At 32.1% G+C, this 221,662-nt stretch carries 180 protein-coding genes and 3 tRNA genes; 96 read left to right on the plus strand and 87 right to left on the minus strand.

From position 1 onward, the window contains the following. On the plus strand, nt 1-1,024 hold a 1,024-nt coding region (locus F6464_RS10910; protein WP_151107847.1), incomplete at its 5' end, for an OmpA family protein. Nucleotides 1,025-1,107: 83 nt separating this feature from the next. Here F6464_RS10910 and F6464_RS10915 read toward each other — a convergent pair. Further along, a complete protein-coding gene (locus F6464_RS10915; protein WP_151107848.1) occupies nt 1,108-2,388 on the minus strand; it encodes an O-antigen translocase in 1,281 nt (426 codons plus the stop codon). 203 nt (nt 2,389-2,591) lie between these two features. Here F6464_RS10915 and F6464_RS10920 point away from each other — a divergent pair, with 203 nt between their 5' ends. The 7 genes from F6464_RS10920 to F6464_RS10950 all read left to right on the plus strand — a co-directional run bounded on the left by F6464_RS10920 (nt 2,592) and on the right by F6464_RS10950 (nt 11,495). Next, nucleotides 2,592-4,400 (plus strand): T9SS type B sorting domain-containing protein, encoded by a 1,809-nt coding sequence (locus F6464_RS10920; protein WP_151107849.1) that lies wholly within the window; start codon nt 2,592-2,594, stop codon nt 4,398-4,400. An 88-nt stretch (nt 4,401-4,488) separates the two neighbouring features. Next, a complete protein-coding gene (locus F6464_RS10925; protein WP_151107850.1) occupies nt 4,489-5,277 on the plus strand; it encodes a TrmH family RNA methyltransferase in 789 nt (262 codons plus the stop codon). A 71-nt stretch (nt 5,278-5,348) separates the two neighbouring features. Continuing rightward, complete coding sequence (locus F6464_RS10930; RefSeq protein WP_151107851.1) at nt 5,349-7,568, plus strand: RelA/SpoT family protein; 2,220 nt, start codon at nt 5,349-5,351, stop codon at nt 7,566-7,568. A 54-nt stretch (nt 7,569-7,622) separates the two neighbouring features. Beyond that, nucleotides 7,623-8,075, plus strand: a complete 453-nt coding sequence (locus F6464_RS10935) for a Fur family transcriptional regulator (RefSeq protein WP_151107852.1) — start codon at nt 7,623-7,625, stop codon at nt 8,073-8,075. A 127-nt stretch (nt 8,076-8,202) separates the two neighbouring features. Continuing rightward, nucleotides 8,203-9,474, plus strand: coding sequence for an adenylosuccinate synthase (locus F6464_RS10940; protein ID WP_151107853.1), 1,272 nt, complete (start codon nt 8,203-8,205; stop codon nt 9,472-9,474). A 48-nt stretch (nt 9,475-9,522) separates the two neighbouring features. Continuing rightward, complete coding sequence (gene nhaA / locus F6464_RS10945) at nt 9,523-10,656, plus strand: Na+/H+ antiporter NhaA (RefSeq protein ID WP_151107854.1); 1,134 nt, start codon at nt 9,523-9,525, stop codon at nt 10,654-10,656. 452 nt (nt 10,657-11,108) lie between these two features. Next, nucleotides 11,109-11,495 (plus strand): HU family DNA-binding protein, encoded by a 387-nt coding sequence (locus tag F6464_RS10950; protein ID WP_191963371.1) that lies wholly within the window; start codon nt 11,109-11,111, stop codon nt 11,493-11,495. Between the two features lie 243 nt (nt 11,496-11,738). On the opposite strand, the gene F6464_RS10955 is transcribed toward F6464_RS10950, so the two are convergent. Then, nucleotides 11,739-18,182: a YDG domain-containing protein gene (locus tag F6464_RS10955; RefSeq protein WP_151107856.1), complete on the minus strand. Its 6,444-nt coding sequence runs from the start codon at nt 18,180-18,182 to the stop codon at nt 11,739-11,741. A 467-nt stretch (nt 18,183-18,649) separates the two neighbouring features. On the opposite strand from F6464_RS10955, the gene F6464_RS10960 reads away from it, so the two are divergent. Next, nucleotides 18,650-21,859, plus strand: a complete 3,210-nt coding sequence (locus tag F6464_RS10960) for an immunoglobulin domain-containing protein (RefSeq protein WP_151107857.1) — start codon at nt 18,650-18,652, stop codon at nt 21,857-21,859. Between the two features lie 314 nt (nt 21,860-22,173). On the opposite strand, the gene F6464_RS10965 is transcribed toward F6464_RS10960, so the two are convergent. After that, nucleotides 22,174-29,697, minus strand: coding sequence for a T9SS type A sorting domain-containing protein (locus F6464_RS10965; protein ID WP_151107858.1), 7,524 nt, complete (start codon nt 29,695-29,697; stop codon nt 22,174-22,176). Nucleotides 29,698-30,302: 605 nt separating this feature from the next. On the opposite strand from F6464_RS10965, the gene F6464_RS10970 reads away from it, so the two are divergent. From F6464_RS10970 to F6464_RS10985, 4 genes are all read left to right on the plus strand, one after another. Continuing rightward, nucleotides 30,303-31,514 (plus strand): hypothetical protein, encoded by a 1,212-nt coding sequence (locus F6464_RS10970; protein WP_151107859.1) that lies wholly within the window; start codon nt 30,303-30,305, stop codon nt 31,512-31,514. Further along, a complete protein-coding gene (locus F6464_RS10975) occupies nt 31,511-32,242 on the plus strand; it encodes an SdiA-regulated domain-containing protein (protein ID WP_151107860.1) in 732 nt (243 codons plus the stop codon). Before F6464_RS10970 ends, F6464_RS10975 begins: the two co-directional genes overlap by 4 nt. Before the next feature lies 1 nt (nt 32,243). Beyond that, a complete protein-coding gene (locus F6464_RS10980; protein ID WP_191963372.1) occupies nt 32,244-33,419 on the plus strand; it encodes a porin in 1,176 nt (391 codons plus the stop codon). A 176-nt stretch (nt 33,420-33,595) separates the two neighbouring features. Beyond that, nucleotides 33,596-34,045: a hypothetical protein gene (locus F6464_RS10985; RefSeq protein ID WP_151107862.1), complete on the plus strand. Its 450-nt coding sequence runs from the start codon at nt 33,596-33,598 to the stop codon at nt 34,043-34,045. A 345-nt stretch (nt 34,046-34,390) separates the two neighbouring features. On the opposite strand, the gene typA is transcribed toward F6464_RS10985, so the two are convergent. Continuing rightward, a complete protein-coding gene (typA, locus tag F6464_RS10990) occupies nt 34,391-36,187 on the minus strand; it encodes a translational GTPase TypA (protein WP_151107863.1) in 1,797 nt (598 codons plus the stop codon). Nucleotides 36,188-36,352: 165 nt separating this feature from the next. Here typA and F6464_RS10995 point away from each other — a divergent pair, with 165 nt between their 5' ends. Continuing rightward, nucleotides 36,353-38,065 (plus strand): PAS domain-containing sensor histidine kinase, encoded by a 1,713-nt coding sequence (locus F6464_RS10995; protein ID WP_151107864.1) that lies wholly within the window; start codon nt 36,353-36,355, stop codon nt 38,063-38,065. A gap of 7 nt (nt 38,066-38,072) precedes the next feature. Then, nucleotides 38,073-38,378, plus strand: a complete 306-nt coding sequence (locus F6464_RS11000; RefSeq protein WP_225318071.1) for a response regulator — start codon at nt 38,073-38,075, stop codon at nt 38,376-38,378. A gap of 159 nt (nt 38,379-38,537) precedes the next feature. Here F6464_RS11000 and F6464_RS11005 read toward each other — a convergent pair whose 3' ends face one another. Further along, on the minus strand, nt 38,538-39,578 hold the full coding sequence (locus F6464_RS11005; RefSeq protein ID WP_151107865.1) for a PLP-dependent cysteine synthase family protein: 1,041 nt from the start codon (nt 39,576-39,578) through the stop codon (nt 38,538-38,540). Between the two features lie 76 nt (nt 39,579-39,654). Next, nucleotides 39,655-41,718, minus strand: a complete 2,064-nt coding sequence (locus F6464_RS11010) for a S9 family peptidase (protein ID WP_151107866.1) — start codon at nt 41,716-41,718, stop codon at nt 39,655-39,657. A 141-nt stretch (nt 41,719-41,859) separates the two neighbouring features. Between F6464_RS11010 and F6464_RS11015 the strand changes: the two genes are divergently transcribed. Then, nucleotides 41,860-42,180, plus strand: a complete 321-nt coding sequence (locus F6464_RS11015) for a YbaB/EbfC family nucleoid-associated protein (RefSeq protein ID WP_151107867.1) — start codon at nt 41,860-41,862, stop codon at nt 42,178-42,180. 41 nt (nt 42,181-42,221) lie between these two features. Here the strand turns inward: F6464_RS11015 and F6464_RS11020 are convergent, their stop codons facing one another. Continuing rightward, the gene (locus F6464_RS11020) at nt 42,222-43,250 is read right to left on the minus strand and encodes a threonine aldolase family protein (RefSeq protein ID WP_151107868.1); all 1,029 of its coding nucleotides are present in this window, start codon (nt 43,248-43,250) and stop codon (nt 42,222-42,224) included. Between the two features lie 47 nt (nt 43,251-43,297). Here F6464_RS11020 and prfB point away from each other — a divergent pair. Then, nucleotides 43,298-44,396, plus strand: a protein-coding gene (gene prfB, locus F6464_RS11025; protein WP_151107869.1) for a peptide chain release factor 2 whose coding sequence is annotated in 2 segments (ribosomal slippage) — nt 43,298-43,360 and nt 43,362-44,396 — 1,098 coding nt in all. Because the reading frame shifts where the segments join, the coding sequence is not laid out codon by codon here. 87 nt (nt 44,397-44,483) lie between these two features. Here the strand turns inward: prfB and F6464_RS11030 are convergent. Then, nucleotides 44,484-44,570, minus strand: a tRNA-Ser gene (locus F6464_RS11030). Nucleotides 44,571-44,835: 265 nt separating this feature from the next. Between F6464_RS11030 and F6464_RS11035 the strand changes: the two genes are divergently transcribed. Both F6464_RS11035 and F6464_RS11040 read left to right on the plus strand, forming a co-directional pair. After that, entirely contained in the window at nt 44,836-46,017 is a 1,182-nt protein-coding gene (locus tag F6464_RS11035) for an acetyl-CoA C-acyltransferase (protein ID WP_151107870.1), read from the plus strand. 86 nt (nt 46,018-46,103) lie between these two features. Further along, nucleotides 46,104-46,865, plus strand: coding sequence for a C40 family peptidase (locus tag F6464_RS11040; protein WP_151107871.1), 762 nt, complete (start codon nt 46,104-46,106; stop codon nt 46,863-46,865). A 2-nt stretch (nt 46,866-46,867) separates the two neighbouring features. On the opposite strand, the gene F6464_RS11045 is transcribed toward F6464_RS11040, so the two are convergent. The 10 genes from F6464_RS11045 to F6464_RS11090 all read right to left on the minus strand — a co-directional run bounded on the left by F6464_RS11045 (nt 46,868) and on the right by F6464_RS11090 (nt 56,178). Beyond that, complete coding sequence (locus F6464_RS11045) at nt 46,868-48,037, minus strand: proline dehydrogenase family protein (protein WP_151107872.1); 1,170 nt, start codon at nt 48,035-48,037, stop codon at nt 46,868-46,870. Between the two features lie 97 nt (nt 48,038-48,134). Next, nucleotides 48,135-49,562, minus strand: coding sequence for an SDR family oxidoreductase (locus F6464_RS11050; protein ID WP_151107873.1), 1,428 nt, complete (start codon nt 49,560-49,562; stop codon nt 48,135-48,137). Nucleotides 49,563-49,575: 13 nt separating this feature from the next. Beyond that, the gene (locus F6464_RS11055; RefSeq protein ID WP_151107874.1) at nt 49,576-50,868 is read right to left on the minus strand and encodes a DASH family cryptochrome; all 1,293 of its coding nucleotides are present in this window, start codon (nt 50,866-50,868) and stop codon (nt 49,576-49,578) included. Then, nucleotides 50,868-52,403 (minus strand): cryptochrome/photolyase family protein, encoded by a 1,536-nt coding sequence (locus tag F6464_RS11060; protein WP_151107875.1) that lies wholly within the window; start codon nt 52,401-52,403, stop codon nt 50,868-50,870. Before F6464_RS11060 ends, F6464_RS11055 begins: the two co-directional genes overlap by 1 nt. A 1-nt stretch (nt 52,404) precedes the next feature. Next, nucleotides 52,405-52,542: a DUF2256 domain-containing protein gene (locus tag F6464_RS11065; RefSeq protein WP_151107876.1), complete on the minus strand. Its 138-nt coding sequence runs from the start codon at nt 52,540-52,542 to the stop codon at nt 52,405-52,407. Beyond that, nucleotides 52,529-53,263, minus strand: a complete 735-nt coding sequence (locus tag F6464_RS11070; RefSeq protein ID WP_151107877.1) for a YqjF family protein — start codon at nt 53,261-53,263, stop codon at nt 52,529-52,531. Before F6464_RS11070 ends, F6464_RS11065 begins: the two co-directional genes overlap by 14 nt. Before the next feature lies 1 nt (nt 53,264). Beyond that, entirely contained in the window at nt 53,265-54,758 is a 1,494-nt protein-coding gene (locus F6464_RS11075; protein ID WP_151107878.1) for a cryptochrome/deoxyribodipyrimidine photo-lyase family protein, read from the minus strand. Between the two features lies 1 nt (nt 54,759). Continuing rightward, entirely contained in the window at nt 54,760-55,398 is a 639-nt protein-coding gene (locus F6464_RS11080) for a flavin reductase family protein (RefSeq protein ID WP_151107879.1), read from the minus strand. A gap of 33 nt (nt 55,399-55,431) precedes the next feature. Further along, complete coding sequence (locus F6464_RS11085) at nt 55,432-55,833, minus strand: DUF2452 domain-containing protein (RefSeq protein WP_151107880.1); 402 nt, start codon at nt 55,831-55,833, stop codon at nt 55,432-55,434. A 54-nt stretch (nt 55,834-55,887) separates the two neighbouring features. Beyond that, complete coding sequence (locus F6464_RS11090) at nt 55,888-56,178, minus strand: TIGR03643 family protein (protein ID WP_151107881.1); 291 nt, start codon at nt 56,176-56,178, stop codon at nt 55,888-55,890. Between the two features lie 131 nt (nt 56,179-56,309). On the opposite strand from F6464_RS11090, the gene aroB reads away from it, so the two are divergent. The 4 genes from aroB to F6464_RS11110 all read left to right on the plus strand — a co-directional run bounded on the left by aroB (nt 56,310) and on the right by F6464_RS11110 (nt 60,568). Further along, entirely contained in the window at nt 56,310-57,377 is a 1,068-nt protein-coding gene (gene aroB / locus F6464_RS11095; protein WP_151107882.1) for a 3-dehydroquinate synthase, read from the plus strand. Between the two features lie 291 nt (nt 57,378-57,668). Further along, the gene (locus F6464_RS11100) at nt 57,669-59,069 is read left to right on the plus strand and encodes a type III PLP-dependent enzyme domain-containing protein (protein ID WP_151107883.1); all 1,401 of its coding nucleotides are present in this window, start codon (nt 57,669-57,671) and stop codon (nt 59,067-59,069) included. 101 nt (nt 59,070-59,170) lie between these two features. Then, nucleotides 59,171-60,142, plus strand: a complete 972-nt coding sequence (locus tag F6464_RS11105) for a deoxyhypusine synthase family protein (protein WP_151107884.1) — start codon at nt 59,171-59,173, stop codon at nt 60,140-60,142. Between the two features lie 3 nt (nt 60,143-60,145). Next, entirely contained in the window at nt 60,146-60,568 is a 423-nt protein-coding gene (locus F6464_RS11110) for a DNA primase (protein WP_151107885.1), read from the plus strand. 229 nt (nt 60,569-60,797) lie between these two features. Here F6464_RS11110 and F6464_RS11115 read toward each other — a convergent pair whose 3' ends face one another. Beyond that, nucleotides 60,798-62,333, minus strand: coding sequence for a T9SS type A sorting domain-containing protein (locus F6464_RS11115; protein WP_151107886.1), 1,536 nt, complete (start codon nt 62,331-62,333; stop codon nt 60,798-60,800). A gap of 407 nt (nt 62,334-62,740) precedes the next feature. Between F6464_RS11115 and F6464_RS11120 the strand changes: the two genes are divergently transcribed. After that, nucleotides 62,741-64,117, plus strand: a complete 1,377-nt coding sequence (locus tag F6464_RS11120; protein ID WP_151107887.1) for an OmpA family protein — start codon at nt 62,741-62,743, stop codon at nt 64,115-64,117. A 112-nt stretch (nt 64,118-64,229) separates the two neighbouring features. Here F6464_RS11120 and F6464_RS11125 read toward each other — a convergent pair whose 3' ends face one another. Together F6464_RS11125 and F6464_RS11130 are read right to left on the minus strand one after the other, a co-directional pair. Then, nucleotides 64,230-65,141 (minus strand): bifunctional metallophosphatase/5'-nucleotidase, encoded by a 912-nt coding sequence (locus F6464_RS11125; protein ID WP_151107888.1) that lies wholly within the window; start codon nt 65,139-65,141, stop codon nt 64,230-64,232. Between the two features lie 36 nt (nt 65,142-65,177). After that, nucleotides 65,178-65,954 carry a 5'-nucleotidase C-terminal domain-containing protein gene (locus F6464_RS11130; protein WP_151107889.1) on the minus strand — a complete coding sequence of 259 codons (777 nt, stop codon included), beginning with the start codon at nt 65,952-65,954 and terminating at the stop codon, nt 65,178-65,180. A 48-nt stretch (nt 65,955-66,002) separates the two neighbouring features. Between F6464_RS11130 and F6464_RS11135 the strand changes: the two genes are divergently transcribed. After that, entirely contained in the window at nt 66,003-66,521 is a 519-nt protein-coding gene (locus F6464_RS11135) for a DUF6913 domain-containing protein (protein WP_151107890.1), read from the plus strand. A 1-nt stretch (nt 66,522) separates the two neighbouring features. Beyond that, the gene (dapA, locus tag F6464_RS11140) at nt 66,523-67,407 is read left to right on the plus strand and encodes a 4-hydroxy-tetrahydrodipicolinate synthase (RefSeq protein ID WP_151107891.1); all 885 of its coding nucleotides are present in this window, start codon (nt 66,523-66,525) and stop codon (nt 67,405-67,407) included. Nucleotides 67,408-67,488: 81 nt separating this feature from the next. Here the strand turns inward: dapA and F6464_RS11145 are convergent, their stop codons facing one another. Further along, a complete protein-coding gene (locus F6464_RS11145) occupies nt 67,489-68,823 on the minus strand; it encodes an aminotransferase class III-fold pyridoxal phosphate-dependent enzyme (RefSeq protein ID WP_151107892.1) in 1,335 nt (444 codons plus the stop codon). A 353-nt stretch (nt 68,824-69,176) separates the two neighbouring features. Beyond that, nucleotides 69,177-70,634: a CoA-acylating methylmalonate-semialdehyde dehydrogenase gene (locus tag F6464_RS11150; protein WP_151107893.1), complete on the minus strand. Its 1,458-nt coding sequence runs from the start codon at nt 70,632-70,634 to the stop codon at nt 69,177-69,179. A 210-nt stretch (nt 70,635-70,844) separates the two neighbouring features. On the opposite strand from F6464_RS11150, the gene F6464_RS11155 reads away from it, so the two are divergent. Then, nucleotides 70,845-71,330: an Lrp/AsnC family transcriptional regulator gene (locus F6464_RS11155; protein WP_151107894.1), complete on the plus strand. Its 486-nt coding sequence runs from the start codon at nt 70,845-70,847 to the stop codon at nt 71,328-71,330. Nucleotides 71,331-71,378: 48 nt separating this feature from the next. Next, a complete protein-coding gene (locus tag F6464_RS11160; protein WP_151107895.1) occupies nt 71,379-72,272 on the plus strand; it encodes a hypothetical protein in 894 nt (297 codons plus the stop codon). A gap of 75 nt (nt 72,273-72,347) precedes the next feature. On the opposite strand, the gene F6464_RS11165 is transcribed toward F6464_RS11160, so the two are convergent. Together F6464_RS11165 and F6464_RS11170 are read right to left on the minus strand one after the other, a co-directional pair. Then, nucleotides 72,348-72,827, minus strand: a complete 480-nt coding sequence (locus F6464_RS11165; RefSeq protein ID WP_151107896.1) for a hypothetical protein — start codon at nt 72,825-72,827, stop codon at nt 72,348-72,350. A 43-nt stretch (nt 72,828-72,870) separates the two neighbouring features. Beyond that, the gene (locus F6464_RS11170; RefSeq protein WP_151107897.1) at nt 72,871-73,170 is read right to left on the minus strand and encodes a hypothetical protein; all 300 of its coding nucleotides are present in this window, start codon (nt 73,168-73,170) and stop codon (nt 72,871-72,873) included. Between the two features lie 331 nt (nt 73,171-73,501). On the opposite strand from F6464_RS11170, the gene F6464_RS11175 reads away from it, so the two are divergent. Further along, nucleotides 73,502-74,542 (plus strand): outer membrane beta-barrel protein, encoded by a 1,041-nt coding sequence (locus F6464_RS11175; protein WP_151107898.1) that lies wholly within the window; start codon nt 73,502-73,504, stop codon nt 74,540-74,542. Nucleotides 74,543-74,619: 77 nt separating this feature from the next. Here F6464_RS11175 and F6464_RS11180 read toward each other — a convergent pair whose 3' ends face one another. The 4 genes from F6464_RS11180 to F6464_RS11195 form a co-directional block, all read right to left on the minus strand. Continuing rightward, complete coding sequence (locus F6464_RS11180) at nt 74,620-75,078, minus strand: hypothetical protein (RefSeq protein WP_191963375.1); 459 nt, start codon at nt 75,076-75,078, stop codon at nt 74,620-74,622. Between the two features lie 38 nt (nt 75,079-75,116). After that, nucleotides 75,117-76,418 (minus strand): 30S ribosomal protein S12 methylthiotransferase RimO, encoded by a 1,302-nt coding sequence (gene rimO, locus F6464_RS11185; protein ID WP_151107899.1) that lies wholly within the window; start codon nt 76,416-76,418, stop codon nt 75,117-75,119. Nucleotides 76,419-76,597: 179 nt separating this feature from the next. Next, complete coding sequence (locus F6464_RS11190; protein WP_151107900.1) at nt 76,598-78,124, minus strand: OmpP1/FadL family transporter; 1,527 nt, start codon at nt 78,122-78,124, stop codon at nt 76,598-76,600. 74 nt (nt 78,125-78,198) lie between these two features. Continuing rightward, nucleotides 78,199-79,233: a hypothetical protein gene (locus F6464_RS11195; RefSeq protein ID WP_151107902.1), complete on the minus strand. Its 1,035-nt coding sequence runs from the start codon at nt 79,231-79,233 to the stop codon at nt 78,199-78,201. Nucleotides 79,234-79,332: 99 nt separating this feature from the next. Between F6464_RS11195 and proS the strand changes: the two genes are divergently transcribed. The 3 genes from proS to rpsT all read left to right on the plus strand — a co-directional run bounded on the left by proS (nt 79,333) and on the right by rpsT (nt 81,352). After that, nucleotides 79,333-80,811, plus strand: a complete 1,479-nt coding sequence (proS, locus tag F6464_RS11200) for a proline--tRNA ligase (protein WP_151107903.1) — start codon at nt 79,333-79,335, stop codon at nt 80,809-80,811. A 79-nt stretch (nt 80,812-80,890) separates the two neighbouring features. Further along, nucleotides 80,891-80,962 (plus strand) — tRNA-Glu (locus F6464_RS11205). A gap of 138 nt (nt 80,963-81,100) precedes the next feature. Next, a complete protein-coding gene (gene rpsT / locus F6464_RS11210) occupies nt 81,101-81,352 on the plus strand; it encodes a 30S ribosomal protein S20 (protein ID WP_151107904.1) in 252 nt (83 codons plus the stop codon). A gap of 597 nt (nt 81,353-81,949) precedes the next feature. Here the strand turns inward: rpsT and F6464_RS11215 are convergent. The 6 genes from F6464_RS11215 to F6464_RS11240 form a co-directional block, all read right to left on the minus strand. Next, on the minus strand, nt 81,950-84,025 hold the full coding sequence (locus F6464_RS11215; RefSeq protein WP_225318073.1) for an ATP-binding protein: 2,076 nt from the start codon (nt 84,023-84,025) through the stop codon (nt 81,950-81,952). A gap of 106 nt (nt 84,026-84,131) precedes the next feature. Continuing rightward, nucleotides 84,132-86,201 carry an ATP-binding protein gene (locus F6464_RS11220; protein WP_191963376.1) on the minus strand — a complete coding sequence of 690 codons (2,070 nt, stop codon included), beginning with the start codon at nt 86,199-86,201 and terminating at the stop codon, nt 84,132-84,134. Between the two features lie 144 nt (nt 86,202-86,345). Beyond that, on the minus strand, nt 86,346-88,547 hold the full coding sequence (locus tag F6464_RS11225; RefSeq protein WP_151107909.1) for a B12-binding domain-containing radical SAM protein: 2,202 nt from the start codon (nt 88,545-88,547) through the stop codon (nt 86,346-86,348). 100 nt (nt 88,548-88,647) lie between these two features. Then, a complete protein-coding gene (locus F6464_RS11230) occupies nt 88,648-90,189 on the minus strand; it encodes an acyl-CoA carboxylase subunit beta (protein WP_151107910.1) in 1,542 nt (513 codons plus the stop codon). A gap of 4 nt (nt 90,190-90,193) precedes the next feature. Beyond that, entirely contained in the window at nt 90,194-91,636 is a 1,443-nt protein-coding gene (locus tag F6464_RS11235) for an acetyl-CoA carboxylase biotin carboxylase subunit (protein ID WP_151107912.1), read from the minus strand. Between the two features lies 1 nt (nt 91,637). Then, complete coding sequence (locus F6464_RS11240; RefSeq protein WP_151107913.1) at nt 91,638-92,123, minus strand: acetyl-CoA carboxylase biotin carboxyl carrier protein subunit; 486 nt, start codon at nt 92,121-92,123, stop codon at nt 91,638-91,640. A gap of 134 nt (nt 92,124-92,257) precedes the next feature. Between F6464_RS11240 and bshC the strand changes: the two genes are divergently transcribed. The 3 genes from bshC (at nt 92,258) to F6464_RS11255 (ending at nt 96,048) form a co-directional block, all read left to right on the plus strand. Next, complete coding sequence (gene bshC, locus F6464_RS11245) at nt 92,258-93,847, plus strand: bacillithiol biosynthesis cysteine-adding enzyme BshC (RefSeq protein WP_151107915.1); 1,590 nt, start codon at nt 92,258-92,260, stop codon at nt 93,845-93,847. A gap of 152 nt (nt 93,848-93,999) precedes the next feature. Next, the gene (locus tag F6464_RS11250) at nt 94,000-95,247 is read left to right on the plus strand and encodes a T9SS type A sorting domain-containing protein (protein ID WP_151107917.1); all 1,248 of its coding nucleotides are present in this window, start codon (nt 94,000-94,002) and stop codon (nt 95,245-95,247) included. Between the two features lie 381 nt (nt 95,248-95,628). Beyond that, nucleotides 95,629-96,048, plus strand: a complete 420-nt coding sequence (locus F6464_RS11255; RefSeq protein WP_151107919.1) for a nucleoside-diphosphate kinase — start codon at nt 95,629-95,631, stop codon at nt 96,046-96,048. A gap of 160 nt (nt 96,049-96,208) precedes the next feature. Here F6464_RS11255 and F6464_RS11260 read toward each other — a convergent pair whose 3' ends face one another. The 14 genes from F6464_RS11260 to F6464_RS11325 form a co-directional block, all read right to left on the minus strand. After that, nucleotides 96,209-96,505, minus strand: a complete 297-nt coding sequence (locus tag F6464_RS11260; protein ID WP_151107921.1) for a DUF721 domain-containing protein — start codon at nt 96,503-96,505, stop codon at nt 96,209-96,211. Then, complete coding sequence (locus tag F6464_RS11265; protein ID WP_151107922.1) at nt 96,486-96,929, minus strand: hypothetical protein; 444 nt, start codon at nt 96,927-96,929, stop codon at nt 96,486-96,488. Before F6464_RS11265 ends, F6464_RS11260 begins: the two co-directional genes overlap by 20 nt. 148 nt (nt 96,930-97,077) lie before the next feature. After that, nucleotides 97,078-98,058: a signal recognition particle-docking protein FtsY gene (gene ftsY / locus F6464_RS11270; protein ID WP_151107923.1), complete on the minus strand. Its 981-nt coding sequence runs from the start codon at nt 98,056-98,058 to the stop codon at nt 97,078-97,080. 299 nt (nt 98,059-98,357) lie between these two features. Then, nucleotides 98,358-98,510, minus strand: coding sequence for a DUF4295 domain-containing protein (locus F6464_RS11275; protein ID WP_151107925.1), 153 nt, complete (start codon nt 98,508-98,510; stop codon nt 98,358-98,360). A 75-nt stretch (nt 98,511-98,585) separates the two neighbouring features. Further along, on the minus strand, nt 98,586-98,768 hold the full coding sequence (gene rpmG, locus F6464_RS11280; RefSeq protein ID WP_007805817.1) for a 50S ribosomal protein L33: 183 nt from the start codon (nt 98,766-98,768) through the stop codon (nt 98,586-98,588). A gap of 27 nt (nt 98,769-98,795) precedes the next feature. Beyond that, on the minus strand, nt 98,796-99,032 hold the full coding sequence (rpmB, locus tag F6464_RS11285; RefSeq protein ID WP_151107927.1) for a 50S ribosomal protein L28: 237 nt from the start codon (nt 99,030-99,032) through the stop codon (nt 98,796-98,798). A 72-nt stretch (nt 99,033-99,104) separates the two neighbouring features. Then, on the minus strand, nt 99,105-100,358 hold the full coding sequence (locus tag F6464_RS11290) for a CinA family nicotinamide mononucleotide deamidase-related protein (protein WP_151107929.1): 1,254 nt from the start codon (nt 100,356-100,358) through the stop codon (nt 99,105-99,107). Nucleotides 100,359-100,497: 139 nt separating this feature from the next. Beyond that, nucleotides 100,498-100,842, minus strand: coding sequence for an Hpt domain-containing protein (locus F6464_RS11295; RefSeq protein WP_151107930.1), 345 nt, complete (start codon nt 100,840-100,842; stop codon nt 100,498-100,500). Beyond that, the gene (locus tag F6464_RS11300) at nt 100,842-101,453 is read right to left on the minus strand and encodes a fumarylacetoacetate hydrolase family protein (protein ID WP_151107931.1); all 612 of its coding nucleotides are present in this window, start codon (nt 101,451-101,453) and stop codon (nt 100,842-100,844) included. The genes F6464_RS11295 and F6464_RS11300 overlap by 1 nt, the downstream gene beginning before the upstream one ends. A gap of 82 nt (nt 101,454-101,535) precedes the next feature. Then, entirely contained in the window at nt 101,536-102,306 is a 771-nt protein-coding gene (locus tag F6464_RS11305) for a 3'-5' exonuclease (RefSeq protein WP_151107933.1), read from the minus strand. Nucleotides 102,307-102,436: 130 nt separating this feature from the next. Continuing rightward, complete coding sequence (locus tag F6464_RS11310; RefSeq protein WP_151107934.1) at nt 102,437-103,843, minus strand: dihydrolipoamide acetyltransferase family protein; 1,407 nt, start codon at nt 103,841-103,843, stop codon at nt 102,437-102,439. Nucleotides 103,844-103,920: 77 nt separating this feature from the next. Continuing rightward, on the minus strand, nt 103,921-105,084 hold the full coding sequence (locus F6464_RS11315; RefSeq protein ID WP_151107936.1) for a glycosyltransferase family 2 protein: 1,164 nt from the start codon (nt 105,082-105,084) through the stop codon (nt 103,921-103,923). A gap of 10 nt (nt 105,085-105,094) precedes the next feature. Beyond that, nucleotides 105,095-105,400 carry a hypothetical protein gene (locus tag F6464_RS11320; RefSeq protein ID WP_151107938.1) on the minus strand — a complete coding sequence of 102 codons (306 nt, stop codon included), beginning with the start codon at nt 105,398-105,400 and terminating at the stop codon, nt 105,095-105,097. A 1-nt stretch (nt 105,401) separates the two neighbouring features. Further along, entirely contained in the window at nt 105,402-105,620 is a 219-nt protein-coding gene (locus F6464_RS11325; RefSeq protein WP_151107940.1) for a hypothetical protein, read from the minus strand. A 110-nt stretch (nt 105,621-105,730) separates the two neighbouring features. Between F6464_RS11325 and F6464_RS11330 the strand changes: the two genes are divergently transcribed. Continuing rightward, the gene (locus F6464_RS11330) at nt 105,731-107,593 is read left to right on the plus strand and encodes an ABC-F family ATP-binding cassette domain-containing protein (RefSeq protein WP_151107941.1); all 1,863 of its coding nucleotides are present in this window, start codon (nt 105,731-105,733) and stop codon (nt 107,591-107,593) included. 76 nt (nt 107,594-107,669) lie between these two features. Here F6464_RS11330 and F6464_RS11335 read toward each other — a convergent pair whose 3' ends face one another. Beyond that, entirely contained in the window at nt 107,670-108,434 is a 765-nt protein-coding gene (locus F6464_RS11335; RefSeq protein WP_151107943.1) for a hypothetical protein, read from the minus strand. A 403-nt stretch (nt 108,435-108,837) separates the two neighbouring features. Then, entirely contained in the window at nt 108,838-110,385 is a 1,548-nt protein-coding gene (locus F6464_RS11340; RefSeq protein WP_151107945.1) for an SDR family NAD(P)-dependent oxidoreductase, read from the minus strand. Between the two features lie 93 nt (nt 110,386-110,478). On the opposite strand from F6464_RS11340, the gene F6464_RS11345 reads away from it, so the two are divergent. Then, nucleotides 110,479-111,258 carry an O-methyltransferase gene (locus tag F6464_RS11345; protein WP_151107947.1) on the plus strand — a complete coding sequence of 260 codons (780 nt, stop codon included), beginning with the start codon at nt 110,479-110,481 and terminating at the stop codon, nt 111,256-111,258. Nucleotides 111,259-111,260: 2 nt separating this feature from the next. On the opposite strand, the gene F6464_RS11350 is transcribed toward F6464_RS11345, so the two are convergent. Continuing rightward, the gene (locus tag F6464_RS11350) at nt 111,261-112,376 is read right to left on the minus strand and encodes a T9SS type A sorting domain-containing protein (RefSeq protein ID WP_151107948.1); all 1,116 of its coding nucleotides are present in this window, start codon (nt 112,374-112,376) and stop codon (nt 111,261-111,263) included. A 221-nt stretch (nt 112,377-112,597) separates the two neighbouring features. On the opposite strand from F6464_RS11350, the gene F6464_RS11355 reads away from it, so the two are divergent. The 5 genes from F6464_RS11355 to F6464_RS11375 all read left to right on the plus strand — a co-directional run bounded on the left by F6464_RS11355 (nt 112,598) and on the right by F6464_RS11375 (nt 118,400). Further along, nucleotides 112,598-113,284 carry an ABC transporter ATP-binding protein gene (locus tag F6464_RS11355; RefSeq protein WP_151107949.1) on the plus strand — a complete coding sequence of 229 codons (687 nt, stop codon included), beginning with the start codon at nt 112,598-112,600 and terminating at the stop codon, nt 113,282-113,284. A 64-nt stretch (nt 113,285-113,348) separates the two neighbouring features. Then, the gene (locus tag F6464_RS11360) at nt 113,349-113,918 is read left to right on the plus strand and encodes a cob(I)yrinic acid a,c-diamide adenosyltransferase (RefSeq protein ID WP_151107950.1); all 570 of its coding nucleotides are present in this window, start codon (nt 113,349-113,351) and stop codon (nt 113,916-113,918) included. 155 nt (nt 113,919-114,073) lie between these two features. After that, nucleotides 114,074-114,295 (plus strand): DUF2795 domain-containing protein, encoded by a 222-nt coding sequence (locus F6464_RS11365; RefSeq protein ID WP_007138072.1) that lies wholly within the window; start codon nt 114,074-114,076, stop codon nt 114,293-114,295. A 90-nt stretch (nt 114,296-114,385) separates the two neighbouring features. Continuing rightward, the gene (gene secA / locus F6464_RS11370; protein WP_151107952.1) at nt 114,386-117,739 is read left to right on the plus strand and encodes a preprotein translocase subunit SecA; all 3,354 of its coding nucleotides are present in this window, start codon (nt 114,386-114,388) and stop codon (nt 117,737-117,739) included. Nucleotides 117,740-117,818: 79 nt separating this feature from the next. Further along, complete coding sequence (locus tag F6464_RS11375; protein WP_151107954.1) at nt 117,819-118,400, plus strand: hypothetical protein; 582 nt, start codon at nt 117,819-117,821, stop codon at nt 118,398-118,400. A gap of 265 nt (nt 118,401-118,665) precedes the next feature. Here F6464_RS11375 and F6464_RS11385 read toward each other — a convergent pair whose 3' ends face one another. Together F6464_RS11385 and F6464_RS11390 are read right to left on the minus strand one after the other, a co-directional pair. Then, nucleotides 118,666-120,072 carry an FAD-binding oxidoreductase gene (locus F6464_RS11385; protein ID WP_191963377.1) on the minus strand — a complete coding sequence of 469 codons (1,407 nt, stop codon included), beginning with the start codon at nt 120,070-120,072 and terminating at the stop codon, nt 118,666-118,668. A gap of 63 nt (nt 120,073-120,135) precedes the next feature. Then, on the minus strand, nt 120,136-121,047 hold the full coding sequence (locus F6464_RS11390; protein WP_151107955.1) for an AEC family transporter: 912 nt from the start codon (nt 121,045-121,047) through the stop codon (nt 120,136-120,138). 129 nt (nt 121,048-121,176) lie between these two features. Here F6464_RS11390 and meaB point away from each other — a divergent pair, with 129 nt between their 5' ends. Further along, a complete protein-coding gene (meaB, locus tag F6464_RS11395) occupies nt 121,177-122,265 on the plus strand; it encodes a methylmalonyl Co-A mutase-associated GTPase MeaB (protein ID WP_151107957.1) in 1,089 nt (362 codons plus the stop codon). 1 nt (nt 122,266) lies between these two features. Here the strand turns inward: meaB and F6464_RS11400 are convergent, their stop codons facing one another. The 3 genes from F6464_RS11400 to F6464_RS11410 all read right to left on the minus strand — a co-directional run bounded on the left by F6464_RS11400 (nt 122,267) and on the right by F6464_RS11410 (nt 124,935). Beyond that, nucleotides 122,267-122,494, minus strand: a complete 228-nt coding sequence (locus F6464_RS11400) for a hypothetical protein (protein ID WP_151107959.1) — start codon at nt 122,492-122,494, stop codon at nt 122,267-122,269. A 91-nt stretch (nt 122,495-122,585) separates the two neighbouring features. Beyond that, the gene (locus F6464_RS11405; RefSeq protein WP_151107961.1) at nt 122,586-123,494 is read right to left on the minus strand and encodes a prohibitin family protein; all 909 of its coding nucleotides are present in this window, start codon (nt 123,492-123,494) and stop codon (nt 122,586-122,588) included. 58 nt (nt 123,495-123,552) lie between these two features. Then, complete coding sequence (locus F6464_RS11410; protein ID WP_151107963.1) at nt 123,553-124,935, minus strand: MATE family efflux transporter; 1,383 nt, start codon at nt 124,933-124,935, stop codon at nt 123,553-123,555. Between the two features lie 309 nt (nt 124,936-125,244). Here F6464_RS11410 and F6464_RS11415 point away from each other — a divergent pair, with 309 nt between their 5' ends. Continuing rightward, entirely contained in the window at nt 125,245-125,784 is a 540-nt protein-coding gene (locus tag F6464_RS11415) for a hypothetical protein (protein WP_151107965.1), read from the plus strand. A 49-nt stretch (nt 125,785-125,833) separates the two neighbouring features. Here F6464_RS11415 and F6464_RS11420 read toward each other — a convergent pair whose 3' ends face one another. After that, the gene (locus tag F6464_RS11420) at nt 125,834-126,712 is read right to left on the minus strand and encodes a PPK2 family polyphosphate kinase (protein WP_151107967.1); all 879 of its coding nucleotides are present in this window, start codon (nt 126,710-126,712) and stop codon (nt 125,834-125,836) included. A gap of 169 nt (nt 126,713-126,881) precedes the next feature. Here F6464_RS11420 and F6464_RS11425 point away from each other — a divergent pair, with 169 nt between their 5' ends. Continuing rightward, a complete protein-coding gene (locus tag F6464_RS11425; protein WP_151107969.1) occupies nt 126,882-127,721 on the plus strand; it encodes a DUF6929 family protein in 840 nt (279 codons plus the stop codon). Nucleotides 127,722-127,748: 27 nt separating this feature from the next. On the opposite strand, the gene F6464_RS11430 is transcribed toward F6464_RS11425, so the two are convergent. From F6464_RS11430 to F6464_RS11480, 11 genes are all read right to left on the minus strand, one after another. Next, nucleotides 127,749-129,383, minus strand: coding sequence for an ABC-F family ATP-binding cassette domain-containing protein (locus tag F6464_RS11430; RefSeq protein WP_151107970.1), 1,635 nt, complete (start codon nt 129,381-129,383; stop codon nt 127,749-127,751). Nucleotides 129,384-129,447: 64 nt separating this feature from the next. After that, the gene (locus tag F6464_RS11435; RefSeq protein ID WP_151107971.1) at nt 129,448-130,251 is read right to left on the minus strand and encodes a Cof-type HAD-IIB family hydrolase; all 804 of its coding nucleotides are present in this window, start codon (nt 130,249-130,251) and stop codon (nt 129,448-129,450) included. A gap of 30 nt (nt 130,252-130,281) precedes the next feature. Beyond that, a complete protein-coding gene (locus F6464_RS11440; protein ID WP_151107973.1) occupies nt 130,282-130,497 on the minus strand; it encodes a putative signal transducing protein in 216 nt (71 codons plus the stop codon). 18 nt (nt 130,498-130,515) lie between these two features. Beyond that, nucleotides 130,516-131,154, minus strand: coding sequence for a DEAD/DEAH box helicase (locus tag F6464_RS11445; protein WP_151107974.1), 639 nt, complete (start codon nt 131,152-131,154; stop codon nt 130,516-130,518). Nucleotides 131,155-131,377: 223 nt separating this feature from the next. After that, nucleotides 131,378-132,541, minus strand: a complete 1,164-nt coding sequence (locus tag F6464_RS11450; RefSeq protein ID WP_151107975.1) for a sigma-54-dependent transcriptional regulator — start codon at nt 132,539-132,541, stop codon at nt 131,378-131,380. A gap of 78 nt (nt 132,542-132,619) precedes the next feature. Further along, nucleotides 132,620-133,927, minus strand: coding sequence for an ABC transporter permease (locus F6464_RS11455; protein WP_151107976.1), 1,308 nt, complete (start codon nt 133,925-133,927; stop codon nt 132,620-132,622). Nucleotides 133,928-134,014: 87 nt separating this feature from the next. Further along, nucleotides 134,015-134,935: an ABC transporter ATP-binding protein gene (locus F6464_RS11460; protein ID WP_151107978.1), complete on the minus strand. Its 921-nt coding sequence runs from the start codon at nt 134,933-134,935 to the stop codon at nt 134,015-134,017. A gap of 225 nt (nt 134,936-135,160) precedes the next feature. Continuing rightward, nucleotides 135,161-136,273, minus strand: coding sequence for a molecular chaperone DnaJ (gene dnaJ, locus F6464_RS11465; protein WP_151107979.1), 1,113 nt, complete (start codon nt 136,271-136,273; stop codon nt 135,161-135,163). A 50-nt stretch (nt 136,274-136,323) separates the two neighbouring features. Continuing rightward, nucleotides 136,324-136,902 (minus strand): nucleotide exchange factor GrpE, encoded by a 579-nt coding sequence (locus tag F6464_RS11470; RefSeq protein ID WP_151107981.1) that lies wholly within the window; start codon nt 136,900-136,902, stop codon nt 136,324-136,326. 302 nt (nt 136,903-137,204) lie between these two features. Then, the gene (locus F6464_RS11475; RefSeq protein ID WP_151107982.1) at nt 137,205-138,110 is read right to left on the minus strand and encodes a TIGR01777 family oxidoreductase; all 906 of its coding nucleotides are present in this window, start codon (nt 138,108-138,110) and stop codon (nt 137,205-137,207) included. Between the two features lie 85 nt (nt 138,111-138,195). After that, complete coding sequence (locus F6464_RS11480) at nt 138,196-138,648, minus strand: DUF4442 domain-containing protein (protein ID WP_151107984.1); 453 nt, start codon at nt 138,646-138,648, stop codon at nt 138,196-138,198. Nucleotides 138,649-138,879: 231 nt separating this feature from the next. Here F6464_RS11480 and F6464_RS11485 point away from each other — a divergent pair, with 231 nt between their 5' ends. From F6464_RS11485 to F6464_RS11510, 6 genes are all read left to right on the plus strand, one after another. After that, nucleotides 138,880-139,335, plus strand: a complete 456-nt coding sequence (locus F6464_RS11485; RefSeq protein WP_151107985.1) for a DUF4870 domain-containing protein — start codon at nt 138,880-138,882, stop codon at nt 139,333-139,335. Between the two features lie 117 nt (nt 139,336-139,452). Then, nucleotides 139,453-140,229 carry a GIN domain-containing protein gene (locus F6464_RS11490; protein WP_151107987.1) on the plus strand — a complete coding sequence of 259 codons (777 nt, stop codon included), beginning with the start codon at nt 139,453-139,455 and terminating at the stop codon, nt 140,227-140,229. A 59-nt stretch (nt 140,230-140,288) separates the two neighbouring features. Continuing rightward, nucleotides 140,289-140,618 (plus strand): PadR family transcriptional regulator, encoded by a 330-nt coding sequence (locus F6464_RS11495; RefSeq protein WP_151107989.1) that lies wholly within the window; start codon nt 140,289-140,291, stop codon nt 140,616-140,618. Between the two features lie 5 nt (nt 140,619-140,623). Next, complete coding sequence (locus tag F6464_RS11500; protein ID WP_151107990.1) at nt 140,624-142,354, plus strand: PspC domain-containing protein; 1,731 nt, start codon at nt 140,624-140,626, stop codon at nt 142,352-142,354. A 2-nt stretch (nt 142,355-142,356) separates the two neighbouring features. Next, on the plus strand, nt 142,357-143,097 hold the full coding sequence (locus tag F6464_RS11505; RefSeq protein WP_151107991.1) for a head GIN domain-containing protein: 741 nt from the start codon (nt 142,357-142,359) through the stop codon (nt 143,095-143,097). Between the two features lie 74 nt (nt 143,098-143,171). Continuing rightward, nucleotides 143,172-144,011, plus strand: a complete 840-nt coding sequence (locus F6464_RS11510; RefSeq protein WP_151107993.1) for a GIN domain-containing protein — start codon at nt 143,172-143,174, stop codon at nt 144,009-144,011. A gap of 75 nt (nt 144,012-144,086) precedes the next feature. Here the strand turns inward: F6464_RS11510 and trxB are convergent, their stop codons facing one another. Beyond that, nucleotides 144,087-145,031: a thioredoxin-disulfide reductase gene (gene trxB / locus F6464_RS11515; RefSeq protein ID WP_151107995.1), complete on the minus strand. Its 945-nt coding sequence runs from the start codon at nt 145,029-145,031 to the stop codon at nt 144,087-144,089. Nucleotides 145,032-145,189: 158 nt separating this feature from the next. On the opposite strand from trxB, the gene F6464_RS11520 reads away from it, so the two are divergent. The 6 genes from F6464_RS11520 (at nt 145,190) to F6464_RS11545 (ending at nt 150,769) form a co-directional block, all read left to right on the plus strand. After that, nucleotides 145,190-145,264, plus strand: a tRNA-Pro gene (locus tag F6464_RS11520). 123 nt (nt 145,265-145,387) lie between these two features. Beyond that, nucleotides 145,388-145,996, plus strand: coding sequence for a uridine kinase (udk, locus tag F6464_RS11525; RefSeq protein WP_151107996.1), 609 nt, complete (start codon nt 145,388-145,390; stop codon nt 145,994-145,996). A 33-nt stretch (nt 145,997-146,029) separates the two neighbouring features. Further along, nucleotides 146,030-146,362, plus strand: a complete 333-nt coding sequence (locus F6464_RS11530; RefSeq protein WP_151107998.1) for an FtsB family cell division protein — start codon at nt 146,030-146,032, stop codon at nt 146,360-146,362. 51 nt (nt 146,363-146,413) lie between these two features. Then, the gene (locus F6464_RS11535; protein ID WP_151108000.1) at nt 146,414-147,778 is read left to right on the plus strand and encodes a methylmalonyl-CoA mutase subunit beta; all 1,365 of its coding nucleotides are present in this window, start codon (nt 146,414-146,416) and stop codon (nt 147,776-147,778) included. Nucleotides 147,779-147,786: 8 nt separating this feature from the next. Beyond that, entirely contained in the window at nt 147,787-149,916 is a 2,130-nt protein-coding gene (gene scpA, locus F6464_RS11540; protein ID WP_151108001.1) for a methylmalonyl-CoA mutase, read from the plus strand. 175 nt (nt 149,917-150,091) lie between these two features. Next, a complete protein-coding gene (locus F6464_RS11545) occupies nt 150,092-150,769 on the plus strand; it encodes a hypothetical protein (RefSeq protein WP_151108003.1) in 678 nt (225 codons plus the stop codon). Between the two features lie 5 nt (nt 150,770-150,774). Here the strand turns inward: F6464_RS11545 and F6464_RS11550 are convergent, their stop codons facing one another. After that, nucleotides 150,775-152,739 (minus strand): T9SS type A sorting domain-containing protein, encoded by a 1,965-nt coding sequence (locus F6464_RS11550; protein WP_151108005.1) that lies wholly within the window; start codon nt 152,737-152,739, stop codon nt 150,775-150,777. Nucleotides 152,740-153,240: 501 nt separating this feature from the next. Here F6464_RS11550 and F6464_RS11555 point away from each other — a divergent pair. The 10 genes from F6464_RS11555 to F6464_RS11600 all read left to right on the plus strand — a co-directional run bounded on the left by F6464_RS11555 (nt 153,241) and on the right by F6464_RS11600 (nt 163,756). After that, complete coding sequence (locus tag F6464_RS11555; RefSeq protein ID WP_151108006.1) at nt 153,241-154,368, plus strand: methionine aminotransferase; 1,128 nt, start codon at nt 153,241-153,243, stop codon at nt 154,366-154,368. A gap of 266 nt (nt 154,369-154,634) precedes the next feature. Then, a complete protein-coding gene (locus tag F6464_RS11560) occupies nt 154,635-157,013 on the plus strand; it encodes a PAS domain S-box protein (RefSeq protein ID WP_151108007.1) in 2,379 nt (792 codons plus the stop codon). Beyond that, on the plus strand, nt 157,010-157,420 hold the full coding sequence (locus F6464_RS11565; protein WP_151108008.1) for a response regulator: 411 nt from the start codon (nt 157,010-157,012) through the stop codon (nt 157,418-157,420). The genes F6464_RS11560 and F6464_RS11565 overlap by 4 nt, the downstream gene beginning before the upstream one ends. Nucleotides 157,421-157,570: 150 nt before the next feature. Further along, nucleotides 157,571-158,449 (plus strand): SDR family oxidoreductase, encoded by an 879-nt coding sequence (locus F6464_RS11570; RefSeq protein ID WP_191963378.1) that lies wholly within the window; start codon nt 157,571-157,573, stop codon nt 158,447-158,449. A 100-nt stretch (nt 158,450-158,549) separates the two neighbouring features. Next, nucleotides 158,550-159,314 (plus strand): ParA family protein, encoded by a 765-nt coding sequence (locus F6464_RS11575; protein ID WP_151108010.1) that lies wholly within the window; start codon nt 158,550-158,552, stop codon nt 159,312-159,314. Nucleotides 159,315-159,322: 8 nt separating this feature from the next. Next, nucleotides 159,323-160,222 (plus strand): ParB/RepB/Spo0J family partition protein, encoded by a 900-nt coding sequence (locus F6464_RS11580; protein WP_151108011.1) that lies wholly within the window; start codon nt 159,323-159,325, stop codon nt 160,220-160,222. Then, a complete protein-coding gene (locus F6464_RS11585) occupies nt 160,222-160,782 on the plus strand; it encodes a DUF5683 domain-containing protein (protein ID WP_225318074.1) in 561 nt (186 codons plus the stop codon). The genes F6464_RS11580 and F6464_RS11585 overlap by 1 nt, the downstream gene beginning before the upstream one ends. Then, entirely contained in the window at nt 160,779-161,483 is a 705-nt protein-coding gene (dapB, locus tag F6464_RS11590; protein ID WP_151108013.1) for a 4-hydroxy-tetrahydrodipicolinate reductase, read from the plus strand. Before F6464_RS11585 ends, dapB begins: the two co-directional genes overlap by 4 nt. A 74-nt stretch (nt 161,484-161,557) precedes the next feature. After that, nucleotides 161,558-163,099 carry a signal peptidase I gene (gene lepB, locus F6464_RS11595; RefSeq protein ID WP_151108014.1) on the plus strand — a complete coding sequence of 514 codons (1,542 nt, stop codon included), beginning with the start codon at nt 161,558-161,560 and terminating at the stop codon, nt 163,097-163,099. A 45-nt stretch (nt 163,100-163,144) separates the two neighbouring features. Then, nucleotides 163,145-163,756 carry a WbqC family protein gene (locus F6464_RS11600; RefSeq protein ID WP_151108016.1) on the plus strand — a complete coding sequence of 204 codons (612 nt, stop codon included), beginning with the start codon at nt 163,145-163,147 and terminating at the stop codon, nt 163,754-163,756. A gap of 2 nt (nt 163,757-163,758) precedes the next feature. On the opposite strand, the gene F6464_RS11605 is transcribed toward F6464_RS11600, so the two are convergent. The 6 genes from F6464_RS11605 to F6464_RS11630 form a co-directional block, all read right to left on the minus strand. Then, nucleotides 163,759-164,805 carry an endonuclease/exonuclease/phosphatase family protein gene (locus tag F6464_RS11605; RefSeq protein WP_151108018.1) on the minus strand — a complete coding sequence of 349 codons (1,047 nt, stop codon included), beginning with the start codon at nt 164,803-164,805 and terminating at the stop codon, nt 163,759-163,761. Between the two features lie 76 nt (nt 164,806-164,881). Beyond that, a complete protein-coding gene (locus F6464_RS11610) occupies nt 164,882-165,751 on the minus strand; it encodes a rhomboid family intramembrane serine protease (protein ID WP_151108019.1) in 870 nt (289 codons plus the stop codon). An 18-nt stretch (nt 165,752-165,769) separates the two neighbouring features. Beyond that, on the minus strand, nt 165,770-166,519 hold the full coding sequence (locus F6464_RS11615) for a rhomboid family intramembrane serine protease (RefSeq protein ID WP_151108020.1): 750 nt from the start codon (nt 166,517-166,519) through the stop codon (nt 165,770-165,772). Continuing rightward, nucleotides 166,516-168,375 (minus strand): DNA mismatch repair endonuclease MutL, encoded by a 1,860-nt coding sequence (gene mutL, locus F6464_RS11620; protein WP_151108022.1) that lies wholly within the window; start codon nt 168,373-168,375, stop codon nt 166,516-166,518. Before mutL ends, F6464_RS11615 begins: the two co-directional genes overlap by 4 nt. 160 nt (nt 168,376-168,535) lie before the next feature. Further along, on the minus strand, nt 168,536-169,108 hold the full coding sequence (ribH, locus tag F6464_RS11625; protein WP_151108023.1) for a 6,7-dimethyl-8-ribityllumazine synthase: 573 nt from the start codon (nt 169,106-169,108) through the stop codon (nt 168,536-168,538). A 95-nt stretch (nt 169,109-169,203) separates the two neighbouring features. After that, nucleotides 169,204-169,986 (minus strand): tetratricopeptide repeat protein, encoded by a 783-nt coding sequence (locus tag F6464_RS11630; protein ID WP_151108024.1) that lies wholly within the window; start codon nt 169,984-169,986, stop codon nt 169,204-169,206. A 143-nt stretch (nt 169,987-170,129) separates the two neighbouring features. Between F6464_RS11630 and recF the strand changes: the two genes are divergently transcribed. The 12 genes from recF (at nt 170,130) to F6464_RS11690 (ending at nt 184,108) form a co-directional block, all read left to right on the plus strand. Then, nucleotides 170,130-171,209, plus strand: a complete 1,080-nt coding sequence (gene recF / locus F6464_RS11635) for a DNA replication/repair protein RecF (RefSeq protein WP_151108025.1) — start codon at nt 170,130-170,132, stop codon at nt 171,207-171,209. 43 nt (nt 171,210-171,252) lie between these two features. Continuing rightward, a complete protein-coding gene (locus tag F6464_RS11640) occupies nt 171,253-171,951 on the plus strand; it encodes a thioredoxin domain-containing protein (RefSeq protein WP_151108027.1) in 699 nt (232 codons plus the stop codon). 7 nt (nt 171,952-171,958) lie between these two features. Further along, nucleotides 171,959-172,630, plus strand: coding sequence for a DUF2461 domain-containing protein (locus tag F6464_RS11645; RefSeq protein ID WP_151108028.1), 672 nt, complete (start codon nt 171,959-171,961; stop codon nt 172,628-172,630). A 15-nt stretch (nt 172,631-172,645) separates the two neighbouring features. Further along, on the plus strand, nt 172,646-173,710 hold the full coding sequence (locus F6464_RS11650) for a glycosyltransferase family 4 protein (RefSeq protein ID WP_151108030.1): 1,065 nt from the start codon (nt 172,646-172,648) through the stop codon (nt 173,708-173,710). Between the two features lie 5 nt (nt 173,711-173,715). Next, nucleotides 173,716-175,587, plus strand: a complete 1,872-nt coding sequence (asnB, locus tag F6464_RS11655; protein WP_151108032.1) for an asparagine synthase (glutamine-hydrolyzing) — start codon at nt 173,716-173,718, stop codon at nt 175,585-175,587. Nucleotides 175,588-175,638: 51 nt separating this feature from the next. Then, the gene (gene murB, locus F6464_RS11660; protein ID WP_151108033.1) at nt 175,639-176,652 is read left to right on the plus strand and encodes a UDP-N-acetylmuramate dehydrogenase; all 1,014 of its coding nucleotides are present in this window, start codon (nt 175,639-175,641) and stop codon (nt 176,650-176,652) included. 96 nt (nt 176,653-176,748) lie between these two features. Continuing rightward, entirely contained in the window at nt 176,749-177,855 is a 1,107-nt protein-coding gene (locus F6464_RS11665) for a glycosyltransferase (protein WP_151108035.1), read from the plus strand. Continuing rightward, nucleotides 177,846-178,397, plus strand: coding sequence for an RNA polymerase sigma factor (locus F6464_RS11670; protein WP_151108036.1), 552 nt, complete (start codon nt 177,846-177,848; stop codon nt 178,395-178,397). The genes F6464_RS11665 and F6464_RS11670 overlap by 10 nt, the downstream gene beginning before the upstream one ends. Nucleotides 178,398-178,498: 101 nt before the next feature. Beyond that, complete coding sequence (locus tag F6464_RS11675; RefSeq protein WP_151108086.1) at nt 178,499-179,743, plus strand: MFS transporter; 1,245 nt, start codon at nt 178,499-178,501, stop codon at nt 179,741-179,743. 267 nt (nt 179,744-180,010) lie between these two features. After that, on the plus strand, nt 180,011-180,880 hold the full coding sequence (gene lipA / locus F6464_RS11680) for a lipoyl synthase (RefSeq protein WP_151108038.1): 870 nt from the start codon (nt 180,011-180,013) through the stop codon (nt 180,878-180,880). Between the two features lie 6 nt (nt 180,881-180,886). After that, nucleotides 180,887-181,885 (plus strand): type I glyceraldehyde-3-phosphate dehydrogenase, encoded by a 999-nt coding sequence (gap, locus tag F6464_RS11685; protein WP_151108040.1) that lies wholly within the window; start codon nt 180,887-180,889, stop codon nt 181,883-181,885. Nucleotides 181,886-181,927: 42 nt separating this feature from the next. Continuing rightward, nucleotides 181,928-184,108, plus strand: a complete 2,181-nt coding sequence (locus F6464_RS11690) for a tetratricopeptide repeat-containing hybrid sensor histidine kinase/response regulator (RefSeq protein ID WP_151108042.1) — start codon at nt 181,928-181,930, stop codon at nt 184,106-184,108. 4 nt (nt 184,109-184,112) lie between these two features. On the opposite strand, the gene F6464_RS11695 is transcribed toward F6464_RS11690, so the two are convergent. The 3 genes from F6464_RS11695 to lpxK all read right to left on the minus strand — a co-directional run bounded on the left by F6464_RS11695 (nt 184,113) and on the right by lpxK (nt 187,482). Then, a complete protein-coding gene (locus F6464_RS11695) occupies nt 184,113-184,925 on the minus strand; it encodes a purine-nucleoside phosphorylase (protein ID WP_151108043.1) in 813 nt (270 codons plus the stop codon). Between the two features lie 247 nt (nt 184,926-185,172). Further along, nucleotides 185,173-186,234, minus strand: coding sequence for a hypothetical protein (locus F6464_RS11700; protein ID WP_151108045.1), 1,062 nt, complete (start codon nt 186,232-186,234; stop codon nt 185,173-185,175). Between the two features lie 237 nt (nt 186,235-186,471). Beyond that, on the minus strand, nt 186,472-187,482 hold the full coding sequence (gene lpxK / locus F6464_RS11705; protein ID WP_151108047.1) for a tetraacyldisaccharide 4'-kinase: 1,011 nt from the start codon (nt 187,480-187,482) through the stop codon (nt 186,472-186,474). A gap of 75 nt (nt 187,483-187,557) precedes the next feature. Here lpxK and F6464_RS11710 point away from each other — a divergent pair, with 75 nt between their 5' ends. The 5 genes from F6464_RS11710 to rluF all read left to right on the plus strand — a co-directional run bounded on the left by F6464_RS11710 (nt 187,558) and on the right by rluF (nt 191,906). Beyond that, nucleotides 187,558-188,130 carry a hypothetical protein gene (locus tag F6464_RS11710; protein ID WP_151108048.1) on the plus strand — a complete coding sequence of 191 codons (573 nt, stop codon included), beginning with the start codon at nt 187,558-187,560 and terminating at the stop codon, nt 188,128-188,130. Between the two features lie 15 nt (nt 188,131-188,145). Then, nucleotides 188,146-189,240 (plus strand): Nif3-like dinuclear metal center hexameric protein, encoded by a 1,095-nt coding sequence (locus F6464_RS11715; RefSeq protein ID WP_151108088.1) that lies wholly within the window; start codon nt 188,146-188,148, stop codon nt 189,238-189,240. 5 nt (nt 189,241-189,245) lie between these two features. Continuing rightward, nucleotides 189,246-190,025 (plus strand): zinc ribbon domain-containing protein, encoded by a 780-nt coding sequence (locus tag F6464_RS11720; protein ID WP_151108049.1) that lies wholly within the window; start codon nt 189,246-189,248, stop codon nt 190,023-190,025. Nucleotides 190,026-190,058: 33 nt separating this feature from the next. Continuing rightward, complete coding sequence (locus tag F6464_RS11725) at nt 190,059-190,904, plus strand: alpha/beta hydrolase (protein ID WP_151108051.1); 846 nt, start codon at nt 190,059-190,061, stop codon at nt 190,902-190,904. 189 nt (nt 190,905-191,093) lie between these two features. Then, nucleotides 191,094-191,906 (plus strand): 23S rRNA pseudouridine(2604) synthase RluF, encoded by an 813-nt coding sequence (rluF, locus tag F6464_RS11730; protein ID WP_151108052.1) that lies wholly within the window; start codon nt 191,094-191,096, stop codon nt 191,904-191,906. An 81-nt stretch (nt 191,907-191,987) separates the two neighbouring features. Here the strand turns inward: rluF and F6464_RS11735 are convergent, their stop codons facing one another. Together F6464_RS11735 and ffh are read right to left on the minus strand one after the other, a co-directional pair. Then, complete coding sequence (locus F6464_RS11735) at nt 191,988-192,872, minus strand: bifunctional 5,10-methylenetetrahydrofolate dehydrogenase/5,10-methenyltetrahydrofolate cyclohydrolase (RefSeq protein WP_151108054.1); 885 nt, start codon at nt 192,870-192,872, stop codon at nt 191,988-191,990. Nucleotides 192,873-192,919: 47 nt separating this feature from the next. After that, nucleotides 192,920-194,269, minus strand: a complete 1,350-nt coding sequence (gene ffh, locus F6464_RS11740) for a signal recognition particle protein (RefSeq protein WP_151108056.1) — start codon at nt 194,267-194,269, stop codon at nt 192,920-192,922. A gap of 337 nt (nt 194,270-194,606) precedes the next feature. On the opposite strand from ffh, the gene F6464_RS11745 reads away from it, so the two are divergent. Genes F6464_RS11745 through F6464_RS11770 form a run of 6 tightly spaced genes read left to right on the plus strand, consistent with a single transcriptional unit; the run spans nt 194,607 to nt 198,111 of the window. Continuing rightward, nucleotides 194,607-195,128 carry an ankyrin repeat domain-containing protein gene (locus F6464_RS11745; RefSeq protein WP_151108057.1) on the plus strand — a complete coding sequence of 174 codons (522 nt, stop codon included), beginning with the start codon at nt 194,607-194,609 and terminating at the stop codon, nt 195,126-195,128. A 24-nt stretch (nt 195,129-195,152) separates the two neighbouring features. Then, nucleotides 195,153-195,932 carry a T9SS type A sorting domain-containing protein gene (locus tag F6464_RS11750; RefSeq protein WP_151108059.1) on the plus strand — a complete coding sequence of 260 codons (780 nt, stop codon included), beginning with the start codon at nt 195,153-195,155 and terminating at the stop codon, nt 195,930-195,932. Continuing rightward, the gene (locus tag F6464_RS11755) at nt 195,933-196,316 is read left to right on the plus strand and encodes an OB-fold protein (protein ID WP_151108060.1); all 384 of its coding nucleotides are present in this window, start codon (nt 195,933-195,935) and stop codon (nt 196,314-196,316) included. 14 nt (nt 196,317-196,330) lie between these two features. Then, a complete protein-coding gene (locus F6464_RS11760; protein WP_151108062.1) occupies nt 196,331-197,203 on the plus strand; it encodes a DUF5777 family beta-barrel protein in 873 nt (290 codons plus the stop codon). Between the two features lie 9 nt (nt 197,204-197,212). Further along, nucleotides 197,213-197,551 carry a hypothetical protein gene (locus tag F6464_RS11765; RefSeq protein ID WP_151108064.1) on the plus strand — a complete coding sequence of 113 codons (339 nt, stop codon included), beginning with the start codon at nt 197,213-197,215 and terminating at the stop codon, nt 197,549-197,551. 14 nt (nt 197,552-197,565) lie between these two features. Then, complete coding sequence (locus F6464_RS11770) at nt 197,566-198,111, plus strand: YceI family protein (RefSeq protein WP_151108065.1); 546 nt, start codon at nt 197,566-197,568, stop codon at nt 198,109-198,111. 60 nt (nt 198,112-198,171) lie between these two features. Here the strand turns inward: F6464_RS11770 and F6464_RS11775 are convergent, their stop codons facing one another. Then, the gene (locus F6464_RS11775; RefSeq protein ID WP_151108067.1) at nt 198,172-199,194 is read right to left on the minus strand and encodes a hypothetical protein; all 1,023 of its coding nucleotides are present in this window, start codon (nt 199,192-199,194) and stop codon (nt 198,172-198,174) included. Nucleotides 199,195-199,296: 102 nt separating this feature from the next. Here F6464_RS11775 and F6464_RS11780 point away from each other — a divergent pair, with 102 nt between their 5' ends. Genes F6464_RS11780 through F6464_RS11790 form a run of 3 tightly spaced genes read left to right on the plus strand, consistent with a single transcriptional unit; the run spans nt 199,297 to nt 203,292 of the window. Further along, nucleotides 199,297-199,818, plus strand: a complete 522-nt coding sequence (locus tag F6464_RS11780; protein ID WP_151108069.1) for an RNA polymerase sigma factor — start codon at nt 199,297-199,299, stop codon at nt 199,816-199,818. 42 nt (nt 199,819-199,860) lie between these two features. Beyond that, on the plus strand, nt 199,861-200,754 hold the full coding sequence (locus F6464_RS11785) for a FecR family protein (protein ID WP_151108071.1): 894 nt from the start codon (nt 199,861-199,863) through the stop codon (nt 200,752-200,754). A 51-nt stretch (nt 200,755-200,805) separates the two neighbouring features. Further along, on the plus strand, nt 200,806-203,292 hold the full coding sequence (locus tag F6464_RS11790) for a TonB-dependent receptor plug domain-containing protein (protein WP_225318075.1): 2,487 nt from the start codon (nt 200,806-200,808) through the stop codon (nt 203,290-203,292). Between the two features lie 2 nt (nt 203,293-203,294). On the opposite strand, the gene argS is transcribed toward F6464_RS11790, so the two are convergent. Next, complete coding sequence (argS, locus tag F6464_RS11795; RefSeq protein ID WP_151108074.1) at nt 203,295-205,073, minus strand: arginine--tRNA ligase; 1,779 nt, start codon at nt 205,071-205,073, stop codon at nt 203,295-203,297. 296 nt (nt 205,074-205,369) lie between these two features. Here argS and F6464_RS11800 point away from each other — a divergent pair, with 296 nt between their 5' ends. Both F6464_RS11800 and F6464_RS11805 read left to right on the plus strand, forming a co-directional pair. Beyond that, nucleotides 205,370-209,965, plus strand: coding sequence for a T9SS type B sorting domain-containing protein (locus F6464_RS11800; protein WP_151108075.1), 4,596 nt, complete (start codon nt 205,370-205,372; stop codon nt 209,963-209,965). A 386-nt stretch (nt 209,966-210,351) separates the two neighbouring features. Further along, nucleotides 210,352-214,965 carry a T9SS type B sorting domain-containing protein gene (locus F6464_RS11805; protein ID WP_151108077.1) on the plus strand — a complete coding sequence of 1,538 codons (4,614 nt, stop codon included), beginning with the start codon at nt 210,352-210,354 and terminating at the stop codon, nt 214,963-214,965. A gap of 85 nt (nt 214,966-215,050) precedes the next feature. Here the strand turns inward: F6464_RS11805 and F6464_RS11810 are convergent, their stop codons facing one another. From F6464_RS11810 to F6464_RS11820, 3 genes are all read right to left on the minus strand, one after another. Further along, a complete protein-coding gene (locus tag F6464_RS11810; RefSeq protein WP_151108090.1) occupies nt 215,051-216,061 on the minus strand; it encodes a 3-oxoacyl-ACP synthase III family protein in 1,011 nt (336 codons plus the stop codon). A gap of 103 nt (nt 216,062-216,164) precedes the next feature. Further along, nucleotides 216,165-217,454, minus strand: a complete 1,290-nt coding sequence (locus F6464_RS11815) for a YCF48-related protein (RefSeq protein WP_151108079.1) — start codon at nt 217,452-217,454, stop codon at nt 216,165-216,167. Nucleotides 217,455-217,537: 83 nt separating this feature from the next. Further along, nucleotides 217,538-218,473 (minus strand): ABC transporter ATP-binding protein, encoded by a 936-nt coding sequence (locus F6464_RS11820; RefSeq protein ID WP_151108080.1) that lies wholly within the window; start codon nt 218,471-218,473, stop codon nt 217,538-217,540. Nucleotides 218,474-219,035: 562 nt separating this feature from the next. On the opposite strand from F6464_RS11820, the gene F6464_RS11825 reads away from it, so the two are divergent. Then, a partial coding sequence (locus F6464_RS11825) for a T9SS type B sorting domain-containing protein (RefSeq protein ID WP_191963379.1) occupies nt 219,036-221,662 on the plus strand: 2,627 nt, incomplete at its 3' end.

The raw sequence follows: 221,662 nt of genomic DNA on the forward strand, positions 1-221,662 counted from the left end.
CTATGGTCAATCTGATATTTGGAAAGTTGCAATAAATGAAGACGGAAGTTTTGGTACTCCTGAAAATTTAGGAGTAACTATTAATACTGAGGGAAAAGAATCATTTCCTATAATCACAAATGAAAATGAATTGTATTTTGCCACTGATGGTCATCCTGGTCTTGGAGGATTAGATATTTTTATGTCTAGAATGAACGCCGATGGCTCTTTTAAAGCACCTATTAACATTGGTGCGCCAGCAAACTCTCCGCAAGATGATTTTGCCTATTTAATTGATACTAAAACCAGAAAAGGATTTTTAACTTCTAACAGAGATGGTGGTAAAGGATATGATGATATTTACAAATTCTTAGAAACTAGAAAGTTGGTTTGCGAGCAAGTATTGTCGGGGATAGTCACTGATTTAGAAACGGGTGAAATTCTTGCTAATACTAAAGTTACTTTATTTGATGATAAATTCAATACCATTAAAGAAGTGTTTTCTGATGATAAAGGGTTTTACACTTTTGAAGTGGAATGTGGCAAATCGTACTACATTAGAGCCGAAAAAGAGTTGTATGAAACTAAAGAACTAAAAGTTACTATTCCCACTTCAAACGGAAAAACAGACTTCCCTATTCAGTTAGAGAAAAAAGTAAAACCTGTTACTGTGGGTGATGATTTAGCAAAAGCTTTTGGTATTAAGATTATCTACTTTGATTTAGACAAATGGAATATTAGACCGGATGCTGCCCTTGAATTAGAGAAAATATTAGATGTAATGAAACAATATCCTACTATGAAAATCGATGTGCGTTCGCATACTGATAGCCGTCAAACGCATAAATACAATGAGAAATTATCTGATAGAAGAGCTAAATCTACAATGGCTTGGTTGGTTACTAACGGAGTTGATGCTAGTCGTCTAATCGGAAAAGGATATGGTGAAACTCTATTAGTGAACAAATGTGCCGATGGCGTGAAGTGCTCGGAAGAGGAACATCAAGCTAACAGAAGAAGTGAATTCATTATTACTGAATTGTAAAATTTAAATAAATTAGTAAAAAAGCATCCTATCTTGGGATGCTTTTTTGTTATAAACTTAGATACAATCAAAACTGTTAAAAATCAAAACAAAGTCTTTCTAAAATATAAAACTAAAACGGACAAATAAATAGAATAGGTAATTGCATGAGCCATAACTACTCCCTCTATTTGATAGACTCCAATTAAATAATTACTTGTAAAAAACATCACAGACAATGAAATTGACTCCGCTATGATAAAAGCTACAGTTAGTTTTTTTGCAAAAAACTGATAGCCTAATATAAGTGAGGCCCCCTTTAATGTGTCCCCTAAGAGTTGCCAAAAAAACAAAGTGGTTACAGGCAGAAATGCATGTGTAAAAAGCAATTTTACGATAAAGAATCTCAATAAATAGATGAATAGTAATCCAAAAGTAAAAATGGGCAAAATGGTTTTATAATAACTCCAAAATATATTTTTTGTAGCTTTTTTTGTTTCAGCGAAAGCCAATCGAGGAAAAAAATAAAGCGTAAGAATTGATGAGATAAACATAAGATAATAACTTGAAATCCTGTTCATAGCTTCCCAATAACCAGCTGATTCTATTCCTAATTTTTCAATAATTGAATGGCGAATGGATAGAAAAACTAAGGGACCTATAACCGATGACACGAGTGCCATTAATGAATAGGATGATAAGTTTTTCAATATCTGAAAATCGAATAGTCGAAAGGAAACAGTACTTATAAAATTCAAATCTTTATTAATGAAATAAAAAGCAACAAAAAACAATAATGCTGGAGGAATAATTATAGCAAGTAATGCTCCAAAGGTTTTATAGTGCCAAACCACAATTACTGAAAAAACTAATCCAATTGTGTTTCCAATAATATTGCTAAAAATAACATTCCTGAATTTTCCCAATCCATTTAGTATTGCTAGTAATAAAATCGTTACAATGTACCAAGGTAAAGTTAAAGCAAGAATTGAAAAAATACTAGAATATTCAAATTCACCTCCAAAAACGATATTATTCCAATACATTGAAAAAGCTGCTAAAACCAAACTCAAAACCAATGAAACCGTTAGTAAACTTAAAAAGACTGTTGAAATAACTTTCTTAAGCTCTACCTCATTGTCTTTATTATTCACTATGTACTTTACAATTCCGTTCTGAAATCCTAGAGTTGCAATACTTTCTGTAGAAGTCATAAAATTTCTTAAATTCCCTGCTAAAGCCATACCGCTAGGCCCAATAAAAATTGCAATTACTTTAGAGGAAATTAGTCCAATTGCTATTTTTAATAAAATACCTATACTATTTAAAGAAGTAACTTTAAATAAAGGAGTTCTTGAAAAGGTTTTGATAAATGTTACTTTCATAGTAATTATTTGTTCCTAATTTTCTGCTCTTTTTTGAGTTTATTATTACGCGAAATCATTCTCTTTCAAAATGCGCTTTATAATATTAAATATAAGTGTCGAAATTTAGTTCATTATTTAGTAATTCTTTAAATTTTGTTCTTCTATTATTTAGAATAGTATAAACTTAATTTGTATTTTTAGGCTACTAATAACTTGTTTTCGTGAAATTAAAACAAAATACCTTTCTCTTTATACTAATTAGTTTTATTTCTTATCCTTTTTACGGACAAGATATATCATTATTTAAACAATACAACGGAAGATATGACTTTGTTTTTATTGGAAACACTTTAAATACCATTGAAAATAATAATATTGATGGCCTACCAAGTCCGCCCTGCACTATTCTTACAAATTCTTCATCACTATTAAATCTAAATCAGGACAATAGTATAGAAAACGCCTATTTGTATTGGGCGGGTTCAGGAACTGGCGATTTTGAGGTTAAATTAAACAATCAAACCATTTCGGCTATTCGTACTTTCAGTAATGAAAATTCGAGAGGCTTTCCGTTTTTTAGCGCTTTCGCAGATGTAACTTCACTAATTCAATCTACGGGAAACGGAATTTATAATTTTTCGGATCTAGATTTAACAGCTATTATTGCAGATTATTGTCCATTTGGAGGCAATTTTGCCGGATGGGCAATAGTCATTATTTATAAAAACAAAGATCTTCCACTAAATCAACTCACCGTTTATGATGGTTTACAATCCGTTCCAAATGAAATTAACATTACACTAAACAGTTTAAATGTAATTGACAATAATGATGCTAAAATAGGATTTGTGGCTTGGGAAGGAGATAAAAACATTGCTAATAACGAATCCTTACTTATTAATGAAAATTTAATTGACAATCCGCCGCTCAATCCTGGCAACAATGCATTTAATGGAACCAATAGCTTTTTAGGAACCAGTGATTTGTACAACATGGATCTTGATGTTTACAGCATACAAAACAATATTAAGATAGGAGATACCAATGCTTCTATACGATTGACTTCAGATCAGGATTTTGTAATGATAAATGCAATAGTCACAAAACTAAACAGTCAATTGCCAGATGCAACAATTAGTTTCAATAAGATTAATAAAGCCTGTAATTCTAAAAAAATAGTGGTCGATTACACGGTATTCAACTCCAACAGTACCAATCCCCTTCCTGCAGAAACTCCAATTGCAATATATGCAAACGGAATACTGATACAACAAACTAAAACGAAAACAACTCTCCCTATTGACGGAAGCGAAACCGCTACAATCACAATCAATATTCCTGAAAATATACCTAACAATTTTGAACTAAAATTTATTGTAGATGACGACGGAACAGGACAAGGAAGAGTAAATGAGATAAACGAAACAAACAACACTTTTTCTGAAGCTGTTACTTTGTTAGTTTCGGATATTTTAGGAACTTTAGATGCTCTAATTTCTTGCAATTTAGGATTAGGAAAAGCTGTTTTTAATTTTTCAAAATATGAAGAATCAATAAAAGTAAATCCCTCAGACGTAGTCCAGTTTTATGAATCAACTACCGATTTAGAGAATGAAACCAATACGATTTCGGGAATTTCAAATTACAGTACTGCGAGTACTCCTAAAACTATTTTTGTTAAAGTTGATAACGGAACATGCTTTAGCACTACTTCATTTTCACTGACTTCAAGAAATTGTCCTCCAACAGTTTATAACTTTGTTTCTGCAAATAATGATACTAAAAACGACACTTTTTTTATTGACGGATTGCGAAATATTTTCCTGAATTTTAAACTATCAATATACAATCGTTGGGGAACTTTAGTTTGGAATGGTAACAATAATACTCCCGATTGGGACGGATACGCAAATCAAGGCTTTTTAATTAATTCTTCACAAATTGCCACAGGAACTTATTATTATGTTCTAGAACTAAATGACCCTGACTATTCAAAACCGCTCGTAGGATATCTCTTTTTAACCAGATAATGTTTAAAGGTTAAGTTTAAATAAATAATTTAGCATTGGTTTACAAAACCTTTGTAACTTTGAACTTTAGTTATTTTGCTACTCAAAAATGAAACAAATCTCTTCCGTACAAAATCCATTTATAAAATCACTGGTCTTATTGCAAGAAAAAGCCAAAGCAAGAAAACAAACTGAAACATTTTTAATCGAAGGACAACGCGAAATTACATTAGCTATTAAAGGAGGATATACAATTGAAACTATTCTATTTCTGCCCGAATTAATTTCTGAATCCCAAATTATCAAATTAACGAACAACGAAATTGAGTTAATAGAAATCTCAAAAGAAGTCTATCAAAAATTGGCTTACCGAGATACTACCGAAGGTATTTTAGCAATTGCAAAAACAAAATCGTTGCAATTATCCGATTTAAAATTATCTGAAAACCCACTAATTCTAATTGCAGAAGCACCTGAAAAACCTGGAAATATTGGCGCTTTACTTCGCACTGCCGATGCAGCCCATCTTGATGCTGTGATTATTGCCAACCCAAAAAGTGATTTATACAATCCCAATATAGTTCGCTCTAGCGTTGGGTGTTTATTTACCAATCAAATTGCAACAGGAACAACTTCTGAAATCATTGCTTTTCTAAAAGAACGAAAAATTAATATTTACTGCGCTACCTTACAAAATTCGACTTCCTATCATACTCAGGATTATACAACTCCCACAGCATTGGTCGTGGGAACAGAAGCAACTGGATTAACAGAAGAATGGCGAGATGAAGCTACTCAAAACATTATTATTCCGATGCAAGGTGAAATAGATAGCATGAATGTTTCAGTAGCAGCAGCTATATTAATTTTTGAAGCCAAAAGGCAAAGAGGCTTTTAGAATACTATTAAAAACTTATAGTTGCATATCTCAAATCTTATTTCTATTTTTAAAAATTAGAACAGTTCATTATGCTTGATATTGATATAGAAAAAGAAAACAAAGCAATTGCTAAAGAATACAAAGAATTACTTCGTATCAGTTATCAAACTTTAACTCCTGAAGATAAGAAACTCATTCGAAAAGCATTCGACGTAGCTGTTGATGCGCATCAAGATCAACGCCGCAAATCTGGTGAAGCCTATATCTTCCACCCTATTGCTGTAGCAAAAATTGTAGCATCCGAAATTGGTTTAGGAGCCACATCTATTGCAGCTGCTTTACTACATGATGTTGTAGAAGATACTCCTATTACTATTCATGACATTGAAAAACTATTTAATCCTAAAGTTGCCCAACTTGTAGAAGGATTAACAAAAATATCAATGGTTCAAAAGGATTTGAATGCTTCAGTACAGGCAGAGAACTTCCGAAAAATGATTCTAACCCTAAACGATGATGTACGTGTAATTCTTATCAAATTGGCCGACCGCTTGCACAATATGCAAACCATGGACTCCATGCAAGAAGACAAACAAACAAAAATCGCATCTGAAACCTTGTATATTTATGCGCCATTAGCACACCGATTGGGTTTATACAATATCAAAACAAAATTAGAAGATTTAGGATTAAAGTATACTGAACCCAAAGTCTATAATGATATTGTGAGTAAAATAAAAGAAACTAAAGAAGAACAAGACGAATATATTAAGACCATTTCTGAAGTACTTAAAAAATCGCTCGATGAAGAAAAAATAGATTACATCATAAAAGGTCGCCCAAAATCCATCTACTCTATACGGAGAAAAATGTTGGCTCAAAACGTAAGCTTTGATGAAGTCTATGATAAATTTGCTTTGCGTATTGTTTACAAGTCAAATGCTCATGAAGAAAAATTTCTTGCCTGGAAAATTTATTCCATAGTAACCGATCATTACAGACCCAGCCCAAGCCGATTGCGCGATTGGATTTCTTCGCCAAAATCTACTGGGTATGAAGCACTACACATTACCGTAATGGGACCTAAAGGAAGATGGGTCGAAATACAAGTAAGAAGCGAGCGAATGGATGAGATTGCAGAAAAAGGCTATGCAGCACATTACAAATATAAAAACGGAGCAACTGAAGAAAGTGGTTTAGATATTTGGCTTAATTTATTAAAAGAAGCATTAGAAAATTCTGAAACCAATGCAGTAGATTTTGTAGAAGATTTTAAAATGAATCTTTACTCCAAAGAAATCTTTGTGTTTACACCAAAAGGTGAAATCAAATCCTTACCTAAAGGAGCAACCTCACTCGATTTTGCATTTAGCATTCACTCTGAAATTGGAATTCGTACCAGAGGAACGCGAGTAAACGGAAAATTAGTTCCTTTAAACACAGAACTCAAAAGTGGCGACCAAATAGAAGTAATAACTTCTCAAAATCAGAAACCGACAAGTCATTGGCTAGATTATGTAACAACTACAAGGGCCAAAAATAAAATTAGAAACGTTCTTAACGAGGATACTAAAAAAATTGCCGAAGAAGGAAAAGAATTATTAACTAGAAAATTAAGACACCTAAAAGTTACCGTTAGCGAACAAGTAATTAATGAACTTGTAAACTTTTTTAACCTAAAAACGAGTTTAGATTTATTTTATCGAGTTGGAATTGGATCTATCGAGAATCAACAGCTAAAAGATTATGCTTCGCAAAAAAGCAACACCTTGATGAACTTCTTTAAAAATAAAATCAAGCGAACTCCTACCACTGCCGATAAAGACATTCACAAACAATTATTAAGTAAAAATTATGACTTGCTCGTTTTTGGTGTAGACCAAGACAAATTAGATTATAAACTGTCTTCCTGCTGTAATCCAATTCCTGGCGATGAAGTTTTTGGATTTGTAACTATTAATGAAGGTATAAAAGTGCATAAAAAAGATTGTCCAAATGCTATAAGTATGCAATCTAATTATGCATATCGAGTCATTTCTGCAAAATGGATAGACTCCACCCAACAAGAATTTAAAGCCATTTTAAATATTACAGGAATGGACACTATAGGCTTAACAAACAAATTGACAAAAGTAATTTCCAACAATATGAATGTAAATATTCAAAGTATCTCATTAAGTGGAGAGGCTGGCCTTTTTAAAGGAAAAGTTGCGGTAATTGTTCAAAACAATACTATTTTGAATAAGATGATTGATAACATTAAGAAAATTGATGGTGTAGATAAAGTAACCCGAGTGTACAAAAATTAAACGTTTCTGACTTTAAAGGTTTAATCTTTTAAAATAAAAATTTATCTTTGCAACATGACACTACTATCTGTTGATAACAGCAAAAACCAAGAAATTGTAAAAAATGTTTTTACACTGTATCTTGAAAATAAAGGACACCGAAAAACTCCTGAACGTTACGCTATTCTTCAAGAAATTTACGATAATGAAGAACACTTTGATATAGAAAATCTTTATATCAAAATGAAAAATAAAAACTATAGGGTCAGTAGAGCAACACTATACAATACAATTGAGTTGTTATTAGATTGCGCTCTAGTCAGAAAACACCAATTTGGGCAAAATCAAGCTCATTACGAAAAGTCCTATTTCGATAAGCAACACGACCACATTATCATGACGGATACTGGAGAAGTTATCGAGTTTTGTGACCCAAGAATACAAATGATTAAAAAAACAATCGAAGAAATTTTTGATATCGAAATTCACAATCATTCCCTCTACTTTTATGGAAATAAGAAAGTTTAATTTGCTGTTTTTTTTCGTACATACGATTAATCAAACAACCAACTTAACAAATAACCAATTTAACAACTAACTACACCTGAGGCGCAACCGAACTTATGGAGCGCAGCGGAATAAAACAACACACAGAATGACCGTAGATTTATTACTAGGATTGCAATGGGGAGACGAAGGCAAAGGAAAAATTGTTGACGTTTTAACCTCAAAATATGATATTATTGCTCGTTTTCAAGGAGGCCCAAATGCAGGACACACACTAGAATTTGACGGAATTAAACACGTATTAAGAACCATTCCCTCTGGAATCTTTCACCAAAATTCAATTAATATTATCGGAAACGGAGTAGTAATTGACCCTGTCGTTTTTAAAGGAGAAATTGATGGTCTAGCCAAATTCAATTTAGATATTAAAAACAAATTAATAGTATCAAGAAAAGCACATTTAATCTTACCTACCCATCGTTTATTAGATGCAGCTTCTGAAATCGCTAAAGGAAAAGCCAAAATTGGTTCTACTCTTAAAGGAATTGGTCCCACCTATATGGATAAAACGGGTAGAAACGGTTTGCGTGTTGGCGATATTGAATTGGAAGATTTTGCAGCACGTTATAGAGCTCTTGCCGATAAACACGAAGCGATGATTGCTTTTTACAATGTAGAAATTCAATATAATTTAATAGAATTAGAAAAAGAATTTTTTGAAGCTATTGAAGACTTAAAAAAGTTGACTTTTATAGACAGCGAAGAGTATTTAGCGCAAGCACAAAAATCAGGAAAGTCTATTTTGTGCGAAGGCGCTCAAGGCTCTTTACTAGATGTCGATTTTGGAACCTATCCTTTTGTAACTTCATCAAACACAACCGCTGCTGGTGCTTGTACTGGTTTAGGAATTGCACCAAACAAAATTAAAGAAGTGTACGGAATTTTTAAAGCCTATACTACTCGAGTAGGAAGCGGCCCATTTCCTACTGAAGATTTTGAAGATGCTGGCGATACTATGGCAAGCGTTGGTAACGAATTCGGTTCGGTTACAGGTAGAAAAAGAAGGTGTGGATGGCTTGATTTAGTAGCATTAAAATATGCCGTACAAATAAATGGTGTAACCCAATTAATGATGATGAAAGGGGATGTTTTGTCAGGATTTGAAACCTTAAAAATATGTACTGAATACAATTACAAAGGTGAAATTATCTCCCATTTGCCTTACAATATAGAACCTGAAAATGTTACACCAATTTATAAAGAATTCAAAGGATGGAAAGCCGATTTAACTGGTATGACAACTTTTGATGAGTTACCTATTGAATTGAAACAATACATCGAATATATCGAAGCCACAGTTGAAGTTCCAATAAAAATAGTTTCTGTGGGTCCAGATAGAAAGCAAACTATAACCAAATAAATAGAGAACGCTTTGAGAAATCAGAGCTTTTTTTTTAACCACAATTAAATGAAAAATACTAAACTATTTAGTAAGTTTTTTGACAGCGAAAAAGCAGGTGGAATTCTTTTAGTATTTGTTACAATCATTTCAATAGTACTAGCCAATTCCGTTTGGCAAAAGGAATATATCGAATTTTGGCATCAACCAGCGGGCTCCCATAGTATTGTAGATTGGATTAATGATGGGTTAATGGCAGTCTTTTTTTTACTCATTGGATTAGAATTAGAACGTGAAATATATATAGGTGAACTTTCGAAAATAAAAAATGCCGCTTTGCCAGCAATAGCGGCATTTGGCGGCATGATAATTCCCGCAGGAATTTATATGTTATTTAATTTTGGTACGGCAACTCAGTCGGGTTCAGGAATTCCAATGGCAACCGATATTGCTTTTGCCATTGGAATTTTATCTCTTTTAGGAAATCGTGTTCCCACTTCGTTAAAGATATTCTTGACCGCTTTAGCTGTAATAGATGATTTGGGAGCTATTTTCGTTATTGCTATTTTTTATACTAAAACCATAGCATTTACTAATTTAGGGATTGCCTTAGGGATTTGGATTCTTTTGCTAATTTTTAACCGAATAAAAGTCCGCAACCTAATTCCCTATTTAATTGGTGGAATAGTAATGTGGTATTTTATGCTAAACTCAGGAATACATGCCACTATTACTGGAGTTCTTGTGGCTTTTGCAATTCCTTTTGGAGATGGGTCAAAAAAATCGACCTCCTATCTTTTACAAGATTTTCTGCATATTCCTGTTGCCTTTTTCATTTTGCCATTATTTGCATTGGCTAACACTTGTATTCCGATAGCAACAAACTGGCAAAACGGGATAAGCCACGCAAATAGTTTAGGTATCATAACTGGATTAGTTTTAGGTAAGCCTTTAGGAATATGGCTTTTCTCCTTTATTGGTGTAGGTTTAGGACTTTGTACTTTACCTAATGATTTAAAATGGAAGAATATTATTGGTGCTGGATTTTTAGGCGGAATTGGCTTTACAATGTCTATTTTTATAACGCTATTAGCTTTTGACACTAGTGAAGTAATCAATAATTCTAAAATTGCCATTTTAATAGCTTCACTAGTTGCCGGAATTATCGGATTTGTGATATTGAAGTTAAGTTTGAAAAAATAATTTTCCAAAATTATAGTTTGTAGTGTTTTAAATAAATCTTTATTGAGTTTAATTTGTTAGTTGCAATGCCTTAGATTATAATTTTTAGACACATAAGTGATTTGCGATAGAAAATCTAGTATCCCCACTTTGGCTAATAGGATGATAGAAATTGGAATAAAAACTAATTTCACTAAATGGGATTTCAATGAATAGAATAGTACATTATACACAATCGTTGTATACTTCAGACGATGTATAACCAAAAAACCTAGTGCTGAAAGTATCAATTCGTTCCTACAAAATTTACATACAATCCGTATGAGACATCAAGATGACCGCGGTCAATTAGATTAATGACCGCGGTCAATTGTTAGTTTCACCGCGGTCAAATGAACCTATTACTAAGATAAAGTGGTATCTTTGTCCCGATGTTTATTTTCACTTACTGTGTCAACTTAAATTTTTATACTATGTCAATTCCTTTTATCGCTGTTGGTAAAACCAACCCAACTGATTCTCAGGCTTCAATGCTCTACTATCCTCGAGCAACCCAATCGGGCGAAATAGATTTGGATGCACTAGCCGAGCAAGTTTCCTTAAACTGTACCGCAACACCCGCTGATTGTTATGCAGTTATTATAAGCTTAGTTCATGTTGTTTCTAATGCTTTAAAAGACGGAAATATTGTGCGTCTTGGCGCAATGGGATCGTTTCAGGTAAGTGTCAAAGGAACGGCAAGCAGCAGTCCCGAAGCTGTAAATCAGAACAACATAAAAAGTGCTTCTATTATTTTTAGACCTGGAGTCAAATTTAAAAAGATGTTGGGCGAACTGGTATTTTATAAGAAAAAAGTTTAATACAATTTAACTTTCTATTTTATTACAATTAATACATCTGCATCATTTCGACTCATTCCTATTTTTAGCTATTGCATCGATAAACCTTTGTTAAGGATTACTACATATAACTTTGTTTGTTCGTCTCTAAATGGTATAGAACCATAACAGTTAATTGGTGCATAAGGTAGTAACTACAACATCCTGTAAAGCAAAAAACCGCCCCAATAACTGGGACGGTTTCTTTTATAAAGACTTTAAATCTTATCTTTTAACCATTCGTATCGATTTAACTTTATCCCCTTGTGATACAACAACATTGTATACCCCTGATGGATAATTGCGTCCTATCTCTCTCGTACTCAATTCTGAGACGGTCGCTTGTTTAGCTTCCAACTGTCGTCCTATCATATCGTACACTTTCATTTCTACAAGAGCGTCGCTTGAACTCACGATGTCTAAACTAAAGTGCGAGGCAAAAGGATTCGGAAATGCTTTTACGTTAAAAATGCTCTCAACCGAATTGGTATTCATTCTTGCAGTAGGTGTTGTAATCGTACAAACATCTCCTCCATAAGCTTCTTGCCACAATCCATTGTATTTAACAGCTACATCTACTAAATAAACCGTACTCGCTGCGTAGCCCCCTGATAATTCTGCAGCGGTTAACGCTGACATGTTTCCTGAAGTTTTCTCTACTACTCTACTGCTTAATGGATTGGATTGTAAGCGTACTCTAAAACGATATCCTTCGGCTAAGAAAACCGTTGATGCATAAAGTGTACTCGTTAAATTCGTTACTGTTTTATTACACTGACTGGTTACTAATTTAGAGAACGGTAGACTTGGTGTTCTCACGATACAACCTGCTCCCCAAGTGGTAAGTGGTGTTACCCCTCCTACTCCTGTAAAACATTGCACTTCTATGAAATAATCGGTGTCGTATACTGCTCCTCCTACTAATCCGGTTAGGATATTAAATCCGTTTGTGGTTGATGATACTATTGGTCGTGTACCATTTGCATCAGTAACTCTAAACTCATAACGGGTAGCGGTTGACACTGGACTTGCTTGCACTACTGTACTTAGTTGTGGCAATATTTTACCACACTGCGTTGGTCTAACGGTAGTAGTTAAAGCTGGTGTTGGTGGTGCAAGCGGTGCTTTTACAATACACGCACCACCATAAGGATACTCCGCAGCACCAATAAATGGTTTTACGCGTATGCTATACTCTTTTCCATAAGCCAATCCGCCGTTGCCTAAAACGGTTGTTGGATTGAAATAGTAGTTTGGCCAAGTATATACGGTTACTGTATTAGGTGCAGTAGTTAAGGTAATCTCGAAACGATATTGTGTCGCTCCAGGAACTGGGCTTGCTTGTATAACGGTATCTATTGTTGGAACAAATTGACCACATTGTGTTGGTCTAATTTGGGTACAGATACCAGTAGTTACAGTTGCTGTTCCTGGAGTACTAGCATTAGAACAACCCGAAACGAGATCTCTTACACTTATTAAAATATAATTTATTGATCCTATTGCTGTAGTTGGAGCTACTATAAAGGTAGTAGCACTACCAGCTACAGAAGTTATCGTTGTTGGTGTGCCACCTGCTCCTACTTTATACGTAAACTCATATTGTAGTGTACCACCCAATCCTGTGGTTCCTGAACCGTTTGCCCCAGTAAAGGTAACGACTGGCGAAGTACCAAGACATGTATTTACTGTACCTGATATAGTAGCTGTTGGCGATTGATTTACAGTTAATGTACCATCAATATAAGTAATAGTATAGTTACTAGCCCCTGGTGTTGCTAGACTAGGTCGTAAAGGATAAGAACCTGATATAGAACCATCACCTCCTATTACGGATACTGTTACTGATAGGATGTCACCAGCTACATTATAGTCCTTAGTAAAATCTACATTCAAATTACCTAGACTGCTAAAAGCACCTCCAGCACATTTAGTTTGGCTAGTTGCGGTAATAGTAACTGCTCTTTTTGTAATGTTTGCGCTAGTCGTCGTTGGGTTAATACTATAATTGGCTGCATTGGCTCCACTAATACTTAGACCACTAATGGTTACCACTTTACCATTACCAAAATCTTTAGTATCAAAAGTACCCGTTGCAATTGTCGTATTTAAAGTTACTGTTTCAAGAGCTAGTACCCCACTTAGTGTAGCACCAGCTGCGTTTATCACCGCATCTGTATTGCCATCATATGCTTTATTGTCTGCAGTAATACCCGTTACATCTAATCCTATTGGAGTAATGTCTTTTTTCTCTGTAAATATTGGCTGAGTCAAAATGTAGTTACCAGATTCACTCCCTGTAAGTACAGTGGTAGAGGTAATCGTCCAGTTTCCTACAGTAGCACTAGCATAATATCCTGATGGTGTAAAAGATACTTTAGCAGTATCTGATGGAAATTCACCTTGCAATTCAGTTGCTGGTACTATCGATACAATAGCTGTGTTGGTTTTATCATACACTTTATCTGCTGTAGCAAGATTGATGATCGTTACTTCTTTTTGAGTAATACTTGCATTAGGAACAGTAGGCTGAATTATAGAATAATTCAACGCATCATCTCCTGCAAGACGACAAACTGAAGTTACAACTAGATTTATACCAACATTTTTTGAAGGAAACGTTCCTTCTTGAATTAACAATACATCATCAGCACCTAATATCCCTACTAAACTACCGCCACTTATTGTTGCAGCTGTAGTAGTGTCATATTCTTTATTAGAAGATGTAGCACCAGTAATGGTTAAATCAAATTTATTGATTGTAAAAGGAATAGCTCCTGAATTTGCTGTAAAATAATTCACATCTGCGGCTACAGTTGCTGTAACTGTATAATCTCCAGCTTTTTTAGGTTTTATACTTGAAGCATCATAAATTGTCCCATTAACCCCTTCATAGCTATAAGTTACCGTAGGTGTTGGTGTAAGAGTACTAATAGAATCTGGACCCTGAACAAAAGTGTTATAGGTATAAGGTGTACCATTAATAACGGTAACTACTGGAGTAATTCTCTCATATCCTATAGCAAATTCACCAAAACTAGTAAGACCTGTTGCTTCTGTACTAGCCGCTGTTTTGGTACCAACTGTTGGATAAGACCAAGAAGGATTATTATATTTTCCAACAATAAAATTATTAGAGTCGGTAGCAGGATAATTAATAATATCGGAAGTTAAATAATTAAAAGTAGCATTATAAGAAGAATAAACTACTCCACTACCTGATAAAGTATAATAACGATTTACAATTTTTGTAGTATTTAACGCTGAACTACTATTTTGAGGGTGAAGACCCGCAGTTTGTGAAACACTAGCTGTCAAATCTCCTGCTGATGTAACACTAGCAAAATTTAAATTTATAGGTCTGTAATTTGTGGCATCTCCAATTTCGTAAGTTATAGCAGACGTTGAAGTAGCTATGTATTTTTGAAAATTACCAATCACCCATCCAGTACCGCCTCCAATAACATTACCTAAAGCAGCAAGTATCAGTTTTTGAGATCCAGTTTCTATTTTTCCTGAAACAAAATTTAAAGTCCCATTAATAATTATGTCTCTAGCTGGAAGTATAACATTTTCAAAATTATTAATAGTAAGATTATTTATGGATGCAATTTCAGTTAAAAAAGAAGCTCCCATTTTTGAAGAACTGTTTTCGAATCTTGTGAAATTATAATTAATACCCGACCCAAAAATACGAGTCCCAGTTAGTCTAATATTACCTGTAGTTCCATCATTAGCAATTCCATTTTTGCTTGAAATAACCAAAGTACAGCCACTTGAAGCATTAAAATTTCCCGTTCCTCTAATACTCGTTGCATTTCCATTAAATCCAAAAGAAATTTGCCCAATACTTGAAACTACTAAAGAGCCAGGAGAATTAATTATCTTATTAACAGAAAGATTAACCCCTGAAGAATTTGTTATTGTAACAATTCCCGTAACAGGTTCTGGTAAAGACGCTGTTGTTTGAGGTATTGTTCCATTGTAATAATAATTTGCTGCAGCATCAAATGTTTTTGAAGTTGTTGTAATTCCTGTAGCTATTGAAATATTGTCTCCTAATTTTAAGGTAGCCCCTGAAGATAATAAAAAGGTTCCAGTTCCTGAAATAATTTTACCTGATAAATCTATCGTTCCATTGACAGTACATATTTTACCAGAATTAATGACAAAATTATTCGATAAAGAAACCTCATGATTCACTAAAATGGTTATAGTATTATTGTTAGTTGGAGCCTGCGTGGCAGAAATCCATGCGGTTCCATCATAATAGTCCCAAGTAGAGAAATCAGAAAAAACACCATTAGCTTTAGATCTAAAATCAGCTAATGATTGGTCTATTTTAGTAGTTAAATTAATAACGTTAGAATTTACAGAAGTTGAATTTGTAGAATTTGCTCTAACTGAATAATAATATATAGAATTACTATTTAAACCAGTAACGAGTTGAGGAGAACTATTTACATTAGCAGCATTATAACCCGTTGCAAAATTTATTTTATCTCCAGAGATTATTACATTATCAATACGATTGATACCACCTGAAGTAAAAGCATTTCCATCAACTCCAGTCGCAGAATTTGGGAGCCAGCGTAAATAGACAGAAGATTGGTTATCGCAAAATGAAGGTAAAACTAAATTTGTTAAAACTCCAGTGGTATAATTATTGGCTACAGTAATTATTCCACTGGGAACATCTACATAGGTACCATCCAAACCAATCTTATATTGAATTTTAAAGTCACGCGGTCCAGAGGAAGTTGAATTTTGTGCTGATGAAACTTTAATTACATTATATCCTCTTGTATTGAATTGTATCTCCCAATATTTACCCCCCGAAGTAGTCCAGGTTGATCCACTAGCGGCTTGTGTAGAAACTCCAGTGGCATTACTAATTGATCCGCTACTCAAAGATATAGTGTTTGTTGTATTATTTGTGGAAGTAATATCAGCAGTTAAAATTGTTCCTGATGACGGAAATGTCCAGCCAACAATATTTTCAGTAATACCGCCAATTGTATATACATCTAATAAATAATTACTAGCTCCAACTACTGAACTAAAATTCGCGTTAAATTCTGAAGATTTTATAATTGTAGCAGCTGTTGCTACTGGAGTACTAATTGCCGAAGTCGTAAAATTCAACTCATTACCATAAACAACCGTACTTCCGTTTGCATCTGTTATTTTAGATCTGAAATAATAGGTAGTGTTTGGTAAAAGTCCTGAAAGATTAGCTCCAGAATTAAATGGAGAAGTACTACCTATAGCAGCCAGCGAAGTTGCAGAACCACCAGTAAAACTAGCAGTACTATATTCAAAGCCGTTAACAGTAATTGCTCCTGAACATCCTCCAGGTATGTAGATACCATTAAGTGTGGCAGATGTAGAGGTAATAGTATCTGCTGCAACAGTTGCCGTAGTAGCAATAGTATTTATTCCTACACCAGCCACAGCAAGATTTACTGTTGGAGCCAAACCACCACTTATAGGAATAGTAGTCGAATAGGATTGTACAGCAGTAGGGGTGAATCTAACTTGAATTGGAGAAAAGGAACTCAAAGAACCTGAAACTGGAGTTAAAACGATACTAGTTGTGAAAGTTGAGCTACCATTTAAAGCATAAGTATACCCAGATACTGCACCTATTGTTACATTTGAAGTTAAATTTGTCCCTGATAAAGTAAAAGTTTTAGTGGTAGAAGTATTGATACATTGATTTGCAAAATTCCCCCCTGATAAAGCACCTACAGTTAAGGTATTTACTACTACACTAAAGTTATCGTAATAAAACGAATTTGAAGTAGAGCCATTATTTGATGCATCATGGTTTGCATAGAAACCAAAGTGTGTCAACGTGGATGAACTTGATGTGTAGTTAGAATCTGAACCTGTCCCAGAAGAAGTTGTTAATGTAGAAAAATCAGGGTTTATTGTTGTTGTATCATCCCTTACTAATAATTGCCAATTATTAGTAGAAAGACTAGGATTATATATTACTTTAACACTTGCCCAACTTGTTAACGTTGATAAGTTACTAGACGATGCAATAACGACTTGCGTACCTTGTAATCCTCCAGTATAACTAATTAATTTTATTGTATTAGTTGACCCAGTGCCTCTAGTTTCTATAACGGCATAACCATTACCTGCATTTTGTAAAGTTGAACTAGTTGAAGCTAATACAACTGCAGAACCCCAACTCGAAGATGCATTTTGAAAACCATTCAATGATAAAGCTGTTGCTCTATTAGTTCTCATGTTAAATGTCCAAATTACATTTCCTGGGTTTTGGTCTAATATTTTATCAAATGGCGCTGAATATGAATTTAGAGAACCTGTTATATAGGTTTGACCAAAAGTTTGAGCGACTGGGGTAGAATTACTATTTGCAGATAGAATTTGTAAAGCATAGTCTGAACCTGAAGTTAGATTTGTTCGAGAAGTTATAGTATTAGCCATAGCAGAACCAGTCGAAGTAGTTACGGTTGTATAAGTAATACTAGGCGAACCACCAGAAGTTATGGGTATTACTAGACTACCTCTGTCAAAATTATCACTAAAGACGGTTGTTTGTGACCATATCGTATTAGAAAGTAATACCATAAAACAAAAGCTAAATAATAGTTTTGCTAAAAAGTTGATACTAGGTATTGTTGTTTTTTTCATTTTTTATTAAAATTAGAGTTCTAACCTTTTAATATTCAAGCTAAAACATCCATAAACAGGGCAATATTAAATTATTAAGTTTGTAAGTTAAAATTTTATCGTTGTTCTACTTAGTTTATCGATAAAACATATCTTTTTCGACTTTAAATTGAATTTTTTAATCGACTAGAAATGACATTACCTGCGTTTTAACTAGTAAAGACAATCATTTAATCATTTCCATTAATATACAATTTTTCTTATAATTTTTTTATATTATTGTATTTTGACGATTATATTTGACTTTAATAGATTATAATTATTATTTTCGAATTTCAATTTTGAACCTTTATTATTATAAAAAAGTACCAATTATTAAATAAATAAAATGAATTATATAAAATCTTTCTAAAAATCTTAACCTACTACCTTTATGTACTATTTATCCCAAATAGATAGTCTTCACCCATAATCTAAAAATTATACCTATGGAAAAATTACAACTTTCTTACATTCGACTATTATTCTTTTTTATGTTGTGTATAAACAGCGCTAAAGCCACAAACTATTATATCGATTCTGTTAACGGTTTAGATACTAATAATGGAACATCAATTTTAACTCCTTGGAAAAATATTTCCAAAATAAATGCATTGACCATCACACCTGGCTCAATTGTATCTTTAAAATGTGGTAGTATTTGGAACGGACAACAATTAAAATTTCTTGGTTCAGGAACAGCAACTGCTCCAATAATTGTAGATCAATACAGTACAGGGGCAAAACCAATTATTAATGGCGATGGATTAGCTACAACTGATCAAGGGGTAGTTTATTTATACAATCAGGATTATATAGAAATCAATAACCTAGAGATTACAAATTATCCTAGTTCATCTTCCATTACAAATCCAGATAGTATCTTTTTTGTTGGATTGTATGCAACAACTGGAACAAATCTGAATCCATTAGGGGCAGACAGACGTGGAGTTATGGTTGCCTTAAAAGATAAAGGGGTATCCAATCATATCTATTTAAAAAATTTAAATGTTCATCATGTTAAAGGGCAATTAGGAAATGGAAATACCGCTGTCAACGGTGCTATTCCTAAAAGAACTGGAGGAATCTATTTTGCAGTTTTGAATGAAAGTGCAACAAGCAACTCAAGATTTAATGATGTATTAATTGATGGATGTAATGTCAACTATTGTGAAAATATAGGAATTGCCTTTGATAATGAAGACAATGTATACTATCCAGGTGCTGATGAATATAATACTTGGTATGCCAGAAGATACTCAAACATTAAAGTAAGTAATAACATTATTCATCACATTGGTAAGAATGCCATGATAATAAGATGTACTGATGAAACTGGGTTGATCGAGAGAAATGTTTGTTATGAAACAGCCTTAGGAACAACTGGAAATACTATTTTTTCCGCTAGAGCAAAAGGTACGGTTTTTCAATACAATGAAGGATATTTTAATAGGGCTACCACTCAAACAGTAGATCCAGGAACTATTGATGGTAGTTTATATGATCCTGATTATGGTAGCGTTGGAATTATTTTTCAATACAGTTATAGCCATGATAATTCAGAAGGATTGTATTGGGGTTGTAATACTAGGGGATCAGCTAATAATACAACAGGAATTCCTGACCCTGAAGATGTAGGTTGTACTTTACGATACAACATTAGCCAAAACGACATGGGTGATCTTATCTTCTTCAATTATCCTTCAGCGGGTAATGAGATTTATAATAATGTATTTTATCTTAAATCAGGAATGAAGGCAAGTATTATTCATGAAAGCAGTAGTAAAAATCATACGTACAATTTTTATAATAATATTATTTATAACTTGAGTTCTAGTACAGGGTATAATTTCGGTTCCGGAACAGGTATTCAGACTAGAACAATTGAAAATAATCTATTTTATGGTAATCATCCTTCAACAGAGCCAGCAGATATAAATAAGTTAATATCAGATCCAAAGTTTATTGCCCCTGGCATGGGAGGTATTGGATTAAATACTCTTGACGGATATAAATTATTATCCGATTCACCAGCTAAATCAAATGGAAAAATAGCTCCTAACACTATTAAGTTTGACTTTTTTAATAATGTAATTAATACCTCAAAACCATTAAATAGAGGTGTTTTTGAAGGGATTAATGCTACTGCTGCTCCAATTGTAAGCAATCAAATTTTTTGTGGCACACTTATACCAACTGTTGGAAATTTAGTAGCTATAGGTACAGCTATTCAATGGTATGCAGATGCTACCGGAGGAATGGTATTGGCATCGTCGACAGTATTGTCAACAAAAACGTATTATGCTACCCAAACCGTTAACGGAATAGAAAGTGAGAGAATTGCATCTATTGTTACGGTAAATTCAACTTCAGTTCCTACCGCAAGTGCACAGGTATTTAACTCCTCTTCGAATCCTTTGGTAGCTGATTTAGTAGCAACAGGGATAGCATTGAAATGGTATTCAATAACAATTGGTGATAGCGCATTAGCCTCGACTACTGCTTTAACTTCAGGAACGTATTATGTATCGCAAACATTAAATGCTTGTGAAAGTTCTAAAGTATCCGTACAAGTAACAGTGAACACACTTTCTACTCCTTTACCAGTTGCAAATGCTCAAACCTTTTGCAATGCAGCGACAGTTGCAAATTTAGTTGCTACAGGAACAGCCATTCAATGGTATGCTGATGCAATTGGTGGAACGGCATTGATAGCAACTACGGCATTGTCAACTAAAACATATTATGCGACTCAAACAGTAAATGGCATCGAGAGTGAGAGACTACCTCTTTTGGTTACTATTAACCAGCCTATAGCAGGATTCATATCGGCATCCTCTTCATTAGTTTGCTCAGGAACTGGATTGAACTTAACATTGAATAATTTTAATGGAACAATTTCATGGCAGAAATCGACTAATTGGACTGCTGCAACACCAACATGGAGTACAATAACGGGCCAAATTTCAAAGACTTTATCAACTGGAAGTTTAACTTCATCCACTGCTTTTAGAACAATTCTTTCTATAGGTACATGCAATTCAGTTTCCTCTAATTATATTGTGAATGTAAGTAAAGCAGCTAAAGTTACTTCTATTTCAGGTGGCAACTCATCTTCTACAGCAGCTTGTATTGGAACTAAAGTGACTCTTAAATTAGCATCAGGTTATGTTGGAACCATACAATGGATGTCAGCAACATCTTCTAAAGGAACTTATACGGCGATAGCTGGAGCAAATTCAAGTACCTATGATTATTATCCACAAACAACAGCTACCATGTATTTTAAAGTGAGAATGACAAGTACGCCATGTTCAGCAACTGCTACATCATCATCCGGAATTGCTGTGTTTGCAAAAAATTGTCAATCAGTAGCACGATTAAAAAGGGAGTCAGTTGAACTTGTTGAACAATCCTTTAGTGTATTAACTTTTCCAAATCCTTTTAGTTCAACATTCAAATTAAAACTAACAACCTCAAGTGCTGAACCGGTATTAATAAAAACGTATGATATGATTGGAAAACTAATAGAAGTTTTAAAAGTGAATTCTTCGGATGTAGAATATCAAGAACTTGGTTACAATTATTCTTATGGGGTTTTCAATATAGTAATAAGTCAAGGTAAAAATATGAAATCGATTAGAGTTATAAAAAAATAAAAAATCCTAACTGCAATAAGAAAAACGTCTTCATAATTAGGACGTTTTTTTTATTAAATACCTCGGGTTATAGCCCACAAGGATTAACAAAGTTATATACAAATTCCACACAAGTAAGTTAACGAACAGACGAAGTACCTACACAAACAAAAAATCTGTACGGGACCAAGGGACGAACTGAGAAGCAAATCTCACGCAAAAAAAAATCGAAGCTGCCCTTCGAGGAATTAAACTTAATGAGATTAAATTTCATATCATAACAAAAAAGCCGTCCCAATAAGTGGGACGGCTTCCTTTATTTAAAATTTTAAGTCTTATCTTTTAGTCATTCGTAATGATTTTACTTTTTGTCCTTGAGATACAATTACATTGTAAATACCTGTTGGATAATTACGTCCTATTTCTAGAACACTCAATTCAGATACGGTAGCCTTACGAACTTCAAGTTGACGTCCAATCATATCATATACTTTCATTTCTACAAGAGCGTCGCTTGAACTCTCGATGTCTAAACTAAAGTGCGAGACAAATGGATTAGGGAACGCTTTTACGTTGAATATGTTATCAACTTGAGTTACATTCATTCTTGCAATAGGCGTTGTAATCGTACAAATGTCACCACCGTATGATTCTTGCCACTGTCCACTAACAGAGTATCTAACGGCAACATCTACTAAATAGGTAGTACCAGCGACATAACCTCCCGGCAATTCCGCAGCTGTTAATACTGTCATGTTACCTGAAGTTTTTTCAACTACTCTACTGATTAATGGATTGGATTGTAATCGTACTCTAAAGCGATATCCATCGGCTAAGAAAATTGATGCAGCATTAAGTCTTGGTGTAAGACTTGTAACTGTTTTGTTACATTGCGTAGTAACTAACTTAGAAAAAGGAAGTACAGGAGTTGTTACTGTACAAGCTGCTCCCCAAGGGGTTAGTGGAATATCTTTATTTACACCAGTAAAAGTTCTCACTCTAATACTATAAGATGTACTATATTGAACTCCTCCGATTAATCCTGTCATTGGATTAAAATAATAATTTGTACTAGTAGTGAAACGTGTACCAGAACCATCGGTTACTTCAAACTCATATAGAGTAGCTGTTACAACAGGACTTGCTTCAATAAATGTATTTATAGCAGCCAGTGTTTTCCCACATTGAAAAGGTCTAACGGTTGTTGATGCTGCAGGTGTTGGTGGTGCAAGTGGTGCTTTAACAATACAGGCACTTCCATAAGAATACTCCGTTGCACCTATAAAAACCTTAACCCGAATGCTATACTCTTTACCATAAGCTAAACCTCCTCCTAAAACTGAAGTTGGATTGAAATAGTAGTTTGGCCAAGTAAATTGAATTACCGTAAATGGTGCTGTGGTCAATGTAATCTCGAAACTATATTGTGTTGCACCTGCAACTGGACTCGCTTGAATGATGGTATCTGTTATAGGAAGGTATTGCCCACACTGTGTCGGTCTAATTTGTGTACATATACCTGCGGTTACCGTTGCAGTTCCAGCTTGTGCCTGAGAACAACCCGAATTTAAATCTTTTACACTAATCAAAATATAATTAACCGCTCCCACTAAAGCAATCGGGGCAAGCACTAAAGTAGCAGTACTACTACCTGATGTAGAGGTTATGATTGCAGGCGTACCGCTTACTCCTATTTTATAAGTAAACTCATATTGTACAACTCCTGAACCATTAGCTCCTGTAAAAGTAATAGATGGAGTAGTATTTAGACATGTGGTTACTGTACCTGATATGGTAGCCGTTGGTAATGGATTAACTGTCACCACAGCTGAACCACTATTGCCAATTCCTATAAAACCTGCTGCATCAGTAACTGATACTAAAGTATATGTAGTATTACCAGTTGGAGATACAGTAATCGCCGCATCACTAACATATCCATTCACAGTAATGTTTGAAGTACCATCGTTATAGACAACTGTATACGGAGATGTTCCGCCGGTAATAGCAATACTTATATCTGCTGAAGTACCATTACATATAGCAGTAGTACCCGATAGAATAGAGGATGTTGGAATATCTTCTAAAGGAGCATCAGTGGTACTAATAACTAAAGGGGTTGTACCACTTGTAGGACTTGCAGTATTAACTGTTGATGGCCAAGCACCATTTGCATCTGTCGCAGTAAGACCAATAGCGCTTCCTGTTGTAAAGGAGTATTCTTGTATGTTTCGTACTCCAGTAGCCAATGTATTTGGAATTAAAGTTCCCCAGGCTCCAGCAACAGCATTTACACTTGATGTGTAAAAGGAAGCATAACCAGAGGAAGTACTTCCGTCACTTTCTATATACGTTCCACTTACGGGTCTTCCTGTTCCAGCTGTATTGTCATAAAGCATTACGAAGTTTTTAGGAGAGCCATAACTTGTTCCCCTTATACCAGTAGCATCTGAAGCAGTAGTTCCTAAATTAATAGCCTTAACGCCACTTGTTGTAGTAAGTCTTGTTGCTACAGTTGTACCAGTAGAACCATTATTTAACATAATTCTCATGTTAACGGTATTTCCAGCATCGAATCTAGCATTTGATGTTGGTTCCGTAATAAACCAACCCGTATACGAACCTGCAGCATCAGTTGTAAAAGTACTATAATTACCAGCAGTTGCTAATGTTGGACCACTAGATAAAGAAAAACCACCCGAATTAGCAAAAATAACGTTACCTGCACCATTAGTAGTTGCAGCATCACTATTGATTACCACTTGATTGAAATAGCGGTAGGTAGAACTTGGTAGTAAATTATATAAGGTAGCTCTATAAGCATAAGGAAGTCTAGAACTAGAACCTTGAATGTATTGTGGCAATAAAACTTCAGTAAGAGCAGGTAAAGCAACAGGTGTTGCAGTAGCATCTGTTGTCCCTACTGACCATAAAGTACCATTTCGTGTAAATATTTTGAAGAAATATTGCGTACCATTAGTTAATCCACTAACTAATTGTGGAGAAGTAGTCCCTTTATACACTACAAATCCGTTTCCTAAACCAGTACCTGAACCATAAGTAAGGCTTGCCGTATACCCACTACCATCACTAGTTGGTGAAGCTGTGTTCGCTGCTGGAGCAGCCACAATCATGATTTCATCATAACAGGTAGTTGGTAAAGTAAATGCAACACTTACTTGTTGACTAACACCTGTTGCAGTAGCGGTGAAACCCGTTACATTTACAGGAGTTACTAGAGCAATAGTTTGCGTAGCTGTTGCCGTTCCGCTTCCTGTTGGAGTTCCTAGAGCAAAGGTTAAATCAGTAGCTGCAATGGCATCCACGCTTATCGTATTTCCTGAAGTAGTAGAACAAGGTAAATCGGTAGTTAAATAAAAATAACCTGTTGTTCCTGAGGGAATAGTTTGTGTTAAACCAGTAAATGAATGTATACCTGAACCTAAAGAAGTAGTTTTACTAACTAACGTTGTAGAAGTTCCAATCGCAAATGTTGGATTTGTAGAATACCATAACTTAAAGTTGGTTACATCTGCTGGAACATAAGTACCCGTTGTAGTAAAGGATATCGCATTTAATGTAGTTGAAGTAGCACTAACAGCAACATCGGCTCTATATAGTACATTATTGGTAGTACCATCATTGATATTAGCTACAGCAATAGTAGAACTTGATACTGCAATGGTTGGTATTACTGTACCAAAAGTAACCACTCCACCTTCAGAAATACTATTAGTAGTGATAGATGCATTGCTTGCAAAAGTAAAATTAGCATTTACTAGTGCAGGAACGACGATAGTATTTCCAGTAGTAGTAGTACCAGTAAAACCAAAATCTGCCGCTATCCAGAAATAACGATCTCCAACAGCACAGGCTTGAGCCAAACTACTAAAGGTAACGGTATCTCCATTAGCAATTGTTGCAGCTGCAACAGTACTTAAAGCAGTACCTCCTGGAAAAGACGATGATGTTGATGTATACAATTTAAAATTTGCCACATTACCAGCAACAAATGTTCCTCCTATTGTAAAAGAAATAGAATTTAAAGTGGTAGCATAGGTAGAAGTATTCACTCTAAAATTAGAGATAATATTATCATTTGTATTCAGATTCTCAGTGCTTGCAGAAGTTTGAGCAATACCAGCATGGTTAAGCACTACAGAAGAACAGTTTAATCCTGCATCAGCAGTTGCAATTACAATTGCTGTACTACCTCCAGTTGGACTTACTGTATTTATAGGACCAGTAGGCCAAGAACCATCTGCATCAGTAGCAGAACAAATGACAGAACCAGTTGTAAATGAACGCGTTTCAATTCTTCTTAAACCATTTGGTAATGCATTTGGAATAACAGCACCCCAAGCACCAGCAACTCCATTTACAGCTGATGTGATAAAAGTAGCAAAATTAGCTACACTTGCATTTCCATCATCTTCTATAAAAGTGGCAGATAAGGGTCTACCTGAACCAGCAGTATTATCATACAAACAAACAAAATCTTTAGCATTAGCAGAAGAAGTTCCTCTAATAGCCGTTGCGTTTGTTCCTCCAGCCGTAGTCGACATCGTAAGAACAGTTGAAGAACTAGTTGTAGTTGCAATTCTATCTACAAAAGTACCATTGTTACCATCATTCAAACGTATTCTAAAAAATACTTGAGCACCAGCGTTAAATCTAGCATTAGTAGTGGGCTCCGTAATAAACCATCCCGTATAATTTCCTGAAGTATCTGCTATAAATGTTCCATAAGTACTTGCAGTGTTTAATGTTGGAGCACCTGTTTCTACAAAATTAGCGGACTGCGTAGCACCAGTAAAAATAATATTTCCAGCACCAGCAGTAGTAGCACTATCAGTAGAGGATATAGCTTGATTATTGTAGCGGTATGTAGCATTTGCAGTTAAACCAGAAAGGGTCACACAATAAGCACTTGGAACTCTAGCATTAGTACCACCACTATGCATATATTGTGGTATTACTACTTCAGTTAATGCAGTACTAGTATAAGCGCTAGCTGAAACTTCAGTTCCTGCTGACCAAGTAGTATTATATCTTGTAAATATTTTTATAAAATAGTTAGTTCCGTTGGTGAAACCAGTTAAGGTTTGAGGAGCCGTAGTCCCTTTATACATGACATAACCGTTTCCAAAAGCAGTACCAGAAGTATAAGCAAGACTAGGAGTGTTATACAAACTTCCATCTCCAGTTGGAGTTCCACCTGTATTCGCAATAGGTGAAGCAACGACCATAATCTCATTATAACAACCTGATGGAGCAGTCCATACGGCATTAATTTGACCTGCAGTACCATTACCAACAGAGGTGTTAGTAGCAACATTAGACGGAGTTGTTGTTGCAGCAATTATAGTTTGTGATCCACCAGCTGTAAAGCCGCTTCCTGTTGCGCTTCCTAAGGTGAAAGTAAAGTCTCCAGTTGCAGTAGCACTTACATTTATAGTGTTAGTTATAGTTGCAAAACAAGAAACATCAGCAGTAAGAAACAAATATCCTGAACCTATTGCTATAATTTGTGACAAGGATGAAAAGGTTTGCGCACCTGCTCCTAAACCTGTTGTTTTAGTACCTATTGCTGTAGCCGTTCCTGTAGAAAAGGTTGCACTAGTAGAATACCATAATTTTAAATTACTAAGGTCACTAGCACTATACGTACCAGCCGTTGTAAAAGAAGCACTGGTTAATGTAGCATTTACAGCACCTACAGTAAAGTCGGCACGATACAACACATTGTTTGTCGTATTTTGGCTGCTATTTGCGGCAGCAATAGTTCCATTTGCTAGAGCAATAGTTGGAGGTACCACTGAAATGGTTTGACTGTTACTAGCAGCAACAGGATTTGTTCCTGTTTTTGTTCCAATAGCAAAAGTGATATTTGAAAAAGCTGTTGAAGCCAAACTAATCGTATTGGTTAATGTGGCTGCTGCATCTATAGTTGCGGTAACTAAAATATAACCAGTTGTTCCTGAATAAATAGATTGAGTTAAACCACTCACACCCACAGAAGCTCCAGTACCACCCACAGAAGTTTGAGTTGCTCCCAATTGAGTCGCTCCAGTTAAGGAGTTGGAGGTGTTATACCAAAATTTGATATTGGTTAAATCAGTTGCACCATAAGTACCAGCAGTATTTACTGTTATGGCATTTAAAGTTGCTGTAGATATTGTAACAGCGCAAGCAAATCCACCAATGATATTGTCAGCCGTTCCTTGATTTACCGTTGAAGCCGCAGGATGTGCCGAGCTTATAGCCATACTAGGATTACTAGCAGGAGCAAAAGCCACCCCTTTGATAGTCGATCCAGTTGGTGCTGTATATAAAGTAGTTGGACCAGTAATTGCAATAGTTGCATTCCAAGCAGCAGTATCAACCAATTTATTTATTTTATTTGCAGACGTAGCACCTGTTCCAGTTGTCATGTAGATATCGGCACCAGAACCATTGCTTTTAGCAGTTAATCCAAAACCACCAATAGTAGTTAAGTAAGTTCCCTTTGCAGTCCAAGTTCCAGAGATTAAGGCATATTTATAGATTGTCCCTACAGTTCCACTGGAAGCTTCAAGAACATATAAGACATCATACGTGCTACCATTTGAACCTGACGAGATAAACGAAAAATCCTGCATGTTTGCAGTTCCATTTGGAAGACCAGTAAGAGCAGTGTAAGTACCACCCGTTGCAGCAGAAATTATTCCAACTGCAGGAGTAGTTGTTAAAGAAGTTAATGCATACATGACGCCACCAAAAGCCTTAACAGCTCTCATATTTCCTGTTGGGCTGGCTGCAGAGGTAGTATTTGAATAAAATCCTCCTTGATCACCAATATACCATGTAGTGTTATTTAAACTAGATGCTCCACGGACTTGATTAGTACCAGTTCCTGTATAGGTAGTTGCTCTACTAAATGCACCATCAGGAGCATAAGTAAAAACAGCTTTTGATTGAACTGTATTTATATTTACGCTAGTTATACTGCTATTAGGAGCAGCAATAGCAAGTAAAGTACCATCATCAGTATTTGCCAAATAAGCCGTTGAAGTCGCACTTCCCGAAATTCTCACAGCATTAGTACCCGTTAGCGATCCTACATTATATAGAGTAGGAGTTTGACTAGCAGTTGTAGTATTTAATTCTACAATCGTAGCAGATGAATTATTACTACTGTTACTAGTAGCAATAAGTCCTACTATATTACCCGTTGTAAACGAAGTATTAGTGGCAGGTGCAACAGTTAATGTTCCACTAGTGGTAACACTACCTGATTTTGATCCTGCGGCGAAAGTAAAAGCTGTATTTGAAATAGCAGACATTACTACTGTTTTTCCTAAAGTAGCTCCTGAAGCAACATCAGCAGTAATCCAGAAATAATGAGTTGCTACCGTTAGCGAATAAGTTAAGCTATTAAAAGTTAAAGTTTCACCAGCACCTGTAGCCGTTGGAGTTAATGTTTTTAACAGGGTTGCTGAAGCAAAATCAGTTGATGTACCTCCATATAATTTGAAATTAGAGATATCTGACGTTGTATAAGTACCAGTTGTTACATCTACAATTTGAGTTAGTGATCCAGCACTGACCGTTTGCACAATTTGAAATTGAGAGACAATCTGGGTAGTTCCCTTCGCCAAACCACCAATATTAATTTGGGCGGCCGAAGCTATTGCACTCGTTTGAGAATGCCCTACAGTTCCTAATACCAAAAAAAACATTGGTAAAAGAAAACTTCTAATTTTTTCTAAAAACAGCTTGGGGTTTTCCCTCTTACTGTTTCTTCTGCTTGCTTGACTGTTCTCCTTTGAGGAGCATGGGGTCAAACCCTTGTTTGAAGTGAGTAAATTTAATTTCATTTGTTTTAACCTTTTTAAGTTTTGAAACGCAAAAATATTTGGATTAGTAGCAGTAGTCGATAAGTAAATATTATGGAAATATTAACAAATTGTAACTATGTATTTGGTCGGTGATTGTGTGTATTTGGTCGGTAATTTCATAAGATAAAACATCTTACTATAAAATTTTGTAGGATTAATAACCAATCCGCAAAATGGTTCGTTTTATGTTTTTTGAAGGGGAGAATTCAGAAATATATAATGTCACAAAATTGAAATCACTTGAAAGAAATTAGGACTTATTGAGTTTAATGGAGAATTGATATAATTATACTCTAATTATTTTGTTTTGAAAAAAAAATCACATTTTTTTTGATAAAAAAATATTTTTTAAAAAACGCTCACAAGATTACAAATAGCTGCAAAACTCTAAATAGTTGTTTTTAATAAAGGAGGCAACAACTATATATTCTTTAAAATAATATTTTTTTATATTTTGGTTGGAAGAATTTTAATCTAATGTAAATTAAAAGTTAACAGTAATTAAAAAAATTTACAAATTGTTAATATACAACTTTCCTTTATAAAATGAAAGCATGGTTTCTTTGTAAAAAAATAAAATAGAAATGAAAATAAGAGTACTTTATTTTAGTTTTCTTTCGATGTTCTTTTTCTCTTGCACAACTGATAGAGAAATTGCAACGGAGAACATTATAATAGATCCAAACAGTCAATTAATTTATTATTGGAATTTCAATACTTTAATAGGAACAGTTGATAAAGTTGTTCCAGATTATGCTTTACCTGCATTAAATGCTAATCTAACCTATCTAGGAGATGGCACTGGCTACATGGATAGTTTTACTACTGGTTATAGTTTAAATATTCGTAATAATGAGACAGAAGTTTCTGGTTTGCGTGTACGAAATCCAAGTGATACAAGAAGTTTAGTATTAACTGTGCCTACTGCGGGCTATAAACAAATCGTTGTAGCATTTGCTACCGCTAAAACAAGTTCAGGAGCTACCACTCAAAAATATTCATATACCCTAGATGGAATAACCTATATTAATTCAGGATTAAATTTAAATACCTATAACCCAAATGTTGATCCTTTAAGTAGTTTGGTTACATTAAATTTTTCTACCATCACAGGAGTAAATGACAACCCGAATTTTAAAATAAAAATTGATTTTGAAGGGGTGAATGCATCAGGTTTAACAGGAAACAATCGCTTTGATAATATTACTTTAGAAGGTGTGCCTATCCCTCTAGTGGATACTTCGGTATACTTATTTCAGTATTGGAATTTTAATGCTTTACCATCGGGTACTTTAACTTCAATTGCTCCGGATGCTTCTCTAATAAATAGCAATTCTGCTGCTATAACCTATATAGGAGCAGGTGCTGGCTATATGGATCAATATACTCCAGGTGCTGCACTTAATGCTCAAAATGGTGATATTGATGGGTTAGGACTTCGATTAAGAAACCCGAGTGACACAAGAAATCTTTTAATTACAGCCTCAACTGTAGGATACAAAAATGTTATTGTAAAATTTGCTACGGCAAGAAGCTCTATAGCTGGAGCTTCTATTCAAAACTACTCGTACAGTATTGATGGAATTAATTTTAGTTCAGCCCTCTTACCAGTGACCACTTTTAGTCCAAACATAGATCCAGCTTATGATATCATAACCTTAGATTTCTCATCTATAATAGGAGCTAATAATAACGCTAACTTTATTGTGAAAATAAGTTTTTCTGGGTCTGAAGCATCTGGAAGTTCTGGAAACAATCGTATTGATAATGTCACCTTTCAAGGAAATAAATTATGATTTACTTTAAAAATTATTTTCTTACAGGTCTACTACTTATCTCTTTTTCGGAAGTAGCACAAAAAATTACAACTTTAAAGCCAACTCGTTTCATAAATGTTGCCATCCCTGAACCATCTGATATTTGTTACAACTCAAAAACAAATACTTTTTATATTGTAAGTGATACAGGCATTCTTTTTGAAACAGACAGCAATGCAAAAATCATTCGCAAAATAGTACAAAAAGACACTGATTTTGAGGCTGTCTATTCAGATGACAATAAGGTATATGCCGTAGACGAAACCAATCGTAATATATACATATACGATAGTACCACATTTAAAGAAGATAAGGTTATAAATCTTCCTTATAACGGAGGCAAGAATAAAGGCTATGAAGCCTTTACGTATAACACAGATAACCAAAAATTTATACTATTGACAGAGAAAGACCCAATTATTCTTTTTGAATTGGATTTAGATTTCAAAATCACCAAACAAACAATTTTGAATAGCATTGCCAAAGACATTTCCTCAGCAAAATATTATCATGATTTTCTTTGGCTTTTAAGCGATGAAAGCATGATGCTTATGAAATTAAATCCTAATACATACGAAGTAATACAAAAATGGACGCTTCCCGTAATAAATCCAGAAGGTTTTGCATTTGATTCTAATGGAAATCTCATAGTGACTTGCGATGATATGCAACGCATGTATTATTTTAACAACCCTGAAAAAAAATAAAATGAAACACTATCTACTAACTATACTTGTATTATTTTGTATAAATAGCACCTTTGCACAACTTACGTTAACAAACGGGAATCATGTTTTAGAAATATCAGGAAGTGTTTCAGGATTTTATAATTATCGTTCGCTAAAAGCAGGCGAAATAGATCATTCAAAAGACAGGTTTAAGCTTCGTGATGCTCAAATTGGTCTTGATGGTCGTGTAGGGGATGATTTTGAATATGCTTTGAAAGTCGATTTTGCCGATATAGCAGCCAATAATGTTACTAATACTATTGATCCAGAAAACCCAGGATTAATGGATGCGTCCATAACTTACAAAGGGTTAAAATTTATGGACGTTGAAATGGGATATGGAAAACTGCATTATTCAAGAGATGTAATGGTCCCTTTTGAATATTCAGCCTATTGGCAAAGTGCTGAATTAACTAGAGGTTCTATTTTTTCTACACGAGATATTGGTGTCACCTTGATGAAAAATTTTTGGAAGCAAAGAGCCAACATTTACATAAGTGCATATACAGGTCTTGGGGAACTTTCTATTGCTGGGGACAATGACCCAAGTGGCAAATTAGAATATGTTGGACGTTTTGACTTGTCCTATCCATCTCGTTACCGTTATAGAGATATTGATGACAGACATACTCCAATACCCATGTTTTCAATAGGTATAGACGGAAGATATATGAATAAAAAATTACCTTCGGGAACTTCATTTCCTACTGATGCTGCAGGGGCTTATGGACTAAAAGTGATTGATGGAAAAAGATATATTTACGGAATAGATGCGTCTTTTCAATATATGGGATGGTCTGGCCAATTTGAAATTCAACAAATACGAATGGAACCACAAAACACTGATGATCCATTATTTCAAAATTTAACTCCGCAACAAACTAAAGGTTATGTCCTAGCGGGAGGTTATATTGCACAATTAAATTATTTTATTCAAGATTGGAAAACGATACTATCTGCTCGTTATGAAGAACTAGACTTAAATGACTTAGTTTCTGGAAATTCTCAACGCTTTTCTCCAGCAATTGCCTATCAAATACATGGTTATAATGCTATGATTAAATTGCAGTATTTTAATATCATTAAAGAAGAAAGTATCGATCCTTTTAATTGGAATGAACAATTTAGGTTGGGAATGCAATTTCAGTTTAAATAAGTGTAAGTCAGATTTTTTTTAACGTTGTTTCATAAAAACTCTATAAACTTTTATAGAGTTTTTTTTATACATTTTTTTCTTCAAGCTATCAGAAAGGATTTTGTTTATTTTTTGATTTAATTCAAAAACACTTAAGATAAAAACTTAACATTGGCGAATACTTTTATATATTATATTTGTTAACTTTAAATTTACAATTACATAACATTAATATTAAAATTATGGTAAGAAGAGCCGTTATAAAACCATTGGAAAATATGGTGGATACTATTCAGGAAAACACTGAAGAAAAAATAAATGAAACCACTCAAATAGAACAAAATAATTCTATTGAGATTTCTGAACAAATTGAACCTGAAAACTCAGAAGAAATTTCCGAATTAAATGAAGAAGTCACATTGGAAAATAGTGATGATGAAATAAAACGCGTTAAAAACAAAACAAAAAAGATGAAAAAAGACGAAAAAGAAAAAGCTAAAGAGAAAAAAGAAAAAGCTAAGAAAAAAGAAAAGGCTAAAAAAGCCAAACAAAAAGCTAAGGAAAAGGAAAAAGCAAAAGCAAAGGCAAAAAAAGAAAAAGCGAAACAGAAAGCTAAAAAAGAAAAATCTAAAAAGAAGAAGAAATAGATAAAAAAAGATTATTCTGTAGCTATCCCTAAAAATTACTAGTTTTAGGTTTTTTGAAAAATATGTATTTTGAAAAAAATAATGCAACGAAATTGAAATCGCTTTGAAAAAAGTAGGAATAATAATATTTATGGGTAATCGCTATAATTATCCTATGATAAAAAAATATTTTTGAAAAAAAAAAAAAAAAAAATCACAAGTTTGTGAGCAAAAAACTATTTTTTAAAAAACGCTCACAAGATTATAAATATTCTATTTTCTACTCTCATCAACTATTTTATTTTCATAAAAAAAGCCCCTTCGTTTCCGAAGAGGCTCTCTAAACTATATATTAAAAATCAAAATTTAGATTTTAAATCGCTTTCTATCTGTTTCTGTCAAATATATTTTTCTTAAACGAATTGATTTTGGAGTAACCTCAACGTATTCATCTTTCTGAATGTATTCTAAAGCTTCTTCTAATGAGAAAATAATTGGTGGAATAATTCTTGCCTTTTCATCATTTCCAGAAGAACGAACGTTTGATTGTTTTTTCTCTTTTGTTACATTTACACACATATCATCCCCACGTGAGTTTTCTCCAATAACTTGACCTTCATAGATTTCAGTATTTGGTTCAACAAAAAACTTACCACGATCTTGCAATTTATCGATAGAATAAGGAATCGCTTTTCCTTTTTCCATAGAAATTAACGAACCTTTATTACGTCCAGAAATTTCTCCTTTGTATGGCTCATATCCTATAAAACGATGCGCCATAATGGCCTCACCAGCAGTAGCCGTTAGCAATTGATTACGCAAACCGATAATTCCACGAGATGGAATATTAAATTTCACAACCATACGTTCGCCCTTGGTTTCCATAGAAAGCATTTCGCCTTTACGTAAAGTAACAAACTCAACAGCACGGCCAGAAAGAGATTCTGGTAAATCTATAGTCAATTCTTCAATTGGCTCACATTTTTTACCGTCAATTTCTTTGATAATAACTTGTGGCTGGCCAATTTGTAACTCATACCCTTCTCTTCTCATGGTTTCTATAAGAACTGACAAGTGAAGTACTCCACGACCAAAAACCATGAACTTATCGGCAGAATCAGTTTCACCTAATTTCATCGCTAAGTTTTTCTCCAACTCTTTTGTCAAACGGTCTCTAATATGGCGAGAAGTTACAAACTTACCTTCTTTACCAAAAAATGGGGAGTCATTAATAGTAAACAACATACTCATTGTTGGTTCGTCAATGGCAATAGTTTGCAAAGCTTCTGGGTTTTCAAAATCAGCAATAGTATCTCCAATTTCAAAACCTTCAACACCTACAATAGCGCAAATATCCCCAGCAACAACTTCCTGAACTTTCTTACGACCAAGCCCTTCGAAAGTATGCAATTCTTTGATCCTTGATTTAATAATTTTACCATCTCTTTTCACTAAAGAAATAGGCTGTCCTTCTTTAAGAACACCTCTTTCTAAACGACCAATCGCAATACGACCAGTAAAAGCAGAAAAGTCTAATGATGTAATTAACATTTGAGGCGTTCCTTCTGAAACTTTAGGAGCTGGAACGTTCTCAATTACCATATCTAACAAGGCTTCGATATTGTCAGTAATGTTGTCCCAATGGTCAGACATCCAGTTATTTTTAGCCGAACCATAAACAGTAGGAAAATCCAACTGCCATTCTTCAGCACCTAATTCAAACATTAAGTCGAAAACTTTTTCATGAACTTCTTCGGGTGTACAGTTTTCTTTATCTACTTTATTAATTACTACGCACGGTTTTAAACCAAGGTCAAGTGCTTTTTGCAAAACAAAACGTGTTTGTGGCATAGGACCTTCGAAAGCATCAACTAATAGACAAACACCGTCTGCCATATTTAACACCCGCTCTACCTCTCCACCAAAATCTGCGTGACCAGGAGTGTCAATAATATTAATTTTTGTTCCTTTATATTGTACGGATACGTTTTTAGATGTAATTGTAATACCTCTTTCACGCTCTAAGTCGTTATTATCAAGGATTAGGTCACCTGTATTTTCGTTGTCACGAAACAATTGACAGTGATACATAATTTTATCAACCAAAGTGGTTTTACCGTGATCGACATGGGCAATAATTGCAATATTTCTAATAGATTCCATCTGTTATTTTTAATGGGTGCAAAGGTACACTTTATTTTGATATAATAAACTTTTGATTTTTAATAGTTACAGTATGTTAAGTTCTTATATGATTTTATCAAAATTAAATTGGATAACTTTAAGAAATACATAATAATTTTGCAATATTTTTTTTATATTTGAGTAATGAAAAACAAAGCAACTAAAACAACCTTACTATTTGTACTTTTTTCCATATCTCTTGCTTTTGTGAGTAATTTGATTTTAAATAAATTATTCTATTTTCCCTCTAATTTCTTTATTTATAGCTACTCAAAGGATTTGGGTCTCATTTTTTTGGCAGGTATTATTTTTAAATATACACTTTCTAAAAATGATGCACGTAACAGAAAAATATTTGATTCACTTCAAAAAAGTAACGACGAAATATTAAAATCGAATGAAAGATACGATATTGTAGCAAAAGCGACTAGTGATACGATATGGGATTGGAAGATTATTGAGGATGATTTTGTTTGGAATAAAGGAATACAAGGGATATTTGGTTATAAAGCTGAAGAAATAGGAAAAACTTCAAAGTGGTGGTTTGATAGAATACATCCTGAAGATAGCATTAAGATGTCTATAAAATTATATTCATTTATAGAACAAAAAACAGAGAAATGGCAGGATGAGTACCGATTTAAATGTGCTGATGGCAGCTATAAATATGTTTTCGATAGAGGATTTCTTGTAAAAGACGAAAATGGTAATGTTATTAGAATGATTGGAGCCATACAAGATGTCACAAGACAAAAAGAAGAAGAACAAAGACTTAAACTCCTAGAAACTGTTATTACTCAAACTAAAGATGCCGTAATTATAACAGAATCTGACAAATCGAATAGAGCTGTGCCAAGAATAGTTTTTGTTAACCCTGCATTTACAAAAATGACAGGCTTTCAATCCAATGAGGTTATAGGAAAAACTCCAACTATTTTTATGGGACGAAAATCTGTAGAAAATGAAATTGGCAATTTATCAAAAGCTTTAAGAGGAAAAGAAGAGTTTAAATTTGAAACTTTAAATCATAAAAAAGACGGCGAGGAATATTGGGTAAGTTTTTCTATGATTCCAATTACTAATAAAGAAGGCGAACATTCGCATTGGATTTCTATTCAAAGAGATATTACTGAGGAGAAGAAACAAGAAAAAGAAAAGGAACATCTGATTCGAGAATTAACCAGAAATAATAAAGACTTGAAGCAATTTTCTTATATTACTTCCCACAATCTGAGAGCTCCTCTTTCTAATTTAACTGGATTGTTAAACTTAATTGAAGATATTCCTATTGACAATCCCGAATTAAAAGAAATTTTAAATGGCTTTTCTAAATCGACTCATTTATTAAATGAAACTATAAACGATCTAATGAAAGTTATCATTATAAAAGATAACCCATCTATAGAAAAAGAAGAAGTATTGATTAAAGATGTTTTTGAAAATGTTTTTAACCAATTAAGTGTTTTAATAAGCTTGCATAAACCCATTTTAAAAATAGAACTCGAAAAAGTTACTATTTTAAATGTAAATAAATCGTATCTTGAAAGTATACTTTTAAATTTATTTACCAATGCCATTAAATATAGATCTCCAAAAAGAATCCTTAGAGTTTTTGTATCTTCAAAAGAAGTTGGAAACGAAATTGTCCTGATTTTTAAAGACAACGGAATTGGTATTGATTTAGAAAGAAATAGAGATAAAATTTTCGGATTGTATCAAAGATTTCATAATTATTCCGACAGTAAAGGATTAGGACTTTATTTAGTAAAATCACAAGTAGAATCGATGGGTGGAACAATAAGTATAGAGAGTGAAGTTGATAAAGGAACTACTTTTACCATAACTTTTAAAAAATAGTAAAAACATGTATGATTTGATTTTATGCGTAGACGATGACCCAATTACCTTGATGCTCTGCAAAATGGTAATTTCGAAATCTTCTTTTTCAAAAGAAATTATTACCGCTCAAAACGGGGAAGAAGCTCTGGACTATTTCGACAATTTAAAACTCAATAATCTAGGTGTAACAATAAAAGATTACCCAAAATTAGTATTCCTAGATTTGAATATGCCAATAATGGATGGTTGGGATTTCTTAGATCATTTTTCTACCGAAGAATATACTAGTTATTTTAAAGATACTAAAGTTATAGTTCTTTCTCAACTATAGACCCTGAGGACATTAATAAATCTAAAACATATCCTATGGTTATCGATTTTATTTCTAAACCAATTACAAAAGAAGTTTTAGAAAATTTAAAGGCTTTAACATAAAATAAAACCGTTTAAAAATACTTTTAAACGGCTTTTATAACTTATGTAATAAATTCTATTTTATAAATTCTATTTTTTGTGCTTCTTCAGCATTTACACTATCAAAGAATCCTTGTTCGTTCATCCAGTCGTCACTAAACACTTTACTCATATAGCGCGAGCCGTGATCTGGAAAAATGGCGATTACATTACTATTTTCATTAAATTCTTCCTCAACAGCATATTGTCTGATGGCTTGAAGTACCGCACCTGATGTGTAACCAACAAATAAACCTTCTTTTTTAACAATTTCTCTTGTAGCATGAGCACTCTCTTCGTCGGTAACTTTCATAAAATGATCAATTATGTCGAAATCAGTAGCTGTTGGAATTAAATTTTTTCCTAAACCTTCTATTCTGTAGGGATAAATTTCATCATTGTCAAATTCTTTAGTTTCGTGATACTTTTTTAAAACAGATCCAAAAGCATCAACTCCTAAAATTCTAATATTTGGATTTTTTTCTTTTAAAAATTTTGCGGTTCCTGATATAGTTCCGCCTGTTCCGCTACATGCAATAAGATGAGTAATTTTGCCATTTGTTTGTTCCCAAATTTCAGGCCCCGTAGTTTTATAATGAGCATCAATATTTAACTGATTGAAATATTGATTGATATAAACTGACCCTTTGGTTTCTTCATGCAAACGCTTTGCTACACTATAATAAGAGCGCTCATCATCTGCAGATACATGTGCTGGACAAACATAAACTTTTGCTCCTAAACTGCGCAACATGTCTATTTTATCTTTAGAAGATTTTGAACTTACAGCTAAAATGCAATTGTATCCCTTTATAATGCTTACCATAGCTAAACTAAAACCAGTATTACCAGAGGTAGTCTCTATTATTGTATCACCAGGAGAAAGAATTCCTCTTTTCTCAGCTTCTTCAATAATAAATAAAGCAATTCTATCTTTAGTTGAATGACCTGGATTAAATGCTTCTACTTTCGCATAAAAATTACCTGCTAAATTTTCGGTAACTTTATTGAGCTTAATAAGAGGTGTGTTTCCTATTAACTCCAAGACATTATTATAGGCTTTTATTTCTTCTTTCATAAAAAAATAGTTAATCAAGGTTTCCTTTTTGAATATGGCAATGACCTTAAATCCTTGCAAATCTAATAAAAAAAAATTAATTACTCTTAATTCTTTCTAAATCTATTAAAAAACTAAACTCTTTTGCTAATTCTTTTAGTGCTTCAAATCTTCCTGAAGCCCCTCCATGACCAGCATCCATGTTTGTGTCTAAAAAAAGTAAGTTATCATTTGTTTTCAACACTCTTAATTTTGCAACCCATTTTGCTGGTTCCCAATACTGTACTTGAGAATCGTGTAATCCAGTTGAGATATACATGTTTGGGTAATCTTGCGCTTTTACATTATCATAAGGAGAATAGGAACGCATATAATCGTAATATTTTTTTATGTTAGGATTACCCCATTCGTCATATTCTCCTGTAGTTAGTGGGATAGTCTCATCAAGCATCGTAGTTATTACATCTACAAAAGGAACCTGAGCTATCACTCCATTATATAATTCGGGAGCCATATTTACTACCGCACCCATTAATAGACCTCCTGCAGAACCACCCTCAGCATATAAATGTTTTTCTGAAGTATACTTTTGATTAATCACAAATTTTGAGCAGTCTATAAAATCTGTAAATGTATTTTTCTTTTTTAATAATTTTCCATCTTCATACCATTTTCTCCCTAAATCTTCTCCCCCACGAATATGAGCTATAGCAAAAATAAAACCTCTGTCTAATAGGGATAAAGTCGTTGAAGAAAAATAAGGATCCATTGAAGCTCCATAAGAACCATAGCCATAAAGTAATAGTGGATTTGTACCATCTTTTTTTATACCTTTCCTATAAACCATTGAAATTGGGATTTTAGTTCCGTCGGTTGCAGTTGCCCAAATCCGTTCTTCGGTATAATTATTTTTATCAAATTTTCCGCCAAGAACTTGTTGTTCTTTCTTGACTTCTTTGGTTTTGGTTTTCATATTAAAATCGATTACTGAGGGTGGCGTTGTCATCGATTGATATCCGTAACGCAAAACATCAGTGTCAAAATCGACATTAGTGCCTGTATAAGCAGTATAGGTTTCAATCTCGAATGGCAAATAATATTCTCCTTTCCCACTCCATGGCATAATTCTAATTTTATTTAATCCGTTACTACGTTCTGAAACAACCAAATAGTTTTTAAATATTTCAATGTCTTCAATTAAAACATCTGAACGATGCTTAATTAAATCAGTCCAATTTTCTTTAGCAGTAGCATTTTCAGGAGTTTTCATTACCTTAAAATTGGTAGCTTTATCGGCATTCGTTACAATATAAAAACTATCACCATAATGAGAAATACTATATTCTAAACCTCTTTTTCTTTTTTGAAAAACCTTGAATTTACTCTCGGGTTTATCTGCTAATATTGTTCTGTATTCTGTGGTTATTTTGCTAGAAGAACCTATTACAATGTACTTTTTAGACTTTTCTTTGGATACAGAAACATAAAAAGTATCATCTTTTTCAAAATAAACCAACTCATCTTTTGAGCTATCTATACCTAATTTATGCTTAAAAACTTTGTCTGAACGCAAGGTTTGCTCATCTTGTTTGGTATAAAAAATAGTTTTGTTATCATTTGCCCAAGTGGATTCTCCTGAAGTGTTTTCAATATTATCCGAGAGAGTTTCTCCAGTAAGCAAGTTTTTTATTCGTAATGTATAAATTCTCCTACCTACAGTATCAAGCGCAAATGTGGCAAATTGATTGTCCATGCTAATACTTAAACCACTTAATTGAAAATATTTTTTGCCTTTTGCCATTTCATTGCAATTGAACATTATTTCTTCTTTGGCGTCAAGACTTTCTTTTTTCCTAGAATAAATGGGGTAATCTTTTCCAGTTTCAAAACGAGTAATGTAGTAATATCCGTTGTATAGATAAGGAACTGATTCATCATCTTCCTTAATACGGCTTTTCATCTCTTCAAACAATTCCACTTGAAACTGCTTAGAATCAGCAGTTACAGTATTGTAATAGTCATTTTCTTTATTGAGATAATCAATAACTTCAGGGTTTTCTCTATCATTTAACCAATAATAATTATCTACTCTAACATCTCCATGTTTTTCTAACGTTCTTGGGATTATTTTTGCTAAAGGCGCTTTAATTTTATTGATCATTTTTTGTGAATTAGTATGTATTGAAGAAAAAGCAAAAATAATGCAAAGACTTGAAATTAAAATTCTATTTTTCATTAATAATTAAATTGAATATGATGCTGCAATATAGTAATTTTACAGCTCAATTTTAAAATACTAAAAATGGATTTAATGGGAATGATGGGTAAACTAAAAGAAACCCAACAAAAAATAGAAGATACAAAAAAGCGACTAGACACTGTTTTGATAGACGAGCAAAGTAATGATGGCCTCTTAAAAGTGACTGTAACTGCTAATAGAACCGTAAAATCGATAACAATTGAAGATTCTTTATTAGAGGATAAAGACCAATTAGAAGACTATTTAATTTTGGTTTTAAATAAAGCTATAGAAAAAGCATCAAATGTAAATCAGGCAGAATTAGATGCAGTTGCAAAAATGGATATGCCAATGATTCCAGGTATGGATCAATTGTTTAAGTAGTAAACGGTAACTATTCTGGTAAATTATTAGTCGCTCAAATGTTATTTAACAACAATTCTTTCAAAGGTTTCTAAAACGTAACTGTGCATTACTTCTCGATAATCTAAATGGGTTACAATTCTTAATTTTCCGTGACCCAAAGAGCTGATATGAATGTTTCGCTCTTTTAATTTTTCAATAAATACATTTTCATTTAAGCCCTCTTTTAATGAAAATATTAAAATATTCGTTTCTATAGGTTCTACTTTAGCAATCCAAGATGATTTTTCTAGAACAGCACCTAACTCTTTTGCACGTCTGTGGTCGTCTGCCAGTCTTTGTAAATTATTATCTAAAGCATAAATACCTGCTGCTGCTAGATACCCTACTTGTCGCATGCCACCACCTAACATTTTACGAATTCGCAAAGCCCGATGAATTGTTTTTGCATCAGAAAGTAAAAGAGAACCAATTGGAGCTCCCAAACCTTTTGATAAGCACACAGAAATCGTATCGAATACTTTTCCATATTCAGCAGGATTATCATGGGTTGCTACCAAAGCATTCCAAATACGAGCACCATCCAAATGAAATTTTAAATTATTAGCATCACAAACTGATTTTATACGTTTAAATTCTTCAAAATCATAACAGCCTCCACCGCCTTTCATAGCTGTGTTTTCCACAGTAACTAAACTAGTTAACGGACTGTGATAAAACTCAGGGTCATTTATGGCCTCTGCCACTTGTTTAGCAGTAATCATTCCGCGATTACCATCTAATAAACAGCAAGAAACACCACTATTAAAGGAAACTCCGCCACCTTCATAATGATAAATGTGAGCTAATTTATCAGTGATAAGTTGTTCTCCGGGTTGGGTATGTAATTTAATCGCCGTTTGATTGGCCATTGTTCCAGAAGGAAAAAACAAAGCCGCTTCCATACCAAACATTGTAGCTGCTTTAGCTTCTAATTCAATTACAGTTGGGTCTTGTTTGTATACATCGTCTCCTACTTTAGCATGAAACATGGTTCGCAACATTTCCTCTGTAGGTTTTGTAACAGTATCGCTAACTAAATTTATTTCCATATTCTAAAAACTAAATCTTATTTTTGTGCCACAAAATTACATAATTTATGACAACTACCGAACAAATAAAAGGTATTGTAGAGCGCCTTGGTGCGTTGAGGAGGTATCTTTGACGTTGATGCCAAATTAATCGAAATTACTAACGAAGAAGAAAAAACATTAGCTCCTGATTTTTGGAACAATCCAAAAGAAGCTGAAAGCTATATTAAAACCCTTCGCTCTAAGAAAAAATGGATTGAAGACTATAATAAAGCGGTCGAAATGACTGATGAATTGCAACTCGCGTTTGAGTTTTACAGAGAAGGTGAACTTACTGCAGAAGAATTAGACGAGCAATATCTTATTACAAATGCCCATATTGAAGCCATCGAATTTAAGAATATGCTTTCGGATGAGGGCGATACTTTAAGTGCTGTTTTGCAAATAACATCGGGAGCTGGCGGAACCGAAAGTTGCGATTGGGCTGAGATGCTTATGCGAATGTATATGATGTGGGGTGAAAAATACGGGTATAAAATTAAGGAGCTAAATTTTCAAAAAGGAGAGGCCGCTGGAATAAAGACCGTAACCTTAGAGTTTGAGGGCGATTATTCTTTTGGTTATTTAAAAGGCGAAAACGGCGTACATCGTTTGGTGCGTATTTCTCCTTTTGATAGCAATGCAAAACGCCATACCTCATTTGCTTCTGTTTACGTTTACCCATTAGTTGATGATAGTATTGAAATTGATATTAATCCTGCCGATATTGAAATCACGACTTCACGCTCTAGCGGTGCAGGTGGACAAAATGTAAATAAAGTAGAAACCAAAGTGCAATTGGTACATAAACCTACTGGTATTCAAATTCAATGTTCAGAAACACGTTCACAACAAGACAATAGACAACGGGCAATGCAAATGTTACGTTCACAATTGTATGAAATTGAATTAAAAAAACAGCAAGAACAACGGGCTGACATTGAAGCTGGAAAAATGAAAATTGAATGGGGCTCCCAAATAAGAAACTATGTGATGCATCCTTATAAATTGGTAAAAGATGTTCGAACAGGTTACGAATCTAGTAATGTTGAAGGCATTATGAATGGTGAAATTGATGACTTTTTGAAAGCCTATTTAATGATGATGGGGCAAAAAAGCGAAGAGTAAATTTTAAATACTATAAAGATATTATAAAAGAAAAAACCCTTTAAAAACATATGTTTAAAGGGTTTTGTTTTGAATTATAATTATTAGCGGAGAGTAAGGGATTCGAACCCTTGGTACAGTTTCCCATACGCATGTTTAGCAAACATGTCCTTTCGGCCACTCAGGCAACTCTCCAGGCTCAAAGAACGTGTCTAAATTTAAGCGGTAGCAAATGTAGCTTTCTATTCTATATTTCACAAATAAAAATACTGTTTTTTTTTACTTTAAACTAAAAGTATTAACAATCAAATCTATAGGTTTCAAAAAGTAGAATTCGCACCTCTTTTTTCAAAATAGTAATCTAAAACAAATTGAATACAAGAGTAAATTTATCAGAAATCCAACTCAGAATTACCCCAGAAATGATTAAATTCGCAACACAAACTAACATCTAAATAACATGAACAAAAAAGTGGTTATCGTTTCAGCAGTTCGAACTCCAATTGGGAGTTTTATGGGAGCATTATCTTCTATAACGGCAACTCAATTAGGAGCTGTGGCTATAAAAGGGGCTTTAGAAAAAATAAATTTAGATGCTAGTTTAGTCGACGAAGTTTTGATGGGGAATGTGGTACAGGCCGGAGTTGGTCAAGCTCCAGCTAGACAAGCCGCTTTGTTGGCAGGACTACCAAATAGTGTCATTGCAACAACTGTAAATAAAGTTTGTGCTTCAGGCATGAAAGCGGTTATGCAAGGGGCTCAGGCTATTTTGGCTGGAGATGCCGATGTTATTGTTGCTGGAGGCATGGAAAGCATGAGTCAAATTCCACATTATGTACATTTAAGAAATGGCTATAAATTTGGTCCTGCAACAATGATTGACGGATTGCAAAAAGATGGCTTAACAGATGCTTACGATAATAATGCGATGGGAGTTCATGCCGATTTGTGTGCATCAACTTATGCTATTTCTAGAGAGGCTCAAGATGATTTTGCCATTCAGTCGTATGAACGATCAGCAAAAGCTTGGGAATCAGGAAAATTCAACAACGAAATTGTACCAGTAACTATTCCTCAACGAAGAGGAGAACCAATTCTATTTTCAAAAGATGAAGAATTCACGAATGTAAAATTGGATAAAATACCTTCACTAAATCCTGTTTTTACAAAGGACGGTACCGTAACTCCAGCAAATGCTTCAACTATTAACGACGGTGCTGCAGCAGTCGTTTTAATGAGTGAAGAAAAAGCTCTCGAATTAGGAGTAAAACCTCTAGCTTATATTTTAAGCTATGCAGATGCCTCTCAAGAACCAAAATGGTTTACCACTACTCCATCTAAAGCATTGCCTAAAGCACTTAATAAAATTGGATTAAATGTCAGCGATGTTGATTTTTTCGAATTTAATGAAGCCTTTGCTGTTGTAGGAATTGCAAATGCAAAAATTCTTGGTTTAGATAATGATAAAGTCAATGTTAATGGTGGTGCCGTTTCATTGGGTCATCCCTTGGGTTGCTCCGGAGCTCGTATCCTAGTAACATTAATTAATGTTTTAGAACAAAATAATGCTAAAATTGGTGCTGCTGCAATTTGTAACGGCGGCGGCGGAGCATCTGCAATAGTTATTGAAAGAGCGATATAAATAATTATTTATTTTTAATAATTACTGATATTTAGTATCATTGTAGAATATTTTAAAATTTTCATTCTAAAATTAAAATCCAATAGATGTTTGGTATTTGTAATTTATCCATAATTCCTCTTCGGGCTGAGCCAAATGATAAAAGCGAAATTGTTTCTCAAGTTTTGTTTGGTGAGCATTTTGAAATTTTAGAAAGTACTAAACAATGGGCAAAAATTAAATTACATTTTGACGACTATTTAGGATGGATTGACATCAAACAATACCAGTCTATTTCAGAATCAAATTTCAAACAATTATCAGAGGATGCCATTATTTTAAATGCCGATTTAATTGAATACATTATTGGTACAAATAATTTTTTGATGCCAATTTCACTTGGTGCGTCATTATCCTTTTTAAATCATTCGGAAATAAATAGTTCTAATTTTAATTTTGAAGGTTTAAAAGTTAGTGGTATTAAACCAAAATCAAACCTTATTGATACTGCATATATGTATTTAAATGCTCCTTACCTTTGGGGCGGAAAAACCCCTTTTGGGATTGACTGCTCCGGATTTACCCAAATGGTTTACAAACTTAACGGTTACCATTTGTTGCGTGATGCTTCACAGCAATCAAAACAAGGAGAGGCTTTAAGTTTTATTGAAGAAAGCGAACCTGGTGATTTGGCTTTTTTTGATAATGAGGAAGGTAACATTATTCATGTTGGAATAATAATGGAAAATAATTTCATCATTCACGCCAGTGGAAAAGTTCGTATTGATCGCTTAGATCATCTCGGAATTTATAATGCCGATTCCAATAGACATACCCATAAATTAAGAGTTATAAAAAAAATTATCTGATACTATTTTATCTTTCTTCTTTTTCTTTCTGCTTTTATAAGACTTAATTCTCTGCTGGTTTGCCCTGCAACAGAAGTGTTTTCTTCGGCTCTTCGAATTAAATAAGGCATAACATCACGAACTGGTCCAAATGGAAGGTATTTAGCCACATTGTATCCGTGAGCCGCTAGATTGAAACTGATATTATCACTCATTCCGTATAATTGTCCGAACCAAATTCTTGAATCATTTTTCGCAACCCCTTTTTCATTTATAAATTCCATTAATTTATAAGAACTCGATTCGTTGTGTGTTCCTGCAAAAATGGACATACTATCTAAATGTTCTATCATGTAGCGAATGCAAGCGTCATAATTTTTATCAGTTGCTTCTTTTGAAACACAAATTGGTGAAGTGTATTTTTTTTCTTCGGCACGACTATTCTCTTTTTCCATATAAGCACCGCGAACAATTTTCATCCCAATAAAAAAGCCGTCTCGTTTGGCTCTTTCATGAATTCCTTTTAAATAATCCAACCGATCCCAACGATACATTTGTAAAGTATTAAAAACTATTGCTTTATCTTTATTGTATTTTCGCATCATTTCTTCTGCTAAATCATCTGCAGCATCTTGCATCCAGCTTTCTTCGGCATCTATTAATAAAGCCACATCTTTATCGTGAGCCGTTTTACAAATAATTTCAAAACGTTCTTTTACTTTATTCCATTCGGCAGTTTCAGTTTCAGAAAGAGGTTGCTTCTCGCCTACTTTTGTGTATAAATCCAATCTTCCCAAACCTGTTGGTTTAAAAACCGCAAAGGGAATTGCTTTACGCTCTTTAGCAAACTCAATAGTTTTTAAAGTCATTTTTAAAGTGGCATCAAACTGATCTTCTTCTTCTTTTCCTTCTACGGAATAGTCTAAAACTGAAGAAACGCCTTTAGTATACATTTTATCAACAACCGATAAGCAATCGTTCTCGTTTATACCACCACAAAAATGGTCGAAAACAGTAGCTCTAATTAAACCATCAACTGGTAGGTGTGCTTTTAATGCAAAATTAGTAACTGCGGTTCCTATCCTGACTAAAGGTTCATTGGCTATCATTTTGAAAAGAAAATAGGCTCTGTCTAGTTCGGTATCACTTTTTAAAGCAAATGCAACTTGAGTATTGTTAAAAATTTTCTCCATTTTTTATATAAAAAAACTATCTAGTTAAAGGCATCAAAAATCTTAAAAACAACTAAAATGCATTATCCGTACAAATATAATAGGAATACTATAATTTTTATTTTGATTTAGCAATTTCTTTTATCATACCGTCAAAAATGAAAAAATGAAATGGAATCATCGCATACCAATACAATCGTCCGAAAATACCCTTTGGTCTAAAGGTCGCAACTTGATGTAAAACATCATTTTTGTCAATTCTAAATTCAAGCCAAGCCTCACCAGGAACTCGCATTTCTGCAAAAAGCAACAATCTTTTATTTTCTTTATCTGCTAGTAAAACCCGCCAAAAGTCTAATGAGTCCCCATTATCTATATGCGTCGGACTCGTTCTTCCACGGCGCAATCCAACTCCACCAAAGATTTTATCTACAAAACCGCGAAGTTGCCACATCCAGTTGCCATAATACCATCCTTTTTCACCACCAATAGACCATATATTTTCTAATACTTGCTCTGAATTGATAATTTTTATTTGTTTTGTGTCTTTTAAACATCCAAAACTTGGCACTTGAATGTAATTGGATAGACTTTTTTTAAATCGGCTACTCACTAAACTATCTTTCCAACTAGAAATTACGAGATTTTGTTCAATTTTTTCAAAGGCCAATTTTATAGCATCAACGTAAGAAATAGGCTTTATTTTTAATAATTTTTGTAGTCTATTATCTTTACAAACTACTTCTACCTTCATACTGTCTACTAAATTTACAGCCAATTTATAGGAGGTAGAAGTTACAAAGTACAACCAATAAGACGATAATTTAGGGGTCATAATTGGAATTGTAAAAATAGCCAACTTGACACCACGTGTTTTCGCATACAATTGCATCATTTGCTTGTAGGTAATAATGTTAGGGCCACCAATATCAAAAGATTGATTGTAACAAGAAGCTCTGTTTAGAACCCCCATTAAATACTGAATAACATCTCTAATGGCAATAGGTTGAGTTTTAGTCAAAACCCATTTTGGTGTAATCATGACTGGAATTTTCTCGCATAAATCTCTAATGATTTCAAAAGACGAACTTCCTGAGCCTACTATAATCCCTGCTTTTAAAACAGTCAAATTAGGCTTTCCCTCAAACAATATTTTTTCTACATTATTTCTAGAAAGCATGTGCTTAGACAACTTAGGATCATTAACTATTCCGCTTAAATATATGACTTGTTTGATATTCATAAATTCTGAATAGCAATTGAAATTTTCCGCAGTCTTTGCTTCCATTGTATCAAAAGTTCCTATTGAACTCGACATTGAGTGAATCAAAAAATAAGCAATATCAATTTCCTTTGGGCAATTGTCTAGGTTAACTTCCTCTAAAAAGTCTACTTCCCAAATAGTGATTAACGAAAGTGTATGCGCGTCTAAACCCAAACGAATTTTATCTCGGACAGCACAAATCACTTCATGACCCTGCTCTAACAATTCTGGCAATAAACGTCTGCCTACATAACCGTTTGATCCTGTTAATAAAATTTTCATATTTGTATTTATACTAATTATTCAACCACAATTTTCTAAAAGACTTATCTTTATCATATAGAGTAGCTTGCTTTTCAATATTAAAATAACGATTCTCTCGAGGATCATTTCCAACACCTGCAAGATAAGCCCAATTTCCCCAATTGCTACATTCATCGTAATCGATTAATTGTTGCTCAAAATAACTGGCACCAAAGCGCCAATCTAATTTTAAATCGTTACAAAAATAACTTGCAACATTTTGTCTCCCTCGATTGCTCATAAATCCTGTTAGTTTTAACTCAATCATATTAGCATCTATAAAATCTTCGTTCGTATTTCCATCTACCCAATTTTGAATTAGTTTTTCACTAATTGCTTTTGGAATTTCTTTTTCTGAGTTAATTCCTGATGCTTGAAACATTTTAGATTGGTGTTTCTTAAACATAAACCGAAAAAAATCTCTCCATAACAATTCGAAAATCAGCCAATATGTTGACTCATTTGCGCCATAATTTGATTCATATTTCTTCAACTCATGATAAATAAATCGAGGAGAAATACAACCTAATGCCAACCATGCTGAAAACTTTGAAGAATAATCAGACCCAACCAAACCATTTCTTGTTTCTTTATAAGAAGAAATCTTTTTAGTTTGAAAGAAATAATACTTTAATCGGTTATTCGCCTCGTCTTCACCGCCTTTAAAATGCATAGCAGCTCTAGAATCGATTGCTTCAAATTTTAAATCTAAGTCATCTAATGTAGGGTAGTCAGCTTCTGGAATATCAATTGAATTTACATGTTCAGGTCGATCGAAAATGTTTCTAATTGTAGATTCTTTTTCTATTTTCTTTCTGAAATTGGTAAAAACATCGGGGATGTCTTTAATAGAAAATGGTAAGTCTTCAGCATGATATAATGTACTTGTGCTAAAGGTTTCAAACTCACATCGTAATTTAAAAAGTTCTTTCTGAACTAGTTGCTCGGTTTGTTTTTCTTCATAGGCCACCTCACGCTTGGCAAAAACTTTAAAGGCTTTGTATTGTAGAACTATTTTCGATATTTCAACCTCTGGCTTTCCTTTTAAAATGAGCAAACCAGAACCTAAACTTCGAAGATTTTTATCTAAATCTTTTAATGATTCTATTAAAAATTGTACTCTAAAACTTCCCGTTTTTTTAAAACCATAGGATGTAATTTCAAAATGTGAATCGTCAAAACAATATACTGGAATTATTTGATCACTTTGTGAAAGTGCTTTAACTAGAGTTTCATTGTCTTGTAATCGTAAATCGGTTTTAAACCAAACAATTGCAGTTTTCATTATAATTCATTTATGTTTTTTAAGTAATAATTAGCTTGCTCTATTAATTCCACTTTAGATTCAGGTTTCATTTTTCGCCATACATTATACATCATTCCGATTCTTGGATTTTTAGCTAATTTATTTTCGTTTTTATCATAAAAATTCCAATATAAACTATTAAAGGGACATGATTTATCGCCAGTTTTTAATGCTTTATTATAAAAACAAGACCCACAATAATGGCTCATTTTATCAATATAGGAAGCGGAACTTACATAGGGTTTTGTTCCAACAATTCCACCATCGGCAAACTGGCTCATTCCACGAGTATTTGTGATTTCAACCCACTCAATGGCATCAATATAAATTCCTAGATACCAAGCATCAATTTCATCTGGATGAATTCCTGCCAACAAAGCAAAATTACCAGTAATCATTAATCGTTGAATATGATGAGCATAGGCATAGTTTAACGATTGATTAATGGCATCTTTCATACAATTCATTTTGGTTTTTCCTGTCCAAAACCAATCAGGTAATTTTTCTTGATGGTTAAAAAAATTCATTGAAGCATATTCTGGCATTTTATTCCAATAAACTCCACGCATGTATTCCCGCCATCCTATTATTTGACGAACAAAACCTTCTAATTGATTGAATTCGATTTCATCAGGTCGATTTTGCCATTCCTGAATAGCACGATCAATTACCTCTTGAGGTGAAATCATTTTTACATTCATAGAAAATGAAATTCTTGAATGATACAATGACCATTCATTTGGTGCCATTGCATCTTGATAACTTCCAAATAAATGCAAACATTCAGTAACAAAAAATTCTAATAATTGCAACGATTGATTTCTATTTATTGGCCAAACAAAATTATTTACAACAATTGAACCAATTGTATTTATTGTCGTTTTTTGAATTTCATGAACAATTTTAGCAACATTATTATTAAAAACTAAGGGCGCGGTTGGCTTGTGATTTTTGGGTAGTTTTTTTCGATTATCACTATCATAATTCCATTGCCCTGTTAAAGGTTTGTCACCCTCCATTAAAACACCATGCTTTTTTCGTAGGGCGCGATAAAAGCTTTCTAACAAAAATGTTTTTTTGCCTTCAAAGAAATTCCCTAGTTCATAACGAGTAGTAAAAAAGTGCTCGGAATCGACAAGTGCAGTTGAAATTGAAATAGATTGGCAAAGGTTTTTTAAAATAACATCTAATCGATATTCATCAGGCAATTGATATTCAAAATGGGTGAAATTAAGTTTTAAAATTAAGTTTTCTATGTTTTTATCAAACGATTGTAAATTAAATTCGTCATTGATATAAATATATATAACATTATGGTTGTTAGCTTCTAATTCAGATGCAAAAGATTGCATTGCAGCGAAAAACCCAACCACTTTTTGTATGTGATGGCTTGCGTAATCAGTTTCAGTTCTAATTTCCATCAATACATAAGTAACTGAATCATCAATGGTTTTAAACCATGAATGATTGCTGTTGAGTTGATCGCCAAGTATTAATCGTAAGGTTTTGCTCATTTTATTTATTCGTTCTACATTTGTCACTGCAATATTTAACTTCCTCCCAAACTTTTTCCCATTTTTTTCTCCATGTAAACGGTTTGTTGCAAACGACACATGTTTTTGATGGCAGATTTTGTTTCTTAACTCCTTTCACTATTAAAATTTAATTTTGTTCGTTTCCAATTTACTTTAACAGATGAACCTTCTGCAATAAAAACAGCAGTAGGTTTAGTTTGATTTAAAATTGAAAATGATTCTCCATACATGGCTTCAAAATCACAATGAATTCTGTAATCATTAATTTTATGAACATTCCAACTTGGATGTTGCAATTGGTATTCTTCGGTTTTATGTTCATCAATTTTTGTATAACCATAATAATGCTCGTAGATAAATTTTTCTAAACTGTTTTTCTTCATTGCTTCTGATTGCGTATCAGATTCAACATAAATACTATTCCACTTTTTATTTACGAGCCATTGAAATTTTATTTTCTGATTCGTAGCAGTGGTTCGGATTTTGTGTTTAGTTGGAACTACAGTGTAATGCTCTTTGTATAATTTATTTGCCATCCAAGCCACCATTTTGTAAGGAATGGTTTCATTAATAAAAACAACACCACGTTTCATTTGATTTCCATCTTTTCTTAGCACATAAAACCGTAAATTAATTTCTTCAAAAGTGCCAAAAAAAGGAATTGGAACATTGAATAATCTGGTTTTTTTAAACATGAAACCCACTAAACTGATAAAGGCTTTTCCTTCATGCAAATCAAGTTCTACGCCTTTTGGCAAAAATGGCAAAAGTATGGATTTATCAATTTCGTAATTAGCCATGATAATGTGTTCCCAGTTTGCTTTTAAAAATACTGCCATTTTAAATTTTCTTTTTTGATTTTAAATTACGATTGGGATGACTCACATGTTTTTTTAAAATCCGTTTTCCTTCTACTTTCACATCGTCATTTTTTCTAAAACTCCATACTATGTCACTAGCCATTTTTCGAGTTTCATCAATATCTACAATAGGAAACGGATAATCTTTGCCTAGTTCGCAGTTATAAAATTGTTGCTCAATTGGATTTAACTTCCATGGCTCATGAATTAATTCTGTTGGAACTTCAGACAACTCAGGAATCCATTGTTTGATAAAAATTCCTTCCGAGTCGTGTTCTTCGGAATTTTTAATGGGATTGTATATTCTTATGGTATTAATTCCTGTAGTTCCTGATTGCATTTGCAACTGTGGGTAATGAATTCCGGGTTCGTAATCTAAAAACTGACGTGCTAAAAAATGGAGTTCTCGCCAATCTTGCCACAAATTGAAGGTGAAAAATGAAACGACCATAGCGCGCATTCTAAAATTTAAATATCCAGTTGCTACAACACATCGCATGCAAGCATCCACAATTGGAACACCTGTTCTTCCTTCTTGCCAAGCTTTTATATACAGTTCGTTTTTAGGTTTTAATAATGAATCGTACGCTCTATTTACATTTTCAAATTCCATGCGACATTCGTCTTCAAATTTTTGAATAAAGTGGCAATGCCAATGCAAGCGCGATACAAAATTGAGTATGGCGCGCTTATTTTTTGAATTTTCGTAAAATTGATTGGTATACTGATACACCATTCGCATGCTGATATTTCCATAGGTTAGATAAGGAGATAATCGACTGCAACCTTTTCTACTTAAACTGGGTTTGGAAATGTGTTTACTATAATTGACATGGCGTTCTTTTACAAAGCTATCTAAATAGCGCCAGGCAAGAGTTTCGCCACCTTGTTGGAAGTTTTTATTACGGGTTATGATTTCAGGAAGTAAATTTTCTCCTTTAAGTGCATCATAAAAACTTTTATTTAAAACCTCAATTTTTAAAGTTGATAAATCAATTATTTTGGGATTGTCACGCATTACCATTTCCCAACGTTTGTCCCAATCGCTTCTTGATTTTAATTTGCGGATTATGCCATGCATTTGAGATTGTTTCCAAAAAATATTCTTTTTATCAAGAAAAGATTGTATTGCACTATCTCTGTCATAAGTGATTTTATTACCAATTTCTTGATGTGAAAAAACGGTTTTAACATCAAATATTTCTAATATTTTGCCAAAAACAAGCTGTACTTCATTATGAAAAATATAAATTTGGGCATTATAACCCTTTAATTTTGAATTCATTTCTTGCAACGATTCATAAATAAATCGCCAATGTCGTACATCTGAATCATCATATTTCATTACAGAAGGTTCAAAAAAATAAACTAAAAGTGTAGGGATATTTTCTTGTTGTGCCATAAAAAGGGGTTCGTGATCTGTAAAACGCAAATCACGTTTGAACCAAACAATATTTATAGCTTTTTTATTCAATTTACTGTATTGATGTTAATTCTTTGTTGGGCTTTGCATAACTTAATCGGTCTAATTTAGATGTTTTGTGATAACTATCTAATCCGGAGCAGGTAATTGTATTAGCAAGTTCTAAATCTACAAATCCATCATTGCTCAAAGAATTTTCTGGAATATAAATTTGAATTATTTCACCTATTAATAGTATGGTATTATTAATTGCAATGTCTATCTTTTCCTTAAATGCAACACCTAACTGAATATTACTTTCGGAAACAAAAGGAGCAAAAAAATTATTTTTGAATTCTTTGTTTAAACCAGTCTCATCAAATTCAGAAATTGTGGCATCATATCTTGCTGAAGTTTGATGAGCTTGCTTATAAATAGCTTCATTAATATGATTTACGGTATAAAAACCTGTATCTAATATATTTCGTAAAGTATCACGCTCAGGTGGACTTGGTCGAAAAATCATTCCTAAAAGAGGTGGTTGAGCACCGATATGAAAAAAAGAACTAAAAATTCCTAAATTGGTATTCCCGTTTTTATCAGACGTTCCTACTAACGAAACACTTTTAAATCCTCCTAAACTGTTTATGAGATGAACACGCTCTTGTTTATCCATTGCTATTAAAGCATCTGAAGTAATATATCTTTTCATGTAATATTATCTAATTTTAGGTAAATTTTATTTTTATCGGTTTAAAATGACCCACTTTTTGTTACTATTCAATTTAAAAGTTCCAACATGTTCCTTGTTCCATTCTTGTGGAGAAATTAATGACAGAAAATATACTCCGTCGTCACCTAAATACAAATGATATGTTTCGCCAATAACAGGTTCAAAGGAAAATCTAGCACTATAAACTAATTCATTCCATTCGTATTCCTTCATTAGATCTTGGTACTGCATTTTGAGTTCGTTAAACTTATTTTCAAACTCTTTGTTTACATTTGTAATTCCTCTACTTTTCCATGAAACAACATCATCCATCTTAATTACTGGCGCACCAACACTAGTTGAATAGCTTAAGAGACTAGCATTGTACCCGTCATCATCAGAAAATACAACATTATCAGGTTTGTCTTTTTTCATTCTTTATTAAATATTATTTTATACTCTATTTTTGCATTTTGATGATTACAATAACTACCGTTTAGAAATTTTGTTATTAGAAATTGAACGTTGTAAATTACATTTAAAACGATCAATTCCCTCAACACGCTTCGCCACATGCTTAGTTTTGCAGTTTTCTACACGTTTTCGCCACAAAACATAACTCTTAAACTTTAACTCTTTTTTCATCAATACTTTTACATCAGCCTCAGCCAAACCAAACTGAATTTTAATAGCATCAAAAGGAGTTCTGTCTTCCCAAGCCATTTCAATAATTCGATCTATTTCGACGATTGTAAAATAATTAGTACTGTAAGATGTCATTTTTTTTTGTTTAATATAATTTCAGCAAAGTTAAACAAATAAAATAGTATTTAAATAAATTATCATGTGAAAATCTTGCTAAATAATTAGAAAAAATTCCCTTATTTTGCATCTCTATTCTAAATACATCTATGACATCTATTCAAGCTAACGGATATCCAATCTATTTTAATGAAAAAGGATATGAATTTTTAAATCTTCATCTTAAAGAAAATAAATATTCTAACTTATTTATTATTGTTGATAGTAGAACAAACGAGTTGTGTTTACCTCAATTTCTTGGCTATCTAGAAACAGAACTTATTATTGAAATTATCGAATTTGATGCTGGTGAAGCCAATAAAAACATAGAAACTTGTATCCAAATTTGGAAAGTATTGACTGAGCTTGGTGCAGACAGAAAAACCCTTATTATAAATCTTGGTGGTGGTGTTGTTACTGATTTGGGCGGATTTGTAGCATCGACTTTTAAACGCGGAGTAGATTTTATAAATGTTCCAACTACACTGCTAGCTATGGTAGATGCATCAGTAGGCGGAAAAAACGGTGTTGATTTAGGAAATTTAAAAAATCAAATTGGAGTGATTAATGTGCCGAAAATGGTTCTTATAGATACAAATTATTTAGAAACGTTACCTAAAAATGAAATGCGATCAGGTCTTGCAGAAATGCTCAAACATGGCTTGATTTATGATAAAAATGAATGGGAGAAGTTTCTTGATTTGAAAGGTCTAGACTTTGCAGATTTTGATGGTTTTATTTACAGATCGGTTTCCATTAAAAACGAAATTGTTATCCAAGATCCTACCGAAAAAAACATCAGAAAAGCTCTAAACTTTGGGCATACTTTAGGTCACGCTGTTGAAAGTTATTTTCTAGAACATGAAAATAAAACTACTTTATTACATGGCGAAGCAATTGCTGCAGGTATGATTCTTGAAAGTTTTATATCTAAAGGAAAAAATCTAATTACTACAGCCGAATATCTACAGATAAAAAGTACTATAAAATCAATTTTTGAAGATATTCAATTTGAAGAAAATGATTTGAAACCTATCATAGAATTACTGATTCATGATAAGAAAAATGAATACGGCTCTATACAATTTGCTTTGCTTGACGGAATTGGGAAAATTAAAATTAATCAAGAAGTTGATAATCAATTAATTGAAAAAGCCTTTGAAGATTACAAATCTTAACGTTTATTTAATACAAAGGTCACTAACAAAATATTTTATTTTTTATATTTGTGCTAATGAATAAAAATATAAACAAAAAGAAGTTTTTTTTCTTTACTAGTAATGCTGTTTCCCCAATTGTAATAAAATTGAGGAATATATTTTTGGTTAAAGGGATTTTAAATTTTGATGTTTTTCATTATTCAAACTTTCACACAGAAAAACTGCAAATTATTTATGCTAATATTAGGGTTTGAAAAGGGATTGACATAATTATTTTAATTATTTTTAATCTTAAACTTTTATACCAAAATGAATACAAGATATTTTGACCTTATCAATCAAACCTACTATTTCCCACAAGACGAATTTACGCTAAACAAAGACACCTTACAGTTTCATAATATTGATTTGATGAAATTGGTAGAACAATATGGGACTCCTTTAAAGTTTACCTATCTGCCACAAATATCTAATAATATTAATAGAGCTAAAAATTGGTTTCGTAAAGCCATGGATAGTAATAAATATGAAGGAAAGTACTATTATTGTTATTGCACCAAGAGTTCCCATTTTGAATATGTAATGAATGAAGCTTTCAAAAACAATATTCATATAGAAACCTCCTCAGCATTTGATATAAACATAGTTGAAAACCTTTTAGAAAACGGAAAAATCAACAAAAGCACCTATATAATTTGTAATGGTTTTAAAAGGGATCAGTATATCGAAAACATTGCTCGGTTGGTAAATAACGGTCATAAAAATGCCATTCCTATAATTGATAATTATGAAGAATTAGATTTACTCCAAGCTCAAATAAAAGGGAAATTTAAAATTGGAATTCGAATTGCGGCCGAGGAAGAGCCTAAGTTTGAATTTTATACCTCTCGTTTAGGAATAGGTTACAAAAATATCGTTCAGTTTTACAAAAAACAAATTCAGGAAAATAAAAAATTGGAACTTAAAATGTTGCATTTTTTTATCAATACAGGAATTAATGACAATGCCTATTATTGGAACGAATTGGTAAAATGTATTAAAGTTTACGTAGCACTAAAAAAAGAATGTCCATCGCTTGATGGATTAAATATAGGTGGAGGGTTTCCAATAAAAAACTCGTTAGCTTTTGAGTATGATTATCAATATATGATTGACGAAATCATCAATCAAATTAAAATTGCTTGTGACGAAGCCGAAGTTGATGTTCCTAATATTTTTACCGAATTTGGATCGTTTACTGTAGGAGAAAGTGGCGGAGCAATTTACCAAATCCTATATCAAAAGCAACAGAATGATAGAGAGAAATGGAATATGATTGATTCCTCATTCATAACTACTTTGCCAGACACTTGGGCCATCAACAAACGTTTTATTATGCTAGCTGTAAACCGTTGGAACGATACGTATGAGAGAGTGCTTTTAGGCGGAATGACATGTGACAGTGACGATTATTACAACTCTGAACAAAACATGAACGCTATATATTTGCCCAAATACAATAAAGAAAAACCTTTATACATAGGATTCTTTAACACTGGAGCTTATCAAGAAACTATAGGTGGTTATGGAGGATTGCATCACTGCTTAATACCAGAACCTAAACATATTTTAATAGATAGAGATAAAAACGGAATTCTCGCAACAGAAGTGTTTTCTGAACAACAAACCTCAGAACAAGTATTAAATATTTTAGGCTACAATAAAAAATAATTTACTGTTTGCTATTTCAAAAAAAAAGATTTTCTTTGATGTGTAAATAAATCGAAAAAAAAATACCTGGAATTGTTTGGGTAGATTAAAAAAAATAGAAAATGAGTAAAGGACCTATCAGTCAATTTATAGAAAAACATTATTTGCATTTCAATTCTGCTGCACTGGTAGATGCGGCTAAAGGTTATGAACAACAACTAGCTAATGGTGCTAAAATGATGGTAACACTAGCTGGAGCAATGAGTACTGCAGAAATAGGGAAAATATTTGCCGAATTTATTCGCAAAGATAAAGTTCAAATTATTTCTTGTACTGGAGCCAATCTGGAAGAAGATATCATGAATTTAGTGGCTCATTCTCATTACGAAAGAGTACCGCATTATCGTGATTTAACTCCACAAGAAGAATGGGATTTGTTAGAGAGAGGTTTGAATAGGGTTACCGATACCTGTATTCCAGAGCACGAAGCTTTTAGACGATTACAAAAACACATCTATAAAATTTGGAAAGATGCGGATGATAATGGCGAACGCTATTTTCCGCATGAATTTATGTATAAAATGTTACTCTCAGGTGTTTTAGAAGAGTATTATGAAATAGATTTAAAAGACAGCTGGATGTATGCTGCTGCTGAGAAAAACTTACCTATTATTGTTCCTGGTTGGGAAGATAGTACCATGGGGAATATTTTCGCTTCTTATGTTATAAAAGGTGACTTAAAAGCTTCTACCATGAAATCTGGAATAGAATACATGGTTTTCTTGTCAGATTGGTATCCTAAAAACAGTGCTAACGGAGTTGGTTTTTTTCAAATTGGTGGAGGAATTGCAGGAGATTTTCCAATTTGTGTTGTTCCAATGTTATACCAAGATATGGAAATGCATGACGTTCCGTTTTGGAGTTATTTCTGTCAAATTTCAGACTCAACGACTAGTTATGGCTCTTATTCTGGGGCAGTGCCAAATGAAAAAATTACTTGGGGGAAATTAGATATTAAAACCCCAAAATTTATAATCGAATCGGATGCTACAATTGTAGCTCCACTAATTTTTGCTTACCTACTAGATTTATAATTTATGAAAAGAATTATTGTTGATTATTCAAAACTTACAAACGAAATCCTGACACTTCTCGTGGAACGTTTTCCTGACGGATATGATGACTCAAATATAGTCCGATTTAGAAATGCTCAAAACGAACTTATTGAAGCAGTAGAAGTTAAAACCGATGACACCATTTACTTAGTAAAAGTAAGCACAAAACTAGCCAGTCGATTAGAAAAATTTGACGAAGATGACGATATTGATGATATTGTAGAACCAATTGATGTAATAAAAGGTATTGATTTAGATGATGACGTCTCTGATGATGATGATGAAGAAGAGAATGATTTAACAAAAGACTCAGCCGATTCGAGTACTGATGATGATGAAGAAGACGATGACGATATGGATGGACTAGAAGATATTGTTGATGAAGACGACGATGATGAAGACTAGATAATATAGAATGAAAAATTAAAAAACAGTTGTTAGAAAATTTCTAGCAACTGTTTTTTTTTATGATAATGTGGTAAAAAATGGTTGTAAGCTTAATAGACTTAAATTTTTTAACCCTGATATTATTTCTCTTTAAATTTAATTTATATCACTAAACTATTTGGGATATAAAAAAACCGCCTCAAATTTTAATATTGAGGCAGTTTAAAATCAAATAAAATATAAAAAACTATTTCTTTAATACTTTTTTAGTAGCTATTCCTTTTTCTGTGTTAATATTCATCAAATACATTCCAGATGATAATTCTGCGATATTCATTTGTATTAATGAAGATTTACCAAATGTTTTATACTTAACTATTCTTCCGTTTAAGTCTTTAATACTAATGCTATTTATTAAATCAGCTTGCGAAGAAACTGTTATAATATCATTAGTTGGATTTGGTGATACTGAAAATGTATTAGAAGTAAAATTATTTGTTGAAAGTGATGATGTAAATTCTAAAGTATCAAAAAACAAATAAGTCTGCTCTGCTCCTATTTCCGAATTATTATGGAATCCAAAGTTATAAACCCCACTTTCTATAGCTGTCCAAGTTGCAGTTTGTTCAGTAAAAGTAGTATCGTCTGTAATAACAAAGCTACTTATAACTGTTGTTTGCTCAGTATCAACAGGAGCAATACCTACGGTTAAATCAAGTGCCATAGGTGAAACAACCGCTGGTGAAGCTGAATTATCTACCCAAAGTCTCGTTTTAAATTTTATTGTAACTGTTTCTCCCGCACTCAAACTTATAGCTCTAGAAAAACCCCATATATCTGATGCAGCTGCAGTATCATTAAAAGTATATAAAGAAGTACCGTCTCCACCATCTGCATAACTAGCTGGCGTAGAAGCAGCACTAGTTGTTAAAACTGAAAAATCACCACCAAATCCATCAGTAATTTCATTCTCAAAATCAGTTGAATAAGGTAATGTTTTGGCTAAATACCCAAAATAAGGTCCTTGGAATTCACTTTGCGAGGTAGACCCACAATTAGAACGAACATAATATCTAAAGTTTGAAGAATCTGGTAAACCTGAAATAGCACCCTCAACATAGGCTAAAGTTCCTGCAGGTACAGTAACTATAGTTCCAGTCCCTGGAGATGCTGAAGTATCTGTACTCCAATCTACATCATAATTTGCTGGAGTTCCAATAGACGGATCCCAAAATAATTTTGCAGATGTAGTAGTATAACCGCCTGCACCATAGATATCTACATAACCTGGTCTAACACAAGAAACTGCTATAAACTCAAAGGTAAAATTAAATTTTTTAGGAGACCAATTATTATCCCATTGAATATAATACGTTGTTCCGGCAGCAACAGGAACTGTAATTGTAGATAAATAATTTTGTACAGCATCACTAGGATCAACATCATCTGTATAATCTATACATGTTAGTGCAGTACAAGTACCACTTAATATAGACAATCTAGTATCACCGCTATAGGTTGCGCCACCATCATTTATTGGCAAATCAGAAGAAATAGTGATCTCTCCATTTGAAACTGGTGTATACTTGTACCAAATAGATTTTAAAGCGGTCCCAGCATCATTTAAAGTGCCGCCTAGGCAAGGATTGGAATATGTGCCAGTTATTGCAGGTGCATTTATCGTACCGTTTGCAGTAATAGCTTTAGCTGCAGCACAAGACGCTTGTGCAAAAACGTTTATGCCAATAACTAGCATAATACATGAAAGTAATAGTTTTTTCATAATTATTTTTTAAGTTTTAAATTAAATATCAGGCAAATATAACTATTCTTTTAGCTTTTTAATAAAACTTGGTGTTGAAAATTTTAAACAAATGAGTTAATTAACAAACTCGGAAAAAAATTATTTGTGCTAGTAATAACGTATTATAATGATAAAATGTATTAAAAAGTACATATTAAGGAATCAATTACAAACCCTTAAAATAGTTAAAAAAACTCTTACAATGCTAAATTGATTCAAATAAGCCTCTAAAAATTAATAGATCAACTAAAAGACAACGAGATATTATTAATATGTTAATAATTATAATAATAGCTCAAAAAATTGAATTTTTAAACTAAAATGTTATATTTGCAAATTATATGTTAAATTCAAACTTTTACAAGCTTTAATATTCAAACCAAATTATGAAAAAAAGTTTACTACTATTATCTATTTCTTTATTTGCAATAACAACTACAATTGCTCAGAATAAAGTAAAAAAAGAGACTCCTAAAAAAGAGGTAAATGATGCAGCTATCAAAAGTAACACTTTCAACAGGTGGACCATTGAAGTAAGTGCTGGTAGAAGCAAAGGAATAAAACCCTACAATGTTGGTTATTTCGCAAGTGATCCTAGAACTTATTTAGGAAAACTTAGTTTCAATTCTTACAATGCAGGAGTTAGATATATGTTTAGTCCTAAATTTGGGTTGAAATTAGATTTCTCTTCAGACTTATTTGAAAATGTTAAAGGAGCAGGCAGTAAAGAATTTAAAACACAACAATACAGAGTTGGTATTCAGGGAGTTGTAAACGCATCTCGCCTTTTTGATATTGAAAAAGAATTGGGTCGATTTAATTTTCTTGTCCATGGAGGATTACAAGTAGGTCAAATTACACCTAAGTTGAAATCTTTTTCTAATTATAACAGAACAGAAGATAATGGAGGCGTGATTTTTGGTATTTCTCCAGAGTTTAGAGTTTTTAATAATTTTTCTATAATTGCTGACTACAGTATGGTTTATAATTATAGACAACATTATGCATGGGATGGTAATTATGCCCCAGAAGAAAATAATCTATACGGGCAAATGATTTCTGCAACTATTGGTTTAACTTACTCATTTGGAGAAAATAATATGCACGGAGACTGGGCAACTATTATTAGCAAAGAAATGCTAGCAGTAGAAGCACTTGACAAGAAAGTTGGTGATATTGAAAAGTTAATGGATGATAGTGATAAAGATGGTGTGCCTGATTATTTAGATGTTGAAAACAATTCTATTGCTGGAGTAGCAGTTGATACTAAAGGTAGAATGGTTGATGTTAACAAAAACGGTGTGCCTGATGAGTTAGAAAAATATTTAGCTAATAACTATTCTGATAAAACAGAAACTAACACAATTATTGAAGGTGCTAAATCTGAATCAAAATCTGAATTAATTAAAGACTTAGTGAACAAAGGATATGTTGCAGCTTATTTTGAATTTAATGCTGTAAAACCTACAAGTATGTCATCTGATGGTATAGGGTTTATATTGAATTATTTAAGAGCAAACCCAACTTCATCTGTTGATATTATTGGTTATGCTGATGAAATTGGAAATAGTGCATATAATATTAAATTAGCAAACAATAGATCTAAGGCTGTTAAAGATATATTAATCAAATCTGGCGTTAACCCTTATAGATTAAATGTCATTCCAGGAGCTGGATCTGATAGGGGAATTGATAAATCAGTTGACCCTAAATCTCCAGAAGCTAGAAGATTAGTTAGAAAAGTTGTTTTTCAAATTAAATAAGAATTAACATAATATAACAATAAAGACTTTGTAGTAACAAAGTCTTTATTTATTAAAAAAGTAATAAAACCGTTTGAAAGTATTTTTAAACGGTTTTTTTTAATAGGAAATGTTAAATAATAATTGATTTTCCTTTAGAAATTATTGAAATATCAGAATCAAAATAAAAATCAATTCTACCTAGATTAATACCATAACATCCTACTTGATTTACTAAAACATCTTTTCCATCAGCATTTTTTAAAACCGTTGGTTTTTCTAAAAAAGTGTGTGTATGACCTCCTATAATTAAATCAATGTCTTTAGTAAGACCAGCTAATTTTATATCACAAATTTTATCAGGGTCATTTTTATATTGGTATCCAATATGTGACAAACATATAACTAAATCACATTTTTTTTCATGCTTTAAGATTCGACTCATATCTTGAGCAATTTCTAATGGATTCATATAGACTGTTTCCTTATAGTTTTTTTTATCGACCAATCCAGCTAATTCTATTCCGAGACCAAAAACCCCTATTTTTATTCCGTTTTTATGAATTATTTTAAAAGGCTTTACTTTCCCATTCAAAACGGTATTTTCGAAATCATAATTAGCCGAAATAAAATCAAAATTAGCATTATGCATTTGAGAATAAAATCCGTCAATCCCATTGTCAAAATCATGATTTCCTAATGTTCCCAAGTCATATTTCATCATACTCATGAGCTTCAATTCCAATTCCCCACCATAATAATTAAAGTAAGGAGTGCCTTGAAAAATATCACCAGCATCTAGTAATAAAACATTTGGGTTTTCTTGACGAATGCTTTCAATCAATGCTGCTCTTCTTGCAACTCCACCCATATTTGGATTTTTAGGATGTGTAGCTGGAAACGGATCAATGTAACTATGTACATCATTGGTATGAAGCACCGTGAGATGTCTAGATTTTGATGTTTCAAAACTACTTAACGATAACCCTAATCCTAAAAGTGTAGAACTAGCTGCTGTTTTCTGTATAAAATCTCTTCTTTTCATATGTCATTTTGAGGCACAAAGCAATCTCTATTCTATTTATTCAACACTAATTCTTTTATCAGTAATAACTGGAATGGTATCCACTTCTTTAAAGTAATCAATTAATATATTTCTAAGCTTGTAATCAATAGTATAAGAATTGATTCCCTTTTTAAAAAAACTCATATTATCTCCACCATTTGACAAATAGTCTGATGTTACAACATAATATATTTTTTCATTATCTAAAGGTTTTCCTTTAATTAGTATTGTATTTGCAACTTTATCTTTATCAATAATAAAAGTTAATCCTGATATCGGATGCGGTTTTTTTTCTGCAATTATATAATTTACAATTTCATTAATTTGATCACTTTTTAATGCTACAATAACTGCGCTGTTTTCAAAAGGCATAATTTCATAGGCTGTTCTAGCAGTTACATTACCTTTAGAAATTATAGAACGTATTCCGCCATGATTCAGCAAACAAATATCAATATCTTTTTTTTCTCTAGAATTAAAAATCAAATTGCTTCTTTGAAGCGTAATATCGGCAAGTAAATTCCCAATTGTTGTTTGCCATTCTCCAGTTTTATCTATTGTTTGTGGGGCATAGGCTAATATTGTATTTAAATCTTTGTCTATATTCTCTCTATAGGGTTTTATGTACTCTTCAATTAATGGAATTTCTTTATTATTATCTGTAACTCCAATTTCTTTGCCATCAATTTTGGTTACAAATATTTTTTGTTGTACACAAGATATAAAAAGGAAAGTTGTTAAGAATATAACAAAATGTTGAGATAATGCGGTATAGTTTTTTAATTTTGACATCTAAAGTGTAACTTATTTAATTAATTTTGTAACCCAAGTAAAAATAGTATGTTTTTAAATCACCTAAAGAATTTTTTTACCAAAAATATAGTTAAAAATACATTGTCAAATGTAAAGAATATTTCGTCTGCTGCAACAATAAAAACTGTTGGAATTGTATTTGATGAAACCTATTTTTACGAGAAAGAAGCTTTGGTTCAGGAATTAGTTAATAATGGAATTATTGAAAGTAGTATTCAGATACTGGTTTTTAAAGATAAAATAAAAAAGAATGAAGTTTTTGATTATCCTACATTTAGTCATAAAGACTTAAGTTGGACAGCAACTTTCGAAAAATCGGAAGTAAAGGATTTTGTGGCAAAAAAGTTCGATTTGCTAATAAACTACTACGATACCGAAAAATCTGCTTTACTTTTAGTTTCCAATCAATCAAAAGCGATTTTTAAAGTAGGGTTTGCATCAATTGATAAAAAACTGAATCATTTTATGATTCATACAAATGCCGAAAACTATAAGATATTCATCGAAGAGTTATTTAAATATCTAAAAATATTAAACAAAATATAATATGCAATCATTAATAGGTACTGGAGTTGCACTAGTTACACCATTTAAAAAAGATTTTTCTGTAGATGTTGAAGCTCTAAAAAAAATCGTTCAATATCAAATAGAAAACGGAATTGATTATTTGGTAATTTTAGGAACTACTGCCGAAAATGCTACACTTGACATACAGGAAAAAGAAGTAGTTATAAAAACTATTATTGATGCTAATAATGGTAGATTGCCATTAGTACTTGGGGTTGGAGGAAATGATACTCGTCAGGTCGTTACAGAATTACAAAACAGAGATTTATCTCCATTTATAGCTATACTTTCTGTATCGCCATATTATAATAAACCTACACAAGAAGGAATTTACCAACACTTCAAAGCTATTGCCCAAGCATCATCGATTCCTATTATTATATACAATGTTCCTGGAAGAACAGCAAGTAATATATTGCCATCTACAGTGATTCGCTTAGCAAATGATTTTAAAAATATTGTTGCTATAAAAGAAGCTGCTGGTGATATACCTCAAGCCATGAAATTAATTAAATACAAACCAAAAGATTTCTTGGTTATTTCTGGTGATGATATTGCGACCTTGCCCATTATTTTTGCAGGTGGAAGTGGAGTAATATCGGTAATAGGAGAAGGCTTTCCTAAGCAAACTTCTGATATGGTGAAATTGGCATTGAATAATAAAGTTCAGGAAGCTTACCAATTACATTATTTACTAATGGATAGCATTGATATGATTTTTGAACAAGGAAATCCTGCAGGAATTAAAGAAATATTTAAATCATTAGGTTTGTCTGAAAACACAGTACGATTACCATTGGTAAATGTTGATGAAAATTTAGCCAATAGATTGCATAAAGAAGTGAAGAAAATAAATGAGATGTAGTTTTGAAGTTATTTATACAAAACAATAAACCACCCTAACGGGTGGTTTATTGTTTTGTATTTAATAAGATATTAAAAATTTCTAAATTACATATTCATCAGCAATACTTAATGCTTCAGAAATAATAGCCAATCCTTCATCAATTTGAGCTTCATTTATAATTAAAGGTGGTGCAATAAAAATATAGCCCCAACGAACAAAAGTATAGAGTCCAAGCTCTCTTAGCTTTGCTCCTACTTTATTCATCACTTCCATTTCAGTGGCATTTGCGTTAAATGGAGCCATTAGTTGATACGGTTTTTTACTTTTTACAACATCAAGACATCCTAGTAATCCTTTATTTCTAAATTCTCCAATTGAAGGATGTTTTGCTCTCATTTCATTAATTCTTTTCTCAATATATAAAGCCATTTTATTAGCGTTTGCTATTAAATTATCACTTTCATATATGTTTATAACAGCAAGTGATGCTGCTAAAGCTACTGGATGTGAGTTGTAGGTTAATCCAAGCCATAACGGAGAATCATCATACTTAGCTGCAATTTTATCAGATACCATCAAACAGCCTAGTGGTAAATATGAGGAAGTTAGTCCTTTTGCCATACATATCATATCGGGAACTATGTCACTATGTTCAAATCCAAACCATTTTCCTGTTCTACCAAAACCACTCATTACTTCGTCAGCAATAAATAGTATATCATATTTTTCGCACAACGCTTTTATGCCTTTTAAATAGCCATTAGGATAATGCAAACATCCAGAAGAACCACTTTCTCCTTCAAATATGAAAGCAGCAATTGTGTGTCCGCCTTCGTAACGAATGATTCGTTCTACTGAATCTAAACTCCATTTTAATCTAGTTTCTTCATCTTGATCACTTAAACCATAAAAATCATACGGATCATCGAGATGAAACATATTTGGTACTTGTTGCGCATCACTATATAGTTTTCTAGGATCGCCACCAGCTGTCATACTTGCATAGGAAGCGCCATGAAATCCTCGGTATCTTCCAAAAATTTTATGCTTACCAGTATATAAACGTGCTAATTTTATAGCATTATCAACAGATGTTGCTCCGCATAAAGTAAAGAAAGCTTTGTTTAAGTCACCAGGGCAAATTTCGGCTAGTTTTTTAGATAATTTTGCTCGGATTTCGGTAGTACATACTGGAGTAACATAACTCACTTTTTGCATTTGATCTACAACGGCATCAGTTACTCTTTGATCGCCATGCCCAATATTTACAGACATTAATCCGCTAGAAAAATCTATAATTTTTTTTCCTCCAACTTCATATAAATAGACACCTTCAGCTTTTTCAATAGCAATAGGGTTAATGTTTTTTTGTGCAACCCAAGTAAACAAACTGTATTGCTTACTGTCACTTATTATTTGTTCTTTACTTAACATTTTTTTATTTATAATTTTATAATTATTTTAAAACTTAGGTCTTAACCGTATGTAAACTCGTCCCTTAAAAACCCAATTTTTTGATACAAAACTTGTGTGATAAACTTGTTTGAAATAAATGAAGAAAAACTGCTGCAAATTAAAGCGAAACCTACAAATTTATTTTTATCATCTAAAGCTAAAAAATGACAGCCAGACTATTCTCTATTCTTTTTTTAAATACGATTTGTTCATTTTAAAATTAGATGAATTTCAATAAAAACAAGATGGATATCAAATAAGTTTGTTGATTAATCAAAATCTGCTAAATGACTTTTTTAATCATTCAAATATGATTTTATTTTTCAAATTTTTTAACTCATCCAATTGACCCCAGCTTCCTGATTCCATTTGGTTGTTGTTTTCTTTTCTTTGGTAAAGAAAATTATGGAGCTTTTGCCAGTAATATCGCCTGAGCCAAATCGCGATTCGTTCCATCCTCCAAAACCGAAAGGCTCTCTAGGAACTGGAACACCTATGTTTACACCACACATTCCAGCCGAAGCATTCTCAGTAACATAATTCGCTAAGCCACCACTTTGAGTAAATACCGAACAAGCATTTCCGTATGGATTTGCATTTTCAATAGCTAGAGCTTCATCAATAGTTTTTACACGAACTATAGTTAAAACTGGACCGAAAATTTCTTCTTTTGCTACACGCATGTCTGCGGTAGCGTGGTCTATTATAGTTGGGCCAACATAAAAACCATTTTCTTTTCCAGGAACTACAGTATTTCGTCCATCTAAAATAATTTTAGCACCTTGTTCTTCAGCTTCAGTAATATAATTTTCAATTCTTTCTTTTGAAGCTTTTGAAATTACAGCACCTAATGTAGTACCACACTGAATTTTAAGCGCATCTCCAACCAATTTATCTAAAATGGCATCACAATTACCAACTGCTATTAGCGTAGCAGCTGCCATACATCTTTGTCCTGCGCAACCACTCATAGAGGCAACAATATTAGACGATGCCATGTCTGGATGCGCGTCTGGCAATAAAATAATATGGTTTTTTGCACCACCCAAAGCAAGTACTTGCTTTAAATTGTTGCTAGCTCTTTGATATACTATTTTTGCTACTTTAGTCGAGCCTACAAAAGTAACCGCTTTAATATCTGGATGATCGCATATATTTTCTACCGTAGATTGAGTGCCGTTAATGATATTGAATAATCCGTCAGGTAATCCAGCCTCTTTAAGCAATTTAGCAATATATTGACTACTGATAGGAACTAATTCTGAAGGCTTTAAAATCATTGCATTTCCTAGAGCAATTGCATTTACAAGAGTCCAATGTGGCACCATACTCGGAAAATTAAATGGTGCTATCGAAGCTACTACTCCTAATGGATGCCTTGTAGAAGAACAATAGACTCCCTTACTTACTTCCATATTTTCACCATTAACGAATTGGGGTAGTGAACATGCAAATTCAGTAAGTTCTATAGCTTTATCAATTTCTGCTTTGGCTTCGCTATGAATTTTACCGTTTTCTTGGTATATAATTTCAGTAAGTTCTACACTATTTTTTTCTAATAACTGTCTGTATCTGTATAAAACTTGAACTCTTTCTTTTAAGGTTACTTTTTGCCATGCTTTTTGAGCTTTTTGAGCAGCAATTACAATTTCATTCAAGTCATCCATAGAAGATTCTTTGAAATTTGACAATTCTCCACCATCTAAAGGTGAAATAACTGAATGAGTTTTAGTTGTGCTTCCTGATTTAAAAGCTCCGTTTATAAAGTTTTGTACTTCGTTGTATTTCATGATAAATAATTTTAAAATTCAAATATACAATATATTGTAAAATAAAAGTAATATATCGATAATAATATTAAAAAAACGAATAGATTTACAAATAATATTATGTTTTTTAAATTTATTTACAAAAAACGTATTAAAAAATTTAACTCTAAAATTAAATCTTTATAAAAGTAATTGTTTTATTTCTTATTTTTATGGCAAACAACAAACAATATGAGTGTTCTTAACGATGAATTAGACTATCAAATTTTAAAATTATTACAAAAAGACGGAAGAATGTCTTTTACTGAAATTTCTAAAGAAATAAATGTTGCTGTAAGCACGATAAGGCATCGATACATTAATTTGATTGAGGATGGAACGATAAAGATTATAGGTAGAGTAGATCCAAATAAAATAGGTTTTAATGCTTATGCCAGTATTTTAATTTCGGTAAAGCCAAAAACATATATGAACACTATTTTTGAAGAACTTACAAAGTTACCTGAAATTAGTTTTCTAGCTTTAGTTTCTGGAAGCTTTGATATAGAAGCCGATGTAATGTGTCGTGATATGGAACATTTAAATGTATTGCTAGCAGATAAAATTCATGTTTTAGAAGGGGTTTTTGACACGAAAACCAACATGTACATGAAAATATACAAAGTAGCGCAACCTGATTTAGAATTGGCTAGATTGTCTAGTATGCCAAAGCAATAGCTTATAATTGTTTAAATCAAAAAGTATTATAATTTTAAGAATGTATAAATGATTAATACCATTCATCATCCCTATAGGAGTAAAGGATTTCTAACTTTATTATTAATTTTATTTTCAATAGTTGTTTTTTCACAAAATGATTTCGCATCAAATCCACCCAGCCAAAAGATTGAGACTGTTGATACAATAAAAGGCAATTGGGATATAAATGTGGATTTAGCTTCAAGATATATCTGGAGAGGCCAATCTTGGGGCGGAGATTACCCAGTTTTACAACTCTATGGCAATTATACTATTAACGACAAGTTTTCTGTTGGTTTTTGGACAACATCAAATTTTAAAAAAGAATATTATGATAAAAATGGAGCTTCAAAAGGGTATCAAGAATTAGATTTAGTTTTTAATTATTCTCCTACAGATTATTTTACAGTATCACTACAAGATTATTACTGGCCATCAACTGATAGACAAGAGGGGGTTTCAAATGAGTTTTTTAATTTTGGTAATGATGGTTCTCAATCTTTAGATCTACAGTTTTTGTTTGATTTTTCTGAAAGAAAATTACCTTTTTGGGCTACATTAAGCACCTTGATTGCGGGTAATGATTTCAGATATAAAGATGAAAATGATGAAAAGGGCAAACAAAATTTCACTACCTATATAGAATTTGGTTATACATATGAAGCACCATTAATGATTGAAGTGGCTCCGGTAATTGGTTTTGTGGTTAATAATAAAGCGAGGTATTACACCTATGCAGATTATGATAAGCCTTCATTTGTGAATTTAGGCTGTAAACTATCCAAAGATTTTAAAATAGGTAAGCACTTTATCATACCAATTTGGTTAAATTATACTTATAATGCTACTGCTAGTACAACTAATTTAGAGCCATTTGGAAAACAATTCTTGGTTGTTGGCACAACTCTAACCTATGAATAGAATTTAGGGATAACTAAAAAGCAGCCATCAATTTAGAGATAACTGCTTTTTTGGAAATAATATGTATAGATTTACTTAATACTTATAAGCAGTTGCTTTTAATTCATTTTGATTGTTTGCTTCAATAACAATAAATGGATAACCTTTAGCTGCTGCTTTTTCTTTCAATCTTTTTTCAGCTAGTTCTTTTGCTAATTGTGCAGTTTGTCCTTTTGTTAAAGCTGGAAAAAGGTTAATAATATCTGCTTTTTCGAGTCCAAAAGTTTCAGATGGTTTCAAAACAATAATTTTTTTAGAATCTGATTTTGTTGAAATCTGAATTTTTTCAGTGATAATTTGTGAGCTTTTTTTTGATTTAGAATTCAATAGCGCTACAGCGTATTTACTAATTTTTTTCTCTTCAAAGTTTCCTGGTAATGAATAGTAAATTATGCTATTTTCGGTTTTTATAAAATTTACTTCGGTTTTTTCTCCATTGTGTTTTACGATTTCATCGGTTTGACCAAAAAATGGAGCGCTTATAGATAATAGTATTAGTACTAATGTTTTTTTCATGATTTTGTATTATTTGAATAATTGAATGCTGGGTGAAATTATTTTAAGGTATTCCTATAAACAATTCTGGTGGTGGATTAGTAACTTCCAATTCAATTTCTTTAATGCTAAAAATCAAAAGTGGCATTAATATAACAAAAATAGATGATAACATGAAAAACTGAATTGATTCTTCCCAAAATAGCTCTACTGAATTTTCAGCTTCATTACCCATAAAGTTTTCAGTTAACTCATAAGGCGGATTTTCAATAATATCTTTAATAGAGGAAAACGTATCATGTATCCAAACTAAAGAAAAAATGAAAATGATTAATAAGTACAGTATTTTCAGTGCTTTTGTCATGAAGCTAAAATACTAATAAAGAACTCCTTTTGCAACTAAGTAGTGGTTAAGAATAAGTTAATTCATACTTAATAATAGTTAATTTTTTAAAATTGGAATTTGTTTCCAGTAAAAAAATTGATTTTATAGAATATTAAATCTTGATTTTTTTAATTTTTAAAACACAATACCCTATTTTTTTTAAGGTATTTTTGTTTAAAATATAAAAATAAAGTAAATATACCCTAAAAAAACATAGGGTATTGTAAAAACATTTATGTTTGCGATGTGATTGACAAATTAAATGTTGTTTTTCACAATTAAAAAAAATATAAACTAAATTAAATTAAAAATGAAAAAAGTATTACTTATTTTAGCTTTAGCGCTAACGACTAACATGACATTTGCACAGGATACGCCAACAGCAACAACATTTGCTGGTTCTGCGGATATGTATTATAAATACGATTTCTCAGATCAACAAGGAAATGGTCTAACTAGTTTTACAAATTCTCATAATTCTTATGAATTAGGAATGGCTTCTATAGAAGCAACTCATAAAATGGGAAAAGCTTCTGTTTTTGTCGATTTAGGATTTGGACAAAGAGCAGCAGAGTTTACATACAATGATGGCGCAACTTCATTTATGATTAAACAATTGACTTTTACATATGATGTTTCAAGTAGTTTTAAAATCGTTGCTGGTAGTTTTGGAACTCACATAGGATACGAATTAGTAGACGCAGTTGACAATAAAAACTACAGTATGTCATATGCATTTACAAATGGACCGTTCTTCAATACTGGTGTTAAGGCAATATATACATCAGGAAAGTTTAGCTTTATGGCGGGAGTTTCTAACCCAACAGATTTTAAAAGAGCTATAGAAGCTGAGTCTACTCAAAAAACTTTTATTGGTCAAATTGGTTATGTAGCAGATTCAGGGAGTGCTTATTTGAATGTAACCTCAGGAAGTATGAATCCAATTTCAACTACAAACGCAACTCAAATAGACGTTGTTGCATCTAAAAAGATAAATGATAAATTTAGTTTAGGTTTCAACGGAACTTATAGAATGTTAACAGATGATGTTGATAGTAAGTTAGATGCAAATTGGTATTCATTAGTTGGTTATGCTAGTTATGCTCCAAAAGCAAATCTTAGTTTAGCTTACAGATTAGAATATTTTAACCGTGACAAAGTATTGACTGAAACTCCAGACGGGATTAGTATATTAGCTAACACTTTATCATTAAATTATAAAGTAGGTAATTTAACAATTATTCCTGAGGTTAGATTAGACAGTGCTTCTGAAAATCAGTTCAAAGATAGTGATGGTCTTGATTCAAAATCAAATGCTTATATTTTATTAGGAACTACCTATTCTTTCTAATATACTATAAATAGGCTTGTAAAAAAAAGCTCCAAATCGTTATGATTTGGAGCTTTTTTTTTCTAAAATTAGTTTAATTATCGGTTCCTTTTATCAGAAAAGGCTTCAAATCTTTTTTTTCTTTCTTTTACCAATTCGCTGTATTTTTCTTTCTGGTTTTTGTACAATAAATACATTATTTTCATATCAGTAGCTTCTGCTTCAGCCTGCATCTCATTTATCTTATCTTCTTGCGGCATTTCCTTTTTTCTTAAAACATCACTTTTTTTAACGCTTTCGGTCATGATATTTGATATCGCAATTACCTGAAGTTCATCTAAAGTTAATTCTTTTTTTAGGTTCTCTATTATTTTGCTAACGGTAACTTCAACAGTAACTTCTTTTGGAGCAGATTGATTGTTTTGATTCGGCATTCCGTTATTCATTTGTCCCATTCTGTTTTGGTTGCCCCTACCATTATTGCCAAATTGTGCAGAAATAGAACTTACTGATAATACAATACAGACAAAAGTTATTATTTTTTGAATGGTTTTCATATTTAAATTTTTAAAATAATTTCACAATAGATTTATAATTAAATAGGTTCGCCATACAAATCGAACTCGGTAGCTTCGATAATTTTTATCATTACAAATTCGCCTGTTTTTACATAATGTTTCGAAGCATCAATTAAAACCTCGTTGTCAACATCTGGGCTATCAAATTCGGTACGTCCTACAAAATGTCCGCCTTCTTTTCGATCTATAATACATTTAAATGTTTTGCCCACTTTTTCCTGATTTAAATCCCATGAAATTTGCGATTGTAATTCCATAATTTCATTAGCACGAGCCTGTTTTACTTCATCAGGAACATCATCTTCTAATAAATAAGCATGCGTATTTTCCTCGTGAGAATAGGCAAAACAACCCATTCTGTCAAATTTCATTTCTTGAACAAAATCTTTTAGAATATTAAAATCTTCTTCGGTTTCTCCAGGATATCCAACTATTAAAGTGGTACGAATGGCCATTCCCGGAACAGCTTCTCTGAAATCTTTTAATAGTTTAGTAGTCTTGGCTTGCGTAGTTCCGCGACGCATCGATTTTAAAATAGAATCTGATATGTGTTGTAACGGAATATCAATATAATTACAAATTTTAGGTTCACGCTTCATGATCTCCAAGATATCCATAGGAAAACCTGTAGGGAAAGCATAGTGCAAACGAATCCATTCGATGCCTTCTACTTTTACTAACGCTTCAAGTAATTCGCCAAGATTTCTTTTTTTATAAAGATCTAAACCATAATAGGTCAAATCTTGAGCAATCAAAATCAATTCTTTTACACCGTTTTTAGCCAATCCTTCTGCTTCTTTAACGAGCTTTTCGATTGTTTGCGAGACATTTTTTCCTCGCATTAAAGGAATGGCACAAAAACTACAAGGCCTGTCGCAACCTTCAGATATTTTTAGATAAGCATAATTTTTAGGAGTAGTTGTGAGCCTTTCTCCTAACAATTCATGTTTATAATCGGCACCTAATGCTTTTAAAAGTTGAGGCAACTCGGTTGTACCAAAATACTGGTCTATATTCGGAATTTCTTTTTCTAAATCGGGTCTGTATCTTTCAGATAAACATCCAGTTACAAAAACTTTATCTACTAAACCACGTTCTTTTTTATCGGCATATTCTAAAATCATATTTACTGATTCTGCTTTTGCATTATCAATAAAACCACAGGTATTAATCACTACAATATTGCCTTCTTCTTCGTGTACAACCTCTTTTCCACTGGCACGCAATTGTCCCATCAATACTTCGCTGTCATATACATTTTTAGAACATCCTAATGTAATTACGTTGATTTTATTTTTCTTTAACGATTTGGTTCTCATAGTCTTAAAAATTGGAGTGCAAAACTACGCATTTTATCATAAGAAGCACTAGGATTTGGGAATATTTATGAAGCTATTTCAGAATCGATTTTAAAAATAAGAAGTGTGGTTTTTATTTCAAGCAAAAAAAAGACCATTACTATCTGCAATGATCTTTCTTTAGAATTTCAAAACTGTTTTTACAGTTCGAACAAAAGTGTCATAACAATGTTATTGTTTTTTGTTCTAATGTTTGCGCTATCAATAAAACCTTGTGAGAAAAATGAATTTTGAGAATTTCTATGTGCATAAGAGTACGCCAAATCGAGTTTGGTATTTCCGAAATTGTATCCTAATCCGCTAGAAAATCCAGTTAAATCTCCAATTGTTTTACCATTTTTATACGGACTATGTTCGTTACGAAACCCACCTCTTAAGCTAACTTGTTTAATTCTATATTCGGCTCCAATTCTAAGCTCTCCTGCTGTATCCAATGCATTCGCCAAAATTTGGTTTGGAGTTTGAAATTCGTTTCTGGGAGTAAAAATAGTGTTGCTGTAATCTCGACGAGTATAATCTAAACTGATTAATCCTTTTTTACCAAAAACATACGCTAAACTGCCAGTCCATTTTCCGGGAGCTCTAAGGCTATAGGGTTGGTAAACAATTATTATATTTGAATCAGGCGTTATAGAGGATAAATTTGGATTGGGCGGGTTTCCATAATTATATCCAGTAGTAGTTAACGTTTGTTGCAATTCATCAAATAAACGATACCATGTTGGAGATTGATACGTTAATCCTGCTCTAAATTCGCTAGTAATTTTTGCAATTGCGCCCAATTGAAAAGAAAATCCTGAGCCATACGTATATAAATCATTATCAAAACGGATACTTCTGACTCCTGAATTTGTACTATTAGAGTTGTTTTCATAAAAACGACTCGATTGCCTTAAATCTGTAAAATGCGAATTCAAATTCAAACCAAAATAAAATTTGTCTTTATATTGAGTGGCTATGTTAAAATTTAATTTTCCGTTGTATCCAGTAGATTCAACGTAATTTTGTTGGTTATATGTACCCGTAGGAACATTAGAATTGTAAGTATTGTTGTTTGCATTAGAAGGATTATCAGGATTTATGATGTATCCGTTATATCCTAAAAAGGCTTGCTGTTCAATATAATTTAGGTCTTCATAAAATGAATTTTCTAAAATACCAAGATTAATACCGCTTTGTCCGATACTTGAGTTAGGATTAGCATAACTTAAAAAATACTGATCTATAGAATGATTAGTATTTCTTCCTGATGAATATAAGGAATTATCAAAATTATTTACGTTTTCGTAATTAACAGAAAGAACCAATTTTTTCCAATCATTTTTTGGATTATAATCTTTAAAAACAAAAACTACTCCAGCTTGATTTAAATCGAAATTAGAATTGTTTGAACTTGTTGAAGTTCCTAAATAATCAGAATTATTTTTAATATTAAAATTACTTAAAGTAAAACTCAATTGATTGTTCGAAAACACCGCAGCTCCTGCTGGATTTACATTTATTGCAGAAAAATCTCCTCCAAGTGCTCCAAACGCCCCACTCATAGCTTGAAATCGAGCTGTTCCGTTTAAACTTTCTTTTGAATAAAGCAATGCCTCTGTTAAACCCTGAGCATGAACAACAGTATTAGAAAACACCATTATTAATATTGTAATTAATTTTTTCATAAATAATATTTTTTATGATAGTCTAACGATTGAAATGGTTGTCTCATCATTATATAACATTTTTATTTAGATTTTTATCTTCTACCACCACCACCAGATGATCTTCCTCCTCCACTACTATTTGAGCTACTGGTATTTCCAGCGCTGCTGTATCCTCCTCCGCTACTAGATCTTCCTGACGAACTTGGGCTATATGACCGAGTTGGTGTGTTGTTTTGATTACTAGGATTACTGTATGTTCTTGTAGAATTACTTTCTGTTCTAGTTGGTGTGGTATATGTATTATTTCTTTGAGGGGTAATATTGTTGTTTGGCGTATAGGTGTTGTTTCTCGTATTAGAAGTATTATTTCTTGTAGAATTTGTTTTGTTCACTCCTCTATTATTAAAATTAGGAGTAGGAGAAGACAATCTATTAATTGAACTTCTATTTACATCATTTGAATAACGATTACTTCCGCTGTTATAATTGTATGTGCCGTTTGAACTTCTATTTGTAATATCTCTTCTTCCATTAGCATGATAATAATTGTTGTGGTTCCAACTGTTTCCATACCAGTTATTTCCATACCAATTATTTCCATAATAATCGTTCCAACCCCAACCAGCGTTCCAACCAAAACCATTATTCCAACCCCAGCCCCAATTAGGACCGTACCAAGAATTCCAGCCCCATCCTAATCCCATGCCCCAATTACCTCCAAACCAAGGATCCCACCCCCAGCCCAATCCCCAATTGGAAGTGTAAATATTTATATTAGGATTACTTACATTGCTTCCCCAACCGCCATAGCTATTATTATATCCTTGATTTTCATTTTGTTGTCCGTTTGTTATGTTTGAGTTGTAATTTTCAACATCAGTAATTACCTCAGGCTCATTAGTATCATTTTGCAATGAATTAAAATAATTCTGATACTCATTATTTTGAGGGCTAGTTTGTGTTACTTGGGCAGTATTGGGTCTTGGTTTTTCGGTGTTACCATATACACCATCACTATCATAATAAGAAGAGTTTTGATACGAAACGCAAGAAAACAGAAAAATACTAAAAAATCCGAATACTAAATATATGGAAAATTTTAGGGGAGAAAAATATTTAGTTTTCATAACAATGGGTTTTTTATTGTTGGACATTACAAAATTAGTTAGTTTTGCCAAACTATTTAGTTAAAATAAGTTAAACAATATTTGTGCCAAATTATTTATATGAGCAAGAACCTTACTACACGATCAGAAGATTATTCGAAATGGTATAACGAGCTAGTTGTAAAAGCAGATCTTGCTGAAAACTCTGGCGTAAGAGGCTGTATGGTTATTAAACCCTCTGGATATGCTATATGGGAAAAAATGCAAGCCGAATTAGACCGAATGTTTAAAGAAACTGGACATAGCAATGCCTATTTCCCTCTGTTTGTTCCAAAAAGCATGTTCGAAGCCGAAGAAAAAAATGCAGAAGGTTTTGCAAAAGAATGTGCAATTGTTACCCATTATAGATTAAAAAACGATCCAGACAAACCAGGAAAACTAATGGTAGATCCAAATGCAAAATTAGAAGAAGAACTTATAGTTCGTCCCACTAGTGAAGCCATTATTTGGTCTACTTATAAGGGATGGGTCCAATCGTATAGAGATTTACCTTTGCTTATAAATCAGTGGGCAAATGTAGTGCGTTGGGAAATGAGAACTCGTTTGTTTTTGCGTACTGCCGAATTTTTATGGCAAGAAGGCCATACTGCTCATGCTACTAAAGATGAGGCAATAGAAGAGTCTGAAAAAATGATGCATGTCTATGCTGATTTTGTTGAGAATTTTATGGCAATTCCAGTGATAAAAGGGTTGAAAACGGAGACCGAGCGATTTGCAGGAGCAGAAGAAACCTATTGCATAGAAGCATTAATGCAAGATGGGAAAGCTTTGCAAGCAGGGACCTCGCATTTTTTAGGACAGAATTTTGCCAAAGCATTTGATGTAAAATTTGCCAATGCAGAAGGAAAACAAGAATATGTTTGGGGAACCTCATGGGGAGTTTCGACTCGTTTAATGGGGGCTTTGGTTATGACACATTCAGACGATAAAGGATTGGTTTTGCCTCCAAATTTGGCTCCAATTCAAGTAGTTATTGTACCCATTTTTAAAACAGATGAAGAATTAGAAATCATTTCTAAGGTTGTAAATGAATTAGTTTCTGCATTTAAAAAGATTAAAATTGCAGTAAAATTTGATAATAGAACGACTCAAAAACCAGGTTTTAAATTTGCCGAATGGGAATTGAAAGGCGTTCCAGTTCGAATTGCCGTTGGTCCTAAAGATTTAGAAAATGGAACTTTTGAAGTGGCGAGAAGAGATACACTATCTAAAGAAATAATTTCTAAAGATAGTGTTGTATCCTATATCAATGATTTATTAGATCAAATTCAGAAAGATTTGTTCGACAAAGCATTAGATTATAGGGAAAATCATATTACAGAAGTAGATTCTTTTGAAGAGTTTAAGGAAGTTTTAGAAAATAAAGGGGGGTTTGTAGCAGCGCATTGGGATGGTACTGCAGAAACTGAAGAGAAAATTAAGGAATTAACAAAGGCAACCATTAGGTGCATTCCTTTAAATAGAGTAGAAGTGTCAGGTAAATGCATGTATACAGGGGCTGAATCTACTGGTAGAGTGCTGTTTGCGAAAGCCTATTAAAAAAAAAATAAAAAAAATTACATCTACTATTGTACGATTAGAAAATAGTTGTATTTTTGCATCCGCATTAGAGAAGTATGGCCCGTTCGTCTATCGGTTAGGACGCATGGTTTTCATCCATGTAAGAGGGGTTCGATTCCCCTACGGGCTACAAAATTTCATTTTTTTTAAATGGAATAACTAGAAGAATAATGGTTCGTTCTTCTAAATTAGAATAAAAATTTTATTCTAATTTAAATGAGTTTATTCTCATCTTGGACTAAAAAAATAATTAAGAAAAAAGAATAAAATGGCAAATCATAAGTCGGCATTAAAGAGAATTAGAAGTAACGAGAAAAGAAGAGTATTGAATCGTTATCAGCATAAAACTACTCGTAATGCAATTAAAGCGCTACGATTGGCTACTGATAAATCAGATGCTTCTAGCAAATTATCGAGTGTAATTTCTATGATTGATAAATTAGCTAAGAAAAATATTATTCATGATAATAAAGCGTCTAATCTAAAATCTAAATTAACTAAGCATGTAGCTAAATTGTAAATTCTACAATTTCAACATATAAAAAAACTCTCCAAATTATATGGAGAGTTTTTTTTTACAATTAAATGTATCTTGTTTTATAATAAATTATATTCTCAATACAAACTAATAAAAGTTTTAATAGTTTGGAATTCAAAAAGAATTTCCTGAAAAAAATTAATTAACTTATTTACTAGATTTATTATTAACGAACAGTTAGTAATTTTAGAAACCAGTATTACTATTTATTATTTTGGTTTTAAAAGCAAACAACGTTTACTTATAACTTTCACACAATAAAAAATTTTGATAAAAATAATTTTATAAAACTTTCTTTAAGCCTAATGGAATAACATTATAATTATATAGGCTATTTTTCAGTATTATGCCTAAAACTAAATAAATCTACATATTAATCCTGTTCAAGCTCATCTTTTTTAAATGCATTTAGAAATATTATATTTAATCATATCCTTAATTTTTGCTTATACTAGACCAACATTGTTTTTATTTGATGGCTTTTATATAATAAAAAAGTTTGATAAAACTACTTCGTCAAACTGTCTCTAATTCCAATAAAAAAATAATACCTATTACTGTTTAGCAACTATTTTTGCATTATGATCCTTTATTTTTACCTAAAAACACCTGATCAATTATTTCAAATAATTTTTCTCTATTAATAGGTTTAGTAATATAATTATAAAAACCTGCTTTAAATATTCTCTCTTCATCATCGCTAGATGAATAAGCTGTTTGTGCAACAACAGTTAACTCTGGTCTTATTGCTTTAATTTTTTCTAAAGCTTCAAATCCATTCATAACGGGCATTTTAATATCCATTAATACCAAATCAATATTTGAATTATTGATACAAAACTCAACTGCCTCTAGTCCGTTAACTGCTCTTATTATTTTATAATTTTTGAGTTGCATTATCTTTTGAAACAATAAGAAATTTAAATTATCATCTTCTGCAATTAATATTGTTCCATCTTCTTCCCCTTTAGAAACGCCAATAGTGTTAATTGATTGTACTACTATTTTTTGAACTTTATCATATATTAAAGGAATTGAAAATGAAAATACTGATCCTTTTTCAACTTTAGATTCTAAAGTTATTGTTCCGCCCATCATGTCTACATATGCTTTTGATATTGCTAGGCCTAGACCTAAACCACCAACTTTTATAGAAACATCACTTTCTACTCTTTTAAATCGATCAAAAATATGTTTGTGATTTTCTTTGTCAATTCCAAGACCAGTGTCTTTAATTTTAAAAATAATTTTTTCGTTTTTATCATCTACAGTATAACCAAATGCAACATATCCTTCATCGGTAAATTTAATGGCATTTGTAACCAAATTAACAATGATTTGTTTTAATTTAGTTTCATCGGTAATAATATTATAAGGAACGGGTTTGAGATTATCGAGTAATTTAAATTCAATTTTTTTAGTTTTTGGAATAGTAATCTTTATTGTCTCATACAATTCGCTAATACAGGATTCTAAATTTATATTTGTATAATTTGGAGTAATTTGATTGGAATCTATCTTAGACATTTCTATAAGATCATCAATAATTGAAACCAAATTTTTGCCGCTTTTATCAATTACTTTTAAATACTCTAATTTTTCTTTTTCATTTAATTCTGTATTAATTAATAAATCAGTAAAACCATTGATTGCATTCATTGGAGTTCTAATCTCATGCGATAAATTGGCTAAAAATGATGCTTTAAGCCTATCCCCTTCTTCAGCACGTATTTTTGATTTTATTAATTCTATTTTTTGATTGCTGTTTTCTTCAAAAAGATTTCCAATATAACTAAATTCGCCAGAAGTGTTTTTTAATTCTTTTATAGCTTTTTTATTTCCAGTTTCAAGCACTCTTGTCATTAATTCTAAAGGAAAATAAAGCCATTTTCTAGTCATTATTAGATTAACAACTAAATTTATAATAAAAGCTAAAATAATAATATATAAAATGGTAATTGTGTTGTCAAAATAAACATCGAAATTTCTTATAAACATTAACTTAGTTATGTTTTTATTCTGACAATCTTTTAATTCAATATTTGCATAAATTTTATGCCCTCCTATTTCAGACTCAACTTTTTTAGAAGTAAATTCAATTTCTGAGCTTGTTAAGGTTTCTAAATCTTCAATGAAGCTATTATCTAAAAGTCTAACTACAAAAAAATACCCAGAGGGCTTTGTTTTTGTTTTCAATGGATCGTCTGAAGGATGAACTGATGCACCAATTACTTCTGCCAAACCTTCAGGGATTTTTAAATAAAACCTATTTATTCCTCCTTTATTAAGATTTTTTATAGCTTGTTTAGGGATAAAATTAGTTGATTTTATTTTAGAGGAAGAGGCATTAATAATAAATTTATTATCTACATCATAAGCTCCTAAATAATCTGCATTATATATTTCTAATTCATTACCAATAGTTTCATTATACCATACTGAATCTTTAGTTTTAAAAAAATTTACAAACTCGTCCCAGTTTGTATCATTATTTATTGCAACTCGAATTGGCTTAGAATCTAGAACAAATAATTTATCAACTTCATTTTGAAACTGATTTTTTGAGTTCGTATAAACTTGTTGTTCTACTTGAGTAGTATAATAAAAAAGAGCAGAATAAAGAAAAATAAAAAAAATACTAGACGAAAAAATCAAAAATAAAATTTTTGGATATGTTTTTTTAATGGTCATTAGCGTTTCTAAAAAATATTTTAAACGAATATAAAAAATAAAAAATAAAAATCAGTATAAATATTCAATACTACTTTTTATCCTTTCGAAATAAATCATCCAACAGTTCAAATATCTTTTCTTTATCTAAAGGTTTTGTGATATAATCTGTAAAACCAGCTTGTAGAACTCGCTCTTTATCTTCTGATGATGAATGAGCAGTTTGAGCTATAACTGGGAGATTGGGTAAAAAAACTTTAATTTTATCAAAGGCAGTGTATCCATCCATAACTGGCATTTTAATATCCATAAATACTAAATCAATAGCTGGATTTGTTGAACATATAGTTACCGCTTCCTGACCGTTTACTGCTCTTATTGTAGTATAATTCTTTAATTCAAGAATCTTTTTTAGTAGTAAGAAATTAATATTATCATCCTCGGCAATCAATATCACTATATCACTATTTGTTTCGATATCATTTACAATTTCTTCATCTGGCTTCTTTGGTAAGTTATTCTTATCATATTTTAACGGTATTGAAAATATAAAAGTTGAACCCTCCCCAACAGTCGATTCTACTTGAATTGTACCCCCCAACATTTCTACATATGCTTTACATATAGCCAATCCAAGGCCTAAACCACTCAATTCTACTGAAAAATCGTCTTCAATTCTTCTGAAACGATCGAAAATTACACTAACATTTTTCTTGTCAATCCCAATTCCAGAATCTCTTACTGTAATTTCTAAGAATTTTTCTTTTTCATGGACTACATAGCCAAAACCTACTTTTCCATTATTAGTATATTTAATGGCATTTGTAATTAAATTAGTAATGATTTGTTTTAGCTTAACTTCATCAGAGAGTATATTTTTTGTAATAGGATTAGGATTATCAATAACATAAAAATCAATGTTTTTCTCTGCTGGAATGGTCACTTTTATGGTGTCATATAAGTCATGCAAGCATTTATTTAAATCAAAACCTACTAATTTAGGTGAAATTTGGTTGGCATCAATCTTAGACATTTCAAGGAGATCTTCTATAATAGAAACCAAATTACTCCCACTATTACGAATAATTTGTAAATATTCTGATTTATCATTTTTACTTAAAGTAGAATCATTTAATAAATCACTAAAACCAATAATAGCATTCATTGGAGTTCTAATTTCGTGAGATACATTAGCTAAAAATGACGATTTAAGTTTGTCGCTTTCTTCTGCTTTTTGCTTTGCAATTAACAATTGTCTCTTCTGATTGCTATTTTCCTCAAAGAGATTTCCTATATAACCAAACTCACCAGGTGATTTCTTTAAAACTTTTATTGCTTCCTCATTTCCTGTTTCTAAAATATTTGTAATCGTTTTTAGAGGTTCGTACATCCACTTTCTTGAATAATACAGATATATTATAATGTTTAAAATAAACGCAAGTATAATAATAGATAGTATTTTTTTTGTACTTCTAAAATCTAAATTAAATGGTCTTTTAAAAACTATTTCAGAAACTACTTTATTGCCCCAATCTTTTAGTACTAAAACTTTAGTTACGTTATCCTTATCAGTAATAGTGTCTGTATCATTGTAAACTAAACTTGCTTGAGAACTACTAATTTTTTGAAGATTATTAAAATAGTTTTTATCTAAAAGTCTAGCCATAATAAAATAGCCCGAAGGTTTGTGCTTATTCTTTTTAGGATCATCAGATGGATGTATTGTTGCTCCAAAAACCTCAATGATTCCTTCAGGAATTCTCATGTAAAACTGTGAAACTTTTTTAGAATATAAATCAGTTAAGACTTGTTTTGGAATAAAATTTTCTGTTTTAATTTTTGAAGTCGATGTCTTGACAATAAACTCATTAGATAAATTATAAACTCCTACATAATCAATTTCGTACGATTTAAATTCTTCAACAACGAATTGATTATACCAACTAATATCTTTTATTTTTGCAAAATCATACAAACCATCCCAAAACGTTACATCGTTTAGGGTTGCCAAATGAGTTTTAGAATTCAATTGAGATAAAGTGACTACTTCAGTACTAAATTGAGTGTTTGTAGTCTTATAAACCTCTTTTTCTTGTTGAATTGTATAAACGTAAAGAAAAATATAAAGTAGAAAAAAGAGACAACTTGTGGTTATAATCAAAAATAATAATTTTGAATATATTTTGAGGTTAAAACGTTTATTCATAGAATTTTGGGTAGAATTCACAATAAAATACGCTATAAATATAAATATTTTTCAATGAATTAAGATTTTATTTGTAAAATATATTTTTTATTATTTGTTTTATAAAATTAAAAGTCCAAAATTTCTTAAAGAGTTAATTGGTTTAGATTGCCAAAACAATTCAAAATCTTCTAAACTAGTTTCGAAATCTAATTTTAATTCATTAAAAGAATAAACTTTAGAATTTTTAACTGCAATTTTTTGTAGCATATCAACTAGCCATTCGCCTTCTAATTTATTTACTTGGATAGTGAAACTTTCTTTTTTGTCATGAAAAGTCAACTTCAACATTTCCCAAGAGCTTCCCTTTTTAGATTTAGTAAATTGGTCAACACTTGGCTCACCTCCTAGCCAAACTATTTTAGCATTTGGTTTGTCATTTCGAGAAACAAAGCTATCTAACTCATCTTGTAAAGCAGTTAAAATAAAGTCTTCTGGAATTTTCGTTTTTGGAATCTTAAACTCAAACCAATCTTGCAACGGATAATCAAAACAAATACCGTGCATAAAGTTGAACAATGATTTCTTTAATCCAAAACTAAATTGATCGTGATCTATTCCTGTCTTATCACTATAATTGATATCGTTATTAGCAAAGGTTCCTATGCTTTCTGTCACTTTTACAACACCAAATTGTTCTGGATACATACCAACAGGACTATGCGCTGTCATCGCAAATTGATGCCAAAATCCCGATTGTAAAACTCCAACTTCAAACAATTGACGCACCATTTCTAAGCTATCAACAGTTTCCTGGATGGTTTGTGTGGGATATCCATACATCAAATATGCATGAACCATAATTCCAGCTTCAGTGAAATTTCGAGTTACTTTTGCTACTTGTTCAACGGTTACGCCCTTATCAATTAGTTTCAATAATCTATCTGAAGCCACTTCCAATCCTCCAGAAACAGCAATGCAACCCGAAGCTTTTAATAACAAACATAAATCTTGGGTAAAACTCTTCTCAAATCGAATGTTGGTCCACCAAGTAACCGAAATTTTTCGGCGTAAAATTTCTAAAGCAACTTCTCGCATTAGGGCTGGCGGGGCTGCTTCATCTACAAAATGAAAACCGTTTTGACCCGTTTTCTCGGATAGCTCTTGAATTCGGTCTACAATTATTTTAGCAGCAACAGGCTCATATATTTTGATGTAATCTAAAGAAATATCACAAAACGTACATTTACCCCAATAGCAACCATGAGCCATAGTGAGTTTATTCCAACGTCCATCGCTCCACATGCGGTGCATTGGATTTACAATTTCAATTACTGAAATGTATTTATCCAGAAATAAATCCGAATAATCAGGAGTACCGACTTGAGATTGTTTGTAATCCTTTTTTAATGAATTATTTTTATAAACTACTTCTCCGTTTTCCAAAAGAAAAGTCCGTTTATATTCCTTATCAATTATTCCTTTTTCATTGTCAATTAGCAATTGAATTGGCAATTCTCCGTCATCTAAAGTGATAAAATCGAAAAACTCAAATACTCGTTTATCTGAAAGCGAACGTAATTCCGTATTTGGAAAACCACCACCCATAGCAATTTTGATATTTGGATAATGCTTCTTTACCCATTGCGCGCATCGAAAAGTAGCATATAGATTTCCAGGAAAGGGTACCGAAATCAAGAATAAAGTAGGCTGAATGATTTCCATTTTTGGTGCCAAAATCGAAATCAGAATTTCATCAATATAGGTTAGTTCTTTTTGTAAAGCTTCGTATAATTCATCAAACGAATTGGCACTTCTTCCCAATCGTTCGGCATATCGGCTAAAACTAAAGTTTTCATCGACACATTCTACAATAAAATCGGAGATATCTTCGAGATATAACGTGGCTAAATGTTTGGCTTTATCTTGGGTTCCCATTGTTCCGAAAGCCCAGTCTAATTCTTCTAATTGCGAGAAGCGAGAGGCCTCGGGCAAATAATCATCTTGACAAATTTGTAGCGCTAAGGTTGGATTTTTTCCTTGCAAAAATGCAATTACAGAATCAATAGTTTTTATGTATTCGTGTTGTAATGCTAATATTCTTTGGGTATTGGGCGTTAGGTTTGAGATGCTGGGCCTTAATTGAAATAAATTTTCTAATCCTTGTTTCGAAAATAACTCTAAAATTACTTCAATACCCAAATCGGCTTGAACCGAGTCAATATTTTTAGTATTCAGAAATCCTTTGATATAAGCCGTCGCTGGATATGGCGTATTCAGCTGGGTAAATGGTGGCGTTATTAGGAAGAGTTTTGTGGTCAATGAAAATCTATTTTAGGCAAAAGTAAGATTACTAATTGATTTTATACTATAAAAAAACCATCTGAATTCAGATGGTTTTATATTTAATGTGAATTTCGTTTTACAAAGGAATATTACCGTGCTTGCGATTAGGCATTGCCACCACTTTATTCTCTAACATACTGAAAGCTTTTATCAATTTTTTACGAGTATCATTAGGTAAAATAACTTCATCTATAAATCCACGTTGAGCAGCAGTATAAGGATTAGCAAATAGATCAGCATACTCTGCTTCTTTTTCTAACAGTTTGGCTTCATGATCTTCGGCTTCGCTAATTTCTTTTTTAAAGATAATTTCAGATGCTCCTTTGGCTCCCATAACTGCAATTTCAGCTGTTGGCCAAGCAAAATTCATGTCGGCACCAATGTGTTTGGAGTTCATTACATCATAAGCTCCACCATAGGCTTTACGGGTAATTACGGTAACTCTTGGCACAGTGGCTTCACTTAAAGCGTATAATAATTTTGCTCCATGAACAATGATTCCATTCCATTCTTGATCGGTTCCGGGTAAAAATCCAGGAACATCAACCAATACTAATAACGGAATATTAAAACAATCGCAAAAACGAGTAAATCGAGCCGCCTTAATAGAACTTTTTACATCCAAACATCCTGCTAGGAACATCGGATTATTAGCAATAATCCCAATACTTCTCCCAGCTATTCGTGCAAAACCAACAATGATATTTTCAGCAAAGTCTTTATGAATTTCAAAAAAAGATTCTTCATCAATAATTCCTCGAATTACTTCGTGCATATCATAAGGTTTATTCGCATTTTCAGGAACAATATTCGACAATTGGTCTCTAATCTCGTCTCCTAATTTGTATGGTAACTTTGGGGTAACTTCTTTATTATTTTGAGGAATATAACTCAACAATCGTTTTATATCTTCTAAACATGAAACTCCATTTGGAGAAGTAGTATGTGCTACTCCTGATTTTGTAGAATGAGTTATTGCACCACCCAAAGCTTCTGAAGTCACTTCTTCATTGGTCACTGTTTTTACCACATTTGGCCCTGTAACAAACATATAGCTGTTGTTTTCAACCATCATGGTAAAGTCCGTCATTGCAGGAGAATATACTGCACCCCCAGCACAAGGCCCCATGATAGCAGATATTTGCGGAATTACGCCACTTGCTTGAACATTTCTAAAAAAAATATCAGCATAGCCTCCTAAAGAACGAACGCCTTCTTGAATACGAGCACCGCCAGAATCATTTAATCCAATCATTGGGGCGCCAACTTTAAGAGCCATATCCATTACTTTACAAATTTTTTCGGCATGGGTTTCTGATAAAGCACCACCAAAAACGGTAAAGTCTTGAGCAAAAACATAAACAAACCTTCCATTAATAGTACCGTAACCTGTAATTACTCCGTCACCATAATAAATTTCTTTTTCCATGCCAAAATCGGTGGTACGGTGCGTGACCAACATTCCAATTTCTTCAAAAGAACCTTCATCCATCAAATATTCAACCCGTTCTCTGGCTGTTAATTTTTTCTTTTCGTGCTGCTTTTCAATACGTTTTTGTCCACCACCCAAATGAGCAAGAGCAATTTTATCGTTTAATACTTTTATTTTAGATTCCATAAATTTATTGAATTGGTATCCGTACTATTTTTTGATCTTCAAAATATTGTTTCAAAGCTACTAAGGCGGCAATTTCCGCTTCTTTAGCCATTTGGGTTTTTAGTATTTCTGCAGAATAATATTTTTTCACGAAATTGGTGTCAAATTTTCCTGACCTAAAGGCCTCATGCTCAAAAACAAATTTCCCGAAAGGCAAAGTGGTTTGTACTCCTTCAACCTTATAATCATCTATAGCTTTAAGCATAACTTGAATAGACTCTTCACGTGTTTTTCCGTAAGTTATTAATTTAGCTAACATTGGGTCGTAATAAATAGGAATATCCATACCTTCTTCAAAGCCATTATCTACTCTAATCCATTCTCCATAAGGTATTTGATATACATTTAAATGACCAACGCTTGGTAAAAAGTCATTCATAGAATCTTCGGCATACACTCGCAATTCCATGGCATGACCCTTAATATGTAAGTCTTCCTGTTTAAACGGCAATGCTTCGCCTCTAGCAACTCTAATTTGAAGTTCGACTAAATCTACTCCTGTAATCCATTCTGTAACAGGATGTTCTACTTGCAGACGCGTATTCATTTCAAGAAAATAAAAATTATCATTTTCGTCATACAAAAATTCAACCGTTCCGGCTCCTAAATAATCGCAAGATTTAGCTACCATCACGGCGGCTTCACCCATTTTTTTACGAATTTCGGGAGTCAATACTGAAGAAGGAGCTTCTTCAACTACTTTTTGATGACGACGCTGAATACTACATTCTCTCTCAAATAAATACAGAACATTTCCATGACTATCGGCAATAATCTGAATCTCGATATGCCTAGAAGAAGCCACATATTTTTCTATAAAAACCGAACCGTCACCAAAAGCGGCAACAGCTTCGCTAATTGCTCTGTTCATTTGAGAAACAAAATCCTGTTCCTTCTCAACAACTCGCATTCCTTTTCCTCCACCTCCTGCAGAAGCTTTTATCAAAATGGGAAAACCAATAGCTGTTGCAGTTCTTTTAGCTTCTTCAATATCTTTGATAGCATGGTCTACTCCAGGAACCATAGGAATATTGTAATGACTTACCGCTTCCTTAGCTGCAAGTTTGCTACCCATGATTTCTATGGCTTTTGATTTTGGCCCAATAAAAATAATATTATTTCTTTCAGCTTCTTCTGCAAATTCGGAGTTTTCGCTTAAAAATCCATAACCTGGGTGTATTGCATCTACGTTTAAGGCTTTAGCAACTTCGATAATTTTGCTTCCTAATAAATAAGATTCACTCGAAGGTGACTCTCCTATCCATACAGCTTCATCAGCAAACTTTACGTGAGGTGCATTTCTGTCAGCAGTAGAATACACTGCAACTGTTTTTATGCCCATTTTCTGGGCGGTTTTCATTACTCGAATTGCAATTTCGCCTCTATTGGCAACTAATATCTTCTTCATATTATTCAAATTCAATTAATAATTGCCCTTTTATAACTGCATCACTAGTTTGCACTGCAATAGATTTTATTATACCGTCACGTGGAGACAGAAAACTGTTTTCCATTTTCATAGCACCTAAAATTAATAGGCTATCGTTTTCTTTTACAGCTTGACCAATAATTACAAATATTTCTAATATTAATCCTGGCATTGGTGCTTTAATAGCGTTTACCTTTTTTGTGGCACCAACATCAAAACCCATAACAGAAATAAGTTGATCTAATTGGTTAGAAATTACAACTGAATAGCTATTATTGTTCACTTTTACCGTATAGCACTTGTGATTGAAATCAGCAAGGACAATTTCAGCCTTGTATGATTTATTTTGATTTAAAATGTGGAATTTATTTTCTTCTACAGATACCGCATCTAATTGAGATATACTTTCTTTATCAAAATCGAATTGAAATGTTTGATTAACACTTACTTTAAAGTTTTCACTCATAGGTTTTACTTTTGATTGGTATCAAATTTATCTAAAAAAAAATTAAATCGAATACTTTATTACCTATTTGTTAACCAAAAAATCATAAATTTACTTTTTGTTACTTTTACAAAAAAATAAAGCACATTATAAACATGCCTAACGACTGTATTACGTATCAAAATTCTGGATATTTTTCGGATTTAATTATTGATTATTTAAATCAAAAGCCAAGTTTGCAGTCTTTATATAATCGTTTTCCAACTCTTGAGAATTTTGAAGAGCAAATAGAAGAAAAACAAAATCAGTATAATGACTCGAATAGAACAATTTTGGTTGCTGTTTTAAAACAACAATACCAGAATGTAGTACCTTCTGAATTGTCAAAAAAAAATATAGAACTCCTATTAAATTCGAATACTTTTACGGTTACTACAGGACATCAATTGAATTTATTTACTGGTCCATTATATTTTTTGTATAAAATTATTTCTACCATAAATTTAACAAAAAAGCTCAAAGCAACGTATCCGAATTCTAATTTTGTGCCTGTTTATTGGATGGCTACTGAGGATCACGATTTTGAAGAAATTAATTATTTTACCTTTAAAGGAAAAAAATTCAGATGGAATAAAGAAAGTACTGGACCTGTTGGGCGGTTATCGACTAAAGGATTAGAAGAAGTTTTTGAAATTTTCGCTAAAGAAATTGGAAACAGTAATAACGCCAATAGCATAAAAAAATTATTTCAAGAATCGTATCTGAAACACCATACATTAGCTGACGCAACCCGCTTTTTAGCCAATGCTCTTTTTGGAGAATCTGGCTTGGTTATTATTGACGGCGACCATCATGATTTAAAAAAACTATTTATTCCTTATGTAAAAAAGGAATTACTAAATCAAAATTCAAGTACATTAGTTAGCGAAACTATTACAAAATTAAAAGACTACACGATTCAAGTAAATCCAAGACCCATTAATTTGTTTTACATTAAAGAAAATTTTCGGGAACGAATCCTACTTGAAGATGATATTTTTAAAGTCAATAATACTAAAATTCAATTTTCTGAAACCGAAATTTTATATGAATTAGAAAAGTATCCTGAAAATTTTAGTCCAAATGTAATTCTGCGTCCTTTATATCAAGAAGTGATTTTACCTAATTTATGTTATATTGGCGGAGGTGGAGAAATTGCCTATTGGCTGGAATTAAAATCGTTATTTGACACTTCAAAAATTACTTTTCCGATACTGTTGTTACGGAATTCTGCGTTATTAGTAACCGAAAAACAAGAAAAAAAAGCAGACAAACTATCCTTATCTTGGAAAGATCTATTTTCGAAACAAAGTGATTTAGTAAACGAAAAAACAAAACAAATTTCAGCATTCCCTATTGATTTTACAATTCAAAAGGAACAGTTAAAAAATCAATTTTCATATCTTCAAGCCATAGCCAGGCAGACAGACCAATCGTTTATTGGCGCAGTAAAAGCGCAAAAAGCCAAACAAATTAAAGGGTTAGAAAATCTTGAAAAGCGTTTATTGAAAGCCCAAAAACGAAAACATGCCGAAGCACTAGGACGTATTACAGATTTGCAAAACGAATTATTTCCTAATCAAAGTTTACAAGAAAGAACAGTTAATTTTTCAGAATTTTATTTGGAGAATGGAGAAAATTTAATGAATAACCTTTTTTCAGAATTGAAACCTTTAGACAAAGCGTTTAATATAATTATTTTATGATTTACTAAAGTTACTAGTAAATATTAAATAAACTCAAAAAATAATCTTATCAACACGCAAACGTTTTCGTTTCTTTTTTTACACATCCAATAAACTATTTATACTATAATTTTGATTACTTTTATGGAATATTAATTTAAACACAAAATATTATGAAAAAAAGAGTACTTTATTTAATTATGTGCGTTTTTGCATTTACTGCTGCTAGCGCTCAAATCGAAACCATGGCTATTGTTGGTGATGGTGTAGGCGGATGGCCTGGAAATGGTGATAGTCCAGATCCAAATAATGATACCCATCAAATGACAAAAGTTGATGCTGACAATTGGATTATTATCGATTTAGTTGTTAAAGGAAATGGAATAAAATTTAGAGCTAATAATACTTGGGATGCTGCAAACAAGTTTATTGTAGGAGCACCTACTAAACCAGCAATTCAATTTCCATCAGCAATTGGTGTTTCTCCCGGAGATAATATTGAGGGTGTTGTGCCAGGAACATATACTGTAAAATTAAATACTGCAACTTTAGCTTATTCTTTTGAAAGTGGAGTAGTAATTCCAGTAGTTAAATTGGTAGGAACTGCTGTTGATGGAGGCTCTGTTAATATTCCTGCTACAAGCGCAACTACCTTTGAAGCTAAACTGAACCTTCTTGCTGGCGATGCACAGTTTGATGTTGATGGTGTTTTATTGTCTGATAGTGTTTTCCCAGGATTCCCATTACCAGGTAATGCTTTTGAAGGTGGTCCAGCTATACCAGTTACTGCAGGAAAATGGATTGTAAAATTAAATGTTGAAACAGGAGATTATAGTTTTGAAGTAGCACCTAATGAAGCATGGGCAATAACTGGAAGTGCACTTAAAACTTTTGGTTATGATTGGGGTACTGATTTATTGTTAGATACTACCGATGGTGTAACGTATACTTCTTCTGCACCAATTTCTATGGAAGCTGGTGGTTTCAAATTCCGTGTTGCTGGAGATTGGGGTACTGCAAAAGGATGTGATGCACCAGACGATAATTCTTTTGGTTTTTTTCCTACGGGTTTACCAGGCGGTAAAAACATAAATGTATCTGCAGAACAAGCAGGTAGTTATAGCGTAACATTTAACGCAAATACAGGTGAATATTCATTTACTAGTTTATCTACAAAAGGTTTTAGTACTGCAAACTTCAAAGTATCTCCTAACCCAACCACTAACAACTGGAACTTTACTACAGTAAATGACAGCATAGAGTCTATTCAGATTTTAGATGTTTTAGGTAAAAACGTAATGACAGTTTCTCCTAGAAGCAATACAGCAAATGTTGATGCTTCTTCTTTAACAAGAGGAATCTATTTTGCTAAAGTGGCTACAGCTAAAGCGACTCAAACCTTAAAATTGATGAAAAACTAAAAACTAGTTTTTTCTTAACTTATAAATCCCTTACTGGAAACAGTAGGGGATTTTTTTATGGAAAATTTGGTACATGAAGTTCATAGATTTGGTTTTGAATACAGAACTTTGCTAAGTTGAAAATAAAAAATTAACCGCAGATTCGCAGATTTAACTACGGCATCGCAATCAAAAATCTGAGTCAGTTCGACTATTTTATTAAAAATGCGATAGCTTTTTTAATAAAATGTATCGATAACCCTAGTGTTCAATACTTCTCAATACATTTTCGAATAGTAAAGTTGTCGCATTACTATTCGAAAAATACTCAAAGAGACAGAATATTTTTTATTAATCAATGAATAAACACTACTTTTGCACCCAAATTAAAAAAACATACAAATGGCTACAAATAGAACATTTACAATGATTAAACCTGATGCGGTCGAAAACGGACACATCGGAGGAATATTAAATATGATTACAGAAGCTGGTTTTAAAATCATTGCTTTAAAACTAACACAACTTACTGTGGCTGATGCAAAGGCTTTTTATGAAGTGCATGCTGCTAGACCTTTTTATGGAGAATTAGTAGAATTTATGTCAAGAGGCCCAATTGTTGCAGCAATCTTAGAAAAAGAAAACGCTATTGCTGATTTCAGAACCTTAATTGGTGCTACCAATCCTGCTGATGCAGCCGAAGGAACTATCCGTAAAAAATATGCCACTTCTATGGGAGAAAATGCTGTTCACGGATCGGATAGCGATGAAAATGCAGGTATAGAAAGTGCTTTTCATTTTGCTGGGAGAGAGCAGTTTTAAGTTTAGACTTTTCTTAGACGCATTAGACTTATTAGATTTTTAGACTTTGTTGGTTAATAAAATGTAACAATCCCATTTCATAAATTTGAAGTGGGATTTTTTTTATCATCTAAAAGTCTAATTTATCTAAAAATCTGAAAATTCTAAGAAGTCTCAATTGCTATCTCAAAACAACCGCAGTAATAATATCGCGTCGCAACTCATCATTTATCATTTTAATGATTTTGTCTTTTCCGTAACTTAATTCTTCTCGCAAAACTGCAGAGGTTAATTCTACATAAAGTGTGCTCCCTTTTAGGACTACGTTTTTAGTATAGCTATTGACTCCGTTACCCATTAGAGCAACCCAAGCTTCTTTTACTGAAATTTGATCGATCCCAGGTTGCAATTTATTAACTTGAATAATCTCCTTCAAGACGTCTCCAATAGAACTTTCGTTATTTAGTCGTTTTGCCATCTTGCGTTGTTAAATTTATTGAAGTCGCTTTTTTATAATGGTATTCGTTTTTAGCGTCGTTAATCAAAACCAATTTTTCGTCGGAAATGGAATGTATTTCTTCTTTCCATTTTGAATAAAAAGTAGTGTAATTAATGATGTACTTTTCATTTTCTTGTTTAATTGTTATTTTTTCGACATCATCATTTACCAAAAAAGATCCGTCTAGTTGTGGAGTTACTTTTTTACGAAAACCTTTATTGTGTTGTACTGAAAAATAATCAAACATTTGGTTTATAGCATATTCCTTTTCTGTTCCGTCAGGAAAAACTACTTTTTCAATTTCCCAATAGCCATTAATTTTTGAAATGTTTTCGGTAGTAACTTTTTTATTACATGAAGTAAAAAGTGTTGAAACTAATACAATAAAGACAATTTTTTTCATTTTTAAGTTTTATAAAATATCAATTTGAATAGTTTTAAAATATAAGATGCCTAAATTTTACTCCAGAAAAAATAAGTTCCTTTAAAAACTAAAAGCGCTGAGAGCATTTTATTATCCTTCCACTTAATTCCGTTCTCATTTGAGAATACTATTTAAAAAAAGAATCAACAAATTCATATTTGTTAAAAACTTGTAAATCATCAAGCCCTTCTCCTACTCCGATATATTTTACTGGAATTTGAAATTGGTCCGAAATTCCTATTACAACTCCGCCTTTTGCAGTCCCATCTAATTTTGTTACAGCAAGTGATGTTACCTCTGTTGCTGCTGTAAACTGTTTGGCTTGCTCAAAAGCATTTTGTCCAGTTGACCCGTCTAATACCAATAGCACATCATGTGGAGCATCTGTGACCACTTTTTGCATTACTCGTTTTACTTTGGTCAATTCATTCATTAAATTGAGTTTGTTGTGTAAACGTCCCGCAGTATCAATAATCACAATATCAGCATTTTGCGCTACGGCAGATTGTAATGTATCAAAAGCAACAGAAGCTGGATCGCTTCCCATTTGTTGTTTTACCAGTGGAACGCCAACTCTATCTGCCCAAACTTGAAGCTGATCGATAGCGGCAGCTCGAAACGTATCAGCAGCACCTAAAACGACTGAATAGCCTTGCTTTTTAAATTGATGCGCTAACTTACCAATAGTGGTTGTTTTTCCTACTCCATTTACACCAACAAACATAAGAACATAGGGTTTTACGTTTATTGGAATTACGAATTCAGTAGCTTCGCCAAGATTGGTTTCTGATAATAATCCTGATATTTCTTCTCTTAGTATTTGATTGAGCTCGTCTGTTCCTAAATATTTATCCTCGGAAACGCGTTTCTCAATTCGAGTGATAATTTTAAGCGTAGTATTTACACCAACATCTGATGAAACAAGAATTTCCTCTAAATTATCTAAGACATCATCATCGACTTTCGATTTTCCGGCGATTGCCTTAGTAAGTTTAGAGAAAAATGAAACTTTTGATTTTTCTAGGCCTTTGTCTAAGGTTTGCTTATCCTGTTCATTAAGAACGGGTTCTTTTTTTTCTGATCCAAATATTTTTTTAAAAAAGCTCATTTTAAGTTAGAGGTTAGAGGTTAGAAGGTAGAGGTGTATACTACTAACTTCTTGAATCATGTTAAACTCATTTATAAAAAGTAAAAACAATGGTCTACTAGCCCTGATGGAAGAGAAAATCCTTCATTATTTAGGATTGCAAAGCAAAATCCTAAATAATGAAGATTGTAACGTACAGCAGGAATTGCATGAGTAAATAAAGCCCAAACCTGTTGCTTCTACTTTTTAAAGTGGTAAAGATAAAAAATAAAAAAGCTACTTCCGAATGAAAGTAGCTTTTCTATAAATTGTATTATGAATTATTTCTTTTTCAAGAATTCATCTACAGCTTCAGGAGTCATAATTGATTCTACGAATGTATATGCACCAGTTTTAGGAGATTTCACCATTTTGATAGCTTTTGATAATCTCTTTGAAGCGGTTTGTAACGATGCTACGGTTTTCTTTGCCATGATTCAAATGTTTTATTTGTATTTTAATAAAATCTCGAAATGTGAGCATTTGAGAATTTATAAAATCTCTAATTATTATTTAATTTCTTTGTGAACAGTTACACGTTTCAAAATTGGATTAAATTTTTTAATCTCTAATCTATCTGGAGTATTTTTTTTGTTCTTTGTTGTAATGTATCTTGAAGTACCAGCAACACCAGTTGTTTTGTGCTCTGTACATTCTAAAATTACTTGTATTCTATTACCTTTCTTTGCCATCTTGCTATATATTTATTTAGGAATAGATTATTTGATAAATCCTTGAGACTGTGCTTTTTTCAAAACTGCAGCGATTCCATTTTTATTGATTGTTTTTATTGTAGATGCAGCTACTCTTAGAGTAATCCATCTGTCTTCTTCAGGAAGGTAAAAACGCTTTTTTAGTAAGTTTACAGAAAACTTTCTTTTGGTTTTATTCATGGCGTGAGAAACATTATTTCCCACCATCGCTCTTTTACCTGTAAGGTCACAAACTCTTGACATTGTACTTATCTTTTATCGTTATTCAAAATCAGGGTGCAAAGAAACAAAAAATAAACCTATAATACAAAATAATTAAAGTAGATTTTTTAAAATTTCTTTTTGTAGTATTTCAAGGCATTTATTTACAGCTCTATCAATCACTTTATCACGTGGTTGACCAAAATTAAACTCATGAACTATGACTTCATTTGGTGTTGCTAATGCAATAAAAACAGTGCCAATCTCGGCTTTTGAATCCCCTTTAGTTGGCCCTGCGTTACCAGTTGTTGCAATTGCGTAATCCGTTTTCATTATTTTTTGAATATTGACCGCCATTTCTTTTGCCACTTCGGCACTTACTACTGAATAGGTATTTACTGTAGCTTCATCGATGCCTAAAACCTTTATTTTTACTTCGGTAGCATAGGAAACTATGCTGCCTTTAAAATATTTAGAAGCTCCAGAAACTGAAGTTAGAACTTTAGCAATTTGTCCTCCAGTACAACTCTCGGCGGTTGAGATTGTCTTGTTTTGTTTTGAAAGTAATCGTCCTATGATGACTTCTATGGTTTCTCCGTCGTCAAAACCAACAATAATATCACCAATTATTTTTGTTAATGAAGTTACATTATCTTCGATAGCTTTTTCTAAAATTACCTTATCCTTTCCACGTGCAGAAAGACGCAAACGTACTTTTCCTGGACTTGGCAAATAGGCTAATTTGATAAATGAAGGCAAATTGTTTTCCCAGTCTTCTATACGTTCGGCTACTTTGCTTTCGCCTTCTCCGTAGGTAAGAATGGTTTTATGAATGATATACGGGCGTTCATATTCATGAACTACCTTAGGAATCACTTCATTTTCGATTAAATATTTCATTTCATATGGAACACCGGGAAGGGAAATAAAAACAGTGTTTTCTTTCTTCATCCACATGCCTGGAGCGGTTCCCATTTGATTGTGCAAAATGATACATTTAGAAGGAACTAATGCCTGATCTTTATTGAGTTGCGTTATGGGACGTTTGTAAAAACCTTCTATCATTTGAGTTACGTGAGCAAGAACAGACTCATTGACAACCAAGGTATCATCGAAGTATTCACAAAAAGTATGCTTGGTAATATCGTCTTTTGTTGGTCCTAAACCACCAGTAATAATGACTAAATCGACATTGTTTTGAAGCGTTGCAAAGGTATTTAAAATGTGTTGTTTGTTATCTGAAATAGAAATCATTTCCTTGATTTCGACACCAATTCTATCTAATGACTTGGCTATAAAACCTGAATTAGTATCAATAATTTGACCTATAAGAATTTCGTCGCCAATGGTAACTATGGTTGCTTTCATTTTGGATTTATAATTTGAGATTTAGGAATTACTGTACAAAAATTAAAGTAACTATTTTTGAAATACCTAAAAAAAAATAAAATCCAAACTCTTTAAATTCACTATTTGTGAAAGTAAAAAATCTGGATTTTTGATACTATTACAAACTGAAATCTTTCGAAATCTCTTTTACTGCTTTTTCAATTTGAGATTCAACACTATCAAAAGTGTCTTTTATTTCTTTGCGTTTTCCCTCAGCTCTAGTCCAAGCTTCAATTTGAAGAATTTCTTCAAAGGCTACATTCATGCCTAATAAATCTAGCGATGGCTTTATTTTGTGTGCATAGCTGTATGCTAATTTATGATCTTTAGTCTTAATCCCTAACTTAATTTGGATAAGATCTAACGGAACCTCAGTCACAAAAAGTGTGAGGATTTGATTTACAAATTCAGAATCGTTGTCTGAAAGTGCATATACTTTTGCTAGGTTGTAGTTTAATGCCATTATTTTACTTGTATTCTAAATAGTTTGTTATTTTCTAAAAACCCTTCTAAAACGTCATTTGGTTTTACTGCTGCAACTCCGTCTGGCGTTCCTGTAAAAATAATGTCTCCAATTTTAAGTGTGAAAAATTGAGAAACATGTGCAATTATTTCGTCTATTTTAAACAACATTAGACTAGAATTCCCTCTTTGAACAGTTTTTCCGTTATTTGTTAGTTCAAAATTAATACTTTCTAGCGAACTAAAAATTTTTTTCGATATAAAGTCGCCTATTACCGCTGAACCGTCAAAAGCCTTGGATTTTTCCCATGGCAAACCTTCATTTTTAAGTTTTTCTTGCAAATCTCGAGCGGTAAAATCTAATCCAACACTTATCTCATCATAATACTTGTGTGCAAACTTTGATTCGATATATTTACCTACTTTATTAATACGGACAATGAGTTCAATTTCATGATGAATGTCGTTTGAAAATTCAGGAATTACAAAAGGATGTTGTTTTAACAGAACAGCTGAATCTGGTTTCAGAAAAACAATTGGTTCTTCTGGACGATCGTTTTGTAACTCTTCAATATGTTTGGTATAATTTCTACCAATGCAGATGATTTTCATGATTAGTTTTGGAGTTTATGTTTTGTGGTTTGTGATATGTGGTCAAGAAACGAACCAAGACCTTAGAACTAAAACCCAATACCTATTTCGTGTTCATCTTTCTTAATTTAATAGCCGTTAAAACTTTCTTGGTATATAAGGGGAAATCGGCATTCTGAATCCAGCCGAAATAACCTGGTTCGTCTTCTAATACTTTATCTACTTTTGCACCTTTATGTTTTCCGAAAGAAAAAACCTCATCTCCATCTTTATCATATCCTATAAAACCAGCAAAATCAGCTGATCGTTTACGAGTAGTAAATTCCGATAAGGATTTCATATCATTTTCTAATTCAGGATAACGTTCCAATTGCGCTTTCAGAATTTCGTAAGTTGCCATTGTATCGGCCTCGGCAGAATGAGCATTGTCAAGGCTTTTTCCACAATAAAATTTCAATGCAGCACTTAAAGTACGCTCTTCCATTTTATGAAAAACAGTTTGCACATCAACTGAAACACGGCTTTTCATATCAAAATCGACTCCCGCACGAAGCAATTCTTCGGCTAATAACGGAATATCAAATCGATCGGAATTAAATCCAGCCAAATCACTATCCTTTATCATATTGTAGACTTGCGAAGCCAATTCCTTAAACGTGGGTTCATTAGCTACTCTTTCATTAGTAATACCATGAACCGCTATCACTACCGGAGGAATAACCATTTCTGGATTGACTAGCCATGTCTTGCTTTCTTTGTTTCCGTTTGGAAATACTTTGAATATTGAGATTTCTACAATTCGATCTTTTGCTACTTCAATTCCAGTAGTTTCTAGGTCAAAAAAGCAGATGGGTTTCTTTAATTTGAGTTCCATTATAAATTTTTAGGATTACAAATATAAAGTTTTGAAGCTACCGTTTATCGAATTTATAAAGTTTTTCTTAAAATTAAAAACCCGACAAATTTTAAAAATTTGTCGGGTTTAATAATGAGATAATTACAGTTTATATTGTTCTATTTTCATCAAAAGCTTCCATATATTCTGCTATACGCTTAATGAAACTTCCACCCAGAGAACCGTCTACCACCCTATGATCGTAACTGTGAGAAAGGAACATTTTTTTACGAATTCCAATAAAATCACCTTCGGGAGTTTCGATAACTGATGGCACTTTTCTAATCGCACCTAAAGCTAAAATTCCTACTTGGGGTTGATTGATAATTGGGGTTCCAAATACACTGCCGAAAGTCCCTACATTCGTTACGGTATAAGTTCCGCCTTGGATATCATCTGGTTTTAACTGATTGTTTTTTGCGCGGAAAGCCAAATCATTCACAGCTTTTGCCATTCCGAGCAAATTCAATTGATCTGCATTTTTGATAACCGGAACAATTAAATTTCCGTTAGATAAAGCAGCAGCCATTCCCAAATTGATGTTTTTCTTTTTTATGATATAATCGCCGTCAACAGAAATATTCATCATTGGAAAATCTTTCAATGCTTTTGCTACAATTTCCATGAATATTGGTGTAAAAGTAAGCTTCTCGCCTTCTCTTTTCTCGAATGCATTTTTATTTTTTTCTCTCCAATCCCAAATATTTGAAACATCAACTTCTATAAAGGATTGCACATGAGCTGAAGTTTGAATAGACTGAATCATATAACCTGAAATCAGTTTGCGCATCCTGTCCATTTCAATAATCTCGTCTTGACCATTCACAGAAACTGGTGCTGCTTTTTGAGCAGTTTGTTTCACTGGTTCTTGAACAGGTGCTGCTTTTGGAGATATTTCAGTTTGAACTTTTGGCTCAGCTTCAATTTTTTGTGCTTCATGAACAACTTCTACAGGAGCGACTGTTGTTTGAGCAACTGTTTTTGTTGCATTTGTTCTATTGATAATGTAATCTAAAATATCGTTTTTTGTAACTCTACCATCACTTCCAGAACCCGAAATATGCTCTAATTCATTTATTGTAACACCTTCTTCTCTAGCAATATTTCTTACTAGCGGAGAAAAGAATTTTTCTGAATGGGAATAATCTTGAGATTTGGGGGTTGGGGCTGCAACAAAATCTTTAGCAGATTCGATAGTTTTGAGAACTTCGTCAACAGCAATTGGCGCACTAACCTGAGTGACCTTTTCTTTTACTGTTTCGGTATTTACACTTCCCTCAGTTTCAATAATAGCAATAGTTTGTCCGACTTGAACTAGATCATCTTTTTGAAAAAGTTTTTCAACTAAAACCCCTGAAACTTCGGATGGAACTTCGCTATCAACCTTATCAGTAGCAATTTCAAGAACTGCTTCGTCCATTTGGATTGTGTCGCCAACTTCTTTCAACCAGTTTGTAATGGTTGCTTCTGCAACACTTTCTCCCATTTTAGGAAGTTTTAATTCAAATCTTGCCATATTGCTAACCTAAATGGTGAGTTTTTATTTTAGTTTGCGAAATTAACTTTTTTCTTTCACTAAGCATTGCACAATTCTTACTTTACAAACTTATTTATTTTACCTCTATCGTTACTGTTGTTACTTCCAATAATATAATCCGAGTTTTTGGGCAAAATCTTGAAAGTAAATTTAGAGTTTTTAAACTCTTCCATACTTGCTATAATCGACTTAAATGACCAAAAATTATTATCAAAAATAAATTCGGTATTTTTTTCTGAACTGACTGTAAGCGAATTTATAGTATTTTTTGTTTTAGAATCAACTAGGTTCACTTTATTTCCTAACAAGTTTTCAACTGTTTTTTTTAATTTTTCATCGTCTGAAAACAAGATATATTCATCTGGCTGTCTTGAAATAGTTACAGCTTGACTCTTTTTAAATAACGTGAAAAATAATGCCCCTATTTTCATGAAAAAATCAAAAAGAAAAGACACTTTAAAATGCTTTTTATAGAAAAAATGCATCGCTTGCTGAAACCGTTTCATGTATTCTTCATCTCTTATTGTACTCTCTCCTTTATAATGAATTACCGAAGTTTCATGGAAATAATAATTACTTTTCCCTTTTTTCAAAATCATATACGACAAATCGATATCGTCTGAATACATGAAACAATTTTCATCAAAACCTCCCACTTCGTTATACAAATCCCTTTTCATCATCATAAATGCTCCAACTAGAATGTCGACTTTTCCAGTTTCACTTTCTTTTAAATGTTGCGCATAATATTTTCCGAGTACTTTCGATTTTGGAAATAGTTTATACAAACCGAATATTTTTGTTAAAGCTACAAATGGAGTTGGAATTCCGCGTTTGCTTTCTGGAAGAAAATTCCCTGCACCATCAATTAGTTTACAGCCTACAATGCCTAAATTATTTTTTGTAGCTACAAAGGCTAAAATCTTTTCAAAAGTATCTTCGGCAACAACGGTATCAGGATTTAAAATGCAAACATACTCGCCTTTTGCTTCCTTTACTCCTATATTATTCCCTTTCGGAAAGCCTGAATTTTCTTTGTTTTCAATAAGTTTAATACCTGGAAAACGTTGTTTCATCATTTCACAACTGTCATCAGTAGAATTATTATCGACCACAATTATTTCAGCATCAATGTCTTGGATAGCATTTTGAACGCTTAAAACACACAGTTCTAAGAAAAAGCGAACATTGTAATTGAGGATGATTATAGATAGTTGCATTTGAGATAATTTAAAGCAACTTAATTAAGTCGTCAGGATTTTTTAAGTTGTTCCAAAAAACATACAACTCAATTATTCTAGGATTAGTATCGAAATTGTAGTACAAGGTAGTTTGTTTTGAAATAATGACGGAGTATATTTTTAATTCGTTTTTATAAATTCCTATTTCAGGATTTTTAGACAATCGTTCTAAATTTTCTTCAACTAATAATATGAATTTCTTAACTTCAATCCTATTCCATTTCAAGAGAATAAATTCGGTTTCTTCAATATAAGTATTAAATGCAACTGAATCCCAATTAAAACTATAACTCATTTTACAAATGGTACTTCAATTTAATTTTTTTCATAGCCTCTTCATGAGAAAAAACATTACCCTCTTGGTGATTTTTTTTAGATTTTTCAATTAATTGAACTAAAATCGGATTTAATTGAGAATCATCAGATATTTTATCCTCTAAATTGTATTCAATAGAAGGCTCATCTACTTTATTAAAGTCTATCTTTTCTTGATATTTCTTTGAACTTTTATTCATAACAGTAGCTTTTAAAATCCAAATATACAAAAATCTACTCTCATTTAAAGATTAATTTAAAACATTGCTTCTTGCCTCACAATGACTTACTTTTGCAAAAAATTACACTTGTGAATTACTTATCAGTAGAAAATATATCGAAATCATTTGGAGAGCGAACACTTTTTGAAAACATTTCTTTTGGCATAAACAAAGACCAAAAAATTGCTTTTATAGCCAAAAATGGTTCAGGAAAAACCTGTATCATGAAAATCATCAATGGTGAAGATGAACCTGATACTGGTAATGTGGTTTTGCGTAAGGGAATCAATATGGCTTTTTTGTCGCAAGATGCCAATTTGCAAGACGAACTAACCATTGAAGAAAGTATTTTCGCTTCGGATAATATCGTTTTAAAAGTCATCGAAGAATATGAAAAAGCATTAGAAAACCCTGAAGATGAAGATGCTTATCAAAAGGCATTTGACAAAATGGATCAACATAATGCTTGGGATTTTGAAACGCAATTCAAACAAATTTTGTTCAAATTAAAGTTGGAAGACTTTAAGTTGAAAGTAAAAAATCTTTCTGGTGGTCAGAAAAAAAGGCTGTCACTTGCAATAATTTTAATAAATCGCCCGGACTTATTAATTTTAGATGAGCCTACCAATCACTTAGATTTAGAGATGATAGAATGGCTTGAGAGTTATTTCGCCAAAGAAAACATTACCTTATTTATGGTAACGCACGACCGTTTCTTTTTAGAACGGGTTTGCAATGAAATCATAGAACTTGACAACGGAAAATTATACCAATACAGAGGCAATTACTCCTATTACTTAGAGAAAAAAGAAGAACGCATTGCTTCAGAAAATTCGAGTGTTGATAAAGCTCAAAATTTATTTGTAAAAGAACTAGAATGGATGCGTCGCCAACCCAAAGCGAGAACAACTAAATCAAAATCGCGTCAAGATGATTTTTATCTAATTAAGGAAAAAGCACAAAGTCGAAGAAAAGAGAATGCTGTAGAGCTCGAAATTAATATGGAACGAATGGGTTCGAAAATCATCGAATTGCATAAAATTTCTAAGAAATTTAAAGACAGAGTAATTTTAGATAATTTTAGTTTCGATTTTCAGCGTGGTGAGCGTATTGGAATTATTGGGAAAAACGGAACTGGAAAATCTACTTTTCTAAATCTAATTACTGGAACAATTCCTGTTGATGGAGGAAAAGTGATAACTGGTGACACTATAAAAGTGGGTTATTATACGCAAAGCGGCATCAACCCAAAACCTGGTCAAAAAGTTATAGATATTATCAAAGAATATGGTGAATTTATTCCGCTTGCAAAAGGGAAATTAATTTCGGCTGGGCAATTGTTGGAGCGTTTTCTTTTTGATAGAAAAAAGCAGCATGATTTTGTAGAAAAATTGAGTGGTGGAGAATTAAAACGATTGTATTTATGTACCGTTTTGATTCAGAATCCAAACTTCTTGATTCTTGATGAGCCTACTAATGATTTAGATATTGTGACATTAAATGTTTTAGAAAGCTTCCTTTTAGACTATCCTGGTTGTTTACTGGTAGTTTCGCATGATCGCTATTTTATGGACAAAATTGTTGATCACCTATTTGTTTTTAGAGGCGATGGCGTAATTGAAGATTTTCCTGGAAATTATTCCGATTTTAGGGCTTATGAAGACAGTGCAGATGTTGCTCAAAAAGAAGAAAACAAAGCGGAGAAGAAAGACTGGAAACAAAATAATCCGACGGGAAATTTAACTTTTAACGAGCAAAAAGAATTTCAAAAAATTGAAAGAGAAATCAAAGATTTAGAAATCGAAAAAGCTAAAATTGAGCAACTTTTTTCTGATGGAAAAGTTTTAGATTCCGATATTGCAAATAAAGCCAACGAATTAAAAAACATCATCCAAAAAATGGAAGATAAAGAAGAACGTTGGTTTGAGTTGAGTGCTAAGATAGAAGGATAGTATATTATTTCCAGATCAGATGGTTTTTGGGACTCATAATAACAAGTAAGTTAATACTATCCAAATCTCCCGTTTGCTAACTAAAAACTTTACTTTCTTTCAGTTTACGTATTTCTTTCATTCGTTTCCAAGTAACTAAATGTCTTTGTTTGTATAACCACAAACTACCTAAATCTAAAAGAAAGTAAAACAAACTAATTCCGCTTGGTGGATTTGCACTTTTTAAAAAAGGAAAAATACCATAAGCAGTTTTTGGCCAAGCCCAACACTGGTAATGGGTTCCTATAATTTCTAAAAAAGCCACTATGATATACATACTTAAAAAGAACAATCGTTCTCTTGGTTTGTTTCTTAATAAAAAGATTACCAATAAAGACATTACAAACCCAAAAATATCATTTGCAAAAATTAAAAATAGTGTCGAGTAAATTAATACAAAAATTGTAAAGACTTTTTCGATTTGACTTCTATACATTTTTACAAATGATTCTTTGCAAAAATAGATTGCAGTAGCATATACTATTGCATGTCCTGGCGGAACATATAAAGGAATATTACCCAATCTATAGGTATACATTCCTAAAACAATTGAAAACAAATGCTCTCCAATAAAACCTATTAGAACTGCATAAACCATTAGTTCTCTAATCCTAGAAGTTGATCTATAAAATAATATAGAAAACCCAATTAACATAACTAATGTAGCCAAATGTTGTGAATCTTTATAGATTGGCACTACATACTTACTGTCTAAAAATAATCCAATAGTGATGAATGAGAATAAATAAAAAATAGTTTTGATGGAAGATAAAAAAAATGGCCATACGATTTTACTATTCATTTGGCGAAAATACAAACTATTTGAATTAAAAAAAAGTGAGAGTGTAAACTCAGCAGTTATAAAATAAAACAGTTACAAATTATACAAATTGACATAAATTTAGATAGCATATATTCCATGAATCTACTAAAGTTAAATAAAATTTGAATGAATCTGTTCTTAATTAAAAAGTCTCTAGGGGATTTCTTTTGGTTTGAATTAAGCCATAAAGAGATTTATGTAGAAGGATTTTTATGTTTTAAAACTGTGAACAAAAATTCATTTGGTAACTGATTCTTTAAGGAATAAAAATTATGATTAAAATGGTATCCCTAGTGGTTCTGTAAATATTTTGAAGTAAAATTAAATTCAGTAAATTAGAATTAATTAATCCAATTTAGCTTGTTATGTGGTTAGAGATCTTCTACCAAGCAATCGGTCTGTAATCTTTCAAAAACTTACCACACCAATGTTTTCCTGTATTAATTCCGTCAAACAATGGATCCATAACACGAGCAGCACCATCCACAATATCTAAAGGGGGCTGAAAGTCTTGTTCTTCTTGTTTCTTTTTAGCTAATTCTACAGGATCTTCATCGGTGACCCAACCAGTATCAACTGCATTCATAAATATTCCGTCTTTTGCCAAAGTTCCAGCGGCAGTATGGGTAAGCATATTTAAGGCTGCTTTTGCCATATTGGTATGCGGATGGCGATCTTCCTTAAAATCTCGGTAAAACTTCCCTTCCATTGCCGAAACATTAATGATGTGCTTTTTACCAGTATAGTCTTTTTTCATCATTTCTGAAAGACGGTTACACAATACAAATGGCGCTACAGAATTGACTAGTTGTACTTCAATCATTTCAGTTGTTTCTATTTGACCTAATTTCAAACGCCAACTGTTTGTTTTCCGTAAATCTACTTGTTGCAAATCGGCATCCAACTCCCCTTCTGGAAAAACTTCTTTGGCTACTAAGGCATTATCAAAAGAATATGGGATCTGTGATAATTTAGCAGAAGCACGTAAACCAATTCCAGGCTCTGGTCCGTGCCAAGTTACTGGCATATTTTCATTAGATAAAAAACCTGAAGTCAATACTTTTAGTTCAGCTAAACAATGAGTGTAATCCAATAATAGATCTTGAACAACTTTTGGCAAAGAAATTATAGAACGCTCTTCGTTTTCTATCAAGTGTTTGTAAAATCCAGCGGGACGTCTCACGGTTTGCGCCGCATTGTTTATTAAAATATCCAATCGACCATATTTTTGTCCAATAAAATTACAGAAAATTTCCACACTAGGAATGTGTCTTAAATCTAATCCTATAATTTTAAGGCGGTGTCCCCAATTTATAAAATCATATTCTTTAGCAAAACGCAATGCTGAGTCTACTGGGAAACGAGTTGTAGCAATTACTGTAGCCCCACCTCGCAAAAGCATCAACGTAATATGATAGCCTATTTTTAATCGAGAACCCGTTATAACTGCAATTTGTCCTTTTACATCAGCAGTTTGAAAACGTTTGGCATAATTAAAATCACCACAATCAGCACACATCGTATCATAAAAGTGATGCATCTTCGTAAATTCTGTTTTACATACATAACACTTTCTAGGCGTTTCAAATTCTAATTGTTCTTTGTATTCTAAAACGTGTGAAGCCAACAGTTTTGGAGCCACAAATACACTTGCTTCTCGAGCAGAACGAATTCCTGTTTCTTTACGAGCAGTTCGGTCTTTTTTGTCCTGTTTGCGTTTTGCTACAGCTTTTCCATCTTTCTTCCTTTTAGCCAATTCCTCCCGATTAGGGCGCGAAAATTGGCCAGCAACTTTAATCAAAGCGGTTCTTTGATCTTTAGGAATGTCAAATATTTGGGCTGTGGCTGTGTTTAATTGTGACAAAATAGCAATACATCTGTCAATTTCTTCCGAAGTTATGGTAACCTTACTGTTTATTTCTTCCTTCATAGAGTTCTAAAAATCAAGGTGGCAAATATAGCCATACTCTACTCAATTCTCGATTTAATCTTTGTATCTTCGCATTCATTTCTCAGATTTTTTATGATATTCCAAATAAAATCCTATTTAAAATTCATTTGGAACTCCAAAAATGAACACGCCGTTCACTCCCCTTTTGTGTTTGATTTGGTTACCAAATGTTTTTATGACAAGAGGTCAAAACCCGAATATTCAATTCTAAAAAAATATAGAAAATCGCTTTTTGAAAATACAGAAACGATTGAGGTTACCGATTTTGGTGCTGGTTCTAAAGTGTTTAAATCGAATATCCGTGAAGTTTCAAAAATTGCTAAAACGGCAGGAATTTCATCCAAACGAGCTAAACTATTATTCCGAATTGTAAATTATTTTGAGCCAAATGCTATTTTAGAAATTGGAACTTCATTAGGATTAGCCACTTCTGCCCTAGCCGTGAGAAATACAAAAGCAACAATTGTAACATTAGAAGGCTGCCAAAATACTATTGCAATTGCAACAAAACAATGTCAATTGCAAAATCTAAATAACATTGAATTTGTAAATACTGAGTTTTCAAGTTATCTTAAAAATCATCAATTATCAACTGTCAATTATCAATTAATTTACTTCGATGGCAATCATTCCAAAAAAGCTACATTAGATTATTTTGAACTTTTATTACCAACAATTACTAACGAAAGCATTTGGATTTTTGATGATATTCATTGGTCTACAGCCATGGAAGAAGCTTGGAAAACCATAAAAGCACACCCGAAAGTCACTGTTACTATTGATACTTTTCAGTGGGGAATTGTTTTTTTTAGAATCGAGCAAGAAAAAGAGCATTTTGTGATTCGAGTTTAATTTTAGTTTTTTACTACTTTATAAACACCCGTTCCTTTAGCTGTAGAAACCCTTACTAAATACATTCCTTTTTCTAAAGAAGATAAATTAATTTTCAAATTGGAATTTTTATTATCCTTTTTTATTAATTCTTGTCCGTTAACATTAAACAACCTGATTTCATTAATAGTTTCTGAAGCATTGACAATTATTTCACCCCGAGTCGGATTAGGAAAAAAATGGACGTCTTCATGTTTAAATTCATCAATTCTCAAGGATTTTGTTGTAAATGATAACGGGCCAATCCATTCACTATAGATATCACCATCAAAACCTCCACAATTTTTTCGAACATATACATTGTAAGTTTCATTTGGTGAAAGCCCAAAAATTGTAAATGGAGTCAACGGAATAGATTCAGTTTGCAACATAAAACCGGTACCTAAAACAAATCCATCAAATCCATATTGTATATCCCAAAATTGTATTTCGGAACTATTGTTATTCCAAGTGATAGTTGCCTGATCGAATAAAACTTCTAATAAGTTTAAATTATTCGGTGCCTCACATGACAAAGAATTGACTTTAACAGCATTCAAGCATACGCCAGCAATTTCGCTGCTTTTTCCGTCTATAACAAATCGATATCTGAAATTCTGCATTTGATTGCTGCTTAAAGAAGAAAAATCGAAATACGTAGTTACCGAAGAATAAATAGGATCGAAAGTACATGTTTTAAAATTGCCGACCAGAGCCAAAGGAGCAGATCCTTCAGGAAAAGAAAACCAGTTCCCTGTATCTTGATTCCATACTTGAATATAGAGAACGTCATTCGCATATGATTCATAAGCAATATTAAAAGTCAATTTTAAAAATTTTTCATTTCCATCAAAAGCGGGTTGCAAATTAAAAAAAGGAGAAGTAAGCCACAATAAAGTCGAAGATCCTGAAGGTGTTACCAAAGACGTATCGTAAGAAAAATTGGAATTAATTGTTGGATTAGAAAGTAAAGCTTGAGGAGTGTAGGTTCCAGTAACCGTCCAATTCGGATTTGGCCAATTTTCATTTCTTACTAAAATTTGCCCACACAATGTTTGAAAACATAAAAAGCAATTCAGAAGGATATTTGTATTTTTCATTTTTACACTATTTTAAATTAAAACTCAGTTTAAAACAACTACTTAAATTAAAAAAACTATCCCTAAGTTACAAAATAAATCCTTGAATTCAAAGTACTTATATATTTTATTCTTGTAAAAATTCTTAAGAAAAATTTTTGTAACACAATTGACTAAAAAACTACTTACTTAAAAAGCAAATAACATTTCGTATCTTTAAAACCAAAAATAGAAAAGCAAAAATGGCAAAACCATTAATAAAAATAACCAATATTAAACGTGATTTTAAACTCGGAAATGAAATCGTTTATGTACTTAAAGGAATTGATTTAGAAATAAATAAAGGAGAATATGTAGCACTAATGGGACCATCAGGTTCTGGAAAATCAACTTTGATGAATATTTTGGGATGTTTAGATACCGCAACTTCAGGAAGCTATATTTTAAATAATAAAGATGTAAGCCAAATGCATGATGATGAATTGGCAGAAATTCGGAACAAAGAAATAGGTTTCGTTTTTCAAACTTTTAATTTAATGCCTAGAACTAACGCATTAAACAATGTGGCATTACCAATGATTTATGCGGGTTACTCAAAATCAGAAAGAAATATACGAGCTAAAGAAGTTCTTGAACAAGTTAATTTAGCTGATAGAATGGATCATCAACCCAACCAGCTTTCTGGAGGACAACGCCAACGTGTAGCTATTGCCAGAGCATTAGTAAATAAACCTTCGATAATTTTGGCTGATGAACCTACCGGTAATTTAGACAGTAAAACATCAAACGAAATTATGAAATTATTTGACGATATTCACAAACTAGGAAACACCATTATTGTAGTTACACACGAAGAAGAAATTGCCGCTTATGCTAATAGAGTCATTCGTTTACGAGACGGTTTAATAGAAAGCGATACCACTAAATGATTTTGATTTTATATTACTTCAAGATAATTCCTAAATCAAAAATCTCAAATCAAAAATTAATAGAATGAAAGTATATACAAAAACAGGAGATACAGGCACCACAGCATTATTTGGTGGAACAAGAGTGCCCAAAGATCATATTCGAATCGAAAGTTACGGTACAGTAGATGAACTAAATTCGCATATAGGATTAATTCGAGATCAGGAAATGAATGCTCATTATAAAGATATTCTTATAGAAATTCAGGATCGCCTTTTTACTGTAGGTGCAATTTTGGCAACTCCACCTGAAAAAGAAGTTTTAAAAAACGGAGAATTGCGTCTTAAAAATCTTGGAATTATAGAAACCGATATCGAACTTTTAGAAAACGAAATCGATGCTATGGAAGAAGCACTTCCGCCAATGACTCATTTTGTTTTACCTGGCGGACATACAACGGTGTCATATTGTCATATTGCTCGATGTGTTTGCCGAAGAGCAGAACGCTTAGCGGTACATTTAGACCACAACGAACCCGTTGCAGGAAACGCAATTAAGTATCTTAACCGTCTTTCTGACTATCTTTTTGTACTGGCACGAAAGTTGTCTCTTGATTTGAAAGCAGATGAAGTAAAATGGATCCCGAGGAAATAGTATTTTTATAGTTTTTGTATTACAAAAATCTTAAATTAAAAACCCTAAATCCTTAATAAAAACACGTTCTTAACTTTATTATTAAAATAAATCAAATTTTACTTGACTTTTTCAGTAAAAAAATTATTTTTGCATTAAATTAAAATCAAAGCAAGATGTATTGGACATTAGAATTAGCATCCTATTTGAGCGATGCGCCTTGGCCGGCTAACAAAGATGAGCTTATTGACTACGCAATTAGAGCTGGAGCACCACTAGAAGTAGTGGAAAACCTTCAATCTATAGAAGACGAAGGCGAGATATATGAATCGATGGAAGAAATTTGGCCGGATTATCCAACAGACGAAGACTACCTTTGGAATGAGGATGAATATTAAAAAAATATTAAAACCAATAAAAGTCTCAGTTGAGGCTTTTTTTTTGTTTAAATTTGCACACCTTATCAATTAAGAAATTATACAACCATCATGAGTTTCATAAATAGTATCATAAAAGTTTTTGTAGGAGATAAATCTCAAAAAGATGTAAAAGCTTTACAAGGAAATGTCAATAAAATTAAAGCACTCGAAAGTATCTTAGGGAATTTATCTAACGATGAATTGCGAGCAAAAACAATTGAGTTTAAAGAAAAAATTAAGTTAGCTCGTACTGAAAAAGATGCTAAAATAAATGCCTTAAAAACTGAAGTTGAACTTATCGAAGATATAGATAAAAGAGAAGATATTTACGCCGCTATAGACGCACTCGAAAAAGAAGCCTATGATATTTCAGAAAAAACATTAAGCGAAATTCTTCCAGAAGCTTTTGCCGTTATTAAAGAAACAGCAAAACGATTCAAAGAAAACACGCAACTTGTTGTTACAGCAACTGCAAAAGACAGAGAACTTTCTGCAACAAAATCGTATATCAACATCGTTGGCGATACCGCTGTTTGGGCAAATTCATGGAATGCTGCTGGGAAACAAATCACGTGGGACATGGTGCATTATGACGTTCAATTAATTGGCGGTATGGTATTGCACGAAGGAAAAGTAGCTGAAATGCAAACTGGTGAAGGAAAAACTTTAGTAGCAACATTACCATTATACCTAAACGCTCTAACCGGAAACGGAGTACATTTAGTAACCGTAAACGACTATTTAGCAAAACGTGATAGTACTTGGAAAGCACCATTATTTGAATTTCACGGGATGACAGTTGACTGTATCGACAATCACCAGCCCAATTCAGATGAAAGAAGAAAAGCCTACGAAGCTGATATTACTTACGGTACCAATAACGAATTTGGCTTTGATTATTTAAGAGATAATATGGCGCACTCACCAGAAGATTTGGTGCAGAGAAAGCACAATTTTGCTATTGTTGATGAAGTCGATTCGGTTTTGATTGATGATGCGAGAACACCATTAATTATTTCTGGGCCTGTTCCTCAAGGAGATCGCCACGAATTTAATGAATTGAAACCAAAAATCGAAAATTTAGTAAGCCTTCAAAGACAATTGGCCAACGGATTTTTGACTGAAGCCAAACGTTTGGTTAAAGAAGGAAATACTAAAGATGGTGGTTTTAATTTATTGAGAGCCTACAGAGCTTTACCTAAAAACAAAGCTTTAATTAAATTTTTGAGTGAAGAAGGCATCAAACAGTTGCTTCAAAAAACAGAAAATCAATACATGCAAGACAACAATCGCGACATGCATATTGTTGACGAAGCCTTATATTTTGTGATTGAAGAGAAAAACAATCAAGTTGAATTGTCTGATAACGGAATTAAATTCCTTTCAAACGATACTGGTGGAAATTTCTTTATTTTACCAGACATTGGAACCGAAATTGCCAGAATAGAAAAATTAGCGTTGAGCAAAGATGAGGAAGCCGAAGAAAAAGAAAAATTGTTTCAAGATTTCTCTATCAAAAGCGAACGTATCCATACTTTAACGCAATTGCTTAAAGCCTACACCCTTTTTGAAAAAGATGTAGAGTATGTAATCATGGACAATAAAATTTTAATTGTCGATGAACAAACGGGGCGTATTATGGATGGTCGTCGTTATTCTGACGGATTACACCAAGCCATTGAAGCCAAAGAAAACGTAAAAATTGAAGCAGCAACACAAACTTTTGCAACCGTAACTTTACAGAATTATTTCAGGATGTATAGCAAACTAGCAGGTATGACTGGAACTGCGGTAACAGAAGCTGGTGAACTTTGGGAAATATACAAATTAGATGTGGTAGAAATCCCTACCAATCGCCCTATGGCAAGAGCCGATAAAGAAGATTTTATTTATAAAACGACTCGTGAAAAATTCAATGCAGTTATTGAAGATGTAAGCGAATTATCCAATGCTGGTCGTCCTGTTTTAATTGGAACAACTTCGGTAGAAATCTCTGAATTACTAAGCCGAATGTTAAAAATGCGTGGTGTTCAGCATAATGTATTGAATGCTAAAATGCACAAACAAGAAGCACAAATTGTAGAAGAAGCTGGAAAAGCTGGAGTCGTAACCATTGCCACCAATATGGCGGGTCGTGGAACGGATATTAAATTATCGGCAGAAGTAAAAGCAGCAGGCGGACTGGCCATTGTAGGTACTGAGCGTCATGATTCCCGTCGTGTAGACAGACAGTTGCGTGGTCGTGCTGGTCGTCAAGGTGATGTAGGAAGTTCACAATTTTATGTTTCACTAGAAGACAACCTGATGCGACTTTTTGGATCAGAAAGAGTCGCTAAAGTAATGGATAGAATGGGATTGAAAGAAGGCGAAGTGATTCAACATTCGATGATGACCAAATCGATAGAGCGTGCTCAGAAAAAAGTAGAAGAGAATAACTTCGGAACACGTAAACGTTTGTTAGAATATGATGATGTAATGAATGCACAACGTGAAGTGGTTTATAAACGCCGTCGTCATGCTTTGCACGGAGAACGTCTAAAAGTAGATATTGCCAACATGATGTATGATACCTGCGAAGTTATTGTTGAGGCAAACAAACAAGCGAAAGATTTCAAAAATTTTGAATTTGAATTGATTCGCTATTTCTCCATTACGTCACCTGTTTCAGAAAGTGAATTTGAAAAACTATCTGAAATGGAATTGACTGGTAAAGTGTACAAAGTAGCTTTAGAATTTTACACCGAAAAAACAGAGAGAAGCGCTAGAGAAGCTTTTCCAATTATAAAAAATGTTTACGAAGACAAAAGCAATCAGTTCGAACGTATTGTAGTTCCTTTTACCGACGGAATCAAATCATTGAATGTAGTAACTGACTTGAAAAAGGCTTATGAAACCAACGGAAAACAATTGATTGCCGATTTTGAAAAAAACATCACCTTAGCCATTGTAGATGAAGCTTGGAAAAAACACTTGCGTAAAATGGACGAATTGAAACAATCGGTTCAATTAGCGGTTCATGAACAAAAAGACCCTTTGCTTATTTATAAATTTGAAGCATTCAAATTATTCAGTTCTATGCTAAATGGCGTAAATAAAGAAGTAATTTCCTTTTTATTTAAGGGCGATTTACCAGCACAAAATGCGCCGGCTATTCAAGAAGCAAAACAAGTTAAGGTAAAAGAAAATTATAAAACCAGTAAAGACGAAGTGCCAAATAGCGATACGCTAGCAGAACAAAATCGTGAAGCTGGGCAAACCCAACAACGCCAGGTTACGGAAACTATCGTTAGAGAAATGCCAAAAATCAACAGAAACGACACGGTAACAATTAAACATGTTATGAGTGGTAAAACGGATACGATGAAATACAAAAAAGCAGAAAGCATGTTGCATTCTGGCGAATGGATTATTGTAAATGACTAATTCTAAATATTAAACTAAAAGACATCCTCAATTGCGAAAGCAGTTGAGGATTTTTTTATTTTTGAATAAATCAAAAATCATGAAAACAAAATTAATTTTGCTATTGCTACTTTGTAGTTTTACCTCTTTTTCTCAAACTATAGAAAAACTAAGAGTAGCTACCAAAAAAATCTACGATGCAAATTATACTATGGATTTTGACACCATCGTAAACCTAACCTATCCAAAAATTGTTGAAACCCTTGGCGGCAAAAATGCCATGCTCAACAAACTCGATTCTGATTATCAGAATGAAGAATTTAGAATGCGATTAGAATTAGTAACGCCTGTTTTTCAGTATTCAGAAATAAAAAAAATTGAAGGCAAAACATTTTGCGTCATTACCTATAAAAATCCTATCCGCTATTTTTTTGAAAACAAACTCGACAGTGATGCTGCAATAAACAAAGCAAATTGGTTAACAGAAAACAGCTCTACTAAAGAGGTTTTTTTTGAACCTAAGCGCAATAGCATTAATGTAAAACGAATCTCAAAATTGGTTGCTATTGCTGACGAAACAACAAGCAAGGAATGGAAGTTCTTTAACTTTGATGATTCATCGCAGAGAGAAATTTTTAAAACCCTTTTCATTGAAAACACAAAAAAAGAATTAGGATTTTAATAAGAACCAAAAAAATAATAATTATCTTTACTTCAATAGATTCTAAAAACTAACTTTAAAACAAATATCATGGCTAAGAGTCAAGACGCAAAGAAAACCGTAAAAAAAGAGCCCCTTAAAACGGCTAAAGAAAAGAAAGAAGAAAAAAGAGAAAAGAAAAATGCTCCTAAAAGAGATTAAAAAAAGCGCCAAGTTGGCGCTTTTTTTGGTTTGACTACGAACTTAGGTTCCTTAATTTTTGAACTATTAAGAGTAGATCTCTTTTTTAACTATCTGGAAAAATCTTCCCTGGATTTAAAATTCCATTAGGGTCAAAAATAGATTTTATTCCTTTCATCAATTGCAATTGCACTTTACTAAAAGCAATATCCATGTAATTTTTCTGAACAAAGCCAATACCGTGTTCCCCTGATAAAGTACCTTTTAAAGATACAGTCAATTCAAAAATTTCACGAATTCCTTTAGTTACTTCGGTATTCCAATTTTCATCCGTCATGTCACCTTTAATAATATTTACATGAAGGTTTCCATCACCAGCATGACCATAACAAACGGATTTAAATCCGTATTTATTTCCGATTTGTTTAATTCCTGTTAGCAATTTTGGCAATTCGTACCTTGGTACAACCGTATCTTCTTCTTTGTAAATCGAATTTGCTTTTACCGCTTCGGCAACACTACGACGCATTTTCCAAAGTGCATTCTTTTGATCTTCAGTATCTGCAAAAAGCACTTCATCAATTTGAAATTGCTCTACAACATTCATTATTTTTTCAGCTTCCTGAAATAAAATGTCAGGATAATTCCCATCGACTTCTATTAATAAATGCGCTTGAATTGCATCAGGAACTTGCACGTTCAATCCTTCTACAAATTGCAAAGTCCAATCAATGGCGTCACGCTCCATAAACTCTAAAGCACTAGGAATAATTCCTGCTCTAAAAATCGCTGAAACCGCTTCGCAAGCTTCATTAGCTTTATAAAAAGGAACTAACATGAGCACATTATTCGAATTTTTTGGCAACAATTTCATTACAATTTTTGTGATGATCCCAAGTGTTCCTTCGCTTCCCACCATTAACTGCGTAAGATTGTAACCCGTAGAATTCTTTAAAGTATTAGCACCAGTCCAAATGATTTCACCACTAGGCAGTACCACTTCTAAATTTAGCACATAATCTTTGGTAACCCCATATTTTACAGCTCGTGCACCACCAGCATTTTCTGCAACGTTACCTCCAATCCAACAACTGCCTTGACTGCTTGGGTCGGGTGGATAAAAAAGATTTTTTTCGGCAACAGCTTCTCTTAAAACTTGAGTAATTACTGCTGGCTCTGTAGTTACCTGAAGATTGCGTTCGTCTATTTCTAGAATTTTATTCAATCGTTCTGTAGATAATCCTATACCTTTATGAATACTCAAAGCACCACCACTCAAACCTGTTCGACCTCCGATTGGTGTAACTGGAATTTTATATTCGTTAGCCAATTTCATAATTTCAGAAATCTCGAAAGCATTCGCAGGTTTTACTACCACATGAGGCGGAAAAACATAATCTTCAGTTTCATCATGACCATAGTGATTTCGAGTTTCCTGATCTAAAAAGACATAAGAACTTCCTACAATTTGAACAAGTTTATTGTGAATTTCAGGAGATATTTCAATATTCATTTGTGTTGCTTTAAAATCGTAAAATTAGTGTTTTTTAGAGAGTATCCCAAATTGTAAGAAATACTAAAAAGTAGTCAAAATCCAATACCAAAATGCCAACGTAACAAATGAAAAAGGAATTCCAATACCAATCATCATCGTACTTAATTTTGGTTTTAATCCGTAATTTGCAGCTAAAATAGTTCCTGTAATCATGGGAGCCATGGCTGATTCCATAATTGAAACATCTATTACTAACCCTTTGCCATGAAGAATAATTTTATAGAAAAGATAAAAAAAAGCGGGTGTAATCATTAACTTAAAAAATAATCCCAATGCTAAAAATCCCCAATGCTTACTCCTTCTATCAATTGTCAATTGCAAGCCTACAGCAACCAAAGCAATTGGTGTAATCGTGCTTCCTAACTTTTGAAAAACAGATTGCAATTCTATTGGAAAATCAACTTTTAACAGATTCAATATACAAGCAAAAACCGTAGCAATAAATGGTGGAAAAAGTAACATTTTTGAAATAATTAATCTAAAACTTGATTTCCCCCTCGAAAAAAAAGTAGCGGTTATAATTCCGAAAGTAGTCAAAACCACAAAGGTTCCAGGCTGATCAATAATAATAGCCGTTTTCAGACCTTCATCGCCATATAAAGCCTGAATAATAGGAAAACCAACGAAAGACGTATTTCCAAGTCCAGCAATTAGTATCAAACAACCTATGAGTTTATTAGACCAACCCAATCTTTTTCCGATGAAATAAAAGAAAACAAAGGAGAGTATAAAACCTATCCAAGCAATACCAAGAGGAAATAATAAGGTCGAATTAATTTTAATTTTAGGAATATAAAATAGTACCAATGCGGGCAATGCCACGTAGATAATAAATTGATTAAGAGTTTTATAACTATTAACAGGGAAATCTTTTGCTCTTTGCAATATAATTCCAAGAAGCAAACAGAAAAAGATAAGGATGATGTTTTCCATGGTTTAAAATCGAATGACAAAAATACTCTTTAAAATGTTTGGTCAAGAACAAAATTTTATAACAATATTCTATTAAGATTTAAATAATACTGTTTTTGATTTCATTATATTTACTTTTAAAAAAAACTTTTGGCAAATAAAAAAGTACATACAAGCGCACTTCTCGAAAAAGCTGGAATTCCACCACCTGAAAGTATTAGTTCCAGTGTTGTGAATGAGATTCAGCAATTTAGAAAAGTTCAACCTACTTCAAAAGAGTTGGTTGATGGCATATTGAATGGAAATGTTACCGCTTTGAGTCGGGCGATTACTTTGATAGAAAGTACAAATGCAACTCATGTAGAGAAAGCGAATGAAGTCATAAATGCTTGTTTACCTTATGCTAACAAATCGGTACGAATAGGAATTACGGGTGTTCCTGGTGTTGGAAAAAGCACTTTTATAGAAGCTTTTGGAAAATATTTAACCGGTTTAGGTAAAAAAGTAGCCGTTCTTGCTGTAGATCCAAGTAGTACGATTAGCCACGGAAGTATTTTGGGTGATAAAACCCGAATGGAGGAATTGGTAAAAGATAAAAACGCCTATATACGACCTTCTGCTTCTGGAGAAACTCTTGGTGGAGTTGCCCGAAAAACTCGTGAAACCATTACACTTTGTGAAGCGGCAGGATTTGACACCATTATTATAGAAACTGTTGGTGTAGGTCAAAGCGAAACGGCGGTTCACAGTATGGTAGATTTCTTTTTGCTTTTGAAAATTTCTGGTGCTGGTGATGAATTGCAAGGCATCAAACGCGGGATAATGGAAATGGCTGATGCTATTGTCATCAACAAAGCAGATGGCGATAATATCAAAAAAGCAAACTTAGCCAAAACAGAATTCAACAGAGCATTACATCTTTTTCCTGCAAAAAAATCGGGTTGGATACCTACAGTTTCTACTTGTAGTGCTATTACAAAAGAAGGAATTGAAGAAGTTTGGAAGACCATTTTAAAATTCTTAGAAGTAACTAAAGAAAATAACTATTTCTTTGAAAAACGCAAGGTGCAAAACTTATTTTGGATGATGGAAACCATTAATGAGCAGTTAAAATTAAATTTTTATAATGATCCAGAAATTCAAAAACTATTAGATTCAACTAAAAAAGCAGTTACAACTGATGAAATTTCTCCTTTTGCAGCTGCTCAACTATTATTAAAAAAACATTTCAAAAAGTAATTTACTCTTCGTAACGTAAAACTTCTCTATCATAAAATTCATTAGCAAGAACAATTAATCCTTCCATTTCGGCATTTAATTCGGCTTCATCGAGATCTTCGGCTTCTTCCATAAACTCGACTTCATCATCTTTTAGATTGATAATAAATCGAGGATAATCCAAGTGAATGATAAAAATATCTTCGGGAAAATCAGTATTGTCTCCAAGTAAAAATTTAGGTAATTCCATTTATTTAGTTTTTAAGATGATAGACGGATAGATCAAAGACCAAATGATTACTTATAAGTCTATTCGTCTTTTATCTGTTCGCCTTATTTTGTTATTTATCAGAAAGAATCACTGGTGCACTTCCTTTACCCATAAAAATAATTTTAGTATTAGGAGACGTGGCAATTTCTTTCTGTGCTTTTATTTGTTCGTATTGCAATTGTTTATCGGTTAATCCTGTTGAAATAATTCTTTGATAATCAGCAATTCCTTGTGCTTCAACTCGCTTTCTTTCGGCTTCTTGCTTTTCTTTTTGCAATACAAAAGTCATTTTTTGAGCATCTTGCTCCGCATTTATTTTACTTTCGATAGTTGTTTTTACCGATGCCGGAAGATTAATGTTTCTAATTAACAATTGCTCCAAAATCAATCCTCTCCTTTTAAAATCATTTTCAATACTTTTAAAAATTCGTTGTTGAAATTCTTCTCTTTTAGTGGAATATAAAGCAACAGCGTCATAATAAACGGCGTTGTCACGAATACGAGTTCTAGTTACGGGACGAACAATTTTATCAGTATAATCCTCTCCAATTTGTTTAAAAATTTTAGGCGCATCATTTGGAGTTACTCGGTATAAAACGGTCAAATCAATAACGACTTCCAATCCGTCATTTGACAGTACACGTATCGCATCATCGCCTTCTTGAGCACCCTCTGCGTGAATGGCTGACATGGTATAATTTTGAGTTTGAATATCAAAATTAGTAATATCTAAAAGCGGGTTTATAATATGCAATCCGCTTTCAAGTATGTCAGGTTGTACGCTACCATATAGTGATTTTACGCCTACATTCCCCGCATTTATTTGTTTGAACATCGACGAAAACAAGCTCAAAACGATCATTAAAAACCCGACAACTTTAAGAGTTCCTGCAAATTTTGAAAGCGGATTGCTTACATTGCTTTTTAAGGTAAAACTCAAAATCATTAAAATAAAACCTAGAATAATAAATACTATCATTTTTTTATATTTAAATTGGTATGCTTATTATACGAGAGAAAACATTTTTAGTTACACATTATTTATTTTGATTTTGTAAAACTAATTTTTTAGTCAATCTCGCAAAGCGAATGTACAAAAATAAAGCCGCTGACGAGAGCCCTGCCAAAAGTCCAACCCATATTCCTATTGCTTGTAAATTTGTATACTTACCTAAATAAAAAGAGATAGGAAATCCTATTACCCAATAGGCTACAAAAGTAATGTACATAGGAATTTTTACATCTTGTAATCCTCTCAAGGCTCCTAAAACTACTACTTGAATTCCGTCAGAAATTTGAAAAATGGCAACAATTAACAGTAATTTTGAAGCAATAGCTATAATCTCGCCATTGTCTATAGCTTGCGAAGCATCAGACATGTTTAAAAATAAATGCGGTAAAAAATTGTGCGAAATCATAAAAAATAATGCAAATACCGTTTCTAAAATTATTGTCAATAAAAATATTGATCTAGCAATAATGATAAGACCTTTATAGTCGTGTGACCCTTTAATATAACTTACTCGAATCATAGCGGTAACACTCAAACCCATTGCTACCATAAAAGTAGTCGATGCTAAAACAAGCGCTATTTGATTTGCTGCTTGACTATTTTTACCCAGCGAACCCGATAGCCATATAGCCACGGTAAACAAAGCTACTTCAAACAACATTTGCATGGCCGAAGGCAATCCTAAATTGATGATTTTTTTAAGCATAGACTTACGAATTTCTTTGAAACTAAAATTCTTAAAATATCTTTTAAATTTTGAATTTTTTCTCAATAGAAAATGTAAAAAAACCACCATCATAATTCTTGAAATCACTGTACCTAAAGCTGCTCCCAAAATACCTAATTTTGGAAAAATCCAAATACCATAAATCAAAACATAATTAAAAAAAATATGAACCACATTTGCCATAAATATAGCATACATCGAATATTTTGTTTGAGATAAACCATCGGCAAACTGCTTGTATCCTTGAAAAATAATTACTGGAATTAATGAGAAAGCTACCCAATCGATATACGGAGCTGCTAAATCAGCAACTGCTTTGGGTTGGTGCATAAGGTACATGATTTGTTTGGATAGCACTGTGAGAATAAACAAAGAAACACCCAAAACAATGCATAGTAACAATCCGTGATGAAAAGTAGTTCGAATTTTTTTATCGTCTTTTTCAGCATCAGCCTCAGCTGTAAGCGGCGTAATGGCTGTAGAAAAACCAATTCCTATAGACATAGCAATAAAAATAAAGCTATTACCTAACGATACTGCCGCTAATTCGGTAGAACCTAAACTACCCACCATAAAATTATCGACAATTCCTATCATGGTGTGTCCCAACATTCCTAGAATTACGGGATAGGCTAACTTTAAATTATAGGAGAATTCTTTGGTGTATTGAGATAAATTCACTTTGTTTTTTTTGAGTCCGAAGTTTCGGGACGCAAAGGTAAGTAGAAAGAGTACAATTGTATCAATACTATTGTAAATATATAAGCTCACCCGTTTGAAACAAATAGTTTTTCATGAATGTTTTTTGTCAGGTTGATTAATCGCAATTCATCGGGACATTAGAATTGATGGTTGCAATAATTATACCGAAAGATTAAAACTTGGAATTCTGTAAGAAACCATATTAATTATGTAACGTTTCGGCGATTTATAAATATACATTTGCAAAGTTTAAAAAAATAATAAATCAAAATTTAAAAATTTACAATTATGAGAATTTCAAAAAAAATCAAAGCCTTATTCGTATTTGCTATATTGTTTGCAAATAATTTACAAGCACAAGATACAAAAGCAACAAACTATGATCAAGGATTCAAATTAGGTATAGGAATAAATGCAGGATATGTATTTCAAGACCCTTATGATTTCGCACTTGGTGCAGATGCAAGGTTACAATATGATTTATCAAAAAGATATTCACTTACTTTAACAACTGGCTTCTCTAATCTATTTGTTAGTGGAAAAGACAATGATTTAGGATTTATTCCAGCAAAAGCTGGTTTCAAAGCCTTCATTTGGAATGACCAATTTTATGTAATGGGAGAAATTGGAGCTGCATTTGCCGTTACCAATGATTATGATAAAACGTCTTTGATTTTAGCACCAAGTATAGGATATGCAACAAAATCTATCGACATCAGTTTACGTTACGAACATTACTCCGACTTTCCAAAATTGAATAGTAACGGAACAGTTGGTGAAGGTGTCGGACAATTAGCCGTTCGTTTAGCATACGGTTTCAAATTATAAATTTCACTTTATTGAAATTAAAAAATGCGCTGAAATTCAGCGCATTTTTTTATTCCTTTTTTAATTGTTCTTTATAGATTTCAAAATTTGCTTTAGATTTTTCGTCTAATTGAGGTTCTACAATATCGGTATGCTTTTGCATTTCTTCCCAAATAATTTTAGCCACAATATACCGTGCCATTTCTTTATCATCTGCAGGAACAATATACCAAGGAGCATTTTCATTTGAAGTCCTATTAATTGCTTCTTCATAATGCTTCATATACTCCTCCCAATGCTCACGCTCTTTTAAATCTCCTGCCGAAAATTTCCAATGATGCTCTACTTCTTCTAAACGACGCAATAAGCGTTTGCGCTGCTCCTCTTTACTCATGTGAAAGTAAAACTTCAAAACAATAGTACCGTTTTGAGCTAAATGGGTTTCAAAATTATTAATTTGTTCGAAACGATTTTCCCAGAATTCTGGTTTAATATCATCTACCGAAAGTATTCCAGGTAAGTTTTCATTCAAAATATATTCAGGATGAACACGTGTTACCAAAACATTTTCATAATGCGTTCTATTAAAAACTGCAAATTTCCCTTTCTCTGGTAAAGCCAAATAATGCCGCCATAAATAATCATGCTCTAATTCTGTCGAATTGGGCGTTTTAAAACTATGCACCACAACACCTCTAGGGTTAAACTCCTTAAAAACTTCCCGAATCAAACTATCTTTCCCAGAAGTGTCCATGCCTTGCAAACAAATTAGCACGCCGTATTTATTGTGAGCATACATCACATCTTGCAATGCACTCAATTTAAGTTGCACTTTGTCTAACTTCTCCTCTTTGTCTTCATCACTAGAACCAATATGCAAGTTGGTAGAGATTTCGGAAAGCCGAATGGAATTTACCACTTTAAAATCATCAGGATTAATAGATTTCATAAAAAATATTTTATATTTAACACTTCAAATTTAATCATTATTTGAAGCATATTCCTGCTGTTCGCTATATCTTTTTGTTGGCTTGATTGCTTCGTTCCTCGCAAAACCAAGCCAACAAAAAGGATGCCGCTGCCATCAGGGCTAGGCTTTTGGTTTTCAAAATACTTTTATGGAAAAATTTACACTTGAGTTACTGTATCAAATCATCGGAATTGGTTCGGCATCTGGACTGATCTACAAAGACAATACATTATTAGTGATAGGCGACAACAGTGGCTTTCTATACGAATACACTATAAACTCTAAAAATTTAAAACGAATTCCACTTGTTGAAAACCCTTTAGAAAATACGCCTAAAAAAGACAAAAATGACTTTGAAGCCATTACCCGTTTTCAAGACCAAATATATGTTTTTGGTTCAGGATCTACCGAAAACAGGAACAAAATGATTCAAATTGATGCTACAACTAAGCAAGTTGTAAGCACTACTAATCTGAAGGATTTATATCTAGCAATGCAAAATTTTGGCAAAATAAAATCAGAAGATTTTAATCTAGAAGGAGCAATTTATGATGGTGAACGTTGGTTTTTATTCAATCGTGGTAACGGAAGCAAAGCTAAAAATGTTGTTTTTACGATTCAGGGGAAAAACCTAACCAATGATTATACTATACTTTCAAACAATTTTAAATTACCAAAAATTAAAGGAGTTCCCACCAGTTTTACTGATGCAATTTTAGTAGATGATAAAATATATTTTTTGGCATCAGCTGAAGATACCACCTCAACCTATGACGACGGAGATGTACTTGGTAGCATCATTGGTAGCATAGACATCAACACTATGAAAATTGATTTTACCAAAAAGATTAGCAAAACTCAAAAATTTGAAGGAATTACTTTGTATCAAAAATCAAAAAACCAAATAGAATTTCTTTTATGCGAAGATATTGACACCGAGGAATTGGTTTCAAGCATCTATAAATTGAAAATTGACATTAGCGAATAATAAAAGTTTTTTATTTAGAAATAATAACTACTTCTCAATCTCTCTTAGACTTTCCATTTTTTTTTGTGCTAAGAAACCTGCTATATCTTCAAAATGCTCTTTAACACGTTTGTTCCCAAATTCGAAAACTTTAGTGGCCAGTCCGTCAAGAAAATCACGGTCGTGAGAAACTAATATTAGAGTTCCATCAAAATCACGCAAGGCATCTTTGATGATATCTTTAGTCTTCATATCCAAGTGATTCGAAGGTTCATCAAGAATTAATAAATTAACTGGTTCTAGCAATAATTTAATCATTGCTAAACGCGTTTTTTCACCACCAGAAAGCACTTTTACTTTTTTAGTTATATCATCGCCATGAAACATAAATGCTCCTAAAATGTCTTTAATTTTCGTACGCACATCACCCACAGCGATATCATCTATGGTCGAGAAAATAGTTCCGTTTTCGTCTAAAAGTGAGGCTTGATTTTGAGCAAAATAACCAATTTGTGCGTTATGGCCAATCTCAACACTTCCACCATTGATATCAATTTCTTTCATGATGGCTTTAATCATTGTCGATTTTCCTTCACCATTTTTTCCTACAAACGCTACTTTATCACCACGTTCAATTACAATATTAGCATCTTTAAAAATCAAATGATCTCCGTAAGATTTTTCCAAATCTTTTACCACAACAGGATATTGTCCTGAGCGAACAGCAGGTGGGAATTTTAATTTTAATGCCGATGTGTCTACTTCGTCTACTTCAACTAGTACCAGTTTTTCTAACATCTTAACGCGAGACTGCACGGCATCTGTCTTAGAAAAAGTACCCTTAAAACGATCAATAAAAGTTTGATTGTCAGCAATCATTCGCTGTTGCTCGTCGTATGCTTTTTGTTGGTGCATGCGACGGTCTTTTCGAAGTTCGAGATAGTGGGAGTATTTGGCTTTATAGTCGTAAATTCGACCCATTGTCACTTCAATAGTACGATTGGTAATATTATCTACAAAGGCTCTATCGTGCGAAATGACTACCACCGCTTTCGCAGCATTAATCAAGAAATCTTCTAGCCATTGAATACTTTCAATGTCCATATGATTCGTTGGCTCATCAAGCAAAATCAAATCGGGTTTTTGCAAAAGAATTTTGGCTAACTCAATTCGCATTCTCCAACCTCCAGAAAACTCAGATGTTTGACGCGCAAAATCTTCCCGAACAAAACCCAAACCAATTAGAATTTTTTCTATTTCGGCTTCATAATTTACTTCTTCAATGGCGTAGAATTTCTCACTCAAATCAGAAACGCGCTCAATTAATTTCATGTAGGCGTCACTTTCATAATCGGTACGAATGGTTAATTGTTCATTGATTTCGTCAATTTCGGCTTTCATTTTAAAGATTTCTCCAAAGGCTTTTGATGCTTCTTCAACAACCGTCGCACCGTCTTTAGTTAATAAATGTTGAGGCAAATAAGCAATAACCGCTTCTTTTGGCGCCGATATATTCCCTGTTGATGGTTTGCTTTGACCTGCAATAATTTTAAGAAGTGTCGATTTTCCTGCACCATTCTTGCCCATCAAGGCAATTTTATCATTTTCGTTGATAGCAAAAGAAACATCGCTAAATAAAGTAGTTCCGCCAAATTGAACGGAGATATCGTTAACTGTAATCATTTATAGTATTGGACTTCTTAGATTGTTAGACTGCTTAGATTTTTTAGAACGGTGCAAATATAGATTAATTTAAAATAAATCTCCTCACCACTTCAGCAACACCGTGATTATTATTTGAAGCTACAATTACATCTCCAAATTCAAGTAATTCAACTTCAGCATTATCCACCCAAACGCCTAATCCTGCATATTGTATCATTGTCAAATCATTTCCTGCATTTCCTACAGCAATGATTTCACTTTGATGAATATTTAGTTTTTTAGCCAAAATTTGAATGGCAGCTCCTTTGTCAACTCCGTTAGGAGCAGCTTCCAGAAAAAAGGGTTTCGACATGCAAACACTCAAATCGGGCATTGCAGTTTTTAGCAAAGGTTCTACACTTTTAAGAAAGCTTGGTTCTTCTAATAAAAGGCATTTTACTGCCGATGTGGTTACTGCATCTTTAAAACTTGGCACAATAACCAATTCTAACCCCGTAATTGTACTTTCGATATCAATATATTCTGAATTCCTTTCGCTGATGATTTTGCCATCTAAATAAGTGATGATGTGCGTATTGTTTTGCTGACTGAAATCGTAAATGGAATGAATTTGTTCTTTAGTTAAAGCGTGTTCAAAAAGTATTTTATCCTCTTTTAAGTCGGTAATCGTTGAACCGTTAAAAGAAATAATATAGGAATTATTGATATCACATTGCAATTCTCTAGCATATTCAATCATTGCTGATGTTGGCCTACCCGATGCTAAAACTACATAAACACCCATTTCCTGTGCTTTTAAAATCATTTCCTTATTCTCATTTGAAATATTATGGTCATCAGTCAACAAAGTGTCGTCCATATCTACCACTAGCATTTTGTATTTCATTCTGTTTACCACTTAAAATTGTATTCTAACTTATATACTCATCCTAAACTCCTCAATAACTGGGTTCGCCTTCCCAAAATCGGTTTCTTGAATAAATAATTCAACTGCTTTTGTGTTGGCTATACTAGGCAAAACATTCGATTGATTGTTGTTTCTAATCACTATTTCTAAACCTATTGATTCCAGTTTTTGTTGTAAGGCTTGCGCTAAAATTTCGCTTCCTGAAAACACTTTCATTAATCCCATTTTTATATCTTTTACAAATTAATCTTCTTCTATTTCTTCATCGTCATATTCCATGTCGAATAAAAAAGGTTCTACCAACATTTTTTCGGCCAAAACTTCTATGCGCTCCGTAAGTTGCTCCGAAAAAATAATGCGTTGCGTTTTGACAATACTATTAGAAATTCGCATGATTTTAGTTTCATGACGCTGTTTCAAAATAGGATCTGCATCATCAAGAATGAACATCTTTAATCTATTGACATTATATCCCGCGGTGGTAAACATTTCATTCAATTTGTTTGGAGTTCCAATCAAAACATCAATTCCAGTAGAAATATAATTTTTATCGTATTCCATATCGCCTTTGTCATGAACGCCATAGACACGCAAATTGGTTTCGCTTCCTAAATTTTCAAAAAGCTTTTCCATTTCTAAAACTTTAGCTTTATCTTCTACAATGATTAATGCACGAGGCGATTCTTCTCCTTCGGCAACTAATTGCTGAATAACATTGATTACAATTGTAGTTGATTTTCCGCTTCCTTTAGGAGAAATAATGATACAATCGGCTCCACTTTTTAAAGTTGAAAATGTTTCTTGTTGCAAATCATTGGCTTCTGTTAAACCCGTTTCAATAAGTGCTTTTTGAAGATTTGAATTTATTTTCTTTAGTTTCATTTTCTAATTTAGGATTTTAGATTTAGGATTTTAGATTTAAAACCAATAAAATTATATATTATCACATTCACATTTTTCATAATTCCAACTTCCACTTCTATCTAAACAATTATCTATTTGAACTAATCGAAATACTTTAAACCCAAAAAACAATATTACAATCAATAGTATAAAAAATAAAATCTTCCTCTTTATTGTCATTCTAAATTTTATAAATTAAGAATTACTTACTAGCGAAAAGTTGAACATCATTTTCTGAAATTTCGTTACCACCCAAAATGATTAATCGTTCGACTACATTTCGCAATTCTCGTATATTTCCTGTCCAATCGTATTCTTGTAACAATTTAATGGCTTGTTTAGAAAATGATTTAGGAACGATTCCTTGTTCTGTAGCAATTTTTTCGGTGAAATGTTCTATCAATAACGGAATATCGTCTCTTCTGTCATTTAATGCTGGAACTTTAATTAAAATCACAGCCAAACGATGGTACAAATCTTCACGGAATCGGCCTTCGGCTATTTCAACTTTCAAATCCTTGTTGGTTGCAGCAACTACTCGAACATCTACTTTGATATCTTTATCTGCTCCTACCCGAGTAATCATACTTTCTTGTAAAGCTCGCAACACTTTGGCCTGAGCCGATAAGCTCATATCACCAATTTCATCTAGAAAGATTGTACCTTTATCTGCCGCTTCAAATTTTCCTGCTCGATCTCTAACTGCAGATGTAAAAGCACCTTTAACATGTCCGAATAATTCGCTTTCAATTAGTTCAGATGGAATTGCTGCACAATTTACCTCTATTAACGGATGATTCGCTCTTTCACTCTTTTCATGCAATTGATGGGCAACAAGCTCTTTTCCTGTTCCGTTTGGTCCCGTAATTAAAACTCTAGCTTCGGTTTTAGCTACTTTTTCAATCATTACTTTAATGTGATTGATAGCTTCGCTTTCGCCAATCATTTCGTAATTTTTACTGACTTTTTTCTTGAGAATTTTGTTCTCTACAACCAATTGTTTTTTGTCTAAAGCATTACGAACTGTATTCAATAACCGATTCAAATCTGGCGGTTTCGAAATATAGTCAAAAGCCCCAAGACGCATCGTTTGAATAGCCGTTTCCATATCACCATGACCAGAAATCATCACCATTGGAATCTCAGGTTTGATTTTTTTTACGGCTTCGAGCAACTCTACTCCGTCCATTTTTGGCATTTTTATATCGCACAAAACGAGGTCGTAATCGTTGTTTTTAATTTTTTCTAAACCTTGAATTCCATCTTCTGCATCTTCAACAATATACGTATCGCTTTCTTCAGAAAGTATTTTAGTTAATACCCTTCGGATAGCAGCTTCGTCTTCTATGATTAATATCTTACTCATATTTTTGAGATTCTAAGTTGCAAAGGTATAAGGTACAAAGCTTTAATCTTAGCCATTTTAAACCTTTGTTACTGTAAATTAATATTTTAGCCATCTATACAATTCTTTCCATGTTGGTTTTTTGCCATACATCAATATCCCTATTCTGTATATTTTTGAGGCAAACCATACAACAAAAAAGAAGGTTGCAAAAAGCAGCAGTACAGAAATGACTATTTGCCACAAAGGTACACCAAACGGTATTCTCATCATCATAACAATTGGAGATGTTAATGGAATCATGGAAAATACTGTTGCAATAGTTCCGTGAGGATCATTCATTACGGTAAAAAATCCGATGTAAACCCCCAAGATTAAAGGCATAATGATAGGCAATAGAAATTGTTGCGAATCGGTTTCATTATCAACCGCTGCTCCAATAGAGGCGTAGAATGAACTGTATAAAAAGTAACCTCCAATGAAATAAATAATGAATGAAATTAAGATGGTAGCAATTGGAAGATTCCATAACTCTTTAACATACATTTGAATATCGCTACCCATTGCACCCTGTGCTGTTCTCAATGCCTCCTGAGTTTGAGCCCCAGAAGTTGCTCCCACCTGAATTCCAAAAACAGCAGAAATGATAAACATAGCCGACATTCCAAGAATAGCCCATATTAAAAACTGCGAAATTCCTGCTAATGAAGTGCCGATGATTTTTCCCATCATCAATTGAAATGGTTTTACAGATGAAATAATAACTTCAATGATACGAGATGTTTTTTCCTCAATAACACTTCGCATTACCATATTTCCATAAATAATAATAAACATCATGATGAGATATCCAAATGCACCACCTATGCCGATTTTGATTTCGTTTAATCCTTTGAGAGCAGTTTCGCCAGAGGATTTGTTCAGTTTTATAGTAACATCGGCTTTAGCCTGATTAATTTTCAAAGTGTCTAAACCTTCTCTTTGAAAATTTTCTGCGGTTAACTTTTTGGCTATAGTTTGCTCTATTCCTTCAATAAACATTACACTAGGGCTATCATTGGATATGTATTGAATATTTTTTTGCAAAGAAACGGTATTAGTGTCATTAGGAATGACTAAAAGACCTTCGTAGCTATCATTCAAGATGCTGTCTTTTAACATTTTAACGTCTAAAACTGACAAATCTAGATACCTATATTCTTCGTCGTTTTTAAACTCTTTCACAAATTTTCCAGTAGGATCGTGAATGGCGATGGTTTTCAAATCAGCTTTCATGGTGCTTAAATAACCCACAAAAATACCGATTGCTACAAACAGTAACGGGCTTAAAAAAGTCATTACAATAAATGACTTATTGCGAACCTTGGCAATAAATTCTCTTTTTATGATTAATAGTAATTTAGACATTTTAAATTGTTAGATTATTAGACTTCTTAAAAAGTTAGACAATTTCAGGTTTTTTAGGTTTTGAAAAAATCTAACTTTCTAAGAAGTCTATTCTGTTACTGTTTTAATAAAAATATCGTTTACGCTTGGGATTTTTTCCATAAAATGAGTGACTTGCCCACGTTGAATTAAGGTATTCAATAACTCATTTGGTGTTGCAGTTCCAAGGTTGATTTCTAATTTTAATTCGTCATTTAACGATTTGAAATTGGTTGGGGAAAGTGTAAATTTTTGTGATAAATCGTACATCAACCCTTCAATATTGTCACTTAAAATTCCAACTTCATAGCTGTTGGTTCGGAATTGTTTTTTTACATCGGTCAATTTACCTTCAATCAACTTATTCGATTTATGAATTAATGCAATATGGTCGCACATTTCTTCCACGCTTTCCATTCGATGAGTCGAAAAAATTACAGAAGTGCCTTGTTTGTTTAATTCGATGATTTCGTCTTTTATCAAATTAGCATTCACAGGATCAAATCCCGAGAAAGGCTCATCAAGAATAAGCAATTTAGGTTTGTGCAAAACAGTTACCACAAACTGAATTTTCTGTGCCATTCCTTTAGAAAGTTCTTGAATTTTTTTATTCCACCAACCTTGAATTTCTAGTCTGTCAAACCAATAATCCAATTGTGTTTTGGCATCGTGTTTTGACAATCCTTTGAGTTGTGCCAAATACAAACATTGCTCGCCTACTTTCATCGATTTATACAAACCGCGCTCTTCTGGCATGTAGCCAATGTATTGGACATCGTCAGGTTTTAGATTTTCGCCATCAAGAATTATTTCACCACTATCTGGTAAAGTAATTTGATTAATGATTCTAATTAAAGATGTTTTTCCTGCACCATTTGGACCTAAAAGCCCATAAATGCTTCCTTTGGGAATAGTAAGCGAAACTTCGTTAAGAGCAACGTAATCTCCATATTTCTTGAGGACATTGTTAACTTCAAGTATATTACTCATAAATTTAAATGGATTTCAATAACAACGACAATTTTAAATTAATTTTTTTACCTCTGATTGATTTTAATATTGTCATTGTAGGTTGTAAAAGTACTGAATTAGTAGTTATGCGAAATGATTTGTTACAAAAAACCCACCCTAATTATTACATAAGGATGGGAAAAAAATTTATTTTAAAAATTACTAGTTGACAAGTAAAACTCAAATGCAATTAAATCTTTTAACTTATGAGAACATATCTTTTACTTTCTCAAAAAAGGACTTATCAGTTTTTTCTGGATGAGGAATAAAATTTTCGTCAGAAAGATTATTCTCGAAAAATTGTTTTTGATCTTTATTTAAAATCTTAGGAGTCCAAACATTTACATGTACTAATAAATCGCCGTTTCCATAACCATTAATGTTTGGAATTCCTTTTCCTTTTAATCGTAAGATTTTACCTGATTGTATTCCTTCTTCTAATTTTATTCTCACTTTGCCGTTTACGGCTTCTATGTCTTTTGAAATTCCAAGAACAGCTTCAGAAAAACTAATGTATAAATCGTAATGTAAATTCTCGCCTTCACGTTTCAGTAAGTCGTGTTCTAATTCTTCTATAGCTACAATTAAGTCGCCAGGAATGCCATTTCCTGGAGCATCATTTCCTTTATTAGAAACTTTTAGTTGCATACCATCAACAACACCCGCTGGAATTTTTATTGAAACCGTTTCTTCTTCCAAAAGCATTCCTTGAGAGTCAGCATTTGTAGGTTTCTTATCCAATATTTGACCTGATCCACCACAAGTAGGACATGTTGATGCTGATTGCATACGACCTAAAATTGTATTCGTTACTCGCATCACTTGACCCTGACCGTTACAAGTTGAACATGTTTTATACGAAACGCCTTGTGCTTGAACTTTTCTTTTAACTTTTACTTTTTTCTCGACACCATTAGCAATTTCCTCTAAAGTCAGTTTTACTTTAATACGAAGATTACTGCCTTTCATTCGGCGTTGTCCTCCGCCTCCTCCAAATCCACCACCTCCAAAAGCACCTCCAAAAATATCTCCAAATTGACTGAAGATATCATCCATATTCATACCACCGCCACTATAACCGCCACCTCCGTCATTCTCAAAGGCTTGGTGACCGTATTGGTCGTATTTGGCTTTCTTTTGAGGATCGCTTAAAATTTCGTAAGCTTCGGCTGCTGCTTTAAAACTTTCTTCGGCTGCAGCATTTCCTGGATTTTTGTCAGGATGAAATTCAATAGCCCTTTTTCTGTAGGCTTTTTTAATTTCAGCTTCCGTTGCATTTTTAGTAATACCTAATATTTCGTAAAAATCTTTTTTCATGTTATAAATTATAAAAGAACGGTTTGAAACTTGTTCTAAAAATTGAACTATTATTGTCCGATAACCACTTTTGGGAAACGGATAATTTTGTCGCCTAACTTATATCCTTTTTCTAAAACGTCTACAATTTTTCCTTTAAAATTAGGAGATGGTGCAGGAATTTGTGTAATTGCCTCAGCAAAATCGGCATTAAATATATCCCCAGCTTTAATTTCAACCTCTTCTAACCCTTTAGAATTTAAGGTATTCTTTAGCTTTTCGTAAATTAGCTCTACTCCTTTCAATAAAACATCATCTTCCGATTTTTTGATTTCCGTTAAAGCTCTATCAAAATCGTCCATAACAGGCAACATAGCTTGCAACACCTCTTGATTGGCAGTCTTAAATAAATCTAAACGTTCTTTGGCAGTTCGTCTTTTATAATTTTCAAATTCAGCAAAAAGTCTCAAAAATTTGTCTTTTTCTTTGGCTAAATCTTGTGCTAGCTGCTCTTCTAATGGCAATTCTTCAACTATAAGTTGTTCTCCATTAGCGTTCATTTCTAACGTAGCATCGTCTATTTCCTGATCTTGTTCTGTATTTTCAGTGGTCATTTTGCTTTTATTTTTGAATATATTTTTGAATTTCATTGATTTCTGAGTAACAAAATTACTGCCATTTCTTATAAAATGTCAAATTGTCACTAATTTTTTGCTCCTTTTTAGGTTTTAGCTTTTCATACCGATAAATATTAGTTTTACATAAATGTTTAAAAAATAAATAAAAATTTAATAAAATTTTATGACTATTTCGATTTCGTTTTTGTTAAGTTTGTGATAGTAAAAGGTTATTTACTACATATTGAATCTTAAGGTTAGCGTTAAGCTTCTAAATATTATTAATTCAAATTGGTTATATAAAAAAGCTTCGTTTAAAATAAGCGGAGCTTTTTTTATGCTAAGATATTTGTAAGTGCTTTTTCTGCTGTAGGAAATTTAAATTTAAATCCTTCATTAATAGCTTTTTGAGCACTCAGATTTTTATTAGTAAACAACAATTCGTGCATTTCACCAAGTATCAATTTCATTACAAATTTTGGAATGTTTGGCATGAACAATGGCTTTTCTAAAATAGTTGCAATTGTTTTTGTTAATGCTTCATTTGTTATTGGTTGTGGAGCTACTGCATTATAAACACCTTCCCAGGAATACTTCACCGCAAAAAAATACATTTCTGCCAAATCGTGTAAATGAATCCAGGATTGCATCTGCTTGCCGTCTCCAAAAGGAGAACCCAAACCTAGTTTTATAGGCTTTAGCATTTCTAATAATGCACCCCCTTTTTTAGCCAAAACAATACCCGTTCTTAGTTTGCAAACTTTAATGCCTAAACTTTTAAATTTATCCACACTTTCTTCCCATTTCATGACAACATTTCCTAAAAAACCATCATCGATTTCAGTTGAATCTTCTGTATATATTTTAGAATAACTATTAGGATATATAGCTGTTCCTGATGCTGAAACTATTTGTTTTACTTGATTGGGATTTTCTTTTAGAGCTTTGTATAATACATTTGAAGAAAAGATTCTACTTTCAATAATTTCTTGTTTGTATGATTTTGTCCATCGTTTTGCGATAGTAGCTCCCGCTAAATGAATAATAGCATCAACACCCATGAGACAATTTTCATCAATAATTCCTTGTTCTGGATTCCAAAAAAAACCTTTATAATTGGGTTGATTTTCAATTTTATGCTTTGATGTGGTAAGATAGTGAATGGAAACTCCGTTTTGCAATAAAAGTGAAACTAATTCACTACCTATTAAACCAGTTGCGCCTGTGATTAAAATTCGCATGTTTTTATTACAAATTTAATACTCCTGTTTTAAATGCTTAATTAAATTAAGTTCGATTTAACTATTGTTCTTTTGAAAACTTAAATTATTTAATTTTTATACTCCACTCAAAATCCATTTCGGAAACTTGCTCTCCTTTTTGGTTAGTCCCTATTGATTTCATCCAAAATGTTTGCCCTTCTCGTGTTGCAATTGTTTTTTGAATAGCTTGTTCTATTAGATGTCCATCATTACAAGTAAAAGCAATTTTACCTGTAGCTTTTTTTGAAAAGTTACTTTTGTTATTTGCAACAAGCATTGAAATGTTTTTTTCGCTTTTCTTAATCTGTTTCATTACTAATGCTCCTGTTGAAAGTTCGGCTGCCATAGCTTGTACCGCAAAGTATAAAGAATTGAATGGGTTTTGATTAATCCATTGGTGTTTTACGGTAACTATACATTCCGTTTCCTTGATTTCTTTTACTCGGACTCCACAAAAAAAAGCAGATGGTAACTTGAAAAGCAAGAAAAGATTAATTTTTATAACTTCTAAATTCATAGTTTTACTATTTTTTATAAATATAATACAATTTAATTATAGAAGTGTAAAAGCATTCATCTAAACTTAAAAAACACTATTAAGTCATTTAAAATAGAAGATTTAACTATAATACATGAATTTCTAATTTTTTAAATATGTTAATATTTTGTTAATATATACTACTATGCGATACAAGATACTTTCTTTTAGACATATATTTGCATAAGAAATTACTATATACTTTTAATCATGGAAGCAACTAACAATAAAAACACAGCAACACTACTTCACTTGAGTGCATTGAGTCAATATCTATTTCCGTTTGGAAATTTTATTTTCCCAATACTCATATGGTCTGCAACAAAAGAAAAATCAGAATATCTTGATGAGCAAGGAAAACAAGTCATCAATTTTCAATTGAGTTTGTTTGTATACTCTTTAATTTTAGCACTGATTGCTATTCCCATTTTATTAATAACTGTTTTAAGAAACTTCTCAATCAAAGATTTTTCCAATCATAATGAATTTCCTTTTAAAAATATAAATATTGAAGATCTTAATGGAATGGCTGTATTTGGAATTCTAGCAGTTATAGTATTTTTTGCGCTTAAAGTTTTAGAGTTTTTCTTAATCATATTAGCATCTGTAAAAGCATCAAACGGAATGGGTTATAATTACCCTATAACTATTCCTTTTTTAAAATAAAAATCTAAGAACTATGAATAATAAATTATCATCACTCAAGCTTCAGCGAACTGGCGAAGCAATCAAAAATCGAATCGTTAAATAAATCAAATCAATCATCAATCAAAAATCGAAATCATGTTAAAAATTATCACAACACTAACTTTAATCCTAATTGGATTGGTAGCAAAAAGTCAAGAAGTAGAAAACAGAAAAGTATCTGATTTTTCTAAAGTAGAAGTGCAAAATGGAATTGAACTCATTTATACTGAAAATGATCAGTTTTCATTGCAGATAGAACTGCAAAACAATGCTTCAAAAAGCAATGTAGTAACCGAAGTAAAAGGCAAAAAGTTAAAAATTTATTTGCCTAAAGGCAATGATTGTAACAAAAGTAAAGGTTTAGTAAAAGTGTATTTGTCGAGTAAAAATGTTGCCTTTTTTAAAGCTAGTCTATACTCTAAAATTATTGTAACCAACCAAATTAGTACATTAAATAGTACAGTAGTTTTAAATTCTGAATCAGTTTTTAATGGAAACATAAAAAATGAAGGCAAAACCAAAATAGTTGGAGAAAGAGGAACCGTATTTAACGGTAAAATAGAAACTCAAATTCTTAAAGGAAATTTTAAAGACAATGCGAAAGCAAATATTACTGGAATGGCTATAAAAGCGAACTTACTAACTAACGATACCGCTTTATGTAACGCAAAAAACTTTGTTGCCCGTTCGCTATCTATAACTGCTGAAGGAAACACTATAGTTTTAGTATATTCAGACTCTAAAATTGTTGTGACCGTTGCAGATAAAGCAAAAGTTACTTATACTGGGTTGCCAGAAACCATTCAATTAAATGATGAAGCAGAATCGCTTTACAAGTTAAAAAGCAATCAAGCTTTATCTGTAAATTATTAAAATTAAGCAATAATGAAATCTAAAAAACGAATTAAAATCCCAAAATAATAAAAGAAATTATGAACATTGAAAACACAAAAGCCCAGATGCGTAAAGGTGTTCTCGAGTTTTGCATCCTTTCAGTATTAAAAGAAAAAGAAGCATACACTTCAGAAATATTAGAAACATTAAAAAACGCTAAATTGCTTGTGGTAGAGGGAACTGTTTATCCGCTATTAACAAGACTTAAAAACGACGGATTACTCAACTATCGTTGGGAAGAATCTACTTCGGGACCGCCAAGAAAATATTATGGACTAACTGAAATAGGGCAAACCTTTTTAAAAGAATTAGATAGTACTTGGACCGAATTGTCTGATGCTGTAAACATTATAACAAACCAAAAATAAAAGTCATGAACAAAACTGTAAACATAAATTTGGGAGGAATGTTCTTTCATATTGACGAAGATGCATATCAAAAACTAACACGCTATTTTGAAGCTATCAAACGTTCTTTATCGAATGCAAATGGTGAAGATGAAATCATTAAAGATATTGAACTGCGTATTGCTGAATTAATAACAGAAAAAAATTCGAACGATAAACATGTAATTAATTTAAAAGTATTAGATGAAATTATCGCTGTTATGGGGCAACCGGAAGATTATAGAATTGATTCTGATGGGGAGGAGCAACAAAAAAATGATTACACAGGAACCAACAGAGTTACCAAAAAACTATATCGTGATAAAGACAAAGGTTCTATTGCTGGGGTTTGTACTGGTTTAGGTCATTATTTTGGAATAGAAGCTGTATGGATAAAAATTTTATTCTTAATATTAGCAACGACTAGTTTTGGAATCATAGCTTACATTATACTTTGGATTGTAATGCCAGTAGCAATTACTACTTCTGAAAAACTCGAAATGACTGGTGAACCTATAACTATTTCTAACATTGAAAAAAAAGTTAGAGAAGAATATGATACAGTTTCAGATAAATTAAAAAATGCCGATTACAACAAAATGGGAAATCAAGTTAAAACTGGTTTCGGAAAATTTATATCAGAAATTGGTGATGTATTTCTAAGTATTTTTAAAATTTTTGCTAAAATTTTAGGGGTAATCATCATCATGTCAAGTTTAGCAATACTGGTAATACTTTTTATTGGAGTATTTACCATTGGCTCAACCGCTTTTATTGAATTTCCTTGGCAAGATTTCGTAAATGCAGGTAATTTTTCAGATTATCCAATTTGGTCTTTTGGATTATTAATGTTTTTAGCTGTTGGTATTCCGTTTTTCTTTTTATTACTATTAGGGTTCAAGTTGTTGTCTCCAAGTGTAAAATCTATTGGAAACATAGCGAAGTATACTTTAATTGCACTTTGGTCAATTGCTATTGGGCTATTAATTAGTCTTGGTATCAAACAAGCATCAGAATTTGCAGAAGAGGGAAGAATTGTACAAAAACAATCTATCACTATAAAACCAGCAGATACTTTGCTCATAAAATTTAAACATAATAATTACTTCGCTAAAGATGTTTTTGAGTATAACAATTTCATGATTACTGAAGATTCTACTGATAACAAAGTGATTTACTCTAATCAAGTTCGTTTAAAAATTTTAAAAACAGATGAAAAAGTACCTTACCTTCAAATCGAAAAGCAAGCAAGAGGAAAATCATTATCTGAAGCTAGAAAGACAGCCGATAAAATTAAATATGGATTTAAAATAATAGGTAACCAATTAATTTTAGACAACTATTTAATAACTGATTTTAAAAGTAAATACAGAGATCAAGAAGTACAAATCCTACTTTACTTGCCAGAAGGAACATTCTTTAAACCAGACAATAGTGTGAAAGAATATGATGATTCAGATGATTCATTCTTTAACTTGCATTTTAGTTCCGATGAATTTATTTATAAAATGGGAAGTTCACAAGTAAAATGTTTGAATTGCCCAAAAGAAGAAAACGAATGGAATGATGTTGAAAACAGTGAAAACACTATATCTAAAAAAGACAGTATCACAACTACAACAGTAAATGTAAATGGTGAAAAAGTAATAATAAAACAAATTATTGGAAAAGAAGGATTAACAACAGACGTAAATGGTGTAATAATTAAAAAACAATAGTAATGATAAAAACAATATTATTTTTGACAAAACTTATAGTTACAGCATTTATTGTATTATTATTCTCCTCCTGTAAATATGATATAAATTTAGGAAATAAAGAAACAGGAAACGGAAACATTACAACTCAAACAAGATTCGTTAATAACGACTTTCAGAAAATCGAGGTTAGCTCTGGTATTGAAGTTATAATAGAACAAACTGATAATAAATCTATTTCAGTAGAAGCTGACGAGAATTTACAGAAAATTATAAGCACAACCGTTGAAAATGGTGTTCTAATTATAAAAACTAAAAAAGGATATAATGCTACGCAAACTCCAAAAGTAATTGTAAAAATACCTTCAATTTCAGGAATAAATGCATCAAGTGGATCAAAAATTAGTAGTGCAAATACTTTAATAACAAATGATATAAAAGTTGAAGCTGATAGCGGTAGTGAAATAAAGATAAATGTCGAAGCTGATGCAATTTCTTTAACAACTGAAAGCGGAGGTACTATTATTGCTAGCGGAAAAGCTTTAAAATTAGAAACTGACTCGTCTAGCGGAAGCCAAATTAATGCTGAGCAATTAATGGCAAACGACGTCCTTTCGGAATCTAGTAGCGGGAGCACCACAACTGTTTCTCCTATTCTAACATTAACAGCAAATGCTTCAAGTGGAAGTAGCATTAACTATAACGGAACTCCTAAAAAAGTACAAAGTAAAACTAGTTCGGGAGGAAGTATAAGCAAAGAATAAAACTATATCTTTAATTTTTAAAATCATCTTCAAAAGGGATGATTTTTTTTTATATTTGATGAAAATATACAAACATGAAAAAAACGGTATTATTCTTAACTCTATTTTTATTTAGTTATTCCGTATTTAGTCAAGACAAAGAAAAAATAAAAGGTTCAAAGATTGTCACCGTAGAACAGAAAGAGATAAATGAATTCGAAAATCTTGAAGTAGAAGATAATATAGAAATATTTTTAATAAAAGGAGATAAATGTGCCTTAGAAATAGAAGCCGATGACAATCTTCATGACCTTATAGAAACCAGCTATAACGGCAATTCCTTACAAATTTCAAGTAAAAAAGAAGTTACTAGTGCAAAAAAATTTAGCGTTAGAGTAACCTATACAACTGGTTTTAAAATGTTAATTGCAAAAGACAATACAAACATAACTGCATTAGCCGAAATTAATTTAGATGATTTTACTTTTAAAAGCTTCGATGACTCTAAAATTTTTGCCTATGTAAAAACTAAGAATTTTACTTTGATGGCTAATGATAAATCAAAAATTGAGCTCAATCTAAAATCGGAACAAACTACTATTGAACTCAGTAAAAACGCCAAACTTAAAGCCTTAATATCATCTAATCAATTGGTTTTTGATATGTACCAAAAAACAAATGCAAATGTTGAAGGCGATGTTAATAATTTAAAACTACGATTAGACAACAATGCAGAATTTACAGGTAAAAATTTATCTTCAAAAAATGCTGAAATCACAACCGAAGGATATTCTAATTGCAGTATAATTGTAAGCACAAAAGCTATAATTGATGCCTCAGGAAAATCGGAGATTAATTTGTATGGCACACAAAAAATCGAAATGAAGAATTTTATTGACAATGCCACTTTGAATAAAAAAACGTTAACAAAATAAAATCATAAGATTTATTTATAAAGAAAAGAGTTCCAATATTTTTGGAACTCTTTTCTTTTATAATCTTGAATTTGATTAAAGTGCAGCCAAATATCTTTCTGCATCTAAAGCAGCCATACAACCTGTTCCCGCAGCAGTAATTGCCTGACGATACACATGATCGGCAGCATCGCCGGCTACAAAAACACCAGCTACATTTGTTTTAGATGTTCCCGGAATATTAATAATATAGCCTGTTTCATCAAGAGTAAGATAATTAGCAAAAATATCCGTATTTGGTTTATGACCAATGGCTACAAAGAAACCCGTTGCAGGAATTTCAAAAACTTCATTACTTGTTTTATTCAACGCTTTTACGGCTGTTACCACTTGCCCATCACCTAAAACTTCTACAGTATCATGATTCATTAAAATGGTAATGTTCTCTGTTTTACGAACGCGCTCTTCCATGATTTTTGAAGCTCTGAATTTTTCGCTACGCACCAACATTGTTACTTTTTTGCATAATTTTGAAAGATAATGTGCTTCCTCACAAGCCGAATCTCCAGCACCAACAATAACTACTTCTTGGTTTCTGTAGAAAAAACCATCGCAAACCGCACAGGCAGAAACGCCTCCACCCATTTTTAAATAATGCTGCTCTGATTCAAGTCCTAAATATTTAGCAGTTGCACCAGTAGAAATAATTACTGTTTCACAATGCAACTCTTTAGTATCGTTAATCCAAACTTTATGTAAATTACCTGAAAAATCAACTTTTGTAGCCCAACCATCACGTACATCGGTTCCAAAACGTTCCGCTTGTTTTTGCAATTGCACCATCATTTCTGGCCCCGTAACTCCATCAACATAACCAGGAAAATTCTCTACTTCATTAGTAGTTGTCAATTGTCCGCCTGGCTGAGTCCCTTGGTACAAAACAGGATTCATATTTGCTCTTGCTGCATAAATTGCTGCTGTATAACCCGCCGGTCCGGAACCTATAATTAAGCATTTTATTTTTTCTATTGTATCAGACATAATTGTATTTTAAAATCAATTTTGAGATTGCAAATGTAAACTATATTCTAAAAATTTCGTGCTCAAATAAATCCTAATTTACTATCTTAAAATAAATTTTATTTATTTATATAAATCTTTTGAAGAGAAAAATTAAACATTATATTTGCATTCGATTTCGGGGTGTAGCGTAGCTCGGTTATCGCGCCTGCTTTGGGAGCAGGAGGCCGCAGGTTCGAATCCTGCCACCCCGACAGAAGCGAAACAGAAATGTTTCGCTTTTTTTATGCCAGTTTCAAAAAAACATTTACAAAAACAAAATTCACTCCCAATTAAATTCCTATTTTTGTAATTAACTAATACAACACAACTAATATATGCTAATTATTGGAATTGCTGGCGGAACTGGTAGCGGAAAAACTACTGTAGTTCACCAAATTATGAATGAATTACCAGAAACTGAGGTTGGTATTATTTCACAAGATTCATATTACAAAGAAACTCAGAATCTTAATTTTGACGAACGTGCCTTAATCAATTTTGATCATCCTAGAGCTATTGATTTTGAATTACTCGTAACTCATCTCAAAGAATTAAAAGAAGGAAATACTATTAATCAACCAGTATATTCGTTTTTAAAACACAATAGAACCGATGATACTATACTCACGCATCCTCGAAAAGTTATGATTGTTGAGGGGATTCTAATCTTAGCAAATCCTGAATTAAGAGATTTATTTGATGTGAAAATTTTTGTTCATGCCGATTCTGATGAAAGATTAATTAGACGATTAAAACGTGATATTGCCGAGCGTGGTCGTGACATGGAAGAGGTTTTAAATCGATACCAAACAACTTTAAAACCGATGCACCAACAATTTATTGAACCTACTAAAGCATTTGCAGATATTATTATTCCAAACGATAAATACAATACCGTTGCCATAGATGTTGTTCGAGCAGTAATTAATCAAAGGATATTATAATTTTTTTATATATTTATAGTAATTTAAACTGAAATGGCAAACCCTTATAAAGAAACTGCTTGGTTCAAATTTTTAAGTAACAAATACGTGTGGGTATTGTTGTTTTTTTGTACTTGGATGCTGTTCCTAGACAATTATTCTTATTTTGATCATCGAATTTTAGATACTGAAATTAATGATTTAGAAAACAATAAAAAATACTATCAAGAAGAAATAAAGAAAGACCAAGAGCACATCAAATTACTCAAGAATCCAGATCAGATAGAAAAATATGCTCGAGAAAAGTACTATATGAAAAAAGATAGTGAGGATATTTATATCATTGAATTTGACGGAGATACTATTCGAAAAGAAGGAGAATTATAACAAGAAAATCGATATTCTATTTAGGAAACAGAAGCTATAAATAAACATACAATGTCAAAAAATTTATTTAAAGATTTTAACTTCGTTTCCTCCAAAAAATGGAAACAACAAATACAGTTTGAGCTTAAAGGAGCCGATTATAATGAAACTCTCATTTGGAATTCGCCTGAAGGAATTAAAGTAAAACCATTTTATCATAACGACGATACTGATGCCTATCTTTCTATAAATACGAATGCTTCAATGTTTTTAATTTGTCAAAACATATTTGTTTATGATGTAGAAAAATCAATTCAAAGAGCTAAAGAAAGTATAGAGCGTGGTGCCGAAAGTATTCTATTTACAATTGAAGAAGAGAGAACAGATATAAAAAAATTACTCGAAAGCCTTTCTTTAGATACAATTACAATTTACTTTAATCTTAAATTTCTATCAATCGATTTCATAAAAAAAATTGAATTAATAGCCAAAGAAAAAAAAGCCACTGTATTCCTAAATCTTGATCCTATTGGGCAATTAGCCAAAGATGGAAATTGGTTTGCAACCTCAGAAAAAGATAACTTCGTAACTTTAAATTTGCTTTCTAAAACTATAAGTACTTGCTCAATTTTAAGTATTAATAGTAGTTTGTATCAAAATGCAGGTGCAAATATGGTGCAACAAATTGCCTATAGTTTGGCTCAAGCCAATGAATATTTCAATAGAATTACAACAATAAACCAACCCATGGTTTTTCAAGTTTCAGTTGGAACTAATTACTTTTTCGAAATTGCTAAACTTAGAACTTTACGAACACTTTTTAACTTGATTGCAAAAGAATACAACCACCATTTTGATTGTCATATACTGGTTACGCCAACAAAAAGAAATAAAACAGTATACGATTATAACGTAAATTTATTACGAACCACAACCGAATGCATGTCGGCAATACTTGGTGGAGCTAACGCAATTGCGAACCTGCCCTATGATGCATTGTACCATAAAGACAATGAATTTGGCGATAGAATTGCTCGAAATCAATTGTTAATTCTCAAACACGAAAGTTATTTCGACAAAGTCAATAATCCGGCTGACGGAAGTTATTACATCGAAAGTTTAACCCAACAATTAGCAGAAAAATCATTAGTATTATTTAAAGATATTGAAGCTAATGGAGGTTTTCTAAAACAACTAAACGATGGAATTATTAAAAGAAAAATTCAAGAAAGTGCTGATAAGGAACAAGAATTATTCGACTCTGGTAAAGAGATTTTATTGGGAACGAATAAATATCCAAACAAGGATGACAAAATGAAACACGATTTAGAACTGTTTCCTTTTGTAAAAAACAAGCCCAGAAAAACTTTGATAACACCAATAATCGAAAAAAGATTAGCTGAGAAAATAGAACAGGAAAGATTGGAAAAAGAATAATTCATAAAATGAGAAAAAATCTTCAACATATCACTCTAAAATCAGAAGTCAAAAATCAGAAGTTAGAAGTTTCTAGAAAAGATAACTTTCTAACTGCAGAAAATATTGAGCTAAAAGCTACCTATACTAACGAAGATATCGAAAATCTCGAACATCTTGGTTTTGGTGCAGGATTTGCTCCCAACTTACGCGGTCCGTATGCAACGATGTATGTCAGAAGACCATGGACAATTAGGCAATATGCTGGATTTTCGACTGCTGAAGAAAGTAATGCTTTTTACCGACGAAATCTTGCTTCGGGACAAAAAGGATTGTCTATAGCTTTCGATTTGCCTACACATAGAGGCTATGACTCTGATCACGAACGCGTTGTGGGGGATGTAGGAAAAGCAGGAGTTGCTATCGATACTGTTGAAGATATGAAAGTGTTGTTCAATCAAATTCCGTTAGAAGAAATGTCGGTTTCCATGACGATGAACGGAGCCGTTTTACCAATTATGGCATTTTATATTGTGGCTGCCGAAGAACAAGGCGTTCCACCCGAGCAACTTTCTGGAACAATCCAAAATGATATTTTAAAGGAATTTATGGTGCGGAATACCTATATCTACCCGCCTACTCCTTCTATGAAAATCATTGCCGATATTTTTGAATATACGAGTAAAAAAATGCCGAAATTCAATTCGATTTCAATTTCAGGCTATCACATGCAAGAAGCTGGAGCAACAGCCGATATAGAAATTGCCTATACACTTGCAGATGGTTTAGAATATATAAAAACAGGGTTGTCTACAGGAATGAAAATTGATGAGTTTGCCCCTCGCCTATCTTTTTTTTGGGGAATCGGAATGAACCATTTTATGGAAATTGCAAAAATGAGAGCCGCTAGAATGATTTGGGCAAAATTGGTACAACAATTCCATCCAAAAGACGAAAAATCATTAGTCCTCAGGACACATTGCCAAACATCGGGTTGGAGCTTGACCGAGCAAGATCCTTTTAATAACGTAGCAAGAACAACAATTGAAGCCATGGCGGCTGCTTTTGGTGGGACTCAATCTTTACATACCAATGCACTAGATGAAGCAATTGCTTTACCAACAGATTTCTCGGCACGAATTGCAAGAAATACCCAGATATTTTTGCAAGAAGAAACCAAAATCACTAAAACAGTCGATCCTTGGGCGGGTAGTTATTATGTAGAAAGCCTAACTGCTGAAATTGCAGAAAAAGCTTGGGCATTAATTGTAGAAGTAGAAGAATTAGGCGGAATGACAAAAGCTATTGAAGCAGGAATTCCGAAATTGCGAATTGAAGAAGCTGCTGCACGAAAACAAGCACGAATTGACAGTAGCCAAGATGTAATTGTAGGTGTCAACAAATACCGATTAGAAAAAGAAGATCCATTACATATTCTTGATGTTGATAATCAAATGGTTCGAAAACAACAAATTGAACAATTAGAGCGTATAAAAGCAACTAGAAATAAAGAAAAAGTAGAAAACTCACTTGAAAAATTAACTCTTTGTGCACAAAATCAAGAAGGCAGTTTATTAGAATTAGCAGTCGATGCAGCAAGAAATAGAGCCACTCTAGGCGAAATTAGCGATGCGCTTGAAACCGTTTTTGGCAGATATAAAGCACAAATTAAAACCTTTAGTGGCGTGTATAGTAAAGAAATTAAAGACGATAAAAGCTTTGAAAAAGCGAAACTTTTAGCAGACAAATTTGCCAAAAAAGAGGGGCGTCGACCACGAATAATGATTGCTAAAATGGGGCAAGACGGTCACGACCGTGGCGCTAAAGTTGTCGCTACAGGCTATGCCGATGTTGGTTTTGATGTAGATATTGGTCCATTATTTCAAACACCTTTCGAAGCTGCAAAACAAGCTGTAGAAAACGACGTTCACATTCTAGGGGTTTCCTCACTAGCTGCTGGACACAAAACGCTTGTTCCTCAAGTCATTGAAGAACTTAAAAAATTTGGTCGTCAAGATATTATGGTAATTGTTGGTGGAGTTATACCTCATCAAGATTATCAATTTTTATTTGATGCTGGTGCTGCGGCTGTTTTTGGGCCTGGAACTAAGATAAGCGAAGCTGCAATACGAATTTTAGAGATCTTGATTGGAGAATAATAGTCACTAAAAAGAAACGGACTGTACTTTCATTATTTATCGTTTTATAAATTAATAATTTTTGCTTGAAATTTTTATTTTTATTTTATTAATTTAGTACGCTTTTATGTTAATTCCTTTATGATTTGCAACAATAACAAATACAAAATTTAAAAATATCTAAAAGCAATTCCAAATGAGAGTAGTTGGCTACATCAATGAAAAAAAAGAAAATACATTTGCCAACCCTGTTTATTCGAACAGAAGTGGCGAATATTTTTTACACGTTCTTGACTTAGCCTACAACATAATTAATTTTGTAAAAACCGACATTAAAGAAGATACTTTTAAAAAAATCTATCTCTCTAAAAAATTCGAAATCAATGCTAAAGGAGCACTAGTATTTATAGGAAAAGAATACTATATCAAATACGACAGTTCCGAAAATGCGATTGAAGAAGTTATCCACTACATCAATGATGTGCTTCCTGTAAACGAATCTAAACCGCTAGTAACAGAAGCCAATACATTAAAAAAGAGCATTCTGTCCGATAAATTTATTGTCAATAATTTCGAGGTGAATATCAATCCTCAAAAAGAACAATTCATTTTAACTTTCGATTTTCCTTCGCCAACTAAAGATACCAAATCTGAAATTCCTTCAAAAAATGGAGCAAATGTCCTTTCAAAACAAGTAAAACAAGATCAAACTACTGATGCTGCCTATGCTAGTATTTTAGAATATCTCACTCGGGTTAATTTGAATGTGGAACTAACTCTAAAATTAAGAGCTAATGAAAGACGAAGCAAATTAAAAACACTCAATTATCAATTCAAGTTAAGTAAAAACAGTTCTAAAAAATCCAATTCTTAATAAGTTTACTCCTTCACAAACTTCCCAACAGCGCTTCCTTTATCTGAAGTTAATTTAATAAAATAATTTCCTGTTTTTAAATTGGAAACATCCACTTGTTTTGTTTGCTGTGCATTTGGAATAACGAGAATTTGTTGTCCTAGTGTATTGTAAATACTAATTGAAGAAACCACAATGTTTTTCTTAACATCAATATTCAATACTTGTTTTGCAGGATTTGGATAAAGGTTAAAGAAAGTCGAAAACTCAAAATCATTTGTACCTAAACTCTGCAATACTGAGGTAGTTGCTGTATTTGTTATAATTGGAAAATTGTAATCAAAATAAATACTAGCGGTATTACTGAAAGAATCTCCAACGACCAAGCTTGGTTTTGTTTTGATTTTGAAAACCATATAGCCATCATTGGTTGCATCATCAAATGGCAGATTGATGTTCTCGAAGATAAACTCTACTTTGTTGGTTTCTGAAATTTTAGTTACAAAAGGATGACTTCCTTGGGTTACCACGAGTGAATTAATATCAAATTTTGAAGTATCAATAATATCTTTAACGACAACATTCTCAGCCTCAGCAGTTCCTTTATTTTCAAAACGAATAATGTAATGCACATATTTTCCCACAGCACTTGGAGCAATGGTTGCGCCCTCTAAACACGTTTTATCATTTGGGTCAAATGAATTAACTACCGTTTGATTCAATGTAAAACTATTGTCGGCTGGGGTTTCATCGGGTGAAGCACTTGTTATTCTAGCAATATATTCTAATACATCTCCGCCGTTTACAGCTGGAGTTTCAAGTGGTGAGTTGACATTAACTTTAACTTCTATTTCTCTGGTTTCAAATGGTTTTAAATCAGTAAAATTCCAAGACAAATTAGTAGTACTTTGACTAGTAGCAATTGGATTTGCTATAACAAAATCTAAAACAGCATCATCAAAAGTAAGATTTACGGAACCTGTTTGAGTTTGATTGCCTTTATTTTTGTAAACTATTTTATAAGAAGCATCAAAACCTGGTCTTGCTCTATTTATGGATAAAACGGTAACTTCTAAATCAGGATGAACACCATTTGATGTAATACAAAAATCCTGAGTAAACGGACTCGCTTGTTTTGGAAAAGTTACTACTGTTTTATTGGGAGAAATACTAAAATAACTAGAATCTTCAAGAATTGGAGTTATAGTTTTTGTACCCGCTTGAACAGGAATAAAATAATTTCCAGTTGCATTAGCTATCATACTACCCGTGATGGTTCCGTCGGAAATGGTGAATTTCAAATTAGGAAAAACTATATCCGAAGCATCGCAACCGTTGTTATTACTGTCAAATTTTTGACTCCCTTGAATAGTATAAAAAGTTCCTCCTGGATCAAAAGAACAATATGTATTAACATGGCAATTAGTATAACCATATTCAAGAATCATATTCCGTACATCTGGTAACTGTTTATCATTTGCGCATACATATAATAAATTCATATTTTTTGAAAAATCTAAAAAAGACACATTAATATTTGTATTTTTAATAGACAAGCTTGTTAAATTATTATCATCACACATCAATGAATTAAGTTTCTTTTGATTACTTAAATCTAATGAAGTAAGTTGATTAGAAGAACAATATAAACCTTGAAGATTTACTAATGCAGAAACATCTAAAGAACTGATTTGATTGGAATAACAGTAAAAATGAGCTAAATTAATAAAACTCGATATTCCTTCCACGGATTTGATATCCAACATTCTAATATTCAAAGCCCAAACATTTTCAGCTTCACTTATCTGAATTTCTCCATCATTATTGGCATCAATCTTAAAATATTTTTCCGATAAATCTCTGGCAATTTGACCACCTGAATCTGATAATAATAAGGCCTCTTTAAAATTAGCATCAGGAATATTTACAATCTGTGCTTTTACCCCGCTAAAAAAGAATAACCCCACTACTAAAAAGTATACTTTTCTCATAAAAATAGTTTAAAGCGTAAATGTATAAAAATTAAGAAAGGAGTTCAGGGTTTCTTCTTAAAAAATCTTTCCCAACTCCATCAATCACAATATATTTTTCCATGCTAATAACGTCAAGTTTGACGTCAAGGACGTGAAATTTGGCATCGCTGACGTCAAACTTGACGTTGCTGACGTAAAACTTGGCGTTGTAGTACGTAAAATTTCACGTCCTTGACGTAAAACTTTGCGTTCCTGACGTAAAACTTGACGTTCCCGACGTCAAAGTTGGCGTTCAGAGCAGTATTCATAGGAAAAGTTGGTGAATAAAAATCGTTTGCAAATTGATTTTCATGGCAAAATGCGAACAAAAACAGATTTAAAAACTCTAAATCAGTGTCAATTAGTGTTGCTACAAAACGAATCCGTTTTACTTAACTATCGGCAGACAAGTCGCTATCCAAAATTAACTGGTAGTTTTATAAAAAAACTTTACTTTTATACTTTCAAAAAACCTGATTGATGTCTAAACTTCCAAATATAAGTACTAGTATTTTTACTACTATGTCGCAAATGGCAAACGAATACCGAGCCATTAATCTCTCACAGGGATTTCCTAATTTTCCTGTAGATCAAAAATTAAAAGACATCGTTATCAAATGGACGCAGGAAGAAATACATCAATATTTGCCCATGGCTGGCTATCCGCCTTTGTTGGAGAAAATTGCAAAACTCACTCAGGATTCCTATCAACGAAAAGTGAATCCTAGCACCGAAATTTTAATTACTGCTGGTGCTACGCAAGGCATTTTTGCTGCCATTCAAGCCTTAGTCTATGCCAATGACGAAGTGATTATTTTAGACCCAAGTTATGACAGCTACGAATCGACTATTTTGTTATGCAATGCTAAGCCTATTCGAATTGCTTTAAATGAGGATTTTACACCCAATTGGGAAGCCATCGCAAATAGAATGAACAGCAAAACCCGAATGATTGTGACCAATAATCCGCACAATCCTACTGGCAAAATCTGGTCAGAACAGGATTATATTCAACTCGAAAAACTACTCGATTTATACCCAAATGTCATTTTACTTTCAGACGAAGTCTATGAATACATTACATTCGAAAACAAACACATTTCTATACATCAGCGCGAGAAACTTTGGCATCGAAGCGTGAGTGTTTCCTCTTTTGGGAAATCGTTTCACATTACGGGCTGGAAAATTGGCTATCTCATTGCAACAGAACAATTAATGATAGAAATTAAAAAGGTACATCAATTCCTCGTTTTCAGTGTCAACAGTATTGCTCAATATGCGGTTAACGATTATATTGATGTGGTGAAAGTTTCTGAATTGGGCGGTTTTTACCAACAAAAACGAGATTTTTTCAGAAGTCTGATGCAAGAAACTAAATTCGAATTATTTCCCTGCGAAGGCACTTATTTTCAGGTTGCTTCCTATGGGCATTTCTCTAACGAAAATGACTTAGACTTTGCTAAAAAACTAGTGACCGATTTTGGTGTGGCAACTATTCCGCTATCTCCTTTCTATGCAGGTGGCAAAGACGTAAAATGCATCCGATTTTGCTTTGCAAAAGACGATGAAACTTTGATAAAAGCAGCAGAACGATTGTTGAAGATATAAATTCTCAACAACTTCAATTAGAGAAATCTTAAATCGAACTTCTCCGATTTAGTTTCTTATATAATTAAAAAAAAGGTTTACATGTTTTTTTGTTTTTGGAACACTTAACATATATAACACTTACCTTAGTAATATTCTGTTCAAATAAAACCTTTTTGATAAAAAATAGTTGTATTTCTATGAACAAAATATCAATCACAATTCATGAATAAAACCACTATAAATTCATTTTTTAGTACAAACTATATTCAACACCAAACATCAAGATGAGTAGCAATTCAAAATTCAAAAATAGATTTGATTCTTTACTAGAAGGTGTACAAATCCTTGATTTTAAATGGAAATATATTTATGTCAATAATGCTTTGGTAAAAATTAGTAGCTATTCTAAAAAGGAATTGATTGGAAAAACCTTAATGGAAAAATACCCTAATATTGAGCAAACCAATTTATTTAAAGTCTTGAATCGATGCATGATAAATAGAATTGGTGAACGAATTGATAACGATTTTATTTTTCCGAATGGTACTGTTGGTAATTTTGAACTTAGTATTCAACCTATACCTGAAGGAATTTTAATACTTTCTATAAATCGAAGTGAACAACAAAAAACATTTGAAAAACTGTTAAAAATAAAAGATTTATATGCCTTTATTAGTCAGATTAATGAGAAAATTTTACGTCTAAATGACAGAAGTGCTCTTTTCAGTAATTCCTGTCATATTGCTGTTGAATTTGGGAAATTTAAAACGGCTTGGATTGGTCTTTTTGATCAAGACAATAAAACGATTTCTATGATACAACATTACGGGCTCCCCGAGGAGATTACTCATTTATTTAAAAACTTAAATATTGAAGTAAACAGTCCGCATGATCAAATATTGAAAACAGAATCGTATTTCATTTGTAATGATATTTATAATGAATCCGAACTTTTAAAATGGGTACCTTTTGCAAAAAAATACGGAATACATTCTGCTATTATACTCCCTTTTAGAAAATCGGGTAAAATAATTGGAACCTTAAATCTTTATTCAGAAAAAATCGAATTTTCTGATAACGAGGAAATTGCTTTGTTTATTGAAGTTGCAACTGATATCTCGTTTGCAATTGATTTATTTGAAAAAGCAAAAAAACACAAAGAAACCGAAGAACTTGTACTAAAAAACGAGAGGCTTTTCAGAGCCTTGATAGAAAAAAGTACTGATGTAAAAACACTCTCCGATCAAAACGGTAAACTAATCTATGCTAGCTCATCAATAACCAAAGTGTTGGGTTATAAATTAGAAGAATTTCTAGATATTTCTATTTTTAATTTAGTTCATCCTGATGAACTTGATTGTTTTCTTGAAAAAAGAAAAGAGATTGAATCTGTATCTGGAAAATATTTCGATTTTGAACAAAGATTTCTGCACAAAAATGGCAATTGGATTTGGTGTGAAGGAACAGTAACCAATATGATAGAAGAAAAAAACGTGAATGCATTTGTAGGCAACTTCAGAGACATTACTGAAAAAAAGAAAGCCGAAAAAGACCTTCTTAAAAGCGAAAACTTTAGTCGTAACATTTTAAATTCCTTAAGCTCACATATAGCTGTTATAAATCACTCTGGAACAATTATAGCGGTCAATGAAGCTTGGAATCGGTTTGCATTAGTAAATGGAGAAACTACTCTAGAAAATACAAGCATAGGCAGTAATTACTTAGATGTTTGTAAAAAATCAACAATTGAAGGTGATGAGATTGCCCCGAAAGTTTTAATAGGACTCCAAAAAGTAATGACAAAAAAAAAGGATGTTTTTTATCTTGAATATCCTTGTCACATGGATACAAAAGAAGAAATTTGGTTTGCACTACTTGCCGTACCATTTGATGGAGAAGAGGATTTAGTTGTAATAGCACATCAAGATATTTCGCAACGAAAAATTAACGAAGATGAATTAATTAAAAATAATGAAATACTCTCAAAAACAAACTTAGAACTAGATCGCTTTGTGTATAGTGTGTCACATGATTTACGTTCGCCACTCACCTCTATTTTAGGATTACTCGGCTTTATTGAAGAAGAAAGTAAAGAGGAAGACACCTTGGAACATACATCTATGATTCGAAATAGCGTTAATCGTCTCGATGAATACATCAAAAATATTCTAATTTATTCGAGAAATAACCGCATGGAATTAGACATTAAAAAAATTCCAGTTCAAAAAATTATAGAAGAAATTTTTAAAGAATTCAAAAATATAAAAAGCTCTGAAAAAATCAGTTACGAAGTAAACATTAAAGAATTAGTGCCTTTTTATTCTGATAAACAAAGCCTTAACACTATTTTAGAGAATCTTATTTCAAATGCTATAAAATTTCAAAATACAGAACAACCAAATAAATTTATCAAAATAACTGGAACAATAGATAAAGAATATTTACATCTTCTAATAGCAGATAACAGAATTGGAATTGCAAAACAACATCATAATAAAATTTTTGATATGTTTTTCCGATTATCTGGCAAAGTTGACGGTACAGGAATTGGACTTTATATCGTTAAGGAAATTATTAAAAAATTAAAAGGTACTATAGAAGTTAGTTCTAAACAAAGAATTGGTACTTCTTTTAGCATTATATTAAAAAATTTAAAACCATGATAGAGTTATTACAACAAAAAATTGGCATAATAATGATTATTGACGATAACAATATCGATCGATATATTGGTTCTAGATTAATTATCAAAAATAATTTTGCAAATAAATTACTACAATATGATAATGCAGTTAATGCATTACACTATTTACAAGACAACCAAAACAACATCGATTTATTGCCTAATATTATTTTTTTAGACATTTACATGCCCATGATGTCTGGATTTGAATTTATGGAAGCATTTAATACATTACCTCAGTTTGTAAAAAAATACTGCAAAGTATTTATTATCTCTTCTACGATAGACGATTCTGATATTTCGAGGGTTCATGTCGATCCGAATATATTTGGATTTCTGGAAAAACCAATTACAAAAGAGTTTCTTGAAAAAATAACTACTATATAATACTTTAGCTATCATTTAGTTATTAGTAATCCTTTTTTACATTGCAATGAAAATGGAGAAGGACTACAAAAATATCGAATTAACATAGTTTTTTAATAAACGCGCACAGCATATATTTTAATTATATTTACGTTTATAAAAAAATAAACTATGAATTTTTCAACAAAAATGCTTCGTGATGATGCTCTAAAAGGCAAAGTAATAGTAGTAACAGGTGGCGGAAGCGGCTTGGGCAAAGCCATGACTCAATATTTTCTCGAATTGGGTGCCAAAGTAGCCATTACTTCCCGTGATTTAGAAAAACTAAAAAACACGGCTATAGAACTAGAAACCCAAACTGGCGGAACGTGTCTAGCTGTTCAATGCGATGTCCGCCATTATGATCAGGTGGAAAATATGCTACAAGAAGTGCTAAAGGCTTTCGGAAAAGTAGACGTTTTATTAAACAATGCTGCAGGCAATTTCATTTCGCCTACCGAAAGATTATCTGCCAATGCTTTTGATACTGTAATTGATATAGTTTTAAAAGGTTCTAAAAACTGTACGCTGGCTTTCGGAAAACACTGGATTGATAGCAAACAAGCAACTTCTACAATCTTAAATATAGTAACAACGTATGCCTTTACAGGTTCAGCGTATGTTGTTCCGAGCGCTACTGCAAAAGCCGGAGTTCTAGCCATGACGAGAAGTTTAGCGGTAGAATGGGCAAAATACGGCATTCGGTCTAATGCTATTGCACCAGGCCCATTTCCTACAAAAGGCGCTTGGGACAGATTGTTACCAGGTGATTTGGCTAAAAAATTCGACACTTCAAAACGAGTTCCACTACAACGCAACGGAGAACATCAGGAATTAGCGAATTTGGCTGCTTATTTGGTTTCTGACTTTTCGGCGTATATCAACGGAGAAGTAGTAGTTATTGATGGTGGCGAATGGCTAAAAGGCGCTGGTCAGTTCAATCAACTAGATGCCATTCCTGAAGAAATGTGGGATATGCTGGAAGCAATGATTAAGGCGAAGAAGAAGTAGTTATTCCTTGAGCGATAGCTTTTTAACTTTTGTTAACAAATAAGCCTTGAAAAAACCATAATAAATTGTATTTTTACCGCTTATAATTCGAAAAAAATAAATGGGTAAAATCATTGCTATTGCCAATCAAAAAGGAGGTGTTGGAAAAACAACCACTTCGGTAAATCTGGCGGCATCATTAGGCGTTTTAGAAAAAAAAGTGTTACTTATTGATGCAGACCCGCAAGCGAATGCGAGTTCAGGTCTTGGGATTGACATTGAAAACATTGCTATTGGAACCTATCAAATAGTAGAACATAGTAATCGTCCTGAAGAAGCTATAATTAAATGTACCGCTCCAAATGTGGATATCATTCCAGCCCATATCGATCTTGTTGCCATAGAAATTGAATTGGTTGACAAGGAAAATAGAGAGTATATGCTAAAGGAAGCATTGGCTAGCGTCAAAGACAACTACGATTATATTTTGATTGATTGTGCTCCTTCTTTAGGCTTACTAACTTTGAATGCACTTACAGCAGCTGACTCCGTAATTATTCCTATTCAATGTGAATACTATGCGCTAGAAGGTTTAGGGAAATTATTGAATACCATAAAAAGTGTTCAAAAAATTCACAATCCTGATTTAGATATTGAAGGCTTGTTACTAACCATGTTCGATTCTAGATTGCGATTGTCTAATCAGGTGGTAGAAGAAGTACAAAAGCACTTCAACGATATGGTTTTCAATACTATTATACAACGAAATGTAAAATTAAGTGAAGCACCAAGTTATGGCGAAAGCATTATAAATTATGATGCTACGAGCAAAGGAGCGACAAATTATTTGCACTTAGCCCAAGAAATTATTCAGAAAAACAGTTAATAGGTTTTATGACACAAGCAGTAAAAAAACAAGCGTTAGGCAGAGGGTTATCGGCATTATTGAAAGACCCAGACAATAATATACAGTCGGTTGACGATAAAAATGCTGATAAAGTGGTGGGCAATATAATTGAGCTTGATATTGATTCTATTGAAATAAATCCATTCCAACCCAGAAGTAATTTTAATGAAGAATCGCTAAGAGAATTGGCTACTTCTATTCGAGAATTAGGGGTGATTCAACCAATAACTGTTAGAAAAACCGATTTCAATCAATACCAATTAATTTCTGGAGAACGAAGATTGCGTGCTTCAAAATTATCAGGATTAACTACAATTCCTGCTTATATCAGAATTGCAAATGATAATGAATCGCTAATTATGGCTTTGGTTGAAAACATTCAACGTCATGATTTAGACCCCATAGAAATTGCTCTTTCTTATCAACGATTAATTGATGAAATTCAGCTAACTCAAGAACAGATGAGTGATCGTGTGGGCAAAAAACGGTCTACTATCGCTAATTATTTGCGTCTTTTAAAATTAGATCCTATTATTCAAACGGGCATTCGCGACGGATTCATTACTATGGGTCATGGTCGTGCGATTATTAATATTGATGATTTAGATATTCAGACTGATATTTATCAAAAAATAGTAAGTGATAATCTATCTGTACGTGAAACGGAAGCCCTTGTAAAAACGTATCAAGAAAGTTTAAAACCAACTCCAGCAAAAATCGTAAAAGGAAATTCATTTGAAGTAGAAGAAAATGAAAAGAAAGCCATTTCGACTTATTTTGGAACAAAAGTAGAGGTTAAAGTTGCTGGAAACGGCAAAGGGAAAATTACTATCCCTTTTCATTCAGAAGAAGATTTTAAAAGAATTATTAAATTGATAAAAGGGTAGTGTTTAAAAATACAATCATAATACTCCTCTTATTATTTGGTAGTTGCTTGGTTGATGCTCAAGTGCTCCCTAAAGCTATTCTTCAATCTAAAGACACAGTAAAAAGCAAAGAAATCAATCCATTATCTCCTGCAAAGGCCGCTTTTTTCTCGGCTGTTTTACCTGGTTTGGGTCAAGCCTATAACAAAAAATATTGGAAAATTCCTCTGGTTTACGGTGCCATGGGGACAAGTTTATACTATTATTCCGTAAATAATAAAAAGTATCATGATTTTCGTGACGCTTACAAAAGTAGATTGGCTGGGTTTACGAACGACAAATACCAATATCTTGATGATTCCCGTTTAATTACGGCACAACGATTTTATCAACGCAATAGAGACATGTCCTTATTGTTAACCGCTGCATTTTATATTTTGAATATTGTAGATGCTAATATAGATGCACATTTACTGCAATTTAATGTAAATGACAATTTAACCTTGAATCCAAAAATAGAACAAAACGATATAAATTTTAGGACTACTTTTGGTCTTGCCTTAAATATGACATTCAAATGAAAATAGCACTTTTGGGATACGGAAAAATGGGACAAACCATAGAACGAATTGCTCTAGAAAGAGGTCACGAAATTGTTCTGAAAAAAGACGAATTCAATACTTACGAAGGACTTTCAGCTGCTGATGTTGCTATAGATTTTAGTATTCCGAGTGTAGCTGTCGAAAACATATCGAGTTGTTTTTATGCTAATGTACCTGTAATTTCAGGAACAACTGGTTGGCTAGAACATTATGATGAAATGGTAGCACTATGCAAATCAAAAGACGGGGCATTTATATCGAGTTCTAACTTTAGTTTAGGAGTAAATCTATTTTTTGAGCTTAATGATTATTTGGCAAAAATGATGGCTAAATTTGATAGCTATAGAGTAGAGATGGAAGAAATTCATCATATTCAAAAGCTAGATGCTCCAAGCGGAACTGCAATTTCTTTAGCAAAAGGGGTAATTGCCAATAGTACTTATACCAATTGGACATTAAACGAGCCAAAATCAGATGAAATTCCTATAGATGCTCTTCGTATTGATGATGTTCCTGGAACGCATACTGTAAGCTATATTTCTGAGATTGATACTATAGATATTAAGCACACTGCACATAATCGTGACGGATTTGCCCTTGGCGCAGTAATCGCTGCCGAATGGATTATTGGCAAAAAAGGAATTTTTAACATGAAAGATGTTTTAAATTTAAAAAATTAAGTAATTTGTTAATTTTGTTATAAAACAGTAACAAAACTGTAATAATCAATTCTAATTAAAAAAATAAAATAGTTATGACACTAACTCAATGGTTCGTATTTTTTGTAATTGTACAAATAGTTCACTTTGCAGGAACATGGAAATTATATGAAGCTGCTGGAAGAAAACGTTGGGAAGCATTAGTACCAATTTATAATGCTATTGTATTGATGAAAATCATAAATAGACCTACTTGGTGGACTATTTTGTTATTTGTACCCGTTATCAATCTCATTATGTTTCCAGTGGTTTGGGTCGAAACTTTGAGAAGTTTTGGCAAAAACACGACTTTAGATACTGTTCTAGGAATTGCAACATTGGGCTTATATATTTATTATTTAAATTATACTCAAGAGCTTAATTATATTTCAGATAGAAGTTTAATACCCACAAACAAAACTGCTGACACTATTAGTTCATTATTATTTGCTATTGTAGTAGCAACAATTGTTCATACCTATGTAATGCAACCGTACACAATTCCTACTTCATCATTAGAAAAATCGTTGTTAGTGGGTGATTTCTTATTTGTGAGTAAATTTCATTATGGAGCACGAACGCCAATGACAGCAGTTGCTTTACCAATGGTTCATGATACCATTCCGTTGTTACATAAAAAATCCTATTTAAGTTGGCCTCAGCTTCCTTATTTTAGATTTCCAGGCTTGCAAAAAATAGAGCGAAATGATATAGTAGTTTTCAACTGGCCTGTTGACACTGTTTATAAATTTTTTGATACCTCTAAAAGAAAAGCAGACAAACCTATTGACAAAAAATCGAACTACGTAAAAAGATGTCAAGGAATTGCAGGTGATACTTTACAAATAAAAGACGGGATAGTATATATTAATGGTAAACAACTCGTATTACCGCAACGAGCTAAGCCACAATATTCGTATACTGTAACAACCAACGGTTCAGGATTTGACCCAAACTATCTTTTAAGTGAATTGCAAATAACTGATGGTATTTATCAAACTGCTCAAAATACGTTTCTTTTTTCTGCTTTAACAGAAGAAACAGCAGAGCGTTTAAAAAACAATCCAGGCGTAACATCTATTATTAGAAATATTTCTAAAGAAGGAGAACCAGCTGTTTTTCCGCAAATAAATAACAATTGGAATAAAGATAATTATGGACCCATTTACATACCTCAAGAAGGAAAAACAATTGCTTTAAATTCTGAAAACTTACCATTATACAAAAGAATCATTACAGAATATGAAGGAAATGATTTAAAAATAAATGGTAACGAAATTAGAATTAACGGTAAAGTAGCAACGAATTATACCTTTAAACAAAACTATTATTGGATGATGGGAGACAATCGTCACAATTCTGAAGACAGTCGTTACTGGGGATATGTGCCTCAAAATCACATTGTTGGAAAACCAGTTTTTATTTGGATGAGTTTAGATTCTAACGGCAAAGGGCTTAATAAAGTAAGATGGGAACGCTTGTTTACTACTGTTGGTGGTGAAGGACAGCCGTATTCTTATTTTAAATTCTTTTTAATGGCTCTAGCTGCATATTTTGGAATTACATTTTTCATGAATAAGAAAAAGGAAAACAGTTAAAAAAGAAGTTTAAAGTGGTTATTAGAAAGCTTAAGCTAAAAATACATGAACATTCTTATCTATCCAAGTTACTTTCCAACAATTAGTCATTATGTAGCGATGGCTCAAGCAGATAGTATTACTTTTGAAACTGAAGACAATTTTCAGAAACAAACCAATAGGAATAGAACCTATATTTACAGTCCTAACGGTATTCAACTATTGAATATTCCTATTAAACATTCAAAAGAAAGACATCAAAAGACGAAAGAGGTGCGTTTAGAAACTGCTTTCGACTGGCAAAAACAGCACTTCAAATCCTTAGAAGCTGCCTATAGAACATCGCCTTTTTTTGAATATTTTGAAGATGAACTCACTCCTGTTTTCAACAAAAAACATACTTTTTTAGTGGATTTAAATTTTGAGACTATGGAAATAGTCTCAAAATGTTTGAGATTGAAATTAGAATTTAATAATACTAAAGAATACTTTCACGAAGTTCCAGATTATACTGATTTTAGATTTTTAATAAACGGAAAGAAAGAAACTAAGATATTCGAAAACTACACTCAAGTTTTTGGAGAAAAACATGGTTTTATCAATAATCTGAGTATTTTAGATTTGATGTTTAATGAAGGTAAGTTTGCTTTAGATTATTTAAAAAATCAGAAGTTGTAATTTCATTCCATAGACAATCGCGCCATTACTGGATAATGATCAGAGTTTTCGAATTTAGAGAAATTTTCAAAGCTTTTTACTTTAATAGTAGGATCTGTTAAAATATAATCAATTCGAACAGGGTAATATTTAAAATTATAGGTTTTCCCGAAACCAACACCAGATTCTTCGAAAGCATCATTCAGGTTACCTTTAACACTTCTATAAACATACGAAAAAGCACTGTTATTCAAATCGCCACAAATAATAATTGGATAGCTACACTCTTTTTTATGATCTCTGATAATCTCGGCTTGCTGTTGTTGTTGCCTAAAAGCAATACTAATTCTATTGACTAATTTTTGCGATTTTTGTTTATTCATTTCATTAATATTCTCAGATATTTCGTTTACATCAGGTGAAATCTTAATTGACTGCAATTGCATATTATAAATTCGAATAATATCTTTTCCTTTCTTTATGTCGGCAAAAATAGCATTGTTATTAGACTTTGGGAAAACTAAATTTCCTTGATTTAAAATTGGAAATCTTGAAAATATAGCAAGTCCAGTTCGTATTTTATCGCCTTGCATAAAAATGTAACGATGGGGATAAACCCTTAAATCAATATTAGCAGTTTCAGAATATTCTTGAATACATAATATATCCGGATCTTTATCGTTAAAGAAAGTTTTTATTTCTTGCTTTACATCTTTGTCGCTAATCCAATCAAACAAGTTAAACAGTCGCACATTATAACTCATTACTACAAAATCATTTTCGTTTTCTGAAAATTCTTTCGTTGAAAACTTATAAAATTTATTGATAAATGTAATTCCTATTAGTAAAACCATTCCTGAGATAAACATTCTCTTTCTAAATTGAATGAACCAATACAGAAAAAAAAGTCCATTTAATATTAAAAAGAAGGGTAAGACAAGAGTTAAAACCGATAAAAGAGGAAATGTTTTTGGCGCCAAAAAAGGTAAAACGTATGCAACAAAAGTGATTACAGTTACTACTATATTTAGAAAAAACATTATTTTATTAAACCATGAAAGACGTTTCATTCTATGTTCTGTTTTGGTTTTTGAAATATAATTTTTGATTTAGTATACAAACTTCAACAAAAAACTATAAATCCTGCTATTTCCCAGCTTTAAAAAGAAATTCTTTTTCTTCTTTAGTTAAACTATCATAACCCGATTGACTAATTTTATCTAAAATCTCATCAATTTGTTGTTGCGTTTTATCTTTAATTACAATTTTAGGGACAGTTTTTTCATAACGAGGAGCATAGTTTCTGTGTACTTTCTTAAATGGAGTTGCTGTCTTTGGATTAGTCAAATTGGATAATTTATCTAAAACAAATGAGACTGTTTTACTCAAATCTGTCCCAGTAAGCAACAATTTAACATAAGCAAAACCAAAAAAAGCTCCAGCCAAATGAGCAATATGGCCACCTGTATTTTCAGCTAAAATTTGAATTAAATCGAGAACTAAAATGACAAATGCAAATTGCCAAAGTTTTACGTTACCTATTAAAAGCAATCTTAAATTCATAAAAGGCGAATAAGTAGCAGTTGCGATTAAAATTGCCATTATTGATCCAGATGCACCTACAAGAATGGAATTTTGCCCTAATCCAAAAATAAAATAACTGGCAACAAATACTATTCCAGCAAATATAGCACTAAGCACATATAAACCTAGAAACTGTTTTTGAGAAAAAAAGGTTAGAAAAATTCTTCCCGTAAAATTCAAAACCATCATGTTAAAAAACAAATGAAAAAAACCGCCATGAAAAAAAGAATAGGTCAAAAAAGTCCATGGCCGAGTTAATGCAATCGAAGGATTGGAAGACAATGAGATCCAACTAGGGAAATCAAATCCACCTGACTTAAATTGATAGAAAAAAAGAATCGAAACTAAAAAAGCACCAATATTCCAGTAGATGAGTTTTTGTTCAAAACCACCCATTTTATATTGCATTTTTAAATCGTCAAGAATATTCATTTTTTTAATTTTAGGATATTAATCCCAACGGTTTTTGTTAAACTGATTTTTCTTCCAATACCACATCATCAAAAAGCCTACTAATGCTCCACCTATATGTGCAAAATGTGCTATTCCGCTAGCTCCTCCAAAAATAGATTTTCCTGAAACTCCTAAAAACAAATCGACTACTAACAATCCCGGAACAAAATATCTTGCTTTAATAGGAACAGGAATAAACAATAATGCTAATTCAGCATTAGGAAACATAAATGCAAAAGCGACTAATAACCCATAAATTGCTCCAGAAGCCCCTACAGCTGGTGAAGCAAAAGAACCTGCAAATCTATCAATGCCAGAAGCTCCTAGAACATCAGTCCATTGAGTATCAATTTTTCCTTCATTTAATAAAGTATAAATATCTGTTTTATTAAATCCAGCTTGTAACAGTGTATTCAATCCGTCATGAAAAAGAAAATAATTCACTCCAGTGTGCAACAAAGCAGCTCCTAATCCGCAAGATATATAGAAAAATAAAAACTTTTTTCCTCCCCAAAAATGCTCTAAAGCTGACCCAAAAGAATACAAAGCAAACATATTAAAAGCAATATGTGCAATTCCTCCGTGCATAAACATGTGAGTAAGTGGTTGCCAGCCTTGAAACTTATCATTCTCAAAAAAGAATAATGATAAATAATTATACGTTTCATCACCTACGATTTGGCTGCCTATGAAAAATATAATATTAATTATCAGTAACTGCTTTACTGTTGGTGTGATGTTCATCATAATGCAAATTTATTATCTAAATCTTCCACACGCATGGTGATGAAAGTAGGTTTTTGAAAAGGTGAAACATTAGGATCCTTACATGCAAAAAGTCCATTAACTAAATTTTCCTGTTCCTTTTCTGTTAAATAGGTTCCCGTTTTTACCGCTAAACTTCGTGCCATCGATTTGGCAATAGTATCATTCTGGCTGAAACTACTTTCTGGAATTCCATCTTGTAAATCGCTCAATAATTGCTCTAAAACTAATGTTACCTCACTTTCGGTTATATTTACAGGTAAACCCGAAATAACAACGCTATCCTTATTGGTTTCTTCAAAAATAAAACCCGTATTTACTAAGGCCAATTGCAATTCGGCAATCAATGCTATTTCATTGGTAGAAAAATACAAATGCAATGGAAACAACAATTGCTGGCTTGAAGCCTTATGTAATGTCATATTTGTTAGAAATTGTTCATACAAAACCCTCTGATGGGCCCTATGCTGATTGACAATTACCATTCCTGATTTGATGGGATTCACAATGTATTTTTTGTGAATTTGATAGGTTTTATTTACCACTTTCTCAACGTCATTTTCATCAAAAAGAAACGATTTTACTTCTTCTCCTTCAAAATGCATTCCTTCATTTTCAATAATCGTTTCCGTTTCCTGTTTTAAACCAATGTAAAGACTTTCCCAATTAATTACTTCTAGTTTACGAGTTTCGTATGAATTGGTATTGAATTGCTTATTAGTTGAAGCTTCAGAAAACGGATTGTAATTCCCATTCACCTGAATCGTTGGAGTAGAACCTTCTAAATTTTTATAATGATAAGGCGTATCTAAATTAGCATCTCTATCAAAATCTAAAACTGGTGCAATGTTAAACTGCCCCAAGCTGTGTTTCACCGCCGATCGCAAAATGGCATACAAAGCATGTTCATCATCAAACTTGATTTCGGTTTTTGTGGGGTGAATATTAATATCAATCGTGTTAGGTGGCACTTGCAAGTATAAAAAATAACTAGGTTGTGCTCCGTCTTTGAGTAAACCTTCATAAGCTCCCATAATAGCATGGTGCAAATACCCACTTTTTATAAACCGATCATTCACAAAAAAAAACTGTTCACCCCTACTCTTCTTGGCAAATTCTGGCTTGCTTACAAATCCTTTTATTTCAACAATCTCGGTTTCTTCCTGAACGGGAACCAATTTTTCATTGGTTTTTCCTGAAAATATATTTACAATGCGCTGTCTGAAATTCGATGGAGGCAAATTAAACATCTCGCTTCCGTTGTGGTAAAAAGTAAAATGAATATTGGCATGAGCCAAAGCCACACGCTGAAACTCATCTACAATATGGCGGTATTCTACCACTTCCGATTTTAGGAAATTGCGTCGCGCTGGAATATTAAAAAACAAATTCTTAACCGAAAAAGAAGTGCCTTTAGGCAAAACTGCCACATCTTGCGACACAAATTTACTTCCTTCAATAATGATGTGCGTACCTAATTCTTCTTGGTCTTGCTTGGTTTTCATCTCCACATGTGCAATTGCTGCAATCGAAGCCAAAGCCTCACCACGAAATCCTTTAGTATGCAAAGAAAACAAGTCTTCTGCCTGACGAATTTTGGAAGTGGCGTGACGCTCAAAACACAAACGAGCATCTGTAACGCTCATTCCTAAACCATTATCAATGACTTGTACCAATGATTTTCCGGCATCTTTTATGATTAGTTTAATGTCTGTTGCTCTAGCATCAACAGCATTTTCCAATAATTCCTTCACTACAGATGCAGGTCGTTGCACGACTTCACCCGCAGCAATTTGGTTGGCAACATGATCTGGAAGTAATTGAATTATACTCGACATTCGTTTGGTTTGTGGTTTTTTTTTGTGGTTTGTTGTTAAACCTACAAGTTTACAAATTTAAGTAATTTCTGTTGGGTTTTATAGTCAAATTAATCATAAAAACAGATAAACCTATATTGTTAAAGAACAATATAGGTTATTAAAGTTATTACTATACTTTTTATTCCTTCAATTCCAGTGGCCCATTCTCAATTTGCAATTGTCCAGAAGCCAATAAATGAGTACTATCAAATGGATGCTTTAGTGAAGCTTGTTGTCTCAAATATGCCATTTTAATAGCGGCTATTGCAGCTTCGGTTCCTTTGTTTCCGTGTGCTCCTCCACTTCTATCTATAGATTGCTGTTCAGAATTATCTGTGAGTAAACAAAAAATAACTGCTACATCCGATAAAACATTTAAATCTTTAACACCTTGAGTAACGCCTTCACAAACAAACTCAAAATGTTGTGTTTCCCCTTTTATAATACAACCAATGGTGATTACCACGTCAGGTTTTTGGGTTTCAATCATTTTCTTGGCACCATATATCAACTCAAAACTTCCTGGCACATTCCAACGAATGATGTTTTTATGCAAAGCGCCACAGTCAGTCAATGCCTCTATTGCACCTTTGTATAAGCCTTCTGTGATGTGGTCATTCCACTCAGAAACAACAATCCCAAACCGAAAGTCTTTCGCGTTTGGGATTGTATCTTTATTATAATTTGATAAATTTTTATTAGCAGTAGCCATCGTATTTTTAGATTTAAGAATTTAGATTTAATATTTAAATCCGTAATTCAAAGATAAGAAAATCTTAATTCAAAAATATTGAAATCTGCACTATTTTACTGCACTAAACCTATTAAAGCGTCTATATTTGAAGCTTCGGGAGAATTTTCGTATTTTTCTTTAATTTCAGTAAAATATTTCAAAGCATCCGCTTTATTTCCAAGAGCCAAACTGGTTTGACCTGCTTTTAATAAATAACGTGGCGTTGTAAAATCATTAGGATTCATTTCCGATGCTTTGATATAATTTTCTAAAGCTTCTTTTTCTTGCTTTTTTTGCGAAAAGGCATCACCTATAGCTCCAACAGCTAAAACACTTAAAATAGCATCGTCTGATTTGAATTTCTCTAAAGAAGTAATAGCTTCATCATATTTACCTATATTTAAATAAGAAATTCCTGCATAATAATTGGCTAGATTTCCTGCATCAGTACCTGAATATTTTTCGGCAATATCTTTAAAACCAAATTTTCCTTCAGCTCCTTTCAAAGCAAGATTAAACAAAGAATCACTTTTAGTTCCATCAACTGCTTTTTGGAAATTTTGTTGTGCTTCAAACATTTCGTTTGCTGCAGCTTCTTCATTAGGTTGAGCAACAAATTTTTGGTACAATAAATAACTTACTGTTACTAAAGCTATAGCAGCAACAATTCCGAAAATATATTTTTGGTTTTTGGCTACAAATTCCTCGGTTTTAGATGCGGTTTCATCTAAAGAATTAAAAACGCCAGCTGTAGTACTATCCTTTTCATCAACATTTACATCTTCAATAAAATTATTGTCTAATTTTTCTTCTTTTTCTTTTGGAGTTTTATAACCTCTTTTATTGTACGTTGCCATTTATTTTAAATTAGTGAACGGCAAAAATAAAATTTTTATTCATATTTAAAAGCCATTTTTATCGATATTTTTCAATAATTTGCACTCGCTTAAAAAAAATAGTATAAATTTTTCAAAGTTCTCACTATCAGCAAGCATTGTCGATGTATTTAAAAGCCATTTCCCTATATAATTATAAAAATTTTTCTGAAGCTAATTTCGATTTTGACACTAAAATTAATTGTTTTGTGGGCAAAAATGGCATTGGAAAGACGAATATACTTGATGCTATCTATCATCTATCGTATGGAAAAAGTTATTTTAATCCGTTAGCTGTTCAAAATATTAAACATGGTGAAGAGTTTTTTGTCATTGAGGGTTCATTCGAAAAAAGCGAACGTAATGAACAAATTATTTGTAGTCTAAAGAGAAATCATAAAAAAATCCTGAAACGTAATGGCAAACCATATGAAAAATTCTCTGATCATATTGGTTTTATTCCATTGGTAATTATTTCTCCAGCCGATAGCGACTTGATTGTAGATGGAAGCGAAACAAGGCGAAAATTTATTGACAGTGTCATTTCGCAATTGGATGCTAACTATCTTCATGAACTCATTCTGTATCAAAAAATAATCCTGCAACGCAACGCTTTGTTAAAGTATTTTGCTTTGAATCACGTTTTTGAAAATGACACGCTCTCGATATATAATGAGCAATTAAATGCTTTGGGACAGCCTATTTTTGAAAAGAGAAAACAATTTCTAGAAGATTTTATTCCTATTTTTAATAAACACCATCAAGCCATAACTGGTTCAGAAGAATCGGTGCAATTGGTTTATGAAAGTCAGTTATTCGATAAAGATTTGTTGACACTTTTACAAGAAAACATCAATAAAGATAGAGCTTTACATTATACTTCTGTTGGGGTACATAAAGACGATTTATCTTTTGAAATTGATCATTATCCAATTAAGAAATTTGGTTCTCAAGGACAACAAAAATCGTTTTTAATTGCTTTGAAGTTAGCGCAGTTTGAATTCGTAAAAAAACAATCTGGTGTAAAACCCATTCTTTTATTTGATGATATTTTTGATAAACTAGATGAAACTAGAGTAGAGAAAATCATAGAAATGGTAAATGATGATGTTTTTGGACAATTATTTATTTCTGACACCCATCCTGAACGGACAGAAAATATTGTAAAATCGACACTTCAGAGTTATAAAATATTTAACTTATAATACCATTTGAATTCGTAATTTAGCTGTTCATTAAATACCACAAATGAAATTATATCTTTTATCCTTAATATTCATCTGTTTATTAACTGTTAACTGTAAAGGACAAGTTACTAATAAGACAGAAACTATTCCGCCGACTGTTTTCGCCCAAAAAATAAAAGCAACTTCAAACGCTCTCATTCTTGATGTGAGAACTCCCGCAGAATTTTCTAACCAACATATAGACAATGCTGTAAACGCGGATTGGAACGGTGATGATTTTACTATTAAAGTTCAAAAATTTGACAAAACCAAACCTATTTTTATATACTGCATGAGCGGTGGAAGAAGTAAAAAAGCAGCCGCAAAACTAGAAGAATTAGGTTTCTCTAAAATCTATGATTTAGAAGGAGGAATTTTAAAATGGAATTCAGCAGGAATGGATATTCCTAGCGATAAAATCATTGGTGTTAGTTCAAAAGAATACGAAGAATTATTACTCCCTGATAAAAAAGTACTTGTCAATTTTTATGCAGAATGGTGTGCGCCATGCAAAAAAATGGCTCCATACATTAAAAAAATGCAAGATGAAATGACTGATAAAGTTAGGATTGTCAGGCTAAATGCTGATGAAAATAAAACTATACTCAAAGAACTAAAAATTGATGAACTTCCTACCCTAATACTTTACGAAAATAAAGAAATCAAATGGAAACATTCAGGATTTATCAGTGAAGAAGATTTGAAAAAACAATTGAAATAATTTTTTTATGCTTTCAAAAAAATCAATACAATTTCTCGACGATTTAAAAGCAAATAACAACCGAGAATGGTTTTTAGCCAATAAAAAACGCTATGAAGAATACAAACTGGATTACCATCAATTGATAGGTGCTTTTCTTGAAGTAATGAAGCCAAAAGATGCTTCTTTAGAAATGTTAGAAATCAAAAATTGTACTTTTCGAATTAACCGAGACATTCGTTTTTCTAAAGACAAATCCCCTTATAAAAGCCACATGGGCATTTGGATGAACACCAATTCTAGTGGTATAAATGCTCCAGGATATTATATTCACATAGAAAAAGGAAAGAGTTTTGTTGCTGGCGGATTGTATTCGCCTGAAGCATCTGATTTGAAAAAAATCCGTAAGGAAATTGCATTCTTTTATGAAGATTTAGAGGAAATCGTTACTGATGCAACCTTTAAAAAATTTTATACTGGGTTGGATCGAAATGAAACTAATGCGCTAAAAAATGCTCCGAAAGATTTTGAAAAAGACCATCCAGCAATTGAATTTTTAAAACTAAAAAGTTTTACAGTGTCAACAAAAATTGATGATTCGGAATTGATTGACAAAAATTTTGTTGCTACAACTGTCGAAAAACTTATAGCATTAAAACCTCTGATTGATTTTTTAAATCGCGGATTAGCATCGGAATGAATCTTATCAGAGGATATGAAAAAAAAGAAAATACTTTTTCTTGGAGAAACCTATCGGCAAGATGCGATTATTTGGATGAATGGACTAAAAGAATTTGGCGATTTCGAAATTATAACATGGGAATTGAAAACTCCTAGTTATGGGACTATAAACAAAATAAAAAGAATTTTAGAATATACTAGCGCTTTTTCTAAAATTAAAACACTTGTAAAGTTTCATAAACCCGATATGATTATTGCTGAAAGAACAACGAGTTACGGTTTTCTAGCAGCTTTATCTGGAGTTCAACCTATTGTTATTGCTCAACAAGGCATAACTGATTTATGGCCAACAACTTCTATTTTATTTCCAATTAAAAAAAGAATTCAAGATTATGCGTTCAAAAAAGCAAGTTTAATTCATGCTTGGGGATCTGTAATGACTCCTGCGATGAAGAAAGCTAAAGTAGATATGCGTAAAGTTTTAATTTTATCTAAAGGTATTGATTTAAACGTTTTTGAGAATAAAAATAAAATAAATTCCAATATAATCCGTGCAATTGTAACCCGATCATTATCTCCTGAATACGGACACGATATTGTTTTAAAAGCATTTGAAATCCTTCATAAAAAAGGATTTGATTTTCAGCTTACGATTGTTGGAGACGGTTTGAAATTGAACTTCTTAAAAGAATTAGCAAAAAAATTAAATATCGAAACTAAAATTAATTTTACGGGCAGAATTTCAAATTCTGAATTAGCTAAAATACTACAAAAATCTAATTTTTACATCAGCATGCCAGTAACCGAGGGGGTTTCCACATCTCTATTTGAAGCTATGGCTACAAATTGTTACCCTATTGTAACTGATATTCCAGGAAATCAATACTGGATAAACCATCGAGAAAACGGACAATTAATTACCATTGATAATTTTGAAATGTTAGCCTCAGAAATTATTTGGGCAATTGAAAATCCAACATATAGAGCTCAAGCTATCCAAAAAAACAGAACATTTGTTGAACAAAATGCCAATTATAAAGTAAATATGAAGATTATTGCAGACCGATACCATGAATTAATTAACACTACTAAAAACTAGGAATTATGTGTGGAATTAATGGAATCTTACATTTGCAATCGCAAAAAAAAGTAGATGAACGCATCCTCACCAAAATGCGTGATGCATTAGAACATCGGGGTCCGGATGATAAAGGTATATTCATCGACAATAATATTGGTTTAGGTCATAGAAGACTTTCTATTCTTGATGTTTCTTCTAAAGGACACCAACCTTTTCTTTCTGATGACGGAAGATATAGTTTGGTATATAATGGTGAAATATATAATTTCAAAGATTTTTATCCAGAACTAAAATGCAATGGATTTGACATAAAAACCAACTCCGATACGGAGGTTTTGATGAAATTGTTCCAATTATATGGGCTTAAAATGCTAAATCGATTAAACGGGATGTTTGCGTTTGCAATTTGGGATAAAAAAGAAAAAAAACTGACATTGGTTCGTGACCGAATGGGTGTAAAACCTTTGTATTACTCGTTTTATAATGAATCATTGTATTTCGCATCAGAACAAAAAGCATTATTTACTGCTGGTGTTCCTCTAAAAATAGCTCAAGAAGGATTAGGTGAATACGTTTTCAATCGATTTGTAGCTGGAGAAAACACTTTATATGAAAATGTAAAAAAAGTATTGCCTGGTGATAGTATGACTATTATAGAAAGCGGGAAAATTTTTACTGAAAAATGGTGGGATTTGCAAATAGAAATCAATAATCATGATAAAATTAAAAATCCTCTAGAATGGTTTAAAACTACTTTCGATGATGCTGTGCGATTACGAATGGTTAGTGATGTGCCAGTTGGTGTTTTATTAAGTGGGGGATTAGATTCTTCCTCTATTCTTGCATCTTTGCATCAGCAAAAATTTAAAGGCTTACAGACATTTAATATTGGTTTTAAAGAAGTAGAACATGATGAATCCTATTTGGCAAAAATGTTGTCAAAAAAATTCGATTATGGTTTCCGTACGATGCAATTGGAAAACAACTTACTTTATGAGAAGTTAATTACTTCTACATACTTTCAGGATGAACCTATTATGCATTTAAGCGAACCGCACCTTTTAGCAGTTTCGCAAATGGCAAAACCAGCTGTAAAAGTATTACTTTCGGGAGAGGGTGCAGATGAAATGATGGGAGGTTATGTAAGATATAAAGCATTGAAGTATCCTTCACTTTTAAATTCGATTGCTACCATTGGTAATTTAGATTTATTTTCTAAAAAACCAAGATTTGAAAAATTAATTAGGTATTCAAAAATCAAGAGTAATGAAGACTTAGTAGTTTTTAATAGTTCAAATATTTTCAGGGAAGATATTATAAAAAACTTTGGTATAAATAGTTTGCCAAAAAACGAATACAGAAAGGAAATATATGAAGATGCAAAAATATTATATCCAAATAATTTAAAAAGACAAGCACTTTATTTTGACCAACACACCTATTTGTGTTCCCTTTTAGATAGAAATGATCGATGTACTATGGGTGCTTCTATTGAGTGCAGAGAACCCTTTTTAGATCCAAGATTGTTAGCAGGATTAGGTTCTTTAGACGATAATTGGTTGTTTAAAGGCAAAAAAGGAAAGTTTATTCTAAAAACAGCAATGAAAGAAAAATTACCTGACGAAATTTTAAATTTTAGAAAGGTAGGGTTGAGCGTGCCGTGGGGCGATTATATTATTAAAAGTCCCGCATTTAAAGATGAATTAGAATCTTTCTCAAGAAGTGATATGTTTCAAATGCCTTATTTTGAAAATATTAACGCAAAAAAACTAGTTCAAAATTTGCAAAAAGGAGATGCAAAAATGATTCCATACATTATGCCATTATTTATGATGCATATTTGGATCAAGAATTATGTTGAAAAATTTTCAGAAATTTCAGATATAATAAAATAATAGATTCAAAATTATTGCTGTAAATTTGAAATTTCAACAGCATTACTTTTTATGAAAATTCACGCTAATTTCTCTTTAAAAAACTACAATACTTTTGGCATTGAAGCCAAAGCAAAGCAGTTTGTAGCTGTTCATTCTATTTCAGAGCTAAAAACCATATTAAAACAACATGCTAACGATACCAAATTTATTTTAGGTGGGGGAAGTAACATGCTTTTAACAAAAAATATAGATGCTCTTGTAATTCACATTGATTTAAAGGGAAAAAAAATTATTAAAGAAGATACTGATTTTGTTTGGGTTGAAAGCCAAGCGGGAGAAAACTGGCACGAATTTGTGCTTTGGACGCTGGATAACGATTTTGGAGGATTAGAAAACATGTCGCTAATTCCTGGAAATGTAGGAACTACTCCAGTACAAAATATTGGAGCATACGGTACTGAAATTAAAGATACATTTGTTTCTTGCGAAGCGTTGAAAATTTCAAATCAGGAATTAAAAACCTTTTATTTACAAGATTGTCATTTTGGCTATCGAGAAAGTATTTTTAAGAATGAAGTCAAAAACCAATATATAATTACATCAGTAGTTTTTAAACTCACTAAACAGAATCATAAAATTAATATTTCTTATGGTGATATTGTAAGCGAATTAGCAAAAAACCATATTATAAATCCCACTCTAAAAGAGGTAAGCAATGCCGTTATTGCTATTCGAAAAAGCAAATTACCCGATCCGAAAGAATTAGGAAATAGTGGCAGTTTCTTTAAAAACCCAATTCTTTTAAAAACCGATTTCGAAAAAATTCATCAACAATTTCCTGAAATGAAATACTTTGAAATCTCTGAAACTGAAGTCAAAGTTCCAGCTGGTTGGCTTATTGAACAAGCTGGTTTTAAAGGAAAGCGTTTTGGTGACGCAGGCATTCACAAAAACCAAGCATTAGTTTTGGTTAATTATGGAAACGCGACTGGACAAGAAATATTAGATATTTCAAAGAATATTCAAGAAACGATTTTTCAAAAATTTGGCATTCATATTGAAGCGGAAGTGAATGTAATTTAGACCTCCTATTCTCAGTAAATAATTCACAATTTATAATTCATAATTCATAATTGAATTTGTACCTTTGCACTCGATTTTAAAAGACAATTTGCTTCTATGTTGACTATTACATTTTATATATTTATTGCTATTGTTGCAATCCAATTTATTTACTATATAATTGTTTTTGGTAAATTTGCGTATGCCAAATCAGCTATAAGCAATCCAAAAAGAATTCCTATTTCGGTTGTGGTTTGCGCTAAGAATGAGGCCGAAAATGTAGCAAAATTTGTTCCCATTTTAGCTGAGCAAGATTATCCCGATTTTGAAATTGTTTTAATTGACGACGCTTCAAGTGATGAAACTTTAGATCTTTTTGAAGCTTTTGAAAAACAATATTCAAATATCCGATTGGTAAAAGTAAAGAACAATGAAGCCTTTTGGGGTAACAAAAAATTTGCTTTAACTTTAGGAATAAAAGCAGCAAAAAACCAATATTTATTATTTACAGATGCCGATTGTTATCCTATTTCAAAAGATTGGATTTCAATAATGAGTTCTCAATTTACTCCCGAAAAAACAATTGTTTTAGGCTATGGAGCTTATGAAAAAATATCACGGTCGTTTTTAAATAAAATCATACGATTTGAAACCATGCTTACCGCTGTACAGTATTTTTCATGGGCAAAAATAGGCCATCCATATATGGGAGTTGGAAGGAATTTAGCTTATAAAAAAGAAGAGTTTTTTAATGTCAATGGATTTATAGATCACATGAAAATTCGTTCAGGTGATGACGATCTATTTATAAATCAAGCAGCAACTAGAAAAAATACAACTATTTGTTTCGATCAAAATAGCTTTACCTATTCACTTCCTAAAACCTCTTTCAAGGAATGGTTTGCACAAAAAAGAAGACACATTTCTACAGCCACATTTTATAAACCTTTCGATCGCTTACAATTAGCAGTTTTTTATATTTCGCAATTATTATTTATTGTATTTTCTGTGATTTTACTTGCATTCCTTCACCAATGGATTATTGTGTTATGTTTAATAGGCTTTCGCTATCTATTTACTTGGATTACTCTTGGTTTTTCCTCAGCAAAACTCAAAGAAAAAGATGTTATGTATTGGTTTCCTATTATAGAAATTATACTCGTTTTTACACAGTTTAACATAATGATTACTACTGTTTTCTCAAAACCTGTGCATTGGAAATAAAAAAACACATAGAGAAGGCAAAAAAAGGCGATCAGGTTGCCTTCACTTTTCTGTTGGATTTTTATTGGAATGAAGTGTATGGTTTTATGTTAAAACGAACCGAAAACGAAACTGATGCCGAAGATATTACCATAGAAACATTCTCTAAAGCTTTTGATAAAATAGCTACTTACAATCCTGAATTTCAATTCAATACCTGGCTAATTGCCATAGCTAAAAATGTCCATATCGATTTGCTTCGAAAAAAAAAATCGTCTCTTTTCATAGAGATCACTGACGAAGAAGACAATCAGGCTTATAATATAGCCGACACTACTCCATCAGCAGAAGACGAATTAATAACCGAACAAAATTTGTCACAGCTGTTACAATACATTAAAGAATTAAAACCACATTATCAAGAAGTGATTCAACTGCGTTATTTTCAAGAACTCAGTTATCAGGAAATATCAGAACAACTACAGGAACCATTAAGCAATATAAAAATCAAATTGCTACGTGCTAAAAAATTATTGGCTGAAATCATTCAGAACAAACGTTAATTATTTTTTATAAACTTAAAAACAGAAAATATTAGTTTCAGGTTCTTTTTAAATTACTTTTTAAAAGGATTTTAATATATTTGAAGAAACCTTATCTAATCATGCTCCACTTTACTTTTAAAGAAAAACTCAAACACCTTTTCGGATTTCCCGTTATTGTAGCAGCTTTAGGCTACTTTGTTGATGTATATGACCTATTGCTTTTTGGAATTGTTCGTGTTCCTAGCTTAAATGATATGGGTTTAAATGCTGACATTGCAGGAACGATTATATTAAATTTTCAAATGGTAGGATTGCTGTTGGGAGGCATTATTTGGGGTGTTTTAGGAGATAAAAAAGGGCGCTTATCTGTACTTTTTGGTTCAATACTTGTCTATTCATTGGCAAATATTGCCTGTGGTTTTTTACCTCAAATGCATTTTGCTGATAAAGTTACGATTTATGCAGCGTTACGGTTTATTGCAGGTGTAGGACTTGCAGGAGAATTAGGAGCCGGTATCACCTTAGTATCCGAAAGCTTACCCAAAGAACTTAGAGCCATAGGAACATCAATTGTTGCAGCATTTGGAGTCCTAGGGGCTGTAGTAGCGCAACTTACAGTAGAACTTGCTGGAAGTTGGACTTTAGCCTATTTTATTGGAGGCGGATTAGGATTGGTGCTTTTATTGCTACGTGTAGGTGTTTTTGAAAGTGGATTGTATAAAAACCTAGAGAAAGAATCCAACATTTCTAAGGGGAATTTTTTCTCCTTTTTTTCAAATAAAAAACGTTTCTTAAAATATATAAATTGTATTGCTATTGGCTTACCTATTTGGTTTTGCATCGGAATTCTAGTGCTCATGAGCAATCAATTTGCAATTGCACTTGGAATTACAACTATAAATCCTGGCAAGGCAATCATGTGGTGTTATATTGGCTGTTCTATTGGTGATTTTACTAGTGGCTTTATTTCTCACGCTTTACAATCCCGAAAAAAAACTATTCTATATATGGTGTTTTTTACAATTATTGGAGTGGCTTTATTGCTTTTTGGAGCTGCTAAATCAGAAAATAGCTATTATTTTCTTTGCCTATGGATAGGAATAGGAACTGGCTTTTGGGCAATGTTTATTACCATTGCAGCCGAACAGTTTGGTACAAATATCCGCAGTACTGCAGCAACAACAATACCTAATATGGTTCGAGGATTAGTTCCAGTAATGCTATTGGGTTTTGATTTTTTTAAAGCCGATTATGGCGTAATTACATCAGCAACAATTGTAGCCGTAATCGTTTTTGGATTTAGTATTTATGCCACAATAACTATAGATGAAACTCATAATAGAGATATGGATTTTGTAGAGTAAATATAACTATCATTCATTAAAATAATTCTACTTTATTTTAATAAAAATATAAATCAATTACAACCATTAATAAATTTTAGTTAATTAAGATTTTTAATATCCTTAACAAGCCTCAACTATCTTAATGGTTTAAAAAATAACAGTAACATTCTCAATACAACTTTTTAAACTGATTTAACATGTCCTAAAAAAATCATAAAACCGAAATAAGCTTTCATCATTCTTCTATCAACTTTACTTATCTTTGCAATTCAAAAAATTGTGACTATGGAAACTGTTTTAGACAATACATTACCAGTAGCAAAACCAAAATGGCTGAAGGTAAAACTACCTATTGGTCAAAAATATACTGAACTTCGTGGTCTTGTAGATAAATACAGTTTAAATACTATTTGCACCTCAGGAAGCTGTCCAAATATGGGTGAGTGTTGGGGAGAAGGCACGGCAACATTTATGATTTTAGGCAATGTTTGTACACGCTCATGTGGCTTTTGTGGAGTAAAAACAGGAAGGCCAGAAACAGTAGATTGGGATGAACCTGAAAAAGTAGCACGCTCTATCAAAATAATGAACATCAAACATGCTGTTGTAACAAGTGTTGATAGAGACGATTTGAAAGATGGCGGTTCTATAATTTGGATTGAAACCGTGAAAGCCATTCGAAGAATGAATCCAAATACAACTTTAGAAACGTTGATTCCCGATTTTCAAGGTATCGAGAGAAATATTGACCGAATTGTAGAGGCCAATCCCGAAGTGGTTTCGCATAATGTAGAAACCGTAAGAAGATTGACACGTGAAGTCCGCATTCAAGCCAAATACGACAGAAGTTTAGAAGTTTTGCGCTATTTAAAAGAAAAAGGCATTAACAGAACCAAGTCTGGAATTATGCTAGGACTAGGTGAAACTGAAGAAGAAGTAATTCAGACTTTACATGATTTGCGTAAGGCAAATGTAGATGTGGTAACCATAGGTCAGTACTTACAACCCAGCAAAAAACATTTACCTGTAAAAGAATACATTACACCAGACCAATTTGCAAAATATGAAAAAATAGGATTGGAATTGGGTTTCCGACATGTGGAAAGCGGTGCTTTAGTTCGCTCCTCATATAAAGCGGCAAAACATATATTATAAAAAACATTGAAAACAAGAATTGCCATAAATGGTTTTGGAAGAATTGGAAGAAATTTATTTCGATTGCTTTTAAATCATCCAACAATCGAAGTTATTGCTATAAATGATATCGCTGATAACCGAACGATGTCACATTTAATAAAATATGACAGCATTCACGGAGTTTTGCCTTTAGATTGTTCCTACGATGACACTTCTATTTGGGTTGGCGGCAAGCAATATCTATTTTTTCACGAAAAAAATATTTCAAATCTCGATTGGAAAACAATCAATATTGATGTTGTAGTAGAATCTACTGGAAAGTACAAAACTTTTGATGACCTCAACGCTCATGTATTGGCTGGAGCCAAAAAAGTTATCCTTTCTGCTCCATCAGAAGTAGATGCAATAAAAACAGTGGTTTTAGGAGTTAACGAAACTATTCTTGACGGAACGGAAACAATCATTTCTAACGCAAGTTGTACTACAAATAATGCTGCGCCAATGATTAAAGTCATTAGCGAATTGTGTGGAATTGAACAAGCGTATATTACTACTGTCCATTCCTACACTACAGACCAAAGTCTACACGATCAGCCTCATAAAGATTTGCGAAGAGCTAGAGGAGCAAGTCAATCGATTGTTCCAACTACTACAGGAGCTGCAAAAGCATTAACAAAAATATTTCCTGAATTTGACGGTAAATTTGGAGGAAGTGGCATCCGTGTCCCTGTTCCTGATGGCTCACTTACTGACATAACTTGCTATGTAAAACACGAAGTTTCTATTGCTGAAATTAACGCTGCTTTTAAAAAAGCATCTGAAAATGAATTAAAAGGCATTTTAGCATATACTCAAGATCCGATAGTATCTGTAGATATTATAGGAAACACACATTCTTGTTTGTTTGACTCTCAATTAACATCTGTTATTGGTAAAATGGTTAAAGTAATTGGTTGGTATGATAACGAAATTGGATATTCTTCTAGAATTATTGACTTAATAAATCTAACGATAAAGAAATAATTTCATATATTTAAACCCTTGAAAAACAATTTATAAACGTTCATGAGGTATTATTTTATTTATTTTTTATTGTTCAGCACTATAGTATCCGCTCAGAGGCAAAAGAAAAAAGCCATTGAAGTAGATAGTGTTTCTTATTACATTGAATTATCTAACTTTAATGTAAAAGTAAATAATTATAAATCATCTTTAGATTTTGCTCAAAAAGCTATTGACTTTGCTGTAAATAAAAAAGACAATAAACAAGAGGCTAGATCTTACGCAGTACTTGCATCATTGTATTTTGATTTAAAAAAATATGATGACGCCATAGAATCCTATACCAAAAGTTTATCTTTTTACAATTTAATAGCACCTTCAAGCGAGCAAGCATACTCTTATTATAAATTAGGATTGTGTTATATGGAAAAAGGAGAATTTCTTAAAGCAGAAACCTATTTTAACAATGCTCAAAAAATTTATTCTGACATTAAAATTCCTGATGCTATTGAATTATTAAATCTACAAAAAGGAATTGTTTATAGTGCCAAAGGGAAATACAAATTGGCGACTCCTATATTTGATCAAATTATTGCCAAACCAGATTATCTAGATGTTTTTAAAACAAAAGCGGAAGCTTTGTTTCAACTTGGTACTATAGAGTTAAAAAATAATAGAAAAAATTTAGCATTAAATTATCTCAATCGCGCCTATGAATTGAATGCTAAAGATAAAAATATTGAACAAAAGTCTAAAATTTTACTTTCCTTAAGTGTAGTTCACGAAAAATTACTAGACATTTTTAAATCTCATAAATATTTGAAAGAGCATTTAAGTATGAAGGATAGTATTGCTGCTATCAACACCAAGAAAATTGGCACCGAAGATTATGCCAATTTCAAAGAAACTGAAAGAATGAAAACCATTGAGCAAATGGACAAAGAATACAAAGAGCAACAAAAAGCTAATAAAGTTGCAAAATTAATAAGCACTCTTGCCATTGCTTTAATTATAATTTTATCATTATTAAGCATCTCATTATATAAGAATAACAACATAAAGAAGAAATCTAATCTATTGTTGAAAGAAAAAAATGCTGAACTACAACTAGCTAAGGATAAAGCAGAGAAGGCTTCAAAGGCTAGAGCCGAATTTCTTTCTACAGTAAGCCATGAATTAAGAACTCCATTGAATGCTATAAATGGAATTACTCATTTATTATTAGAAGAAAATCCTAAAGAATCTCAGATGAACTATTTAACTTCTTTGAAATTTTCAGGAAATTACTTACTCACATTTATTAATGAAATATTAGAAATAAATAGAATTGAATCTAGTGCAATAGAAACTGAAAACCTTAATTTTAATTTAAAACTTTTATTAGGCAATATTCAAAATTCATTAAAAGAATTAGCTTCTATTAACAATAACACTTTTTCTGTTGAAATTGACGAAAATATCCCCGATTTTTTAATTGGCGATCCTACTAAATTGTCTCAAATTTTTCTGAATTTGATTAATAATGCTTTAAAATTTACAAAAAATGGAGAAGTAAAAGTTATCCTTAACTCTACAGAAACCAATGAAGAATTTACAGCAATTCACTTTGAAGTTATAGATACCGGAATAGGGATTCCTGAAGAAAAAATAGAGTCTGTTTTTGATAGTTTCTCTCAAGGATCAATTGAAATTAATCGCAAATATGGAGGTACTGGCTTAGGATTAACAATTGTAAAAAAATTAGTTCATTTGCTTGGCGGAAAAATTAAAGTGGAAAGCAAAGTAGGCAAAGGTTCTTCTTTTAAATTTGATTTGAGTTTTAAAATTGGAACTGATGAAAAAATTGTTGAAAAAGTTGCCGACTACGACGAGTCTATTCTTTATGATAAAAAAGTATTACTGATTGAAGACAATAAAATCAATCAGATGATTACCAAAAAAATGGTAGAAAATAAACGCATGTCTTGCGAGGTTATTGACAATGGAGAAGATGCTATAGAAGCTGTAAAAAACAATAAATACGATTTAGTATTAATGGATGTTCATTTACCTGGAATAAACGGAACGATTGCTACACAAACCATACGAACATTTGATAAAAAAACTTTAATTATAGCATTAACTGCTATTTCATTAAATGAAAACAGAGAAATGCTTTTATCCTATGGTATGAATGATGTTATTACGAAACCGTTTAATCCAGAAGAGTTTTATAAAATTATAGCACAAAATCTTGCTATTTAATCTATTAGTATTGTTTTATAAGTTCTTTAATTAGGTTTCTAACGTGTGGTTCAGCTTTTTTTGCAGCCTCTAAAACTTCTGCGTGACTTACTGTTTCAATATTATCTTCATTACCCATATCGGTTATTACAGAAAGTCCAAACGTTTCCATTTCCATATGGCGAGCAACTATTACTTCTGGAACGGTAGACATTCCTACACAGTCGGCTCCCAGTATTTTTACCATTTTATACTCGGCTAAAGTTTCAAAAGTTGGTCCTTGTAATCCTAAATAAATTCCATCATGTACAGTTATTGATAAAGCTTTAGCAATTTCTTTTGCTTTAAGAATCATATTCAAGCTGTATGGGTCACTCATGTTTACAAATCGAGGTCCAAATCGTTCGTCATTTTTACCATTCAAAGGATGTTCTGGCATCATATTAATGTGGTCTTTAATTAATACGATTGAACCTACTTCATAATTATCATTTACACCACCTGAAGCATTAGATACAATTAATTTTTCGACACCTAAATATTTCATTACTCTAACAGGAAAAGTAACTTCTTTCATATCATAGCCTTCATAAAAATGGAATCTTCCTTGCATGGCCATCACTTTTTTGTCTCCAATAGTTCCAAAAACTAATGCGCCTTTATGGCCTTGTACTGTAGAAACTGGAAAATTAGGAATGTCAGAATAAGGTAATGTATACTCTATTTCAATATCATCTGTAAAGCCTCCTAAACCTGAACCTAGAATTACACCATATTCTGGAGAGAACTGTGTTTGAGATTGTATATAACTAACTGTTTCTTGTACTTTTTCCCACATATGACTTTTTTTATTTAATTATTATTTCTCCTAACTGAAAGTATTGTTCAATTAGTTTTCAAAAGTAGAAATTATAAAATAAAATTAAGCCGATTTTTGTAAAAAGAATAAGCGCAACCCTTAAATACTTAATATAGTACAACAAACTTGCTATTTATTTGCTATATTTAGTAATATATTCAAAGCTATTGTGAAACTTTTTATTTGTAAAGAAAGAATTTATTTTGGATGTACGTGTACAATCTATTTATTCCTCTTCAGCTAGGAATTTGTAATTAGTGATATCAAAACTACAATTGTTTTTAAGGAAAGAGCTATTTGTAGTTACCCAGTTATTAATTAAAGTATTTTTTTTTGTATTTACTTCATATAAAGTGTCATAAAAATTATTTTTTAAAGAATTATAAGTTCGAACTTGTTTGTTGTAATCATCTGCAGGAATAAAAGAGTTATCTACTACCATTTTACATTTTAAAATTTGAAACTGTTCAGAAAATTGAAAAAAATTAATTGTAATTGGTAATAAAGTAATATCCTGATACAAGAAAAAATTTGAAAATAAAATATTAGCAGAATTTAAAGTTTCATCTATAAACTGATCTCTATAAAGCTTAGTTTTTTGTAAAGATTCATTGCAAATTTCAACAATTTTATTTTTACAAATTTGAATATTTGGTATATCTCTATTGGTTATTGCAAACATCAACTTTTCATCTAAAACATTTATTTTATAAAAAATTAAATTTTGATACGTATTATATTCATAAATATTCAGTCCTGAATAAAACTTTATAGGAATATTATATTGTTCACCAAATTCTTTTTTTACCATTTCATAATTTCTAAATTTCTGATATAATTTTTCAATATCTAATTCTTTAAGTCTAAAATTTTCTGTAATATCTTCAATACTTAATAAACTTTGGCTTTTATAATCGTTAAAATCACTAGTTTCAGAAGTCATAAAAACAGATACTGCTGTATTTAATTCCATCATAGCATCTCTTAAACGCGTATCATTTTTAAATCCTTTATCATGTGTTGCTAAAACTTCATTTAATTTTACAAGTTTATCAACAAGTTCAGTTGAAGATTTATTTACTCTATTTTCAGGAGATATTAATGCAATAGTTTTAGAATATTCCATCATTGATGCATTGATAAAAGTTTCGTTTCTTCCAAAATCATTTACGTAAGCAACAGCATTCCTATAATTTTGAGAATTACTAAAAGTTATTTGAAAAAATAATACAAAAGTTAATGCTAACTTTTGAAAATTCAAATCGACTAAAAATAATTTTAGCTTCATAATCATGCTTTTTAAAATAAGTTGTGAAATATTGATTCAAAAGTAAAAAAACAATATCTATAAAAATAATTTTTTGACGTTTAAATACTCTTTTTATCGATGAAATACATCTTTTTTATATATAAATAAGTTTTTTATTACAAATTTTAGAGTAAAAACAAACAATTTAAGAGGATTATAGCTCAACTTATTATCTGTTTATAATAATTTTGATGTTTAGTAAAACAATAAAATAGTTTAGATTGTGATTTTTAAATAATCACTAATGATAGAATCGAAAGTAGTTTTATTAGAAATAAAAGAAGTTTTTATAGGTAAGTAAAAGAGCTGATTAATAGGAATACAGTCTTTTAACCGTACATAATCTTTTTCTGTAGTTATAATTAAAGAATCTTTTGCTATATTTTTTATAGTTAAAATATCTGAAGCCGTAAAATGATGATGATCTGGAAAAGTTAAGGATATATCATTTTGATTTTTTAAAAAATCGAAAAAAGATTTCGGCTTGGCTATTCCTGCAATAAGTAATTTATATAAATCCTTAATTTCATTAACTTTCTTTGATTCGTTTGAAGAGAAAATACAATCATCATATTCAATACAACTAAAAAATAATGGAACAGTTGAATCTAATTTTTCTTTAATCTCATTTTGTTCAAAATCTGTAATAGCTTTAGGGCATTTCGTTACAATAATACAATCGGCTCTTTTGGCACCACTCCTACTTTCTCTTAAATTACCTGTAGGCAAAATATAATCATCACAAAATAAATCATCATAGGAGGTTAAAAGAATATAAAATCCAGCTTTTACTTTGCGATGCTGAAAAGCATCATCAAGCAAAATAATATTTGGCTTATTTGGTAAAGAAAGCAATTGTTCAATTCCGTTTTTTCTATCCGCATCTACAGCAACCTGAATATTAGGAAATTTTTTATAAAACTGATACGGCTCATCTCCAAGAATAGCGGCAGTAGAAGTGTCATCTGCCAAAACAAATCCTTCTGATTTTCTTTTGTAACCTCGACTTAATGTGGCTATTTTATAATTAGCTGAAAGCAATCGAATTAAATATTCTATTTGCGGAGTTTTACCCGTTCCTCCAACACTTAAGTTTCCCACAGCTATTATAGGCAAATCGAATGAATAAGATTTTAAAAAACCTTTATCATAAAGAAAATTTCGGAATTGCGCAATCCAACCGTATAAAACAGCAAAGGGAAATAGTATTTTTCGCAATAAAATCATTTTACGAAAGTATAATATTTTATCTTTGAAAGAAAAAATAATTTGAATCACCATAATTGATTTACTCTAATTAAAATGAAACGTACTAATTTTAAATTGATACTACTTATTGTTTTTTTCTATCAATTTTCTTTTGCACAAGAAAATCAAAATCCATTGGTGCTACAAACAATTTTAGAAACCTATTACAAAAACGAAAAGCCTGTTTATAAAGGTAGAAGCCAATTATTGTATTTGTATTGTAACCAGGCAAACAACAACGAAGAATTAATTGAAGCTATAAAAGATCAAAAATTGCCAAAAGATTTTTTTAATGAAATTAGAGCTAAAATAAACACTGATCTTGCAGAAAGAGATTGGTCAAACGAATTAAATTATATTTATACATTAGAAAAAAATACACTAAAAACAAAAATAAATACTTGTGTTACGTTAGAAAAATATCAAGAAATATCAAAAAAATTAAATTTGAATAATCAACGTTTAATGATTATAAGTAAACCATTTTACTTTTCTAAAAAGAATATTTCTCTCGTAAAAGTGGTGTTTTTTAGAAACATTGAACACAATAGTGGTTCTATTTTATTATTAGAAAAAATAAATGAAAAATGGGTTATAAAAGAATATCTTAATTCGTGGTCAACTTAAAAAACAATAAAAGTGATTAAAATAAAAGAAATTATATCTGAATTAGAATCAATGGCGCCATTGGCTTATGCCGAAGATTTTGATAATGTTGGTCTATTGGTTGGAAATCCAGAAACCACTGCTACAGGAGTTTTAGTTTGTCACGATGCATTAGAAAATGTGCTAGATGAAGCTATTGCTAAAAATTGCAATCTTATTGTTTGCTTCCATCCAATCATTTTTTCTGGCCTAAAAAAAATTAACGGAAAAAATTATGTCGAACGAGTTGTGATTAAAGCGATAAAAAATGACATTGCTATCTATGCCATACATACTGCTTTAGACAATCATTTAGAAGGTGTAAATAAAATATTTTGCGATGCTTTGGGTTTAATAAATACCAAAATTCTTATTCCGAAACAAAATTTTATTCGAAAATTAGTAACCTATACCATTCCAGAAAACGCTGAAGAAGTTAGAAATGCTCTCTTTGATGTTGGAGCAGGAACTATTGGAAATTACGAAAATTGCAGTTTCAATTCTCAGGGAATTGGCACCTACATGGGCAATGAACATAGTAATCCTGAAATTGGAGAACGATTTGAATTTGTGGAGAATAAAGAAATAAAAATTGAAGTGACTTTTGAAAAACATTTAGAGCAAAAAATTCTGAAAGCTTTGTTTAACAAGCACGTTTATGAAGAAGTGGCTTATGAAATTTATGACTTGCAAAATTCACATCAAAATATTGGACTAGGAATGATTGGCGAATTAAAAACTTCTATGAATGAAAAGGATTTTCTACACTTTGTAAAAGATAAAATGCAAGCCGAAGGAATTAGATATTCCCAATATACTGGAAAATCAATAAAAAAGGTTGCCGTACTGGGAGGCTCAGGAAGTTTTGCCATAAAAAACGCAATTTCTGCTGGTGCTGATGTTTTTTTAACAGCTGATTTGAAGTATCATGATTTTTATGAAGCTGAAAATCAGCTACTTTTAGCAGATATTGGACATTTTGAAAGCGAAAGGAATACAAAAAATTATATTGTTGATTTTCTTAGGAAAAAAATCCTTAATTTTGCAATCATTTTATCAGAAGAAAATACCAATCCTGTTAAGTACTTATAAATATTATGGCGAATACAAAAGAATTAAACGTTGAAGAAAAGTTAAGAGCATTGTATGATTTACAATTAATTGACACCCGAATTGACGAAATCAGAAATGTGAGAGGGGAACTGCCTTTAGAAGTAGAAGATTTAGAAGATGAAGTTGCTGGTTTAAGTTCAAGAAACGATAAATTAAAACAAGATTTAGAAGTTATCGAAGAGCAAATTAAAGCTAAAAAGAATGCAATTGATGAGCATCAAACTGCTATAAAAAAGTATACTAAACAACAAGATACTGTTCGTAACAATAGAGAATTCAATTCGTTAACTAAAGAAGTGGAGTTTCAAGAACTTGAAATCCAGTTGGCCGAAAAGCAAATTAAGGAACTGAAAGCTTCTATGGAGCACAAAAAGCAAGTGATTTCAGAATCTAAGGAAAAATTAGAGGCAAAATCAAATCACCTAAAACATAAAAAAGCAGAGTTAAGCGATATCATGTCAGAAACTCAAAAAGAGGAATCTTTTTTATCTGAAAAATCAGCTGAATATGAAGCTCTAATTGAAGACCGATTATTAACTGCTTATAAAAGAATTAGAAGCAGTGTTCGCAACGGATTAGCAGTTGTTTCTATAGAAAGAGGTGCTTCTGCAGGATCTTTCTTTACTATTCCGCCACAAACGCAAGTAGAAATTGCTGGAAGAAAGAAAATCATTATCGATGAACATTCTGGAAGAATTTTAGTAGACTCTTCACTTGCAGAAGAGGAAAAAGAAAAAATGGAAAAATTATTTTCTGCATTTTAAAAATAGAGTCCCGCAAGTGTGGGACTTTTTTTTATGAAAAAAATAAAATTCTTTATACTTGTTAAATCAATCGGTTTTTACCTTAATATTTTAAGTTATGTAAATCCGAGAAGAGCTTATGTAATAGCGTATCAATTTTTTAGCGAACCTCGAAAAGGCAAATTGGTAAAAGAAAAATTGCCGAAATTTTTGCAAAATGCAACAACTGAAATCATAGGGCATAACAACCACCAAATTCAAATGTATAAATGGATTGGTAACGAAAATGTAATTTTATTAGTTCACGGTTGGGAAAGTAATGCCTCACGTTGGAAAAAAATAATGCCCTATTTAAAACAAACTGGAAGTACTATTATTGCAATTGATGCTCCTGCTCATGGACTCAGTAGCGGAAAAGAATTTAATGTACCTCAATATGCTGAATTTATCCATGCTACAATCCAAAAATACAATCCAAAAACTATAATTGCTCACTCTATTGGTGGAGCAGCAAGCGCTTTTTATTTACACAAGTATCCAAATTCAAACTTAGAAAAAGTAGTTTTGCTGGGAAGCCCATCAGAAATGAAAATTATCATAGATAATTATATCAAATTATTGAGTTTAAATTCTAAAATCAGCACGAATCTTAGAAAGCAATCCGAAGATAGATTCAATGTTAAAATTGACGCGTTTTCGGTTCATTTATATTCAAAAAAATTTACCCAGAAAGTCTTTATTGCTCATGATTCAAACGATCAAGTTGTACACGTAAAAGAAGGTTTAAAAATTTCAAAATCTTGGACAAACGCAATATATACTCAAACACAAGGACTAGGTCATAGTTTGCACGATGAAAAACTCTATTCACAAATAGTAACTTTTCTTTTAGAAGCATAATTACATAGCATTTCTAAAGTTGCCTCCTCCTGCTGTCCATTACAATCTGTTCTTGCTTTACAATCAAGAACAGGATTCCACTACCATCAGGGCTAAAAACAAGTTATAGGAATTTCTACAATTTTCAAATTAGCAAATTTCTACACAAACTTTACAAACAAACAATCTAAAAATACCTACTTTTGCGTTATGGAAGAAAATCTTAAACGCCTCAATAAATTTATCGGAGAAACGGGTTATTGCTCTCGACGTGAAGCCGATAAAATTATCGAAGAAGGTCGAGTAACCATAAATGGTGTCGTTCCAGAATTAGGAACTAAAGTTTCGCCAAATGATGAAGTGCGCATAGATGGAAAACTCATTCGAGAAAAAACCGAAAAATTAGTATATCTCGCCTTTAACAAACCTGTAGGAATAGAATGCACTACTAATTTAGACGTTCGCAATAATATTGTAGATTATATTAATTATCCCAAACGAATTTTCCCAATTGGACGACTCGATAAAGCCAGCGAAGGTCTGATTTTTATGACCAATGACGGTGACATTGTCAACAAAATTCTTCGTGCAAGAAACAATCACGAAAAAGAATATACCGTAACGGTCAACAAACTCATAACCGACCGTTTTATAGAAAAAATGAGTAATGGCATACCAATTTTAGATACCGTTACCAGAAAATGTAAAGTAGAAAAAATCAGTTCTACCATTTTTAAAATTGTATTGACTCAAGGTTTAAACCGTCAAATTCGTAGGATGTGTGAATATTTGGGTTATGAAGTTACGGCATTGAAACGCATTCGAATTATCAATATTTCATTGGATATTCCTGTGGGCAGATTCCGTGATTTAACCGATTCAGAGATTAAAGAACTCAACGCACTAATAGAACCTTCAAGCAAAACAGAAGAAGCAAGTTTACCAAAAGCTGAACCTGTAAAACGACGAACAGAATTTATTAAAAGAGATGATCCTAGATTTAAGAAAAAAGGAGATTATTGATTATCACAAAATAAAATTGCCAATAAAAACAATACCCAAGACGATAATCTTGGGTATTGCTTTTTTATAATCAAAAAAATTTTACTTTTTTCTACTTCTAATTTTCCTTGCCAAAAGTGTATTTTTCAACAACATCGCAATTGTCATTGGCCCTACTCCACCGGGAACAGGCGTAATAAAGGAAGATTTCTTGCTTACACTATCAAAATCGACATCGCCTGTAATGACATATCCTTTTGGGTGCGAAGCATCTTCAACTCTAGTGATTCCCACATCAATTACGACTACTCCATCTTTTACCATATCGGCTTTTAGATAATTAGGAACTCCAAGTGCTGTGATGATAATATCAGCATTTTTAGTGTATTCTTCAATATTTTTGGTTCTACTGTGAGTTAATGTTACGGTTGAATCTCCGGGATACCCTTTACGGCTCATCAAGATACTCATTGGACGGCCTACGATATGACTTCGACCAATAACTACAGTATGTTTACCTGAGGTTTCTACTTTATATCGTTCTAACAATTCCATTATTCCAAAAGGAGTTGCAGGTAAAAATGTTTCCATTTCTAAAGCCATTTTTCCAAAATTGGCTGGATGAAATCCATCGACATCTTTTTCAGGATCAATTGCCATTAAGATTTTCTCTTCATTGATATGCTTTGGCAAAGGCAACTGAACGATATAACCATCTAAATCGTCATCTTCATTCAACTCCTTAATTTTGTCAAGTAATTCTTCCTCAGAAATGTTTTCTGGCAAAGCGACTAATGTAGACTCGAAACCAATTTGTTTACATGATTTTACTTTGCTTCCCACATAAGTCAAACTCGCTCCATTTGTACCAACAATAACTGCTGCTAAATGAGGTACTTTTTGACCGTCGGCTTTCATTCTTTGAACTTCGGCTGCGATTTCGTTTTTTATATCTTCAGAAGTTTTTTTTCCGTCTAGTAGTTGCATTATAGTACAGTAGTTAGTTTTTTATTGTTGCAATTGAGTGACTAAAATTATCTCATTCCAGGCATACCGCCCTTCATTCCGCTCATCATTTTCATCATATTTTTACCGCCTGGGCCTTGCATCATTTTCATCATCTTACTCATTTGGTCAAATTGTTTCATCAATTGATTGACTTCTTCAATTTTTCTTCCAGCACCTTTCGCTATTCTAGTTTTTCTTTTTACATCAATAATAGAAGGCTTGCTTCTCTCAGTTGGAGTCATCGAATGGATAATAGCTTCAATATGTTTAAAGGCATCGTCTTCAATTTCAACATCCTTCATTGCTTTTGAAGCACCAGGTATCATTCCCACCAAGTCCTTCATATTTCCCATTTTCTTCACTTGCTGAATTTGAGAAAGAAAATCATCAAAACCAAATTCGTTTTTGGCTATTTTCTTTTGAATTTTTCTAGCTTCCTCTTCGTTGAATTGCTCTTGAGCTCGTTCGACTAAGGACACAACATCTCCCATTCCTAGAATACGTTCTGCCATACGAGAAGGATAAAACACATCTATGGCATCCATTTTTTCTCCAGTTCCAACAAACTTTATCGGTTTGTTTACTACCGACTTAATAGAAATAGCAGCTCCACCTCGAGTATCACCATCTAATTTTGTAAGGATTACTCCGTCAAAATTTAATCTTTCGTTAAAAGCCTTTGCAGTATTTACCGCATCTTGACCCGTCATAGCATCAACAACAAATAAAGTCTCGAGTGGTTGAATGGCTTTATGAACATTAGCAATCTCGGTCATCATCTCCTCATCTACAGCAAGACGACCAGCAGTATCTACAATAACTACATTGTACCCTTTTTCTTTGGCATATTTTATGGCGTTAACTGAGATTTCAACAGGATTGTTATTGGCTAGTTCCGAATAGACCTCAACACCTATTTGATCTCCAACGATATGCAACTGATTAATAGCGGCAGGACGATACACATCGCAAGCTACTAAAAGTGGATTTTTATTCTTTTTAGTCTTAAGGAAATTAGCTAATTTTCCTGAAAAAGTGGTTTTACCTGAACCTTGCAAACCTGACATTAAAATAACGGTAGGGTTTCCTGAAAGATTAACTCCTGAAACATCACCACCCATTAACTCTGTTAGTTCGTCTTTTACAATTTTAACTAAAAGCTGTCCTGGTTGTAACGTTGTTAATACATCTTGACCAATCGCTTTCTCTTTTACTTTGGTAGTAAAGTCTTTGGCTGTTTTAAAATTGACATCGGCGTCTAGTAAAGCTCTACGTACTTCTTTTAAAGTATCGGCTACGTTTACTTCAGTTATTTTTCCGTGACCTTTTAAAACATGAAAGGCTTTGTCTAGTTTTTCGCTTAAATTATTGAACATAATCTTGTATTTATTGAAGGGCAAATTTAAGCATTTGATTTTGAAGTTTAAAGTTATTCTAAATAAAATACTCTGAAAATTATATAACTTATTCTAAAATTATATAAAAAATATTTGAAAATATTTTTTATATTCGTAGGGATTAGTTGAAAATTCAACCTTAAAAAAATATTCAGATGTGTTTTATAAAAAAAATATTTTTCATAGTAGGGTTTTGTATTTATTAAATGTTTACATATTTAATCACGATGAAAGACTAATTATGCATATCAACATGCTTAATTTAAATAAAAAATATTTTTCTAATGAAATACGTTCAACCTAATTTATGACAAATATGAAGTCGCTTTTAACATCTCTTTTATTTATTTTGATTAGTACGTTTGTCTTTTCACAAGAGAAGAATATATTTGATATTGCAAGAAAAGGTACACTTTTAGAAATTGAAACAATTTATAAAGAGAATCCAACTATTGTAAATACTGTCGATGAGAGAAAATCAAGTCCATTAATTTTAGCTTGCTATAGATCCAATGCACCTGTTGCTTTGTTTCTTGCCGATAAAGTTGCCGATTTAAATTATAATTCAGGAATGGGTTCAGCCTTAATGGCAGCTGTAATGTCTGGAAATGTCCAAATAGTAGAAAAATTAATTGCTGTTAAGTCCGATTTAAACCAATTTGATTCACAAGGAAAAACAGCATTAATTTATGCCGTTTTCTTTAATAAAAATGATATTGCTAAACTTTTAATACAGGCTGGAGCTAATAAAAATCAGAAAGATAGTGACGGGAAGACTGCCTTAGATTTTGCGAATTTTAATAAAAATACCGAATTAATAATCCTTTTAGATCAATAATAATAAACACAAAAATTAAAAAAAATGAAAAAATCTTACCTACTTTTAGCAACTTTGGCATTAATGAATATTTCATTTGCACAAAAAAAATCATCTGGTGTAGTTTCATTGAGAACTGGATCTACAATAATATCAATTCAAATTGATTTAAATCAAACTACTTCATTGGCTACCTTTACAGTAGTTGGGCCATCTACAAGATGGTTTAGTATTGGATTTAATGCTACTACTATGGCTTCTAATACAGATTGCATTACTTCCTCTGGAACTGCAGTTTTAGATCAAGTTCTTCCTGGAGGACATCAAGAAGCAAATACCGACGCCACCAATAATTTAACAGTTGTAAGCAATGTAGTTAATGGAACTTCAAGAACGATTATAGCAACGCGACCTTTTAATACTGGTGATTCTGAAGATTATACTTTCAACTTTGCTAATAACACACTAAATCTTATTTGGGCAAATGGTCCGTCAGGAGTTATTGATCCTGGAGTTGAGCATTCTTCATTTGGCACTAAAAGTGCTTCTTTTGCCACATTAGGAACTGAGAATTTTGCTTCTTTAGATAAAATAAGTATTTATCCAAATCCCTCAAACGGAATATTTACCATTTCTAAAAACAGCATTATTCAAATTACTAAAATTAAAATTTTTGATACTAACGCAAAATTGCTTAAAGAAATTAAATCAGACGCAAATAACCAAGAAAATGCTATAGATTTATCGAGTTTTACTAAAGGAATATATTTTATGGAAATATCCAACAAAGAAGACAAAATTATTAAAAAAATAATATTACAATAAATGAAAAAAAACAGAGTTATTATATCATTTGTAATTATTTCTATTTTAGGCTTTTTAGCTTATCAATATGTTATGCATGGTGGAGCAAGAGATTTATCTACTGAGAAGACTGACTATATTATTTCCTCTAAGGCTATTCTTAATGAATTCACAACGAATCAAGATTTATCCAACAAAAAGTATCTTGAGAAAGCTGTAGCTGTAAAAGGCACTATTACTTCTGTAAGTGCTAATGAAGTAATTCTAGATAATTCTATTATTTGTAGTTTAAAAAATCCAAATAGTACTTTAGTTAAAAATCAAATCATAACTGTAAAAGGTAGAGTTGTTGGATTTGATGATTTAATGGGAGAATTAAAATTAGATCAATGTTTTTGTAATTAATAAAAAAATAGAATATGAAAATTAAAAGCCTTTTTACATTTGTTTTTGTCTTTTTTGGATTGGCATTTGCCTTTGCTCAAGATGACTTATTAAACCAACTTGATACTGTAAAATCGAAAGAAAAAGAAATAGCAATGGCTGCCTTCAAAGGATTGCAGATATGCAACATGCAATCAACAAAATTGCCGGTAAAAGGAGAATTTTATTTTCTAGTTTCACATCGATTTGGAGATTTAACTGAAGGAATTAATAATTTCTTTGGCTTGGACAATGCATTAACAAAAATTGGAGGGATTTATGGTGTTGCCAATTGGCTTTCTGTAGGGGTTTCAAGACATACTTATCGTAAAACCTATGAATTAGCAGCAAAATACAAACTAGCCAATCAAGAAGTTGATGGATTTCCAATTACCATTGTGGGATACAACACGATGGATATTGATAGTGAACTAAAAAAGGATGAGACTTTACCTGGTTTAAATTCAAATAATAGATTTGCGTATACAACGCAATTGCTTGTTTCCAGAAAATTCTCAGATTCGTTTTCATTTCAATTAGCACCCATTTTTGTTCATAAAAATTTATATGATGGGATTTTAGACCAAGAAAATACGTTGTTGTTAGCTGCTGGAGCGAGATATAAATTATCAAAAAGATTGAGTTTAAATTTAGAGTATGCAGGGCGAGTAAATTTACCAGATGAATTTAAATCGACTTATAGTAACCCGCTTTCTATAGGCTTAGATATTGAAACTGGCGGTCATGTTTTTCAGTTGGTCTTCTCTAATAGCCAGCCTATGAATGATGTTGCCATTTATACAAATGCTGCTGGTGATTGGAATGGCGGTAGCGTTTATTTTGGGTTTAATATGTATAGAGTTTTTTAAAAAATAAATATGAAAAAAATACAAATTTTAGCGATAGTAATAAGTTCCTTATTTATTACATCATGTGAATCAACAACCTATCAAGATATTTCGGCTGTTGTTACTAACCCTACTTACTCGAAAAATGTACAACCTGTAATTTCAGCAAAATGTACAGGTTGTCATTCGGGTGGCAAAGAATTTCCAAATTTAGAAAATTATGATCAGGTAAAAGAAGCTACATTTGATGGAAATTTATTATGCAGAATAAATGGTGAATGCGGTGAAATTATGCCAACAAGTGGTAAAATGCCACAAGCCACAATAGATATGATACAATTATGGGCTACAAATAAATTCCCAAACTAAATCCTTAAACAAAAATGAAAAAAACAGCAGTTCTACTCATTTGTTTCTTTATTGGAAATATCTCTTTTTCACAGAAAATGATGACTCGTTCAGGAGAAATAAAATTTGATGCTACGGTACCCAACGAAGTCGAAATTATTGGAATAAACAAGACAGCATCCTGTATTTTGGATGAATCAAATGGTCATTTTGTAGCTTTAGTTTTAGTAAAAGCTTTTAAGTTTAAAGCCCCATTAATGGAAGAACATTTTAATGAAAATTATATGGAGTCTTCCCAATTTCCCAAATCGACTTTTGATGGAAAAATTATAAGTTTTGACGCTTCAAAATTATCATCTACAAAAACTAGTTATGACTTAGAAGGAGATTTGACGATTCATGGCGTTACTAAGAAAATTAAAACTAAGATCAGTCTAATCTTAAATGCTGGAAAAATTACTGCTGCTAGTACTTTTTCTGTAAAAGCTGCTGATTATAAAATAGATATTCCAAATTTGGTAAAAGAAAAATTTGCAGAAAACATAAAAATTACTTTAAACTTTGTGCTTGAAGAAAAATAAAGTTAATTGTTTTGTTGAGAAAACCGTCTGAAGAGTAAAATTTTTAGACGGTTTTTTTTATTACTTCTTAGTTAAATACAAATAATGTGATTCAGAATTTTCGTGTTTTAATCGAATATTTGTTCCATTATACTCTATTATTTTCCAATCTTCCTCTAATTCATCGAGATTAATTCCTGAAAAACTCATGACAAACTTTTTTATTCCGCCATCGGTATATGAACTCCATGTTCCATCTATTGAGGAACTATTTTTAACAACAGTGACAGAACCATTTGATAAAAAAGTAAAATTATATCCCATATATTCAGCGGTTTCGTTTTCATAATTATCTAAAAAATAGGAAACATACCAAGTACCAGTAACAATTATACTTGATAAATCTTTATTCTCATTAGAAGGAATTTCACATTTACCAATTTCATTTTCTATACTACTTTTTAATTCGTTATTGGTTTGTACTTCAACTATTTTTCCATCAATTTTAGACGTGATTGTTATTGGGAAATCGAGAGTGAAAAAATCGGTTTCTTTTAAATTGTAAACAAAATTATAAAGTTGAGAATTGTTTTGAATTATAAATGACTTCGCCTGTTGGCTATTGCTATCATAAGAATTAATACCAATAGGAAAACTAAAATCAACACAATCTATCTCGGTATAATCAGTATACTCGTTGTAACTATCTAATAGATTTTTTAGTTCCAGTTGATTATTTATTGTTAGTTTACTAAAGTTTCTAAAAACCATTGTTATTGGAAATACAAAATTGATTTTATCGTCATCATTAGAATATTCATCAATAATACTAGCAACCAATTTATAATCTTCTTGAGATGAAACCTCTATTTTATTATAATTGACAACAACTGTAACAGGCAATTGAACACTACAATAACTATTACCATCCAAAATATTATCAATTGCTGTTGGATATTGCGAAACTCTAGAAAGTAAAGAAGTAAGTGGATCAACTTTAGTTAAGCTCGTATTGGGAACTCTAATTTCATTTTCATCCTCATCTTGACAAGAAAATACAAATAGGCTTAATAATGTAATTATTATAAATTGAAAAATTTTCATAGTATTATTGTTGACAACAACCATAAAACAAATTTCAACAAAAAAACCCTAACAACAATTATTTTTTTTAACTTCACGCTCTATAGAAATTTATAATTCATAATGCATAAACTAAAATCTATTAGTATTTGTGAAGAAACCGTTTTTTCAAACTTTTTTAAAAGCAATGTTAAGTCATTACGAAATTACTTGTATTTTAAATATGGAAATGAAGAGCAAGCAAATGATATGACTCAAGAGGCATTTATTAAATTATGGGAAAAATGTTCAGAAGTTCCTATAGAAAAAGCCAAATCGTTTCTGTATACAGTTGCAAATAATGCTACATTAAATCAGATTGCACATAAAAAAGTAGTTTTGAGTTATGCAAAAAACAATATCAATTCAGACAAAACAAATTTTAATCCTGAATTCATCTTAGAAGAAGAACAATTTAAAGTTAAATTAGAAAAAGCCATTTCAAACCTTACAGAAGCCCAAAGAACTGCATTTCTGTTGCATCGAATTGAGGGAAAAAAATATAGTGAAATTGCAGAAATAATAGGAATTGGTATTAAAGCTGTAGAGAAAAGAATACATGGTGCGTTAGTATCTTTAAGAATTGAAATCGAACAAATTAAGTAGGGTTTTTAAATTCTTATATGTTTAAGTACAAATGAAAACAGCATGAAAGAAAATTACGACTTAGCGAAATGGCTTGCTGGAGAAATGACTGAAATTGAACTAAACGATTTCAAAAAAACACCAGAATTCTATATATATTATAAAATCGCAGACTATTCTAGTCAATTAAAGACACCTCCTTTTGAGGAAAACCAACTTTATAAAAATATTTTAGAAAACAATAAAACAAATATTATTCCTTTATATAGAAATTGGTTTTTTAAAATTGCAGCAATTGTTGTCCTTTTTCTTAGTATTACATTTGTTATGCGAAACTTTATTACAGAAACCCAAAGCGCTACTAGCGGAAAAAGAACCACCTTTACCTTACCCGATAATTCGGAAGTTGTTTTGAATGCTGAGTCTCAAATAGATTATAAAAAATGGAATTGGTCAGAAAATAGAAAATTAACTTTAAAAGGGGAAGCTTTTTTCAAAGTCGCTAAAGGCAAGCGATTCGAGGTGACAACTCTGTTGGGAAAAGTGACCGTTTTAGGAACTCAATTTGATGTAAAAGCTAGAAAAAACAGATTTGAAATAACTTGTTTTACAGGAAAAGTAAAAGTAAATTATAAGCACAAAGAAATTATTTTAACTCCTGGAAAATCGGTAACATTTGAAAATGAATTGCAAATAAATTCAAAAGTATCACTAACAAAACCGGATTGGCTGGACAATAAAATTGCTTTTAATAGAGATAGTCTAATGTTTATAGTAGATGAAATTCAAAGGCAATACGATGTGTCTATAGATATAAGAACCAATCATCCCGATGATCTATTTACCGGAAAAATACCAACTGACAATCTAGACATTGCACTTGAAATTATAGCTACAGCCTATCACTTCAAAACAATGAAAGTAACTCCTAATAAAATAATTCTTGAGGAAAAATAGATGTTTTTTTTAAAACGTATTTGTATTTTACTTTTTTTCTTTTTTTTTGTCTTGAGTATTAATGCACAAGACAAAAACAAGACAATTCCTTTAAAAAAAATCTTTCAAAATATTGAAAAACAACATCATGTTATTTTTAATTATATAGATGTAGAGATTGAAAAAATTATCCTTTTACCTCCTAAAAATAATTTATCATTAAATGAAAAAATAAAATATCTACAAAAGAAGACCAACCTTTCATTTGATACTATAAACAATCAATTTATAACTGTTTTTGATAAAAAAAAGCCAGAATTAATAAAAATCTGTGGCTATGTTTTTAATAAAAACGAAAAGACTCCTCTTGAAAATGCAAATATTCATTTTAACAATGGAAATAATACAATAACAGACAAAAATGGCTATTTTGAATTGCAAAAACAAAATTCAAATGAAATTGCAATTAGCTACATTGGCTTTGCAACACAAAAAATAATTGTTAAAGAAAATCAGTTTAAAGATTGTATAACTGTTTACCTAGAACAAGATATGGCCGTTCTAGAAAACATAATAACTAATCACTACTTAACGTCTGGTATAGCTAAAAAAACTGATGGTGCATTTGAAATAAAACCAAAAAAACTCGGAATATTACCTGGTTTGATAGAAGCAGATGTATTACAAGCTATGCAACAAATACCTGGAATAAATAGTGCCGATGAAAGTGTTGCTAGTATTAATGTGCGTGGCGGTACACACGACCAAAATTTATTTTTATGGAATGGAATAAAAATGTATCAAACAGGACATTTTTTTGGATTAATATCTGCTTTTAATCCAAATTTAGCGCATACTGTTTCTATCTATAAAAATGGAAGTTCTCCTTTTTATGGCGAAAGTGTTTCGAGTGTTGTCGATATTTCATCTAATTCAAATGATTTTGAAAAAAACAACTTTAGTGCTGGAATAAATATGATAAATGCTGATGTTTATTCTAAATTTAAGATTAGTAATAATGGATTTATAGAAATTTCAGCACGAAGATCTATAACAGATTGGGTTCAGACGCCCACTTATAAAAACTATTTTAATAAAGCCTTTCAAAACACTACCATTATTAATGAAACAAATTCAAAAAACACTAATTATTCTGATGATAGCTCCTTCTTTTTTTATGATGCAACACTCAAATATTCTCAAAAAATAGGACAAAAAGACCATCTTATATTAGATTTTATTATAATAAATGATAAGATAAATGTATTGCAATCTAATTCTGTGAATAATTTAATTCAGTCAGAGAAAAACACATTGTATCAAAATAATTTTGGTGGAAGTCTTTCTTGGAAAAGATTCTGGAACAAAACCAACAGAAGTACTATAAATATTTATTCTTCTTTATACGAGTTGGAGGCACAGCAAAACAAAATTGAAGCAAATCAGACTGTAAAACAAGAGAATGAAGTTTTAGATACTGGTATTAAAATTGAAAATTTCCATAAAATAAATTCCAAATTTAGTTTCAGAAACGGATACCAATTTAATGAAATTAGCACTATAAATTTAGACGAAGTAAACAATCCTCAATTTTACAGAAAAAACAAAAATGTGTTACGAAATCATGCCTTTATTATGGAAGGAAAATTTAATGATTCTATATCTAGGCTAAATATTAATTCAGGATTACGATTGAATTATATAGAACAGTTTAATAAGTATATTTTTGAACCTAGATTGCAATTTAATTACGGAATTACATCAAATTTAAATTTTGAAATTCTAGGAGAAGTCAAAAGCCAAAACTCCTTTCAAATAATCGATTTACAAAAAGATTATTTAGGAATTGAAAAAAGACGATGGATATTAGCCAATAACACTACAATTCCTATTCAGAGAAGCAAACAAGTAGCTGTAAGCTTTTCCTATACAAAGAACAATTGGTTGTTAAGTGTCGAGAATTTTTATAAAAAAGTAACTGGAATTAACAGTTCTGGTCAGGGATTTCAAAATCAATTGGAATTTATAAAAATTAACGGTGAATATACTGTTGTAGGAACTGAAATAGTTTTACAAAAGAAAGTAAACCACTTTATATCATGGATAAGTTATACTTATAATGATAATAATTATTATTTCCCAAAATTTGTAGTGCCTGTTTTTTCAAATAATTTCGAACTCGATCATGTTGTTTCTTGGGCAGGAATTTATGAAAAAGAGAATTTAAAATTGGCATTGGGCTCAAAATGGTATTCAGGAAGACCTAGAACTTCACTTCAATCGGATGAATTAGATATTTCAAATCCTATAATCGACTATAATTCGCCTAATGAAAATCACTTAAAGTCTTTTCTTCAATTCAATTTTTCGACAACCTATAAATGGAAAGACACAAAAGAAACCCAATACAGAATAGGTTTTTCAGTTTTAAATTTGTTGAACAAAAAAAATGAAATAAACGAATTTTATAGAGTAAATACGGTACTAAATACTAGTGAAAAAGTAAAAACATTCGCCCTACAAAGAACACCTAACATAAGTTTTAGAGTCAACTTTTAATATTACATCCGTTCTGGAACTTCAATACCTAATAATTTAAAAGCAGATTGAATGGTATCACTAACTTTTTTAGAAAGTTGAACTCTAAAAGTTTTTTTATTGCTATTTTCTTCTCCTAAAATAGAAACAGTTTGATAAAACGAATTGTACTCTTTTACTAAATCGTACGTATAATTAGCAATTAATGCTGGACTATGATTGTTTGCGGCATTTTGAATAATCTCAGGATACAACTCTATTTGTTTGATTAGTTCTTTCTCTTTTTGATGCAATTCAAGTTCTTCAATTGAAACTTCTAAATCAAAATCGGCTTTTCGAAGAATAGATTGAATTCTAGCATATGTATATTGTATAAAAGGACCTGTATTTCCAGCAAAATCGACTGATTCCTCTGGATTAAATAAAATTCTCTTTTTAGGATCGACTTTTAAAATGTAATATTTTAGTGCGCCAAGCCCTATGATTTTATATAGTTTAGCTTTTTCTTCATCAGAATAGCCTTCCAATTTCCCTAATTCTTCAGACAATTCTTTTGCCGTTTGAACCATGTCTTCCATTAAATCATCGGCATCTACAACAGTTCCCTCTCGTGATTTCATTTTTCCAGACGGCAAATCGACCATTCCATAGGAAAGATGAAATAAGTTTTTAGACCAATCAAATCCTAGCTTTTTCAAAATTAAAAACAATACTTTAAAGTGATAATCCTGCTCATTTCCTACAGTATAAACCATACCGCCCACATCGGGAAAATCTTTTACTCGTTGAATTGCTGTTCCTATATCTTGAGTCATGTAAACCGCCGTTCCATCTGAACGCAGTACAATTTTTCTATCTAAACCGTCTTCAGTTAAATCAATCCAAACTGAACCATCAGGGTCTTTTTCGAACACCCCTTTTTCTAATCCAATTTGCACGACATCTTTTCCTAATAAATAGGTATCACTTTCATAATAATAAGTATCAAAATCTACCCCAAGATTTTTATAGGTTATTGCAAAACCATCATAAACCCACTGATTCATGGTTCTCCAAAGTTGTACTACTTTTTCATCACCGGCTTCCCAATCGAGAAGCATTTTTTGGGCTTCTACAATAATTGGTGCATTTTTCTTTGCTTCTTCTTCGGTTTTCCCTTCTAAAATTAATTGATTGATTTGTTCTTTATACGCTTTATCAAAAGCAACATAATATTTACCTACTAACTTATCACCCTTGATACCCGTAGAATGAGGCGTTTCACCGTTTCCAAATTTTTGCCAAGCCAACATCGATTTGCAAATATGAATCCCTCTATCATTTATGATTTGGGTTTTGTAAACTTTTTTTCCTGACGCTTTAAGGATTTCTGCAACAGCATATCCCAAAAGATTATTTCTAACATGACCTAAATGGAGTGGTTTGTTGGTATTAGGCGAAGAATATTCGACCATAACTGCCTTATTTTCTTGATTCGATTTTACAAATCCGTATTGCAAATCTTGTTTTATTGTATTAAAAAAATTCAAATAATAATTATCCGAAATGACAATATTTAAAAAACCTGAAACAACATTAAAATGCTTAACTTCTTGAGTATTTTCTACTAAATAATTTCCTAGTTTATTTCCTAATTCAACTGGATTACTTTTGATTTGTTTTAAAAGTGGAAATAAAACCATTGTGATGTCGCCTTCAAATTCCTTCCGAGTAGATTGAAATTCTATATTTTCTATGCTCACATCAAATAAATAAGCTATAGCATTTTGTATATGTGGAAAAAGAATTTTTGATAGTGACATGATTGTGCAATTATGATTTGTGAGATTGCAAATGTAAACATATATAAAGCAATCTGAAAATAGAATTTGTTACTTATAATAATCAAAAATGCCTTGTTAAAATCTATAGTTTTTGCTATTAACCTTTTTAATAGTAATTATTATATGAAAAATTCAAACTCAAATTTAATATTTGTAAGATTTTTATTTATTATAAATTAAATAAAGTGTATTTTATCGATTATATTTGTATTTAAACGATATTATTAAAATATTTGTCAAGTCAAAAATATAGCACCCGTAATAAATTTATTATTATGAAAAAATTAATACAACTCTTTATCTTAGTCATTAGTGGAAATTGTTTCTCGCAAGCAATAACAGTTAATACTAACACCTATACTGTGCCACAATTAGTAAGTACAGTGTTAATTAACTCTCCCTGTGTTTCAGTAGTTAATGTTACTTCAAGTACTGGAACCAATTTTGGATCTTCAAACGGAATAGGATACTTCACAAATTCAAATCCAAATTTTCCAATGAAATCTGGAGTTGTATTAAGTACTGGTACCGTTACTAGTGCAGTAGGGCCTAATAAAACTGAATTAAATGATGGGGCTGCAAATTGGCCAGGTGATTCTGATTTAGAAAAGACATTATTTCAATCTGGAATAACTATGAATTCAACCAATGCAACAGTTTTAGAATTTGATTTTACACCATTATCACCTAATTTTAGTTTTGACTTCCTTTTTGCCTCCGAAGAATATGGGAATTTTCAATGTCAGTTTTCTGACGCATTTGCTTTTTTATTAACCGATATAAGCACTGGAATTACTAGAAACCTAGCGGTAGTTCCTAATACTAATCAGCCTATATCGGTTATTACCATAAGGGATTACTTATACAACTCATCATGTCCGTCTGCAAATTCAGAATATTTTGGAAGTTTTAATGGCAATTCAGCAGCTAATAGCTCGGCAACAAACTTTAATGGACAAACTAAATTATTAAATGCCTCCGCTCAATTAATTCCTGATACTTTGTATCACATTAAACTTGTAATTGCTGATCGATCTGATTCAGGATCTGATTCAGCAATTTTCATTGCTTCTGATTCTTTTAATATTGGTCAAGATGTTTTAGGTCAAGATTTAACAATTGCCAACAAATCGGCAGTATGCTTTGGCACTACTCAAATTTTAAACACCAACCTAAATCCACAAAATTATAATTTTAGTTGGACAAAAAACGGAGTTGTAATACCAGATGCCACAACTGAAACTTTAAGCATCACTAAAGCAGGTGTCTATGGAGTAACTTATGAGAAAAAATCAAAAAGTTGTGATGCTATTACTGACTATATAAGTGTTGAATATTTACCACAGTTCATAACTAAAAATCCAATAAATTTAGTTAAATGTGATACTGGTGCTGCTACTTATTTATTTGACCTATCTTTAAATAGTGTAGTCATAAAAACTGGATTAAATCCATTAACTGAAGTTACCTATTACGCTTCCCTCTCAGATGCGACATCAGCAACAAATGCAATACCTTTAATGTATAGTAGTGCTCCGAATGAAACAGTATATGTTAGAATAAAAAACCATACTAACGCTTGTTTTGTAATAAAAACATTTAAGTTGTTGATAATTCCATCAGCAACAGCAAAGCAACCTAATGATATGAATGAATGTGCTAGCGAAATAGGTCTTACTAAAGCAACTTTTAAACTCTCTAAACAAAACTATTCAATTTTAAATGGTCAATCATCATCTATTTATAAAGTTAGTTACTATCTATCACTTACTGATGCAAATAATGCCACTAATATTATAAACTCTAATCAAGCAATCTTTGAAGATAATACTACAATTTATGCAAGAGTAGAAAATGTAAATGATAATATATGTTTTAGCACTACCAATTTCAAAGTATTTGTAAATCCTTTGCCACTAGTAGATAAACTTGAAAATGTTATTGCATGTAATAGTTATACTTTACCCACATTAACTAATGGAGAATATTTTACTGGAACAAATGGTTCTGGAACAAAACTTTTGGCTGGAGATATTATAAATGAAACAAAAACTATAAATATTTTTAATAAACTCGGCCCTCTAGGTTGCTCTTCTGCAACCAGCTTTAAAATTACCGTGACTGACGCTCAGTTGGAAGTTCCAAAAAGTGGAACTTATTGTGGGAAATATGGTTTACCTTCAGTAACTTTTGGTGATTATTTTACTGAATCTGGAGGAAAGGGAACAAAAATTCCATTCGGAACCTCGATTACATCTTCACAAACAATTTACTTTTATTTTAAATCTATAACGGCTCCATACTGTGAGATTGATATTAATTTTACAATCACTATTATTCCTATACAGGAAGTTGGTCAATTTGTAAATGTATTTGATTGTAATTCCTACAAATTACCCGTATTGAAAGTAGGAAATTACTATACACAACCTAAAGGAAGTGGAACAAAATTGGAAGCAGGAACAGTGATTACAACTTCTCAAAGAATATATGTTTATTCTACGACAGGCTCACCTAATTATTGTACCTCTGGAAATTCATTTGAGGTTGTAATAGGTTTAAATCTACCGAGTGAAATAGCACAATGCGGAAGCTATAAACTACCTGTATTACCTGTTGGAAAATACTATTTAGAACCAGCAGGACATGGAAATAGCATTCCAGCTGGGACCATGATTTCTGAAGACAAAAAAATATATGTTTATGTTCCAACTAGTACTTTTCCAAATTGTACGGATAACTTTAGTTTTAATGTTAGTATTGGCCAACCAAAAATTGATGTTTTAGAAAATGTCGTTGCCTGTGAGAGCTATACACTACCTGTGCTTACTATTGGCAATTATTATACAGGATCAAATGAAACTGGGGTAAAGCTAGATGCTGGAGATAAAATAACTACCAATCAAACTATCTATATATTTAAGAAATCAACTGCAGTTTGTAGCAATCAATCTAGTTTTACAGTTACTATAAACCCAAAACCACAAATTGATTCAAGATCAGATATTGATATATGTAATATTTATGAATTGACACCTCTTACGCATGGAGAATACTTTACAGGCTCAGGTGGAACTGGAACCAAACTTGTTGCGGGAACCAAAATTACTAGCTCACAAACTATTTACATATATGTTTTGGATCCTATAACAAAATGTTCTGATGAAAATAGTTTTAATCTTAATATATCTTTAATAGAAGCAGATGCTCCATCTAATATCTCTGCTTGTGATAGCTATACGCTTCCTGCTTTAAAGATAGGGAATTATTATTCAAAATCAGGTGGACCTAAAAGTGGTGAGGGTTCTTTTATGAAAGCTGGAGATGTTATTACTACTACTCAAACCATATATGTGTATTCAGAATCTGGAGAAAGAATAAATTGTAGTGATGAGAATATTTTTGTTGTAACCATTAATAAAACTCCAAAATTAGTTGCTATACCTGATGTAAACACATGTATTTCATACAAACTTCCTGAAATAAGTATAGGGAATTATTTTACAGGCCTTCTTGGAACTGGCACCATGTTAAAAGAGGATGATTTTGTAACTTCCACACAAACCATAAATATGTATGCACAAACTGCAACAACACCTAATTGTTATGATGAGAAAAGTTTTAAAGTAACTATTTTTAAAGTCGATGAGGTGTCAAATATAACAATTTGTGAAAATTATACATTACCAACTTTAAAAGCTGGAGCTTATTATAGTGGTCCTGCAGGAACAGGATTGCGACTAGCAATTGGGGAATTAATTACAAGCTCTAGAACTATTTATATATATGGTCAATCACCCTTTAATCCAATATGTTATGATGAAAGTTCATTTGTTGTAACCATTATACCTAAACCAATTGCCTATTCTGCACCTAACGGATTAACTACTGTTTGTGATGAAGATGGAGAAAATGATGGAATTACCGATTTCGATTTATCAAAACTAGATTCAACTGTATTAGGAAATCAAAAAACTTCTGAATTTTATGTAAAATATTATGCAACTCTTGAGGATGCTGCTAAAGAAAAAAATAGTTTGAATACAACAAACTTACCTGTAATATACGCTAGAGTAAACAATTCTTTAGCAAATAGTTGCTACGATATAAGAAATATTAATATAAATGTTATAAAAGCACCTATTCCTTATCCAAAAGGAGGTATTGTTTGTTTTGATAGTAAAACAAATACTTTGCTAAATTCATATAGTATTCCAAGTGGTTTAGACTCTTTAAATTATACTTTTAAATGGCTTAACGCATCAGGTAAAGTGGTTGGAACTGACAGTACTTATGAAGCTAAATTACCTGGTGAATACACATTAATTACAACCAGCAAAAAATCAGGATGTTCATCTTATCCTATTGTTTTAGAAATTTCCCCATCCGAACCAGCAGTGGTTGCCTTTACAGTTTCTGAAGATTTTTCAGATAATCAGACAATAACTGTAGATGCTAAAGGAATAGGTGGATTCTATGAGTACCAACTAAATTCGGGATCTTTTCAAGATAGTCCAATTTTTGAGAATGTTTCCTCAGGTTTGCATACTATTACCGTAAACGATAGAAATGGTTGTGGGAACTCCAATGTTCAGGTATTGGTAATAAATTATCCTAAATACTTCACCCCAAATGGTGATGGTGTTAATGATACTTGGAATATTTCTTCCTTAAGCGGACAATCGGATGCTAAAATAAAAATATATGATCGCTATGGCAAAATGATTAAAGTAATTAAACCTAGTGAAACGGGATGGGACGGAACCTTTTCAGGACAAAACATGCCTTCTTCTGATTATTGGTTTACTATATTTTATGAAAAGGAAGGTGTCATTTCAGAATTTAAATCTCATTTTGCAATGAAAAGATAATTGTGTTTTGTTTGAATGTTTTGTTTGAATGGTAAAGAGAAAAGCCATCACAGAACTTGAGACTGATTTTTTATGTTTAAAATTTGTAATATTTATGTTGCTTAAAATGAAATTAATACTTATATGATAAATATATATTCCTCTCCCTAAATAGAATTTGGGTTTTATACTATTTAAAAAAACTTTTTGAATTACTAAAACTAAAGATAATGCTATTCCATAAAAAATTTAAATAGAAAATCCTAAAATTTAAATTATAAATTGTAAGATTTTTATTTGTTAAATGTTTAATATTGTGCTTTTAATCGATAAAATTTGCTTTTAAGCGGTAATATTAAAACATTTGTCAAGTAAAAAAAATAGTATTTATTTTAAATTAGGATATTTTGAAAAAATTAATACATCTCCTGTTCATTGTGATTAGTATAAATTGTTTCTCACAAGCAATTACTGTTAATACTACCACATTTAGTGTACCGCAATTAGTGAATACAGTATTAATTAATTCCCCTTGTGTCTCTGCATCAAATGTATCATCAAGTACTGGCGCAAATTTCGGATCTTCTAACGGGATAGGATATTTTACTAATACTAATCCAAACTTTCCAATGAAATCTGGGGTAGTTTTAAGTACTGGTGCTGTTGCTAGTGCTATTGGACCCAATAAATCTGAATTGAATGAAGGAGCTGCAAATTGGCCTGGAGATTCTGATTTAGAAAAAATATTATTTCAATCTGGAATAAAAATGAATTCTGTAAATGCAACAGTTATAGAATTTGATTTTACACCAATATCGCCTTCTTTTAGTTTTGAATTCCTTTTTGCCTCCGAAGAATATGGAAATTTTCAATGTCAGTTTTCTGACGCATTTGCCTTTTTATTAACCGATATGAGCACTGGAATTACTACAAACCTAGCAGTAGTCCCAAATACAAACCAGCCTATATCGGTTGTTACCATAAGGGATTACATTTACAACTCCTCATGTCCTTCAGCAAATGTGGAATATTTTGGAAGTTTTAATGGGGATTCTGCTGCAGATGGTTCTGCAACCAACTTTAATGGACAAACAAAATTACTAAATGCTTCAGCACTATTAAAACCTAATACTCCATATCATATTAAATTGGTTATTGCAGATCGAACAGATTCAGGATCTGATTCAGCAATTTTTATTGCATCTGATACTTTTAACATAGGACAAGATGTTTTAGGGCAAGATTTAACTATTGCTAATAATAGCGCAATATGCTTTAATAGTAGCCATACTTTAAAATCAAATCTTAGTCCAACGGAGTACACCTTTAAATGGAGCAGAAATGGAGTAATCATTCCCGAAGCTACTAATGAAAATTTAATCGTTACTAAAACAGGCACATATGGTGTTACTTATGAAAAAATATCAAGTTCTTGTGAACCTACGACCGACTTTATAAATGTTGAATACTTATTACCATTAGTAACCAAAAACCCTATAAATCTTTACAAATGTGATACTGAAGCAAGTTCGTACCTGTATGATTTATCTATAAATACTAATGTTGTAAGATCTGGATTAATAAATCCTTTGACAGACGTTGACTACTATGCATCTTTGGCAGATGCTAACTCTGATACAAATAAATTACCATTAAATTATATAGGTACTGTAGGACAAACTATTTATGTCAGAATCAGAAATCGCAATAATGCTTGCTATGATGTTATTAAGTCCTTTCAATTATTAGTTACAAAACCTCCTGTTGCAAATAAACCTGATGATTTAATTAAATGTTCTACTTCACCAACAATAACTACAAGTGTTTTTAGATTAGCTGATCAAAGTAAATATATCTTAAATGGCCAATCTGATGTAACGAATGAAATTACATATCATATCTCTTTATTAAATGCTAATAACAGTACCACTCAATTAAACAGAAATTCGTATGTAGGATCTAATGATACAGTAATCTATGCAAGAATTCAAAACAAATTTGATAACAGTTGTTATAACGTTACAAGTTTTAAATTAATCGTTAATCAATCTCCATTAGTAGACAAACTACCAGATGTTACTGCTTGTACTAGTTATATTTTACAACCACTAACTAATGGGAATTATTTCTTAGTAGATTCAAAAGGTAATAAAACCACTCCAGTTTTTGCGGGAGATAGCATAGAAAAAACCCAAGGTATAATGATATTCAACCAACCTGGTGGACCTGATACTTGTTTTTCAGCAACCGTTTTTAGAATAACAATAATTGATGAAGCCGATCTGCCAAAAAGTAAAGACTACTGTGATTCTTATACATTGCCAAGAATGCCATTTGGCAATTATTATAGCGAACCCCATGGAAATGAGGAGGATAAATTGCCCCTTGGAACAAAGATAACTGAAACAAAAAAACTCTATTTCTATTATAAAACTCTCACTGAACCTTTTTGTGAAATAGATATTGATTTTACTGTAACAATTACTCCAGTACAAAATGTTGGTACCTTTAAAAATGTATTTGACTGCGATTCATATACATTACCACCCTTATCCGTAGGGAATTATTATACAAATAAAATGGGAGCTGGAACAAAATTAGAGGCTGGAACTATTTTGACTAGTTCACAAAAAGTGTATGTGTTTTCTACCTCAGGTTCTCCTTATTATTGTTATTCTGAAAGTTCTTTCAAAGTTATTATAGGAATAGACACTCCAGAAGATATAATACAATGTGGTAGTTTTACCTTACCTGAGTTAGCAATTGGAAAATATTATACGGGACCAGCTGGAACTGGAACAGAATTGGAGGAAGAATCCTTAATTAACGAATCAAAAACGATATACATATACGTACAAAATGCGAAAACACCTAATTGTACCGATTTTACAAATTTCAAATTGACTATAGGGCAACCAAAAATTGACATCCTTGATAATGTAACCGTATGTGAAAGCTTTACCCTCCCAAATCTAATAAATGAAGGGAAGTTTTATACCGGACCTAATGAAACTGGAAAAATGCTAAATGCGGGTGATAAAATCACTTCAACACAAACTATTTATATTTTTAACCGTTCTGGACTTTCTTGTAGCAATCAATCTAATTTTAAAGTTACTGTTAATCAAAAACCTATGATAGATTCCAGATCAGATATTGATATTTGTAATTTTTATGAATTGACTCCATTAAAAATAGGTAACTATTATACAGGGCCCGGAGGTACAGGAACTAAACTTGATGCAGGGACTAAAATAACTAGCGCGCAAACAATTTATATATACGCAACAGACCCAATAACAAAATGTTCAGACGAGAATAGTTTTAAACTTAATATTTTCTCAATTGAAGCAGATGCGCCAGAAGACGTTACCGCCTGTGATAGTTTTACTTTACCAGCCCTGAAAAATGGAAATTACTATTCGCAGCCAAATGGCCCAAATGGTGGTGAAGGAACTTTTATGAATGCAGGTGATGTAATAACTACAACTCAAACCATTTATGTATATATAGAATCTGGAGAAAGAATTAATTGTACTGATGAAAATGTATTTGTTGTTACAATTAATAAAACTCCAAAAGTAGTTGCTGTACCTGATGTTTACACTTGTAATTCTTTCATGTTTCCTGAATTAAGCATTGGAAATTATTTTACAGAGCCTAACGGTACTGGTACCATGTTAAATGAAGATGATGTGATAACTTCGAGTCAAAAAATATACATGTATGCACAAACTGCAACTACACCTAATTGCTATGACGAGAAAAGTTTCTACATAAATGTATTCAATGTAGATCATTTATCTAATGTAACGGTTTGTGAAAATTATAGATTACCTGAGTTAAAGGTTGGTGCATATTATAGTGGTCCTTCTGGAACTGGTTTACGTCTTGCTATTAATGAATTAATAACTAATTCTAGAACAATATACATTTATGCCCCATCTCCATTTAATCCAGTATGTTATGGTGAAAGTTCATTTGTTGTAACCATCATACCTAAACCAGTAGCTTATCCTGTACCAAACGGATTAACCACTGTTTGTGATGAAGATGGTGAAAATGATGGAAAAATGAATTTTGATTTAACAAAACTAAATACCACAGTATTAGGAAATCAAAAAACAACTGAATTTTCTGTAAAATATTATGCTACTCCTGAAGATGCAGTAGCAGAAAGAAATGGTTTAAATGAAACTAACCTACCGTTAGTTTATGCAAGAGTAAATAATTCTTTAGCAAATAGCTGCTACGATTTAAGAAACATTTCGATTACTGTCATTAAAGCGCCTATCCCTTATCCTAAAGGAGGTTTTGTTTGTATAGATAGTAAGACAAATACACTTTTAAATTCTTATACCATTCCAAGTGGTTTAGATAATAAAGATTATGCTTTTAAATGGCTTGATGCATCAGGCAAAATCGTTGGTACAGACAATACTTATGAAGCTAAATTAACTGGAAGCTATACATTAATAACAACTAGTAAAAAATCAGGATGTTCTTCATTTCCTATAGTCTCAGAAGTTTTCTCTTCTGAAAAAGCTAAAGTTACTTTAAAATTTTCTGAGGATTTTTCAGATTATCAAACAATAACTGTTGATGCGGAGGGAGTGGGTGGCTTCTATGAATACCAACTAGACTCTGGATATTTTCAAGACAGTCCTGTATTTGACAATGTTTTATCTGGTTTGCATACTATTAACGTAAATGACAAAAATGGTTGTGGCAATTCTGTTGTTCAAGCATTAGCAATAAACTATCCTAAATACTTCACCCCTAATGGAGACGGAGTTAATGATACATGGAATATTTCTTCCTTAAGCGGACAATATGAAGCTATAATAAAAATATTTGATCGCTATGGTAAAATGATTAAAGAGATTAAACCTAGTGAGACAGGATGGGACGGAACCTTTTCAGGACAAAATATGCCTTCTTCTGATTATTGGTTTACTATATTTTATGAAAAGGATGGTAATGTTACAGAATTTAAATCCCATTTTGCAATGAAAAGATAATTGTGTTTTTTTTAATGTTTTGTTTAAATTAATAAAGAAAAACCCGAAGATAACTTCGGGTTTTTTGATATCTAAAACATTTAAACTACCACCTAATTACTGCGCTTGCCCATGTAAAACCGCTTCCGAAAGCAGCTAAAACTACTAAATCGCCTGACTTAATTTTACCCAATTCCCAAGCTTCAGTTAAAGCTATTGGTATAGAAGCGGCAGTAGTATTGCCATACTTTTGAATATTATTAAAAACTTGATCGTCACTCAATCCAAATTTATTTTGAATAAACTGTGAAATTCTTAAGTTTGCTTGATGAGGAATCAACATATCTATATCTGAAACTTGTAAATTATTTGCTTGTAGCCCTTCATTTATTACTTCACTAAAACGAACTACCGCATTTTTAAATACAAATTGACCATTCATGTGTGGGAAATAACTTTCATCATCAGGATCATTCTCTGCAAGAATATCCGAAACCCAACGTCCTCCCATACCAGGTGCCAAAACGGCTAACTCTTTTGCATGTTCTCCTTCAGAATGTAAATGAGTGGAAAGAACTCCTTTAGTACTATCTTCTTCTCTACTTATAACTGCTGCTCCTGCTCCGTCTCCAAAAATTACGGAAACACTTCTGCCTCTATTGGTCATATCTAATCCTAAAGATTGTAACTCTGAACCTACAATAAGAATGTTATTATACATTCCTGTTTTTATATATTGATCGGCAATAGATAAAGCATAAACAAATCCAGAGCATTGATTACGAATATCTAATGCTCCAATAGTATTTAATCCCAACTCTTTTTGAAGAGACACACCCGGACCAGGAAAATAATAATCCGGTGAAATTGTTGCAAAAACAATAAAATCGATATCCTCTTTTGCTACACCTGAACGGTCAATTGCTATTTGAGCTGCTTTTACTCCCATAGTAGTTGTGGTTTCTCCGCTTCCTTTTAGGACATGTCTTCGCTCTTTTATACCTGTTCTTTCTTGAATCCATTCGTCGTTAGTATCAATAATTTTAGATAAATCATCATTAGTAACAATGTTTTCAGGGACAAAGTAACCAAGACCTGATATTTTTGAATGGTACATCATACTGTTTTATTATTTTATTACAATTTTAAAGGTAAATTATGGCCTCCTATATATATGACCCACAAGATAGTATATTTCTACAAATCGACAAAAATTACAACTATTTCACAAACTTAATAGACTGCCTTCCTGTATCATTATGCAGATTCAGGATATAAACTCCTTTAGGGTATGGAAAATCAAATGTATAAGTCATAGCACTTGCTTTCAAAACATCTTCTTTTTGAAGCATTTTTATAAAACGACCGCTTTCATCATACAATTCAATAACAATATGGTCATTTTTATCAAAATTTATGCTAAGATTCAATTTATCCTTAATCGGGTTTGGTTGAACAGATGCAATTAAAGGCTTTCTATTGCTTTCTGAAAATTTGGGAGTTGCTAAATTAGTATCACTAAATTTATAAATTGTTGTTCCAGAAGCATAAGCCAACTGATCGCTAAAAATAAATATTCTATTTAAATTACTTCCTACTCCTATTTCATTCCAAGTGGCCCCACCATCAGTAGTTTCTAAAAAAGGCATACTCGTAACAGCTTCAGTGTATCCACCCATCCATCCATGATTTTCAGTTATGAACCCAACAGCTTGAATACTAGTATATGGCATTTCTTTACTAATCCAAGAAATACCATTATCTATTGATTTAACAAATTTTCCCTTAAGAGGAGCTACAGATTCAACCGCTCCAAAAACAATATCTGAATTTGTAGGTAAAAGTTCGAGTTTCCAAACATACTCGCCAGGAATTGAAGTATTATATACTTCTTCCCAAGTAATTCCTCCATCAATTGTTTTTAGAATCATTCCTCCTTTATCATTTTTTCCAGAAGCAAAACCAATATTCTCATCTTGAAACAAAATTTCTACAAGTGCGTTTGCATAGGTACTCATGTCTATATATTGCCACGTCTGTCCGCTATCTATTGATTTTATTATATATGCAGGCGAAAAATAAGCCCCACAACCATAAATTGTAGATAATCCAACAGCGTCTAAACCACATATTGCTGGAGGATTTGTAGAAAAATTAGTAATTATTGTCCAATTGGTTCCTCCGTCAATTGTTTTAAAAAAAACTCCATTCAGTGTTCCTAAAAAACCAATATTCTCGTTTAGAAATTCTATATTTCTAAAATAATAATTTCCAGGTAAAGCTGGTGTAAGTTCTGATAACTGGATTTTCCAAGTATCACCACCATCTGTAGTTTTATAAACCCCTGCGTTAGATCCGTTTAATGCCCATCCTAAATCTTTATTTAAGAAAAAAACATCATCAAAGCGTTGATTGTTTCCATTAGATACAATACTTGTTAGGGGTCTCCATTGCAATTGAGCAGAGATTGAAATGGTACAAAATAAAAATAAATATAAAGTCTTTTTCAATTGTAATTTTTACCAAAATTATACTATTTAAATATATTTTAAGCACATGTATAGCGTTAAACTAAAAAAATAAAATCAAAAAACTATACTTTTAGGGTTAAAAAAACGGATTCCCCTGCTTGATATTCTATTAAACTTTCAAAATAGATTTGTTTCATTTCGAAAACAGCTTCTACTAAATAGCCATTTCCTTTAAAATAATTATTATTAATTGTAACCTTAAGATTAGATTTTTCTGCTACTTCTAACTGATGAGGGTAAGCTAATAATGCAACACTATTGTTAAATATGTTTGCTGGAATTTCATTGACTTCATCAAAAAGAGCAGCTATATATTTATTTTTTAGCTGTTCATAAACTGATTTTGTCTTTCCTTTTTCAATTAGTTTTCCATCTTGCATTACTATAGTTTCATCAGCAAAAGCGAGAATATCCTTGCTATCATGCGTGGCAACTATGCAGGTAATTTGCTTTTCTTTTAGGTAACGAAATAGGTTTCTCCTTAAAGTATTCTTCCTAAAGGTATCAATTTGGCTAAAGGGTTCATCTAGTAACAACACCTTTGGTTCTAGTGCTAAAACTTTTGCAAGAGCTACTCTTTGCTGCTGTCCGCCACTTAAGTATTTGGCTTTTACCTTAGCAAATGCTGTCATTTCGACCATCTCTAATAATTCCTGAATACGATTTGTCTTTTTATCTTTATAAATATTAGACAAAAACTTACCAACATTTTCCTCTACGGTAATGTAAGGCATTAGATCAAAATCTTGAGCAAGGTATTTTATATATTCTTCACCAGGAATAAGATTAAATTTTGGCCCAAAAATTGGTTTACTATCGTAACTTATTTCACCATTTTTTAAATCATATAACCCATATATTAACTTTAAAAGTGTGCTTTTTCCGCAACCGCTTTCCCCTATTAAAGCAATGTTCTGTCCTTTATTAATAATAAAACTTACATCTTTTAGTACTAAAAAATCATCATAGGAAAAGGAAATATTCTTTACAATTAACATAAGTTACAAATCTGAAAATTAAATTTCAAATTTAGAGAAAGAATTGTATTTCAACACGCTAATTTAGCTAAATTATAGAGCCTTAAATAAATTGTAAATACAAAAATATATTAATCCGTCTTATATTTTTATATATTTAAGTTCATAAAATGAGTAATCTGTAAAAAACTCTTAATTCAAACCATTATAATACAATAAAAAATGTTTTATATAAGAATTTCAAATTTATTACAAGTGTGTTTTTTTCTTATTATTTCTAAGGATACTTAATTTTAAAAGACAAAATATTCAATATAATTGAATTAAATTGAATATTAAAACCAATTATATGTACTAAAATAATGATATTTACCTATACAATACCTCAACATTTTTGTGTTTTTTATAATTTAAATAATTTAAAATATGAGCCAATACATCGAAATAGTTGTAATATATAGGGTTTAATAGACTTAAAAATTATTTTAGAGTTGTATAGTTTTTGTATACATGTTTTAAAAACATTATATGTATACATGATATAAATTTGAAATACCAAAAAATATTCTAAACAAAAACAACAATGTCAGCAAAAAATTTTTTTAATCTTAAAACTTTCATACAAAATAAGAAAAGAAAAACAACAACTAAATTTTTTAATGTTTTAACATTCTTTCTGCTTGTAAACTTAGTTTCTACAAATTTGTATTCTCAAAATCTTATTACAAATGGAGATTTTGAAAGGGGTACGGTTGGATTTGTCACTAATAGTGTTGCGTACAAATTAATTACACCTCCTTTTTCAGGTTCAACTGCTCCGGGCGAATATGCAATTACAAACGATCCCAAACCTATGAATACCGCTAATTTTATTACTATCGGTGATCATACATCTGGAACAGGAAATATGATGATTATTGACGGAACTACAACAACTGGAAATCGTCGATTTTGGATTGCTGGGAGCACTGGAGATGGAATTTGCGGACTGAAGGTTGGCGATACTTATACTTTTAGTTATTGGATAAAATCGATATCAAATACCGTTATAAATAACGATACTCAAGCTAAAATTGTTACATTTATTGGTAACGCTTTAGATGTAACCCCTAATAATCCAACTGCAATTGCACCCCTTCCAGCTGTTGATTGGCAAAAAGTTGAATATACATTTAAAGCTACTAGTGCTTGTGTAAATATTGAATTGTTTAATACCAATTTAAATCCAGTAGGAAATGATTTTGCTATTGACGACCTTGTTTTAACAGGCCCTCCTGTTTTGTTATCTATAAACACCTCATTTACTAATCCTCTTTGCCCAAGTTCAAGTGACGGAACCATTACTGCCACAGGAGTTGGAGGTAGTTTTCCTTATATAAAATATACTTTATCAGGGGCATCAGCTGCCACAAGTTTGACGGGTTTATTTACAGGATTAGCGCCAGGCACTTATGATGTTTCAGTAACTGACAATAGCAATACTGAATCCCCAAAAACTAGCATTACTTTATCTCCGCCAACTGATTTAACAGTGAGCCAATCAAAAACGATTTGTTCTGGTAATTCAACAGAATTAGGTGTTAGCGGGAGCACCTCTACGTATACATGGACCGCATTACCTACTGATATCACATTAACAAATCCTAATAGTGCAAATCCAACTGTAAAACCAACACAAACCACTACTTATACTGTAACTTCTAATCCAATTAGTCCAAATTCTATTTCCCTATTAACCAATGGAAATTTTTCGGAAGGAAATACGGGTTTCATTAACGATTATGCATATATATTAAATCCAGGAAATGGAGGCACTCAAAGAGCTTACGGAATTGTTACATCAGCAAAAAATTGGTTTAATCCTTTTGCTGACTGTAAAGACCATACTTCAGGAGCAGGAAATATGATAGTTTTTGATGGATCTACTGCTAATTCCGGAAATGATAAGGCTTGGGAACAAACCGTTCCTGTAGTTCCTAATCAAAATTACACTTTTAGTTATTGGGTACAATCTGTAGTATCCGTTAATCCTGCAAAAATTGAAGTTACAATTAATGGTACATCTATAGGAATTGCTAATGCACCAAACTCAACTTGTAAGTGGGTTCAATACTCCTATGTTTGGAATTCAGGAAATAGTATCAATGCAACTATATCTATGTATGACAGAGTATTTATATCAGATGGAAATGATTTTGCTTTAGATGATTTGTCATTTAAAATTAATGCAACATGTAGTTTATCTAAAAGCGTAACTATAACGGTAGACCAACCTATTGCACCTACTTTTACCCAACCAGCGCCAGTTTGTTTGGGCACAATTATTCCTGCATTAAGAACAACTTCAATCAATGGAATAACCGGTACCTGGTCTCCTGACATAGATAATACAAAAACCACAGAATATACCTTTACTCCTACTTTAGGAATATGTGCGAGTACTACTAAACTAACCATATCTATTACAACTTCTATAACTCCAACATTTGACCCTATAACAATTTGCTTAGGAGCCCCATTATCTTTACCGTCAGCTTCTTTAAATGAAATAACAGGAGTGTGGTCACCAGCAATAGATAATACAAAAACTACTGAATATACTTTCACACCTACTTCTGGAAATTGTAGTACTGAAACTAAATTGACAGTTGACGTTAATCCAAATATAACTCCAACTTTTAATCCTATTGCTGCAATTTGTTCTGGAGGCGCACTTTTACCATTACCTACATCTTCTTTAAACGGAATATCAGGAACTTGGTTTCCCGACTTAAACAACACCTCAACAACCGATTATAAATTTACTCCTTCTGTAGGACAATGTGCTACTACAAAAGATTTAACAATAACTGTTAACAACCCTTCGGTTTCAATTACTGCTGGATGTATTGCTACAAATTATACTTTAGAAGCTATTCCATCTGAAAACAATGTAACTTATTCTTGGTTTAAAGACAATGCAATAGTCAATAATCAAAGCGCGAATAAGTTAGTTGTAAAAGATTTAGGCTCTTATAAAGTAGTTATCAATAGTGATGGTTGTGATGCCGAGGCTATCGAGAATGTTATTGTTTTAAATTGTAATACTCCTATTGTTCCAAAAGGCATTTCTCCTAATAATGATACTTTGAATGATACTTTTGATTTAAGCAATTTCAATGTATCCAAACTTGAAATATTTAATAGATATGGCATTAAAGTTTACAGCAA

Source organism: Flavobacterium luteum, from assembly GCF_008806775.1.
GTDB lineage: Bacteria > Bacteroidota > Bacteroidia > Flavobacteriales > Flavobacteriaceae > Flavobacterium > Flavobacterium luteum.

Coding starts and splice junctions, on each gene's coding strand:
- F6464_RS10915 (WP_151107848.1), bottom strand. CDS start 2,388: ATGAAAGTAACATTTATCAAAACCTTTTCAAGAACTCCTTTATTTAAA.
- F6464_RS10925 (WP_151107850.1), top strand. CDS start 4,489: ATGAAACAAATCTCTTCCGTACAAAATCCATTTATAAAATCACTGGTC.
- F6464_RS10930 (WP_151107851.1), top strand. CDS start 5,349: ATGCTTGATATTGATATAGAAAAAGAAAACAAAGCAATTGCTAAAGAA.
- F6464_RS10935 (WP_151107852.1), top strand. CDS start 7,623: ATGACACTACTATCTGTTGATAACAGCAAAAACCAAGAAATTGTAAAA.
- F6464_RS10940 (WP_151107853.1), top strand. CDS start 8,203: ATGACCGTAGATTTATTACTAGGATTGCAATGGGGAGACGAAGGCAAA.
- nhaA (WP_151107854.1), top strand. CDS start 9,523: ATGAAAAATACTAAACTATTTAGTAAGTTTTTTGACAGCGAAAAAGCA.
- F6464_RS10950 (WP_191963371.1), top strand. CDS start 11,109: ATGTCAATTCCTTTTATCGCTGTTGGTAAAACCAACCCAACTGATTCT.
- F6464_RS10955 (WP_151107856.1), bottom strand. CDS start 18,182: ATGAAAAAAACAACAATACCTAGTATCAACTTTTTAGCAAAACTATTA.
- F6464_RS10960 (WP_151107857.1), top strand. CDS start 18,650: ATGGAAAAATTACAACTTTCTTACATTCGACTATTATTCTTTTTTATG.
- F6464_RS10965 (WP_151107858.1), bottom strand. CDS start 29,697: ATGAAATTAAATTTACTCACTTCAAACAAGGGTTTGACCCCATGCTCC.
- F6464_RS10970 (WP_151107859.1), top strand. CDS start 30,303: ATGAAAATAAGAGTACTTTATTTTAGTTTTCTTTCGATGTTCTTTTTC.
- F6464_RS10975 (WP_151107860.1), top strand. CDS start 31,511: ATGATTTACTTTAAAAATTATTTTCTTACAGGTCTACTACTTATCTCT.
- F6464_RS10980 (WP_191963372.1), top strand. CDS start 32,244: ATGAAACACTATCTACTAACTATACTTGTATTATTTTGTATAAATAGC.
- typA (WP_151107863.1), bottom strand. CDS start 36,187: ATGGAATCTATTAGAAATATTGCAATTATTGCCCATGTCGATCACGGT.
- F6464_RS10995 (WP_151107864.1), top strand. CDS start 36,353: ATGAAAAACAAAGCAACTAAAACAACCTTACTATTTGTACTTTTTTCC.
- F6464_RS11000 (WP_225318071.1), top strand. CDS start 38,073: ATGTATGATTTGATTTTATGCGTAGACGATGACCCAATTACCTTGATG.
- F6464_RS11005 (WP_151107865.1), bottom strand. CDS start 39,578: ATGAAAGAAGAAATAAAAGCCTATAATAATGTCTTGGAGTTAATAGGA.
- F6464_RS11010 (WP_151107866.1), bottom strand. CDS start 41,718: ATGATCAATAAAATTAAAGCGCCTTTAGCAAAAATAATCCCAAGAACG.
- F6464_RS11015 (WP_151107867.1), top strand. CDS start 41,860: ATGGATTTAATGGGAATGATGGGTAAACTAAAAGAAACCCAACAAAAA.
- F6464_RS11020 (WP_151107868.1), bottom strand. CDS start 43,250: ATGGAAATAAATTTAGTTAGCGATACTGTTACAAAACCTACAGAGGAA.
- F6464_RS11035 (WP_151107870.1), top strand. CDS start 44,836: ATGAACAAAAAAGTGGTTATCGTTTCAGCAGTTCGAACTCCAATTGGG.
- F6464_RS11040 (WP_151107871.1), top strand. CDS start 46,104: ATGTTTGGTATTTGTAATTTATCCATAATTCCTCTTCGGGCTGAGCCA.
- F6464_RS11045 (WP_151107872.1), bottom strand. CDS start 48,037: ATGGAGAAAATTTTTAACAATACTCAAGTTGCATTTGCTTTAAAAAGT.
- F6464_RS11050 (WP_151107873.1), bottom strand. CDS start 49,562: ATGAAAATTTTATTAACAGGATCAAACGGTTATGTAGGCAGACGTTTA.
- F6464_RS11055 (WP_151107874.1), bottom strand. CDS start 50,868: ATGAAAACTGCAATTGTTTGGTTTAAAACCGATTTACGATTACAAGAC.
- F6464_RS11060 (WP_151107875.1), bottom strand. CDS start 52,403: ATGAGCAAAACCTTACGATTAATACTTGGCGATCAACTCAACAGCAAT.
- F6464_RS11070 (WP_151107877.1), bottom strand. CDS start 53,263: ATGGCAGTATTTTTAAAAGCAAACTGGGAACACATTATCATGGCTAAT.
- F6464_RS11080 (WP_151107879.1), bottom strand. CDS start 55,398: ATGAAAAGATATATTACTTCAGATGCTTTAATAGCAATGGATAAACAA.
- F6464_RS11085 (WP_151107880.1), bottom strand. CDS start 55,833: ATGAAAAAAGACAAACCTGATAATGTTGTATTTTCTGATGATGACGGG.
- F6464_RS11090 (WP_151107881.1), bottom strand. CDS start 56,178: ATGACATCTTACAGTACTAATTATTTTACAATCGTCGAAATAGATCGA.
- aroB (WP_151107882.1), top strand. CDS start 56,310: ATGACATCTATTCAAGCTAACGGATATCCAATCTATTTTAATGAAAAA.
- F6464_RS11100 (WP_151107883.1), top strand. CDS start 57,669: ATGAATACAAGATATTTTGACCTTATCAATCAAACCTACTATTTCCCA.
- F6464_RS11105 (WP_151107884.1), top strand. CDS start 59,171: ATGAGTAAAGGACCTATCAGTCAATTTATAGAAAAACATTATTTGCAT.
- F6464_RS11110 (WP_151107885.1), top strand. CDS start 60,146: ATGAAAAGAATTATTGTTGATTATTCAAAACTTACAAACGAAATCCTG.
- F6464_RS11115 (WP_151107886.1), bottom strand. CDS start 62,333: ATGAAAAAACTATTACTTTCATGTATTATGCTAGTTATTGGCATAAAC.
- F6464_RS11120 (WP_151107887.1), top strand. CDS start 62,741: ATGAAAAAAAGTTTACTACTATTATCTATTTCTTTATTTGCAATAACA.
- F6464_RS11125 (WP_151107888.1), bottom strand. CDS start 65,141: ATGAAAAGAAGAGATTTTATACAGAAAACAGCAGCTAGTTCTACACTT.
- F6464_RS11130 (WP_151107889.1), bottom strand. CDS start 65,954: ATGTCAAAATTAAAAAACTATACCGCATTATCTCAACATTTTGTTATA.
- F6464_RS11135 (WP_151107890.1), top strand. CDS start 66,003: ATGTTTTTAAATCACCTAAAGAATTTTTTTACCAAAAATATAGTTAAA.
- dapA (WP_151107891.1), top strand. CDS start 66,523: ATGCAATCATTAATAGGTACTGGAGTTGCACTAGTTACACCATTTAAA.
- F6464_RS11145 (WP_151107892.1), bottom strand. CDS start 68,823: ATGTTAAGTAAAGAACAAATAATAAGTGACAGTAAGCAATACAGTTTG.
- F6464_RS11150 (WP_151107893.1), bottom strand. CDS start 70,634: ATGAAATACAACGAAGTACAAAACTTTATAAACGGAGCTTTTAAATCA.
- F6464_RS11155 (WP_151107894.1), top strand. CDS start 70,845: ATGAGTGTTCTTAACGATGAATTAGACTATCAAATTTTAAAATTATTA.
- F6464_RS11160 (WP_151107895.1), top strand. CDS start 71,379: ATGATTAATACCATTCATCATCCCTATAGGAGTAAAGGATTTCTAACT.
- F6464_RS11165 (WP_151107896.1), bottom strand. CDS start 72,827: ATGAAAAAAACATTAGTACTAATACTATTATCTATAAGCGCTCCATTT.
- F6464_RS11170 (WP_151107897.1), bottom strand. CDS start 73,170: ATGACAAAAGCACTGAAAATACTGTACTTATTAATCATTTTCATTTTT.
- F6464_RS11175 (WP_151107898.1), top strand. CDS start 73,502: ATGAAAAAAGTATTACTTATTTTAGCTTTAGCGCTAACGACTAACATG.
- F6464_RS11180 (WP_191963375.1), bottom strand. CDS start 75,078: ATGAAAACCATTCAAAAAATAATAACTTTTGTCTGTATTGTATTATCA.
- rimO (WP_151107899.1), bottom strand. CDS start 76,418: ATGAGAACCAAATCGTTAAAGAAAAATAAAATCAACGTAATTACATTA.
- F6464_RS11190 (WP_151107900.1), bottom strand. CDS start 78,124: ATGAAAAAATTAATTACAATATTAATAATGGTGTTTTCTAATACTGTT.
- F6464_RS11195 (WP_151107902.1), bottom strand. CDS start 79,233: ATGAAAACTAAATATTTTTCTCCCCTAAAATTTTCCATATATTTAGTA.
- proS (WP_151107903.1), top strand. CDS start 79,333: ATGAGCAAGAACCTTACTACACGATCAGAAGATTATTCGAAATGGTAT.
- rpsT (WP_151107904.1), top strand. CDS start 81,101: ATGGCAAATCATAAGTCGGCATTAAAGAGAATTAGAAGTAACGAGAAA.
- F6464_RS11230 (WP_151107910.1), bottom strand. CDS start 90,189: ATGGAATCTAAAATAAAAGTATTAAACGATAAAATTGCTCTTGCTCAT.
- F6464_RS11235 (WP_151107912.1), bottom strand. CDS start 91,636: ATGAAGAAGATATTAGTTGCCAATAGAGGCGAAATTGCAATTCGAGTA.
- F6464_RS11240 (WP_151107913.1), bottom strand. CDS start 92,123: ATGAGTGAAAACTTTAAAGTAAGTGTTAATCAAACATTTCAATTCGAT.
- bshC (WP_151107915.1), top strand. CDS start 92,258: ATGCCTAACGACTGTATTACGTATCAAAATTCTGGATATTTTTCGGAT.
- F6464_RS11250 (WP_151107917.1), top strand. CDS start 94,000: ATGAAAAAAAGAGTACTTTATTTAATTATGTGCGTTTTTGCATTTACT.
- F6464_RS11255 (WP_151107919.1), top strand. CDS start 95,629: ATGGCTACAAATAGAACATTTACAATGATTAAACCTGATGCGGTCGAA.
- F6464_RS11260 (WP_151107921.1), bottom strand. CDS start 96,505: ATGGCAAAACGACTAAATAACGAAAGTTCTATTGGAGACGTCTTGAAG.
- F6464_RS11265 (WP_151107922.1), bottom strand. CDS start 96,929: ATGAAAAAAATTGTCTTTATTGTATTAGTTTCAACACTTTTTACTTCA.
- ftsY (WP_151107923.1), bottom strand. CDS start 98,058: ATGAGCTTTTTTAAAAAAATATTTGGATCAGAAAAAAAAGAACCCGTT.
- F6464_RS11275 (WP_151107925.1), bottom strand. CDS start 98,510: ATGGCAAAGAAAACCGTAGCATCGTTACAAACCGCTTCAAAGAGATTA.
- rpmG (WP_007805817.1), bottom strand. CDS start 98,768: ATGGCAAAGAAAGGTAATAGAATACAAGTAATTTTAGAATGTACAGAG.
- rpmB (WP_151107927.1), bottom strand. CDS start 99,032: ATGTCAAGAGTTTGTGACCTTACAGGTAAAAGAGCGATGGTGGGAAAT.
- F6464_RS11290 (WP_151107929.1), bottom strand. CDS start 100,358: ATGAAAGCAACCATAGTTACCATTGGCGACGAAATTCTTATAGGTCAA.
- F6464_RS11295 (WP_151107930.1), bottom strand. CDS start 100,842: ATGGCATTAAACTACAACCTAGCAAAAGTATATGCACTTTCAGACAAC.
- F6464_RS11300 (WP_151107931.1), bottom strand. CDS start 101,453: ATGAAAATCATCTGCATTGGTAGAAATTATACCAAACATATTGAAGAG.
- F6464_RS11305 (WP_151107933.1), bottom strand. CDS start 102,306: ATGGAACTCAAATTAAAGAAACCCATCTGCTTTTTTGACCTAGAAACT.
- F6464_RS11310 (WP_151107934.1), bottom strand. CDS start 103,843: ATGGCAAGATTTGAATTAAAACTTCCTAAAATGGGAGAAAGTGTTGCA.
- F6464_RS11315 (WP_151107936.1), bottom strand. CDS start 105,084: ATGCAACTATCTATAATCATCCTCAATTACAATGTTCGCTTTTTCTTA.
- F6464_RS11320 (WP_151107938.1), bottom strand. CDS start 105,400: ATGAGTTATAGTTTTAATTGGGATTCAGTTGCATTTAATACTTATATT.
- F6464_RS11325 (WP_151107940.1), bottom strand. CDS start 105,620: ATGAATAAAAGTTCAAAGAAATATCAAGAAAAGATAGACTTTAATAAA.
- F6464_RS11335 (WP_151107943.1), bottom strand. CDS start 108,434: ATGAATAGTAAAATCGTATGGCCATTTTTTTTATCTTCCATCAAAACT.
- F6464_RS11340 (WP_151107945.1), bottom strand. CDS start 110,385: ATGAAGGAAGAAATAAACAGTAAGGTTACCATAACTTCGGAAGAAATT.
- F6464_RS11345 (WP_151107947.1), top strand. CDS start 110,479: ATGATATTCCAAATAAAATCCTATTTAAAATTCATTTGGAACTCCAAA.
- F6464_RS11350 (WP_151107948.1), bottom strand. CDS start 112,376: ATGAAAAATACAAATATCCTTCTGAATTGCTTTTTATGTTTTCAAACA.
- F6464_RS11355 (WP_151107949.1), top strand. CDS start 112,598: ATGGCAAAACCATTAATAAAAATAACCAATATTAAACGTGATTTTAAA.
- F6464_RS11360 (WP_151107950.1), top strand. CDS start 113,349: ATGAAAGTATATACAAAAACAGGAGATACAGGCACCACAGCATTATTT.
- F6464_RS11365 (WP_007138072.1), top strand. CDS start 114,074: ATGTATTGGACATTAGAATTAGCATCCTATTTGAGCGATGCGCCTTGG.
- secA (WP_151107952.1), top strand. CDS start 114,386: ATGAGTTTCATAAATAGTATCATAAAAGTTTTTGTAGGAGATAAATCT.
- F6464_RS11375 (WP_151107954.1), top strand. CDS start 117,819: ATGAAAACAAAATTAATTTTGCTATTGCTACTTTGTAGTTTTACCTCT.
- F6464_RS11385 (WP_191963377.1), bottom strand. CDS start 120,072: ATGAATATTGAAATATCTCCTGAAATTCACAATAAACTTGTTCAAATT.
- F6464_RS11390 (WP_151107955.1), bottom strand. CDS start 121,047: ATGGAAAACATCATCCTTATCTTTTTCTGTTTGCTTCTTGGAATTATA.
- F6464_RS11400 (WP_151107959.1), bottom strand. CDS start 122,494: ATGGAATTACCTAAATTTTTACTTGGAGACAATACTGATTTTCCCGAA.
- F6464_RS11405 (WP_151107961.1), bottom strand. CDS start 123,494: ATGATAGTATTTATTATTCTAGGTTTTATTTTAATGATTTTGAGTTTT.
- F6464_RS11415 (WP_151107965.1), top strand. CDS start 125,245: ATGAGAATTTCAAAAAAAATCAAAGCCTTATTCGTATTTGCTATATTG.
- F6464_RS11420 (WP_151107967.1), bottom strand. CDS start 126,712: ATGAAATCTATTAATCCTGATGATTTTAAAGTGGTAAATTCCATTCGG.
- F6464_RS11425 (WP_151107969.1), top strand. CDS start 126,882: ATGGAAAAATTTACACTTGAGTTACTGTATCAAATCATCGGAATTGGT.
- F6464_RS11430 (WP_151107970.1), bottom strand. CDS start 129,383: ATGATTACAGTTAACGATATCTCCGTTCAATTTGGCGGAACTACTTTA.
- F6464_RS11435 (WP_151107971.1), bottom strand. CDS start 130,251: ATGAAATACAAAATGCTAGTGGTAGATATGGACGACACTTTGTTGACT.
- F6464_RS11440 (WP_151107973.1), bottom strand. CDS start 130,497: ATGGGATTAATGAAAGTGTTTTCAGGAAGCGAAATTTTAGCGCAAGCC.
- F6464_RS11445 (WP_151107974.1), bottom strand. CDS start 131,154: ATGAAACTAAAGAAAATAAATTCAAATCTTCAAAAAGCACTTATTGAA.
- F6464_RS11450 (WP_151107975.1), bottom strand. CDS start 132,541: ATGAGTAAGATATTAATCATAGAAGACGAAGCTGCTATCCGAAGGGTA.
- F6464_RS11455 (WP_151107976.1), bottom strand. CDS start 133,927: ATGTCTAAATTACTATTAATCATAAAAAGAGAATTTATTGCCAAGGTT.
- F6464_RS11460 (WP_151107978.1), bottom strand. CDS start 134,935: ATGAGTAATATACTTGAAGTTAACAATGTCCTCAAGAAATATGGAGAT.
- dnaJ (WP_151107979.1), bottom strand. CDS start 136,273: ATGAAAAAAGATTTTTACGAAATATTAGGTATTACTAAAAATGCAACG.
- F6464_RS11470 (WP_151107981.1), bottom strand. CDS start 136,902: ATGAAATTCAAAAATATATTCAAAAATAAAAGCAAAATGACCACTGAA.
- F6464_RS11475 (WP_151107982.1), bottom strand. CDS start 138,110: ATGCGAATTTTAATCACAGGCGCAACTGGTTTAATAGGTAGTGAATTA.
- F6464_RS11480 (WP_151107984.1), bottom strand. CDS start 138,648: ATGAATTTAGAAGTTATAAAAATTAATCTTTTCTTGCTTTTCAAGTTA.
- F6464_RS11485 (WP_151107985.1), top strand. CDS start 138,880: ATGGAAGCAACTAACAATAAAAACACAGCAACACTACTTCACTTGAGT.
- F6464_RS11490 (WP_151107987.1), top strand. CDS start 139,453: ATGTTAAAAATTATCACAACACTAACTTTAATCCTAATTGGATTGGTA.
- F6464_RS11495 (WP_151107989.1), top strand. CDS start 140,289: ATGAACATTGAAAACACAAAAGCCCAGATGCGTAAAGGTGTTCTCGAG.
- F6464_RS11500 (WP_151107990.1), top strand. CDS start 140,624: ATGAACAAAACTGTAAACATAAATTTGGGAGGAATGTTCTTTCATATT.
- F6464_RS11505 (WP_151107991.1), top strand. CDS start 142,357: ATGATAAAAACAATATTATTTTTGACAAAACTTATAGTTACAGCATTT.
- F6464_RS11510 (WP_151107993.1), top strand. CDS start 143,172: ATGAAAAAAACGGTATTATTCTTAACTCTATTTTTATTTAGTTATTCC.
- trxB (WP_151107995.1), bottom strand. CDS start 145,031: ATGTCTGATACAATAGAAAAAATAAAATGCTTAATTATAGGTTCCGGA.
- udk (WP_151107996.1), top strand. CDS start 145,388: ATGCTAATTATTGGAATTGCTGGCGGAACTGGTAGCGGAAAAACTACT.
- F6464_RS11530 (WP_151107998.1), top strand. CDS start 146,030: ATGGCAAACCCTTATAAAGAAACTGCTTGGTTCAAATTTTTAAGTAAC.
- F6464_RS11535 (WP_151108000.1), top strand. CDS start 146,414: ATGTCAAAAAATTTATTTAAAGATTTTAACTTCGTTTCCTCCAAAAAA.
- scpA (WP_151108001.1), top strand. CDS start 147,787: ATGAGAAAAAATCTTCAACATATCACTCTAAAATCAGAAGTCAAAAAT.
- F6464_RS11545 (WP_151108003.1), top strand. CDS start 150,092: ATGAGAGTAGTTGGCTACATCAATGAAAAAAAAGAAAATACATTTGCC.
- F6464_RS11550 (WP_151108005.1), bottom strand. CDS start 152,739: ATGAGAAAAGTATACTTTTTAGTAGTGGGGTTATTCTTTTTTAGCGGG.
- F6464_RS11555 (WP_151108006.1), top strand. CDS start 153,241: ATGTCTAAACTTCCAAATATAAGTACTAGTATTTTTACTACTATGTCG.
- F6464_RS11560 (WP_151108007.1), top strand. CDS start 154,635: ATGAGTAGCAATTCAAAATTCAAAAATAGATTTGATTCTTTACTAGAA.
- F6464_RS11565 (WP_151108008.1), top strand. CDS start 157,010: ATGATAGAGTTATTACAACAAAAAATTGGCATAATAATGATTATTGAC.
- F6464_RS11570 (WP_191963378.1), top strand. CDS start 157,571: ATGAATTTTTCAACAAAAATGCTTCGTGATGATGCTCTAAAAGGCAAA.
- F6464_RS11575 (WP_151108010.1), top strand. CDS start 158,550: ATGGGTAAAATCATTGCTATTGCCAATCAAAAAGGAGGTGTTGGAAAA.
- F6464_RS11580 (WP_151108011.1), top strand. CDS start 159,323: ATGACACAAGCAGTAAAAAAACAAGCGTTAGGCAGAGGGTTATCGGCA.
- dapB (WP_151108013.1), top strand. CDS start 160,779: ATGAAAATAGCACTTTTGGGATACGGAAAAATGGGACAAACCATAGAA.
- lepB (WP_151108014.1), top strand. CDS start 161,558: ATGACACTAACTCAATGGTTCGTATTTTTTGTAATTGTACAAATAGTT.
- F6464_RS11600 (WP_151108016.1), top strand. CDS start 163,145: ATGAACATTCTTATCTATCCAAGTTACTTTCCAACAATTAGTCATTAT.
- F6464_RS11605 (WP_151108018.1), bottom strand. CDS start 164,805: ATGAAACGTCTTTCATGGTTTAATAAAATAATGTTTTTTCTAAATATA.
- F6464_RS11610 (WP_151108019.1), bottom strand. CDS start 165,751: ATGAATATTCTTGACGATTTAAAAATGCAATATAAAATGGGTGGTTTT.
- F6464_RS11615 (WP_151108020.1), bottom strand. CDS start 166,519: ATGATGAACATCACACCAACAGTAAAGCAGTTACTGATAATTAATATT.
- mutL (WP_151108022.1), bottom strand. CDS start 168,375: ATGTCGAGTATAATTCAATTACTTCCAGATCATGTTGCCAACCAAATT.
- ribH (WP_151108023.1), bottom strand. CDS start 169,108: ATGGCTACTGCTAATAAAAATTTATCAAATTATAATAAAGATACAATC.
- F6464_RS11630 (WP_151108024.1), bottom strand. CDS start 169,986: ATGGCAACGTACAATAAAAGAGGTTATAAAACTCCAAAAGAAAAAGAA.
- recF (WP_151108025.1), top strand. CDS start 170,130: ATGTATTTAAAAGCCATTTCCCTATATAATTATAAAAATTTTTCTGAA.
- F6464_RS11640 (WP_151108027.1), top strand. CDS start 171,253: ATGAAATTATATCTTTTATCCTTAATATTCATCTGTTTATTAACTGTT.
- F6464_RS11645 (WP_151108028.1), top strand. CDS start 171,959: ATGCTTTCAAAAAAATCAATACAATTTCTCGACGATTTAAAAGCAAAT.
- F6464_RS11650 (WP_151108030.1), top strand. CDS start 172,646: ATGAAAAAAAAGAAAATACTTTTTCTTGGAGAAACCTATCGGCAAGAT.
- asnB (WP_151108032.1), top strand. CDS start 173,716: ATGTGTGGAATTAATGGAATCTTACATTTGCAATCGCAAAAAAAAGTA.
- murB (WP_151108033.1), top strand. CDS start 175,639: ATGAAAATTCACGCTAATTTCTCTTTAAAAAACTACAATACTTTTGGC.
- F6464_RS11665 (WP_151108035.1), top strand. CDS start 176,749: ATGTTGACTATTACATTTTATATATTTATTGCTATTGTTGCAATCCAA.
- F6464_RS11675 (WP_151108086.1), top strand. CDS start 178,499: ATGCTCCACTTTACTTTTAAAGAAAAACTCAAACACCTTTTCGGATTT.
- lipA (WP_151108038.1), top strand. CDS start 180,011: ATGGAAACTGTTTTAGACAATACATTACCAGTAGCAAAACCAAAATGG.
- F6464_RS11690 (WP_151108042.1), top strand. CDS start 181,928: ATGAGGTATTATTTTATTTATTTTTTATTGTTCAGCACTATAGTATCC.
- F6464_RS11695 (WP_151108043.1), bottom strand. CDS start 184,925: ATGTGGGAAAAAGTACAAGAAACAGTTAGTTATATACAATCTCAAACA.
- F6464_RS11700 (WP_151108045.1), bottom strand. CDS start 186,234: ATGAAGCTAAAATTATTTTTAGTCGATTTGAATTTTCAAAAGTTAGCA.
- lpxK (WP_151108047.1), bottom strand. CDS start 187,482: ATGATTTTATTGCGAAAAATACTATTTCCCTTTGCTGTTTTATACGGT.
- F6464_RS11710 (WP_151108048.1), top strand. CDS start 187,558: ATGAAACGTACTAATTTTAAATTGATACTACTTATTGTTTTTTTCTAT.
- F6464_RS11720 (WP_151108049.1), top strand. CDS start 189,246: ATGGCGAATACAAAAGAATTAAACGTTGAAGAAAAGTTAAGAGCATTG.
- F6464_RS11725 (WP_151108051.1), top strand. CDS start 190,059: ATGAAAAAAATAAAATTCTTTATACTTGTTAAATCAATCGGTTTTTAC.
- rluF (WP_151108052.1), top strand. CDS start 191,094: ATGGAAGAAAATCTTAAACGCCTCAATAAATTTATCGGAGAAACGGGT.
- F6464_RS11735 (WP_151108054.1), bottom strand. CDS start 192,872: ATGCAACTACTAGACGGAAAAAAAACTTCTGAAGATATAAAAAACGAA.
- ffh (WP_151108056.1), bottom strand. CDS start 194,269: ATGTTCAATAATTTAAGCGAAAAACTAGACAAAGCCTTTCATGTTTTA.
- F6464_RS11745 (WP_151108057.1), top strand. CDS start 194,607: ATGAAGTCGCTTTTAACATCTCTTTTATTTATTTTGATTAGTACGTTT.
- F6464_RS11750 (WP_151108059.1), top strand. CDS start 195,153: ATGAAAAAATCTTACCTACTTTTAGCAACTTTGGCATTAATGAATATT.
- F6464_RS11755 (WP_151108060.1), top strand. CDS start 195,933: ATGAAAAAAAACAGAGTTATTATATCATTTGTAATTATTTCTATTTTA.
- F6464_RS11760 (WP_151108062.1), top strand. CDS start 196,331: ATGAAAATTAAAAGCCTTTTTACATTTGTTTTTGTCTTTTTTGGATTG.
- F6464_RS11765 (WP_151108064.1), top strand. CDS start 197,213: ATGAAAAAAATACAAATTTTAGCGATAGTAATAAGTTCCTTATTTATT.
- F6464_RS11770 (WP_151108065.1), top strand. CDS start 197,566: ATGAAAAAAACAGCAGTTCTACTCATTTGTTTCTTTATTGGAAATATC.
- F6464_RS11775 (WP_151108067.1), bottom strand. CDS start 199,194: ATGAAAATTTTTCAATTTATAATAATTACATTATTAAGCCTATTTGTA.
- F6464_RS11780 (WP_151108069.1), top strand. CDS start 199,297: ATGCATAAACTAAAATCTATTAGTATTTGTGAAGAAACCGTTTTTTCA.
- F6464_RS11785 (WP_151108071.1), top strand. CDS start 199,861: ATGAAAGAAAATTACGACTTAGCGAAATGGCTTGCTGGAGAAATGACT.
- argS (WP_151108074.1), bottom strand. CDS start 205,073: ATGTCACTATCAAAAATTCTTTTTCCACATATACAAAATGCTATAGCT.
- F6464_RS11800 (WP_151108075.1), top strand. CDS start 205,370: ATGAAAAAATTAATACAACTCTTTATCTTAGTCATTAGTGGAAATTGT.
- F6464_RS11810 (WP_151108090.1), bottom strand. CDS start 216,061: ATGTACCATTCAAAAATATCAGGTCTTGGTTACTTTGTCCCTGAAAAC.
- F6464_RS11820 (WP_151108080.1), bottom strand. CDS start 218,473: ATGTTAATTGTAAAGAATATTTCCTTTTCCTATGATGATTTTTTAGTA.